The sequence below is a fragment of the Diaphorobacter sp. ED-3 genome (assembly GCF_027625375.1).
Taxonomy (GTDB): Bacteria; Pseudomonadota; Gammaproteobacteria; order Burkholderiales; family Burkholderiaceae_C; genus Diaphorobacter; species Diaphorobacter nitroreducens.
Genome location: NZ_CP115182.1, coordinates 1,731,062 through 1,953,909 on the forward strand (window position 1 = coordinate 1,731,062; position 222,848 = coordinate 1,953,909).

Sequence of the window (222,848 nt, forward strand, 5' to 3'; positions counted from 1 at the left end):
ACCTGCCGCATGCCACTTCGCTGCGCATGGGGCGCCTGGGCTACCAGAGCGACGCCCAGGCCACGCTGGCCGTCAGCTACAACGGCTTGCAGGGCTATGCCGATTCGCTGCACGAGGCGCTCACGCGGCCTTATCCGGCCTACGAGGCGATTGGCGTGCGCAACCCCGGCGGCGACTACAACCAGCTGGGCACCAGCCTGCTGCAGATCGAGAACGAGTTCTACGGCACCATCCGGCCCAAGCGCACCGTCCACAGCGGCGAGCGCCCCCTGCACGCGCTGCGCGAGCGCGGCGTGGAGTATGTCGAGGTGCGCCTGATGGACCTGGACCCGTTCGTGCCCGTGGGCATCACCGCCGACACCATGCGCCTGCTGGACGTGTTTTTGCTGCACTGCCTGCTGTCGGACAGCCCGCCCGACACGCCGGCCGAGATCGCCGAACTCAAGAACAACCAGCACCTGGCGGCCGAGCGCGGGCGCGAGGCCGGCCTGCAGCTCATGCGCCGCGGCCAGCGTGTGCTGCTGACCGATTGGGCCGCCGAGGTGCTGGCCGAATGCGCGCCCATTGCCGCCACGCTGGATGCCGCCCACGGCGGCGAGGCTTATGCGCACGCGCTGACGGCGGCCCAGGCGACACTGGCGGCCCCGCACTCCACACCGTCCGCGCGCGTGCTGGCCGAGCTGCAACAGCAGCATGACAACGACTTCATCGCCTTCGCACTTGCGCATTCCCAGTCGGCGCGGGACATCCTGATGGGACAGCCCTGGAGCGAGTCGCAGCAGGCGCGCTACCAGGCGCTGGCCGAGCGGTCGCTGGAGGAGCAGCGGGCCATTGAAGTGGCAGATGACCTGCCGTTCGAGGCGTGGCGCGAGCGGTTCATGGCGGTCGAGCAGTTGGGGTAGTTTTTGAGGGTGGCGCTTATGGCGTAAGCGCCGCCAGCTATTCTTTTTGATGTTGCTGCGCGGGGGCGCATAACCCGGTCGGCACCCAAGCATTCGGCAGCAAAAACTCAAAAACGATAGCTGTCCGCGCTTGCCCCACAAGCGCAGAGCCCCATTTAGGGCCTGTTCACACTATTTTTGCCAGTGCGAATGGCGTGAAAACCGCGCCAATCTAGGCGCGTGACGACGCCAAGGCCGGGGCCTTGGCTAGGAGGGCAACGACGAATGGCGCGGTTTTCACTCCGTTCCCTCCGGGTTGCGATCAAAAAGGGCCATTCGCGGCGTTGCCAAGCCTCGCTGGGGTAGCACCCCAGCTTCGTTTGGCGCCTTGCGCCTGGCCCTTTTTGATCGCAACGCATCTGGCAAAAATAGTGTGAACAGGCCCTAGCCCTTCAGATCACCCCTTGCGCGCCATCGCCGCCGACCGGATGCCATCCAGCGTTCCCGTGGGTGTGATCGCCTGCGGATCGATCAGGCAGTGCAGCACGCTGGGCAGCCCGCTCGCCCGTGCGCGTGCCAGTGCCGGGGCGAAGTCTTCGGTGCGCTCCACGCGCTCGCCGTGCCCGCCGAAGGCCTGGGCATAGGCCTTGAAATCGGGGTTCTTGAGCTGTGTGGCGCTAATGCGCCCAGGGTACTCGCGCTCCTGGTGCATGCGGATGGTGCCGTACATGGCGTTGTCCAACAGCACCACTATCAGCGGCAGGCCGTACTGCACGGCGGTGGCGAACTCCTGGCCATGCATCAGAAAGTCGCCGTCGCCCGCAAACACCACCACCTCGCGCTCGCGCCACAGGCGCTTGGCGCCCACGCCGGCCGGCAGGCCGTAGCCCATCGAGCCGCTGGTGGGGGCCAGTTGGCTGGCATAGGTGGTGAACGGCCAGAAGCGGTGCACCCAGGTGGCGAAGTTGCCCGCGCCGTTGCAGAAGATGGTGTCGGCGGGCAGCACTTCGCGCAGGTGCTGCATCACCTCGCCCATCTGCAGCTTGCCGGGGATGCGGATGGGCGCCGGGTCGCTCCAGGCCAGGTACTCGGCGCGCGCAGCCTCGGTGTGCGCGGTCCAGCGCGGCTCGGCCGCGGGGCGCAGGCCGGCCAGGGCGGCGGCCATGGCCTGCGGCGTGGCGTGGATGGCCTGCACCGGGCGGTAGAGCCGGCCGAGCTCGTCGGCGTCGGCATGCACATGCACCAGCGGCTGCGCCGGCACGGGAATGTCGAACAGCTCGTAGCCCTGCGAGGGGATCTCCGACAGCCGCCCGCCCAGCACCAGCACCAGGTCGCTCGCGCGGATGCGCGCCAGCAGTTGGGGGTTGACGCCCAGGCCCAGGTCGCCCGCGTAGCTGGCGTGGCTGGCCGGGAATAGCATCTGCCGGCGGAACGAGCAATACACCGGCAGCCGCCAGGCGCTGGCAAAGGCCTGCATGTCGCGCACCGCCTGGTCGGACCAGCGGCTGCCGCCCACGATGACCACCGGCCGCTCGGCCGCCTGCAGCCGCGCCGCCAGTGCCTGCAGTGCGGGCGCGCCGGGGTAGGTCTCGGGCACGGAGTAGGGCAGGGCATCGGCCACCTGCACGGCATCGGTCAGCATGTCCTCGGGCAGGGCCACCACCACGGGGCCGGGGCGGCCCGAGGTGGCGACGTGGAATGCGCGCGAGACCAGCTCCGGCACGCGTCGCGCATCGTCGATCTGCACCACCCACTTGGCCATGGTGCCGAACACGGCGCCGTAGTCCAGCTCCTGGAACGCCTCGCGCCCCAGCGCACCGCGCGCCACCTGGCCTACGAAGACGATCAACGGCGTCGAATCCTGGTGCGCGATGTGGATGCCCGCCGATGCGTTGGTAACCCCCGGCCCGCGCGTCACGAAGCAGATGCCCGGGCGGCCGGTCAGCTTGCCCTGCGCCTCGGCCATCATGGCCGCGCCGCCCTCCTGGCGGCACACGGTGACGGCGATGTTGGCGTCGTGCAGGGCGTCCAGCACGGCCAGGTAGCTCTCGCCCGGCACGCAAAAGAGCTGCTGCACGCCGTGCACGATGAGCTGCTGGACGAGGATCTGCCCGCCCGTGCGGGATGCGGCGGTGGAGGTAGCGGTGTGCGGCATGGAGGTCCAAGAGAAGGCGAAGCTGCAAATATCGCCCAGCCATGCGCGCTTGCATAGCAAAAAAGCGGAACGACTTGTTGCTTAAATCGCATCAAGTGGCAATATCCCGTCTCAGCCCTGCCTGGCGCCAGCGCTTATGGATCAAGCGCTGGCGCCTTATGCGTTACCACAAGCCTTGGTAGGGTTCATTCTTTGACTGCATGAATTAACGCCATGTTTCGCAAACTTTTCCTGCCGCCCGTGGCCGACCTGCTCGCCTTCGAGGCCGCCGCGCGCCACGCCAGCATCTCACGTGCGGCGGAGGAGCTGCACCTCACGCAAAGCGCCGTCTCGCGCCAGGTGCGCCAACTGGAGGCACAGCTCGGTCAGGCCCTGTTCACCCGGGTGCGCCAGCGCGTGGTGTTGACGGATGCGGGGCGCCTGTACGCCGCCGACGTACGCGCCGTGCTGCAGCAGCTCGGTGCCGCCACGCAGAAGGCCATGGCCCTGGCCGATGGCGGCGGACTCCTGCACCTGGCGGTGCTGCCCACGTTGGGCGCGCGCTGGCTGGTGCCGCGCCTGCCTGCGTTTGCCGCGCTGCACCCGGAGCTGACGGTGAATCTTTCTGCCCGTGGCGAGCCTTTTGACTTCGCCCAGGAGCCGTTCGATGCCGCTATCCACTACGGTGCGCCCCACTGGGCCGGCGCCGTGTGCGACTACCTGATGCACGAAGAAGTGGTGCCGGTGTGCAGCCCCGCGCTGCGCACCCGCCACCGCATCGAGACCCCTGCCGACGTGGCCGGCCTGACCCTGCTGCACCAGACCACGCGCCCCATGCTGTGGGCCGATTGGTTCGAGCAGGAGGGCGTGCCCGCGCCCCAGGCCCTGCGCGGCCCGCGCTTCGAGCAGTTCGCCATGATCGCCCAGGCCGCCATCTCCGCCCTGGGCGTGGCCCTGCTGCCGCGGTTTCTGATGGAGGAGGAATTGGCGAGCGGCGCGCTGGTGGAGCTGCCCGGTGGCGTGCTGACCAGCAGCGATGCGTACTACCTCGTGGTGCCGCTGGCGCGTGCAGAGTCGGCGGGGGTGAAGGCCTTCAGGGCGTGGCTGCGGGAGGTGGCGGGCCAGCGGGAGCTGGGCCGCGTTGGTGGATGAGCGCATGGTGCGCATTGCGGGCGGACACCCTCCCTGGCAATAGTGGTCAAGCGTCGCCGGACCGTTTCATGCCTGCGGCCAGGGCGGCCAGTGCCAAAAAAGCCAGGACCGCCAGTGTGGCGGAGAGCCAGAGCGCCGCGCCGCCCCAGCGCTCCACGGCCAGCCCGAACAGGAATGGCGCCCCGGCCTGCACGATGCGCGCGGGCACCATCAGGAACCCCTGCCGCTGCCCATAGCCTTGTGCGCCGAAGATCAGCAGCGGCAGGGTGCCGATGGCAATGGTCAGGATGCCGTTGCCGAGCCCGTGCAGCACGGCGAACGCGGGCGCCGCGTGGCTGCCCAGCAGCATCAGCAGTACGACGCCCAGCGGATGCGCCAGCGTGGCCAGCCGCGCCGACAACAGCGGATGCGACCGCTTGAGCACGGTGAATTCGACCAATCGCCCCGCGACCTGGGCCGGCCCCACCAGCGCCGCAATGCCGATCGCGCCAGCCAAGGCCACGCCCGAAGCCTGCAGGACCTGCGGCAGATGCGCCGCCATCGCGGTGCTGTTGAACCACGCAATGGCAAACACGCAGGCCATGAGCACGGCCGCACGCCGCCGGGCCGGTGCCAGGCTTGCCGCTGCCTGTGCATGAGGGCTCCCTGCCGCAGCGGCCTGCGCACCGGCCGAAGCGGCCGGCGCGGCCGTGGGCAGCATCGCGTTCAGCGGCAGGCCGATGAGCAGATGCAGCGCCGCCCATGTCAGGCAGGCCTGCCGCCAGCCGAACGCCGACTCCAGGGAGGCCGTCAATGGCCAGCCGATCGTGCTTGCAAAGCCTGCCAGCAAGGTGATGCCGGTGATCGCCCGCCGGGCGTCCTGGCCATGCAGGCGGACCACGGTGGCGAACGCGGCCTCGTAGAGGCCGCTGCCCATGGCCAGGCCCATCAAGGTCCAGGCAGCAAAGACATGGGCGGGCTGTGAGGCCAGGCTGAGCGCCGCGAGCCCTGCGGCAAACACCAGGTTGCTGACGACCAGTACCCGCCGCCCACCAGCCCGGTCAATGGCGCGCCCCGCCCAGGGGCCGGTTGCTGCGGCAAACAGCAGCGCCATCGAGAACGCCCCAAACACCGCCGACGAGGACATGCCGACGTCTCGCCCCATCGGCGCGGCCACCACGGCCGGCAGGTAGTACGACGACGCCCACGCCAGTGTCTGGGCTACGCCCAGCATCAGCGTGGTGGTGGTTCTACGCTGCACGCTTTGCACCCGCGTCGTACCAGCCCTTGGATGAATTCACGACTTTGACGACCAGCAGCATCACCGGCACTTCGATGAGCACGCCCACCACCGTGGCCAGTGCCGCGCCCGACTCGAAGCCAAACAGACTGATGGCGGTGGCCACGGCCAGTTCAAAAAAGTTGGATGCGCCAATCAGGGCGGACGGGCAGGCGACCGCGTGCTTTTCACCCGCCGCGCGGTTGAGCCAGTAGGCCAGCGCCGAGTTGAAGAACACCTGGATCAGGATGGGCACGGCCAGCAGTGCGATGACCAGGGGCTGGCGCAGGATGGCCTCGCCCTGGAAGGCGAACAGCAGCACCAGCGTGAGCAGCAGCGCCGCAATGGACCACGGCCCGATGCGCTGGAGTGCCGCATCGAACGCGGCCTGTCCCCGTGCCAGCAAGGCGCGCCGCCACCACTGGGCCAGCACCACCGGAATGACGATGTACAGCACCACCGAGGTGAGCAGGGTGTCCCATGGCACCGTGATGGCCGACAGGCCGAGCAGGAAGGCCACCAGCGGCGCGAACGCCACGATCATGATGCTGTCGTTCAACGCGACCTGGGACAGCGTGAACAGGGGGTCGCCGCCGGTCAGGCGGCTCCATACGAACACCATGGCCGTGCAGGGGGCGGCGGCCAGCAGGATCAGGCCAGCGATGTAGCTGTCGAGTTGGTCCGCAGGCAGGTAGGGGGCAAACCACTGGCGGATGAACAGCCAGCCGAGAAAGGCCATGGAGAATGGCTTGACCAACCAGTTCACAAACAGGGTGACCCCGATGCCGCGCACGTGGTGCCGCACCTCGCCCAGGGCGGAGAAGTCCACCTTGAGCAGCATCGGGATGATCATCACCCAGATGAGCAGCCCCACCGGCAGGTTCACGCGGGCCACTTCCCACGACCCAATGGTCCGCGCTGCACCGGGAAACGCCTGGCCCAGTCCGATGCCCACCACGATGCACAGCAGCACCCACACGGTGAGATAGCGCTCGAACACGCTCATGGGAGCGCCTGCCGCGCGTTGGGCAGTGGTTTCGCACTGGGCACTCATGTCATTTCCCTGCGAGTTCGCGGGCGCTGGTCTGCAATACCGCTTTCTCCAGCTTGTCGGCGGGCAGGTTGATCAGCAGGTCCAGGCGGCGCTTGATCAGGTGCAGCGTCTGGCGGAAGGCTTCCAGCTTTTCTGAATCAGGCGCGTCGCCTTCGGAAGGATCGGCGAAGCCCCAGTGCGCCGTTGCGGGGTGCCCCGGCCAGATCGGGCAGACCTCTCCCGCGGCGTTGTCGCACACGGTGATGATCAGATCCATCGTGGGAGCGCCTGGGGCGGCAAACTCATCCCAGCTCTTGCTGCGCAAGCCCTCGGTGGAGACGCCTGCCTTTTGCAGGACCTGCAGGCCCAGGGGATGCGGCTGCTGGTTGTCGCGCGGGCTGCTGCCGGCAGACCATGCCTTGAAGCGCCCGCCCGCCATGGCATTGAGCAAGGCCTCGGCCAGGATGCTGCGCGCGGAGTTGTGCGTGCAGAGAAAAAGAACGTTCAAGTGCGTCGTCATGAAGGACCTTCAGCGCATCAGCAGCAGGTGGATGAGGAAGTGGCGGGCCCGCAGCAGGGGGGCTTGGATGCCGGGGCCGCAGGCGCCTTTGGCGCGCAGCACGCGCCGGCGGCAGCCGTTGGGCTGGACTCGTTGAACACGGGAATGTCGCCGAGCGTGTGAAAGTGCTCCCACGCGATGCCCTGCGGGTCGGTAACCCAGTGCTTCTCGCTGCGCGCATAGCAGCAGGTGGTGGCGCCTTCGTCGAGCAGGGCCATGTCGGCCGATGCGGCCCTGGCCTTCAGTTCTGACAGTTCGGCCGCGTCGTCCACCTGAAAGCCCAGGTGATCCAGGCCTGGGGAGGTGCCCCGCGTGGAGATCGCGAAGTTGACCCGCGGATCGTCGAGCATCCACTTCGCGTAATCGGCCTCCACGCGAGCGGGCTCGGCCGCGAAGAGTTGGGAGTAGAAACGGATGCTCTGGGCCAGGTCTTCCACATGCAGGTGGACATGGAATCGCTTCATGGGTTCTCCTTCAAAAGTGGGTCAACAGTCGCAGCTCTTTGCTGTCTCCGCCAGGCAGGACGCGCCCTGGCAGCAGTTCTCCGTGAGGTAGCCGAGCAGATCGTCCATCGTGTCGAAGGAGGCCCGGTAGATCAGGTTGCGCCCCTGACGCTCCTGGCTGACGAGGCCGGAGTGCACGAGCTCCTTGAGGTGAAAGGACAAGGTGTTGGGTGCCACCGCCAGTTGCTCGCACAACGAGCCTGGTGTGAGCCCCTCTGCGCCGGCCACGACCAGTGCGCGAAACACCCGCAGGCGTACTTCTTGAGCCAACGCAGCGAGGGAGCGGATGACATCGATTTCTTGCATAAAACAACTATACAACGATATTGGAAGTGTTGTAAATTTCTTTGGCGCAACATTGCGCATGCCTGAGGCACGCCCTTATCCCCGCCCATTCGGTGCATTGACCACGAACGCCTATGCCATCTCACTTCACCCTTCTGGACGCGCCCACCAAGTATTTGTTCTTCACCGGCAAGGGTGGTGTCGGCAAGACCTCGGTGTCCACGGCCGTCTCCATCGCCTTGGCAGACGCGGGCAAGAAGGTTCTATTGGTCAGTACCGATGCGGCGTCGAACCTCGATGAAATGCTCGGCATTGCGCTGTGCAACCATCCTGTTCCTGTGCCGGGGGTTCCGGGTCTGATGGTCCTGAACATCGATCCGGAAGCCGCGTCGCAGAACTACCGTGCCCGCGTCATTGAACAGATGGGCACACAGGCTACGGCTGAGGAGGTGGACCTCGTGCGCGAGCAGCTCTCGGGTGCCTGCACCACCGAGATCGCCACCTTCGATGAGTTCTCTCAACTTCTGTCGGAAGGAGGGCGGGATTTCGACCATGTCGTGTTCGATACCGCCCCCACGGGCCATACCTTGAGGCTTCTCAGCCTGCCCAAGGCATGGAGCGGGTTCCTCAAGGGCAATGACCGCGGAGCATCCTGCCTGGGGCCGCATTCGGGGTTGAAGATGCAGGAGCAGCTTTTCAACCGGGCGCTGGCATCCCTGAACGAAGCTTCGCTCACGACCATTGTTCTGGTGGCGCGGCCTGAGGCGGGAGCGCTCAACGAAGCCGCCAGGTCTTCAGACGAACTGCGTGAGTTGGGCCTTTCCCACCAGCGCCTGGTGATCAACGCGGTTTTCAAGGCGCAAGACCCTTGCGATGCCGTCGCCCTGGCCATCGAGGCTCTGGGACAGGAGGCCATGCAGGAGATGCCGCAGGCGCTGAAACGTCTGGCGGCCGACGTGATTCCCATGCGGCCCGTCGATTCCGTGGGGCTGCAGGCGCTGCGGGCGCTGCTGTCGCCATCACCGACCGAGGTGCCTGCGGCTGCCCTGGAAGCACCCGACTTCGCGCACCAGACACTGTCCGCGCTGGTGGCGGAGCTGGCGCGGGGTGAGCGTGGATTGATCATGGTGATGGGCAAGGGTGGCGTGGGCAAGACCACGATTGCCGCGGCGATCGCCCTGGGACTGGTCAAGCTCGGCAAGTCCGTGCACCTGAGCACCACGGACCCCGCCGCCCACCTGGCGGTGACGCTGGACGGCGAGATCCCGGGCCTGACCGTCGGGCGCATTGACCCCAAAGCAGAGACCCAGAAATACGTGGACAAGGTCGTTGCCGCCAAATCGGCCGGCATGACCCCGGCGGAGAAGGACCTGTTGATGGAAGATCTGCGTTCTCCATGCACGGAGGAAGTGGCGGTCTTCCATGCGTTCTCGCATGTGGTGTCTCAGGCCCGAAGCGCGTTCGTGGTGCTCGACACCGCGCCCACGGGCCACTCGCTGCTGCTCATGGATGCCACGGGCGCCTACCACCGCCAGATGGTGCGGGAGTTCGAAGGCAAGGCGTCGGGGCGCATCACCACGCCCCTGATGCGGCTGCAGGACCCTGACTACACCAAGATCATTCTGGTGACGTTGCCCGAGGCCACCCCGGTGTCGCAGGCCGCTGCGCTGAAGGAGGACCTGCAGCGGGCCCGGATCGGCACCTTCGCCTGGGTGGTCAACAAGTCACTGTTGGCCAGCAACACCCGCGATCCCCTTCTTCAGGCCCGGTTGAACAGCGAGAGGCGGCAGATGGAGCGGGTTCAAGCATTGGCGCAAGGCCGGTTCTATCTGATTCCCTGGGCGGCGACCCCGCCCGTGGGCGCAAAGGCGCTGGGGGATCTGCTGGAGCCTTGAGCTGCAGAGGCTGCCCTTCCTGGCATGCAAGAGCCTCGCGGGCCGCTGCACACATTCAGCCCCGGTGCAGCGTCAGCAGGAGCCCCCGCCGGGCTGCGCCAGCGCGCCCTGCGCATCTTCGCACCACCACTGCGCCGCCGCATAAAAGCCCTCCCACACGCATCCGTTGCACCCGCGTCCGCAGCAGGTGGTGGGCTCAGGCGGCGGTGGGCGCAGCGCTACGCCGGCGCGGGCGGCCTGCGCCTGCAGGGCGGCGAAGCGCTGGCGGGTGGCTTGCAGCATGAAGGTGACGGGGCCTTACCGGCGCCCGCGCCAACGGATCAGGCCGTAGCGTGCCAGGAAGGCGCAGCCCAGCACCAGCGCGAACCACCCCACCACGTGGCCCTGGGCCATCATCTCGCGCACGTCGGGCGAGCGGGCAATGTAGGGAGCCAGCAGGATGATCACGCCAATGAGCGCGCACACCGCGCCCTTGAGCAGCAGCTCGGAATCTTGTTTGCGCTGGGAGAAAGAGGGCATGGCGGCGATTATCCTTGGCGGCTTCGCAAGCCCCATTCGTGAAAGTACACAGTCCATGGCCATCCAGTGGTTTCCCGGTCACATGCACCTGACGCGCAAGGCGATCGGCGAGCGCATCAAGGACATCGATGTGGTGATCGAGCTGCTGGACGCGCGCTTGCCGGGCTCCAGCAGCAATCCGCTACTGGCCGAGCTGACCGGCCATAAGCCCGCGCTGAAGGTGCTCAACAAGCAGGACGTGGCCGACCCGGCGCGCACGCCGGCGTGGCTGGCCTGGTACAACGCGCGGCCCGGCACGAGCGCGATTGCGCTGGATGCGTCCGACGCCGCGCCCGCGCGCCGGCTCATCGACGCGTGCCGGCAGCTTGCGCCCAACCGGCGCGGCCTCTCCAAGCCCATGCGGGTACTGATCTGCGGCATTCCCAATGTGGGCAAGTCCACGCTGATCAACACCCTGTCCGCCAAGCGCGAAGCCAAGACGGGCGACGAGGCCGGCGTGACCAAGCAGGAGCAACGCATCGTGCTGGACGATGACTTTTACCTGTGGGACACGCCTGGCATGCTGTGGCCGCGCATCACCGTGCCCGAAAGCGGCTACAAGCTCGCCGCCAGCGGCGCCGTGGGCCGCAATGCGTACGACGAGGAAGAAGTGGCGCTGGAACTGTTGGCCTACCTCAAGCAGCACTACGCACCGCTGCTGGATGCGCGCTACAAGCTGGGGCTGGACGCGGCGGCCATCGCCGCCAAGCACGACGACGAACTGCTGGAGCTGATTGCCAGGAAGCGCGGCGCGGTGATGAGCGGCGGGCGCCTCAACCTGCAAAAGGCCGCCGAGATCGTGCTCACCGACCTGCGCAGCGCAGCGCTGGGCCGTGTGACGCTGGAGACGCCGGCCGAGTTCGAGGCCTGGCTGGCCGCCGCCGAGGTGCAGGAAAAGGAACGCGCCGCGCGCAAGGCCGAGCAGCTGCGCCGCAACGAGCGCCGCGCGCGCAACGCCCCGCGGGACGAGGACTGATCAGGGCCAGGTCCGCTCGCAGGATCTGCGCAGTTCACAGGCCCTAGGCCAGCACCGGATCGCAGCGCACCTCGGTGGTGACCGAGTTGGCGATGAAGCACTGTTCATGCGCCTCATGGTGCAGGGCGTGCAACTGTTCGTGCGTGGGCTGCGGGTTGCCGCCAAAGCGCACCGCCGGGCGCAGCGTGACCACGGTCATGGCCATGCGGCCCTGGGCGTTGCGGGCCATCACACCCTCGGCCGCGTCGCGGTAGTCGTCCACGCAAAAACCCTGCCGCGCGGCGATGGAGAGGAACCACAGCATGTGGCAGCTCGACAGTGCGGCGACGAAGGCTTCCTCCGGGTCCACGGCGGCCGCGTCGGACCAGGGCAGCGGCACGACGTGGGGCGACGAGGAGCCGGCCAACTGCGCGCCACCGTCAAAGCGCAGCAGGTGGCGGCGGCTGTAGCGGTTCTTGAGGAAGTCCTGCGGCGTGGCGTCGCGCGTCCAGGTGATTTCGGCGTGGTAAGTGGCCATGGTGGTGTTTGAATGAAAAATGCCTCTAGCGCCCACCTGTCAAGCGCGAGCAGCTATGGATATTGAAGCAATGCACGCGCTGCCCCTACCAGGCCAGCGGGCTGGATGCATCCGCCCAGAAGATGAAGCGCCGCAGCTCCGCATAGCGCGACGTGCTGAGCAGGGCCGGGTCGGTGCCGCTGCCCTTGCGCAGCAGCACCAGGTAGCCGCTGTCGCTGCCCACGGCCAGGGTGTGGCCGTCGGGCGCTGCGGCGATCGCCAGGATGGCGCCGCCGATGTGGTGGCGCCAGAGGGCCGTGCCGTCCTCGGCCAGGCCGTGCAGATCGCCCTGTGCGTCGCCCTCCACACGCAGGCCATGGGCGGTGGCGGCGGGGCACGATGCAGGCAGGTTTGGCGGTGCGGCCGTGGGGCTCAGCGCCCACGCATCGACACTGACCCGCCACCACGCGGGTGCTTGCGTGGGGTGCACGGGCTCCGTGCGGGCCAGCAGACGGCCATCTTCCAGCCACTGCAGGGCGTCCACGGCGTGGCCGGTGCGCGCGGCGTGGTGGGCATAGACATGGGGCGCGAAGGCAAAGCGCCGGTGAAAGCGTGCGGACAGGTCGCCGTCGGCCAGCGCGTGTACAGCGCGTGCCAGTTGCAGCACGGCGCCAGCCTGGGGGCCGCGCGGGTCGGTGGGCTGCGCAGGCATGAAATGCACAGGGGCGGGCAGCGGTACGGTCGCCGGGGGCGTGCCGGCTGCCGCGGCACCGGGCGCCACACCACGGGCGGGTACAGCATCGCCTACCGCTGCGGCCGCCACGGCAGCGGCCGCCGCAGCGGATGACGCCGCGGGTTCCGTGCCGTGCTCCAGGGCCGCCGCGGCATCAGCGGCGTCGGCCTGCCGCAGCCAGTGCTCCCGCACGCGGGCGGCGTGGGCCCGGCCGTGGGCCTGCCAGTCGTGCGACAGCGCCATGAGGACGGGCCCGAACACCTCGGTGTCGGCCTCGTGCGGCGCGAAGGGCGGCAGGCGGGGCAGGGGCGGGGCATCGCCGGACAAGCCGCTGGTGTGCAGCGCCTGTTGCTCTTGTGCATGGGCGGCGTGCAGGCGCTGCTCCAGCGTGGTGAACAGCTCCAGCAGGTGCTGCATGTGCTGCACGGCGTGGTTGGGCAGCGGCGTGCGCGGATCGCTCTGGCGCTGGCTGTAGCTGATGCGCAGGCCGTTCGGGTGGGCCGTGCCCTCCGGCAGGGCATCGCCGGGCGTCAAGTCGATCTGGTAGCAGGCATGTGCGTCGTCCTCGGGGTCGCCGGCGCGCTCGCTGCCGTTGCGCCAGCTGAACTTGAGCGCCCGCCCCCATGAATGGCCCCCCTGCTGGCCGGGCTGGCGCGCGCCGATCCACACGTCGCCCTCCCACCAGCCGTTGCGCTCTGGGTCGCTCCATGTGTTGTAACGGGTGGTGAATACGGGCAGCAGCGTCAGCGCCTCGATGCGCGCGGGGGTGAGCGTGGCATGCAGCCGCTCGCGCACGGGCCGGCCGGCGCGGCGCTGGCCCTCGGCCAGGCGCCAGTAGGCCAGCACCTCGCGCCAACCCTCTCCGCAGGCGGCCAGCGCGCCGGCTGCCGCGTCGTCCGGACCAGCCTGTGCGGCGAGCGGTTGCCATGCGCCGGGCTGGCCGGCGCTGTCGTAGGCGCGGTATTGGCGCACCAGGCCGTCCGCGCCGGGGGGCGGAGGCGGGATGCCAGAGCGCAACCGCGCCCAGGCCTGCGCCAGCGCGTGGGTAGGTGCGCTCTCGGCCGGGGGCAGGGCGAGCCAGAAGTCCCAGCGCTTCCAGAGAGTGATGAACAGGGCGTCGTGGTAGGCGTCCTGGTCTTCATCCACGTGGCTGCGCGTGAGCAGAAAGTCCGTCTGCCCGAACCAGCCGGCTGCCTTGTGCTGGCTCTTGTCGGGCAGGGCCGCCTGGAGCAGCCGCCGTAGTTGCGCCGCGTCCATCGCATCGCCTGCGCACAGTCCGTGGTCCACCGGCAGCCCGGGCTCTTTGGACAGAGCCGGCTCGACCGCGCTGGTAGGCGGAGGCACGAATGAAGAGGGGCTGGGCATGGCAAAGGCGCACGGTTGTGTGGCGCATGGTAGCGCCGACACCGCTGCGCCATCAATGTGCGGCCCGTGGGCCCCTACGGGCCATGGGTAGCGGGGCGTCGGCCATGGCTTGGCTTGGGTTTTGCCGCTGCGGCGGGTAGCGCGGGCCTTGCCGACCGGGGCCCGCACGCGGGAGGGACTACAGCACGATCTTGCCGTCGGCGACATACAGCTCGTACTGGTCGCGCGGCAGGGCGGTGAGGCCTGCGGTGTTGTTGTCGTCGCGCCAGCTCAGCGTGACGCTGTCGGTGGCGAAGGTGAGTTCCACAGGTCCTTCCGGAATGGCAATGTGCATGCCGTCTCCTTCCCGGTAGGTGACGTGGCCTTGGATGGTGGCTTGCTGGGGCATGTGCGTGCTCCTGGGTCGTTGCGGTCAAAAGGGGGACGGGTGCCCCCTACCGCATTACAGGCCATCCTGCGGAGTGTCGGCTGTCAGACCAGCGCGCGTTTTGCGCCGCAGGCGTTTGCGTCGAGCCGCGGGCTGGCCCGGGTCCGTCGGTGCGGCGCGCTGTGCCAGAGGAATCACCCACAGCACCACCACTGCCAGCAGCGTGCCCAGGATGGCCGTGCTCTCACGCCCCAGGCCCGCGGCCACGCCGATGGCGGCCGTGAGCCAGATGCCGGCCGCGGTGGTCAGGCCCTTGACCTGGCCTTCCGCGTCGCCCTTCAGGATGGTGCCTGCGCCCAGGAAGCCGATGCCGGCGATCACCCCTTGCAGCACACGGCTGTTGTCCGCCGGGGCAATGCCCGCCTGCTGCGCGACGAGCACGAACAACGCGGCGCCCATGGCCACCAGCATGTGGGTGCGCATGCCTGCGGCCTTGCCGGCCTGCTCGCGCTCCCACCCCAGCAGGCCGCCCAGCAGCGCGGCCACGCCCATGCGCAAGACCACCCGCGTGGTTTGCTGGGGGTCGCCAATGTCCGAGAACTCGTGGGCGGCCACGGCCAGGGCGTCAGCCCACCAGCCGGTCATGGCGTGCCAGGCCTGAAGACCAGGCGAGAAAGGGGCAAAGCGGGGAGGAAAGCGTGGGGCGCTGCACGGTGCATGGCCGCCAGTGTGAAGCGCGTAGACCGGGGTGGGCAGCGGCGGCCGCCGCTCCTGCGGGTAGGACACGGCCGGGTGGCGGGATGCTCCGAAAAGCTGCAGGGCGTTAGATAAAAATTGGCCGTTAGGGAAGGTCTGAACAACTCCGCCCGATTGCGCGACAATGCCTCACCGTGATCGGGGTGAGTGCGATGCAGCTGTCGTTCGGTGATGCCGAGGGTCTGGGGAGCCGCAAGCGCACGCGGCGCGAGGTGTTTTTGGCGGAGATGGAGCAGGTGGTGCCGTGGCAGGCGCTGCTGGGTCTGATCGAGCCGCACTACCCGAAGATGGGCCGTCCCGGTCGCCAGCCCTATCCGTTGGCGACGATGCTGCGCATCCACTTCCTGCAGCAGTGGTATGCGCTCAGCGACCCGGCGATGGAAGAAGCCTTGTACGACACGCCGGTGATGCGCCGCTTCGCGCAGTTGGGCGGGCTTGCCGACATCCCGGACGAGACGACGATCCTCAACTTCCGCCGGCTGTTGGAGACGCACGGGCTGGCCGAGAAGCTCTTCGAGCAGGTCAACGCCCATCTTCAGCGCAAGGGCCTGAGCCTGCGCAGTGGCACGATCGTGGATGCCACGATCATCAGTGCGCCGAGCTCGACCAAGAACAAGGCGGGCGAGCGCGATCCGGCGATGCACCAGACCAAGAAGGGCAACCAGTGGTTCTTCGGGATGAAGGCGCACATCGGCGTGGATGACGCGTCCGGTCTGGTGCACCACGTGGAATGCACGGCGGCGAACGTGGCCGACGTGACGCAGGTGTACAAGCTGCTGCACGGCCGGGAAGACACGGTGTGCGGCGACAGCGGCTACACGGGTGCCGAGAAGCGCGAGGAGCTGCAGGACGTGGACGCCGGATTCCTGATCGCGGAGAAGCCGTCGAAGCTGCGTGCGATGAAGAACGAGCGCGAGCGGCGCTACGCCGAGCGGTGGGAGCGCTACAAGGCCAGTCTGCGGGCGAAGGTGGAGCACCCGTTCCGGGTGATCAAGCGCCAGTTCGGCTACACGAAGGTGCGCTACCGCGGCCTGGCGAAGAACGCGGCGCAGGTGCTGACGCTGTTCGCGCTGTCGAACCTGTGGATGGCGCGCCGGCGTTTGTTGCCGACGACGGGAGCAGTGCGTCCGTAAGGCGGGGAAACCCGCCAAAAACCGCCCTGCACGGGCGAAATCCGGCTCGAAAGCGACGCCAGGCCGGCGCCACGATGCCGCAATCCGGGCGGCAGAGCGGGTTGTTCAGACCTTCCCTAAAGCGGAGGTCGCCAAGGCGGAAGCCGAGCTGATCGTGCTCAACAATCGGCGCAGCGACATCGAGCAGGCCAATGCCCGCAAAGCCGCGCAGGCCGAACGGGAACTGGCCGATGCCCTGGCGCAGGCGCGTGAGGAACTGGCGCAGATCACCGGCACGGCGACCGATGCCGACCGGCAGGCGGCCATTGCCCGCAGCTACCGCGATCTGCGCTCGCGCCTCGCAGCGGAAATGGCGTGCTGTCGGTGCACCTGAACGGCGTGCTCGCCATTCAGATGAACGCGCAGGACACCATCCGGGGTGGCGGCCCGCTGCTCACCGCCTTCATCGGCGCGATACCATCCACCCCGGACTCACTGCCTGATTGGCTACAAGTTCCATACTCAGGTCAGAACTGCCGCCAGCGTTCGATCAGGACCTTCGCCTCGGCGCGGCTGCGGAACCACTCTCGGTTGAGCAGCTCGTCCCGCAGCTTGCCGTTAAAGCTCTCGACGAATCCGTTCTGCCAAGGGCTGCCAGGCGCGACGAGGCCCGGGCTGATGTGTTCGGTTACCTCGAGCGGTTCCACAACCCGAGAATGCGTCGTAGAGTTGCCCGGCGTGACCGGGAGTTTCAGGCCTTAATCAAACCGTCCTGGAAACGGGGTAGAACCCTTGGGGCGAACCAGCCCAAGTGCCTTTGGTCTGTGCGCTTTCGCAGAGGCAACGGCCCCGATCGCTGTTGAACCGACCGGGCTGACGGCTCCCGATCACGGATCAGCGTGAACGCTACGAAGAGTTTGAGAGAACTCGGGGGCGTGATCATGCGCCGGGGCCCGGCGCCATGGAGCGGCTTTGCCGTTATGTACCGAGGTGGCCTTGCTCTTGGCGATCCACGTCCTGACCGAGATCATGACTCGGACATGCGCTTTGCAACCACCTGCGCGCGAAAACCTCGGCCGGCTCCGGACGGGCGAAGTAATACCCCTGTGCTTCGTCGCAACCCAATGCCAGCGTAAGGGAAGGTCTGAACAACTCCGCTGCTGCAGGCGACAATAGCGCACCAGATTGGGGTGACGATCGATGCAGCTGACGTTCGGTGATGCCGAGACCCTGGGCCAGCGCAAGCGCACGCGGCGGGAGATCTTCCTGGCCGAGATGGAGCAGGTGGTGCCGTGGCAGGCGCTGCTGGCGCTGATCGAGCCGCACTACCCGAAGCTGGGCCGTCCCGGCCGCCAGCCGTACCCGCTGGCGACGATGCTGCGCATCCATTTCCTGCAGCAGTGGTACGCGCTCAGCGACCCGGCGATGGAAGAGTCCTTGTACGACACGCCGGTGATGCGCCGGTTCGCGCGGTTGGGCGGCGTGGACGCGATTCCCGACGAGACCACGATTCTCCACTTCCGCCGGTTGCTGGAAACCCACGGCCTGGCCGGGCGGATCTTCGAGCGGGTGAATGCGCATCTGGCGCGCAAGGGCCTGAGCCTGCACGCGGGCACGATCGTGGACGCGACGATCATCGCCGCGCCGAGCTCGACGAAGAACGCCGAAGGCAAGCGCGATCCGGAAATGTGCCAGACGAAGAAGGGCAACCAGTGGCACTTCGGCATGAAGGCGCACATCGGCGTCGATGATGAATCCGGCCTGGTGCACCACGTCGAGTGCACGGCGGCGAACGTGGCCGACGTGACCCGGGTACACAGGCTGCTGCACGGCCGGGAAGACACGATCTGTGGCGACAGCGGCTATACCGGTGCCGACAAGCGTGAAGAGTTGAAGGATGTGGAGGCCGGCTTCCTGATCGCGGAGAAGCCGTCGAAGTTGCGGGCGATGAAGAACCCGCGCGAGCGGCGTTACACCGAGCGCTGGGAGCGGTACAAGGCGAGCCTGCGCGCGAAGGTCGAGCATCCGTTCCGGGTGATCAAGCGCCAGTTCGGCTACACGAAGGTGCGCTACCGCGGCCTGGCGAAGAACGCGGCGCAGGTGCTGACGCTGTTCGCGCTGTCGAACCTGTGGATGGCGCGCCGGCGCCTGTTGCCGGCGATGGGGGTGGTGCGCCTGTAAGGCGGGAAAACCCGCCAGAAACCGCCTGAAAGGGCGGGAAATTGATCAAATCGACCCTGGTCCGGCGCTCTGACGCTGAAATCCAAGTGTCAGAGTGCGTTGTTCAGACCTTCCTAAGCTCCCCCGTCAAGCAGACACTTCAAAAGTAGAACTTTCGGCGTGGTGGGTTCGGTACTCGGCAGGTGTCATTCCGCCGAGCGAGTCGTGGGGTCGTTCTTCGTTGTAATCGATCATCCACCAGTGCGCGGCTTCGCGCACGTCCTCGAGCCGGGCGAACAGGTGCTGGTCCAGCACTTCCTCACGGAACGTGCGGTTGAAACGTTCGATGTAGGCGTTCTGGTTGGGCTTGCCGGGCTGGATGTACTGGATCGCCACCCCGTTGCTCTTGGCCCACGCAGTGAATGCCTCGCCCAGGAACTCCGGGCCGTTGTCCGAGCGCAGCACCTGTGGCAGGCCGTGGTCGCGCTTGAGTTGCTCGAACACGCGCACCAGGCGGTTGGAGTTGATCGAGGTGTCGACCTCTATGTGCAGGGCCTCACGATTGAAGTCATCGACTACGTTGAAGGTGCGAAAGCGCCGTCCGCAGGCCAGCGCGTCGCTCATGAAGTCGACCGACCAGACCGTGTCGGGCAGCTTCGGCACGTACAGCGCGACCCGCTCGCGCTTGGGCAGGCGGCGTTTCGCGGCACGCCTCAGGTTCAGTCGCATCGCCTTGTACACCCGATAGATCCGCTTGGGGTTCCAGTCGGGCCGGATCCTGCGCAGCTGGTCGTTGCACTTCCAGAAGCCCCGGCTGGGACGCTCCTCCACGAGCTTGGCCAGTGCCGCGATCAGTTCGGCATCGCGCACCGTCCAGTCCAGTGGCGGGGCGTACCACGCCGCCCGCGACAGCTTCAGGTAGCCACAGGACCGACTCAGCGGCCGCGCATGCACTTCGGTGAGAAAGCGCACCGCCTCGCGCTTCTGCGACGGCCCTACAGTTTTTTTGCGATCAGGTCCTTCAGCGCGATGTTGTCCAGCGCGAGCTCCGCATACATGCGCTTGAGCTTGGCGTTCTCCGCTTCGAGCTCCTTGACCCTTCGCAGTTCGGACGCCTCCAGGCCCCCGTACTTGCTCTTCCACTGGTAGTACGTCGCCGTGCTGATGCCGGCCTGGCGGCAGATGTCCTTGACCGGAACACCGGCGTCGGCCTGCTTGAGCGTCGCGACGATCTGCGTCTCGGTGAACTTCGATGTGCGCATGGAACCTCCTGGCTCGGAAACGATGCCAGAAAGTTCTAGTTATGAGATGTCTGGATGGCGGGGGAGCTTACGCCAGCAAGTGTTCCGCCTGCGCTGCCTCTTCCACACCTTCGGCCAGGGTCTTGAGGCCGAGGCTCTTCGCCATGGCAACGATGGCGGACACAATGGCGAGATCGTTGCGATCGGTCAGCATGTCCCGCACGAACGAGATGTCGATCTTCAGTTTATGAACGGGAAATCGCTTGAGGTAAGCCAGTGAGGAATACCCGGTGCCGAAATCATCGATGGACAGCGCAAACCCGGCCGAGGTCAGGGCGCGCGTGACCTCCACGGCACGTTCCGGGTCGCGCATCATGCCCGACTCGGTCAGCTCGAGCTCGATTGCAGAAGACGCTGCACCGGATTCGCGAGCGATCCTAAGACACCGGTCAACGAAATCGTCGTCCTCAAATTGTTTCGCGGCCACATTCACCGCGACCCTTCCGGGCAGCGGACACCCTCGTTCCTGCCAATGCCGCACCTGGCGGCATGCCCCGGCGAGCGCCCATTCGCCCAATGTACCGATCAATCCCCGTTCTTCCGCGATCGGGATGAATTCGGCTGGGGAAACCATGCCCCAATCCGCATCATGCCATCTCGACAGTGCCTCGGCGCCTACGATTTTGCCGCTGGGCAAATGCACCTGGAGATGATAGTGGAGTTGCAACCGTCCGGCGGCAAGCGCGGTTTCCAGGCGATGGACGATTTCCAGCTTCCTCGCCAAATCCGTACCCATCTCCGAACGGTAGAAGCGATAGCCCCCGCCGCTGGCCTTGGCCCGGTACATGGCGATGTCGGCGTGTTTGAGCAGCTCCTCGGCCGAGCGTCCATCTTCTGGATAGAAAGCAATGCCGATACTTGCCTTGAGCGCAAAAAACCGTCCATTGATTGCGAGAGGTTCGGCGAGCGCTTTTTGGATACGTTCGGCGATGAGGGCCGCGGCCGACTGGTTGGCCCCCATTGCAATCACGACGAACTCGTCGCCTGCCAGGCGCGCCAGGGTTTCCTCCTCTCGCAATGCGGCCTGAAACCGCCGGGCGATCTCGATGAGCGCCCGGTCGCCGATGGCGTGCCCCTGGGTGTCGTTGATCTCCTTGAAGCGGTCGAGATCCAAAAACAGAAGCGCCACCCGCTGTCCGTGGCGCTGGGCGCTCGCCAGCGCTTGCTTGAGCCGATCCAGGAACAACGCCCGGTTGGGCAGGCCCTGCAACGTGGTGGTGCGGGAGGACACGCCGGGGCTGAGCACCGTCGCGTTCATCGATCCGCAAACCATGGTCGCGTTGAGCGGCAACCCACAGGTGCGCGAGGTGGCCGATGACGCCGCGGCGCGGCTGGCTCGCGTGCGCGAACGCCTGGCGGCGGGATGAGGAACGCGGACCGGCGTCAGCGGCTCAGCACCCACTTCGCCAGCGTATCCAGCTCGGCCGGCGTCAGTCCCGGGTACGGCGGCATCGGCACCGTGCCCCACTTGCCGGCGCCGCCCGCGCGGATGTTGGCGGCCACCTGCTGCAGCGCATCGGCCTTGCCGGCGTATTTCGCCGCGACCTCCTTGAACGCAGGGCCCACGACCTTCTGCTCGACGGCGTGACAAGCGGTGCAATTGTTGGCCTTCAGCAGCGCTTCGGGCTGCAGCGACGCAGCGGTAGTGGGGGTTGCCGGTGCAGCGGTCTTCGGGGGCGGCGCGGCGGCCACCATGGCGGGTGCCGGTGTGGCAGCGGTGGTCTGCTCGGCGCCGTAGGTCTTGACGAGGTAGTCGACCATTGCCGGAATGTCCTCGTCGGAGAAGGGCGCACCGAACGGGTGTTTCATCTTCTTCACCGTGGCTTCCCAGTAGCTGCGCGGGGAGGTGGACGGCTGGTACTGCACATATTGCGCCGAATGACAGGTCATGCAGTTCTGCTGCACCAGCCGGTAGCCCGGCAGCTCGCTGGGCTTGTATGCGGCCGTCTCAGCGGGCAGCGTGATGTCCAGCGCGAAAGCGGCAGGCAGCGCGGCCGTCGCCGATATGATCCCCACGAGAACGCGCAGGCAGTAACGTTGTTTTGTGCTCATGCCTGTTCTCCTCATGCCGCGACGACGCGCGTGGTCTCGACGACGTTGCGCATGTAGCCGGCCGGGTTCCACAACGCGGACAGCGGCTGGCTTTGACCGATGCGGTTGACCGCGCGCACCTTCAGTTCATGAGCGCCTCGCTTGCTCGGCTTGAAGGCCACACTCCACTCGCGGAAGGAATACTTGCCCAAATCCTTGCCGAGCCGGGCTTCCGTCCAGGTGTGTCCACCATCGGCGGAGAAGGCGACTTCGGTGATGCCGAAGCCGCCGTCGAAGGCAATGCCGCGCACCACCGTCTCGCGCCCAACGCGCACCTTGTCGCCGTCGCGCAGGCTGGTGATGAACGAGCGCACGTTGAACCGGTTGATAGGCACGGTCTTGGCTGGCGCCTTGCCCGGCTCCACGCAGGCGCAGGCGTTGTCGGGAATGCGGTAGGCCGTACTCATCCAGAACCCGTCGAACGCCTTGTCCAGCACTTGAATGTCGGACAGGTGCTTGACCCAGTAGGTGCCGTAATGGCCGGGAACGATCAGCCGGACCGGATAGCCGTTGAGCATCGGCAGGTCCTCGCCATTCATCGCCCAGGCCAGCATCACCTCGCCGTCGAGCGCGTGGTCGACCGCGAGCGCCTTGACGAAGTCCGGGCTCTCGCCTTGCAGCGGCGGATGGTCCAGGCCATTGAAGCTCACCTGCACGGCACCGGCCTGCACGCCGGCCTTCTCCAACACTTTCTTCAGCGGCACCCCTGTCCAGCGTGCGTTGCCCATCGCGCCATTGGACAGCTGGCCGCCGTTGGCGCGCGGCGTGAAATGCCCGCGGCTGTTGCCGGAGCACTGGTTGACCGCCACCAGCTCCACCGGGTCGGCCAGACGCTTCAGGTCGTCCAGCGACAGCTCCAGCGGCGTGTTGACCTTGCCGCCCACGCGCAGCCGATAGCTTTGCGGATCGATCGAGGTGGGAATGCCGCTCCAGTGGTAGCGCACGAAGAACGCGTCGTTGGGCGTGATGACGCCTTCGTTGAAGACCGAAAACGGCGTCTCCAGCTGCGGCGGCCGGCTGGTCAGCAGGATCAGCGGGCGCTTCTGCGGAAAGGCCACCAACTCGCGCTCGCCATTGTCGAACGGCAACACGACGCGACCCGCAGTCGCCGCAAGCGCCTCGGCGGTCGGACCCATCAGGCCGGCACCGGCGCCGATGGCGCCCAAGGTCTTCAGCACACGGCGGCGCGCAGGCCAGGGGGGGGGTGTCGTCACGCTCCATGTTTGTCTCCTTCTTCGAGTAGATGGGAAACCGCGCCCTATCGGGCGCTCACCAGAACTGCATTCGACGCCTGCGCCGCCGCATCACCTTCGACCACGAGAATCTGCGCGACGGAAGGCGTTTTCGACGACATGGTGGTCACCGCGTCTCGCAGCGGGCCGATCACCGTGCCGTTGGCCGCCCCGGCGGGGTTGGTCTTGAAACTCGCGATCGGCGAACGCTGGCTGCTCACATACACGTTGTACACCGTTTGCGGCTTGAGCTTGAAGAGGAAGACTTCCAGAGCGTCCACCAGCCCCAGGTTGCGCGCCACGACGAAGCCGCGGGCCTCTCCCTGCGTGGCTTTGAGCGTAATGTTGACTGGCTCGTCGTTGACGCGGGGCACGAGGTGGGCTGTGCCCGTGCCGCTGGGCACGGCGTTCGACACATAGACCAGCGCCTGCGGGGCCTGCCCCACGGGTGCGCGAGCGATCACCCGGTCGGTGGCGGTGTCGATCACGTCCACCGCGTCACCGTTTTCCAGCCCCACGTACATGCGCGTGCCATCGTCGGATGGCCAGATGCCGTGCGGTAGCGCGCCCACCGGGATGGTGGCCAGCAGCTTGGGCGTGGCGTCGGTGGTGTAGACCTTCACCACGTTCTCGCCGCCGATGGTCACGTAGGCCAGCGTGCCGCGTGCGGTCTTGGCGAACCCGAGGTGGTTGGTGATGAATCCGGTCTCGATCACGCCCTTGACCTGAAGCGTATCGGTGTCGATGCGGGTCACCTTGCCCACGTCCTTGTGCGTCATCCACACTTCCTTGAAGTCCGGGGTTAACTGCAGGAAGGGCGAGAACGGGCTGACCACCGGGATGCGCTTGATCACCTTGCGCGTGGGCACGTCGATCACGTCCACCTCCGGCGTGAAGCTGTGCACCACGAAGGCGATGTTCTTCTGCGGATGGAACAGCACCATGCCCGGCCCGGGCGCGGTTTCGATGCGGCCGACTTCCTTGAAGGTGGCGGCGTCGATCACGGACACATAGTTCTCGCCGCGCACGACCGCCCACACTTGCTTGCCGTCCGGCGTGAAGAAGGCTTCGTGCGGCGAGCGGCCGATGTAGGCGATGCCTTTGACCTGGTTGGTGGCGGTGTCGATGAAGGCCACCGAGTTGGAGCCGTTGGAGATCGCGATCAGCGTCTTGTGGTCGGGCGAGAACCCCAGGCCGTGGACGTTGAGCTCACCCTTGTACAGCGGCGACAGCACGTCCGGCCGCACGTTGCCGAGGCGAATCTGACCCAGCAGCGTGTTGGACGAAGGATCGATCACCGACACCGTGTTGGTGTTCTGATCGGCGGTGTAGACGCGATCAGCGGGGGCCGGCGCGGCCAGCGCGATGCCGCTGCACATCACCAGTTGCAGGGCGAGGAAGAGTCGTTTCATCATCGGGTTCCTTGTGTCGTTTCGGTTGAGTGGGATGGGTGCGCCGCTGCGGCCTTGGCGGCGGCATCGTCGGCATGCCGTGCAATCCAGGCCTGCATCAGTCGAATCTCGTTGCGCTGCTCGACAATGATGGACAGTGCAAGGTTGCGCAGTTCCGGGTCCTTGGTGGACAGCAGCACAGCCTTGGCCATGTCGATGGCGCCTTGATGGTGCGGGATCATCATCACGACGAAGTCGTGGTCGGGGTTGCCGTTCATCGGGGCGGTACGCATGCCGTGGTCCATGACCGCCATCGCGTCGTCCATCAACTGGGCGAAGGACTTGGCGGTGCTGGCCACGAAGCTCGGCGGGGGCGGTGTCTGCGCTTCGGCCGCTGGGGAATGAGCATGCTGCGCCAGGGCCGGCAGGCTCGCCAGCATGGCCAGCGCCGCCATCGCCCACTGGCGGGCGGGTCTCGGTGATGTCATCTTGAAAGCGAGAGGCTGCATGGATCAGCTCGGTTGAAGTTGGGCGTAGACGGCCGTGGCGATGCGCGCCAGCTCGCCTTTGTCGATGCCGGCCGATAAGGCGTAACCGAACTTGCCGTCGATCCAATAGAACACATTGACCGGCCCCTCCTGCGCGAAGCGGAAGCCGGTATCCTGATTGGATGCTTGCTCGTTCGTGACGTACAGCGTCAGGCGCTGCCCCGTGGTGTCGTGGTACATGAACTGCGCCACCGGGCCGCTCGATCCGGGCAACAGGCGCCCGCCGATCAGTTCGTAGCCCAGTGCACCCAGCTTCGGGGGGCGGATCTTCGCGCCCAAGCGCTTGGACAGCCAGGCGACCAACTGGTCTTCCTGGTCGGCGCCGATCTCCACCGGTCGCCGCACGTCGGGGCTGTAGACCACGTGCGCGATGGCCGCTTGCCGCGGCAGGCTGCCGGCCGCCGCGTTGACGATGACCGCCGGCCCACGGGACGACTGCGCGAGCATCTCCGCGGTTTGCCATGCGCCGCGCCCCACCCAGCCGGCGCCTGCGCCGAAGAACACCAACGCAAAGCCTGCCGCCACGCGTTCGAGCGACCAGCGCGGCAGGCGTGCACCCGCGTGGCGTGCAGCGGCGCGCGTACGCGGCGCCCGGGCCGCGTGCAGCAAGGTGTCGGGGACGGCTTCGTCCAGCACCGCGCCGTACAGCGCCTTGATCGCCTGTTTGTCTTGCCGGTAGGCCTGCAAGCGCTGCGCCTCCTGCGGGCGCTCGGCCAGGTAGGTTTCGATCTCGGCGCGCCGGGATTCGGGCAACAGGCCGTCGACAAAGGCATGCAGATCCGCTTCAGTGATGGGCAACGGGTTCATTTCACCACCTTCAATGCCGTGGGTTGGATGTGTCCCTCCATCACGCCGCGCAGGCGCGCGCGGCCACGCGACAGCCGCGACATCACGGTGCCCAGCGGCACACCGAGCGTGCGCGCGATCTCGTCGTAGCTCATGTCCTCCAGCGCCACCAGCAGCAGCACCTCGCGCTGCTCGGGCGGGAGCTGCCGCAGTGCAATTTCGAGATCTCTCATTTCGAGGCCGTCGGTCTGTGAAGCCCTGACCGGCGACGCCAGCGCTTCTTCGTCCAGCGGCACGGCTACCACGGCGGGCCGGCGGCGCTGGTCCACATGCAGGTTGTGCAGAATGCTGAACAGCCAAGCGCGCATGTCGCCGTCCGGCCGCCAGTTGTCGATGCGGGCCCAGGCCCGCTCCAGAGCGTCCTGCACCAGATCGTCGGCAGCGGCGTGGTCGCCGACCAGCGCGCGAGCGTAGCGCCGCAGGCGCGGCAGGGCCGCCACCATCAGCGCGCCCGCCTCGGTCAACGCCACGTCCTGGGCCTTCATCGCGCACCGACGCCGTTCGCTGCCGTCGCCCGTGGCTGCTCAGTAACTGGCCACTGACAGTTTCGGATCGATCTGCCAGGTTTCGTTGACGATCTTGGCGTCGCGATAGGTCAGAACGTAGCGCACCTTGATCGGCTGCTTGCCCTCGAACTGCACGTTGGCCGTCACGGTCGCGCCCCTGGGGTTGGCGGCTTCCTCGACCTTGTCGACCGACACCTTCAAGGCCCCTTGGGACTTGGTGAACTTTTCCCACACGCCGCGGATCGCATCGGCGCCCGCGTAGCTGCCGTCCAGCGGCCCCCCAACCCAGGTGAGGTGGGCGTTGTCGGCATAGCCGCGCATCAGCGCGGCCAGATCGCCCGAGCCGATGGCCTGGAAGTGCGTGCGGGCGTCGTCGGCGGGTCCGGCGAACGCCGTGCCGCTGAACAGGGTCGCGAGAGCGAAAGCGGTGGCGGTGGCGGTGGCGGTGAGTCGTTTCATGATCGGTAGTCCTTAGTACGTGGGTGGAAGAAATGAGGTTGACATTGAGGTATACGGGAGCGTCGGCCGGTTTATTCCCGCCTGGGCGCAAAACTCATCGCCTCATCGCGGCATGCTTCACCCCAGCCAGTGGCTGACGGCCCGGTTCACACCATAGCCGCCGACCATCAGAAAACCGAACAGCGTGGCCGCCAGCAGCAAGGGCTTAAGGCCCGCTTGGCGGATGGCTCCCACGTGGGTACGCAGCCCGAGCGCGGCCATCGCCATGGCCAGCAGCACGGTGTCGAGCTGCACCAGGGCCGCGACCCATTGCGGCGGCAGCCACCCCAGCGAATTCACGCCGGCGGCGGCGATGAACACCAGCGCGAACCAGGGAATGGTGATGCGGGCCGCGCCACCCTGTCCGTCGGCCCGGACGGCCCTTGACAGCGCCAGCAGGAACGGCGCAAGCATCATCACGCGCAGCATCTTGACGATGACGGCCGTGGCGGCGGCCGGCTCGCTGACGCTGCGCCCGGCGGCCACCACCTGCGCCACCTCGTGGATCGTCGAGCCCGCGTACACGCCATAGGCCTGCTCGGACAGGTGCAGGTACGGGTACAGCAGCGGGTAGGCGAACATCGCCAGCGTGCCGAACACGACCACCGTGGCCACGGCCACCGACACCTTGTGCGCCTGCGCGCGCACCACCGGCTCGGCGGCCATCACGGCGGCGGCGCCGCAGATCGCGCTGCCCGCGCCGATCAGCATTGAGGTCTGCCGGTCCAGCTTGAACACGCGCGTGCCCAGCTGCAGCGCGAGAACAAAGGTCAGCGCCACCATCAGCGCATCGATCACCACGCCGGCCCAGCCGATGGCGCCGATCTGCTGGAAGGTGATGCGAAAACCGTACAGCACGATGCCCGCGCGCAGCAGCCGGTTCTTGGAGAAATCGACCCCGGCAGCCGTGTGCGCGGCGATGGCCGGAAAGAACGTGTTGCCGGCCACGATGCCCAGCACGATGGCCAGCGTCAGCGCCGACAGGCCCCAGCGCCCCGCCCAAGGCGTCTGCGCCGCCACCATGGCGGCGGCGGCAAGTAGCCCCGCCAGCGCCAGGCCTTGCCACCAGGCACGCGTCCTCCAGGTCGGAGGCGCAGAGGTCGTGGCGGACAACGAGGTGGACATGGTCGGACTCCTTCACGGAAAACGTTGGCTGGCGCTTAGAGACCGCTATGAGCGCCGCGATGCACGTCAGCTTCCTGCATCTGGTACCATGAGTCCAATACATTCTTTTCAAGAAAACGTAACTTTAAGTTATGCGACTGAATCTTCACCTGCTGCGCGTGTTCTTCACTGTGGCTGAGCTGCGAAGCTTCTCGCGCGCGGCCGAGGCCCTGTTCATCAGCCAGCCCGCTGTCTCCAAAGCCGTGCGCGAGCTGGAATGCCAGATCGGCCTACCCTTGCTCGAACGTGGCGCGGGCGGCCCCAAGAGCGCCCGGGGCGTGCAACTGACGCCGGACGGTGCGGCGGTGTTCGAGCATGCACGGGGCATCTTTGCGCTGGAGCGGGCCGCGATCGAAGACGTGCAGGCGCGCGTGGGGCTGCAGCGCGGTCGCCTGCGGGTGGGGGCCAGCACCACCGTGGGTGCCTACTGGCTGCCCCAACTGCTGGCGGACTTTGTGCATCGCCATCCAGCCGTCGATGTGCAAGTGGTTCAGGGCAACACGCAGATGGTCTGCGAGGCCCTGCTCGACTGCCGCATCGACATCGGTCTGGTCGAGGGCGATGTGCACGACCCGCGTCTTGCAGCGCACACGTGGCGCGAGGAGCCGCTGTGCGTCGTCGCTGGCGTGCACTCGCCGCTGGCGCGCAGCCGACGCCTCACCGCCGCCACACTGAGCAGCGAGATCTGGCTGCTGCGCGAGCCGGGCTCCGGCACCCGCGACGTGGCCGACCGGCTGCTGCACGAACTCGCGATCCGGCCACAGCGATGCATAGAGATCGGCAGCAACGAAGGCATCGCCCGCGCCGTCGCGGCCGGCCTGGGGGTGGCACTGCTGCCGATGCGCGTGGTGCGCGAGCTGCTGGCGCTGCGTGAAGTGGCTGCCCTCAAGCTATCAGGCGCACCCAAGCTGGTCCGGCTCCTGTGGCGCGTGGAACTGAAGGGCCGTCCGCCGTCGCCGCTGGTGCTGGCCTGGCGTGAGGCGCTGGCGCGCCCGCTCGCGCACTGACCGGGCGCGAGCGGGCCGCTCTGCTGTCGTTGCCTTCAGGAGTAGTCGTCTGAGCTGCGCGAGTTACTGGCACCAGATCGCATTCACAAGCTGACCGAGCAGGAGTTCGTAGATGCCGTTTCCCGGGTGCACGCGATCCGAGACCAGGCCGTCAGGCAGGGATACGAGCACTTGGTCTTGCCTGACCGACCGCAGGCCGGCGACGACAAGGTGGAAAAGTTCGGCGAGTGGCTCTGACGGCAGCGATTCGCGGAACGCGATCCGCAGCGACGACTGCCGAAGTGGCTTATTGCTTCAATCGCCGATTCGATCTTAAAACCACCCTCCCGCGCCTGATCATCGCAGCGGCGCGTACGTGCGCTTGCCCGTTGCAGATGATCAGGTGGGCTGAGGGACATTGCTAATCAAGAGTACTTGTGGCGTCCCCTTGAAATCTACACACCAGGGCACCACATCGCAATTGTTTCCAAGCACCTGCAACGATTGAGCAGCGAACTAACGGTAGTGTGCGGTGGGCTGTGAAAACCGCCCAGCGAGACGTCTTCGCGCTCGACGAGTTGGCGGCCTATTTAAGGAAGGTCTGAACAACTCCGCCCGATTGCGCGACAATGCCTCACCGTGATCGGGGTGAGTGCGATGCAGCTGTCGTTCGGTGATGCCGAGGGTCTGGGGAGCCGCAAGCGCACGCGGCGCGAGGTGTTTTTGGCGGAGATGGAGCAGGTGGTGCCGTGGCAGGCGCTGCTGGGTCTGATCGAGCCGCACTACCCGAAGATGGGCCGTCCCGGTCGCCAGCCCTATCCGTTGGCGACGATGCTGCGCATCCACTTCCTGCAGCAGTGGTATGCGCTCAGCGACCCGGCGATGGAAGAAGCCTTGTACGACACGCCGGTGATGCGCCGCTTCGCGCAGTTGGGCGGGCTTGCCGACATCCCGGACGAGACGACGATCCTCAACTTCCGCCGGCTGTTGGAGACGCACGGGCTGGCCGAGAAGCTCTTCGAGCAGGTCAACGCCCATCTTCAGCGCAAGGGCCTGAGCCTGCGCAGTGGCACGATCGTGGATGCCACGATCATCAGTGCGCCGAGCTCGACCAAGAACAAGGCGGGCGAGCGCGATCCGGCGATGCACCAGACCAAGAAGGGCAACCAGTGGTTCTTCGGGATGAAGGCGCACATCGGCGTGGATGACGCGTCCGGTCTGGTGCACCACGTGGAATGCACGGCGGCGAACGTGGCCGACGTGACGCAGGTGTACAAGCTGCTGCACGGCCGGGAAGACACGGTGTGCGGCGACAGCGGCTACACGGGTGCCGAGAAGCGCGAGGAGCTGCAGGACGTGGACGCCGGATTCCTGATCGCGGAGAAGCCGTCGAAGCTGCGTGCGATGAAGAACGAGCGCGAGCGGCGCTACGCCGAGCGGTGGGAGCGCTACAAGGCCAGTCTGCGGGCGAAGGTGGAGCACCCGTTCCGGGTGATCAAGCGCCAGTTCGGCTACACGAAGGTGCGCTACCGCGGCCTGGCGAAGAACGCGGCGCAGGTGCTGACGCTGTTCGCGCTGTCGAACCTGTGGATGGCGCGCCGGCGTTTGTTGCCGACGACGGGAGCAGTGCGTCCGTAAGGCGGGGAAACCCGCCAAAAACCGCCCTGCACGGGCGAAATCCGGCTCGAAAGCGACGCCAGGCCGGCGCCACGATGCCGCAATCCGGGCGGCAGAGCGGGTTGTTCAGACCTTCCTTAGCGCTTGCTAGGTAAGCGCTACAAGCTACTCTTTTGGTAGCGCGTCTTCGATGTCCTGCTGCCAGGGCAGGGTCCAGATGTGTTGCTGCCAATCGGGCGCTGCGTCCGCGTTTGGCTGCGGGGGTGCGCTGTCGGTGGTGGATGTTCTGGCAGCGGGCCACTGCAATCCACTGTGCAGCGTGACCAGGCGGCCGTCTGCGGGGTGGGGCAGGCTGAGCTGCCACGCATGCAGCCACAGGCGGTGCAGGCCGAGGCGCTGTGCCCACCAACGGTTGAGCGGCCCCTTGCCGTGGGTGGCGTCGCCCAGGATGGGGTGGGCCAGATGCTTGAGGTGGCGGCGGATCTGGTGGCGGCGCCCCGTGGTCGGCTCGGCCAGCACCAGCGATGCGCGCGTGGTGGCGAAGCGGGGGTCGCTGCATTCGGGCAGCTCCAGCCGCGCCAGGCGTGTGAGGCGCGTGTGGGCGGGCTGGGTGGGGGCGTCGGGCGGCGCGTCGTCGGGGCGCAGCGGGTGGTTCACTTCGGCCTGCGCCGGCGCCCAGCCGCGTACCAGCGCCAGGTATTGCTTGCGCACGGCATGCCGGGCGAAGGCGTCGGCCAGGGCCCGCGCGGCGGCGGGGTGCAGGGCCATGACGAGCACGCCGCAGGTGCCCTTGTCCAGCCGGTGCACGGGGTAGACGTGCTGGCCGATCTGGTCGCGCAGCGCCTGCATCACGAAGCGCGTTTCGCCCGCATCCAGTCCTGTGCGGTGCACCAGCCAGCCCGCCGGCTTGAAAACGGCCACCATGTGCGCGTCCTGCCACAGCAGGCGCAGCGGAGGGTGCGCGGGCGTCAGGGGTTGCGCCCCGGGGTGAGCTGGATGGTACTCAGGCCCGAATGGGGCGGGTCCTGCTGCGAGGTGAGCCAGTACACCCACAGGCCGCGCAGCCACGCGCCCATGTAGATGATGGACACGGCAAAGATGCCCCACTGCTCGGCCTTCCACGAGGCGTAGAACCAGAACGGCTGCCCCAGCAGCCCGAAGATGCAGGCCCAGCGGCGCAGCGCCGTTCTGCGCGCCTGCGACAGCCAGGCGGCGGTGGCACCCAGCAGGGCGATGGCGATCTGGTCAAGTCCCATGGTGATGTGGCCGTTGCGTGGCGATAGGGTGTTAACTGGATGTTTGTAAGGGGTATCTATTTAGCTCCAGTGACGTGAGAATAGCTGGATGGAAACCCAGATGCTAACGCCAACTCCTGGAGGGGACTACCCCCGCACCTGGAACGAATTTCTTGACTGGTTTGCCACCGAAGAGGCTTGCCAGGCGTTCCTGGAGAAGCTTCGGTGGCCCCAAGGCTTCGTCTGCCCGCGTTGCGGCAACGCTGGCGATGTGTACCGCGCCAGCCGCACCCGCCTGATGTGCCGCTCATGCCAGTACCAAGGCACAGTGACATCTGGAACCATCTTTGACAAGACGCGCACACCGCTGCGTGTCTGGCTGGCTGCAGCTTGGTACCTGACCAATCAGAAACAAGGCGTGAGCGCCCTGGGGCTGCAGCGCGTATTGGGTTTGGGGAGCTACCAGACCGCCTGGACCATGCTGCACCGGTTTCGACGTGCCATGGTCCGCCCGGGCCGGGACAAGCTCAAGGGGCTTGTGGAGGTGGATGAAACGTACCTGTCCATCACGGATCGCAAGAATCCCGCCACCCCTGCAGGGCGCAAGAGCAGCACCACCAAAGTGTTGATGGTCATGGCGGTGGAGATCGTGGAGCCCAAGGGGTTTGGGCGCATCCGGTTACGCCGCATTGACCGAGACGCCGCCACCCACGTAATCCCCTTTGTGCAGGAGGTGGTCGAGCCTGGAGCCCAGGTACGCACGGATGGTTCGGCGGCATACCGCGCTCTGGGAGAACTGGGTTACACCCACCAGCGCACCGTCATGCTCGGCTCAGGCGTACCTGCCCATGTCTCCATGGCGGGAGTGCACCGGGTCGCCTCACTGGTACAGCGCTGGGTGCTGGGAACACATCATGGCTCTGTACAGCCAGACCACCTGGACGCCTATCTCGATGAATTCGTGTTCCGTTTCAACCGGCGCACATCCAGCTCACGCGGGATGCTGTTTTACCGCTTGCTGCAGCAAGCGGTGGTTACGCCGCCAGTGACGTATGGGGATGTCGTGAGCAAGAACACCGGGGAGAGCCAATCGGATACCATTGCTGGATGAAATCACAGTATCAATGGGGCTGCTGGAGCTAAATAGATACCCCTTATGTTTGTACAGCCATGATAACAGTGGCGGGGGCTGCAGCGGCCAGGAGCTCCCGCAGGCGACGCGGGCGCGCTACGCCTTGGCGGTGGAGAGGGGCGTGCCGGGGAGCCGGTCGCGCCGGGCGATGAATTCGCGGGCCGCCTGGGCGCGTAGGGTGGCCCGGCCCAGCCCGGTGATGGTGATGACGCGTGCCGAGCGTACGGATTCGCCTTCGCCGGGCAGTTCAGCCTGCACCATGCCCGCGGCGCGCAGGACACGCAACTTGTCCACCTCTGCCTCACCGACGACGGGGGCGGGAAACTGGTCCCGCTGCGCAAGTTGACGGAGAAGTTCCATGGGCATGTGACTGGCTCCCGGTGCTGCGCCGCGCAAACGGTGCGGCGGAGGGGGTTATTGTGGCCCCTGGGGCGAGGCCGGTACAACAAAGGCCCCGTTCTCAAGTGGGCAGTTCGGCGCCGTGCGCTGACCGACAATCCCGCCATGACTGTGTCTTCGCGCTCCACCTTCCTGCCCCTGTCGCTGCTGGCCGCGCCGCAGCGGGACGACCCGCACCCGCTGGTGCTGTACCACGGCCGCTGCGCCGACGGTTTTGCCGCCGCGTTGGCCGCCTGGCGCTTTTATGGCGGCCAGGTCGAATGCCTGGGGCTGACCCACGGGCAGGTGGCCACCGTGGACGACCTGCCGCCGCTGCAGGGGCGGGCCGTGTACGTGCTGGACTTTGCGTTTGCGCCCGACCTGCTCGCCGCCATCGACGCGCGTGCCGCCCGGCTGGTGCTGCTGGACCACCACAAGAGCGCGGCCGAGCAGTTGGAGGGCTTTGCCTGCCGCTGCGGTGGCCTGCACTTCGACATGGGCAAGTCTGGTGCGCGCCTGGCGTGGGAGTTTTTCCACCGTGACGCACCACTGCCCGCCTTGGTGCGCCACGTGGAAGACCGCGACCTGTGGGCCTGGCAGTACCCCGACACCGCGGGCTATGTGGCGGCGCTGGACATGGAGCCGTTCGACTTCGCCCGTTGGCAGCAGATCGCCGACTTCACGCCCGCCGAGACGGCGGCCTTCGTCGCGCGCGGTCAGGCCATGGACGAGAAGTTCCGCCACCTGGCGCAGGACGTGGCGGGCGGTGCGCAGCCGCTGGTGTTCAACGGCGAGGCCGGGCTGATGGTGAATGCGCCCGGCGCCTTCCACAGCCTGGTGGGCGAGTTGCTGTCGCGCCAGAGCGGCACCTTCGCGCTGATGTGGGTGGTGGGCAAGGACGGGCAGGTCAAGGTGGGCCTGCGCTCGCAGCGCGGCTACGACTGCTCGCCCCTGGCCGTGAGCATGGGCGGCGGCGGCCATGCCCAGGCCTGCGGCTTTCGCCTGCCTGGCGAGCGGCTGGCGCAGTTGCTGTCCGGCGTGTTCCAGGCCGATGGAACGGGTGTGGATTCCTAGCCGAAATGGCCTGTAGCGCTGGATATATAAGCGCGCACAGCTATTGAAAAGATAGTGCTTGCCGATGCCGGCGCCGGTAGTCCCAGGGCGCCTGCGGGCGCGGCTGCGACCACAGCCCGGTCTGGCTGGCGCGTGCCTGGCGCTGCAGCGCCACCAGGTGCGGATAGCGCTGGGCCTGCGGTGCATAAACCCAGGCCAGGCCGGCGCGCACCTGGGCCGTGCCCACGTCCTGTCCCTGGCAGCGCACGTGCGCCAGCGTGCGGCCGTAGTCGTCGTGGCCCAGCGTGCGCAGGGCAGCCTGCTGGCGAAAGCACAGGCGCGCCAGGTTCTGGCGCGCGCGTTGGCCGAAGGCCTGGCGGCTCTCGGGCGCGTCGATTCCCACCACGCGCACGCGCTGCGGGCGCCAGGCCCCTGGCGTGCCGCATCGCACGGTGAGCGTGTCGCCATCGCTGATGGCAATTACAAGGCAGAGGAGGGCGGCAGCGGACACGGGTGGGGCAGAGGTGAAGAGCGGATAAAAGCGCGGCGAGGCGTGGGCGTGGGCCGGCATGCGGCCGCGCAGGTGTCGCACGGTGACGCCGCAAGGGCGCGCACTATAACCGTGTCAGATGCGCGCTTGCAGGTCCGCGCGGCATCGCGGCCTTGCCCATGCCGATTGCCTAAAAAATGGGCGATGCGCTGCAGCCCAATGCCGGCGCGGCCTGCGCGGGGTTGTCCCGGCGGTTGTCCACAGGGCCGCCCACAGGCGGTGGGCATAAGTGGTGCGGCGGCGGGGCGCGCGCCAATGGCCGACAATCGCGGGTCGCACGCGGGCAAAGGCCTGCCCTTTCCTCGTTCGGGTACATGCCTGCTGTTCTCATCCGGATGCGTGCCTGTTGTTGTCTTGCCCGAGGCGGCGACGTTGCGTTGTCGCCGGGTTTCCCGCATCGTTTCTTGTCCACCTGCTGCCGTTGTGATCCAAGGTCTTGTTGCGTCCATCGTCGCGTCCGTTCTGTTCGGCGCCATGTATTACCTGGCACCGGCGCTGGCGCCGCTGGATGGCGAGCAGATCTTCGGCTGGCGCGTGCTGTGCACGCTGCCGTTCACCACGGCGCTGCTGCTGGCGCGCGGGCAGTGGCCGGGTGTGCGCCTGCTGGCTGCGCGCGCGTGGCGGCAGCCGCTGCTGGCGCTGGGGCTGCTGGCCAGCGCCGCCATGCTGGGCGTGCAGCTGTGGCTGTTTTTATGGGCGCCGCTGCACGGGCGGGCGCTGCCGGTGTCGCTGGGCTACTTCCTGCTGCCGTTGGTGATGGTGCTGGCCGGGCGGGTGCTGTACCGCGAGCGGCTGTCGCACCTGCAGTGGCTGGCCACGGCACTGGCGGGCGCGGGTGTGCTGCACGAGGTGCTGCGCGCCGGCGGCATGTCGTGGGAGACCTGGCTGGTCGCACTGGGCTACACCGCGTATTTCGTGATGCGCCGGCGCCTGGGCACCGACCACCTGGGCGGCCATTGGCTGGACATGCTGCTGCTGGTGCCCGCGGCGCTGTGGTTCGTGGTGCGCGCGCCGTCGTCCCTTCCGCTGGTGCTGGAGCATGCGCACCTATGGGCGATGGTGCCCGTCCTGGGCGTGCTCAGCGCCGTGGCGCTGGCGTTGTACATGGCCGCCAGCCGCCTGCTGCCGCTGGGGTTGTTTGGTCTCTTGAGCTATGTGGAGCCGGTGCTGCTGGCGCTGGTGGCGCTGGCGCTGGGCGAGAGCATCGGCGCGGCGCAGTGGCCTTCCTATGGCCCCATCTTCGCCGCCGTGGCGCTGCTGGTGCTGGACGGCGCACTGCGCCTGCGCCGCCCGGCCGTGCAGGTTCAAGACAAAAAACCGCTCTAGCGCGCGTCCCTAAAGCGCTGGCAGCTATTAAAATCGATGCAAACGGTGCCATTCGCAGCGCCGCACAGCCACCCGAGGGAGCCCCCACATGCACGCCACCGTGTCCCATCCGCGCCAGCGTTTGCGCGCCTTTTCTGCGGCGGGCGTGTGCTTCGCCCTGGCCACCGCTGGCCTGCTGGCGCTGCCCGCCACGCCCGCGGGCGCGCGCGATGCGTCCACCGCCTGGGGCAAGCGCCTGGTGGAGTCGTTCGAATTGACGCCCGAAGACCTGGCGCGGCTGGCGCGACACCAGGACAAGACGGCCGGCAGCAAGCCCGCGGGCTTTTTCTCCGAAACGGTGGCCTGGAAGGCGCCGCGCGCGCTGGACCTGCCCGCCAGCGGCAACCCCTACACGCTGGTGGTGCACGTGGCCGGCGTGGCCCAGGCCGACGGCGAGGGTCTCACGCGCTGGATGGCCGGCTGGGACACGGACAACGGCACGCGCCTGTCGATGGTGCAGGGCGCTTCGTTCGGGACGGGCACGCGCGCGGGCCAGGTGCTGCAGCTGGCGGGCACGGCCGGGCCGGTGAGCTTCAAGGAGGACCGCAAGGTGGCGCCGGCGCTGGAGTTCGCAGGCGCGAGCAACCTGCGGCTGGACGGCGTGCGCGTGGAGGTGTGGTCCGGCATGCGGCGCAGCTCGTTCGTCGAGCTGCTCATGTCCGCCGTGCCGCTGCTCACGGGTGTGGTGTTCCTTGCGCTGGTCGTCTGGTGGCGCAAGCGCTAGCGCCGCGCGGCGCACTGCACACCGTGCAGGCCGCCCGTGGCGCTGGCGGGCGCGTGCCGCGCTAGAAGCCCAGCGGCTGGCCGGGCTTCCAGGCGTCGGCGAGGCGCTCGGCCTCGGCAATGTCGCTGGGATGCAGCTTGTCCTTGAGGCGGACCAGGCCTGCACGGGCGCTGGACGGGTAGTGCTGCTCGGTCAGCAGCGCGTCGCGCTCCGGCGTGGCGCGCGAGGCGCGTTCGGCCAGCGTGAGCAGCATCCACGCGGGGACGGGGCGTTGGCTTACGGGATCGGCGCCCCGCGCGTAGAGCATGCCCAGGCTGTACAGGCCCGCGCCGTCGCCCTGGCGCGCGGCACGCAGGTACCAGTTCTCGGCCAGTGAGGGCTGGCGCGGCACATGTTCACCGCGCTCATACAGACCCCCCAGGCGCACGGCGGCGGTGGCATCGCCCGCGCGGGCGGCGCGCTCCAGCCATTGCAGCGCCTCGGCCGGGTCCAGCGGCTGGCCGATGGCGTTGCGGTAGCTGCTGCCACCCAGCAGCATGGAGCCCAGCAGCACCATGGCCCGCGGCTCGCCCTCGTCGGCCAGCGCGCGCACGGCAGGCAGCGCCTGGGCGCCTTCGCCCATGCGCCACTGGTGTTCCAGTGCATCGATGCGCGCCCGCCCGTCCTGCACGGCGCGGGCCTGGCTGACATCGGCGGCGCGGCTGTCGCTGGCGGCGCGTTGCTCCTGCTGGGCGCTGCGCTGGCGCTCGCCGTTCCACTTCCAGCCCAGCAGCGCGGCCCCGGCCAGCACGGCGCTGCCCAGGGCGATCCAGGCCCAGGGCAGACCCGCGCTGGCCCGGGCGCGGCGCGGGTCCAGCGGGACGGGCTGGGTATCGTCCTCTTCATCGTGGCCCGCGCGTGCGCGTGGGCGCGGCGTGGCCTTGTCGTAGACCACCGCGCAGCGCGGGCATTGCCAGGCGGGGGCGGTGTCGCTGGCCTGGCGCGTGTAATGGCAGCGTGGGCAGGTGCGTGCGACGTGCGATGAGGCCGCAGCAGGCGCGGGTTGCGTGGGCGCGGGGTCGAGCGGGGCGAGGGACAGGCCGTCGCCAGGGTTCGTGGTCATGGTGTTCAGTTCCTCCCGTCGCGATTGTCGCTGCTGGGTGGAGGGTGCTGAGCGTAAGTGAAGAATCCGGCGCAAAGCCAATGCAGGAAAGCGCCAGCAGCTCTACTTTTTGCGGTGGTGCGGCACCGGCGAGGGCGGGCTGGCGGGCTGCCAGCAGCCCGGCTCCAGCCCGTCCAGGGCGTAGGGGCCGATGGCCGCGCGCACCAACCGCAGCGTGGGGTGGCCCACGGCGGCGGTCATGCGGCGCACCTGGCGGTTGCGGCCTTCGCGGATGATGAGTTCGATCCAGCAGTCGGGAATGTTCTGGCGCACGCGGATGGGCGGATCGCGCTCCCAGAGGGCGGGGGGCGGCTCCAGCCGGCGCACGCGTGCGGGCAGGGTGGGGCCGTCGCCGAGCTGCACGCCCTGGCGCAGGGCCTGCAGCGCGGCCTCGTCAGGAATGCCCTCCACCTGCACCCAGTAGGTCTTCTCCATCTTGTGGCGCGGATCGCTGATGCGTGCCTGCAGCGCCCCGTCGTCGGTGAGCAGAAGCAGTCCCTCGCTGTCGGCATCGAGCCGCCCCGCCACATAGACGCCGGGCACGTCGATGAAGTCCTGGAGCCCGCGCCAGCGCCCCTCGGGCGTGAACTGGCTCAGCACGCCATAGGGCTTGTTGAAGCGCAGCAGCCGCGCCGCGCGCTGGGGGGCGGGTGCTGCCGCGGCCGCGGGGCGGCGCAGCGCCAGGCGCGGGCGTGGGGCAGGGGGCGTGCTCATGCGGGCAGGAACAGGGCCGGGTCTACCATGGTGCGGTTGAGCATCACGCCCCAGTGCAGGTGCGGGCCGGTCACGCGGCCGGTGGCCCCTACCCTGCAGAACGCATCGCCCGTGCGCAGTACGTCACCCACCTGGCAGTCCATGCGGCTGAGGTGGCAGTACATGCTGAGCAGGCCGCCGCCATGGTCCAGCCAAACGGTGCCGCCGTTGAAGAAATAGTCGCCCACATCGATCACCCGGCCCGCCAGCGGCGCGGCGACAGGGGTGCCCGTGGCGGCGGCAATGTCCATGCCGCTGTGCGGATTGCGCGCCTGGCCGTTGAACACGCGCCGCAGACCGAAGCTGCTGGAGCGCCGTCCCGGCACGGGCTGGCGCATCTGCAGCCCCTCTGGCAGGGGCGTTGAAAAGGTAGCCATGACGTGCTGCTGGTGGGCGCGCTCACGCTCGTGGCGGGCCAGGTCTTCGGGTGCCAGGTCCACCGTGCGCGGTGCCACGGTCAGGCGCTGCTCGCGGTACTGCTTGGCTGCCACGCGGTAAGCCACGCGCCGCGCCGGTGCGGTCGGCGTGGCCTGTACCGTCACCTCGGCCTCGCCCGTAGGCGCGGCCAGCGGGATGCCGACGATGGCCGTCCACTCGATCGCATCGCCCAGCACCAGCACCGGGACGTCGCCCGCGTGTACCACCGGCCGATCGGCCGCGGGGCCCAGCGACAGCCGGGCCACGCCCCCGGGCACGGCCAGGGCCTGCGGCCATTGCTGGGCGGTGCCCGCCAGGACCAGCGCGGGCATGCCGGGCGCCAGGGCGAGGCCCAGCGCCTGCAGCAGCGTGCGGCGCCGTGCGCCTGAGGGGGAAAGGGGCGGAAAAGTGGGGTCGCAAGGAAATGGCACGGCCGCAGTGTAGAGCGCTCGTGGCCGGCGCCTGCCCGCCGCGTGGGCATGGTTATGCGCAAAGCTAAGGTTCTCATGCGCGTGCGAGGCAGTGGTCCATAATCCGCACCCAATGCCCTGGGCGCCATGGTGCCCGGGGCATTGCCACGTCTGGCACGGCACTTGCGCCCACAAGGTGCGCGCCCGGCTCCAGGGCGCTCCACGGCTGCACCCACCAAGCACCGCCTGCACCTCAGGCGGTGTTTTCACTTGGGGCCTGGCTTTGTTCCCCTTTTGTTTATTCCATTTCGCTAGAAAGCAGATCGACCATGCGTCAAGAACAGAACATGACTTCATCGGTATCAAGACCATTCCCCCGGACGCGTATTGGGGCGTCCACACCGCTCGTGCCGTAGAAAACTTTCCCATCACCGGCCACACCGTGGCCCACATGCCCGAGTTGATCCGGGCCTTTGCCTTCGTCAAGAAGGCCGCCGCCCACGCCAATCTGCAGCTGGGCGCGATCAACGCAACCCAAGCCCGCGCCATTGCCCAAGCCTGCGACGACCTGATCGCCGGACAGTTGCACGACCAGTTCGTCGTGGACGTGATCCAGGGCGGTGCCGGCACCTCCACGAACATGAACGCCAATGAGGTGATCGCCAACCGTGCCCTGGAGCACCTGGGATTGCCCAAAGGCCGCTATGACACGATCCACCCGAACGATCACGTCAACGCATCGCAAAGCACCAACGATGCCTATCCCACGGCGCTGAAGATCGCCACCTATTTCGGTATCGAGACGCTGCTCAAGGCCCTGTCGGCCCTGCGCGGCGCGTTCGAGGCCAAGGCCGAGGAATTCAAGGGCATCCTGAAGATCGGCCGCACCCAGTTGCAGGATGCCGTGCCCATGACGCTGGGCCAGGAGTTTGCCGCCTTCGCCGCCATGATTGCCGACGATGAGCGCCGCCTGCGCGAGTCTGCCTACCTGATGACCGAGGTGAACATGGGCGGCACCGCCATCGGCACCGGCATCAACGCGCCCGTCGGCTACGTGGACGTGGTCATCCCTGAGCTGGCGCGGCTGTCGGGCGTGCCGGTCAAGGCCGCGGCCAACCTGATCGCCGCCACGTCGGACACGGGGGCCTTCGTTGACATCTCGGGCGTGCTCAAGCGCATCGCCGCCAAGCTTTCCAAGATCAGCAACGACCTGCGCCTGCTGTCCTCGGGCCCGCAGGCCGGCGTGGGCGATATCCAGCTGCCCGCGCGCCAGGCGGGCTCGTCCATCATGCCCGGCAAGGTCAACCCCGTGATCCCCGAGGTGATGAACCAGGTGTGCTTCGAGGTGATCGGCAACGACGCCGCCATCACCATGGCTGCCCAAGCGGGCCAACTGCAGCTCAACGCCTTCGAGCCGCTGATGGGCTGGGCGCTGCACAAGAGCCTGCACCACCTGGCCAGGGCCTGCCACACCCTGCAGGTGAACTGCGTGGAGGGCATCGCGGCCAACCAGGGGCTGCTGACGGAACGCATCGCCGCGTCGGTGACGCTGGTGACCGCGCTCAACCCGCTGATCGGTTACGAGAAGGCGGCCGCCATCGCCAAGTCGGCCATTGCCACGGGCAAGCCGATTGCCGTGGTGGCCGAGGACCTGGGCATCATGACCCAGGCCGAGATGCACAAGCTGCTGGTAGCCGAGCGCCTCACGCAGGCGGGCGCCATCCAGGCCGCTGATTGACGGGCGCTGCCGGGGCCTCGGCTGCTGCCGAAGGCGCCGGTAGGCCGCGGCGGTCATCCGCCCAAAAAAAAGCCCAGTCAGGGACTGGGCTTGAAGGGATCCAGGAAACCAGAGTTTCGAGAGGATCCAAGGAGACAACTGGAGGGCCCTGCGACATTCATTCCCATCGACGGGCCAGTGAGTGAATTATAGGGGTAAACCCTGTAATCTGCCAGCGACGTGGCAGCGATTCACTCAACGCTTGCGGGGAGCAGCGGTTGCGGCGGTCGCCGTCTTGGCAGCGGTGGCGGCAGAGCTGGCCACGGCGTTGAAGTTGGCTTCGGCCACATCGCTGGCCTGCTTCACGGCCTTTTGCACCGACTCGAAGGCGTTGTTGGCGGCAGACACAGCGCTCTTGAAGACGGCGACGGTGGTCTCGGAACCAGCGGGGGCGTTCTTGGCGGCGCTGTCCACCAGGTTGGTGAAGTTGCGCTGCACTTCTGCGGCCTGTGCTTCGAAGGTCTTGCCGAATTCGGCGCCCGTGCCGGAAGCGATGTCGTACAGGTGGCGGCTGTAAGCCAAGGCCTTTTCGGCCAGGGGCTGGAACAGGCTGGCTTGCAGTGCGAGCAGCTCTTGTGCGTCCTTGGTGGACAGCACGGCCTGGGTGTGGCTGGCGGCTTCGGCCAGGGCAGCGCGCGAGGCGGTCACGTTCAGCTCGACGAGCTTCTCCACGCCCTCGAAGGCCTTGTTCGTCAGGCCGAACAGGGTCTCCAGGTTGGCCTTGTGGGAAGCGAGGATTTGCTCAGGGGTCAGCGACATGTCATATCTCCATTGGATGCCCGGGATGGGCGGGTTGAGACATCTGCCCTGACTGACCAGTGCGTCATGTTGCAGTGCAGCATGAGCCGAATTTTAGGGATCCTGTCGATAGGCGCAAGCTTTTTTGTTGCAATGCAGCATTTTTAGGGGCAACTCCCAAAGTTCTGTTGGTTACATCTGGACCGGCGGTGGACTGCGCGCTGCCTATTACGAACGAAGACAGGGGACAAGGGGAGGCCGCCGCTGGCCGCTGGCAGAATCAGCGCCTCATGAACACGTCCCTCTCTCCCTCAGGTGCGGCAGGCGCTGCAGGCACGGCCCAGCGGCCCCGGCCGCAGCCGCGCGAGGCCTACGCGGTGTTTCGCTCCATCGGTACGCGCTGGATGGACAACGACGTCTATGGCCATGTGAACAACGTCGTGTACTACAGCTGGTTCGACACCGCGGTGAATGCCTACCTGATCGAGCAGGGCGTGCTGGACATCCATCACGGCGACACCATCGGGCTGGTCATCGAGACGCAGTGCAACTATTTCGCGTCGCTGGCGTTCCCGCAAACCATCGACGCCGGCATCCGTGTGGCGCGGCTGGGTGACACGAGCGTGCGCTACGAGGTCGGCCTATTCGCCCAGGGCGAGGCCATGAGTGCGGCTTGCGGCCACTTCGTGCATGTGTACGTGGGACGGGACGACCGCCGTCCGCGTGCGCTGCCCGATCGGCTGCGCCAGGCACTGCAGCCCTTGTGCGTGGCGCGTTGATCGCGGGCGCGGCGCGCCGGCTTTCCCTGAGGGCTGCCGGGGCTGCGCGCCGGTTCGCGGCGGCCCGGGTGGGTTGATGCCAGAATCAGGGGCTCGCCGGCCCGGCCACGCGTGTGTGGCGGCGCGGCGGATCCCCATCGCCATGTCCAGTAGCGGGACAGTCTGCCCCGCGCGCATCCATGATCATCACCAGCCTGCTCGACACCGACCTGTACAAGTTCACCATGATGCAGGTGGTGCTGCACCAGTTTCCGGGCGCGCAGGTGGAGTACCGCTTCAAGTGCCGCAACCCGGGTGTGGAGCTGGCACCCTTCGTCAGCGAGATCCGCGACGAGATCCGCGCGTTGTGCAGCCTGCAGTTCCAGGACGCGGAGCTGGCCTACCTGCGCTCGCTGCGCTTCATCAAGAGCGACTTCGTCGACTTCCTGGGGCTGTTTCGCCTCAACGAGAAGTACATCCGCGTGAGCGCGCTGCCCTCGGGCGAGATCGACATCACCATCACCGGGCCCTGGCTGCACACCATCCTGTTCGAGATCCCGGTGCTGGCGATCGTGAACGAGGTGTACTTCCGCAACACGCAGAAGGTGCCCGACTTTCCCGAGGGGCGCCGCCGGCTCGAAGCCAAGATCGGCCAGCTGCAGCAGCCGGGGTTGGACAGTCTCAAGATTGCCGACTACGGCACGCGTCGGCGCTTTTCGCGCGCCTGGCACGAGGAGGTGCTGCGCGTTCTGTGCGTGCGCCTGGGCTCTGACGACCGGCGCGGCGCGCCGGGGCAGTTTGCGGGCACGAGCAACGTGTTGTACGCAATGAAGCTGGGCGTGACGCCGCTGGGCACCATGGCGCACGAATACCTGCAGGCCTGCCAGTCCCTCGGCCCGCGGCTGCGCGACAGCCAGGTGTTCGGCTTCGAGATGTGGGCCAAGGAATACCGCGGCGACCTGGGGATCGCGCTGTCCGACGTGTACGGCATGAGCGCCTTCCTGCGCGACTTCGACCTGTACTTCTGCAAGCTGTTCGATGGCGCGCGCCACGACAGCGGCGATCCCTTCGCATGGGGCGAGCGGCTGCTGCAGCACTACCGCGACAACCGCGTGGACCCATTGACCAAGACGCTGATCTTCAGCGACGCGCTGACCGTGCCTCGCATCATCGAGCTGTACCAGCGCTTCAACGGCCGCTGTCAGCTGGCGTTCGGCATCGGCACCAACCTGACCAACGATCTGGGCTACGAGCCATTGCAGATCGTGATCAAGATGACGCGCTGCAACGGCCAGCCCGTGGCCAAGCTGTCGGACGCACCCGGCAAGAACATGTGCAACGACGAGAAATACCTGGCTTACCTGCGCCAGGTGTTCGAGATTCCCTCGCCGCAGTGAGCGCGCGCCTGGCGCCGCCGGCGGCATTTCAACTTTCCCAAGAATGACCCGAGGAGACCTGTCCATGAACCCCATCCGCACCCTGGCCCTTGGGCTGCTGTGCCTGGCACCCGCGCTGGCGGGGGCGGCGGAGATCGACGGCAGCCAGCTGTCGGTGCTGTGGGGTGTCCCGTTTGCCGGCGTGCTGTTGAGCATTGCGCTGCTGCCGTTGCTGGCGCCGCTGTTTTGGCACCACCACTTCGGCAAGGTCACCGCCGCGTGGGCGCTGGCGTTTCTGGTGCCGTTTGCCGTGGTCTTTGGCCCCGGCGTGGCGGCGGCGGGCTTCGCGCATGCGCTGGTCGCGGAATACCTGCCCTTCGTGATCCTGCTCACGGCGCTGTTCACCGTGGCCGGTGGTATCTATATCCGTGGCAATCTGCACGGCAGCCCGGCCCTGAATGCCGGCTTTCTCGCCGTGGGCGCGGTGCTGGCCAGCTTCATGGGCACCACGGGCGCGTCCATGCTGCTCATCCGTCCGTTGATCCGCGCCAACGACAACCGCAAGCATGTGGCGCACGTGGTGGTGTTCTTCATCTTCATCGTCTCCAACGCCGGCGGCTCGCTCACGCCGCTGGGCGATCCGCCGCTGTTCCTGGGCTTCCTCAAGGGCGTGGATTTCTCCTGGACGGCGCGGCACGTGTTTCCGGAAACGCTGTTCCTCATCGGCGTGCTGCTGGTGCTGTTCTATGCGCTGGACAGCTGGTACTACCGCCAGGCGGGTGAAGTCAGCCGTACCGATCCCACCCCCGATTCGGCACCGGCCGCGCTGGGTTTTGACGGCAAGATCAATTTCGTGCTGCTGCTGGCCGTGGTGGGGCTGGTGCTGCTCAGCGGCATTTGGAAGTCGCCCGTGGAATGGGTGATCGCCGGCACGCCGCTGGGCCTGCCCGGCCTGGTGCGCGATGCGGGGCTGATCGCGGTGACCGTGGCATCGCTGGCGCTGACGCCGCGGCAAGTGCATGCAGACAACCAGTTCGGCTGGGGCCCGATGCAGGAGGTGGCCAAGCTGTTCGCGGGCATCTTCCTGACCATCATTCCCGTCATTGCCATGCTCAAGGCCGGCGTGAATGGGCCTTTCGGCGCCATCGTCTCCGCCGTCACGCGGCCCGACGGTTCGCCCGATCCTGCGATGTACTTCTGGGCCACCGGCCTGCTCAGCTCGTTCCTGGACAACGCGCCCACCTACCTGGTGTTCTTCAACACGGCCGGCGGCGAAGCGGCCACGCTGATGACCACGCATGCCGCCACGCTGGCCGCCATCTCGGCGGGCGCCGTGTTCATGGGCGCCAACACCTACATCGGCAACGCGCCCAACCTCATGGTCAAGGCGATTGCGGAGGACCGCGGCGTGAAGATGCCCAGCTTCTTCGGCTACATGCTGTGGTCGTGCGGCATCCTGTTGCCGCTGTTCGTCGTGATGACCTTCATCTGGTTGCAATGAGCCCGGGCCTGAACCGCGGGGTGCCTCGGCACGGCCCTGCGTTCAGGCTGCCGACACCTGACCGAAAGGAGCACTTCCCATGTCCAAGCCCCACATCCTCGTCGCGCGCAAGATCTTCCCCGAGGTCATTGAGCGCCTGACGCAGCATTTCGAGGTGTATGCCAACCAGGACGACAACCTGTGGACGCAGGCCGAGCTCATTGAGCGGCTGCAGGGCAAGGACGGCGCGTTGCTCACCGGCACCCAGCCGGTGAACGCCGAGCTGCTGGCCGCCTGCCCGCAGCTGCGCATCGCGGCCAACATGACGGTGGGCTACAACAACTTCGACATCGCCGCGATGACCGCCGCCGGCGTGCAGGGCACCAACACGCCCGACGTGCTGACCGAGACCACGGCCGATTTCGGCTTTGCGCTGCTCATGGCCACGGCGCGGCGCATCACGGAGAGCGAGCATTACCTGCGCGCCGGCCAGTGGACGCGCTGGAGCTACGACATGTTCGCCGGCTGCGAGGTGCATGGCAGCACGCTGGGCATCCTTGGGATGGGCCGCATCGGACAGGGCATTGCCAAGCGCGGGGCGCACGGCTTCGGCATGAACGTGATCTACCACAACCGCTCGCGCCTGTCGCCCGCGCTGGAGGCAGAATGCAAGGCGCGCTACGTGGGCAAGGACGAGCTGCTGGCCCAGGCCGACCACCTGGTGCTGGTGCTGCCCTACACGCCCGAGTCGCACCATGCCATCGGCGCGGCCGAGATCGCGCGCATGAAGCCCACGGCCACGCTGATCAACATCGCGCGCGGCGGCATCGTGGATGACGCGGCGCTGGCCCAGGCGCTCAAGGAGCGCCGCATCGCTGCCGCGGGGCTGGACGTATTCGAAGGCGAGCCCGCGGTGCACCCCGCGTTGCTGGAGGTGCCCAACGTGGTGCTCACCCCGCACATCGCCAGCGCCACCGTGCCCACGCGGCTCGCCATGGCGCAACTGGCGGCGGACAACCTGGTGGCGTTCTTCGACGGGCGCGGCGCCCTCACTCCCGTGAACACGCCCACCAAGGTGTGAATGAAATTGGCTTCTGGCGCTTGATGGACAAGCGCTAACAGCTATTGTTTTGATAGTTAAAGAATGACATTCGAAATGACCGCCGCACTGGCGTTGCTGGTGCTTACCGTGGTGTTGCTGGCGGTGCTGCTACTGCGCCGCCCGCGCATGGACCTGCCGCCCGAGTGGCTGGCGCGCCTGCAGTCGCTGGAATCTGCGGTGCAGGCCACGCAGCTGGCCGTGGCCAAGAATGACGGAGCGCTGGATGCCATGGCCCAGCAACTGCGCGGGTTCACCCAGACCACGCAGGCCCTGCTGGACGAGCGACTGGCGCTGGCCGCGCAGGAGTCGCGCACCAGCCGCGGCGAGCTGCAGGCGTCCTTTGCCGCGCTGCAGTCGCGTCTGGAGCAGCACCTGGCGCAGGCGCGCGCCGATGCCGCCGTGGCCCGCAAGGAGCAGGCGGATGCGCTGTCCGCCTTTCGTGCCGAGCTGAGCCAGACAGCGCAGGCGCTGGCGGCCGACAGCTTGAAGTCGCGCGACGCCATGGCCGAGAGCACGCAGCTCTTCGGCCAGCGCATCCAGGAGCGCTTCGAGGCGCTGAGCGGCACCACGCGCGGCACGCTGGACTCGCTCAAGGGCGACATCCAGGGCCAGCTGGGCACCATGTCGGGCGCGCTGCGCGACCAGCTGGAAGGCACCACGCACCAGTTGCGCAGCCAGTTCTCCGCCCTGCAGGAGTCCATGGGGCAGCAGCTGTCCGGCCTGGTCGCCAGCAGCCAGAACAATGCCGAGGCGCTGCGGGGCGCGCTCAACGAGCGCCTGGCCGCCATCCAGGGCGACAACGCCGCCAAGCTGGAGGAGATGCGCCGCACCGTGGACGAAAAGCTGCACGCCACGCTGGAGCAGCGCCTGGGCGAGTCCTTCAAGCTGGTGAGCGACCGGCTGGAGCAGGTGCACAAGGGCCTGGGCGAGATGCAGACGCTGGCCGGCAGCGTCGGCGACCTGAAGCGCGTGATGACCAACGTGAAGACGCGCGGCACCTGGGGCGAAATGCAGCTGGGCGCGATCATCGACAACGTGCTCACGCCCGAGCAGTTCGCCCGCAACGTCAAGACCATGCCGGGCAGCGACGATCTGGTGGAGTTTGCCATCCGCCTGCCGGGCAAGAGCGACGAGCAGCCCGTGTGGCTGCCCATCGACTCCAAGTACCCCGTGGAGCACTACCAGCGCCTGCTGGACGCGCAGGACACGGCGGACAAGCTCGCGATCACGGCGGCGGGCAACGCCTTCGAATCCTCCATCCGCCTGGAAGCCAAGAAGATCTTCAGCAAATATGTGGCGCCTCCGTACACCACCGACTTCGCGGTGCTCTACCTGCCCACCGAAGGGCTGTTTGCCGAAGTCATGCGCCGCCCCGGGCTGGTCGAGGCGGTGCAGAACGACTGCCGCGTGATGATCACCGGGCCTGCCAATCTGGCGGCCATGCTCAGCAGCTTGCAGATGGGCTTCAAGACGCTGGCCATCGAGAAGCGCTCGTCCGAGGTGTGGAGCGTGCTGGGCCAGGTGAAGACCGAGTTCGCCAAGTTCGGCGACGTGGTGGAGGCCACGCGCAAGTCCATCGACGCGGCGGCCAAGAAATTCGAGCAGGTGGATGTGCGCACACGTGCCATCCAGCGCAAGCTGCGCGGCGTGCAGGAGCTGCCCGCGCCGGAGCCGGCGGCGGGGCAGGGCGATGCAGAGGGTGCACCCTTGCCGGACCTGCTGATCGAAGACGAAGGCGAGTGACTTGAACCTGGCGCTCGCGCGGCTGATCGCCGGCCAGATCTGCATCCACGCCAGCATGGCGGGCATGCGCATGGCCGCGCCGCTGCTGGCGCTGCGCGAGGGCTACAGCGCGGCGGCCGTGGGCGTGTTGCTGGCGCTGTTCGCGCTCACGCAGGTGTTCCTGGCGCTGCCCGCGGGGCGCTATGCCGACCGCCATGGGCTCAAGCGCCCGGTGCGCCACGCGGTCGTCGCGGCCGTCCTGGGTGCCGGCGCGGCGCTGGTGTGGCCGACGTTTGCGGTGCTGTGCGTTGCGGCACTGCTCACCGGTGGCGCCACGGGGGCTGCCACGATCGCCTTGCAACGCCACGTGGGCCGCGCCGCGCACGGCGGCACGCAGCTGCGCCAGGTCTTCAGCTGGCTGGCCATCGGGCCGGCGGTGTCCAACTTCCTGGGCCCGTTCTGCGCGGGGCTGCTGATCGATCACGCGGGTGCGCAGGCGGGCGCGACCATGGGCTTTCGCGCGGCCTTCGCGCTCATGGCGGTATTGCCGTTGGCCACCTGGTTCTGGGTGCGCGGCACGCAGGAGATGCCGCCAGTGGTGGCCGCGGAGGACGGCACGCGCGCGCGGGCCTGGGACCTGCTGGCCGAGCCCGGCTTTCGGCGGCTGCTCATCGTGAACTGGCTGCTGTCGTCGTGCTGGGACGTGCACACCTTCGTGGTGCCGCTGCTGGGGCATGAGCGGGGGCTGTCGGCCTCGGTGATCGGCTCCATCCTCGGCGCGTTCGCGATTGCCGCCGCGGTGATCCGCGTGCTCATGCCGCTGGTGGCCGACCGGCTGCGCGAATCCACCGTGGTCACCGGCGCCATGGTGGCGACGGCACTGCTGTTCGCGGTCTATCCGCTGCTGCCGACGGCCGTGACGCTGGGAGCGTGCTCGGTGCTGCTGGGGTTCGCGCTGGGCTCGGTGCAGCCCATGATCATGAGCATGCTGCACCAACTCACGCCCGCGCACCGCCATGGCGAGGCACTGGGTCTGCGGCTGATGGCGATCAACGGCTCCAGCGTGGTGATGCCGCTGCTGTTTGGCACCGCGAGCGCGCTGGTGGGGCTGAGTGGCCTGTTCTGGGCCGTGGGCGCCACCGTGGGGCTGGGTGCGCGCGTGGCCTGGCGGTTGCGCGGCGAGGCGCCGGCCCCTCCGCCGCATCCCTGACAGGCCTGGATTGGCAAGGCGGTCCGCAGGGTGTGCCGCGCCGCTGGTGCGCGGTCAGAGTTCGTAGAACGTGCGGATGATGCTCCAGGCCTCGGCTGGGTCGTCGGTGTAGTGGAACAGCTGGAGGTCCTCGGGCGAGATCGTGCCTTGCTCCACGAGCGCCTCGAAGTTGATCAGCTTCTTCCAGAAGGCCACGCCGAACAACACGATGGGCACGGGCTTGGCCTTGCCGGTCTGCACCAGCGTGAGCACCTCGAACAGTTCGTCCAGCGTGCCGAAGCCGCCAGGGAACAGCACCAGGGCCTTGGCGCGCATCATGAAGTGCATTTTGCGCAGAGCGAAATAGTGGAACTTGAACGACAGCGAGGGCGAGATGAAACGGTTGCCGCTTTGCTCGTGCGGCAACGAGATGTTGAGGCCCACGTTGAGCGCCCCTGCGTCGTGCGCGCCGCGGTTGGCCGCCTCCATGATGCCCGGGCCGCCGCCGGTGCAGATGTACAGGCGCTCGGCGGGCGGGCGGCTCTCGCTGTACTCGGCCACCAGGCGCGCGAACTGGCGGGCCTGGTCGTAGTAATAGGCGTTCTTCACCGCACGCTCGGCGCGCGCAATGCGCTCGGTATCGCCGCTGGCACGTGCATCGGCCAGTTGCTGCTCGGCCGCTTCGGGCGAGATGAAGCGTGCGCTGCCGTACACCACGACGGTGTGCTCGATGCCCTGCGCCGTCAGGCCCAGGTCGGGCTTCATCAGCTCCAGTTGAAAACGGATGCCGCGCGTCTCGCGGCGCAGCATGAACTCGGGGTCGGCGAAGGCGAGGCGGTAGGAATCGGCGTGCAGCGGATTGCCGGCAACGGCGTAGTTGTGCAGCTCGGCCCAGGCATGGGCCAGGCGGCTGTCTTGAAGGTCGGTATTGGCTTGCATGGAAGATTTTTCAGTGGAGGCGGCTGTCTGTGGGGCAGTCGCCGGGGTGCGCAGTGTAGCGAGGGGATTTTAATGAAAATGGCCTGTAGCGCTTATGTATCAAGCCCTAGCAGCTATTAAATCGATAGTGGTCAAACGCCTTGCCGCGCGCCCGCCCACAGCCAGGGCAGGCTGTGCAGCCCGGCCCAGGTCATGCACAGCGAGCCGGCCACATGCAGCGCACACAGGCCCAGGGCCTGCGCCAGGCGCTGCTGCTGCAGCAGCCCGACCACTTCGGCCGAGAAGGTGGAGAAGGTGGTCAGCGCCCCCAAAAAGCCCGTGATGAGCAGCGCGCGCCAGACCGGGTCCAACTGCGGCAGTGCCTGGAACAGCGCCAGGCACAGGCCGATGAGGTAGCCGCCGATGAGGTTGGCCGCTAGCGTGCCCCATGGCAGCAGCGCGCCGTGCGTGTTGAGCCACAGGCCCAGCCGCCAGCGCGCGAGCGCGCCGGCGCAGGCACCGGCGCAGATGGCAAGAACGTGGAACATCGGCGCATTGTAGGGAGGCGCTGCCGAGCGGCGGCGGCCTCGTCAACGCGCCGTCATTTGCTGCGGGAGCCAGGTCACGATGCCCGGAAACACATAGATCAGCGTGACGGCCGCGCACATCAGCAGGAACATGGGAGCGGCCACGCGGGCGATCCACGGCAGCTGCTTGCCCGTCATGCCCTGCAGCACGAACAGGTTGAAGCCCACGGGCGGGGTGATCTGCGCCATCTCCACCACCAGCACGACGAAGACGCCGAACCAGATCGGGTCGATGCCCGCTGCGTTCACCGTGGGCATCAGCACGCCCATGGTGAGCACCACCATGGAGATGCCGTCCAGGAAGCAGCCCAGCACGATGTAGAACACGGCCAGCGCCACCACCAGTTGCGCCTGGCTCAGCCCCAGCGAAGAGATCCATTCCGCCAGGTGCCGTGGCAGGCCGATGTAGCCCATGGCCAGCGTGAGGAAGGCCGCGCCCGCGAGGATCAGCGCGATCATGCAGTACAGCCGCGTGGCGCCCATGAGCGCGTCGCGAAAGCTCGCCCAGTTCAGCGACCCCTGCGCCGCGGACAGCACCAGCGAGCCCACCACGCCCACGGCCGCGGCTTCGGTGGCGGTGGCGATGCCCGTGTAGATGGAGCCCAGCACCGCGGCGATGAGCAGCACCACGGGAATCAGCGCGCGCGATTCGCGCAGCTTGTCCAGCAGGCCCATCTGCCGGTCTGCCGCTGGGACCTGGTCGGGGTGGCGCAATGCCCAGAACATGATGTAGCCCGAGAACAGCGCGGCCAGCAGCACCCCGGGCAGCACGCCGGCAATGAACAGCTTGGAGATCGATACCTCGGCCGTCACGCCGTAGACGATCATGATGATCGAGGGCGGGATCAGCAGGCCCAGCGTGCTGGCGCCGGCCAGCGTGCCGATGACCATCTTCTCGGGGTAGCCGCGGCGCGTGAGCTCGGGCAGCGTCATCTTGCCGATGGTGGCGCAGGTGGCGGCGCTGGACCCCGACACGGCGGCAAAGATGGTGCAGCCCACCACGTTGGTGTGCAGCAGCCGCCCGGGCAGGCCCTGCACCCACGGGGCCAGGCCCTTGAACATGTCTTGCGACAGCCGCGTGCGAAACAGGATCTCGCCCATCCAGATGAAGAGGGGCAGGGCGGTGAGCGTCCAGCTCGACGAGGAGCCCCAGATGGTCACCGCCATGGCGTCGCCCGCGGGGCGCGAGGAAAACAATTGCATGCCGATCCAGGCCACGCCCGAGAGCGTGAGCCCGATCCACACGCCGCTGCCCAGGATCAGGAACAGCGACAGGATCAACAGGCCGGTGATGGCAAGGTCACTCATGAAGGCGTCTTCCGGTCATTCGTTGCGCAGGGCTTCGCCCGGCCTGGCGCCCGCGCGCCGGCCCAGGAGCTGCAGCACCAGTTCGTCCACGAAGGCTATCGCCATCACCATCGCGCCTACGCCCATGGACAGCTGCGGCAGCCACAGCGGCGTGGCGTCGCTGCTGGTGGAGATGTCGTTGAACGCATGCGACTGCCAGGCCAGCCGCACGCTGTAGTACGCGAACAGCACGGCCAGCAGCGTGCCCAGGGCCAGCGCGAACAGCTCCAGCGCCTGGTGCGCGCGCCCCTTGAGGGCGCTCAGCACCAGCGTCACGCGGATGTGCTCGCCGCGCTTGAGGGTATGCGCCAGCGCCAGAAAGCCCGCAGCCGCCATGAGGTAGCCCGCATAGGCGTCGATGCCCGGTACATGGAAGCTGAGCTGCCGGCTCACGATGGACAGCAGCACGGCGCACAGAAGCGCCACCATGCACAGCGCCGCCAGCGCGGCGGCGCCGTCATAGAGGAAGTTCAACAGGCGTCGCATCGTGGTCTGGCGCGTGGAGGCTCTGGGCGGGGAGGTGTTACTTGCGGTAGGCGTCGATCAGCGCCTTGCCGTCGGGCCCGGCCTTGTCCAGCCATTCCTTGAGCATGGTGTCGCCCACCTTGGCCATGTCGGCCTTCAGCTGGCTGCTGGGCGGCACTACCTGCATGCCCTCGGCCTTGAGCTTGGCCAACGTGTCCTCGTTCACGCGGCGGCTGGCGGCCCAGCCGCGGGTCTCCGCGTCGGCGGCGGCCTTGAGCACGGCTTCCTGCACGGGCTTGTCCAGCGCATCGAACGCCTTCTTGTTCATGATGAGCGCGTTCTTGGGCAGCCAGGCCTGGGTGTCGTAGTAATACTTGAGGTGCTCGTAGAGCTTGCTGTCCACGCCCGTCGCGCCCGAGGTCATGGTGGACTCCACCACGCCGGTGGCGAGCGCTTGCGAGAACTCGGCGGCCTGCACCGTCACCGGCTGCGCGCCCACCAGCTCGGCGATGCGCGCGGTGGCGGGGCTGTAGGCGCGCCACTTGATGCCCTTCAGGTCGGCGGCGTTGTTCACGGGCTTCTTGGTGTAGATGCCCTGTGGCGGCCAGGCCACGGCGTACAGCAGCACCATGCCTTGCTCGGCCAGCTTCTTCTCCAGGAACGGCTTTTGCGCCTTGTACAGCTTCATCGACGCGTCGTAGCTGTCAGCCAGGAAGGGCAGGCCGTCCACGCCGAAGATCTGCCATTCGTTCTGGAAGTTGGCGAGCAGGATCTCGCCGAGCTGCGCCTGCGCGCCCTGCACGGCGCGCTTGATCTCGGGCGCCTTGAACAGTGCGGCGTTGGCATGCAGCGTGATCTTGAGCTTGCCTCCCGACGCCTTGTCCACGTCGCTGATGAACTGCGCCAGGTTCTCCGTGTGGAAATTGGTGGCCGGGTAGGCGGCGGCCAGGTCCCACTTGGTCTGGGCATGCAGGGCGGGGGCGCACAGGCCGGTGAGGGCAGCCAGTGCAACGGCGACAAGGTTTCGACGCTTCATCTCGGGGGTCTCCGCAAGGGTTGAGAAGAGAGGGGGCTCAGCGCGTTCACTGTAGCGGGGGCCACAGGGAAACGGCCTAGGTGATTCACCTGAATGTCGATAAATTGCCGGCAAATCATCGGGCTGCTCCCTACAATCAATCGACATGCACATCCCATGCCAATGCCATCTGTCGCTTTTGGCGCAGTCCTCGGAGTGAAACCATGACCGCAGCCGCCAGACCCAAGTCCCCGGCCCCCGCTGCCACTGCCAAGGTGGGCAAGGCCGCCAAGGCGCGCGGGCCCATCGTGTCGTCCGCGCATCTGGTGTCGGACCGCAGTGCGGAGATGAGCGAGTTCGAGTTCGGCCTCATCGTCGCGGGCAATGCGTTCCACCGCTGGGTGGTGCACTGCATGGCCGCGGCCGGTCTGCGCGACCTCACGCCGCTGGACGTGGTGGTGCTGCACCATGTGACGCACCGCGCACGCGACAAGCGGCTGGCCGACATCTGCTTCATCATGAACGTGGAAGACACGCACGTGGTGAACTACTCGCTCAAGAAGCTGCTGGCGCTGGGCGTGGTGGCCTCCAGCAAGAACGGCAAGGACGTGACCTACGCCGCCACCGAGGCGGGGCGCGCCCATGTGCAGCGCTACCGTGAGATCCGCGAGAGCTGCCTGATCGATGCGCTGAATGCCGACGACGGCCTGAACCGCGACATTGGCGAGCTGGCGCGCCTGCTGCGCGTGCTGTCCGGCATGTACGACCAGGCGGCCCGTGCCGCGGCGTCCATGTGAGACGTGCTATATATTTAATAGCTGTTAGCGCTTGTCGGTAAAGCGCTAGAGGCCTATTTGGCTTGAAGTGCCGACGGGCGATGGCAGATGCGTGGCAATGTCCTGCCAGGCCTGCACGGCGGCCAGGGCGGTGTGCATCTGCACCGTGTGCGCAAAGCGGAAGGCGTCGCCGTGCACCGTCTCGTCGGGGAACTCGGTGATCAGCGTCACCGGCGCATCGTGCGACGTCTGCGACTGCATGCAGGCGATGCCATCCAGCACCTCGAAGGGCAGCGGGCCTGCGTGGTGCTCGTAGAGGGCCCGCTGGCGTGCGTTGAAATCTGCCAGCCCCGGCACTTGCCGCAGGCGCGCGCACACGGCCTCCAGCAGCGCACGCGCGGGCTGCTGCCAGCCGGCGTGGTAGCGCAGGATGAGGAAGAACCCCTTGGGCAGCATCCACTGCTCGAATCCACGCGGCACATAGCCCGACAGCGGTCGCGTCCACTCATGCGCGGGGTAGCCATGCAGGTTCACATGCAGTTGCGCGCCCGACAGCGCCAGCGCGGACTGGCGGGCCTCGCGCTCGTAGAGCGGCGCGTGGTCGCGGTATTCCACATCGTCGCCCAGCGCGGTGTAGCGCGCGGCATGGTGCATGTGGCCCGGGTGGCGGGCGCACAGCGCGCGGTGCAGAGCGTAGCCGTCGGGGTTCTCCAGCGCGATCAGCGCGTAGTGCGCGCCGGGTTGCGCCTGCAGCACTTCGGCGGCGCGCAACGCGCCCACGATGCCCGATGTCTCGTTGGCATGCTGGCCCGCACTGATGAACACCGGTGCCTGCGTGCCCGCGTGGTACTGCCCCCATACGGTGCGTCCCTGGCGTGAGCGTGCACTGAAACGTTGCGCGGGCCAGGCGTGCAGGGTCTGGGTGATGCGATCAGGGGCAGGGGACTCGTCCAGCGTCGCCAAACTGTCCGGGGCGTGGGCCGTTGGGTGGGCTGGCAGGTCGTCGGCGCACGCCGCGAAGGGCAGCAGGTCCACCTGTACGTGCGGAGCGCCGTCGCCCACGCGCACGTCGGGCACGATCTGCCCGGGCTGCAACCGGCGGTCGCCCACGGGGCGGCCGCTGTGCTGTTGGAAGAACTCCAGCAGCGTGAAGTACAGGTCCTCGTGCAGCGCCTCCAGGGTGCTTATGGTCTCGCCGGTGGCGCCCACGGGCTGCTCGTAGCCCGGCAGGTCCACGCGCAGCAGCAGGCGGTCGAAGTACGGCTCATGGTCCGGCCACGCGTGACCGCGCACCGCCTGCACCGCCGCGGCGAAGGCCTGCTCGTAGTCGGTGCATACGGCGGTGTCGATCAGGTCGGCAGCGCCTTCCTGTGTGCCCACGCGCAGCCAGCCGGTGGGCGAGAGCACCGTGGCGCCCGTCATGTCGGTGTGTACGCGGTTGGGTGCGTGCACGTGCTGCACGGTGCGGGTGCCGTCGCGCAGTTCCAGTTCCACGTGGTAGCCGCCACTGGCGTCGTCGTGGGGCTCCATGTGCAAGATGCCGCCCCCCAGCAGGGCGGCGAGCGGATAGGCCTCCAACCGAAAGCGCTGTGCAGGCCCGTGCGCCGCCAGCGGGTAGCGCACGCGGGCCTGCACCACTTGGGTGCAATCCACGTGGTCCATGAAATGCTGTACCAGCGGCTTGTAGGCACTGTGAAAGCGGGCATGCACGCCTGCGGCCGCCAGCTGCTGCGCCGCAGCAAGGCGCGCGGCCTGGCTTTCGAACACCCAGCCTTCCACGTGGCAGCCGCGCCAGCGCGGCTCGCCAAAGCGCTGTACCCAGGCGTGCAGCGTGCGCTCCAGTGGCAGGTCAAGCAGCCGGGAACCTGTGGCGGCGGGCGGTTGGGTCATATGCGTGGGCGGGGTGGTGAATATCCGGTATGGATCATGCAGGCTTGCAGATAAATTATCGGTAAATTGTGGGTTCTTTCTCCGCAATGTTTCACACGCGGCACACAAAGGAAACGGGTATGGCAAAGAAACTCTGGCAGTTCTGGGTGGATCGGGGGGGTACGTTCACCGATATCGTGGGTCGGCGCCCCGACGGCAGCCTGGTGACGCACAAGCTGCTCTCCGAGAACCCCGAGCAGTACCGCGATGCGGCGGTGGCGGGCATCCGCCACCTGCTGGGGCTGGCGCCGGGCGAGGCCGTGACGCCTGAATTGGTGGAGTGCGTGAAGATGGGCACCACCGTGGCCACCAACGCGCTGTTGGAGCGCAAGGGGGAGCCCACGCTGCTGGTTACCACGCGTGGCTTCAAGGACGCGCTGCGCATCGCCTACCAGAACCGCCCGCGCATCTTCGACCGGCACATCGTGCTGCCGCAACTGCTGTACAGCCGCGTCATCGAGGCGCAGGAGCGCGTGGGCGCGCACGGCGAGGTGGTACAGCCGCTGGAGGAAGACCACCTGAAGGAACGCCTGTGGGCCGCTTATGACGCGGGCCTGCGCAGCGTGGCCATCGTGTTCATGCACGGCTACCGCTATCCCGCGCATGAGGAGGCGGCCGCCCGCCTGGCGCTGGCTGCCGGGTTCACGCAGGTCAGCACTTCGCACGGCACCAGCCCGCTGATGAAGTTCGTGAGCCGGGGCGACACCACCGTGGTGGACGCGTATCTGTCGCCCATCCTGCGGCGCTACGTGCAGCAGGTGGAGGCCGAGATGCCGGGCGTGCCGCTGTATTTCATGCAGTCGTCGGGGGGGCTCACGGATGCGCACCGCTTCCAGGGCAAGGACGCGATCCTCTCCGGGCCGGCCGGCGGCATCGTGGGCATGGCGCGCACGGCGCAGATTGCGGCGCAGGCAGAGGCAGCGCCAGGGGCCGGTGCGGCCGCCACGCAGCCGCCGGTGCGCGTGATCGGTTTCGACATGGGCGGCACGTCCACCGACGTGAGCCATTTTGCGGGTGAGTTCGAGCGCGAGTTCGAGACCCAGGTGGCGGGCGTGCGCATGCGTGCGCCCATGATGAGCATTCACACGGTGGCCGCGGGCGGCGGTTCCATCCTGGAGTTCGACGGCGCCCGTTTCCGCGTAGGTCCCCAAAGCGCCGGCGCCAACCCCGGCCCCGCCAGTTACCGCCGCGGCGGCCCGCTGGCCGTGACCGATGCCAACGTGATGGTGGGCAAGATCCAGCCCGCGTACTTCCCGCGCGTGTTCGGCCATGGTGCCGACGAGCCGCTGGATGCGGCCGTGGTGCGCGAGCGTTTTGCGGCGCTGGCGGGCCAGACCGCAGGCGCGGCGGATGGCGCAGCCGCGCTGACGCCCGAGGCCTGCGCGCATGGCTTCATCCAGATCGCGGTGCAGCAGATGGCCAACGCCATCAAGAAGATCTCCGTGGCGCGCGGCTACGACGTCACGCGCTACACGCTGCAGTGCTTTGGCGGCGCGGGCGGCCAGCACGCCTGCCTGGTGGCCGATGCGCTGGGCATGCAGCAGGTGCTGGTGCATCCGCTGGCGGGCGTGCTGTCGGCCTACGGCATGGGGCTGGCCGACCAGAACGTGATGCGTGAGAAGGCGGTGGAGGCACGCCTCACACCCGAGGCGCTGCCCGGCATCACGGCCACGCTGGATGCACTGGCCCAGGCCGCCGAGGCCGAGATGGCGCAAGAGCGCCTCTCGGGCGGCGACATCGTGGTGCGTCGGCGCGTGCATGTGCGCTACGAGGGTACCGATTCGGCGCTGGCCGTGCCCTTTGGCGACCTGCAGGCGATCACGCGGGGCTTCGAGGCCGCGTACCGCCAGCGGTTTGCCTTCCTCATGCAGGGCAAGGCACTGATGGTGGAGGCGGTGTCGGTGGAAGCCGTGGTGGCGGGCGATGCGCCGGTCGAGCATGCGCAGGATCTGCAGCCCGAGCGCGAAGTGCCGCGGCGCGACACCGTGCGCATGTTCACCGTGGGCACGGACGGCACACCGGCCTGGCACGACGCCGCGCTGGTGGTGCGCGAAGACATGCGCCCCGGCGACCTGCTGCAGGGCCCGGCCATCATTGCCGAGAAGAACGCTACCACGGTGGTAGAGCCGGGCTGGCAGGCACGGCTCACGTCCCTGGACCATCTGGTGCTGCACCGCCACCTGCCGCGCGCCCAGCGCCATGCCGCGGGCACGCAGGTGGACCCGGTGCTGCTGGAGGTGTTCAACAACCTGTTCATGAACATTGCCGAGCAGATGGGGCTGCAGCTGCAGAACACCGCGTACTCCGTGAATATCAAGGAGCGGCTGGACTTCAGCTGCGCGCTGTTCGACGCCGAGGGCCAGCTGATTGCCAACGCGCCGCACATGCCGGTGCACCTGGGGTCCATGGGCGAGAGCATCCGCACCGTGATCGCGCGCAACCGCGGCCACATGCGGCGCGGCGACGTGTTTGTGCTGAACGACCCATACCACGGCGGCACGCACCTGCCGGACATCACCGTGATCACGCCGGTCTACATCGGCGACGACCACGGTGAAGCGGCCGAGCCCACTTTCTACGTGGGCAGCCGCGGCCACCATGCGGACGTGGGGGGCACCACGCCGGGGTCGATGCCGCCGTTTTCCACGCGCATCGAGGAAGAGGGCGTGCAGATCGACAACGTGAAGCTGGTGGATGCCGGCGTGCTGCGCGAGGCCGAGATGATTGCGCTGCTGGAGAGTGGCGAGTACCCCAGCCGCAACCCGCAGCAGAACCTGGCCGACCTGAAGGCGCAGATCGCCGCCAACGAGAAGGGCGTGCAGGAGCTGCGCCGCATGGTGGAGCACTTCGGCCTGAGCGTGGTGCAGGCCTATATGCAGCATGTGCAGGACAACGCCGAGGAGTCCGTGCGCCGCGCCATCACGCGGTTGGCCGCGCGCGTGCAGGACGGGCATTTCACCCTGCCGCTGGACAACGGCGCGCAGATCACCGTGGCCGTGCGCATTGACGCGGCCACGCGCAGTGCGGTGATCGACTTCACCGGCACCAGCGCGCAGCAGTCCAACAACTTCAATGCGCCCACGGCGGTGTGCATGGCCGCGGTGCTCTACGTCTTCCGCTCGCTGGTGGAGGACGACATTCCGCTCAACGCCGGGTGTCTCAAGCCCCTGCAGGTCATCATTCCGCCGGGCTCCATGCTCAACCCCAACCCGCCGGCATCGGTGGTGGCGGGCAACGTGGAGACCTCCAGCTGCATCACCAATGCGCTGCTGGGCGCCTTGGGCGTGTCTGCGGCCAGCCAGTGCACGATGAACAACTTCACCTTCGGCAACGCGCGCTACCAGTATTACGAGACCATCTCGGGCGGCAGCGGGGCGGGCGGCCAGTTCGACGACGCGGGCGCGCTGGTGGGGGGCTTTGATGGCACGAGCGTGGTGCAAACGCACATGACCAATTCACGCCTGACCGATCCGGAGGTGCTGGAGTTCCGCTTCCCCGTGCGGCTGGAGAGTTACGCCATCCGCGCCGGTTCGGGCGGCGGCGGCCGCTGGAAGGGCGGCGACGGCGGCGTGCGCCGCATCCGCTTCCTGGAGCCCATGACCGCGAGCATTCTGTCCAACGGCCGGGTGCACGGCGCCTTCGGCATGGCGGGTGGGCAGCCGGGCATGCCCGGCGTCAACCGCGTCGTGCGTGCGGACGGCCGGGCGGAGCCGCTGCAGCACATCGGGCAGGCGCAAATGGAAGCGGGGGATGTGTTCGAGATCCAAACGCCGGGCGGTGGTGGCTTTGGTGGCCGCTGAGTGCGTTTGAATGAAATAAGGCTCTAGCGCTTGTTGGTCAAGCGCTAGTAGCTATATTTTCAATAGCAAATCACGAGTCGAGCGTGCTGCTGTCCGCCACGCGGCTGAGGCTGGGCGGCACCTTCTCGCCCGCGCGGCGCGCGCGAAACAGCGCGGCGCGCATCAGGAAGATGTTGGTCACGGGCACGGTGATGGCGATGAACAGGGCAATCAGCAACGCATGCAGCGCCAGGCCGTTGCCCGTCACGGAGAAGTACACCAGCGTGGCATGCATGATGCACCAGCAGCCCATGGTGGCGATGATGGACGGTGCGTGCACGCGCTCGAAGTAGGTGGCCAGGCGCAGCAGCCCCAGTGACCCCATGAACGCGATGGCCGCGCCGCACAGCACCAGCGCGGACAGCACGATGTCCAGCCACAGCGGCAGTGCGTCGCTCATTCGATCACCTCGCCGCGCAAGAGGAACTTGGCCATGGCCGTGGAGCTGACGAAGCCCAGCAGTGCGATCAACATGGCGGCCTCGAAGTAGTTGGTGCTGCCGTAGTAGATGCCCAGTACCAGTATGAGCAGCATGCCGTTGAGGTACATGCAGTCCAGCGCCAGCACGCGGTCCTGCGCGGCGGGGCCCTTGAGCAGGCGCACCAGGCACAGCACCATGGCCGCGGCCAGCAGGAACATGGCGATGGGCAGCGCCCAGGACAGTACGGAACCGGTCATTCGAAAATCTCCATCAGCGGGCGCTCGTAGCTCGCCTTGACGTGGTCGATGATGGCCTGCGCATCGCCCACCTCCAGCACATGCAGCATCAGCAGGCTGCGGTCCAGCGACAGCTCGGCCCAGGAGGTGCCAGGGGTTATGCACACGATCATGGCCAGTACGGCGAGGGCGTTGGGGTCGCGCAGTTCCAGCGGAATCTTGACGAAGTCCGGCGGGTGGCGGCGCTGTGACGGCAGCAGCAGAAAGCGCAGCACGGCAAGGTTGGACCGCGTGGTGTCCACCATCACCGTGAAGCACAGCCGGATGATCGTGCCGAGGTGGCGCACGCGCACCTTCTGCGGGCGCAATTCGCTGAACAGCACCGGCAGGCCCCATGCGAGTACCAGTGCCAGCAGGACGTGGCCGATGCTGGTGGTGTGGTTGAGCAGCAGCCACATCACGAACAAACCCAGGGAGACCAGCGGGGCGGGCAGCAGCTTCTTCATCATGGCGCGGCCTTCGTGGTGGCAGAGCTTTCCGCGCGCTCAGGCGTCGGCGTCGTGGTGGGGCTGGGAATGGGCGCGGCCGTCATCACGGCGCGTACATACGTGCCCGGCGCATGCAGCCCGTTGGCCGTTGCCTCGGTGAAACGCATCACGCCGTTGGCCTGCAGGGTGAGCGCCACGCAGGCCCCCAGCAGTATGGCGATGGGTAGCCCCTCCATCACGCGCAACTGGGGCGTGGGGCGGTCGTGCGCGGCCCAGAAGTGGCGTATGCCCGAGCGCGTGAGCGCCAGCAGCGCCAGCAGACCCGTGGCGATCATCAGCGCGATCAACGTCCAGCCCGGCAGGCCGGGCTGTGTGCCGGCCGAAGAGCCGAGCCCCAGCGGGTTTACCAGCGCCGTCAGCATCGCGAACTTGCCGATGAAGCCGGACAGCGGCGGTAGGCCCGCAATCACCAGCGTGCAGGCCATGTAGGACAGACCCAGAAACGCGGCCGCGGCGGGGATGACGCGGCCGACCAGCACTTCCTCGTCCTCGTCCAGGTTCAGGCCGGTGGTGGGCATCAGCTCGGGGGTGAGGAAGGGGGCCACGTCGTCCAGTTCGTAAGGCGCCAGCGACGCGCCATCGTTGCGCCAGCGGTCGATGAGGTCGGCCAGCAGGAACAGCGCGCTCACGGCCAGCGTGGAGCTGGGCAGGTAGTACAGCAGCCCGGCAGTGAGCGCGTTCTGTCCGAAGCCTGCTGCCGCCAGCAGCGTGCCCGACGACAGCACGGCCGCATGGCCGGCCAGGTGGGTGAGGCGCTGCGAGGCCATCATGCCGATGGCGCCGAAGGCCATGGTGACCATGCCGCCGCCGATCAGCCACAGGCTGCCGAACAGGGAGGATGGGCCGGCCTCGCTGCTGAACATCAGCGTCCACAGGCGCAGCAGCGTGTAGATGCCCACCTTGGTCATCAGGGCGAACAGCGCACCCACGGGCGCCGTGGCCGCGCTGTAGGCCGGCACCAGCCAGAAGTTCAGGGGCCACACAGCCGCCTTGATGAGAAACGCCGTGGCCAGGATGGCGGCCGCCGAGTGCAACAATCCCCGGTCGGCGGCCGACACCTGCGGGATGGCCTGCGCCAGGTCGGCCATGTTGAGCGTGCCCGTGATGCCGTACAGCATGGACGCGCCGATCAGGAACAGCGAGGACGCCGCCAGGTTGATGGCGATGTAGTGTAGGCCGGCCTGCACGCGCGTGCGGCCGGCGCCGTGCAGCAGCAGGCCGTACGAGGCTGCCAGCAGGATCTCGAAGAAGACGAACAGGTTGAACAGGTCGCCCGTGAGGAAGGCGCCCCCCAGCCCCATGAGCTGCAACTGGAACAGCGTGTGGTAGTGCACGCCGGCGCGGTGCCAGCGCGCACCGGCGAACACAATGGAGCACAGCGCCACGAAGCCCGTCAGCAGCAGCATCATGGCCGAGAGCCGGTCCAGCACCAGCACGATGCCGAACGGCGCCGGCCAGTTGCCCGGCAGGTACACACCCATGGTCGCGGGCGCTCTGGATTCGTGCGACCACAGCAGCAGCGCCACGGCCACCAGCAGCCCGAGCAGGGTGGACAGGATGTTCAGGCCCAGCTTCAGGCGCTGCTGCTCTTCCTTCATGGTGAGCAGCAAAGCGGCCGTGAGCATCGGCAGCCCGATGGGCGCCAGCATCAGGTGCGGCATGAGCAGGGAGGTCAGCTCCGCGATGCGGCTCATGGCATCTCCTGCGTTTCACGCGAGTGCGAGCCGTCCACGTGGTCGGTGCCCGACATGCCCCGCGAAGCCAGCAGCACGACGAGGAACAGTGCGGTCATGGCAAAGCCGATCACGATGGCGGTGAGCACCAGCGCCTGGGGCATGGGGTCCGCGTAATGCTGCAGATCCTGCGGCACGCCGGGCACGAGCACGGGCTCCTTGCCCACGGCCAGGCCCAGGCGACCCATGCTGAAGATGAACAGGTTCACGGCATACGACAGCAGCGACAGGCCCATGATGACCTGGAAGGTGCGGGGGCGCAGCAGCAGCCAGACGCCCGAGCCCGTGAGCACGCCGATGGACAGAGCCAGCACGATTTCCATCAGACGACTCCTTGTGTGGCCGGGACGGCTGCTTGCTCGCTGGCCGCTTGTTGTTCTTCTTCCATGAGACGGGCGTGGTAACGGTGGCTGCGCACCGACTGGTGGGCGATGGCCGTAAGGATGAGCAGCGTGGAGCCGACGACGAGCGCGAAGACGCCCATGTCGAAGAACATGGCGCTGGCCACGTGGAGGTCCCCGATCAGCGGCAGGTGCAGGTGCGCGGTGTGGCTGGTAAGGAACGGATAGCCCAGCGCCACGGCGCCCAGTCCGGTGCCCAGCGCCAGCAGCAGGCCGGAGGCAATCCAGCGCCGCGGATACAGGGGCAGGTGCGCCTCGACCCACGATGTGCCCGAAATGATGTACTGCAGCACCAGCCCCACCGAGAACACCAGGCCCGCCACGAAGCCGCCGCCCGGCTGGTTGTGCCCGCGCATGAAGAGGTAGAAGGCCACCAGGGCCGAGAACGGCAGCAGCAGCCGCACCAGCACCGCGGGCACCATCAGGTAACCGACGGCCGTGTCGGTTGCGTTGCGCGGGTTCAGCAGGTCGGTCTGTAGATCGGCCGGCAGGTAGCGCTGCTGCTCGGGCAGGTCCATGGTCTCCACTGCGGGGCGAAAGCGCCGCAACAGCGCATACACCGCAAGCGCCACGATGCCCAGCACCACGATCTCGCCGAACGTGTCGAACCCGCGGAAGTCCACCAGCACGACGTTGACCACGTTGGTGCCGCCGCCCTCGGTGAGGGCGCGCTCCAGGAAGAACGTGGAGGTGCTCTGCGCGAAGGGCCGGCTCATCATGGCAAATGCCAGCCACGCCATGCCGCCGCCCGCGGCGACGGCCAGCAGCAGGTCGCGCACGCGCCGCGTGCGCGCCAGCGCGGCGCTGGCGGGCGAGGCGGGCAGGCTTTCGTCGCGCTTGGGCAGCCAGCGCAGGCCCAGCAGGATCAGGATGGTGGTGACCAGTTCCACGGCCAGTTGGGTGAGTGCGAGGTCTGGCGCAGAGAACCACAGGAAGGTGATGCAGACGCACAGCCCTGCACCGCCCATGAGGGTCAGCGCCGCCAGGCGGTGGTACTTGGCCTGCCAGGCCGAGGCCACGGCGCAGACCATGCCCAACGCCCAGATCAGCACGAAAGCGGGCGACAGCGGCAGCGTGCCCCGATCTCCCAACTGCAAGCCGCGTGTGTACAGCGGCATGGCGGCGCCCACGAGCGTGACGAGCACCAGCCACAGCATCTGCCACTGCAGGCGGCGCGTGGACAGCAGGCGCCGCCCGCTGTGCCCCCAGCGCGTGATCTGCACCAGCACTGCCTCGAACACGCCGCGTCCGCTGACGCGGTGCATCAGTGGGGCGGCGTTGATGCGGCCTTGCTTGCGCTCCCAGCGCAACACCATGTACAAGGCGGTGCCGCCGACCAGTGCCACCAGGCTCATCATGAAGGGCGTGTTGAAGCCGTGCCAGACCGCCAGGCTGAAGGCCGGCAGTTCGCCCCCCACCACCGGCAGCGCCGCGGCATTCAGGTACTGGCCGATCGACCACGCGGGCAGCACGCCCACCACCAGGCAGGCGCAGACCAGCAGCTCCACCGGCACGCGCATCCAGTGCGGCGGCTCATGGGGCTCATGCGGCAGATCGGTGGCGGGGGGGCCCCAGAACACATCGACGATGAAGCGCAGCGAATAGGCCACGCTGAACATGCCCGCGACGGTGGCCGCGATCGGCAGTATCTGGGCCACGGCCGGCGCAGCGTCGAAGAACACCGTCTCCGCGAAGAACATCTCCTTGGACAGGAAGCCGTTGAGCAGCGGCACGCCCGCCATGGCGGCGCTGGCGACCGTGGCCAGCGTGGCGGTGACGGGCATCATGCGCCGCAGGCCCGAGAGGCGCCGTATGTCCCGCGTGCCGCTTTCGTGGTCGATGATGCCCGCGGCCATGAACAGCGACGCCTTGAACGTGGCGTGGTTCATGATGTGGAACACGGCGGCCACGGCGGCCATAGGGCTGTTGAGGCCCAGCAGCAGCGTGATCAGACCCAGATGCGAGATCGTGGAATACGCCAGCAGGCCCTTGAGGTCGTTCTGAAACATGGCCGCGTAGCCGCCGATGAGCAGCGTGGCCAGGCCCGCGCCGCCCACCAGCCAGAACCACGGCTCGGTGCCGCCCATGACGGGCCACAGCCGTGCCAGCAGGAAGACGCCCGCCTTCACCATGGTGGCCGAGTGCAGGTACGACGACACGGGCGTGGGCGCAGCCATGGCGTTGGGCAGCCAGAAGTGGAACGGAAACTGCGCACTCTTGGTGAACGCCCCCAGCAGCACCAGTACCAGCGCCGTGAGGTACATGGGGTGGTCGCGCACCAGCTCGGCTGCGCCCAGCACGCGGTCCAGGTCATAGCTGCCCACGATGTGGCCCAGCACCAGCATGCCGGCCAGCAGGCACAGTCCGCCCGCGCCCGTCACGGTGAGGGCCATGCGCGCGCCCCGGCGGGCGTCTTCACGGTGGTGCCAGTAGCCGATGAGCAGGAACGAGAACAGGCTGGTGAGTTCCCAGAAGAACACCAGCTGGATGATGTTGCCCGACAGCACCACGCCGGCCATGGCGCCCATGAAAGCCAGAAAGAACGAGAAAAAGCGCGGCACCGGGTCCGCCGGCGACATGTAGTAGCGCGCATATAGCACCACCAGCGTACCGATGCCGAACACCAGCATGCTGAACATCCAGGCGAACCCGTCCATGCGGATGACCAGGTTCAGGCCCAGGGCAGGCAACCAGGTGATCTCCTCGCGCAACACGCCCGCTTCGGCGATCTGGGGGAAGTACAGCGCCGTTTGCACCGTGCAAAACAGCGCGACCAGGCCCGCGAGCGTGGACTCGGTATTGCGCGCATTTGCGGGCAGCACGGCCGCCAGCAAGCTGCCCACAAAGGGAAGAAGAATGAGGAGGGTCAGAGGCATCAGCGTCTGATTCTAGGGCGTCGCCCTTTCCCGCGTGCTATGAAAACCCGAGCAAGTGGCGGCGAATACGCTGCCGTCCAGCGCGTTATGGCGCGCGGCTACCGGTGTGTGTCAGCGTGAGGAGGGGCTGTCGCCGACCCCCGCGCCGGAGGCTGCAGTCGCGCCCGCGGGCGTTGCTACGGTTGGATAGGCGGCGCCATTGACGGTGAGCCCCTGCGCCGACAGCCGAGCGGCGGCCGCGGGGCCGATGCCCTTCACGCGTGCGATCAGGTCGCTCCAGTCCTGGAAGGGCCCGCGTGCCCGCTCTGCCAGGATGCGCGACGACATTGCCGGCCCAATGCCCCTGACTCCATCCAGTTCCGCTTCGCGTGCGTGGTTCACGTCCACGCCGGCCAGCGCGACGGCAGCATGCAGCAGCACGAGCGCTACGCTCGCATGCCTCAGGGCCGGGGGCATGCGCACGGCTACAGCTCCTCGACGCGCCGTGCCGGATAACTGTCCCAGGTCTGGCAGCCCGGGCATTGCCAGAAGTGCTGGCGTGCCTCGAACCCGCAGGCTGCGCAGCGGTAGCGCGTGAGCGGCTTTGCCGCCTGCTCCAGCGCGCGCTGGATTTGCGGGTGGAACTGCTCATGGGTCAGCGTCTCGCCTGCCAGCCACTTCGTCGCGGCGACCAGGGAGGGCTCGCGCTCCAGGTGGCGCACGTACCACTCGCGCCCAACGGCCGCAGTGTTCGCGTTGGCAGCCTCCAGCGCCACCACGGCTTCCAGCAGATCCAGGGATGGCATGACCTCGTAGTGGTGCTGCAGCAGCGCCTGGGCCTGCGGCGCTTGTCCCGTGGCGGTGGCGGTCTCCACCAGCAGCGGTGCGGCCAGCGGCAGCGCGGCGGGTGCGGCCTGGGCGAGCGCTTGCAGGGTGTCGAAGGCCGCTTCGGGCTGGCCCTGGCGCTGCTGCAGCCGCGCCAGCTCGATGCGCGCGCGCGGCGCCTGGGGCGCCGTGGCCAGGGCCTGCTCCAGCAGCGCCTGGGCGGCGGGCAGTTCGCCATGGGCTGCCAGCGCCAGCGCCTGCTCGCACAGGTAGTGCGCCAGCCGGGTGCTGAAGTCGCCCTGCTGCGCATCGTGCATGCGCCGTGCAATGTCCGACGCCTGTGGCCAGTCGCGCGAACGCTCGTAAATGGCCAGCAGGGCCATGCGTGCCTGGCCCTCGAAGGCGCTGCCCTCCAGGCGGCGCAGTGCGTCTTCCGCGCGGTCGAGCAGGCCTGCCTTGAGGAAGTCCAGCGCCAGCGCATGCTGTGCGCGCTCGCGGTCGGCGCGGCTCAGGTCGCCGCGCGACAGCAGGTGCTCGTGCACCCGCACGGCGCGGTTGTACTCGCCGCGGCGGCGAAACAGGTTGCCCAGGGCGAAGTGCAGTTCGGTGGTGTCAGGGTCGTTCTGCACCGCCTCGATGAAGGCATCGATGGCCTGGTCTTGCTGCTCGTTGAGAAGGTAGTTCAGGCCCTTGAAGTAAGCCTTGGGTGCGCGGCGGTTCTCCTCGCGCATCTGCCGCAGGTCGAAACGCGAGGCGAACCACCCCAGCCCGAAGGCCAGCGGCAGCCCCAGGAAGATCCAGCTCAGGTCAAATTCCATGGACGGGTGGCTGCGGCAGGGCGGGGTCGACCGCCGCCGGAGATGCGGCAGAGGACGCGGGGGCGGGCGCGGCGGGGTGCGGCAAGGCCTGGTGCGCGCGGCGCGCGGCGCTGCGGTGGCGCCACCAGCGCGGCACCATGCCCAGCACGCCTACGGCCACGCCAAGCGCGAAGGCCGTCAGCACGATCAGCACGGCCGGTGCCGTCCACTGCGTGCCGAAGAAAAAGTACACCGTGGCGTCCTGCTGGTTGTTCAGCGCGAACGCGAACAGGGTAAAAAAAATGGCTGCCTTGAGCAGCCACAGGAGGTATTTCATGCATCTCCCCAGTGGTGGCGAGATTCTACGGGCAGCGTAGCGGCCTGAGCGGCAGGCCATCCGTTGGCCTCAAGCCAAAAATGGCTCTAGCGCCTGCCCAGCAAGCGTGAACAGCTATGGTTTATTGCGCCTGCACGCCCTGCAGTTCAGCGGTGCGCTGGTCCACGGTTTCGCGCAGGGCCTTGCCGGGCTTGAAGTGGGGAACGCGCTTTTCGGGGATATGCACCGCCTCGCCGCTGCGCGGATTGCGGCCCATGCGCGGGGGGCGGCGGTTGACCGAGAAGCTGCCAAAGCCGCGGATCTCGATGCGGTGCCCGCGCACCAGTGCATCGCTCACGGCGTCCAGAATGGTCTTGACGGCGTATTCGGCGTCGCGCTGGGTGAGCTGCCCAAAGCGGGCAGCCAGTTCTTCGACGAGGTCAGATCGGGTCATGGGACGGCATTCGGGCAGAGGTTGATGTGACAGCGGGCGCTACCAGAGCGCCCGCTGTGTGTGGTGTGCCGCCACCCGCAGGTGGAGGCACACCGGCGCCTGCAGGGCAGGCCGCGACGGATTACTTGTCGGAGTTGTCCAGCTTGGCGCGCAGCAGGGCGCCCAGGCTGGTGGTACCGGCGTTTTCCTTCGCGGACTGGGCCGACAGGTGCGCCATGGCTTCCTGCTGGTCAACCATGTCCTTTTGCTTGATGGACAGCTGGATGTTGCGGGTCTTGCGATCCACGTTCACCACCACGGCCGTGACCTCGTCGCCTTCCTTCAGCACGTTGCGGGCATCTTCCACGCGGTCGCGGGAGATTTCCGAAGCGCGCAGGTAGCCCACGATGTCTTCGCCCAGATCGATCTCGGCGCCACGGGCGTCCACGGTCTTGACCTTGCCGGTCACCGTCTGGCCCTTGTCGTTCACCGTCACGAAGGTGGTGAACGGGTCGCCGTCGAGCTGCTTGATGCCCAGGGAGATACGCTCGCGGTCCACGTCCACGGCCAGCACGATCGCCTCGACTTCCTGGCCCTTCTTGTAGTTGCGCACGGCGGATTCGCCGGGCTCGTTCCAGGACAGGTCGGACAGGTGCACCAGGCCGTCGATGCCGGCAGCTAGGCCCACGAACACGCCGAAGTCGGTGATCGACTTGATCGGGCCCTTGACGCGGTCGCCGCGCTTGGTGTCCTGCGCGAATTCTTGCCAGGGGTTGGCCTTGCACTGCTTCATGCCCAGGCTGATGCGGCGCTTGTCTTCGTCGATCTCCAGGACCATGACTTCGACTTCGTCACCCAGCGACACGAGCTTGGAAGGAGCCACGTTCTTGTTGGTCCAGTCCATTTCGGAGACGTGCACCAGGCCTTCGATGCCGGGCTCCAGCTCGACGAACGCACCGTAGTCGGCGATGTTCGTGACCTTGCCGAACAGGCGGGTGCCCGAGGGGTAGCGGCGCGATACGCCCAGCCACGGGTCGTCGCCCATTTGCTTGAGGCCCAGCGAGACGCGGTTCTTCTCGGTGTCGAACTTGAGGATCTTGGCCGTGATTTCCTGGCCGGCGGTGACCACCTCGGAGGGATGGCGCACGCGGCGCCATGCCATGTCGGTGATGTGCAGCAGGCCGTCGATGCCGCCCAGGTCCACGAACGCACCGTATTCGGTGATGTTCTTGACCACGCCGTTGACGATGGCGCCTTCCTTCAGGGTTTCCATCAGCTTGGCGCGCTCTTCGCCCATGGAGGCTTCCACCACAGCGCGACGCGACAGCACAACGTTGTTGCGCTTGCGGTCCAGCTTGATGACCTTGAATTCCATGGTCTTGTTCTCGTAAGGAGTCAGATCCTTGACGGGACGGGTGTCGATCAGCGAACCGGGCAGGAAGGCGCGGATGCCGTTGACCAGCACCGTCAGGCCGCCCTTGACCTTGCCGGAGGTCGTGCCGGTCACGAATTCGCCGGATTCCAGCGCCTTCTCCAGCGACAGCCAGGAGGCCAGACGCTTGGCGGTGTCGCGCGACAGGATGGTGTCGCCGTAGCCGTTTTCGATCGAGCCGATGGCCACGGACACGAAGTCGCCCACTTGGACTTCGATCTCGCCCTGGTCGTTCTTGAATTCGTCGATCGGCACATAGGCTTCCGACTTCAGGCCAGCGTTCACCACGACGAAGTTGTGCTCCACGCGCACGACTTCAGCGGTGATGACTTCGCCGGGACGCATTTCGGTGCGTGTCAACGACTCTTCAAAAAGGGCGGCAAAAGATTCAGACATGTAGTTCCTTGCCCGCATGCAGGTTTCCGACGGCACCATTGCCTTCGTTTCTAAGACTGCTTGCGGAGGTTGTGCGGCATCACACCGCGGGGTTGAGGTTGTAAGAACCACACGGCCAGTGCGCAGTCAGGGCGCGGCGGGAGCCGTGTGGGCCATGTACCGGCCGTCAGCACTTACGCGCCGAACGGCTGGCGAGCCTGCCACCAGTCAATCACCTGCATCACGGCCTCGTCGATCGTGTGCTCGGAGTTGTCCAGTACCAGGGCGTCCTGCGCGGGCTTCAGGGGCGAGGCGCTGCGGTTTGCGTCCCGCGCGTCCCGCGCTTCCAAGTCTGCGCGAAGGTCGGCGATATTAGCCGAAATTCCCTTGGAAATCAACTGCTTATGGCGGCGCTCGGCCCGGCAGGCGGCGCTGGCCGTGAGGAAGACCTTGAGCGGTGCCTGCGGGAAGATCACCGTGCCCATGTCGCGCCCGTCGGCCACCAGGCCCGGCAGGCGGCGAAAGCCATGCTGCAGCGCGACCAGGGCGCCGCGCACCGCCGGCAGCGCCGACACGCGCGAGGCGTTCATGCCGGCCTGCTCGGTGCGGATGGCGTCGGTAACGTCTTCCTCGCCCAGCCAGATGCGGTTGCCCGCGAAGCGCACGGGCAGTTGCCGCGCCAGTTCGGCGATGCGCGGCTCGTTGTCGGGGCTGATCTCCAGGCCCGCACGGGTCGCCGCGAGGGCGGTGATGCGGTACAGCGCCCCCGAATCCAGGAAGTGGTAGCCCAGCGCACGCGCCACGGCAGCGGCCACCGTGCCCTTGCCCGAGGCCGTGGGGCCGTCGATGCAGATCACGGGGATGCGGTCCGTGTCCGTCTGCGCCACCTGGAACAGGGCCTCGAAGTAATCCGGGAAGGTCTTGGCGACGCACTTGGGGTCTTCGATGCGCACGGGCAGCCCGGCCGGGTTGAAGGCCGCCAGCGAAAAGCACATGGCCACGCGGTGGTCGTCGTAGGTGTGGATGCTGGCGGCGCGCCAGTCGCCGGACTGGGCGGGTGGCGTGACGCGCAGGTAGTCCGCGCCTTCCTCCACCGTGGCGCCCAGCTTGCGCAGCTCGCAGGTCATGGCGGCAATGCGATCGGTTTCCTTGACGCGCCAGCTTGCGATGTTGCGCAATACGGTCGTGCCCCGCGCATACAGCGCCATGACGGCGAGGGTCATCGCTGCATCGGGGATGTGGTTGCAGTCCAGGTCGATCGCCTTGAGCGGCCAGGTGTCGCGGGCCACCTCCAGCCAATTGGGGCCGCCGGTGACGCGTGCGCCCATGGCTTGTGCGGCCTCGACGAAGCGGATGTCGCCCTGGATCGAGTCCAGTCCGACGCCCAGGATCTTGATGCCTTTTTGGCCGTTAGCGCCCGCAGCGATTGCGCCAGCAGCTATGAAATAGCTAGCAGATGATGCATCCGCCTCCACATGGATCAGCCCCGGCGATTGGTAGCGGCTGCCCGCGGGAATGGTGAAGCGCTGCCACTGCTCATGCCGCACGGCGATGCCAAAGCGCGCCAGCAGCTCCAGCGTGATGTGGATGTAGGGCTTGGAGATCAGCTCGCCCACGACTTCGATCACCACGTCCTGCTGCCGGGCCACCAGCGGCAGCGCCATCAGCAGCGCGGTGAGGAACTGGCTGGACACGTCGCCGCGCACGCGGATCGGCGCCTGCAGCTGCAGCGGCGGCAGGCCGCCCGCGTGGGCGATGCGCAGCGGCGGAAAGCCTTGGTTGCCCAGGTAGTCGATGCGGCAGCCGAGCTGGCGCAGGGCGTCCACCAGGTCGCCAATGGGACGCTCGTGCATGCGCGGCACGCCCGACAGTTCGTACTCGCCGCCCAGCAGCGCCAGTGCCGCGGTGAGCGGGCGCATGGCCGTGCCGGCGTTGCCCATGAAGAGCTGCGTGGGCGAGGGCGGCGTGGACGATCCCAAACCCGTGATGCGCACGGTGCCGCCTCCGGCTTCGTCGACCGTGCAGCCGAGCTGGCGCAGCGCGTCCAGCATCACGCGCGTGTCGTCGGAGGCCAGCAGGTCGCGCACCTCGGTCGTGCCCTGGCTCAACGCGGCCAGCAGCAGCACGCGGTTGGAGATGCTCTTGGAGCCCGGCAGCTGCACGCTGCCCTGCACGCTGGCCAGGGGCGGCAGGTCGAGGAACGCGGTGGAGAACATCAGTGGTCCTTGTGCTTGCGGGGCGCGCCCATGCGCCAGTGCGCGCGGGTGTGACTGGCGAGCGTGATGAGGTCTTCCAGCGCCTGGTCGTTGTCGGCCTGTATGGCCTCCTCTAGCGTCTGCAGTGCCTGCTTGAACACGCGCGACTGGGCCAGCACCTCGTCGCGGTTGGCGCGCAGGATGTCACGCCACATCTTGGGATCGCTGGCCGCGATGCGGGTGAAGTCGCGAAAGCCGGGTCCGGCCAGTGCGAGCAGTTCGTCCGCGTTGGGCTGCGCGGTGATGCCCGAGATCATGGCGAACGCGAGCATGTGCGGCAGATGGCTCACTGCCGCGAAGCTGGCGTCGTGCGCCTCGGGCGACATGCTGCTCACGTGGCAGCCCAGGGCGCGCCACACTTCCTCCGCGCGGTGCAGCTGGGCGGTGAGGGTGCGCTCGGTGGGGGTCAGGATCACCTGGCGGCCGGTGTACAGGTCGACGTCGGCATGTTCCACGCCCGACACCTCGCGCCCCGTGATCGGGTGCGCCGGCACGAACGAGCCGATCTGGTCACGCAACGCGCGGCGCGCGGCCTGCACCACGTCGGCCTTGGTGGAGCCCACGTCCATGAGCAGCATCTGCGGCGTGACCAGGTGCTTGATAGCCTTCAGGGTGGATTCGGTCGCGGCCACGGGAACGGCCAGCAGCACGATGTCTGCACCCGCGGCAGCCAGCAGCGCGGAGGGCGCCTCAATGTCGATCACGCCGAGCTGGCGCGCCCGATCGGTGGTGGAGGGCGACTTGCTGTAGCCCACGACGCGCTTGACCAGCCCCGCCTTCTTCAATGCCAGGGCGAAGGAGCCGCCCATGAGGCCGCAGCCGATCAGTCCCAGTTGTTCAAACATGCTGCCCCCTCACGCCGGAACGGGGTAGGTGCCCAGCACCTTATAGAAGGCGCACAGCTGCTGCAGCTCGGCCAGCGCGGCGGCCACGTTGGGCTGGGCGGGGTGGCCTTCGATGTCGATGTAGAAGTAGTACTCCCACTGGCCGGTGCGCGCGGGGCGGGATTCAAAGCGCGTCATGGACACGCCGTGTTTCTTCAAGGGCACCAGCAGGTCGTGCACCGCACCGGGACGGTTGGGCACCGAGATGATGAGGCTGGTGCAGTCCCGCCCCGTGGGCGCGGGCGTGGCCAGCGTGTGCGGCAGGCAGATCACGGCAAAGCGCGTGCGGTTGTAGGCGTCGTCCTGGATGGCGTGGGCCACCACATGCAGGCCGAACTGCTGCGCGGCGCGCTCGCTGGAGATGCCGGCCCACGCCGGGTTGGTGGCGGCCAGGCGTGCGCCTTCGGCATTGCTGGACACGGGCCGGCGCTCGGCGTGGGGCAGGTGCTTGGACAGCCAGCCCTGGCACTGTGCCAGCGCCTGGGGATGGGCCAACACGGCCTCGATGTGCTCGGCGCTGTTGGTGGAGCGCAGCAGGTTGTGGCGCACCAGTAGGCTGACCTCGCCGACCACATGGCAGGGGGTGTGCAGGAACATGTCCAGCGAGCGCGTGACCACGCCCTCGTTGGAGTTCTCCACGCCCACCACGCCGTACTGCGCGCTGCCCGCGGCCGTGGCGTGAAACACCTCGTCGAAGCTGTTGCAGTACATCAGGTCGGCCGCGCCGCCGAAGTACTCGATGGCTGCCTGCTCGCAGAACGTGCCCTCGGGGCCCAGCACGGCCACGCGCTGGGGCGATTCCAGCGCCAGGCAGGCCGACATGATCTCGCGCCAGATGGCGGACACGTGTGCGCCCTTGAGCGGGCCGGGGTTGGCGTTGGTGATCTTCTCGATCACCTGGGCGACGCGGTCGGGGCGGAAGTAGGGCGTGCCCTCGCGCTTCTTCAGCTCGCCCACCTGCTCGGCCACGCGGGCGCGCTGGTTGAGAAGCTGCAGCAGCTGGTGGTCCAGCGAATCGATCTGCACGCGCAGATCGGCCAGCGCGGGGCTGGCCTGGGGTGTGGGGCTTGAAGCGTTGTCTGCCATGGATTTGATAGCTGCCCGCGCTTGTCTGTTCTGTGTTTGAGTGGAGAAACTATCTCAAACCCAGATACGTCAAGCGCGAACAGCTCACATTTTTATGAAAGGGCCGTGCCGTGGCTTCAGGCAGCGGTGCGTTCGAAGTCCTGCAGATAGTCCACCAGCGCCTGCACGCCCGCCAGAGGCATGGCGTTGTAGATGCTGGCGCGCATGCCGCCCACGGACTTGTGGCCCTTGAGCTGCAGCAGGCCGCGCTCCTTGGCGCCGGCCAGGAAGGCGTCGTTGCGCGACTCATCGCGCAGGAAGAAGGGGATGTTCATGCGCGAGCGGCAGTTGGCCGCCACCTTGTTCACGTAGAACTGCGACTGGTCGATGAAGTCGTACAGCAGCCGCGCCTTGGCGATGTTGCGCTGCTCCATCGCGGCCACGCCGCTGGCCGCGCCCTCGCGCTGACGCTTGAGCCACTGGAAGGTGAGGCCGGCCATGTAGATGCCCCAGGTGGGGGGCGTGTTGAACATGGAGTGGTTCTCGGCCACGATCTTGTAATCGAAGGCGCTAGGGCAGGCGGGCAGGGCGTGGCCCAGCAGGTCCTCGCGCACCACCACCAGCGTCAGGCCTGCCGGGCCCAGATTCTTCTGCGCGCCGCCGAAGGCCAGGCCCACGCGGCTCCAGTCGACGGGGCGCGACGCCACGTGAGAGGAGAAATCGATCACCAGTGGCGCATCGCTGCCCAGGGCGCGCAGGTCGGGCAGCTCCTGGAATTCCACGCCGTGGATGGTCTCGTTGCTGCAGATGTGCACGTAGCTGGCGCCGCGGCTCAGCTGCCAGCCGGCCGGGTCGGGCAGGGTGGTGAACTGGCCATCCTCGCCGGAGGCCGCGGTGCGCACCTCGGCGGCGTATTTGGCCGCTTCCTTGCGCGACTTCTGGCTCCAGCTGCCGGTGACCACGAAGTCCACGGTGGCTGCGCGCGAGAGGTTCAGCGGCACGATGGCGTTCTCCGCCAGGCCGCCGCCCTGCATGAACAGGATCTTGAACTCCGGCGGCACCGCCAGCAGCTCGCGCAGGTCGGCTTCGGCCTGCTCGTAGATCGCGATGAACTCCTTGCCGCGGTGACTCATCTCCATCACGCCCATGCCGCTGCCGTGCCAGTCCAGCATCTCGGCGGCGGCCTGCTGCAGCACTTCCTCAGGGATGGCGGCCGGACCGGCCGAGAAGTTGTAAGGGCGATTCATGGTCATGGGTCAAATGTGCTGCCAGCGCTTGTCGGTCAAGCGCTGGCAGCTATCGTTTTGGAAGCGGTTTCAGGCGTCAGCGGGCGGCGGGGCGTCGGCTGCATCGAGATCGGCGGCGTTCGCGTCGTTTTCCACGATGCGCTGCAGTCCGCTGAGCTTGGCGCCTTCGTCCAGCGAGATCAGCGTCACGCCCTGCGTGGCGCGGCCCAGTTCGCGGATCTCGGACACGCGGGTGCGCACCAGCACGCCGGTATCGGTGATCAGCATGATCTCGTCGTCGGCATGCACCAGCGTGGCGGCCACGACCTTGCCGTTGCGCTCGCTTTGCTGGATGGCGATCATGCCCTTGGTGCCGCGCCCATGGCGGGTGTACTCGACGATGCTCGTGCGCTTGCCGTAGCCGTTCTCGGTGGCGGTGAGCACGCTCTGGTTCTCATCCTCAGCCACCAGCATGGCGATCACGCTCTGGCCGTCCTCCAGCATCATGCCGCGCACGCCGCGCGCCTGGCGGCCCAGCGGCCGCACGTCGTTCTCGTCGAAGCGCACGGCCTTGCCGCCGTCGGAGAACAGCATCACGTCGTGCTGGCCGTCGGTCAGCGCCGCGCCGATGAGGTAGTCGCCATCATCCAGGTTCACCGCGATGATGCCGCCCTTGCGGGGGTTGCTGAACTCGTCCAGTGCGGTCTTCTTCACCGTGCCCATGCTGGTCGCCATGAACACATAGTGGTCGGCGGGGAAGGTACGCATGCCGCCCGTCAGGGGCAGAACGACGTTGATTTTTTCGCCCTCGGCCAGCGGGAACATGTTGACGATGGGGCGCCCGCGCGAGTTGCGCGAGCCGGAGGGCACTTCCCACACCTTGAGCCAATACAGCCGGCCGCGGTTGGAAAAGCACAAGATGTAGTCGTGCGTATTGGCAATGAAGAGCTGGTCGATCCAGTCGTCTTCCTTGGTCGCCGCCGCCTGCTTGCCGCGCCCGCCGCGCTTTTGCGCGCGGTACTCGGACAGCGGCTGGCTCTTGATATAGCCGGTGTGCGACAGCGTGACCACCATGTCGGTGGGCGTGATCAGGTCCTCGGTGGACAGGTCCTGGGCGCTGTGCTCGATGGTGCTGCGGCGCGCACCCACCTTGGACTGGCCGAACTCCTGGCGCAGCGTGGAAAGCTCTTCGCCGATGATCGTGGACACGCGCGCGGGCTTGGCCAGGATGTCCAGCAGGTCCTCGATGACCGACATGACGTCCTTGTACTCGGCCACGATCTTGTCCTGCTCCAGGCCCGTCAGGCGCTGCAGGCGCATCTGCAGGATTTCCTGGGCCTGCGTGTCCGACAGGCGGTACAGGCCGCCTTCCTGCATGCCGAACTCGCGTTCCAGCCCTTCGGGGCGGTAGTCGTCCGCGTTGACCACGCCGCCATCGGCGCGCGTGCGCGTGAGCATCTCGCGCACCAACTGGCTGTCCCAGGAACGCGCCATCAGTTCGGCCTTGGCCACGGGCGGCGTGGGCGACTCACGGATGATGCGGATGAACTCGTCGATGTTGGCCAGCGCCACGGCCAGGCCTTCCAGCACGTGGCCGCGCTCGCGGGCCTTGCGCAGCTCGAACACCGTGCGGCGCGTGACCACTTCACGGCGGTGCTGCAGGAAAACCTCGATCAGGTCCTTCAGGTTGCACAGCTTGGGCTGGCCGTCCACCAGCGCCACCATGTTCATGCCAAAGGTGTCTTGCAGCTGGGTCTGCTTGTACAGGTTGTTGAGCACCACCTCGGGTACTTCGCCGCGCTTGAGCTCGATCACCAGGCGCATGCCGGACTTGTCCGACTCGTCCTGGATGTGGCTGATGCCTTCGAGCTTCTTCTCGTGCACCAGCTCGGCCATGCGCTCCTGTAGCGTCTTCTTGTTGACCTGGTAGGGCAGCTCGTCAACGATGATGGCCTGGCGCTGGCCCTTGTCGATGTCCTCGAAGTGGCACTTGGCGCGCATCACCACCTTGCCGCGGCCCGTGCGGTAGCCTTCCTTGACCCCGTTGATGCCGTAGATGATGCCGGCCGTGGGGAAGTCGGGCGCGGGGATGATCTCCATGAGTTCGTCCACCGTCGCGTCAGGCTGGCGCAGCAGGTGCAAGCAGGCATCCACCACCTCATTGAGGTTGTGCGGCGGGATGTTGGTTGCCATGCCCACCGCGATGCCGGCCGATCCGTTGACCAGCAGGTTGGGCAGCTTGCTCGGCAGCACCAGCGGTTCCTTCTCGCTGCCGTCGTAGTTCGGGCCGAAATCGACCGTTTCCTTGTCGATGTCCGCCAGCATCTCGTGCGCTATTTTTGACAGGCGGATTTCGGTATAGCGCATTGCCGCGGCGCTGTCGCCGTCCACTGAGCCGAAGTTGCCTTGGCCGTCCACCAGCATGTGGCGCAGAGAGAAGTCTTGCGCCATGCGCACGATCGTGTCGTATACCGCGCTGTCGCCGTGGGGGTGGTACTTACCGATCACGTCACCGACGATACGGGCGGACTTCTTATAAGGCCGGTTCCAATCGTTGTTGAGCTCGTGCATGGCAAACAGCACGCGCCGGTGCACAGGCTTCAGGCCATCCCGCGCGTCGGGCAGGGCGCGCCCGACGATCACGCTCATCGCGTAATCCAGGTAACTGCGCCGCATCTCCTCTTCGAGACTGATGGGCAGGGTTTCTTTGGCAAACTGGGTCATGTCGACGGAGGGGTGGCGGCAGGAAGCGGCCATTTTAGGTGCAACGCCCTGTAGTAGCTGAGCAACACATCCCTGGGATTGCGCTTTTGTCCTACGGTTTGCACCTCGTCAAAGCAGCTCCGGCCTTGTTACGTATGGCACAATCATTTCAACGTTTTTGGTGATGGTCACTGACGACGTCCCTGATTCGCAGCGCGGCTGCGGCTTTTTCCCCAAGAGGAGAACCATGAAGAAACTGAACAAAGTGGCGATGTTGTTGGCCTCTGCTGTGCTTGCTACCTCGGCTGTTGCTCAAGTGAAGGCGGCAGACGGCGGTAAGGTCATCGATAACTGGCAAAACGGCTCGGGCGAGCTGGTCTGGAAGAACGGCACGAATGAACTGTGCTGGCGCGACGCCAACTGGACCCCTGCAACCGCTGCCGAAGGTTGCGACGGCGCTCTGGTGAAGGCTGCTGCTCCTGCTCCCGCAGCTGCACCCGCTCCCGCAGCCGCAGCTCCTGCCGCTCCTGCCCCCGCACCTGCTATCGCTAGCAAGGTGACCTATGCAGCCGACGCTTTCTTCGACTTCGACAAGTCCGTCCTCAAGCCCGAAGGCAAGGCCAAGTTGGACGACCTGGTTTCCAAGGTCAAGGGCATCAACCTGGAAGTGATCATTGCCGTGGGTCACACCGACTCCATCGGTACCGACGCCTACAACCAGAAGCTGTCCGTGCGTCGCGCTGAAGCCGTGAAGGCTTACTTGGTGTCCAAGGGCATCGAAAAGAACCGCGTCTACACCGAAGGCAAGGGCGAAAAGCAGCCCGTGGCGGACAACAAGACCAAGGAAGGTCGCGCCAAGAACCGCCGCGTGGAAATCGAAGTGGTTGGTACCCGCGCCAACTGATCGATCCATCGGTCACAAAAAAGCCCCGGCAACGGGGCTTTTTTTATGCCTTACTCGTTGCAGATGGGACAATGAAAACATGACTGTTTCTGTAAACGCCGATCCCGCTGAGTTGGCCAAGTTTTCGGAACTGGCCCATCGCTGGTGGGACCCCGACAGCGAATTCCGTCCGCTGCACCAAATCAATCCGTTGCGGCTGGACTGGATCAATCAACTATCGCCTCTGGAAGGGCGCAAGGTTCTCGACGTGGGGTGCGGCGGGGGAATTCTGTCGGACTCCATGGCCCGCAAGGGGGCAGAGGTCACGGGGATCGACCTGGCGTCCAAGGCATTGCGCGTGGCGCGGCTCCATGCCCTGGAGGCGGAAACGCCGCGCGTACAGTATCGGGAGATCAGCGTCGAGGAGTTGGCAAACGAGTGTCCCGGGTCGTTCGACACGGTCACCTGCATGGAGATGCTGGAGCATGTGCCCGATCCCCAGTCGGTCGTGGCCGCATGCGCGCGCCTTGTCAAGCCAGGCGGGTGGGTGTTCTTCTCTACGATCAACCGGAATGCGAAGGCCTTTGCGTTGGCGATCGTGGGGGCGGAATACCTGCTCAAGATGCTGCCCCAGGGAACGCATGATTACGCCAAATTCATCCGCCCTAGTGAGCTGGCATCCGCATGCCGCCAGGCGGGCCTTGATGTGTTGCATACGCGCGGCATGCAGTACAACCCCGTAACCGGCCGCTATTGGCTGAGCGGGGATACCGATGTGAATTACCTGTTCGCTACCAGGCGGCCAACTGCATGAGCGAGGTGTCTTTCACGGCGGTGCGCGGGGTGTTGTTCGACCTGGATGGTACCTTGATTGACAGTGCGCCTGACCTGGGCTTTGCTGCGGACCAGTTGCGGTCCGTCCGCGGGCTCCCTTCGCTGCCGCTGCAGGCCTATCGTCCCCTGGCCGGCGCGGGCGCGAGGGGTATGCTGTCGGTGGCATTCGGTATCACGCCGGACCATCCGGACTTTCCCCGCTTGAGGGAAGAGTTTTTCACCAACTACGAGCAATGCATCCACGACCAAACGGCATTGTTTCCTGGCATCCAGGAATTGGTGGCTACTCTTGAGCATCGTCCGTTGAAATGGGGTGTGGTGACCAATAAAGTGGAGCGTTTTACCTCGCTCATCGCCCAGCGCGTGGCGCTTTTCGCCAATGCGGGGGCCATCGTCAGTGGAGACACCACTGCGTATTCCAAGCCCCACCCAGAGCCTTTGTGGGAGGCTGCACGGCGCCTGGGGCTGGAGCCGCACGAGTGCATTTACGTCGGTGACGACGAAAGAGATATTCAGGCAGGGCAAGCTGCAGGCATGAAAACCGTGGTGGCCATGTACGGCTATCTTGGCTCGGGCGCCTCCCCGAAGAGTTGGGGCGCGGATGCAGAGATTTATTCCCCCCTTGACCTCTTGAAATTGGTGGGCCTGGACTAAAATAGTCATCCAAGGGGCTGTCCCGGTTTCGACGTGGGTTCGGAATCGGAGCGGTGCATGTCGAGCTTGAGTGACGCTCGTAAATCTCCATTCACTAAACTAACTGCAAACGACGAACGTTTCGCACTCGCCGCTTAAATACCGGTGAGCCTTGCAACAGCACGCTGATGGGCTGGGCAAGGGGGCCGCAAGGCCTCCCGGCTGCAAGGGAATTTACATCAGCTGGTGGCATGCCGGGCACCTTGGCGTGGCACGAGATTCAAGGGTGCTGGCATCTTGCGTAGCGTGTGCCTGCGCGACGTGAGATGCAAGAATGAAAACAGAGCACTAAACATGTAGATCTGCCCGAAGAAGGCTTGCGGACGCGGGTTCAATTCCCGCCAGCTCCACCATATACAAGGGCCCGGATAGTCTCCGGGCCCTTTTTCTTGCCTGAAATCCCCGCGCCACGCGGGGTTCGGGCCATCCGTGCTGCGGGTGGCCATCAGCCGAAACGCTGGAAATCGGCCACTTTCTCCACCAGAGCCGTCTCTATTCTCCGTTTGGCCTGCGGGTAGGCGCAGTTCTGTCTCTTGCAAAATCAACAACTTACGCGCGGTGGTTCATCGTCAACCAAGGCGACCGGTCACCAGTGTAACTAGACAGCGTTAGTCATTTGTACTAACATTGCGGCAATTGATCTAACAAAAGAGGTGCTGCCATGACTGCCGTCGCATCGTCGCCTTCCGCCCGCTCGGCCCGACTTGGGCTGCGCGCCACCCCCGAACAGGAGGTGGTGCTGCGCCGTGCCGCCGAGGTGGCCCACAAGTCGCTGACCGACTTCATCCTCGACAGCGCGTGCCTGGCCGCCGAGCAAACCCTGCTGGACCAACGATTGTTCATGGTCTCGGGTAGCCAGTACCAGGCCCTGATGGATCTGCTGGATCGCCCCGAACAGGCCAACGAGGATTTGCGCGACCTGTTTGCCCGTAAGGCGCCCTGGGACACGAAGTGACGTTGCGCGCACCGGAGCCGCTGGCCGCGCAGCATCGGCTGGAAGGTTTTGATTGCGGCAAGCCCGCGTTGAATGACTGGCTGTTGCGCCACGCCCGCCAGGCGCAGGGCAGCGGCTCGGCCAAGACCTTTGTCGTTGCCGAGGACGATGGCCGCGTGGCGGGCTACTTCAGTCTGACCGTGGGACAAGTCGACACGCTGGAGGCGCCGGAGCGCATCCGCAAGGGGATGGGGCAGTACCCATTGCCAGTTGTGATTCTGGCAAGGCTCGCTGTCTCGGTAGCGGATCAGGGACGAGGCATCGGCTTCGGTTTGCTGCAGGACGCGATTCGCCGCACGATGCTGATTGCCGAGCAGGCCGGCATCCGTGCCATGCTGACCCACCCCATCGATGAGGAAGCGGCGAGGTTCTACACCCGGTTCGGATTCATCGCGTCACCGCTGCGCGATCAGCAATTGCTACTGCTCTTGAAGGACGCCCGTCGCTGGGTCCGCTGAACTATGACCATCGAATCACTGCCCACTTTCACCAAGCCAGCCCGCCAGCGCTGGGAGTCCATGCTCCTATTGCATCACATCCATTCACGCCTCTCAGATTGATTCTCAACAGACCCTAATCCAACACGGACTTTAGCGTGCACTGACCTTCGAGTCACTACGCTATGTCCCAATCGACCCACAATACTGACTACCAGCTCTTGCTGTCCGTCCTCAAGGCGGCTCGCAAGCGCATGGGCGTGTCACAGGTCGAACTGGCTGAGCGCCTTGAGAACACCCAGATCTTCGTGTCCAAGTGTGAGCGTGGGGAGCGTCGGATCGATGCCGTCGAGTTGGTGGAATTCGCCGAAGCGCTTGGTGTCCCGCCGCTGGAGCTTTTTGGCGAGTATCTGGAGAAGCGGAGCAGAGGACTGCTCCCGAGGGACAAGAAGACGAGAAGTCGCCGCTGACGCGAGACCTTCTCAGACGCCGCCGTGGCCGATGCGCTCCCAAGCCTCGCGGAACGGGTCCTGCTCGTAGTCGGCCGGTTGCAGCCAGAAGGATACCCGGCCGTCCTTCTCGCCCCGGTGGGCGCGCTCGCGCACCTCGGATGGCAGAAGGATGAAAGCGGATGGCGTGGGCGTGGCGACCTTGTTCACGATGACCCAGAAGTCGCCCATGATCTTGTCGAGACTCGTGCCGAGCGGAACGGGGTTGCGCTTGCTCAGCGCCTTGACCTGGACGCCGACGAAGCGGGAGGCGTCGCGGCTGTAGGCGATGATGTCCACGCCGCGGGCGTTGCGCGCGGTGGGCATGACGTTCCACCCGAGCAGGGACAGGCGGTAGCAGCAGTAGTACAGCCCCACGTTGCCCGTGAGCTGGGGGTCTAAGGTCAGGTTACCGTTCCCGTTATCTGCCATCGCTGCCGAGCCTCCATAGCAAAAGGGCCGCCCGAGTGGGCGGCCCTTCTACTTCAAGTGGTGCCGGAGATAGGAGTCGAACCTACGACCTTCGCATTACGAATCGGCACGCGCACATGATGCCATGATTTGGAATCAGATGGTTCAGGGGCGCTTACAACAAGGGAAATACACGACTTAATGGCTCTACAGGGGCAGAAACGACGTGACTGAACACAGCACGTTGTGGCGCAAAACCGTGTTCGCGCCGTGGCCCCGTCACCTGGAGCCAACACATGAAGTCGAAAATCACCCAAGCGCTCGTCGAGCGTGGCCCTACACCTGAGCGCGGCAAGTCGGTACTTCACGCCGACACCGAGATGCGCGGGTTCTACCTGATCGTCACCCCCACGAAGCGCAGCTTCTACGTTCAGTCCCTCGTTAACGGCAAGCAGGTCCGCACGAAGCTGGGCGACCACCCATCAATGGACGCTAAGCAGGCGCGCGACCTCGCCCGCAAGACGCTGGTCGAGATGCGCGGCGGCGCTAACCCGAACGAGGAGCGCCGCAAGGCCAAGGCGCGCGGCATCACCCTTCGCGAAGCGCTCGACCTGCACCTTGCCGCCAAGCCGCTATCCCCTCGGACCAAGGAAGACTACCGCTACTGCTGCGATCAGTACCTGCCCGATTGGCTAGACAAGGCACTGGCCGAACTCGGCACTGACCGCGCGGGCGTGCGCGAGCGCCACCGCAGGATCACCGAGAAGCACGGAGCTTCGACCGCAGACACCGTCTTCCGCATCTTCCGCGCCGTCTACAACCGTGGTCTGCGGGAGCATCCTGAACTGCCCGCGAACCCGACCGCCAACGTTGATTACCACGGGCTGCTGCGTGAGGAAGAAGTCCCTGAAGAGGTGGCTGCATGAGGGGGCTCGCTGATCCTCGCGACAGGGTGCGCAGGCGCGTTGAGGACCGCCTGAGCCAAGCGGTCGGCAAGCGCGTTCGCGTTGGAAGCGAGGCCGATCGCCTGATCTTGAGCATCCGCGACGAGATGGTCTACCGGCAGGACGAAGTTGCCATCTTGGAGCTTCGGCTCCTGCTGGACGAAAGCCTACCAACTCTTGCTGTCCGTCCTCAAGGCGGTCCGTAAGCGCGTGGGCGTGTCGCAGGTCGAGCTGGCCGAGCGCCTTGAAAACACCCAGACCTTCGTTTCCAAGTGCGAGCGCGGGGAGCGTCGGATCGATGCCGTCGAGTTGGTGGAGTTCGCCGAAGCGCTTGGCGTCCAGCCGCTGGAACTCATGGGCGAGTACCTGGAGCAGCGGAACCGGGGACTGTTCCCGAGGGACAAGAAGACGAAGAGCCGTCGCTGAGGCGCAGCACGTCTGACCCGAGCCCAAAGCAAAAAGGCCACCCGGTGAGGGGTGGCCTTTCTACTTCAAGTGGTGCCGGCAAGAGGAGTCGAACCCCCGACCTTCGCATTACGAATGCGCTGCTCTACCAACTGAGCTATGCCGGCTAAAACCGAAACTTGTTCAAACCGTGTTCGTTCGTCACTGCGGCTGCGCCGCTGGGACTCCCGAAGCCTTGTACTGCTTGCCTTTTAGTACAGACTGCCTAGAGCAACGTTCCGATTACGAATGAGCTGCTCTACCGACTGAGCTACTCCGGCGAAGACTCAAATTATATACCGGAGTGGTAACTTGTCACGCGATCGACCTCATTCTTTGAGCCCAGGATCACGCTCACGCGTTCGTGCAACTGGGCGGGCTGGATGTCCAGGATGCGTTGGCGGCCGTTGGTGGCGGCGCCGCCGGCCTGCTCGACCAGCCAGCCCATGGGGTTGGCCTCATACATCAGGCGCAGCTTGCCGGGCTTGTTTGGCTCGCGCTTGTCCCAGGGGTACATGAAGATGCCGCCGCGCATCAGGATGCGGTGCACGTCGGCGACCATGCTGGCGATCCAGCGCATGTTGAAGTCCTTGCCGCGCGGGCCTTCCTTGCCCTGCAGGCATTCGTCGATGTAGCGGCGCACGGGTGCATCCCAGTGGCGCATATTGCTCATGTTGATCGCGAATTCCTTGGTGTCCTCAGGAATGCGGATGTTCTCGCGCGTGAGCACGAAGGAGCCCTGTTCGCGGTCCAGCGTGAACATGGCCACGCCGTCGCCCACGGTGAGTACCAGCGTGGTCTGCGGACCATAGATGCAGTAGCCCGCGGCGACCTGCTGGTGGCCGGGTTGCAAGAAGTCGGCTTCGGTGACGGGTTCGTCGGTGGTGGGATCGTCATGGTGCTTGTGCAGCACCGAGAAAATGGTGCCAATGCTCACGTTGACGTCGATGTTGGACGAACCGTCCAGGGGGTCGAACATCAGCAGGTACTCGCCCTGGGGAAAGCGGTTGGGCACCACATAGATCCCATCCATTTCCTCAGACGCCATCGCAGCCAGATGCCCGCCCCATTCGTTGGCTTCGATCAACACCTCGTTCGCAATGATGTCCAGCTTCTTCTGCACCTCACCCTGAACGTTCTCGGTTCCGGCGGTGCCCATCACGTCGCCGAGATCGCCCTTGTTCACGGCGAAGCTGATGCGCTTGCAGGCGCGCGCAACCACCTCCACCAGCAGGCGCAGCTGCGGGGGGATGCGGCCATGGACGCGCTGCTGCTCGACAAGGTAGCGGGTGAGGCTGATACGTTCGGTCATGGAGGCCTTTCTTAATCGGCAAGGGCGCGGGTGACGACTTCGCGCACGTCGTTGGAGAGGTCGGACTTGGCGGCCACGCGGGAGATGGCTTCGTGGGCGGCCGTGCGGTAAGGCTCGGCGAGCTTCTTCCAGCGGTCCAGCGCACGCGCCAGGCGGGCGGCCACCTGGGGGTTGAGACTGTCCAGCTCCAGCACGCGGTCGGCCCAGAAGACGTAGCCGGCGGCGTCGGTGCGGTGAAAGCCCCCGGGGTTGCCATTGCAGTAACTGAAGATCACGCTGCGCGCGCGGTTGGGGTTCTTGAGCTGGAAGTCCGGGTGCTTCATGAGCTGGCGCACGGCGGGCAGCACGTCGCCGCCACGGTCCGGGGCGCTGGCCTGCAGGGCGAACCACTTGTCGATGACCAGCGCGTCGTCCCTGAAGAGCTGATGGAAGCGTGCCAGCGCGGGCTTGGCAAGCTCGTGGCCGCTGCTGACCAGGGCGGACAGCGCGTTGAAGCGGTCCGTCATGTTGCCTGCGTCCTTGAAGCGCTGGTAGGTCTTGCCGGGCCAGACCGTGTCGCCAATTTGTCGCGCGGCCAGGCACAGCATGGACAGCGCCGTGCCGGCCAGGGCACGCCGGGCGCTGCTGGCGACGTCGGGACGGTAGGCTCCAGTGGCGTGGTGCGTTTCCCAGGCCCAGATCCAGTCCTCGCGTAGCGCGGTAGCCAGCTCCATGCGCAGCGCTTCGCGTACGGCGTGCACGCGCTGCGGATCGACCACGTCGAGCTGCTCGGCGATGTAGCTCTCCGATGGCAGCGTGAGCACCAGGTCCTTGAAGGCAGCGTCCAACTGCGGATGGCGCAGCACGTCGCGCATGGCCTGCACGACCCGGGGATTCAAGAGATTTTGGCCTCCAGCGCTTGCCAGGTCAGCGCTGGCAGCTATTGCATTGATAGCAATGCGCAGCAGCAGGCGCTGGCCGGCCTCCCAGCGGTTGAACGCGTCGGTGTCGTGGGCCAGCAGCGTGAGCAGCTGCGCGTCCGTGTAGTCACATTCCAGAATCACCGGCGCGCTGAAGCCGCGCAGCAGCGAGGGCACGGGTTCGCTCGCCACGTTGACGAAGGTGAGCGTCATGGTGGACTCGGTCAGCACCACGGTGCGGTCGGGCTCGCCGGGTGCGGCCTCGCCCTGCAGTTGCAGCGGCAGCGGTGTGCCGTCCGCACCGACGAGGCCCAGCGCGACGGGGATCACGAAGGGCAGCTTTTCCGGCTGGCCCGGGGTGGGGGGGCAGCTTTGGGACAGCGTGAGCGTGTAGCGGCGTGCGTCGGCGTCGTACTGGCCAACGGCCTTCACGCGCGGCGTGCCTGCCTGGGAGTACCAGCGCTTGAATTGCTCCAGGTGCTGGGCCAGCGGGCTGCCGGGGTTGGCGTCGGCCATGGCCTGGGCGAAGTCGTCGCAGGTCACGGCCTGGCCGTCGTGGCGCTCGAAGTACAGCTTCAGCCCCTTGGCAAAGCCGTCGCGCCCGACCAGGTTGTGCTGCATGCGCACGACCTCGGAGCCCTTCTCATAGATTGTGACGGTGTAGAAGTTGTTGATCTCGACATAGCTGTCGGGCCGCACGGGGTGGGCCATGGGGCCCGCATCCTCGGGGAACTGCACGGTGCGCAGCACGCGCACGTCCTCGATGCGCTTGACGGCGCGCGCGGACGGGCTGCCCGCCATGTCCATGCTGAATTCCTGGTCGCGAAAGACGGTGAGGCCTTCCTTGAGCGACAGCTGGAACCAGTCGCGGCAGGTGACGCGGTTGCCTGTCCAGTTGTGGAAGTACTCGTGGCCCACTACGGACTCGATGTTGGCGAAGTCCACGTCCGTCGCCGTGGCCTGGCTGGCCAGAACGTACTTCGTGTTGAAGATGTTCAGGCCCTTGTTTTCCATGGCGCCCATGTTGAAGTCGCTGGTGGCGACGATCATGAAGCGGTCCAAGTCCAGGCTCAGGCCGAAGCGCGCCTCGTCCCACGCGATGCTGGCCATGAGGGAGTTCATGGCGTGCTCGGTCTTCTCCAGGTCGCCCGGGCGCACGTACACCTGCAGCAGATGCTCGCGCCCCGCGCGGCTCTTGATCTTCTGCTCGCGCGCGACCAGCTTGCCGGCCACCAGGGCGAACAGGTAGCTGGGCTTCTTGTGCGGGTCCACCCACTTGGCGAAGTGGCGGCCGTCTTCCAGCTCGCCGCTGTCCACCAGGTTGCCGTTGGACAGCAGCACGGGGTAGTCGGCCTTGCTGGCGCGCAGCAGCACGCTGTAGCTGGCCATGACGTCTGGGCGGTCCAGGAAGTAGGTGATGCGCCGAAAGCCCTCGGCCTCGCACTGCGTGAAGAAGGTGCCCTGGCTCACGTACAGGCCCGACAGCTGGGTGTTCTTGGCGGGCGCGCAGGTGGTGAAAATCTCCAGCTCGAAGGGCTCGGTGCCCTCCGGCAGGTTTTCCAGCACCAGCTGGCCGCCGTCCAGCTTGAACGAGGTGCCGGCGCCGTTGACCATCACGCGCGCCAGGTTCAGCTCGTCGCCATCCAGGCGCAGCGGCTGCGCGGGTACGTCGGCATTGCGGCGCACGCGCAGGCGGCTCAGCACGCGGGTCTTGGCCGGGTCCAGGTCAAAGGTGAGATCCACCGTGTCGATCCAGTACGCGGGGGCCGCGTAGTCGGCACGGTGGATGGCGATGGCTTGTCCTTCTCTCATCATGGCGATGGGCTTTCCAATCTGTGCGGGCGCGTTTGCACGCCCTGTTTAGACACCCTGCTTGAGCGAGGCTTCGATGAACACGTCCAGGTCGCCGTCCAGCACCTTCTGCGTGGCGGAGACTTCGACGTTGGTGCGCAGGTCCTTGATGCGGCTGTTGTCCAGCACGTAGCTGCGGATCTGGTGGCCCCAGCCCACGTCGGTCTTGGTGTCTTCCAGCTTCTGCTGCTCTTCCATGCGCTTGCGCATCTCATGGTCGTACAGGCGCGAACGCAGGCGCTGCCAGGCCACGTCGCGGTTGCTGTGCTGGCTGCGGCCATCCTGGCACTGCACCACGATCCCCGTGGGGATGTGTGTCAGACGGACGGCCGAATCGGTCTTGTTGATGTGCTGGCCGCCCGCGCCCGAGGCACGGTAGGTGTCGGTGCGCACGTCGGACGGGTTGATGTTGATCTCGATGGAGTCATCGATCTCGGGGTAGACGAACAGCGAGGCGAACGATGTGTGGCGCCCGCCCGACGAGTCGAACGGCGACTTGCGCACCAGGCGGTGCACGCCGGTCTCGGTGCGCAGCAGGCCGTAGGCGTACTCGCCCTCGATCTTGATCGTGGCGCTCTTGATGCCGGCCACGTCGCCCGGGGTTTCTTCTTCCACCGTGGCCTTGAAGCCCTTGCGCTCGGCGTACTTCAGGTACTGGCGCAGCAGCATGCTGGCCCAGTCGCAGGCCTCGGTGCCGCCGGCGCCGGCCTGGATGTCCACGAAGCAGTTCAGCGGGTCGGCCTCATTGCTGAACATGCGGCGGAATTCCAGCTCCTCGATGAGCGGGCGCAGCTTCTCGGCCTCGGCCTCGATGGTCGTCAGGCCGGCCTCGTCGCCTTCTTCCTTGCTCATTTCGTAGAGCTCGGCGTTGTCGGCCAGCTCGGTGGTGAGCTTTTGCAGCGTCAGCACCACGGCGTCGAGCGACTTCTTTTCCTTGCCGAGCTCCTGGGCCTTCTTGGGGTCGTTCCAGACAGCCGGGTCTTCTAGCGATGCGTTGACCGTGCGCAGGCGTTCGAACTTGGCATCGTAGTCAAAGATACCTCCGTAGCTCTTGGGTCCGCTCGGTCAGGTCTTCGAGGGTGGTGCCGATGAGGTTGATGCGTTCTGCTTCCATGGTGCGGGTGTCCTGGTGGTGTCTTGTGAATAACGCGCGATTTTCTCATGGCGGGCTGATGCCCCCGCTAACGCACCCTGCAGCGCCGGGAACCGGCTGGGGTTATATGCGGTTGCTATATTTATGATAGCTACCTGCGCTTGATGGGTGGGCGCTAGAGGCTGTTTTGCCTGATGCCCGCGGGGCTTACAGGAACTGCTCGCGCAGTTCCGCCGCGCTCCTGGCCGACAGCAGGGCGGGCGCCACGTCCAGCACGGTCTTGCAACCGAACTGACCCGCCGCGTGCATGCGGTGCACCGCGCGTGCATAGGCCACCAGCACGCTGGCGGTGAACTCGGGGTTGCTGTCCAGCTGCAGTCGGTATTCGATGACCTGCTTGCTGGGCGCCGAGGTGTTGCCGCTGCGGATCACGAACCCGCCGTGCGGCATGGCGCCATGGTCGCGCGCCAGTTCCTCGGCGCTGATGAACTGCACCGTGGTGTCGTACTGGTCAAAGTAGTGCGGCATGCCGACGATGGCCTGGCGCACCGCTTCAGCGTCGGCACCGTCCTGCAGCACCACGAAGCACTCGCGCCGGTGCTTCTCGCGCGTGGACAGCTCGGGCCGCACGCCGCTGCGCACCTTGTCCACTGCCTCGGGCACGGGGATGGTGTACTGCACGCCACCCGCCACGCCGGGCACGCGGCGCACCGCGTCGGAGTGGCCCTGGCTCAGGCCCTTGCCCCAAAAAGTGTAGGTGGCCCCGTCGGGCAGCAGGGCCTCGCCCACCACGCGGTTGATGGAGAACAGGCCCGGGTCCCAGCCGGCCGAGATCAGTGCGGTGGTCTGGCCACCCTGGGCCGCTGCGTCCACGGCGGCGAAATGCCCGGGGATGCGCGCATGGGTGTCGAAGCTGTCCACCAGATTGAAATGCGCGGCCAGCTCGGGGCTTTGCCGGGGCAGGTCGTCCTTGGAGCCGCCGCACAGCACCAGCACGTCGATAGCGCCCTTGTGGCGCAACAGGCTGTCCATGCCGTGCACCGGAACGCTTGCGCCCAGCGGCTGGAGCTGCGCGGGGTCGCGGCGCGTGAAGATGCCGGCGATCGCCATGTCGGGGTTCTTGGCGATTGCGGCCTCGACGCCGCGCCCCAGATTGCCGTAGCCGACGATGCCGATGCGGGTGGCGGGAGGGTGGGCGTCGCGGTTCTGGTCCATGCGGTGGGGCTACCTTTCGAGGGTTGACAACAAAGCGGCAAAGCGCGGTTGCCCGATTGTCGGCCACGGGCGGCAGCGCCTGCCACGACACCGCGCTGCGCGGCGGGGATATCTGCAGTGGGGCCGCCGCGTGGGCAGCGGCCGCGCCCGTTGCACGACGCTCAGGCGAGCGTGGGCAGCGCGAGCGCCGCGTGCGCAAGGCGTCGGCTCAGGCTGCGGGCGCCGGCCCGGCCACGAACGCCTCGATCAGCGCCGCCACGGCCTGCGGCTGGTCGTGGTGCAGCATGTGGCCTGCGTCCTCGACGACGGCATGCCGCACGTCGCGCACCTGGGTCAGGCGCTGGTGGTATTCCTGCAGCGTGTAGCGGCCCTTCCACCACTGGCCCAGGCTGTCGTCGCTGGCATGCACCGAGAGCACCGGCGCGGTGATGGCCTGGTACAGCGCCAGCACCTCGTCCACCCGGTACAGCTGCGGGTTCACGATCTTGTGCGCCGCGTCGCCCTGGATGTGCCAGCGGCCCTGGGCATCTTGCGCCGCCCAATGGTGGGCTAGCCATGCGGCCTTGTCCGAGGGCAGGCGCGGGTTGGTCTTCATCAGCCGCAGGGCCACGCCATCGGCGCTGTCGTAGTGCTTCAGGGCCAGGTCGCCGCGCTCGAACTGGCGGATCTCGTCCATCCACTGCGCCAGCCGTTGGGGGGCCTGCGCCGGCTGGGTGGCGGGCAGGCCGAAGCCCTCCAGGTTCACCAGGCGGCGGATGCGCGAGGGCCGCGCGCCGGCATACAGCATGGCCACGTTGCCGCCCATGCTGTGGCCCACCAGGTCCACCGGCTGCTCGCCGGCATAGTGGTCCAGCAGCTGGTCCAGGTCGGCCAGGTAGTCCACGAAGTGGTAGCTGTCGCTCGGTGCGGGCGTGCGCGTGTGGCCGAAGCCGCGCCAGTCCGGCGCGATGATCTGGCGGCCCGCGGCAAAGGCCGCGCTGAAGGCGTCCACCACGAACTGGTAGGACGCGCCCACGTCCATCCAGCCATGCAGCAGCACGAGGGGCGGCGCATCGGCGGGGCGCTCGCCCCAGACCCGCACGTGGTAGTGCAGCGTGCGAACGGGAACGGTCTCGGTGCGGCAAGGGCGTTGGGCTTGGTACATGGGTGGATTATTTCGCGGTGAACCGTCCGCGGCGCGTCGTGGCCGCGACAACGCGGCGGAGTGGGTGCGGCCTGCGCGATGTGACGCGAATCCGTAAACTCGTGCGCAACTGTCTTTCGGAGCCTGCATGCATACCCTTCCCCTTGGCCACAGCGACCTGCACGTCACGCCGATCTGCCTGGGCACCATGACCTTTGGCGAGCAAGTGGCGGAGCCGGCGGCGCACGCCATCCTCGACCGCGCGCTGGAGCGCGGCGTGAACTTCATCGACACGGCCGAGATGTATGCCGTGCCCGCGCGCGAGGCCACCTGTGGCGCCACCGAATCCATCATCGGCCGCTGGTTCGCCAGCCGCCCGGGCATGCGCGGCAAGGTGGTGCTGGCCACCAAGGTGGCGGGCCCGTCGCGCGGCATGCCGTGGATCCGCAAGGGCCAGGGCATGACGGCGGCGGACATCGTCGCCTCGTGTGAGGGCAGCCTGCGCCGGCTGCAGACCGACGTGATCGACCTGTACCAGATCCACTGGCCCGAGCGGCACGTGCCCGCGTTCGGCACGCTGTACTACGACCCGTCCAAGGAAGTCAGCACCACGCCCATCCACGACCAGTTGGAGGCACTGGCCGGCCTGGTGCGTGCGGGCAAGGTGCGCTATGTCGGCCTGTCCAATGAGACGCCCTACGGCGTGCACGAGTTCGTGCGCCTGGCGGAGCAGCACGGGCTGCCGCGCGTGGCGTCGGTCCAGAACCCGTACTGCCTGCTCAACCGCAGCTGGGAAAACGCCATGGATGAGACGTGCCACCGCCTGGGCGTGTCGCTGCTTGCGTATTCGCCGCTGGCGTTCGGCCTGCTCACCGGCAAGTTCGACCAGTACGCGCCCACCGACGCGGGTGCGCCGCAACAGGCGCGCATCGCGCGCTATGAGTCGGTGCGCAAGCAGCGCTGGGGCCGTCCCGAGGCGCTGGCTGCGGCGCGCCGCTACAACCAGCTCGCGCGTGACCACGGCCTGTCGCCCACGCAGATGGCGCTGGCCTTCTGCTACCACCAATGGCGCGTGAGCAGCACCATCATCGGCGTGACATCCCTTGCGCAACTGGACGAAGACCTGGATGCGTGGGACACCCGCCTGTCGCCCGAACTGCTGGCTGCCATCGATGCGGTGCGCTGGGAGATGCGCGATCCGGCGCAATGAGTTTTAGATCGAATCGGCCTGTAACGCTTGACTGGTAAGCGCGGGCAGCTATTGTTTTTGAGTTTATGGCCAAGAAGGACAAGACCGCCCACGTGAGCGAAACCCCTGCCACGCAACTGCTGCGCGCGCACAAGGTCGCCTTCACGGAGCACCCGTACGACTACGTGGAGCATGGCGGCACCGAGGAGTCGGCGCGCCAGCTGGGATTGGACGAACACGTGGTGGTCAAGACGCTGGTGATGCAGGACCAGGACGCCAAGCCGTTGATCGTCCTCATGCACGGCGACTGCAAGGTGTCCACCAAGAACCTTGCGCGCCAGATCGGCGCCAAGAGCGTGGAGCCCTGCAAGCCCGAGGTGGCCAACCGCCACAGCGGCTACCTGGTGGGCGGCACTTCGCCGTTCGGCACGCGCAAGCAGATGCCGGTGTTCATCGAGGAGAGCATCCTGCAGCTGCCGCGCATCGCCATCAACGGCGGGCGCCGCGGCTTCCTGGTGCAGCTGGACCCGCAGGTCTGCGTGCAGCTGCTGGGTGCGCGGCCGGTGCAGTGCGCGCTGGCAGAATAGGGCGGTTTTGCTTTTGTCATTCACCTTCCCTGAGCGCCCCTTGTCGTGAGCACTGTCCTTCTGCCCCTTGCCGCTGCCGTGGCCGCCTACCTGCTGGGCTCCCTGTCGTTTGCCGTCATCGTCAGCCGCGTGATGGGGCTGTCCGACCCGCGCACCTACGGCAGCAAGAACCCCGGCGCCACCAACGTGCTGCGCTCGGGCTCCAAGGCGGCGGCGGCCGTCACGCTGCTGTTCGATGCGCTCAAGGGCTGGCTGCCCGTGGTGCTGGTGCGCTGGTTCGGCGCGCCCTACGGGCTGGAGGAGGGCACGATGGCGCTGGTCGGCTTGGCGGCGTTCCTCGGCCACCTGTGGCCGGTGTTCTTCCGCTTTGAAGGCGGCAAGGGCGTGGCCACGGCGCTGGGAGTGCTCCTGGGCATCAGCGGCTGGCTGGGGCTGGCCACGCTGCTCACCTGGGTGATCATTGCGTTCTTCTTCCGCTACTCGTCGCTGGCCTCGCTGGTGGCCGCGGTGTTCGCGCCGTTCTTCTACGTGCTGGGCGGTGGCGTGGCGTGGTACACCGATGCGCGCGTGGGCATGGCCATCGCCGTGATGTCGGGCCTGCTGGCCTGGCGCCACAAGGAAAACATCCAGCGCCTGCTGCAGGGCAAGGAATCGCGCCTGGGTTCCAAGAAGAAAGCCTAAAAGCCGGATACGCGCCTGGCCGTACCCGGCAGGCGGCACGCAGTGCCGTGTGTTTCCTGATGCGGCAGGCCCGGTTTTTCAGCGGGACAGGGTCTGTGTGCGCTGGGCCGCATAAAGCCCCAGGCGCACCATGGTGCGGTTGTGCAGTTCCACCGTCACCGCCGACCGCGCCAGCGCCGACTGGATGCGCGGCTGTCCGCGCACCGTGTGGTAGAGCGCGGGCGAGGCCAGCGGCTCGCCCTTGGCATCCAGCACGCTGGCCACCAGCGGGAAGTTCGCCCTCTCGCTGCGGCGCAGCACGACGGCCGTCTCGCCATTGTCCAGGCGCACGAACGTGCCCGGCGGGCACAGGCCCACGGTGCGCACCAGCATGAGGCTGGCTTCGTCGCGCGCGTCGCTGTCCTGGCCCACGATGGCGCGCACCGAATCGGTGGCGCTGCGGCCGGCGCGGGACTTGCGCGGGCTGATCAACGCCGCGTAGCGGTCGATGGTGCTCAGGATGCGCGTGAGCCGCTCCCGTACGGGCAGGCTCGCCAGGGGGACGGCCGCGTCGGACGAGGGCGCATGGTGCGTCGCCACGATCTCCAGCCACAGGTCGTTGGTGACCTGCAGATCTTCCAGCATGTCCAGTCCAAGCCGAGGGTGGCTGGCCACGACCTGCTGCTGCTCGGCCGTGAGCGGCTCGCGCTGCACGGCCAGCGCATCCTGCAGCGCCGTCATGCCGATGTTCATGGTGAACGCCGCGCGCACCAGGCTGTCGCGCTCCTGCGGCGGCAACTGCAACTCCTGCGCCAGGATGTGGCACAGCGTGCCGCACACCAGGGCATGCGATGCGCTGTAGCCCACGGTGGAGGTGGCCGCGAGCTGGAACATGAGGTACAGCGCGGCGTCGATGTCGTGCGCCACCAGGTCCTGAAGCCAGCGGTCGCACTGGCGCACCTTGGCCACGAAGTCGCGCGCCTGCCGTGGCCGCGCGAGCAGCGCCGACAGGGCGGACTCCAGGTCGGACCACTGGCCCAGCAGGTCTTCGTAGTCGCTGCCCGACGGATCGGTGCCACTGGGTTGGGGCTGTGCGGACATGGGGGCCTGAGGGCGACGCGCGTCAGCGGCGGCGTTGCAGCACCATCTCGTCGCCGCTGCGGTTCATGTGGAATTCGCGCAGGAAGCTGTTGCCCAGCAGCACATAGGGCATGGCCTCCGCGGTGACGATGGCGTCCACGCTGCGCAGTTCCACATCGCCCACCCGCACGGACTCCAGCCGCATGCGCCAGCCCTGCGCCGTGCCGTTGGCGGTGTTCATCATCACGGGCTGGCCCTGTTCGAACTTCAGGCCCATGCGCTGCGCGTCGGGCCGGCCGATGGCCACGGTGGTGGCGCCCGTGTCCACCATGTACTGCATCACGCGACCGTTGATGAAGCCGCTGTTGATGAAATGCCCACGCGCGTCGGCCTTGAGCACGATACGCTGGCCGGCCGCGCTGCCGCCAATGCTCACGGGCGACTCGCCCAGCTGAATCGCGCGCTGCGCGCCCGCGACCTCCAGCACCACGCCGTCGCGGCCCACCGAGACCACGCGCACGCCCATGTGGGAGCCGCCCGGTGCCACGCTGCGCGGCGCGCTGCCGTCCACCACCAGCAGGGCCTTGCCGCCCAGGATGCCGGCCAGCGCCACGCTTTGCGCGTAGGCGGCGGGCAGGCCGGTGACCGCCAGCAGGGCGACGGCCAGGCGCAGGGTCAGGCGGTGCATGGGCGGCGGGCAGTCATCAGTCGCGGAAGTTGTCGAACGTGAGCGGCAGGTCGGCGATGTCCTTGCGGATCAGCGCCATGGCGGCCTGCAGGTCGTCGCGCTTGGCGCCGGTGACGCGCACCTTGTCCTCCTGGATGGCCGCCTGCAGCTTGAGCTTGCTGTCCTTGATCAGGCGCTGGATCTTCTTGGCCTGCTCGCTGTCAATGCCGTTCTTGACCTTCACCACCTGCTTGAGCTTGTCGCCGCCGATCTTCTGGGGCTTTTGCACGTCCAGGAAGCGCACGTCCACGTTGCGCTTGGTGAGCTTGTTGCGCAGGATGTCCTCGACCTGCTGCAGCTGGAAGTCGGCGTCGCCGTACAGCGTGATTTCCTTGTCTTTCAGCTCGACGGCGGCAGAGGTGCCCTTGAAGTCGAAGCGCGTGCCGATCTCCTTGGCGGTGTTCTCCACGGCATTTTTCACTTCAACGAAGTTGGCTTCACAGACGGTATCAAAAGAAGGCATGGCATCACTCGCGGCTAACTCGGTACAAACCCGCGCCCGTTTGGGGGCGGGTGCGACAATCCGGTCGATGTTAGTCGAGAAAAATGTTCCCCTGCAGACATACAACACCTTCGGCATCGCCGCACGTGCGCACACCCTGGTGCGCGTGCGCTCGGCCAAGGACGTGCATGACCTGCTGGGCGACCACCGCTTGGAGCGCCAGCCGGTGTTCGTGCTGGGGGGCGGCAGCAACATCGTGCTGACCGGCGACGTCAAGCCCCTCGTGCTGAAGATGGAGATCAAGGGCCTGCGCCTGCTGGAAGAGACCGACAAGGCCTGGATCGTTGAGGCCGGCGCGGGCGAGGTCTGGCACGAGGCCGTGGCCTGGACGCTGGCCCAGGGCTACCCCGGCCTGGAGAACCTGGCGCTGATTCCCGGCACCGTGGGCGCGGCGCCCGTGCAGAACATCGGCGCCTACGGCGTGGAACTGCAGGACCGCTTTCATTCCCTGGTGGCCATCGACCTGGCCACGGGCCGCCCCTTCACGCTGGACGCAGCCCAGTGCGCCTTCGGCTACCGCGACTCGGTGTTCAAGCATGCCGCGCCCCAGGCGCCCCACGAGGGCGGGGGGCTGCACCGTGGCATGGGGCTGGCCGGGCGCGCGGTCATCACGCATGTGCGCTTTCTGCTGCGCAAGGACTGGGCGCCTGAGCTGGGCTACCTGGACCTGGAGCGCAAGCGCCAGGAGGCGGGCGTGGAGCGGCCCACGGCGCAGCAGATCTTTGACTGGGTGTGCGAGATCCGCCGTGCCAAGCTGCCCGACCCGGCCGTGATCGGCAACGCCGGCAGCTTCTTCAAGAACCCCACGGTCACGCCCGAGCAGTGCCAGGACATCATCGCGCGCGACCCGAAGATCGTGCACTACCCCATGCCCGACGGCACCATCAAGCTGGCGGCGGGCTGGCTCATCGACGCCTGCGGTTGGAAGGGCAAGACGGTGGGCAAGGCCGGCGTGTACGACAAGCAGGCGCTGGTGCTGGTCAACCGCGGCACGCCCGACGACAGCGTGACCGGCGGCGAGGTGATGACGCTGGCGCGCGCCATCCAGACCAGCGTGTACGAGCGCTTCGGCATCCGGCTGGAGCCGGAGCCGGTGGTGGTCTAGCAGCCGGTAGCTGCTAACCTTTTGATAGCTGCTACCGCTTATCAGTAAAGGGCTGCAGGCCAAAAATGCCTGTAATCGCATGGGCCACAGGCCGGCGATGGGGCCTCAGCGCGCCGGCAGGGTCATGTAGCCCATCCAGGGCCAGTAGGTCAGCGCAAACACCACCAGCAGCGCGATGGCCACGGCGGTGAGCACCAGGCCCGTGCGCACATAGTCCTTGATGTCGAAGGTGTCGGTGCCGTAGGCCAGCATGCCCTGGGGCGAGTTCACCGGCAGGATGAAGCCGATGCTGACCACGAACTGCAGCAGCATGGTCATGCCGATGGGGTTGATGCCCGGCGTCTGCACCGCCTGCAGCACGCTGATGATGATCGGGATCATGGTGGAGGCCAGGCCTGTGGCGCTGGCAAAACCCAGGTGGATCACGATCAGGAACAGGGCCAGCAGCATGAAGATGGCAAATGCCGTGGCGTTGGCCAGGCCCAGGTTGTCCACGATCAGGCGGGCCAGCCAGGGCGCGGCCTCGGTCTTGAGCAGGGCCGCACCCATGGCGATGCCCACGGCGAACAGCAGCACCGTGCCCCAGGGAAAGCCCCTTTGCGACTCCTTCCAGCCCATCACGCCCAGGCGCGGCAGCAGCATCAGTGCGATGGCTACGATGGTGGAGGTGGTGGTGTCCACGTCGTGCAGCACGCCCTCGGTCGCCCAGAAGCCCAGCAGCACCAGCATGATGCCCAGCAGCTTCCACTGGTTGGCGGTCATGGCGCCCAGTTCTGTCAACTGGCGCTGGATGGCCTCGCGCCCACCGGCGATGTGGTCCATCTCGGGCTTGAGCATGCGCGTCATGATGAAGTACAGCGCAAAGGTCAGCACGAGGGAATACGGCGCGCCAGCCACGAACCACTCGCCCCAGGTGATGGTCTGGCCGAACTGCTTTTCGATGAAGCCGATGGCCACCATGTTCTGTGCGGCGGCCGTCTTGATGCCGATGTTCCATACGCTGGCGGTTTGCGCGGCGGTGATCACCACCAGGGCTGCGAACTTACTGCGCCGGTCCGCGCCGAAGGCAGACAGAAAGCCCAGCATGATCGGCATGAGGCAGGCCACACGTGCCGTGGCGCTGGGCACGATGAACGACAGCAGAAAGCCCACCAGGATCGCGCCCATCGCCACGTGGTTGGCGCGCGCGGGCACGTACGACAGCACCTGCAGCGCGATGCGTTTGTCCAACTGCGTGGCCGTCATGGCCGCAGCGATGAAGCAGGCGGCCGCCACCAGCACCACAGCGCTGTTGCTGAAGCCGCCTAGCGCGTAGGGCAGTGCGGCGCGCGTGCCCATCATGGCCCCCGCCGCCTCCTTGCCTGGCACGGGGCTGATGGCCAGCAGGACGATCATCAGCGCGCCGATGACGACGGCGCTCACCGCATAGTCGAGAGCTTCCGTCATCCACAGGATCACCGCGAACGCGAGGATGGCCAGCATCATCTGCCCGGCCTGCGGCAGGCCCGGCAGGGCGGGCATGAACGCGATGGCCAGCAGCACCGCGATGGCGGCCCATAGACCTATGCGCTGCGTGAACGTGAAGCCCCCAGCAGCGGGTGCAGGAGCGGGGGGGGATGAGGCCGGGGACGATGGCATGGCAGCTTCCTTTCTCTTTGTTAGGCCCCGGCCGGGCCGAGGCTCGCGGTCATTGTGCGCCGCTGTTGCCAGGCTGCTGATGACAGTTCGCGGGTCTGTGGCGGAAGCATGACATGCGTCAAGATTTTCGGGTCCTTAGGCGGCGGCGCCCCCATGCTTGCCCTGGCGCGTTGTCAGGGTTTCCGCTCGCATGCTCAGGCTGGCGTGTGGATCCCGGGCGGGGTGCGAAAGGCGACGCTGAGTCGGTTCCACCCGTTGATCGTGACGATGGCCATCGACAGCTCCACGATCTCCGCTTCGCTGAACTGCGCGCGCACCTCGTCGTACACGGCGTCGGGCACCTGCGACTGCTCCAGGCGCGTGAGGGCCTCGGTCCAGGCCAGTGCGGCACATTCGCGCGCATCGAACACGCCGCTCTCGCGCCAGGCGCTGAGCAGGTGCAGCCGCCGGTCGCTTTCGCCATGCTCGCGCGCCTCGCGGGCGTGCATGTCGATGCAGAACGCGCAGCCATTGATTTGCGAGGCGCGCATCTTCACCAGCTCGTGCAACTGCACGGGTAGTTGCCCCGCATCGACGTGCTTTTGTAGGCCGTACATGGCGGCATAGCTTGCGGCGTGGCGAGGGAGGTTGATGCGGGGGGCTGAGGACATGGAAGGCTCCTTGCAGGGGGGTGAGAAAAAAGGGGTGAACGCGGCGCCGCCGCGCAGACGGTGCCGGGCGAAGCGCGCAGGCCTACAGGCCGCGCAGCTTGTCGGGGTTGAGGACGGAATACACCGCGTGGATGTGTACGCCGTCGGTCTCGAAGGCCATGACGGCGCGCACGTCGCCCGCGTCACGCAGCAGCAGCCCGGGGCCGCCGTTGACGTCCACCGCCTCCATGGTCTGGTGGCTCAGGTAGAGGCGCCACACCGACGCGGCCAGGCGTGCGATCGCACGCGGCCCGTGCAGCAGCTTGGCGGCCGCGCGCACCTTGCCGCCGCCGTCGGCGGTCCACTGCGCATCCTTGGCGAACAGCGCCAGCAGCGCCGCATGGTCCTGCGTGCGCATGGCCTGCACGAAGCGCTCCACCAGCGCACGCGACGCCTCGGGTGTGGCCGTGAAGCGCGCCCTGCGCTGGCGCACCTGGGTGCGCGCGCGGTGCACCAGCTGGCGGCAGGCGGCCTCGCTCTTGCCCAGCACGCTCGCCACCTCGGGGTAGTCGCTGTCGAACACGTCGTGCAGCAGGAAGGCGGCGCGCTCGTCGGGCGTGAGGCGCTCCAGCACCACGAGCAGCGCCACGGACAGGTCGCTGGCCAGTTCGGCGCGTGCATCGGCGGCCGGGGCGCTGTCGCCGGCGATCCACGGTTCCGGCAGCCAGGGCCCGTCATAGGCCGTGCGTTCGATGCGCGCGGCGCGCAGCCGGTCCACGCACAGCCGGGTGACGGTGGTGATCAGCCAGGCCTCGGCCGTCTGCACGCGCTCCAGGGCCGTCGCCTGCCAACGCAGCCAGGCGTCCTGCAGCACGTCCTCGGCATCGGTGCGGCTGCCCAGCATGCGATAGGCCACGCCCGCCAGGCGTGGGCGGTGCTGCTGAAAGGCGGCGAGGTGCTGGTCCATGGCGAGTGAGGTTGTCGCGTTCATGCCCCTAAGACGTGCGGCGCATGCATTGTGTGACGGGTGCCTTGAAAAAATACGCGGCGCAACCCTGTGCGCGGGTGGGATGCGCAAATGTGCCTACAATCGCGCCCCGGCTCTGTTGCCACCATGGGTTCCCTCGCCCCCATCCAGGAACCTCCGCAACACCTGTAGCGCCGCACGCATCTGTGGGCTCGGTGGTCTGCGTCGATGCAAATCCTCGGGGTGGCCCTGCCACCGCTGTGGTTTGCGCTTCGCGTCCCATCCCGATTCGCAGCGTGCTGATCCCTACAGGTATTGCAGAGGTCCCATCCAAAAAGGACTGCCATGACCTCGCTGAAGGCACCATCGCGCGTGCCGTTGTACCTCTCCCTCCTGGTGGCGTTTCACATCGCCATCGTCATCGCCAGCAACTACCTGGTGCAACTGCCCATCAATTTGCTGGGCTTTCACAGCACCTGGGGGGCGTTCAGCTTCCCGTTCATCTTTCTGGCCACCGACCTGACGGTGCGGCTCATTGGCAAGGCCGAGGCGCGCCGCGTCATCACCCGCGCCATGCTGCCGGCGCTGGTGGCGTCGTATGTGGTGGGTGTGCTGTTCCATGAAGGCCGCTTCAACGGCTGGGCGGCGCTGGGTGACTTCAACACCTTCGTGTTCCGCATCGCCTTTGCCAGCTTTGCCGCCTACGTGCTGGGGCAACTGCTGGACATCCAGGTGTTCGACCGTATCCGCCAGAGCAGCCGCTCGTGGTGGCTGGCGCCTGCGGCGGCGTCGGTGTTCGGCCAGGCGCTGGATACGGCGGCGTTCTTCTCCATCGCCTTCTGGCGCAGCCCCGACGCATTTATGGCCGCCCACTGGGGCGAAATCGCCGTGGTGGACTATGTCATCAAGCTGGCCGTGAGCCTGTTGTTCTTCGTGCCGGCCTACGGCGTGGCGCTGGCCGCCATCGTGCGCAGCATGCGCGAGGGCGCGGCCCCGCTCGCGACCGCGCCATGAGCCGCCTGCCGCAGCGGCGCGCGCTGGTGCTGCTGTCGGGCGGGCAGGACTCCGCGACCTGCCTGGCCTGGGCGCTGGCGCGCTATGGGCATGTGGAAACCCTGGGCTTTGACTACGGGCAGCGCCACCGCGTCGAGCTGGACTGCCGGCAGCGGCTGATCGACGGTGTGCGCGCCCTGCCGTGGCCGGGACAGTTGGGGCCGGACCACATGCTGACGGTGGACGTGCTCGCGCAGTTGGGCGGCAGCGCCATGACCGAAGACGTGGCCATCGCCATGCAGGCGGACGGTTTGCCCAACACCTTTGTGCCGGGGCGCAACCTGCTGTTCTTCACCCTGGCGGCGGCGCTGGCCTATCGGCGCGGGCTGGATGTGCTGGTGGGCGGCATGTCCGAGACCGACTATTCCGGCTACCCCGACTGCCGCGACAGCACGCTGAAGGCGCTGCAGGTGGCGCTGAGTCTGGGCGTGGACCGCCCGCTGACGCTGGAAACTCCGCTGATGTGGCGCAGCAAGGCCGACACCTGGGCCCTGGCGCAGCGGCTGGGCGGCGACGCCCTGGTCGAACTGATCCGGTGTGAGTCACACACCTGCTACCTGGGCCAGCGCGGCGACCTGCACGCCTGGGGCCACGGCTGCGGCGGCTGCCCCGCCTGCGAACTGCGCGCACAGGGGTGGGAGCAGTGGACCGCGCAGCGCTCTTTGAACGGCGCATAAAAAAACCACCCGGCATGCCTGCCGGGTGGTTGCTTCTGTTTTTATAGTTGCTAGCGCCCGTCCATCAAGCGCTAGAGGCCTGTTTGATACTTATTTTTTCTTCGCGCCGCCGTCTTCCAGCTGCGCCAGCGCGGCATTGCCGCCCAGCGACAGCAGGCCGGCGCGCGCATACACGCCCAGCTTGCCGCGCGTGTCGGAGATGTCCAGGTTGCGCATGGTCAACTGGCCGATGCGGTCCAGCGGGCTGAACGGCGCGTCTTCCACCTTTTCCATCGACAGGCGCTCGGGCGCGTAGGTCAGGTTGGGCGACTCGGTGTTCAGGATGGAGTAGTCGTTGCCGCGACGCAGCTCGAGCGTCACGGTGCCGGTCACGGCGCGCGCCACCCAGCGCTGGGCCGTCTCGCGCAGCATGATGGCCTGGGGGTCGAACCAGCGGCCCTGGTACAGCAGGCGGCCGAGCTTCAGGCCGTTCAGGCGGTACTGCTCGATGGTGTCTTCGTTGTGGATGCCGGTGACCAGGCGCTCGTAGGCGATGTGCAGCAGCGCCATGCCGGGGGCTTCGTAGATGCCGCGGCTCTTGGCTTCGATGATGCGGTTCTCGATCTGGTCGCTCATCCCTAAGCCGTGGCGGCCGCCGATGCGGTTCAATTCCAGGAACAGCTCCACAGGGTCGGCGATCTCCTTGCCGTTCACGGCCACGGGTTGCCCCTCGTCGAAGGTGACCGACACTTCTTCGGCCGGCACGTCGACTTCGGGCTTCCAGAACGCCACGCCCATGATGGGGTTGACGATGCGAATGCCGCTGCTGAGGAACTCCAGGTCCTTCGCCTCGTGCGTGGCGCCCAGCATGTTGCTGTCGGTGCTGTAGGCCTTCTCGGCGCTCATCTTGTAGCCGAAGCCTTCCTTGGTCATGAAGGCCGACATCTCGGCGCGCCCGCCCAGCTCGTCGATGAACTTCTGGTCCAGCCAGGGCTTGTAGATCTTCAGCGCGGGGTTGGTGAGCAGGCCGTAGCGGTAGAAGCGCTCGATGTCGTTGCCCTTGAAGGTGGAGCCGTCGCCCCAGATGTGGACGTCGTCCTCCTTCATCGCGGCCACCAGCATGGTGCCCGTCACGGCGCGGCCCAGCGGCGTGGTGTTGAAGTAGGTGATGCCACCGGTGCTGATGTGGAAGGCTCCGGCCTGGATGGCGGCAATGCCCTCGTGCGCCAGTTGCGTGCGGCAGTCGATCAGGCGGGCCTTCTCGGCGCCGTACTCCATGGCCTTGCGGGGAATCTCATCGTAGTCGGCTTCGTCAGGCTGGCCCAGGTTGGCGGTGTAGGCGTAGGGCAGGGCGCCCTTGTTCTTCATCCAGCGCAGCGCGGCGCTGGTGTCGAGGCCGCCCGAGAAGGCGATGCCGACCTTCTGGCCGACGGGGAGGTGTTGCAGGATGGTTGCCATGGGATTCTCTTGAAAATTGATAGCTGCCCGCGCTTGTGTGATAAGCGTTGGAGGCTTAAAACATGCTCAGCCGTAGTGGCAGATGTAGTGGAAAGCCTCGGTCACGCGGATGTTGAATTTGGAATTGCCCGGCACGCTGAACTTCTCGCCCGCGCCCACCTTGACCCAGGCGTCGGTGCCGTCCAGCTGGTATTCGCAGGATCCGCCCACGCATTCCATGATCTCGGGTGCGCCCGTGCCGAAGGTCAACGTGGCCGGCAGCACCACACCCACCGACTTCTTCGTGCCATCGGGGTACGTGAGGTTGTGGCTCACGCACTTGCCGTCAAAGTACACATTGGCCTGGGTGGTGACGGAAACACCGTCGATTTTTTCGGTGGTCATGGATGGGGACGCAGAGGATGGGACAAACATCGATTCTAGAGCCTGCGCGTGCCGGCGCACCCCGTGCGGGCGCGGGGCGGCGTTTGCCCCGCAGCAACGAAAAAGGGCTCCGAAGAGCCCTCTGGCATGTGCCGTCTGCGTGCTGGCCGCCAGGCCGTGGCGCTCTGCTCAGCGCCAGTAACGGTCGTGGTAGCGGGGCGGACGGTAGGGATGGCCATAGTTGTCGCGGTATTCGATCACGGTGACGGGCGGCTCCACGATGTAGGCCGGCGGGCCCGGCTGGGTGGACACCACCACGCCCGGCTGCGCATAGCCGCCGGAATAGGTAGGAGAGTAGGTGGGGCCGTAGGTGGGCGGGTATCCGGCGGGAGCGCGCGACACTCCCGGCACCGCCGGCTGCACGGTGAGTGGAATCCACGCGCCTGGGTCCGTCTGCGTGCGCGTGTTGTAGTGCCGGCCGGCGTATTCGTAGACCACGTCGTAGCCGACGATCTGGTTGTCGTAGTAGGTTTCGGTCGTGCAGCGCTGCACGTTCTGGTAGCCGGGGCGACCGCCCTCGATCTGGTTGCCCAGCACCGCGCCACCAATCACACCCAGGGCCGTGGCCGCGGCGCGGCCGCTGCCGCCACCGATGGCGTTGCCCGCGGCGCCGCCGGCAATCGCGCCCAGCACCGCGCCCGCGCCGGAGGTGGGGCGGGCGCCGCTGTAGATGGTTTCGTTGCCGCAGACCTGCTGCGGAATCGCGATCTGCTCGGTGATGGGCGTGGCCGACAGCACGCGGCCTTGTTCCTGCGCCTGGGCGGCCAGCGCGGCCGTGGCCAGGGCCGCGAGGACAAAAATCTTGTTCATGGGCAAAAAGCTCCTTTCGGTCGGCCTACAACGCGCCGAACCTGCGGGAAGTTTCAGCCCGGCGCGTCAACACACCCGCGCCGACCCGTAAATCTGCGTAAAGATGTGTTGCCTCATGCCTTGGAGTGGCTGGCCGCGCGTGCGTTCCATGCCTCGGGGCTGAAGCCCACCGTCACTTCACCCGCGGGGCCGCCCTGCCACTCGACCACGGGCCGCTTGATGACCGAGGGCTGCTCGCACATCAGCGCGGCCGCGCTGCGGGCGTCCGTCACGCCGGCCTGCGCGGCCGCGTCCAGCTTGCGCCAGGTCGTGCCCTGGCGGTTGAGCAGCTTCTCCCAGCCCACGGCGGCCATCCACGCGGGCAGGCGCTCGGCGGGCACGCCTTGCTTCTTGAAGTCGTGGAACTGGTAGGCCAAGCCTTGCTCCTGCAGCCAGGCGCGGGCCTTCTTGACGGTGTCGCAGTTGGGAATGCCGTAGACGATGATCGTGGGGGTACTCATGGCCCGGGATCATCGCGCAAGCCCGGCTCGGCGACAATTCACGGGCTATGCACATTCCTCCGCAGACACTGGAAGGCTGGCTTCGCCACTGCGAGCAGCTGCACCCCAAGAACATCGACATGGGCCTGGAGCGCGTGGGCGAGGTGGCGCGCCGCCTGGGGCTGCGCTTCAACTGCCCCGTGATCACCGTGGCGGGCACCAACGGCAAGGGCTCGACCTGCGCCATGCTGGAGGCCGTGGCCCTGCAGGCCGGCTACCGTACGGGGGTCTATACATCGCCCCATCTGGTGCATTTTGAGGAGCGTTGCCGCATCCGTGGCGAGATCGTCGATGCCGCATCGTTGGTGGCCAGCTTTGAGGCGGTGGAGCGGGCGCGCACGCAGAACGGCAACGAGGTCACGCTGACCTACTTCGAATTCACCACGCTCGCCATCCTGCGGCACATGAGCCTGTCGCTGCTGGACGTGGCCATCCTGGAGGTGGGGCTGGGCGGGCGGTTGGATGCCACCAACATCATCGACGCCGACTGCGCGGTGATCACCAGCGTGGACATCGACCATGTGGAGTTCCTCGGGCCTGACCGCGAGACCATCGGCCGCGAGAAGGCCGGCATCATGCGCACCGGCCGCCCCGTGGTGGTGAGCGACCCCATGCCGCCGCAGAGCGTGATCGACCATGCGCGCGAGATCGGCGCCGACCTGTGGCGCTTCGGGCAGGACTTCAACTTCTCGGGCGACAAGCAGCAGTGGGCGTGGGCCGGGCGCGGGCGCCGCTACGCGGGCCTGGCGTATCCGGCGCTGCGGGGCGCCAACCAACTGGTCAATGCCTCGGGCGCACTCGCTGCGCTGGAGGCAGTGCGTGAACGCCTGCCCATCACCGCGCAGGCGGTGCGCGCCGGCCTGGCGCTGGTGGAACTGCCTGGGCGCTTCCAGATCGTGCCGGGCCAGCCCACGCTGGTGCTGGACGTGGCGCACAACCCGCACTCGGTGGCGGCGCTCACGGCCAATCTGGACGCCATGGGCTACTTCCCGACCACGCACGCGGTGTTTGGCGCCATGGCCGACAAGGATCTGGCGCCCATGCTGGCCAAGGTGGGGCCGGTGATCGACCGCTGGTATTTCACCGACCTGCCCACGCCGCGCGCCGAGACGGCCGCCAGCCTGCAGCAGAAATGGAATGCGCTGCAGATGGTGGCCGGAGGGCGCCGTGAGGTCGCCACCAGCCTGCACGCCAACCCCGAGGAGGCGCTGCGCGCGGCCGTGGAGGCCGCGGACCCCGCTGATAGAATTGTGGTCTTTGGCTCGTTCTACACGGTGGGTGGCGTGCTCCAGCATGGGGTGCCGCGCCTGCAGGCCAAGCATCTGGGCGCATAACGAGTCCGCACTCCATGGCTTTTTTCAAGTTTCGTTGGCCTGGCCGGCAGGAGCCGTCGGGCGACACCAACAAACCCGCCAAGCGCTCACGCACTCCGCAGGCCGAGAGCATCGAGGAAATGCGCCGACGCGCGCGCCACCGCCTGCTGGGCGCTGCAGTACTGGTGCTGGTGGGCGTGGTGGGCTTCCCCCTGCTGTTCGACACCCAGCCGCGGCCGGTCCCGGTGAATGTGGCGATGGACATTCCCGATCGCCACAAGGTGGCTCCGCTGGTGGTGCCGCAGCAAGAGGCCAATACACCCCGCGCCGCGGAGCCGGCGACTTCCGGCCTGGATGCGGGCGAGGAAGTGGTGGCGTCCCGCCCACGCAGTGCGCCAGCGGCCTCGCAGCCCGCTGCGCGTGCGGAACCCAAAGTGCCGGCTAAGGCGGAAACCCCGGCGGAATCCAAGCCCGAGCCCAAACCGGAACCCAAGCCCGCGCCCAAGGCAGAGGCCAAAACGGAATCCAAACCAGAACCCCGGCCCGATCCCAAGCCTGCGCGCCAGGACGATGCCGCGCGCGCCCGCGCACTGCTCGAAGGCCGCAACCCGCAGCCCAGCGCCGCGCCCGCCGCTGCGCGCGAGGAGCAGGGCCGCTTCATCGTGCAGGTAGGCGCCTTCGCGGACGCCGACAAGGCGCGCGAGGTGCGCGATCGGTTGGAGCGCTCCGGCCTCAAGACCTATACCCAGGTGGTGGACACCAAGGATGGCAAGCGCACGCGCGTGCGAGTGGGTCCGTTCACCAGCCGTGCGGACGCCGACAAGGCGGCCGGCCGCGTCAAGGGCGCGGGGCTGTCCGCGTCGGTGTTGGCGCTGTAGGCCGGCTGGCGGCCCGGGACGGCGTTTCAGAGGTTGCGCATGGCGGCGCTGGACTGGATCTTCCTGGTGGTGCTGTGCGCGTCGCTGCTGATCGGTGCATGGCGCGGGCTGGTGTTCGAGTTGCTGTCGCTGGCCGGCTGGGTGGTGGCGTTCTTTGCCGCGCAATGGTTCGCGGACGATATGGGCGCGCTGCTGCCCATGGGGCAGGCGGATGCCACCTGGCGCCATGTGGCGGGCTTCGCGGTGGTGTTCGTCGGTGCGGTGTTTGCGTGTGGGCTGGTGGCGTGGCTGCTCAAGAAACTGGTCGAGGCGGTGGGCCTGCGGCCCGCGGACCGGGCGCTAGGGGCACTGTTTGGCGTGCTGCGCGGCCTGGTGCTGCTGCTGGCCGTGGTGCTGGTGGCCGGCTGGACGCCGATGCAGGATGCGCCGTGGTGGAAGGAATCGCAAGCCGCCCCCCTGTTGCAGGGGGCGCTCAAGGGGTTGAGGCCCGCGCTGCCGGATGAACTGGGCCGCCATCTGCCTTCCTAGCGGGCCTGGCGGCGCGGCCGCGGTGAGTGATGTGTGTGATCGGCGGGAAACCCCGCCGCCAAAACTGGAACGAAACTATGTGTGGAATTGTCGGCGTGGTCAGCACGGCCCCCGTGAATCAGCTGATCTATGACGCCTTGCTGCTGCTGCAGCACCGGGGACAGGACGCCGCGGGCATCGTCACGCAGGAAGGGCGCAAGTTCTTCATGCACAAGGCCAAGGGCATGGTGCGCGACGTGTTTCGCACGCGCAACATGCGCGCACTGCCCGGCACCATCGGCCTGGGGCAGGTGCGCTATCCCACGGCGGGCAATGCCTCCAGCGAGGAGGAGGCCCAGCCGTTCTACGTGAACGCGCCGTTCGGCATCGTGATGGTGCACAACGGCAACCTCACCAACGCCAAGCAGCTGCGCGGCGAACTGGCCGACACCGACCACCGCCACACCAACACCGAGAGCGACTCCGAAGTGCTGCTCAACGTGCTGGCGCATGAGCTGGCGCGCGCCACCAGCGGCGCGCCGCTGCAGTCCGAGGACGTATTCAAGGCCGTGCGCGCGGTGCACAAGCGCGTCAAGGGCTCCTATGCCGTGATCGCGCTGATCGCGGGCTATGGCCTGCTGGCGTTCCGCGACCCGTTCGGCATCCGCCCGCTGTGCATGGGCCGCGGCGCGGACGGCACCGTGATGCTGGCGAGCGAATCCGTGGCGCTGGAGGGCACGACCCAGGTGCTGGACCGTGACGTCGCGCCCGGCGAGGCCGTGTTCGTGCACGCCGACGGCCGCGTGGAAACCCAGCAGTGCGCCGAGAACCCGCACCTCAACCCCTGCGTGTTCGAGTACGTGTATTTGGCGCGTCCCGACTCGGTGATGGACGGCATCTCGGTCTACCAGGCGCGGCTGAACATGGGCGAGACGCTGGCCAAGCGCGTGATCTCCACCGTGCCTCCCAGCGAGATCGACGCCATCATCCCCATCCCCGAATCCAGCCGCCCCAGCGCTATGCAGCTCGCGCAGCTGCTGGGCATTCCGTACCGCGAGGGCTTCGTCAAGAACCGCTACGTGGGCCGCACCTTCATCATGCCGGGGCAGGGCGTGCGCAAGAAGTCGGTGCGCCAGAAGCTCAACGCTATCGGCAGCGAGTTCAAGGGCCGCAAGGTGCTGCTGGTAGACGACTCCATCGTGCGCGGCACCACCTCCAAGGAGATCGTGCAGATGGCGCGCGACGCCGGCGCGGTAAAGGTCTACCTGGCTTCTGCCGCGCCGCCGGTGCGCCACCCCAATGTCTATGGCATCGACATGCCCACGCGCTCCGAGCTGGTCGCGCACGGCCGCACGGTGGAGGAGATCCGCCAGCTGATCGGCGCCGATGCACTGATTTACCAAGACGTCGAGGCCATGAAGCAGGCCGTGGGCAAGATCAACCGCAAGGTGGAGGGGTTCGAGGCCTCGTGCTTCGACGGCGTGTACATCACCGGCGACATCTCCGACGAGGAAGTGACCGCGCTCAACGAGGGCCGCAACCGGGGTGGTGAAGAGGAGCAGGAAGACACCTCCCGGCTGTCCCTGCCCAACGCCCAGGAGGCGTGAGTACACTCGCGCTCATCAAAAAGATGAGCGCCCTGCGCTTTTTGGTACTGGGTTTCAGTGTAAAAAATGCCTGAAGTCCAGGTGCAGCAAGCGCTATCAGCTCCTATTTTTTAGAACAAGGACCGCCACCGTGACCGATCAACCCCTGCCCGAGGGGCTGCGCCCTGAGACCCTCGCCGTTCGCGAGGCCCTCGCGCGCAGCCAGTGGGGCGAGCACAGCGAGGCGCTGTACATGACCAGCAGCTTCGTGCAGAGCGACTGCGAAAGCGCCGCACGCCGCTTCGCCAACGAAGAGCCGGGCTACACCTACACCCGCACCGCCAACCCCACGGTCAGCAGCTTCGAGCGCCGCCTGGCGGCCATGGAGGGCACGGAATGCGCGGTGGCCACCAGCACCGGCATGTCGGCCATCCTGCTGATGGCGCTTACCGTGCTCAAGAGCGGCGACCACGTGGTGGCGTCGCAGTCCATGTTCGGCTCCACGCTCAAGCTGCTCGGGTCGGAGATGGCGCGCTTCGGCGTAGAGACGACCTTTGTCTCGCAGACCGACCTGCAGTCGTGGGAGGCGGCCATCCGCCCGAATACCCGCTTGCTGTTTGCCGAGACACCGACCAACCCGCTGGGCGATCTGTGCGACATCGCCGCACTGGCGCAGATCGCGCATGCGCGCGGCCTGCTGTTGGCGGTGGACAACAGCTTCTGCTCGCCCGCGCTGCAGCGCCCGGCGCAATTGGGCGCTGACCTGGTGGTCTACTCGGGCACCAAACTGCTGGACGGCCAGGGCCGCGTGATGGCGGGCGCCGTGTGCGGCACCACCGCGCTGGTGGACAAGGTCATGGGCACCTTCATGCGCAGCGCGGGGCTGAACCTGTCGCCGTTCAATGCATGGGTCGTGCTCAAGGGGCTGGAGACGCTGTCGCTGCGCGTGCGCGCGCAAAGCGCCGCGGCTTTGGAACTGGCGACCTGGCTGGCCACACATCCCAAGGTGGCGCGCGTGCACTATTCGGGCCTGGCCAGCCATCCGCAGCATGCATTGGCCATGCGCCAGCAGGGCGGCATGGGCGGCCCGGTGCTGGCGTTCGACGTGGTGGGGCAAGGCGCGGCGCAGCTGCGCGCGAATGCCTTCCACGTCATCGACAGCACGCGCGTGTGCTCCATCACCGCCAACCTGGGCGACGTGAAGACCACCATCACCCATCCGGCCAGCACCTCGCACGGGCGCCTCACGGAAGAGCAGCGCCAGGCGGCCGGCATCGGCCAGGGGCTGATCCGCGTCTCCGTAGGCCTGGAACATATCGACGATCTGAAGACCGACCTCTGCCGAGGCCTGGACACCCTGCCATGACACAACAACAAGTACGCACCCGTTTCGCCCCGTCGCCCACGGGCTTCATCCACCTGGGCAACATCCGCTCCGCTCTCTATCCCTGGGCCTTCGCGCGTGCCAACGACGGCGTGTTCATCCTGCGCATTGAGGACACTGATCTGGAGCGTTCCACCCAGGCCTCGGTCGACGTCATTCTGGAGGGCATGTCCTGGCTGCAGCTCGACCATGACGAGGGCCCGTACTACCAGATGCAGCGCATGGAGCGCTACAAGGAAGTCCTGGCCCAACTGCAGGCTGCAGGCCATGTCTATCCCTGCTACATGAGCGTGGAAGAGCTCGATGCCTTGCGTGAACGCCAGATGGCCGCGAAGGAAAAGCCCCGCTATGACGGCACTTGGCGCCCCGAGCCCGGCAAGGTGCTGCCGCCCGTGCCGGAAGGCGTGAAGCCTGTGCTGCGCTTCAAGACGCCCCAGGGCGGTGTGGTTGGCTGGGACGACAAGTGCAAGGGTCGCATCGAGTTCCAGAACAGCGAGCTGGACGACCTGGTCATCGCGCGCCCGGACGGCACGCCCACCTACAACTTCTGCGTTTGCGTGGACGACATGGACATGCGCATCACCCACGTGATTCGCGGAGACGACCATGTGAACAACACACCGCGCCAGATCCACATCTTCGAGGCCCTGGGCGCCACGGTGCCCGTGTTCGCTCATCTGCCCACCGTGCTCAACGAGCAGGGTGAGAAGATGAGCAAGCGCAACGGTGCCAAGGCCGTGACGCAGTACCGCGACGAGGGCTATCTGCCCGACGCCATGGTCAACTACCTGGCCCGATTGGGCTGGAGCCATGGCGATGACGAGATCTTCAGCCGCGCGCAATTCCTGGAATGGTTCAACCTGGATCACCTGGGCCGCAGCGCCGGCCAGTTCGACGAGGCCAAGCTGCGCTGGGTGAACGCACAGCATCTCAAGGCCATGGAAGATGCGCAGTTGGCAGCACTCGTGCGGCCCTTCGTCGTGCAGGCGGGTGTTCCAGAGGCGCAGTTGGATGCTGATGACCGCTTGCCGCGCATCTGCGCGCTGTTCAAAGACCGCTGCGAAACGCTGGTGGACCTGGCACGCTGGGCGCGCGTGTTCTATGTGGACGCCATCGAGCCCGATGCAGACGACTTCGCGAAGCACGTGACTGAAACCGCCACACCGGCGCTCGACGCGTTTGCCGCCGCCATGGAGACCGTGGCGTGGAACAAGGACGCAATCAACGCTGCGATCAAGGATGTCCTCAAGCAGCTGGGTTTGAAGATGCCGCAACTCGCAATGCCCGTGCGGGTGCTGACCATGGGTACCGCGCATACGCCGTCGGTGGATGCCGTGCTCGAACTGCTGGGTCGCGAAAAAATCCTCGCGCGATTGAAAAGTCGTTAAAAACCTGTCTATAATTCAAGGCTCAGGTGATGACGACAGATAAGAAATTAAATGTCGAAGTCAAAGGGGGTATAGCTCAGCTGGGAGAGCGCTTGCATGGCATGCAAGAGGTCAGCGGTTCGATCCCGCTTACCTCCACCACCTGATGATTTGAACGGAAGTTCTTAGGTTTTGACCCTATCGTCTAGAGGCCTAGGACATCACCCTTTCACGGTGAGTACCGGGGTTCGAATCCCCGTAGGGTCGCCAAGTTTGGCTGCACTTGATTCGCAAGAATGCAAGCAGCTACCGACGCGGAGTGGTAGTTCAGTCGGTTAGAATACCGGCCTGTCACGCCGGGGGTCGCGGGTTCGAGTCCCGTCCACTCCGCCATCTTGGGGGTATAGCTCAGCTGGGAGAGCGCTTGCATGGCATGCAAGAGGTCAGCGGTTCGATCCCGCTTACCTCCACCAAGATTTGTTGGTTTACAAGTTTCTAGGTTTTGACCCTATCGTCTAGAGGCCTAGGACATCACCCTTTCACGGTGAGTACCGGGGTTCGAATCCCCGTAGGGTCGCCAAGTTTTGTGGCACTTGGCTCGGTTGCATTAGCAGCAGGGCAAAAGTCACACCGACGCGGAGTGGTAGTTCAGTCGGTTAGAATACCGGCCTGTCACGCCGGGGGTCGCGGGTTCGAGTCCCGTCCACTCCGCCAATATCAAAAAAGCCACTGCAAAATTATTTGCAGCGGCTTTTTTTGTGTTTTCAGAATTTATTGCGACAGCCAAGCGGCTATGCGGATATAGGGCGTCGCTCCGCGACGTGGCTGAATGTTTATGGATCCCTTCCCGGCATGCCCCATTGGGCTACTGAGAATCTGTCCATTCGCATCAATAAAAGCGCTAAACCCTACGTTGTTTGCACGTACTAGCGGTTTTTGTGCTTCGGCCGCGCGTACGCCGCTTCGCCAGGACACACGCCCGTGATCGTGCAGCCCGATGGTGATGGGCGCCGCGCGATCCAGAACCATGAACTGGACAAGGAGCGCGACGCCTTGCGGCGCCTGCAGGCGCAGGAGGGGGCGGGCGGTGCGGATGCGCAGCTGGCGGTGAACCGCCACCAGAGCAACATCCGCGCCTTGGAGGCTGAACTGCAGCGCTTGCCTGCGTCCGTGCGCCGCCAGCCCTAACCGCAGTTACTCATCGACTGCGTCCGCGTTGGTTTCGTTAGGAAAATATACGGAATCGGGCTCGAACCCAATACAGACAAGCGCAAGGCGCTATCAAAAAATCACTTCGGTGGAAGGCGGATCGCGCCATCCAGACGAATCACTTCGCCATTGAGCATGTCGTTCTCGAAGATGTGGCGCACCAGCTTGGCGTAATCCTGCGGGGTGCCGAGGCGGCTGGGGAAGGGGACGCCGGCGGCCAGCGCGTCCTGTACCTCCTGGGGCATGCCGAACAGCATGGGGGTGCCGAAGATGCCGGGGGCAATGGTCATGTTGCGGATGCCGTTGCGTGCCAGGTCGCGGGCGATGGGCAGTGTCATGCCCACGATTCCGCCCTTGGAAGCAGAGTACGCCGCCTGCCCGATCTGCCCGTCATAGGCCGCCACACTGGCGGTGGAGATCATCACCCCGCGCTCGCCGGTGGCTTCGGGTTCGTTCTTGCACATGGCCTCGGCGGCCAGGCGGATCATGTTGAAGCTGCCGATCAGGTTCACCGTGATGGTCTTGGTGAACGAAGCCAGCGCATGCGCGCCGTTCTTGCCAACGGTCTTTTCCGCAGGGGCGATGCCGGCGCAGTTCACCAGGCCCATGAGCTTGCCCATCGATACCGCTGCGGCCACCACGGCTTGGCCATCGGCCTCGCTGCTCACGTCGCAGCGCACGAAGCGCCCGCCGATCTCGCGCGCGACGGCTTCGCCCTTGTCGGCCTGCATGTCGGCAATCACCACCAAGCCGCCCGCTGAAGCCAGCATGCGTGCCGTGCCTTCACCCAGGCCTGACGCGCCGCCGGTGACGATGAACACCTTGCCCTTGATTTCCATGGTCTGTCTCCAAAGTTACGTTAACGTAAACGTTAATTATCACCGAGCGATCCGGCACTCCTAGAAAAGCAACAGCCCGGCAGGGCCGGGCTGTGCGCAAGGGGCAGAGGGCTTACCGGAAACCGACGCGGTCCAGCATCTGCTGTACCTTGACGGTGTTGGCGCCGACCGCGCTAATGGGGATGGTTTCACTCTTGAACGGTTGGCCGCCCGTCATGGCCTTGAGGGCCGGGTTGCCCGGATCCACGCCTTTGGCGGCGGGCCATTCGTTGTTGCCGTTGGCAAAGTAGTTCTGAGCCTCAGGGCTGGCCAGGTATTCCAGGAACTTGATGGCGTTGGCTTGGTTCTTGGTGTGGCGGGCCACTGCGCCGCCTGCGATGTTCATGTGCGTGCCCCACGATTGCTGGTTGGGGAACACCACCGCCACCTTGTCCACCACGGCCTTGTCCTCGGGCTTGTCCGAGCGCATCAGGCGGGCGAGGTAATAGCTGTTGGTCACGGCGATATCGCATTCGCCTGCTGCGACGGCCTTGATTTGATCGGTGTCGCCCCCCTTGGGCGCGCGGGCGAGGTTGTTCACCACGCCCTTGAGCCATGCTTCGGCTTTCTGTTCACCCACGTGTTCCATCACGGCGCCGAACAGGCTCAGGTTGTAGGGGTGGGAGCCGGAGCGGATGCAGACCTTGCCTTTGTTTTTGGGGTCGCCCAACTCTTCGTAGGTGTCCACATCGTCCTTGTTGACCTTGGTCTTGTTGTAGACAACCACACGCGCCCGCGTGGACAGGCCAAACCAGGGAATACCACCGTCGGCGACCGGTGTTGCGCGCAGGTTCGCGGGAATGGCGTCCTCCAGCACCTTCGAGCGCACGGGCAGGAACAGGCCGTCGGCCTCGCCACGGTAGAGGCGGGCGGCGTCCACCAGGAGGATCACGTCGGCAGGGGATGCGGCTCCTTCTGCCTTGAGACGGGCCATGATCCCGGCATCATCAGAATCCACGCGATTGATCTTGATGCCCGTGGCCTTGGTAAAGCCGCTGTACAGCGCTTCATCGGTGGCGTAGTGGCGGGCGGAATACAGGTTGACCACCTGGTCCTGCGCACTTGCGGCGCCTGCAGCGGCCAGAACACATGCAACAACCAAGGATTTCATAGGCATGGACATGAGGCTCAAGTCTTTCTCGGCAATAAGGTGGTGGGATGATAAAGCAAACGAGAATCGTTATTAAAAATCCATCTTTGCGCCGGGAGAATTTCCGTCGTGCACCCTCAGTAATGCGCAGGCGTTCGGTTTGAGACGAAAAAAATGCCCGCGGACGCGGGCATTTGCTTGTCGAGCAGCGGCTGGCTATTTCGCCCAACTGTCCTTCAGTCCGGTGATCTTGTTGAACACCGGGCGGCTAGCGCTGTGGTCCACCCGGTCGGCCACGAAGTAACCGAAGCGCTCGAACTGGAACTTATCGTCGGGCTGGGCGGCCGCCAGTGATGGCTCCACATAGGCAGTCACCACCTTCAGGCTGTCGGGATTGAGCAGGGCCAGAAAGTCTTTACCACCCGCGTCGGGTTGGGCGTCGGTGAACAGGCGGTCGTAGAGGCGCACCTCGGCCTGCACGCCGTCCTGCACCCCCACCCAGGTGATGGCGGCTTTTACCTTCACGCTATCGGCGCCGGGCGTGCCGCTCTTGGTGTCGGGCACCACGGTGGCGAGCACGCGGGTGACGTGGCCGCCCGCATCTTTCTCGCAGCCGGTGCATTCGATGACGTAGCCGCCCTTCAGGCGCACGGTGTTGCCTGGAAGCATTTGCCCGTCCGCCCCGAGCCGGGGAGGATAAAGACGCTTGTAGCCCTTGGGTGGCACTTCGGCGAAGTCTTCGCGTTCGATCCAGACCTCGCGGCCCAGGGTGAAGTGGCGCTCGGGAACAGCCTGGCCTTCGTGCGCGTGCGGCAGGGCGGGTAGGCTGCAGGCCTCGACGTGGCCGTCGCTGCCGAAGACTTCGGCCCAGTTGGTCAGCGTGAGCGGGAGCGGGTCGAGCACGGCCATGGCGCGGTGTGCCTTGGATTCCAGGTCCTCGCGTAGGCAACCCTCCAGCGTGCCGTAGTCGATCCAGCTGTAGTCCTTGGTCACGCCAATGCGCTCGCAGAACATCTGGATGGAGGCCGGCGTATAGCCGCGCCGGCGCAGGCCCACGATGGTGGGCATGCGCGGATCGTCCCAGCCGCTCACGATGCCGCTGTCCACCAGGTGCTTGAGCTTGCGCTTGCTGGTGATGACGTAGGTGAGGTTCAGACGCGCGAACTCATACTGGCGCGGCTGGGGGCGGGCGATCAGGCCGCCTTCCCCCAGACGGTCCAGCAGCCAGTCGTAGAAGGGGCGCTGGTCCTCGAACTCCAGCGTACAGATGCTGTGGGTGATGCACTCCAGCGCATCCTCGATCGGGTGCGCGAAGGTGTACATGGGGTAGATGCACCATTGGTTGCCGGTGTTGTGGTGCTCGGCGTGCTTGATGCGGTAGATGGCCGGGTCGCGCAGGTTGATGTTGGGGTGCCCCATGTCGATCCTGGCGCGCAGCACGGCGGCGCCATCGGGGAGCTTGCCGTCACGCATCTCGCGAAAGCGCGCCAGGTTCTCCGCAGGGGTACGGTTGCGATAGGGGCTGTCTACCCCGGGCTTGCCGAAGTCGCCGCGGTTGGCGCGCATCTCTTCGGGCGTTTGCTCGTCCACGTAGGCGTTGCCGGTCTCGATCAGGTACTCGGCCGCGCGGTACATGAAGCCAAAGTAATTGCTGGCGTAGTACAGGTTCTCGTGGCCGTCGGGGTCTTTCCAGTCGAAGCCCAGCCAGCGCACGGCATCGATGATGCTGTCTACGTACTCCTGATCTTCCTTCTCGGGGTTGGTGTCGTCAAAGCGCAGGTGGCAGACGCCGCCGTAGTCGCGCGCCAGGCCGAAATTCAGGCAGATGCTCTTGGCATGGCCCACGTGCAGGTAGCCGTTGGGTTCAGGCGGAAAGCGCGTGCGGATCTTGGCAGGGTCAACCGCTGCGGCGGCGTGGTGGGCTGCGTCGCCTGGGCTGCCCGCCCAGTGTTTTTGGGCATGCACACCGTGCGACAGGTCGGATTCGATGATCTGGCGCAGGAAGTTGCTGGGTTTTGCGGCTTCCGCAGAAGTGTCGTGATGGACGGGGGTGCTCATGCGGGGGATTTTAGGCGGCATAGATGCGTACTACCGGCGCGAGCGCTTGTTGAGCGGCCGCTGCGGTTACGCATGGAAACGGCGCGGGGTACGTTCGGAAACAACCTGAACATCTGTTTATGCCATCCTTTCACGGTGCTGGCGCGTTAGACGTCCAAACGCCTTGTGTTCAGGCATCCGGGTGCCGCGGCACCCCTACATAGGAGATTTTCATGATCCAACATCGCTCTTGGTTTGCCGCCGCCGCTTCGGCCGGTGTGGCGCTGGCCCTGTTGGTGGGCACAGGCACCGCCCAGGCACGCAGCGACGTGTACTGGTCTGTCGGCGTGGGCGTGCCCGGCGCCGTCGTGGGGGTGGGCAACGCCGCTCCTGTGTATTACTCGCCTCCACCCGTGTATTACGCCCCGCCGCCCGTGGTGTACGCACCGCCCGTATACAGGGCTCCGCGCCCGGTCTATTACGCGCCACCCGTGGTCGTGGCACCGCCCGTGGGGTATTACCGCGGATACGGGCACGGGTACCGCCACGGCCATCGGCACCATCGCGGCCATCGCGATTGGCGCTGACACGGACACGCCAGTCGGAGTGCTGGCCGCGATAATGCGCATTCGCGGGTCCGTTGCGGCGGGTAGAACCGCGCTAGCACTCCATGACGAAAACCGTTTACGTTCTCAACGGCCCCAATCTCAACCTGCTGGGCACGCGCGAGCCGCAGGTGTATGGCTCCCAGACTCTGGCGGATGTCGAGCAGCTCTGCACGGCCGCATGTGCACGCCACGGGTTGGCGCTGGTATTTCGCCAGAGCAACCATGAAGGCGCTCTGGTGGACTGGATCCACGAGGCCGGCCGGCTGCATGCGGCGGGCCAACTGGCCGGCGTCGTGCTCAATGCTGCCGCCTACACCCATACCAGCGTGGCACTCCTGGATGCCGTCAAGGGCACGGGAGTGCCCGTGGTAGAGCTGCACATCAGCAACGTGCATGCGCGCGAGAGCTTTCGCCACCACTCCTATCTGGCCGGCGCGGCCCGCGCGGTGATGTGCGGGTTTGGGGTGCAGGGCTACGCCCTTGCCATTGATGGGCTGGCCCAATGGTGAAGGAGCCATCGCTCGCCACGCTGCCCCTGCCTCCTGAAGTCACTGCGTTGCAGCAACGCGCACGGCGCGAGTCCACCCCCTGCGGTACCGGCGACATCGTCTGGCATGTCTGGGGGGCATCCCAGGAGGGTGCGCTGCCTCTGGTACTGCTGCATGGCGGCAGCGGCAGCTGGACGCATTGGGTGCGCAACATCCACGATCTGGAGGACAGTGGTCGCGAGGTCTGGGTCCCCGATCTGCCAGGATTCGGAGATTCGGCCGCACCACCCGTGGGGGGCGATGCGGACGCGCTGGTGGAGCCGCTGGCCGAAGGCCTGCGTACGCTGTTCGGGCCACGGCCGTGTGACCTGGTGGGATTTTCCTTTGGTGGATTGACGGCGGGCCTGCTGCTCGCAGCCCACCCCGAACTGGCCCGCCAGCTCGTATTGGTAGGAGCCCCGGCGATGGGGGTGGTGCCCCAACGGCAATTCGAGCTCAAGGCCTGGCGCCACCTGCCGCAGGAGGGGCAGATTGCGGCGCACCGCTACAACCTGGCGGCGCTGATGCTCCAGGACACTTCGCTCATCGACGGTTTGGGCGGCCTGGCGTTGAAAACGCACGTGGCCAATGTAGTGCGCGACCGCATGCCCCGCCGCCGCCTGGCGCACACCGATGCGTTGGCGCGCGCTCTGCCGCTGGTGCCGTGCCCCGTGCATGCGATCTATGGCCGCAGCGACGCTCTGTATAAAGAGTGGATTGGTGCATTGGAGGGCGCTTACGCGGCGGCGGCTCCGGACTTTCGCGGCATGGCGCTGATCGAGGAAGCCGGCCACTGGGTGCAGTTTGAGCGCCCGCAGCGCTTCCTGCAGGCGCTGGACGACGCCCTGCGCGCCGGGGCCGCCTGACGGACGGGCATGGCCTCCGGCAATCCTTCTTCCGGCGTGCGCGTGGACCCGGCCGAGGTCGAACTTACCGCCATGCGCGCCCAGGGGGCGGGCGGGCAGAACGTGAACAAGGTGTCCAGCGCCGTGCACCTGCGCTTCGACATCGCGGCCTCTTCATTGCCTGAAGATGTGAAACAGCGCCTGCTGGCCCTGCGCGACAGCCGCATCACCCAGCAGGGGGTATTGGTCATCAAGGCCCAGCAATACCGCACCCAGGAGGCCAACCGCCTGGATGCGTTGGCGCGCCTGCAGGCGCTGGTGGACAGCGTGGCGCGGCCGCCGCGCGTGCGACGTGCCACGCGGCCCACGCTGGGATCGCAGCAGCGGCGGCTGGAGTCCAAAAGCCGGCGCGGAGGTGTCAAGGCATTGCGCGGGCGGCCCCATCTGGGGGAGTGACGCTGCTTTCACATCGCATTGGTGCGATGGATGGGACGCTGTGATGGGGTCTATGGCGCTTGGCATCAAGCATGTCGCTCCCACATGATTGCAATCTGGACTGAGGTTTTGCCATGAACACCCCCCATACCCCTTCTGTCACCTCTTCGACGACCGCTGCCGCGCTGCCCGTGCTGTTCGTCTCGCACGGCGCGCCGCTGTTTGCGCTGGAGCCCGGCAGTACCGGCCCGGCGCTCACCCGCTGGGGCGCCGAACTGAAGGCGCAGTACCCCCGCTTGCGCGGCGTGGTCATCATGTCGCCGCACTGGGTGGCGCGCGGCGCCACCGTCATGACCGGGGCGCAGCCCGAGACCTGGCACGACTTCGGCGGTTTTCCTCGTCCGCTCTATGCGCTCCAGTACCCGGCTGCCGGAGCACCCGCCCTGGCACAGGAGGTGTTGGCCCTGCTGGAGCAGGCTGGCATCGACGCGCGGGGCGACGCGGCGCGCCCCTTCGACCATGGCGCCTGGGTGCCGCTGATGCATCTGTTCCCGCAGGCCGACGTGCCCGTGGTGCAGGTCGCGCTGCCCGTGGGTGCCGGTCCGGCAGAGGTGTATGCGATGGGTGCGGCGCTGCGCGGCCTGCGCGAGCAGGGCGTGCTGGTCGTGGGCTCCGGCAGCATGACGCACAACCTGGCCGAGTTCTTTGGCGGCGCCGACCAGCCCGCGCCCTATGTGGTGGAATTCAGCCGCTGGATCGAGGCGCAGCTGGAGCAGGGCGACACCGCGGCCCTGCTGGACTACCGCACCCGTGCGCCGCATGCCCGGCGTGCGCATCCCACGGAAGACCACTTCCTGCCCATCTTCTTTGCGCTGGGCGCTGCCGGCGAAGGCGCCGAGGCGCACTATCTGAGCCGCGAAGTCATGTATGGCATGCTGGCCATGGACGCCTTCGCGCTGCAGGCTGCCTGACACTTCCCCCATCACGACGTTGCCCATGCTCGACCTACCCCTTTCCTTCCTTCACCGCCCCGCGACGCCCGGCTCCGAGCCGTGGCTGCTGGTGCTCATGCACGGCGTGGGCAGTAACGAACAGGACCTGTTCGGCCTGGCCCCGTATGTACCCCCGCAATACCACGTGCTGAGCCTGCGCGCACCGTACCGCATGGGGCCGACGGCCAATGCCTGGTTCGAATTCACCGTGGCAGCGGATGGCGCGCGCAGCATCAACGAGCCGCAGGAGGCCGCCAGCCGCGCGCTGGTGGCGCAGACCGTGGACGCCGCGGCGCGCCAGCTGGGCATTCCCGCCGCGCGCGTGGTGGCGGGCGGCTTCAGCCAGGGCGGCATCATGGCGCTGACCCTGCTGCTCACGCGGCCTGAACTGCTGCACGGCGCGATGGTCTGGCACAGCCGGCTGCTGCCGCAGGCGCTGCCCCATGCGGCGCAGCCGGCCGCGCTGGCGGGGCGCCAGCTCTGGGTGAGCCATGGCGTGCAGGACAACGTCATTCCGCTGGCCAGTGCCCAGGCCATACGCGACCATGTCCGGACGCTGCCGCTGGCGCTGAGCTACCGCGAGTACCCGGGCATGCACGAAATCCGCCCGGAGGAACTGCGCGATTCCATGGCCTGGCTGCACGGCCTGGCCGCAGGCGCCGCCGGTTGACCCCGGTGGTAAGCCTCGTAACCTCTGGTGGTTTAACGTGGTTTTATATGAAACAGGGCTGTAGCATAGGCGGGTCAAGCGCTAATAGCTATCAATATTGAAGCGAAGGTGCCTCTTGTACGGTGCGAGGGGCCTCGTGGAGAAAGGACCGCCATGCCTGTACGAGACCCCGCCGAATTCCATCCCCGGCAGGAGTCCTCGGTCTCTGTCTGGACCGTCATTGCCCTGGTGGCGATCGCCGCCGCGGGCGCCGCCTGGTGGTTCGGGTGGCGCCACACCCAGGCCCCCGAACCCGCGCCCGCGGCCCCCGCCGTCGAGGCCGCCCCCCCCGCCGCCGCGCCGCAGGTACCCGCGTCGGGCCCCCAGAACCCGGTGGAAGTGCTGGAACCCCCGGCCGACGCGCTGCCCGCGCTGGCCGATTCCGACGCCTACGTGGCCCGCGCGCTGGCGGAACTGCTGGGGCCGCAGGCGGCGGCGCTGCTGCAGCCCGAGGGGCTGGTGCGCCGCATGGTGGCGACCATCGACAACCTGGCACGCGCCCAGGCACCCTCGCGCATGTGGCCCGTGCAGCCCACGCCCGGCCGTTTCACGGTGGAAGGGGCGCAGGATGCGCCTGCGCAGGCCATCGCACCGGCCAACGCGGCGCGTTACCAAGCCTTCGTCACGCTGGCCGAAGCCGTGCCCGTGGACGCTGCGGTGAAGCTCTATGCCCGCATGTATCCGCTGTTCCAGGCGGCCTATGAAGAACTGGGCTTTCCCGGGCGCTACTTCAACGACCGCCTGGTGGCGGTACTCGACCACCTGCGCGCCGCGCCCGAGCCCGCGGGGCCCTTGCAGGTGCGGCTGGTGCCCGTGGTGGGCGAGGTGCCGTCCACCCGGCCTTGGGTGCGCTACGAATTCGTGGACCCCCAACTGCAGGCACTCTCCAGCGGTCAGAAGATGCTGGTGCGCATGGGCCCTGAGAATGCGCGCCGCCTGAAGGCCGTGCTGGCCGAGCTGCGCCGCCGCGTGGCCACTGGAGACATGGCGGCGGGCAACGTCGCGCGCATACCGGCGCAGGCGACGCCGCCTGCCAGCCGCTGACCGCTACGGCGTTGGCAGAGGCAACGCCGTCTTGTAGCGCACCTGCTTGAGCGTGAAGCTGGTGCGGATCTTCTCGATGCCCGGGATGGGCGTGAGCTGCTCGAGAATGAAACGTTCCAGCGCCGCGATGTCGGGCAGCGCCACGCGGATCAGGTAGTCGCTGTCGCCCGTCATCAGGTAGCACTCCATCACCTGGTCATGCTCGGCGATGCGCTGTTCGAAGGCCGAGAGCGCCTCCTTGCTCTGGCTTTTCAGGCTGATGTTGATGAACACATTGAGCCCCAGCCCCAGCGCCGTGGCGTTGGCCAGCGCCACGTAACGGCTGATGACGCCAGCGGCCTCCAGTGCCTTGACCCGGGCCAGGCAGGGTGAGGGCGACAGGTGCACGCGCCGCGCCAGCTCCACATTGGACAGCGCGCCATCGGCCTGCAGTTCGGCCAGGATGCGCAAATCGGTAGCGTCAAGCTTCATATGCTGAAAATCATTCCATGAGCGGCATATTGTGCCGATGAAGGGTGAAACATCGTGTGAATCGGCATCCTATTTCGGTATGCGGGGCCTACAGTGGCGCGATGAACGCCCCCACACCCCTCGCAACACTGGCTACCCTCGCTGCCGCGGCCAGCCCCGATACCGACCCCCAGGAAACCGCCGAATGGCGCGACGCCCTGCAGGCCCTGGTGGCCTCGGGAGGGCCTGAGTAACCGTCTTCGAAGTCAAGCGCAATGAAGCGACTTGTCCCAAGGTTTTCCAGTGCGCACCATGGCGTTGAGCGTGGTGAGCAACTTGCGCATGCAAGCGACCAGGGCGACCTTGGGCAACTTGCCAGCGGCCTTCAGACGCTCGTAGAAGGCCTTGATGGCCGGGTTGTAGCGGGTGGCCGTGAGCGTTGCCATGTACAGCACGCGGCGGATCTCGAAGCGCCCGCCTTGTACGCGCCGCCTGCCCTTGCTGCCGCCGGAGTCATTGGCCATGGGCGCCACGCCCACCAATGCAGCGATCTCGCGCCGGTTCAGCCGGCCCAGCTCTGGCAGCTCGGCAATCATCGTGGCACTGGCCACCGGGCCGACTCCCGCAGCCGACTGCAGCAGCGTGTCGAGCTCCCCAAAGTGCTCGCGCACATGCGTGACCATCTGCTCTTCGATCTCATCGAGCTGCGCCTTGATCGCCGCCTCGATGGCCTCGATGCTGGCGTGCAGCTTCTTGGGCGTGATCTGCAGCCGTTGGCGCTCCGAATGGAGCATGGTCAGCAACTGGCGCCTGCGCGTGACCAGGGCCGCGAGCCACTGCTGGCGCTCATCGGCCAGGGGGCGCAAGAAGCGCTGCAGATCGTCGCGGCGCAGCAGCACCGCTGCCAGCTCGGCCAGCGTGCGCGCATCCACCGCGTCGGTCTTGGCCAGGCGTCCCATGGATTTGGCGAAGTCGCGCGCCTGGCGCGGGTTGATGACCGCCACGGGCAGGCCTGTGGCCTGCAGGGCACACGCTAACGCGGCCTCGTAGCCGCCGGTGGCCTCCATCACCACCAGACCCACGTCCAGGGGCTGCAGGGCAGCCGCCAGCGCCGAGTGGCCTTCGGCATCGTTGTCAAACCGCTGGGCGCTGCTCTTGGCACCCAGCACACAGACATCCACGTGCGCCTTGGCCACGTCGATGCCCACCGTCACAGAGGTAACAGACATGATCTTCAGATCCCTTGCTTGTGCATGCGCGCTCAATCAAGGCGCGCGTAACCGTTCGGGCTTCACGAAGACCAGCGCGGCGGCCATGCGTTCTGTACTCAGTCACGGGCTCTATCACCCCAGCGCCTACCAAACTGCACGGGCCGGTCTGGCCGCCTCAACGGCGTTCAGACTCTACCGCGCTGGTCTGGTTTAAAGATACAAGCGCGCGCGCTTTCTGCTGGACGAGCTGAACCGGCTGGCCGGCCAACTGCGCGTGGACTGGCGCCCCGGCCTGAACACGCCCTACGTGAACACCGTGTCCGTGCAGGAGCAGGGGGTGTTCCCCGGCGACCTGGCGATCGAGGAGCGTCTGGCGTCCATCATGCGCTGGAACGCGCTGGCCATGGTGGTGCGCGCCAACCAGGCGTACGGCGAACTCGGCGGCCACATTGCCAGCTACGCCAGTGCGGCCGACCTGTTCGAGAGCGGCTTCAACCACTTCTTCCGCGCCCGCGAGGGTCTGGGCGAAGGCCAGCACCGGGGCGACCTGGTGTTTTTCCAGCCGCACAGCGCGCCCGGCGTGTACGCGCGCGCCTTCCTCGAAGGGCGTTTGAGCGAGCAGGACCTGATGCACTACCGCCAGGAGATCACCGCCCCAGCGCAGGGCGCGCGCGGCCTCAGCAGCTACCCGCACCCCTGGCTCATGCCGGACTTTTGGCAGTTCCCCACCGGCTCCATGGGCATCGGCCCCATCAGCAGCATCTACCACGCGCGCTTCATGCGCTACCTCACGCACCGCAACCTGCTGGATTGCTCCGCACGCAAGGTGTGGGGCGTGTTCGGCGACGGCGAGATGGACGAGCCCGAGAGCATGAGCGCGCTCACCCTGGCCGCGCGCGAGGGTCTGGACAACCTCGTCTGGGTGGTCAACTGCAACCTGCAGCGCCTGGACGGCCCGGTGCGCGGCAACGGCCGCATCATCGACGAGCTGGAGCGCCTGTTTGCCGGCGCGGGCTGGAACGTGGTCAAGCTCGTCTGGGGCAGCGACTGGGACGGCCTGCTCGCCCGCGACCTGACCGGCGCGCTGGTGCGCACGCTCGAAGGCACGGTGGACGGCCAGATGCAGACCTTTGCCGCCAAGGATGGGCGCTACAACCGCGACCACTTCTTCGGCCAGAACCCTGAACTGGCCGCGCTGGCGCAAGGCATGACCGACGAGCAGATCGACCGCTTGAAGCGCGGCGGGCATGACCTGGTGAAGATCCACGCGGCCTATGCTGCCGCCGCGCGCCACCGCGGCCAACCCACGGTGATCCTCGCGCACACCAAGAAGGGCTACGGCATGGGCCAGGCCGGCCAGGGCAAGATGACCACGCACAGCCAGAAGAAGCTCGACGACGCCGACCTCATCGAATTCCGCAACCGCTTCAACCTGCCTTTGAGCGACGCGCAGGCCACCGGACTGGCGTTCTACAAGCCGGGGGACGACAGCCCCGAGATGCAGTACCTGCGCCGCCAACGCCAGGCCCTGGGCGGCTACCTGCCCCGGCGCGAAACGGTGTGCGACGTGCTGCCCGTGCCGCCCCTCGCCAGCTATGCGCAGTTCGCGCTGGCGGCCGATGGCAAGGAAATGAGCACCACCATGGCCTTCGTGCGCATGCTCGGCACGCTGCTCAAGGACGCCACATTGGGCCCGCGCATCGTCCCCATCGTGGCCGACGAGGCACGCACCTTCGGCATGGCCAACCTGTTCAAGCAGGTGGGCATCTACAGCAGCGTGGGCCAGCGCTACGCGCCCGAGGACATCGGCTCGGTGCTTTCGTACCGCGAGGCGCTGGATGGGCAGATCCTGGAGGAAGGCATCAGCGAGGCCGGTGCCATCGCCAGCTGGACGGCCGCCGCCACCAGCTACAGCGTGCACGGCCTGGCCATGCTGCCGTTCTATATCTACTACTCGATGTTCGGCTTTCAGCGCGTGGGCGACGCCATCTGGGCCGCCGCCGACCAGCGCGCGCGCGGCTTCCTGCTGGGCGCTACCTCGGGTCGTACCACGCTGGGCGGCGAGGGCCTGCAGCACCAGGACGGCTCCAGCCACCTCGTGGCCGCCACCATCCCCAACTGCAAGGCCTACGACCCGGCCTTCGCGGGCGAGTTGGCCGTGATCGTGGACGCCGGCATGCGCGAGATGGTCACCGAGCAGCGCGACGTTTTCTATTACGTCACGCTCATGAACGAGAACTACGCCCAGCCGGACCTGCCGGCCGAGGCGCATGCAGGGGTGCTGCGTGGATGCTATGTATTTAATAGCTATTTGCGCCCGTCGGAAGGACGTGAGGAGCCGATTCCATCTCAAAAATCGGTGACCCTGCTGGGCTCCGGCGCGATCCTCACCGAGGTCGTGAAGGCGGCGCAACGGCTGGCCGATGAGGGCATCGCGGCCACCGTGGTCAGCGTGACGAGCTGGAGCGAGCTGGCGCGCGACGGCATGGCCTGTGAGGCCGGGCGTGACAGGGGGGATGCAGGCGATGCCAAGCCCTGGCTTACGCAGGTACTGGAGGTAACGAGCGGCCCGGTCATTGCCGCCACGGACTATGTGCGGGCCGTGCCCGAATCGGTGCGCGCCTATGTGCCCGCGGGGCGCCGCTACCGCGCGCTGGGCACGGATGGCTTTGGCCGCAGCGACACGCGGGCGGCGCTGCGTGCGTACTTTGGGGTCGATGCCGCCAGCATTGCGCAGGCGGCGCGGGCCGCGCTGACGGGCGGTTGAGGGGCGGGAACGAAGCCGCCTCAGCCGGGCAGGGGCCGGCCGAAGAACGCATCCAGCGCGGGCAGCAGGGTGGGGAATTCCTGCCCGAAACGTTCACGGTGCACAAAGTACGCCTCGCAGGCCACGGCGAAGAACTCCGCGGGCGCGGTGGCGCCGTACGCATCCAGCCACGGCCATGCACCGCCGAAACGCTCGGCGATGATGACCTGCTCGCGGAACTGCTCGTACGCGGGCTCCCAGGCGTCGCGCCAGGCCGCGTGCGCGGCGCGCGCGTCCCGCGTGCCCATGAATCCCGGAGGCAAGGGTGGGCAGCCGTCGGCCGGGCCGTTGCGCATGTCGATCTTGTGCACGAACTCGTGGATCACCACGCTGGTGGCGACCGGCTGCCGATCCGGTCCGCCCTGGCCGGCCCCGTCCACGGCGGGCCAGCTCAGCATGACGGGGCCGCGCTCCATGGCTTCGCCCAACAGCACCTCGTCGTAGTGGTGCACCACGCCGGCGGCATCCACGGCCTGGCGGCGCGCCACGGCCTCGGCCGGATGCACCACGATACCCACGAAGTCGTCGTACCAGGCCAGCGCACGCTCGGGAGCGCCCCAGTGCAGCAGCGGCAGGCAGGCCTGGGCCGCAATCGAGACCGCCATGGCATCGGTCACCACCAGCCCATGGGCGCCGGTGAACTCCTTGCGGTCCAGGAACAGCGCACTCAGGGCGCGCAGCTTGCCTTGGTCATGCAGTGGCAGCGCCTGCAGGAATGGGTAGCGCCGCAGGGTCTGCAACCACAGTTGCGCGGAGATGTCGGGGAGGGGGGCCACGGTGGCGCGTACGCGCAGGGCCAGTTGGCGAAGGAAGTGCAGGGGTCCGCGGGTACGTGCCATGCCGCTACGTGGGGACGAGCGGCAGGCGCTGCAAGCCCTCGGCCGTCAGGCGCAGCACGCCGGCGCGCGGCGGGTGGGCGTCCAGGTCCCAGTCCGTGAGCACGTGGCGCGCCAGGCCGGGGGCCAGTACATGGTCCGCAGGCAGATGGGTGTGGCCGTGGATGAGCGCCTGGGCCCCCGCGGCGCGCAGCCACTCGATGGCGGCCGGGCTGTCCACATCGGCATAGACCGCGGCGCCGGCCTGCTTGCGCGCCTCGCTCTCGCTGCGGGCGCTGCGGCCCTGTGCGCGGCGCTCGTGCAGCGGGCGCGCCAGCAACTGGGCCTGCCATTGCGGGTTGCGTGCCAGGATGCGAAAGCGCTGGTATTCCACATCGTTCAGGCACAGCGCATCGCCATGCGACAGCAGCCAGCGTCGGCCAGCGAACGTGAGCACCGTGGGATCGGCCAGCACGGGTATACCCGTGTGGCGCGTGAAGCCCTTACCCACGAGGAAGTCGCGGTTGCCGTGCATGAAATACAACGGCCTCGCGTGCGTGGCCTGGGCGAGCAGGGCGCAGCAGGCGCCTTCGAAGCTGCCCGGCTCGTCGATGCCGTCGTCGCCCACCCAGACCTCGAACAGGTCGCCCAGCAGGAACACCGCGTCGGCGGGCGTGCTGTGCAGGTACTGCCGCAAGGTCTGCACCGTGGAGGGCTGGGCTGGTTCCAGGTGCAGGTCGGAGATGAAGTCCACCGTGCGCCACGCGGCTGGCGCGGCCAGCTCGTCCATCGGCGGCACGGATGGTGTCATCGCAGGGCTTACAGCGCCACAGCCTTGTCGATCACCACGGCGTCGAAGGGCACGTCGTCGTGGAAGCCCTTGCGCGTGGTGCGCACCTTCTTGATGGCGTCGACCACGTCCTCGCCCTTGACCACCTTGCCGAACACGGCGTAGCCCCAGCCCTGTGGTGTGGGGGAGGTGTGGTTCAGGAAGGCGTTGTCCACCACGTTGATGAAGAACTGTGCCGTGGCGCTGTGCGGGTCGCCGGTGCGGGCCATGGCGATGGTGTACTTGTCGTTCTTCAGGCCGTTGGCGGCCTCGTTCTCGATGGGCGCATCGGTCGGCTTTTGCTTCATATCGGCCGTGAAGCCGCCGCCCTGGGCCATGAAGTTCTTGATCACGCGGTGAAAGATCGTGCCGTCGTAGAAGCCCTTGTTCACGTAGTTTAGGAAGTTGGCGGTGGACTTGGGGGCGTTCACGGCGTCCAGTTCCAGCGTGATGACGCCTTGGGTGGCCGTTTCGGCACCGTTGATGGTGACGTGCAGTTCGACTTGTGGGTTGCTCATGGCGGGTGTCCTTTCAGGTTACTTGACCAGGGTTGCGGATTGGATGACCACGGGGGTCGTGGGCACGTTCTGGTGCATGCCGCGGTTGCCGGTGGCCACGGCCTTGATCTTGTCCACCACCTCGGTACCGCTCACCACCTTGCCGAACACGGCGTAGCCGTGGCCGTCGGGTTGGGGCGCGTTGAGCATGGCGTTGTTCGCCACGTTGATGAAGAACTGGCTGGTCGCCGAATTGGGGTTGGCCGTGCGGGCCATGGCGATCGTGTACTTGTCGTTCTTCAGCCCGGTGGTGGCTTCCAGCGGGATCGGGGCCTTGGTGGGCTTTTGCTGCATGTCGGCCGTGAAGCCGCCACCCTGGATCATGAAGCCATCGATCACGCGGTGAAAGACCGTGCCGTCATAGTGTTTGTCGGCCACGTAGGCCAGGAAGTTCTCCACCGTCTTGGGCGCCTTGGCCGGATCCAGTTGCACCACGATGTCACCCAGGCTGGTGGCGAGCTTGACCTGGGGTGCTGCGGCACCGGCGGTCTGGGCATTTGCTACTGTAACAATAGCTGCTAGCGCACATCCAGCAAGCGTTTGCGTGATATTTCTTCTGAAAATCATGGTTGCTCCTTGATCGAAAGGGTTAGGGGGCCCGCGGCGCCCGGCTATGCGGGGTCGGGGCCGGCGCCCAAGACGGCGCACCTCAGCGGCTGGCCGGGGTGGCGGCCTGGGGTGCGGCGGGCTTCGATTCGGTGGCGAACAGCTCGCGCAGCAGCTTGAGCTTGGGCGCCACCGAGGCGGCCGTGGCACGGTCCAGCTGTTGCGCCCGCAGATACGACTGGCTGGCCAGCTTGGCGTGGATGTCGCCCAGGTTCTCGTGGGCGGTGGCGTAGTCGGGCTTGGTGCGGATCGCCGTCTCCAGCGCTGCGCGGGCTTTTTCCAACTGGTTCTGGCTGGCGTAGAGCACGGCCAGGTTGTTGTAGGGCTCGGGCAGCTCGGGGTAGTCCTCGGTCAGCTGCACGAAGGCATCGATGGCTTCGGCCGGCTTGCCGGAATCGGCCAGCGCCACGGCGCGCAGGAAGCGCAACTGCGGATCGCGCGGGGTGGCGGCCAGGCGCTGGTCCAGCTTCACGATGGCTTCGGCGGGCTTGCCCAGCTGGAGCAGGCGGGAAATGTCGGCGTACTCGTCCGCCTGGGCCCATGAAGCTGCGAGCAGGGCCACAGTGGCGGCAAGCAGATGCAGGCAGCGGAGGGCGGGTCGGCGTGCAGGAGTCATGGAGGAGGGGCTGGAGAGACGGAGCAGCGCGGTCGGGCCGCGGTGCGGGCTTATACTGCGGCCGATTGTAGCGGAGGGGTTTTGTCATGCCGGTACGCTGTTGCCGCTCCTGATGGCGGGCCCGCCGCCCTTGCGGCAGACCGCCTGCACGCCCCGCGGCACCGCCCATCGCGCGCACCCGCCCTGAGTCGCGCGCCGCACCGGGCGCGCACCGTACCCATCCGCCCCCACCGATTCCCTGGACCCGTCATCCATGAGCTTGCGTATCTACAACACGCTGTCGCGTGCATTGGAGGAGTTTTCCCCGCTCGAACCCGGCCATGTGCGCATGTACGTGTGCGGCATGACCGTGTACGACCTGTGCCACCTGGGCCATGCGCGCTCCATGATCGCCTTTGACGTAGTGCAGCGCTGGCTGCGCGCATCCGGCCTGGCGGTGACCTACGTGCGCAACATCACCGACATCGACGACAAGATCATCAAGCGCGCGGTGGAGAACGGCGAGACCATTCGCAGCCTGACCGACCGCATGATCGACGCGCTGCACCAGGACGCCGACGCGCTGGGCATCGAGCGTCCCACGCACGAGCCCCGCGCCACCGCCTATGTGCCGCAGATGCTGGACATGATCGGCACGCTGCAGGGCAAGGGCCTGGCCTACCAGGCGGGCAACGGCGACGTGAACTATGCGGTGCGCAAGTTCCCCGGCTACGGCAAGCTGTCGGGCAAGTCGCTGGACGAGCTGAATGCCGGCGAGCGTGTGGCCGTGCAGGACGGCAAGCACGACCCGCTGGACTTCGTGCTGTGGAAGTCCGCCAAGCCCGAGGAGCCGGCCGATGTGAAGTGGCGCAGCCCCTTCGGCGAGGGGCGCCCGGGCTGGCATATCGAATGCTCCGCCATGGGCTGCGCGCTGCTGGGCGAGAGCTTCGACATCCACGGTGGCGGCGCCGATCTGCAGTTTCCGCACCATGAGAACGAGATCGCCCAGAGCGAGGGCGCCACGGGCAAACCGTTCGCGCGGCTGTGGATGCACAACGGCTTCATCAACGTGGACAACGAGAAGATGTCCAAGAGCCTGGGCAACTTCTTCACCATCCGTGACGTGCTCAAGGAATACGACGCGGAGACTGTGCGCTTCTTCGTGGTCCGCAGCCACTACCGCAGCCCGCTGAACTACAGCAACGTGCACCTGGACGATGCGCGTGCCGCGCTCAAGCGCCTGTACACCGCGCTGAGCCTGGTGGCACCGGCCCCGGTCGAGGTGGACTGGGCCGAAGGCTACGCCGCCCGCTTCAAGGCGGCCATGGACGAGGACTTCGGCACCCCCGAAGCGGTGGCCGTGCTGTTCGACCTGGCCGGTGAGGTGAACCGCAGCAAGTCGCCCGCCGCGGCGGGCTTGCTGAAGGCGCTGGGCGGCCACCTAGGGCTGCTGCAGGCGGACCCGCAGGACTTTCTGAAAGCAGGCGCCGGGCTGGACGAGGCGGCCATCCAGGCGCAGATCGCCGCGCGCGCCGCCGCCAAGGCAGCCAAGAACTTCGCCGAGGCCGACCGCATCCGCAATGATCTGCTGGCGCAGGGTATCGTGCTCAAGGACTCCGCCGCGGGTACGACCTGGGAGGCGGCTCAGTAAATGGGTTTCGATTCAAATTGGCATGTAGGGCTTGTGGGGTAAGCGGTGGCAGCTACTAAAAAAATAGCGGATACACATCCGTCCCTCACGCGCCCCAGCTATTGGGAAGAGGCCTGCCGGCATCTGACCAAGAAGGACCGCGTGATGCGTCGCCTGATTCCCCAGGTGGGCAACGTGGCCCTGAGCCAGCGCGGCGACGCCTTCACCACGCTGGCGCGCTCCATCGTGGGCCAGCAGGTGTCGGTGGCGTCGGCGCAGCGCGTGTGGGACCAGTTCGCCGCGCTGTCGCGCAGCATGACGCCGCGCAGCGTGCTCAAGCTCAAGGTGGACGACATGCGTGCGGCCGGCCTGTCGGCCCGCAAGGTGGAGTACCTGGTGGACCTGGCGCTGCACTTCGACAGCGGCCGGCTGCACGTGAAGCAGTGGGACCAGATGGACGACCAGGCCATCGTTGCAGAGCTGGTGGCGATCCGCGGCATCAGCCGCTGGACGGCGGATATGTTCCTCATCTTCCATCTGGCGCGGCCGAACGTGCTGCCGCTGGACGATGCCACGCTGATCCAGGGCATCAGCCAGCATTATTTTTCGGGCGACCCGGTCAGCCGCAGCGATGCGCGCGAAGTGGCTGATGCGTGGAAACCCTGGTGCAGCGTGGCGAGTTGGTATATTTGGCGGTCGCTCGCCCCCCTGCCGGTGGACTACTGAACAACGCAGGGCGGCCGGTACCGGGCACCGCCCCGAGGAGAAAACAAGTTGGCGAAAAAGACCTTTCTGGACTTCGAGCAGCCCATTGGCGAGCTGGAATCCAAAATCGAAGAACTGCGCTATGTGCAGAACGAGAGCGCGGTGGACATCTCCGAGGAGATTGACCAGCTCAGCAAGAAGAGCCTGCAGCTCACCAAGGACATCTACAGTGACCTGACCCCCTGGCAGATCACGAAGATCGCGCGCCATCCGGAGCGCCCGTACACCATGGACTACGTGCGCGAGATCTTCACGGATTTCGTGGAAATGCACGGCGACCGGCACTTCGCGGACGACCAGTCCATCGTGGGGGGCCTCGCGCGCTTCAACGGCCACGCTTGCATGGTGCTGGGCCACCAGAAGGGCCGCGACACCAAGGAGCGCACCGCGCGCAACTTCGGCATGAGCCGGCCCGAGGGCTACCGCAAGGCCCTGCGCCTGATGAAGACGGCCGAGAAGTTCAAGCTGCCCGTGTTCACTTTCGTCGATACGCCCGGTGCTTACCCCGGCATCGACGCCGAGGAGCGCGGCCAGTCCGAAGCCATCGGCCGCAACATCTACGAGATGGCCCAGCTGGAAGTGCCGATCATCACCACGGTGATCGGCGAAGGCGGATCCGGCGGCGCGCTGGCCATCAGCGTGGCCGACCAGGTCATCATGCTGCAGTACTCGATTTACTCGGTCATCAGCCCCGAGGGCTGCGCGTCCATCCTCTGGAAGACCAGCGACCGCGCGCAGGACGCCGCCGAGGCCATGGGCATCACGGCGCACCGCCTGAAGGCCCTGGGTCTGGTGGACAAGATCGTGAACGAGCCCGTGGGGGGCGCGCACCGCGACCACAAGCAGATGGCCGCCTTCCTCAAGCGTGCCCTGGGCGATGCCTACCGCCAGCTGTCGGACCTCAAGCCCAAGGAACTGCAGGACCGCCGCTACGAGCGCCTGCAGAGCTACGGCCGTTTCACGGACACCAAGGCGGACAGCCGCTAAAGAGGGAGGCGCACGCGCTCAGCGTCGCGCCGATCCTTGAAAAAAGGTGAGGGGAATCCCCGCCTTTTTTTGTCACTTACTTGTATCAAAACGTATTATCTTTCCTCGTGCGGACGCGCATCGCTGCAGGAAGAAGGGTTACGTATGTCTCTGTGGAAGTCTCTCAAGGGCCAGATTCTGCTGGTATCGCTGGCCTGACTCGTGGTGGCGCTGGTCGCGCTCTCGGCGGCGAATCTGTGGACCGCCCGCTCGCACGCCCATGCGTCGCTGGCGTCCGAAACGCAACTGCTCGCGCACAGCCATGTGGAAACGCTGCGCACCTGGGCCAACGCCAAGGCGGCCATCGTGGAAGCTGCAGGCGCGGCGCTGGATGACGAGCAGCCTCCCAAGGCGCTGCTGATGCTGTCCAAGGCGGGGGACTTCCTGGTCAGCTACTTTGGCTACGCCGACAAGCGGACGGCGTTTTCGTCGCCCCAGAACCTGCCGCCCGATTACGACCCCACCACGCGGCCCTGGTACCAGCAAGCCGCTCAGGCCAGCGGGAGCGTTCTCACCGCCCCGTATGCGGACGCGGGCGGCAACGGCCTGGTGGTGACTTTCGCGCGCGCCGCCCGCGAAGGGGGCAGCGTCAAGGCCGTGATGGCCGGCGACGTTTCGCTGGCTGCGGTGATTGCCAACGTCACCTCCATCAAGCCCACGCCGTCCAGCTACGCCTTTCTCGTCGGAGGCGACGGCGCCATCATCGCCCACCCCGACGCCAAGCTGGCGCTGAAGCCGGCGACCGACATCGCCCCCGCGCTGTCGGCGCAGGGCCTGGCCGGCATTGCGCAAAGCGGCGCGCTGCAGGCCATGGAACTGCAGGGCCGGCCCATGCTGCTGCCTGTCTCCAAGGTTCCGGACACCCCTTGGATGCTGGTGATTGCCCAGGACCGTGACGAGGCGCTGGCCGCCATCTCCAGCATGCTGCGCGTTTCGCTGGTGGCCGGCATTGCGGTACTGGTGATCGCCACCCTGCTGCTGGCCGGCGTACTGGCACGGCGCCTGCGCCAACTCACCCAGGTGCGCGACGCCATGCACCAGATTGGCGAGGGCGACGGCGACCTGTCGCGCCGCATCGACGCGCAGGGCGAGAACGAACTCGCGCAGATCGCGGGCAGTTTCAACAACTTTGCCACCAAGCTCTCGGGTGTGCTGGCGCAGATCCGGGATGCGAGCCAGTCGGTGCGCCTGGCGTCGGAAGAGATCGCCACGGGCAACCAGGACCTGTCCAGCCGCACCGAGCTGACGGCCTCCAGCCTGCAGCAGACAGCCGCCTCGATGCAGCAGCTCACCGAGACGGTGCGCCACAACGCCGACGCGGCCCGCCAGGCCAACCAACTGGTGGCGCAGGCGGCGGGGGTGGCCCAGCACGGCGGCACCGTGGTGGGCAACGTGGTCAGCACCATGGAGCAGATCAATGCGGCGTCGCGCAAGATCAACGACATCATTGGCGTGATCGATGGCATTGCCTTCCAGACCAACATCCTCGCGCTGAATGCGGCCGTCGAGGCCGCGCGCGCGGGCGAGCAGGGCCGGGGCTTCGCCGTGGTGGCGGGCGAGGTGCGCAACCTGGCGCAGCGCAGCGCCGTGGCCGCGCGCGAGATCAAGGCGCTGATCGGCTCGTCGGTGGCACAGGTGGAACAGGGCTCGCGGCTGGTCAACGATGCGGGCACCACCATGGCAGACATCGTGCAGTCGGTGCAGCGCGTCACGGACATCATGGCCGAGATCACCGCCTCCACGAACGAGCAAAGCACCAGCATTGGCGAGGTGGGCCAGGCCGTGGCGCACTTGGATCAGATGACCCAGCAGAACGCCGCACTGGTGGAAGAAAGCGCCGCAGCGGCGGCCAGCCTCAAAGACCAGTCTGTGCGCCTGTCCGACGTGGTGGGCACCTTCCGGCTGCACGACGAGGCCGCAAGCGCCGGTCGGGCGGCGCCGCTGGCACTGCAGCGCTAGCGTGGCGGGGCGCTGGCGCGCGCCGATAATCGGGCCGCCATGCCTGCCCATACGCCACCGCGCCCGCACTGCCGCAGCAGGAGGGACGCTTGACCCAGTCGTTCGACGCCGCAGTCGCGGCCTTCCGGCCCCGTCCGCCCCTGGCCGTGGCCCTCAGCGGCGGCGCAGATTCGACGGCACTGCTGTTGGCCTGCGCAGCGCGCTGGCCGGGGCAGGTGGTGGCTTTCCACGTGCACCATGGACTGCAGGCGGCGGCCGACGGGTTTGAGCAGCATTGCGTGGCCTTGTGTGAGCGGCTGGGCATACCGCTGTGGGTGCGCCGCGTGGATGCGCGCCATGCTGCCGGACAAAGCCCCGAGGAGGCGGCACGCCAGGTGCGCTACAAGGCTTTTGAGGCGTTGGCGCTTGACTGTCAAGCGCAGATGGCTATAAAAACAATAGCGTTGGCGCAGCATGCGGACGACCAGGTCGAGACATTGCTGCTCGCCCTATCGCGGGGCGCGGGCGTAGCCGGGCTTGCCGCCATGCCGGCGCGGTGGCAGCGCGCGGGCCTGGACTGGTGCAGGCCGCTGCTGCGCGTGGCAGGCGCCGACGTGCGCGCCTGGCTGGTCGCGCGTGGCGAACGCTGGGTGGAAGACCCGACCAACGCCGACGAGCGCTTCACGCGCAACCGCATCCGCCGCCAGTTGCTGCCGGCGCTGCAGCAGGCGTTCCCGCAGTTTCGTGACACCTTTGCGCGCAGTTGTGAACACGCGGCGCAGGCCAGCGAGCTGCTGCAGGAACTGGCCGCCGCCGATGCAGCGGCCATCGGCCAGCCGCCCCGCATTGCGGCGCTGCGTGCATTGGGAAGGGCGCGCCAGGCGAACGTGCTGCGCCACTGGCTGCGCGTGCACCACGCCACCACGCCTACGGCCGCACAGCTGAACGAATTGCTGGACCAGTTGGCCGCATGTGCCACGCGCGGGCACCGCATTCACCTGAAGGTGGGCGGGGGCTATGTGGTCCGCGAGGCGGAGGTGCTCGGTTGGTACAATCAACAGGTTTTGGTCCCCATTTCCGCACGGGACGGCGGCGCGCCAGAACAGCTTTTGCAATAGCGCCGCGCATCTGCGTCCCTGCCATTCCAGAAATTCCATGGCACTGATCGTTCATAAATACGGCGGCACCTCGATGGGCTCCACCGAGCGCATCCGCAATGTCGCCAAGCGCGTGGCCAAGTGGGCGCGGGCCGGCCACCAGATGGTGGTGGTACCCAGCGCCATGAGTGGCGAGACCAACCGCCTGCTGGGCTTGGCCAAGGAGCTCACGCCCTCGCGCATTACCTCCGCCTACCATCGCGAGCTCGACATGCTGGCCGCCACGGGTGAGCAGGCCTCGTCGGCCCTGCTGGCCATCGCGCTGCAGGCCGAAGGCATGGAGTCGGTGAGCTACGCCGGCTGGCAGGTGCCCGTGCGCACCGACAGCAGCTACACCAAGGCGCGCATCGAGTCCATCGACGACAAGCGCGTGCGCGCCGACCTGGACGCGGGCAAGGTCGTCATCGTCACGGGCTTCCAGGGCATCGACGAGGGCGGCAACATCACCACGCTGGGCCGCGGCGGCTCCGACACCTCGGCCGTCGCCATCGCCGCCGCGATGAAGGCGCACGAATGCCTGATCTACACCGACGTGGATGGCGTGTACACCACCGACCCGCGCGTGGTGCCCGAGGCGCGGCGCCTGACGACGCTGAGCTTCGAGGAAATGCTGGAGATGGCCAGCCTGGGCAGCAAGGTGCTGCAGATCCGTTCGGTGGAATTTGCCGGCAAGTACAAGGTGCCGCTGCGCGTGCTCTCCAGCTTCACGTCCTGGGACATCGACATCAACGAGGAAGCCAAGTCCGGCACCCTGATCACCTTTGAGGAAGACGAACAAATGGAAAAAGCCGTCGTATCCGGCATCGCTTTCACCCGCGACGAAGCCAAGATCTCCGTGATCGGCGTGCCCGACACCCCCGGTATCGCCTACCAGATCCTGGGCGCGGTGGCCGATGCCAATATCGATGTGGATGTCATCATCCAGAACATGGGCAAGGAAGGTAAGACCGACTTCAGCTTCACGGTGAATCGGAATGACTACCAACGCACCATCGATCTGTTGAAAGACAAGGTGCTGCCCCAACTGGGCGCCGAGGAAATCGTGGGCGATGCCAAGATCGCGAAGGTCAGCATCGTTGGCATCGGCATGCGCAGCCATGTGGGCGTGGCCAGCAAGATGTTCCGCGCGCTGAGCGAAGAGGGCATCAACATCAAGATGATCTCCACGTCGGAAATCAAGACCTCCGTGGTGATCGACGAGAAGTACGTGGAACTGGCCGTGCGTACGCTGCACAAGGCGTTCGAGCTGGACCAGGCTGCCGCCTGAAGTTTCGCCGAAATGGCCTTGAAATGAGGCTACAATAGCGGGATTGGAAACGTGACCGAGTGGCCGAAGGTGCTCCCCTGCTAAGGGAGTATGGGGTGTAGAGCCTCATCGAGGGTTCGAATCCCTCCGTTTCCGCCAAATAAAAAACGCGCCTTCACGGCGCGTTTTTTTTATGCCGGCGGCGATGTGGTGCCGCCGCGCGTCTCACATCAGCAGCGTCAGCACCACAATCACTACGCCGATGAGCAGGTTTACGCCAACCCAGGTGCGGATGCTTGCCAGCGCCAGGCCGCCTGCCGGCCAGTCGGAGGCGGCGACGGCCTGCTCCAGGCGGCTGAGCAGCGCGAAGTAGATGTAGGCGAAGATGCCCATCATCACGATGCCGAGGGTCGCCATGATGGTCCAGTCCAGCGGCATCGAGAAGGCGCCGCCCGCGCCGATGCTCACCGCGCCGATCATGCCCAGTCCGCTCGTCAGCACGGCCACGATGGCGATGGCGACCGCGCCCAGGAAGCGCTGCAGGACGCCGTGCATCAGCGCCACGCGCTGCGGCGGCTCCAGCATCTGTACGGCGGGGCGCAGGAAGAAATGGGCGAAGACCATGCCGCCGATCCAGACGATGATCGACAGCACGTGGGTGAGCTTGAGGGCGTTATAGAGCATGGCGGCGCATTGTGCCGCCATGCCAGCCGATGCGGGCCATGCACTGACGCGGCGCAGGGTTGATGGTTGCCCGCCGTCAAGCGGAGGCCATGGCGGAGCGCAGTGCCCGCGCGGCCTGCACCATGTGGCGCAGCGCGGCCTCGGTCTCGGGCCAGTTGCGGGTCTTGAGGCCGCAGTCAGGATTGACCCAGAGGTTGTGTGCGGGCACCACCTCGGCCGCCTTGCGCAGCAGGCGCGCCATCTCCTGCGAGCCGGGTATGCGTGGCGAATGGATGTCGTAGACGCCGGGGCCGATCTCGTTGGGGTATTTGAAACTGCCGAAGCCCCGCAGCAGTTCCATGTCGGAGCGGCTGGTCTCGATGGTGATGACGTCGGCGTCCATGGCGGCGATCTCGGGCAGGATGTCGTTGAACTCGCTGTAGCACATGTGGGTGTGGATCTGCGTCGTGTCCTGCACGCCGCAGGCGCTGATGCGGAAGGCCCGCGTGGCCCAGTCCAGGTACGGTTTCCAGCCTGTGCGGCGCAACGGCAGGCCTTCGCGGATGGCGGGCTCGTCAATCTGCACGATGGCGATCCCGGCGGCTTCCAGATCCACCACCTCGTCCCGAATGGCCCAGGCAATCTGCTCGCAGGTGCGGCTGCGCGGCTGGTCGTCGCGCACGAAGGACCACTGCAGGATGGTCACCGGCCCCGTGAGCATGCCTTTCAGGGGTTTGTCCGTGAGGCTTTGGGCGTAGACGGTCCAGTCGACCGTCATGGCATGCGGGCGGGCCACGTCGCCGTAAAGCACAGGGGGCTTGACGCAGCGCGAGCCGTAGCTCTGCACCCAGCCATTGGCCGTGAAGGCGAAGCCGTCCAGCTGCTCGCCGAAGTACTCCACCATGTCGTTGCGCTCCGCCTCGCCGTGCACCAGCACGTCCAGGCCCAGTTCCTCCTGCTTGCGCACGGCGTGTTCGATCTCGGCGCGCATCTGTGCCTGGTATGCGGCCTCACCCAGTACGCCACGGCGGTGGGCTGCACGTGCGGCGCGGATGGCCGGGGTCTGCGGGAAGGATCCGATGGTGGTGGTGGGCAGCGGCGGCAGACGCAGGCGCGCGCGCTGCGCCTGCTGGCGTGTGGGGAAGGGCGAGCGGCGCTGGTCGCAGCCCTCGGGTGCCGCCTCCAGGCGGGCGGCCACGGCGGGGCGGTGCACGCGCGGGCTGGCACGGCGACTGGCGATGGCGGCGCGCGCGGCGGCCAGGCGCGGGTCGCTGTCGGCTACGCGGCTGTCCAGCAGGCCGGCGATCAGGGCCACCTCGTCCAGCTTCTCTGTGGCGAAGGCGAGCCAGCCGCGCAGCTCGGGGTCCAGCGCATCCTCGCCCGCCAGGCTGACGGGCACATGCAGCAGCGAGCACGAGGGCGCCACCCACAGCGGTCCGGTGTGTTTGGCGGCCACGGGGCGCAGCAGGGCCAGGGCCGCGTCGGGGTCGGTACGCCAGATGTTGCGACCGTCCACCACGCCCACTGACAGCACCTTGTAGGCCGGCAACCAGTCGGCCACGCCCGTCAGCTCCTGTGGGGCGCGCACGGCGTCCACGTGCAGGCCGGCCACGGGCAACTGGCAGGCCAGGCGCAGATGGTTCTCCAGTGGCGAGAAGTAGGTGGCCAGCAGCACCTGTGGGCCGGCCTTGCCGAGCTGCCAGTACGCAGGCTCGAAGGCCTGCGTCCAGGTGGCGGGCAGGTCCAGGCCCAGGATGGGCTCGTCGATCTGCACCCACTCCACGCCCTCGGCCTTCAGGCGCGCGAGTATCTGCGCGTACACGGGCAGCAGGCGGTCCAGCAGGTCCAACCGGTCGAATGGGGCTTCGCCTTTCTCCTTGGACAGCCAGAGGAAAGTGAGCGGCCCCACAAGCTGCGCCTTTACGCGGTGGCCCAGCGCCTGGGCTTCGGCCACTTCGGCGAACAGGCGCTCGCTGCCCAGGCGGAACGCAGTGTCGGCGTGCAGTTCGGGCACGAGGTAGTGGTAGTTGGTGTCGAACCACTTCGTCATCTCCAGCGCGGGCTGGCCTTCGCCGGGATGCGGCGCGTGCGCACAGCCTGCGCCGCAGGTGCTACCGGGGGCGTGGTCGCCATGGCCCGACAGCGTCTGCACGCCCCGCGCCATGGCGAAGTAGCGTGCCAGCTCCGGCGTGCCGGGGGTGAAGCCAAACCGCGGGCTTTCGCAACCCAGCAGTTGGATGTGGTGGGCCATGTGGTCGTAGTAGGCGAAGTCGCCCACGGTCGCGAACGCCAGGCCCGCGTCGCGCTGGGCCTGCCAGTGGCGTGCGCGCAGTTGGGCGCCCACGGCTTCGAGCGCGGCGGCGTCGATCTCGCCGCGCCAATGGCGCTCCAGCGCCAGTTTCAGTTCGCGCTGCGCGCCCATGCGGGGAAAGCCCAGCGTATGGGTGAGGATGGGGGAAGCGGCCATGGTGCGGAAGTCCTTGTGCAAGAGAAAACCGCGATGGTCGGCCAAGTGTGTTTATGATTCAAACGAAAGTTTTGTCTTTTCAACTTGAATAGTTTTAATGATGCAATCCATCCTGGAGATCCGCCATCTGCGCACGCTGCAGGCCCTGCGTGATAGCGGCAGCCTGGTGCGGGCGGCGCAGCTGCTCAACCTCACGCAATCGGCGCTGTCGCACCAAATCAAGCTGCTGGAGGACCGCTACGGCACGCCGCTGTTCGAGCGCAAGTCCGTGCCGCCGCAGTTCAGCGCCACCGGCGCGCGGCTGCTGCAACTGGCCGACGCCGTGCTGCCGCAGGTGGAAACGGCTGAGCGTGACGTGGCACGCCTGTCCCAAGGGCAGGGTGGGCAGATGCGCATCGCCGTGGAATGCCATACCTGTTTTGACTGGCTGATGCCCGCCATGGACGCCTTCCGCGCACGCTGGCCCGAGGTGGAACTGGACATCGTGAGCGGCTTCCACGCCGACCCCGTGGGCCTGCTGCACCAGAGCCGGGCGGACCTGGCCATCGTCTCCGAGCTGGACGCCGGGGAGGCGGGCGCCGTGGACTACCACCCCCTGTTCGGCTTCGAGATCCGCGCGTTGCTGGCCCACGGCCACCCGTTGCTGGACAAGCCCTTTCTGCAGGCCCAGGACTTCGCGGACCAGACCCTCATCACCTATCCGGTACCCGACGAGATGCTGGACCTCGTGCGCCAGGTGCTGGAGCCCGCCGGCGTGCGCCCGCCCCGGCGCACCACCGAGCTGACGGTGGCCATGCTGCAGCTCGTGGCCAGCGGCCGGGGCGTGGCCGCCCTGCCACTGTGGGCGGTGCAAGGCTACCTAGACCGGGGCTACGTGGCCGCGCGCCCCATCGGCGCGCGGGGCCTGCGCGGCGAACTGCACGCGGCCTGCCTGCCGCAGCTCTCGCCCAGGCCCTTCCTGCAGGACTTCGTGCGCGTGACGCGCGAGACGAGTTTCGTCACGCTCAAGGGGGTGGAGTTGCTGTAGTTTTGATAGCTGATTGCGCTTGTCAGGTAAGCGCTAGCGCCTGATTTCATGCGTATTTCTTTTCGAGCGCATCCCAGAATGGTTTGCCCACCAGCCGCTGGCGCTCGGCGAACGGGGCGACCAGCGTGGGGTCTTCGCGCACCTCGCGCGCGTCGCGCAACTGGGCCAGCACTTTTTGCATGCCGGCCACGGCGCCTTGCAGCGCGGCGTTGGCGTACAGCACGAAGCCGTAGCCCAGGCGACCCAGTTCGTCGGCGCCCACGATGGGCGTCTTGCCGCCGATGACCATGTTCATGAGCTGGGGCACTTGCAGGCGCTGGGGCAGGGTGCGCACATGCTCGGCCGTGGTGACGGCCTCGACGAAGAGGATGTCGGCGCCCGCCTCGGCGTACGCCTGCGCGCGCTCCACGGCGGCGTCGAAGCCCTGCACGGCGGCGGCGTCGGTGCGCGCCATGACCAGCAGGCCGTCGCGCCGCGCATCCACAGCGGCGCGGATCTTGCCCACCATCTCGCTGGTCTCGATCACGGCCTTGCCGCTGAAGTGGCCGCAGCGCTTGGGGCTCACCTGGTCTTCGAGCTGGATGCAGTCGGCGCCGGCGCGCTCCAGCGTGCGCACGGCGTGGTAGGTGTTGAGGGCGTTGCCGAAGCCCGTGTCCGCGTCCACGATCAGCGGCAGCTCCACCGCGTCGCGGATGCGGGCCGTGTGGTCGGCGATGTCGGTCAGTCCCACGAAGCCCTGGTCGGGCAGGCCGAACCCCATGTTGGTGACGCCCGCGCCGGTGACGTAGAGGGCCTCGTAGCCCAGATCTTCGATGACCTTGGCCGACAGTGCGTTGAACGCGCCCGGCACGATGACGCCGCGCCGGGCTTCGGCCAGGGCCTTGAGTTGTTGCTTGGTGGACTGCATGGCTGTTTCCTTCAGGGAGGGTGCTCTGCGCGCGCATGGAACGCATTGCTGAAATCGGGTGCGCCCCCGGCCGGGGCTAGCGGCCGCGGTGCGGGGGCCTGTGCCGGCCGCGCCGCGCTGCCGCGCTGGCGGCGTCCCCCATGCCGCGCGAAGCGTGGGAGAAGGGGGACATGACGAAGTTGCTCACGGGGTTGGCGGCACTCTCACCCAGCCTTCCATCAGGGTGCGGGCGCTGCGGCTCATGAGGGCCTTGGTGACGCGCCACTGGCCGTTCACCAGCGCGGCCTCGGCCCCCACGCGCAGCGTGCCCGAGGGGTGGCCGAACCGCACCGATCCCGGCACGGCGGTGCGCGGGCCCCCGCGGGCCGCCTGGTGGACCAGCGTGCCGGGGACGGCGGCAGCGGCGCCGATGGCCACGGCCGCCGTGCCCATCATGGCGTGGTGCAGCTTGCCCATGGACAGTGCGCGCACCAGCAGGTCGATGTCGGCCGCGCGCACTGCCGTGCCGCTGGAGGCGACGTAGTCCGCCGGCGGCGCGACGAAGGCGAGTTTGGGCGTGTGCTGGCGCGTGGCGGCCTCTGCCACGTCGTGGACCAGGCCCATCTTGACTGCGCCCCAGGCGCGGATGGCCTCGAAGCGGGCCAGGGCCGCGGCATCGCCATTGATCGCGTCCTGCAGCTCGGTGCCGGTGCAGCCGATGTCCCTGGCGTTCAGGAAGATGGTCGGGATGCCCGCGTTGATGAGCGTGGCCTGCAAGCGGCCCACGCCTGGCACGTCCAGCGTATCGACCAGCTGGCCGGTGGGGAACAGGGCACTGCCGCCGCCTTCGCCTCCTTCACCGCCATCGGCCGGGTCGAGGAATTCGAGCAACACCTCGGCGGCGGGGAAGGCCACGCCGTCCAGCGCAAAGTCGCCCGCCTCCTGCACCTGGCCACCTGCGACGGGTACGTGGGCGACGATGGTCTTGCCGATGTTGGCCTGCCAGATGCGTACGGTGCACACGCCGTCGTGCGGAATGCGCCCGGGCGCGACCAGGCCGCTGGCGATGGCGAACGGCCCCACGGCGGCCGACAGGTTCCCGCAGTTGCCGCTCCAGTCCACGAAGGGGCTGTCGATGGCGACCTGGCCGAACAGATAGTCCACGTCATGCCCGGGCCGGGTGGAGGGCGAGACGATCACCGCCTTGGACGTGGACGAGGTGGCGCCGCCCATGCCGTCGATCTGTTTGCCGTAGGGGTCGGGGCTGCCGGTCACGCGCAGTAGCAGCGCGTCGCGCGCTGCGCCGGGCTGCTGCGCCGCCGCGGGCAAATCCTGCAGGCGAAAGAACACGCCCTTGCTGGTGCCGCCGCGCAGGTAGGTGGCGGGGATCCTGATCTGTGGTGCCATGTTTGCTCTTGTTTCAATAGCTGGTTGCGCTTTCCAGACGGGCGCTGGAAGCTGATTGGGCCAGAAAGTCCTGGGCGAAGCGCTGCAGCACGCCCCCCGCTTCGTAGACGGAGACTTCCTCGGCCGTGTCGAGCCGGCAGGTGACGGGCACCTGCTGCGTCTCGCCCTGCGCGCGGCGGATGGCAAGGATGACGGTGGCGCGCGGCGTGAGGGCACCGGCCACGTCGTAGGTTTCGGTGCCGTCCAACTGCAGCGTGTGGCGGTTGGTGCCGGGCAGGAACTCCAGCGGCAGCACCCCCATGCCGATGAGGTTGGTGCGGTGGATGCGCTCGAAGCCCTCGGCCACCACCGCCTCCACCCCCGCCAGCCGCACGCCCTTGGCGGCCCAGTCGCGGCTCGACCCCTGGCCGTAGTCGGCGCCGGCGATGATGATGAGCGGCTGGCGGCGGTGCAGGTAGGTCTCGATGGCCTCCCACATGCGCGTCACGCGGCCCTCGGGCTCGATGCGGGCGAGCGAGCCCTTTTGCACCTGGCCGTTCACCACCGCCATCTCGTTGACGAGTTGCGGGTTGGCGAACGTGGCGCGCATCGCCGTGAGGTGGTCGCCCCGGTGCGTGGCGTAGGAGTTGAAGTCCTCCTCGGGCACGCCCATGCGGGCCAGGTATTCGCCCGCCGCGCTGGCGGGCAGGATGGCGTTGGACGGCGAGAGGTGATCGGTGGTGATGTTGTCGCCCAGCAGCGCCAGCGTGCGCATGCCCTGGAGGGTGCGCGGGTAGGCGGCCAGCGCGCCCACGCCTTCGGCGTCCCAGTAGGGCGGGCGGCGGATGTAGGTGGACTGCGGGCGCCAGTCGTACTGCGGCGCGGCGCGCTCGCCATGGCCCTTGCGCAGGGCGAACATGGGTTGGTACACGGCGCGGAACTGTGCGGGCTTCACGGCGCTGGCGACGATGGCGTCGATCTCCTCGTCGCTGGGCCACAGGTCGTTCAGGCGGATTTCGCGGCCCTCCACCACGGCCAGCACGTCGCGCTCGATGTCGAAGCGCACCGTGCCCGCGATCGCGTAGGCCACCACCAGCGGCGGCGATGCCAGGAAGGCTTGGCTCGCATAGGGGTGGATGCGCCCGTCGAAGTTGCGGTTGCCCGAGAGCACGGCGGTGGCGTAGAGCTTGCGGTCAAGGATCTCCTGCTGGATGCGCGGGTCCAGCGCGCCGCTCATGCCGTTGCAGGTGGTGCAGGCAAAGCCCACGATGCCAAAGCCCAGCGCCTGCAGATCAGGGAGCAGGCCGGCCTCCTGCAGGTACAGCTCCACCGCCTTGGAGCCGGGCGCGAGCGAGGTCTTGACCCAGGGCTTGCGCCGCAGGCCCAGGCGGCGGGCGTTGCGCGCCAGCAGGCCGGCGGCGATCACGTTGCGCGGGTTGCTGGTGTTGGTGCAACTGGTGATGGCGGCGATGACGACGGCGCCGTCGGGCAGCAGGCCCCTGGCTTCCTCGGCGCGGGCCCTCTCCAGCATGCTGGCATCGGCAATGCCGCGCTCCACCAGCGCGGTGGTGGGCAGGCGCCGGTGCGGGTTGCTGGGGCCGGCCATGTTGCGCACCACGCTGGACAGGTCGAAGTGCAGCGTGCGCTCGTACCGCACCTCGCGCAGGATATCGGCCCACAGGCCGGCGGCGCGGGCGTAGGTCTCCACCAGCCGCACCTGGTCTTCCGCGCGGTCCGTCAGGCGCAGGTAATCGGTGGTCTGCGCGTCGATGTAGAACAGCGCGGCGGTGGCGCCGTATTCGGGGCACATGTTGCTGATGGTGGCGCGGTCGCCGATCGAGAGGCTGTCCGCGCCCTCGCCGAAGAATTCCACATAGGCGCCCACCACCTTTTGCTGGCGCAGGAACTCGGTCAGCGCCAGCGCGATGTCGGTCGCGGTAATCCCCGGCTGGTGTTTGCCGCGCAGTTGCACGCCTACGATGTCGGGCAGGCGCATCCAGCTGGCGCGGCCCAGCATCACGGCCTCGGCCTCCAGCCCGCCCACGCCCACGGCGATCACGCCCAGCGCATCCACATGGGGCGTGTGGCTGTCGGTGCCCACGCAGGTGTCGGGAAAGGCGACCTTGCCCTGTCCATCGTCCTGCACGTGCACGACGGGCGACATTTTTTCCAGATTGATCTGGTGCATGATCCCGTTGCCCGCCGGGATGACCTGCACGTTGGCGAAGGCCTTCTTCGTCCACTCGATGAAGTGAAAGCGGTCCTCGTTGCGGCGGTCCTCGATGGCGCGGTTCTTGTTGAACGCCTCGGGGTCATGGCCGCCGCACTCCACGGCCAGCGAGTGGTCCACGATGAGCTGTACCGGCACCACCGGGTTCACGGCGGCGGGGTCGCCGCCCTGCTGGGCGATGGCGTCGCGCAGGCCCGCCAGATCGACCAGCGCGGTCTGGCCCAGGATGTCGTGGCACACCACGCGCACGGGGTACCAGGGAAAGTCCAGGTCGCGCCGGCGTTCGATCAGCTGGCGCAGGTAGTCCGGCAACTGCGCCGGGTCGGCGCGGCGCACCAGGTTCTCGGCGTGCACGCGGGCGGTGTAGGGCAGCGTGGCCCAGGCGCCGGGGCGGAGCTGCTCGACGGCCTCGCGCGCGTCGTAGAACTGCAGCGCCGTGCCGGGCAGGGGTTTGCGGTGGGCGGTGTTCGTGGTCATCGTGGTGCTCTTGTTGTGATAGCTGCTAGCGCTTACCTGTCAACAAATCTCATGCAAAAAGTGCTAGAAATCCACTAACGGCAAGCGCTGCCAGCTATGGTTTTTGTCAAACGCGTTCCTCGATGGGCACGAACTTCTGGTCGTCGGGGCCGGTGTAGTGGGCGCTGGGGCGGATGATCTTGTTGTCCGCGCGCTGCTCGATCACGTGCGCCGCCCAGCCGCTGGTGCGGGCGATGACGAACAGCGGCGTGAACATGGCGGTGGGCACCTGCATCATGTGGTAGCTCACGGCGCTGAACCAGTCCAGGTTGGGGAACATCTGCTTTTCCTGCCACATCACGCGCTCCAGCCGCTCGGCGATGTCGTACATCTTGGTCGAGCCGGCGGCATCCGACAGGCGCTTGGCCACGGCCTTGATGACCCCGTTGCGCGGGTCGCTCACGGTGTAGACCGGGTGGCCGAAGCCGATCACCACCTCCTTGGCCTGCACGCGGCGGCGGATGTCGGCCTCGGCCGCGTCGGGCGTGTCGTAGCGCTTCTGGATCTCGAAGGCCACTTCGTTCGCGCCGCCGTGCTTGGGCCCGCGCAGCGCACCGATGGCGCCGGCGATGCAGGAATACAGGTCGCTGCCCGTGCCGGCGATCACGCGCGCGGCGAAGGTGCTGGCGTTGAACTCGTGCTCGGCATACAGGTTCAGCGACGTGTGCATGGCGCGCACCCAGCCGTCCGAGGGCTTGTCGCCGTGCAGCAGGTGCAGGAAATGCCCGCCGATGGAGTCGTCCTGTGTCTCCACCGCGATGCGCCGGCCCGAGTTGCTGAAGTGGTACCAGTACAGCAGCATGCTGCCCAGCGATGCCAGCAGCCGGTCCGCGATGTCGCGGCTGCCGGCCAGGTTGTGGTCGTCTTTCTCGGGCAGGGCGCAGCCCAGGGCGGATACGCCGGTGCGCATCACGTCCATGGGGTGGCTGGCCGCGGGCAGTTGCTCCAGAGCGGCCTTCACGCTGCCGGGCAGGCCGCGCAGCGCGCGCAGCCGGGCCTTGTAGGCGCGCAGTTCGGCGCGCGTGGGCAGCTTGCCGTGCACCAGCAGGTGGGCGATCTCCTCGAACTCGCAGACCTCGGCGATGTCCAGGATGTCGTAGCCGCGGTAGTGCAGATCGTTGCCGCTCCTGCCCACGGTGCACAGCGCGGTGTTGCCGGCGGCCACGCCCGAGAGGGCGACGGATTTCTTGGCCCGCGGGAGGGCGGTTGCGGTGTCGGTGGTGCTCATGGAGTCTCCTGTCGGAAGGGGTGTGGCGGGGTGTTCAGGTAGGTATGCGCGATGGCCGTGGGCCGCCCGTGGGCGTTCACGGCCACCATCTCGAAGACGCCCTGCAGGGCCAGCTCGTCCGGGCAGCCCGGGGCCTGGGCCAGGCCGTGCACGCACACGGTGAGCGAGCTGCGCCCCACGCGGCTGACCCAGGCGCGCAGCGCCAGCGCCCGCCCCACGGGCACGGGGGCGCAGAACTGCACGCCGGTGACGGCGGCCATCACCACGTCGCTGCCGGCGGCGTCGCGCGCGGCCAGGAAGGCGGCGCGCGCCATGCGCTCCAGCCCCTGGCCGGCGAACAGCGTGCCGTGGTGGTTGGCATGGGCGGGGAAGACCATGTCGCGGGTTTCGAGGGTGCCTGCGGGGCTTGTCATGCTTCGCAATCTACGCACAATGGATGCCCCCCGTAAGCCCTGAATTGGCGAACGATTGCGAAGGCTTGCGGGGTGTTTTGCAAAGTTTGCGAAAGGTTGGAATGAAAAAAACCTTCATGGGTGTGCGCTTGCGCCGCCTGCGCGAGGAGAGGGGCCTGACCCAGGTGGCGCTGGCGCGGGCGCTGGAGATTTCCGCCAGCTACCTGAACCAGATCGAGCAGAACCAGCGCCCGCTGACGGTGCCGGTGCTGCTCAAGATCAACGCCGTGTTCGGCGTGGACGTGCAGCACTTTTCAGAGGGCGACGAGGCGCGCCTGATCGCCGGCCTGCGCGACGTGCTGGCCGATCTGCCGCCCGGCGCGCCGGCCGATGCCGTCTCGCTGGCCGAGGTGCGCGAGCTGGCCGCCAACATGCCCGCCGTGGCGCGTGTGCTGCTGGCGCTGCACCGCGGCCGCGCCGAGGCGCGCGAGCGCCTGGAGGCGCTGGCCGCGCACTACGGCGACGAGCGCGGCGGCGCGGCCAGCACGGCGCAGACCCCGCCCATGGCGTATGAGGAGGTGCGCGACTTCTTCTTCGCGCGCCACAACCACATCGCCGAGCTGGATGACGCGGCCGAGCACCTGGCCGCCCAGTGGCGGCTGGTGCCTGGCGCGGCCGGCGCCGCGCTGCAGGCGCGGCTGGAGCAGGCCCACGGTGTGCGTGTGGCGCTGCTGCAGGGCGGCGACGGCGACGAGGCAGGCGAGGGCGCCGCCGTGCAGCGGCGCTTCGATGCCGCCGCACGCGTGCTGTACCTGTCGCCCACGCTGCAGGGCGCGCAGCGCGCTTTCCAGATGGCGACGCAACTGGCCTTTCTGGAAGTGCCGCACCTGCTGCAGCACAGCGTGCAGGGCGCGGCGCTGTCGGGCGAGGCGGCGCGCACGCTGGCGCGCATCGGCCTGGCCAACTACTTCGCGGGCGCGCTGCTGCTGCCCTACGGCGCCTTCTTGCGGACGGCCGAGGCGCTGCACTACGACATCGAGCGCCTGGGCCAGCACTGGGGCGTGGGCTTCGAGACGGTGTGCCACCGCCTGTCCACCCTGCAGCGTCCCGGCGCGCGCGGCGTGCCGTTCTTCTTCATCCGCGTGGACCGGGCGGGCAACATCAGCAAGCGCCAGTCGGCCACGCACTTTCACTTCAGCAAGATCGGCGGCACCTGCCCGCTGTGGAACGTGTACGAGGCCTTTGCCCAGCCCGGGCGCATCGTGCGGCAGCTGGCGCGCATGCCCGATGGGCGTGTGTACCTGTGGATCGCGCGCACCGTCACGCGCAGCACCGGCGGTTGGGGCGCGCCGGGCAAGACCTTCTCGGTGGCGCTGGGCTGCGACGTGCAGCACGCGGGCCAACTGGTCTATGCGCGCGGGCTGGACCTGGCCGACCCCGAGGCGCCGGTGCCCATCGGCATGGGCTGCAAGGTGTGCGAGCGCACCGCATGCCCGCAGCGCGCGTTTCCGCCGGTGGGCCGGCCGCTGGAGGTGAACGAGGACATGGCGGGCTTTACGCCGTACCGGGTCAGCGGGGCGGCCAAAGGCGCCTGACAGCGCGGGACCAGGCGCCGGCGCAACGCCGTCAGGCCGGCTGTGTCCTACACCGTGATGCGCCCCTGGCGAAACGCCCCGCCGCAGCGGGCGTGTCTACCATGCGTGCATCTTTTTTCGGCAAACGAGGTGGGATGTGAGCCATTGGTACACGCTGCAACTGGGCAACGAGCAACAGGCCTTCGAGCCCCTGCGGCAGATTCAGCAGGTTTTCATGGCAAGGTTCCTCATGGCGCAGCCCGGCACGGGGCGGGCGCTGTTCTCGCACTTCGATGCGGCCGAGGACCGCGTGGTGCTGTTCTTCTCGCCCGCGGCCGCGGACATTGCCGTGCGCTTTCGCGCATCGCCGTGTGACCGGCCCGCGCAGGACCTGGTGCTGCTGGCGGGAGAGGGTGACGCATGGCATGACGCGGCGCAGGATGAGCGCCTGGCGGCCTGATCTTTGGGCATAGCGCTTCGGGCATAGCGCGCACGGCCCGTGTGGGCGCGCTGTGCTTTCGCGTCGTGGGGCTTTGGCGGTTGGCTGCCACAGGCTGCGGCGCTGTGCCCAAGCCATGCCCATCTCAATCGTCGATGGAGGCGCTCCAGCGGTGGTCCCAGTCATGGCGCAGGTGGTCCATGGAGCGGCGGTCGCGCTTGGTGGGGCGGCCCTCGCGCAGCGCGGCGGCTGGCTCGGGCGCCAGGCGGCGCGCTTCGGCGGCCTGCGCGCGCGCGGCGAGGCTCTCGGGCGTTTCCTCATAGAGCTGCTGCGCCACGGGCGCCGGGCCGCGGAAGTTGCTCAAGGCACGCACCACGACCGTGCGGGCGACCGCGCCCTGGCGCAGCGCGACGGTGTCGCCCGCGCGCAGTTCACGCGCGGCTTTGGCCGCCTGGCCGTTGACGGTTACGCGGCCTTTGCCGATCTCTTCCACGGCGAGGCTGCGGGTCTTGTAGAAGCGCGCGCACCACAGCCATTTGTCCAGGCGCATTGCATCGGGTGGTGTCGTCATCTGCGTGATTTTGCCTGGGGCGGCGTGCGTGAAAAACGGTTCAGGCGCCGGCCAGTGGCAGCCGCACCACGGCGTCCAGGCCCAGCACGCGGCCGTCCGCCTGGCGATTGGCGAGGGCGATGCTGCCACCCAGCGCGTGCACGATCTCCTGGCAAATTGCCAGGCCCAGGCCCGAACCCGTGCGCACGTCGCCGGCCGAAAACGGTTGGAACAGCCGCGCCGCCAGTTCGTCGTCGATGCCGGGGCCGGCGTCGGCCAGGGTGAGGACCGCCTCACCGTCCTCGCGGTGCAGCGTGACGGCGAGTTCGGTGCCGGGTGGCGCATGGCGTATGGCGTTGTGCAGCAGGTTGCGGCACAGCTCGCGCAGCATCCATTCATGCGCGCGAATGGGCGCGGCGTCGGTGGTGATGCCGAAGTCCAGGTCGCCCTGTGCGATCAGCGGCGACAGTTCCAGCGCCATCTCGCGTAGCACTGTGTCCAGCCGCGTCACGGGCACCTCGCCCTGCTGGCGCAGCTGCTCCACTTTGGCCAGCGCCAGCATCTGGTTGGCCAGCTGCGTGGCGCGGTCCACGGTGTGGCCGATTTCCTGCAGCGCCTGCGTGGGCGGCAGGTCGCCGCGCAGGGCGGACTGCACCTGCGTCTTGAGCACGGCCAGCGGCGTGCGCAACTGGTGCGACGCGTCGCGCACGAAGCGCTGCTGGTGGGCGAGCAGGCGCGACAGGCGCTGCATGACCGCGTTGGTGGCGTCGATCAGCGGCTGCAACTCGCGCGGCGCGGTGGGGGCGGCAAGGGGGGCCAGGTCGCCTTCGGTACGGGCCTGCAGGTCGCTGCTCAGTTGGCGCACCGGTTGCGTGGCGCGCTGCACCACCAGCACCACGATGCCCGCGATGAGCGCCAGCAGCAGCGCCTGGCGCGCCAGCGTGGTGTGCAGGATCTGCAGGGCCGCCGCTTCGCGCAGCTCCAGTGTTTCCGCCACCTGGATCACGGCCATGCCGCGGCCTTCGCTGCTGGCCACGGGCTGCAGCAGCACGGCCACGCGCACGGGCTGATCGCGAAAACGGTCGTCATAGAAGTCCACGAGCGCCGCATAGGGCGGGCGCTGCGGGATGGTGCCGTGCCAGGCGGGTAGTTCGGCAAAGCCGGAAATCAAGTCGCCGCGCAGGTTGGACACGCGGTAGAACATGCGGCTCTGGTTGTCGGCCTCGAAGGCCTCCAGCGCCGCGTAGGGCACGATGGCGCGCAGCTCGGCCATGTCGTCCCAGCCGCGCACGTCCAGCTGCTCGCTGATGGTCTTGGCCGAAGCCAGCAGCGTGCGGTCATAGGCAGTGTGCAGCGCGGCCAGTGCCTGGCGGTGCAGGCTGTAGGTGTTCACGCCCACGAAGAGCAGCGTGGGCAGCAGGATGCCCACGAGCAATTGGCGGCGCAGCGACTGCGGGCGCGTCATGCCGCCACCCGGCTGCGTTGCGCGTGGTGGGGAGCCTGGCGCACAGGCGCGCCCGCTCCTGTACGGTGGCGGTGGCGCAAACCATGCCAGCGCGCGCCGCGCAGCGGGCCCGGCCGGGCCTGCGGCATCGCCCGCCTGGGGGGGGAAGGCGCGCAGCGACTCACGGGCTGTTTCATGTCTCTGGCTTGAGCAGGTAGCCCAGGCCGCGCAGCGTCATCAGGGCCACGCCGGTGCCTGCGAGTTTTTTGCGCACGCGGTACACCACCACTTCGATAGCCTCGTACTGCACCTCGCTCTGGCCGGGGAAGACCAGCTCATACAGCCGCTCCTTGGCGACTGCGCGCCCCGGCTGGGCCAGCAGGGTGCGCAGCAGCGCCAACTCGCGCGGGGTGAGGTCCATGGGCGCATCGTGCAGATAGATGGCGCCGCTTTCTTTTTCATAGCGCAAGGCGCCCATCACCAGGGCGTTGGAGGCCTGTTTGTCATCTGCCGCATCGCCGCTGCGGCGCAGCAGGGCGCGCAGCCGGGCCTCCAGCTCGTCCAGGTCAAAAGGTTTGGGCAGGTAGTCGTCGGCCCCCGCGTTCAGGCCCAGCACGCGGTCGCCCACGGTGCCGCGCGCGGTCAGCAGCAGCACGGGGGTGCGCAGGCCGCCGGCGCGTGCCTGTTGCAGCACCTGCAGGCCGTCCAGGCCGGGCAGGGTGAGGTCCAGCACCACGGCGTCGGGCGGGCGCGCGCGCCATTCGGCCAGCGCGGCGCGCCCGTCCGCAAGGGCGGTGACAGCCATGCCGCGGCGCGCCAGCGAGCGCTGCAGCGTGGCCTGCATGGTGGCGTCGTCTTCGACGAGAAGCAGTTGCATCCGCGGATTAGAACGCGTTTGCGGCGGGTGGCGGTTGGCGCGCAAATCTCGGTGTTAACCCTGGTGCCGTGGACAGCCGTTTGACAGCTTGCGCGCGCATCATCGCGCCGGTCAGCGTTCCCTTTTTCTAACAAGCAAGGAGACAACATGCGTCGCGATACCTTTCTGAAGTCGCTGGCGGCACTGGCCGCCGCGGGCAGCCTGCCGCTGTCGGCCCAGGCCGCCGTGGCCGTCAAGATGATGCTGCCCGCCAACCCCGGCGGCGGTTGGGACACCACGGGCCGCGCCCTGGGCAAGGCCCTGCAGGATGCGGGCGTGGCCTCCAGCGTGACCTATGACAACAAGGGCGGCGCGGCCGGCGCCATCGGCCTGGCGCAGTTCGTGAACGGCTCCAAGGGCGACCCGAACGCGCTGATGGTGATGGGCGCCGTGATGCTGGGCGGCATCATCACCGGCAAGCCGCCGGTCAACCTGAGCCAGGCCACGCCGATCGCGCGGCTGACCAGCGAATACAACGTCTTCGTGCTGCCCGCCAACTCGCCCTTCAAGAGCATGGCCGAGGTGGTGGCGCAGCTCAAGAAGGACCCCGGCAGCGTGAAGTGGGGCGGTGGCTCGCGCGGCTCCACCGAGCACATCGCGGCGGCCATGATCGCCCGTGAAGTGGGGGTGGACCCGGCGCGCATCAACTACGTGGCTTTCCGTGGGGGCGGGGAGGCGACGGCGGCCATCCTGGGCGGCAACGTCACCGTGGGCGGCAGCGGCTACAGCGAGTTCTCCGAGTACATCGCCGCGGGCAAGATGAAGCCCATCGGCGTGACCTCGGGCCAGCGCCTGAAGGGCGTGAACGTGCCCACGCTCAAGGAGCAGGGCATCAACGTCGAGATCGGCAACTGGCGCGGTGTGTACGGCGCGCCCGGCATCACGGCCGAGCAGCGCAAGGCGCTGGTGGCAATGGTGGAGAAGGCCGTCAAGAGCAAGGCGTGGGCCGAGGCGCTGGAGAAGAACGGCTGGACGCCCGCGTGGCTGGCCGGCGACGACTTCGCCAACTTCGTGGACAGCGAGTTCGCCAGCCTGCGCGCCACCATGGTGAAGTCGGGCATGGTCTAAGCCCGGCGGCGCCGCAGTGTGCTGCGGCGCTCCTTTTTTGAGAGCTGTCAGCGCTTGATGGATAAGCGCTAGGGCCGTTTTTTGTTTGAAACCTGCGCCGCCGCGGTGCGGCGCCTTCCCGGAGGCCGCAGCCATGTCTGAGCTTTCCTCTTCCCCTCCCTCCACTCCACCCACAAGCGCCGTGCCTTCACCCGGCTGGCAGGCGGCCGTGGGTGCGGGCGTGATCCTGGTGGCCGCGGCCATGGCCTGGGGCGCGCTGGAGATCCCGGGCAACGCCGGCTATGGCGGCGTGGGCCCCAACTTTCTACCGTGGGCCTGCGCCCTGGTGTTGGCTGTGTGCGGCGGCTGGCTGATCTGGGAGGCTGCCACGGGCGGCTACCGCCAGGCGGCCGACCCGGGCGGCGCGCCGCGCGCGGCGTGGGGGCCCTTTGCATGGGTGTCGGCGGGGCTTCTGCTGAATGCGGCGCTGATCGTGGAGCTGGGCTTCATCGTGGGCTGCACGCTGTGCTATGCGCTGGCCGTGCAGGGGCTGCGCCGCGCGGGCGGGCAGACGGGCCTGCTGTCGCCGCGCGTGCTGGCCGTGGATGTAGCGACCGGGCTGGCCATCGCCGCGCCGGTGTTCTGGCTGTTCACGCAGTTCCTGGCGATCAACCTGCCGGGCCTGACCGCCAGCGGGTGGCTGTAGGCCAGGGCGCGGGAGAGTGCACATGCATGCTGACTTTGGCTGCTTCGATGGCGCCGGCGCAGGCCGCGTTCCAAACAGGGATTGAGTGCTATGGAAATCTTTGACGCATTGCTCGCAGGCTTTGCCACGGCGATCACGCCGGCAAACCTGCTGTGGGCCCTGGTGGGCTGCGCGCTGGGAACGGCCGTGGGTGTGCTGCCGGGCATCGGGCCGGCGGTGGCGGTGGCCATGCTGCTGCCCATCACGGCCAAGGTGGATATGACCGCCTCGATGATCTTCTTCGCGGGCATCTATTACGGCGCCATGTATGGCGGCTCCACGGCGTCCATCCTGCTGAACACGCCGGGCGAGACCGCCAGCATGGTCACGGCCATGGAGGGCAACAAGATGGCCAAGAGCGGGCGCGCGGGCGCGGCGCTGGCCACGTCGGCCATCGGCTCGTTCGTCGCCGGCACCATCGCCACGGTGGTGGTGACGCTGTTCGCGCCGGGCGTGGCCGAGTTCGCGGTCAAGCTCGGCCCGCCCGAATACTTCATGCTGATGGTGCTGGCCTTCACCACGGTGAGCGCGGTGCTGGGCCAGAGCAGTCTGCGCGGCATGACGGCGCTGTTCCTGGGCCTGGCGCTGGGCTGTGTGGGCATGGACCAGATCTCGGGGGCCGCCCGCTACACCGTGGGCAAGATGGAACTGCTGGACGGCATCGACATCGTGCTGGTGGCCGTGGGCCTGTTCGCCGTGGCCGAGGTGCTGTATGCGGCGCTGTACGAGGGCCGGGTGGAAGAGTCGCAGAACCAAATGGGCCGTGTGCACATGACGCGGCGCGACTGGCGCCGGTCCATTCCCGCATGGCTGCGCGGTACCGTGATCGGCACGCCCTTCGGCTGCATCCCGGCGGGGGGGACGGAGATTCCCACCTTCTTGAGCTACGCGACCGAAAAGCGTCTGGCCAAGGGCGAGGACAAGGCCGAGTTCGGCACCCGTGGCGCGATCGAAGGGGTTGCGGGCCCCGAGGCGGCCAACAACGCCACGGTGACCGCGGCGCTCATCCCGCTGCTGACACTGGGCATCCCGACCAGCAACACCACGGCCGTGCTGCTGGGGGCCTTCCAGAACTATGGGCTGAACCCCGGCCCGCAGCTGTTCACCACATCGGCCACGCTGGTGTGGGCGCTGATCGCGTCGCTGTACATCGGCAACATCATGCTGCTGGTGCTGAACCTGCCCATGGTGGGGCTGTGGGTGAAGCTGCTGAAGATTCCGCGTCCACAGCTCTACGCCGGCATCCTGATCTTTGCCACGGTGGGCGCCTACGGCATGCGCCAGAGCACGTTCGACCTGTTCCTGCTGTACGGCATCGGCTTGCTGGGCGTGCTGATGCGGCGCTTCGACTTCCCTACGGCGCCCGTGGTGGTGGGCATGATCCTCGGGCCGCTGGCCGAGGCGCAGCTGCGCAACGCGATTTCCATCGGCGAGGGCAGCTGGATGATCTTCCTGCAGCGCCCCATGGCCGTGACGCTGCTGGTGATCGTGCTGGCCGTGCTCATCGTGCCGCGCGTGCTGCGCCGCTGGGCCGAGCGCAACCTGGCCCATGCGCGCCAGAGCGTGGACGATGTGAGTTGATGGAGCGCTGCGCGTCGGCGCTACCTGCGCCGGCGCGCGCGCGGCCCTAGCGCAGCACCCGGGCCGCCACCGGGCCTGACTGGGGTGCAGGCCCGCTGCCGGGGCCTTCCTGCCGGGCCGCAGCGGCCGCGCCCTGCGGCTGCGTGCGGCGCCGCGCCACCCACAGGTACAGGCCGCTGCCCAGCACGATGATGGTGGCGATGTCGAGCACGGCCCAGAGGATCTGCATGGGCATGCCCGCGTAGTCGCCAAAGTGCAGCGGCTGCGACACCAGCAGGGCCGTCAGGTACCACGGTAGCTCCGGCGCGGCGGTGACCTTGGCGGTGCGCGCGTCGACCAGCACGGGCTCGAGCAGGCGCGAGGTGAGCGGCGCATCACCGCGCAGGAAGAAGGTGTTGTGGTGCGGGCTGGAGAAGGCCGTGCCCGGGAACGCAATGAACGACAGCCGCGTGCCCGGCGCCTGGGCCAGCGCTGCGTCCAGTGACTGCTGCAGGGAGCCGCGCTCGGCGACGGGCGTCAGCGGCTGGCCTTGGTAGGGCGCCAGCAGCGCGGTCAGCTCGTCATGCTGCCAGTATTTGACGATCAGGTCGGCCCAGGTGTTGACCACACCCGTGGCGCCGACCACGCAGGCCCACACCAGTGTCACGATGCCCAGCAGGTTGTGCAGGTCCAGCCATTTCACGCGCGTGGAGCGGTCGCGGCGCACCTCGCCGAACTGCAGCTTGCGCATGAAGGGCGCGTAGAGCACCACGCCGCTGATGATGGCGACCACCAGCAGCAGGCCCATGAACCCAAGGAACAGCTTGCCTGGCAGGCCCGCGAACAGGTCCACGTGGAGCTTGAGCATGACCCACATAAAGCCCTCGTCGAAGCGCGGCTGGGCCAGCACTTCGGCCGTGCGCGCGTCCACGGCCACGGAGCGGAAGTCGTCCGTGGGAGCCGGCGTGGGCGTGAGCGTCACAAACCACAGGTCGGTGCTGTCATCGGGCTGCGAGGCGTACTGCACCACGCGGTCCGGGTGCTGCGCCTGGGCCACCGCCAGGATGCGGTCCAGGCTGGCGCGGGGCGTGTCCGCCGGCATGGCGGGGGCCTCCACCTCGGTGCCGAGCAGGTGCCCGATCTCGTGGTGAAAGATCAGCGGCAGGCCGGTCAGGCACAGCAGCAGCATGAAGACCGTGCAGACGAGGCTGCTCCACTTGTGCAGCCAGGTCCAGGTCTTGAGGGTGTTGGGTGTCAGCATGGCGTTGGTGCGTCCGTAGGGGGTCAGAAATCCACGCTGGCGCTTAGCGTGAAGGTGCGCGGTGCGCCTACCACCAGGTAGCCTGATCCGGGGTAGCCGCCCGCCGAGGCCCAGTAGTTGCGGTTGGTGGCGTTGTCCACGCGGGCGCGCAGTGTCAGCAGCCGGCCGCCGACCTCGGTCAGATAGCGCACGCCCAGGTCCAGGCGCGTCCAGGCGGGCAGGCGCAGGGTGTTGGCATCGTCGGCGTAGCTCGCGCCGGTGTGGACCACGCGCGTGTCCAGGACGAGGCCCCGCACGCCCGGCACATCCCATTCCACTCCGGCATTGGCCTGCAGGCGCGGTACGCCGATCACGCGGTTGCCATCCAGCGATGCGGTGCCCGTGGCGCGCTGCTTGGCCTGCAGCCAGGTGGCGCCACCCAGCAGGCGCAGGCCGCGCGCGGCTTCGCCATAGACGTTGAACTCCACACCCTGGTGGCGGTCTTTGCCGGCGGCGGTGAAGACGTTGTCGGCATTCACCAGCGCACGCGGGCGCGTGGTGCTGAAGAGCGCCACCGAGCCGCCGATGCGGCCCGCGTCGTACTTGACGCCGATTTCCTTCTGTTTGGAAACGTAGGGCGCGAGCTGCTGCCCGTGGTTGACGACCGGAACGCCGTTGGCCGTGGCCGGGGCCGTTTCGCCCTGGCTCAGGCTCTCGATGTAGTTGGCGTACAGCGACAGGCGGGAGCTGGCCTTGAACACCACCCCGGCCGCGGGGCTGATGCGGCTCTTGTCGTAGCTGCCCAGCGGTGCCGAGGTGCCGTAGGCGTAGTCCTGGACCTTGATGCTCTGGTGGCGCGCACCCACGGTGAGCAGCAGCGTGTCGTCCATGAAGGCCAGCGTATCGCCCAGCGCAAAGCTGGCCAGGCGCGTGCGCCCCGTGAGGTTGGGGTTTGCCAGGTCGCCGCCATACAGCGCGCCGGCGCTGAATGCGGGAGCGGCATAGGGGGTGTAGTCATACAGGTTGGCGGGCAGCGTGTTGCCGTAATCCATCACATAGGCGTTGTCCTTCTCGAAGTCGAAATACGAGGCGGAAGCCACCCATTCGTGTCCCACGCTGCCGGTGCGCAGCTTGCCGCGCACGCCCAGCTCGCCCGTGTCCACGCGGTCTTTGCGGGTGTTGTCGAAGCGGTAGACGCTGCCCGCGCCGGTGTCGGAGTTGGTTACCCTCAGGTTCGCCAGCGAATTGGCCTCCTTGCTGCGGCGCATGCCCCAGGCACCCCAGGCGGTGATGTCGGGAGTGAGGTCGACTTCGCCGCGCAGCGTACCGAAGAGGTCGCGCTCGTTGGAATACGACCAGGGCTGGGAGAAGTTGGCCTTGGCATCGGGCGCGGCGGGGATGCTGGTGGCCAGGGGGCCTAGTGTCACGTTGCTGCGCGTACCCTTGAGCTTGTTGTCCTGCCAGCCGATGTCCCCCGACAGGCGTACGTTACGGCTGCGCCAGTCCAGCCCCACCGAAAGCAGGCCCAGGCGGCTTTCCTCGTGATCAATGGCGGTATCGCCATCGCGCAGCGCGGCATTCACGCGGATGCCGGTGCTGCCCTCGGGGCCGAAGCGGCGCGCCAGGTCGAGCGCAGCGTGCCCGTAACCTCCCGACCCGGTGCCCAGCGTCACGCGGGACAAGGGCTCGTTCGGCGCGCGCTTGGGCAGCAGGTTGATGGAGCCCCCCGCGCCGCCCCCGAAGGGCGCCGCCCCCGTGAGGAAGGTGGCGGCGCCCCGCAGGACCTCGACACGCTCGAACAGTTCGGTGGCGATGTACTGGCGCGGCAGCAGGCTGTACAGGCCGTTGTAGGCCACGTCGTCGGAGCCGACCACGAAGCCGCGAATGAAATACGCCTCCTGGAAGTTGCCGAAGCCCCGCGCCATGCGCACGCCAGAGTCGTTTTGCAGCACTTCGCCCACGCTGCGGGCCTGCTTGTCCTGGATGAGTTCGTTGGTGTACGCGGTGATGCTGAAGGGCGTCTCCTGCGGGTCGCGCGTCCCCAGGATGCCGACACGCCCGCCGCGCGCCACCTGGCCGCCCGCATAGGTTGGCGACAGGCCCTGGGCCGACGCGTCGGCGCTGGCGTTGACCTCAACGGTGGGGAGTTCGGGCGCGGATGGCGTGCCCTGCGCATGCGCCATGGACTGCACCGCGACAAAGATGGCCAGGGCTAAAGGGGTGGGGCGGTTCATGGTTGTGATGGGCGGGAGGAAACAGAGTCAGGGGCGGCGCAGGGCTTGGCGCGCGGGACCAGCGCGCACCAGGTCATCACGGCAACGGGCAGGCCAAGCGCGAACCATGACCAGCGGTCGCCCCAGTGGTCGGACACCAGTGCGCTCAGCAAGCCGCTGGCGGTGAGCACGCCCAGCACGCACGGCCAGAGCCAGAGGGAGGGCCGCGATGGCGCGGGAGGCCGCGGGGTGGACGGGGAAAGGCGGGTGTCGTTCATGGTTGGGCCGGTCAACAGCGGTGGGCGTTAAGGGCGTGCAGAAGCTGTGCGCTGACGTTAAAGGTCATAAGAACGAGAGTGATTGGTGTTTATGTTTCTAGGCGCATCGCTGCCTCGTTCATCGCCCTAGAAAGAGTGCGCCGGGTACCGCCGCGCAAGCGCAGCGCGGCCAGCGCCCGGGGGACGGCCGCCCCCGGGACCTCCCCACCAGAGAGCACGCTTGCACAGGCGCGGAGTATAGCTCTATGTTGAGAATGGTTCTTATTAATTTGCAATGCGCGTCGAACGCCGGCGTTACCATCCGACCATGCCCCTGCATACCGACGCCTCGCCCTTGCCGCTGGATGCGCAGGGCATCCTGAAACTGGCTGCGCGCTCCATGTTCCAGCTCTTTTCCACCATGAGCCAGGGCATGTTCCTCGTGGACCTGAGCGGGCGCATCGTGTGGGTCAACGAGGGCTATCGCCGCTTCCTGCCCGACCTGGGCGTGCATTCGGTCCATGACTTCGTGGGCCGCATGGTGGAGGAGGTGATTCCCAACACCCAGATGCGCCAGGGTCTCGCCGCCCGCGGCGATCACACTCTCCCTGCACAAAGGCTGCACCATGTCCTTCGTCTCGCGCTACGTGCGCTGCGCCGGCTATGAAATCCACCTGACCGACTGGGGCGCGCCCGGCGCGCCGGTGGTGGTAGCCTGGCATGGCTTGGCACGCACCGGACGCGACATGGACGAGCTGGCCGCACACCTGGCGGCCCATGGCTGGCGCGTGTTGTGCCCCGACACCCTGGGTCGCGGCCTGAGCCAGTGGAGCCGTGATCCGCAGCGCGAATACACGCTGGCTTTCTATGCACGCGTTGTGGAGGAGCTGCTGGACCAGCTGGGTGTGCAGCGGGTGCAGTGGGTGGGTACGTCGATGGGCGGCGCCATCGGCACCGTGTGCGCCGCCGGCCTGCTGGCGCCGCGCCTGCACGGGCGCATCACGCACCTGGTGCTCAACGACAATGCCCCGCAGCTGGCCGGCCCCGCGCTGGAGCGCATCAAAGCCTATGCGGGCCAGCCGCCCCAGTTCGATACCGTGATGGAGCTGGAGGCCTTCTTTCGCCGCACCTACGCGCCGTTCGGCTGGCTCAGCGATGCGCAGTGGCTGCGCCTTACCGAGACCTCGCTGCGCCGCCTGCCCGATGGGCGCGTGACCCCGCACTACGACCCGGCCATGGTGCAGCAGTTCACGCGGCATGAGAACGACTATCTCGTTTGGCCGCACTACGACCGGCTCGACATTCCCGTGCTGTGCCTGCGCGGGGCCGAGTCCGACCTGGTGCTGCCCGCGGTGGTGCAGGAGATGCAGCGCCGGGGCCCGGGCGCACGCGGCCTGCTGGAGGTGGTCGAGGTGCCGGGCTGCGGCCACGCGCCCGCGCTCAACGTGCCGCAGCAACTGGCCTGGGTGCAGCGCTTTTTGCAGGGCCAGCCCGCGCAGGGATGAAGCGGCGCACGGCTTGCGCGGTGTGCCTGCATTGTTGCCATCCACGCAACGCAGTTTCCTTATTTCAGGTCTCACTCGGCGCAGCCGTTGCGGCTAGCATGTGAGACTTGCATTGCATGGGCGTCAGCGGCGACGCCGGCACGGCATGAAGGGAACCGCGACATGGGTTTTCTGGTGGATCTGATTCGCGAATACGGCCTGGGTGTCGTGTTCCTGAACGTGCTGATCGAGCAGCTGGGTGCGCCCATTCCCGCCTACCCGGTGCTGGTGGTCACGGGGGCGGTGGCGGGCGACGACTGGCAGCATGGCGCACGCATCGTGCTGTTGGCTGTGGCGGCCGCGCTCATTGCCGACCTGCTGTGGTACCAGGCCGGCAAGTCCTACGGCCATCGTGTGCTGGGGCGCATCTGCCGCATTTCGCTGTCGCCCGATGCCTGCATCCGCCAGACGGAGTCGCTCTACGGCCGCTGGGGCCCCAAGTCGCTGCTGATTGCCAAGTTCGTTCCGGGCTTTGCGTCTATCGCCAGGGCGCTTGCGGGTGTGGTGGGCACGCCGCGGTCGGTCTTCGTGCTGTACGACACGCTGGGTGCGTTGATCTGGGTGGGCTCGGCAGTGTTGCTGGGATCGCTGTTCAGCACCACGGTCGAGGATCTGCTGGCCGTGCTCACAGCGCTGGGCCAGGGGGGATTGGTATTGCTGGCGGTGAGCCTGGGCGTGTTCATTCTGCGCAAGTGGTGGCAGCGCCAGCGCACGGTGCGCTCGCTGAAGATGCCTCGCGTGTCGGTGCAAGAGTTGCGCGGCATGCAGGCCCAGGGGGCCATGCCCACGGTGATCGATGTGCGCACGGGTCAGGCCTACAGCGCGGGCCATATTCCCGGCGCCCAGGCGTGGGAGCTGCGCCCCCGGGACGCGGCAGCACCCCACGCCCATCTATTGCCGCACGACGCGCATCCGCACGGCGTGGTCATTTATTGCGACTGCCCGGCAGAGATATCGGCCGCCCGGTTGGCGCGCCAGCTACAGCGCGCAGGCTTTTCCAACGTGCGCCCGCTGCTGGGCGGGCTGCAGGCCTGGCAGGACGCAGGGTTCGAGAGTGGCCAAGCCGTCTGCCGATACGCCCTGACACCGCTCGCCGCGCCAAGCAACAAGGCCTCCGTGTGGAGGCCTTGTTGCGTTGTGCGCGGAGAAGGACGTCAGTCCGGCATGGAGCAGTGCCCGCCCGAGGCGGCCTTGCCCGAGCCGGCCGCGATCAGCGGCGCCTCGAAGCGCAGGTCCACCGGGGCGGAGTTGCTGTAGTCCCAGGCCAGGAAGGCGGCGAGCACGGCCCAGAAGGTCAGGCGCAGTGTGGTGTGTCGTGTCATGGCGTTGTGCTCCTCCGGTTCAGAAGCCGAAATGGCGGCGGATGCGCAGGCCGAAGATCGTTCCTGCGAAGGCCAGCGGCACCCAGATCCAGCCGTGGATGCTGCCCGTGGAGATGCCCGACAGCATGGCGCCGACGTTGCAGCCGAAGGCCAGGCGCGAGCTGTACCCCAGCAGCAGGCCCGCGACCAGGGCCACTGCCCATTGCGTGCCCGTCAGCGCCTTGGCCGTGACCGGCTTGCCGGCCGACACCCACAGAGCGCCCCCGAGGATGCCGATGTTGGTGATGCTGGTCACGTCCAGCAGCACGGTCTCCTGCAGACGGGCGGCATTGCCGGGCTGGCTCCAGAACCAGTTGCCCGCCAGGTCCGCGGCACCGCTGGCCTGGGCGAGTTTTGCCGCCCACAGGCCAAAGCCGTACACCACACCCCAGGGCTGGCCGGCGATCACCAGGTTCAGCGTGGCCAGCAGCGCCAACAGCACGGCGCCCACGATCCACCTGCGCACCAGCAGCGGCTGGGGCTGCGTGCCTTGCGGCCCCTGGGCGCGGCGCGCATACCAGCGCACCCCCACCGCGACCACGGCCAGCACCGCCAGCGTGATCAACAGTGCCTGTTGCCAACCGAAGCGATTGACCAAACCGACGGGCTGCGCGCGGCCGAGGTCCAGCCAGAAGCCCAGGTGCATTGAGCCCAGGAAACTGCCGAGCGCGAACAGCGGCAGGATCGCCGCGTTCATTGGAATGCCCAGGCCCGCCTTGTACAGCGTGCCGCTGCCGCAGCCGTCGGCAATCTGCATGCACAGCCCGAACACGAAGGCGCCGACCAGCAGGCTCACGCTGGGTGGGCCCAGGGCGGCCGTCAGTTCAGGGAAGTGGCCCAGCAGCGGCATGGCCAGTGCGGCGGCCAGTGCCAGCATCAGCAGCTGGCCCATGACGCCGCTGGCGTCCTTGTCCTCGATGAGCATGCGCCAGCCCGTGGTGAAGCCAAAGCGCTGGCCGGCCAGCACCGCGCCCAGGCCCAGACCTACGGCGAACAGGGCCGCTTGCCGCACGGACACGGTCCACAGCAGCCAGCCCAAGAAAATGGCCAGCAGGGCCGCAAGAGGGAGTCGTTTCATGGAAGAGGGCCAGAGATTCAAAAAAGTGAGCTGCTAGCGCTTTCCTGGCAAGCGCTAGAGGCCGATTTGACTATGAAGCTGTCAGGTGCCCAGCGCAGTGGGCTGGCTTACTTGAGCTTGCGTTCCCACCACTGCTTGGCGTCGTAGGCCAGTGCCTCGGCGCGGGTGGGCTGGTTCGCCATCAGCGGCGGCTCCTGGGACTGGGTCCAGTCCACCATGGAGCCGGCATACAGCTTCACACCGGGCAGGCCCGCCACTTCGGACAGGCCGAACCAGTCGGTGGCCGCCCAGTGGCCGGTATTGCAGAACGCGACCATGTCCTGGCCCTGTTCGCGCTTGACCTTGGCGGCGATCTGCCGGGCCGTCGCCGCATCCACGAAGGTGGAGGTGCCGGGAACGAACCACTGGTTGAAGTCCAGCTGCTGTGCGCCCGGCAGGGTGCCAGACACCTTGGCCGCGGGCGCACGCACCTTGCCCTGGTAGAAGGCATCGGGGCGCGAATCCACCAGTGCGGCGTTGCTCAGGCGAATGTGCTGGCCCACGTCCTCGCGCGTGGCCAGCAGACGGGTGTCCAGCGTGGGCGTGTACTGGCTGGCCGCGACCTGTGGCACCTCGGCCGTCAACGGAAGCTGGGCTTGGCCCCAGGCCTTCATGCCGCCATTGAGGATGGAGAGTTCCTTGAGGCCCAGCAGCTTCAGCGTCCAGTACACGCGCGCCGCCGCGCCGAAGTCCGTCGGGTCCGCGCCCGTGGAGACCACCACGGCATGCGTGGTGGGCGTGAGCCCCAGCGACTGCACCAGCGCGGTGAGCCGGGGCAGGTCGGGCAGTTCACCCGGGTTGCTGGCGGGGCCGCGCCACTTGCCGTAGGGGGCATTCACCGCACCCGGAATGTGCTGGGCGCCGTAGCTGGCGGGGTCGCGGATGTCGATCACGCGCGGCGGCGTGGCCTGCGTTGTCTGGGCCTTCAGTTCGGCGGGCGTCAGCAGTGGCTGGGCTGCCCACGCCGCAGGGGCCACATGGGCGGCCGTGGCGAATACCGCGAGGGCGAGCAGTTTTTTCATGGCGATCTCGAAAACAGTCGTTCAGGGAAGGGCGTAATTGTCCCGCGCCCTTGAGCCTCATCAACGACAGAATCGGATTGTTCTTATAGCCAATATGGATAAGCCAGGCCCGGCCCACCGCGGCGCCGGGCGGCTTTCAGAGGCCGCCGCCGAGCCTGCGCGGCACGCGCCGCCGCCCCAGCGCCATGGCCTGCCACGCGCGGCGGTAGGCCAGCAGCGTGCTTTCGGCGCGCGCCCGCACGCTGCCTTCCCACGGCTCGCCGGGGGTGAGGCCCGCGTGCGTGCCAGTGAGCAGCGCAATGCCCTCGCTGACGTGCTGCGCCGTATAGACGTGAAAGCGCCCCGCCGCTACCGCATCCACCACGGCCGGCGAGAGCATCAGGTGGCGCTGGTTGCGTGCCGGAATCAGCACGCCCTGCGTGCCGGTCAGGCCCGCGTGCGCGCACACGCGGAACCAGCCCTCGATCTTCTCGTTCAGCCCGCCCACGGGCAGCACCTCACCGTGCTGGTTGAGCGCGCCGGTGACCGCGATGTCCTGGCGCAGCGGCAGGCCCGACAGCGACGACAGCAGGGTATACAGCTCGGCGCAGGAGGCCGAGTCGCCCTCAATGCCGCTGTACTCCTGCTCCAGCACGATGGACGCGTTGAGCGCCAGCGGCGCCAGGTGTCCGAACAGCGCGCTGAAATAACTGTGCAGGATGAGCACGCCCTTGTCGTGGATCGGGCCGGACAGCTCGACCTCGCGCTCGATGTTGACCAGACCTTCCTGGCCTGCATGCGTGCGCGCGGTGATGCGCACGGGAAAGCCGAAGCGGTAGTCGCCCAGGTCGATCTGCGTGAGCGCATTCAACTGGCCGACGCGCGTGCCATCCAGCGTGATGAGCAACTCGCCCTCGGCAATCGATTCGTGCAATGCCTCCTCGGGGGCGTTGTGGCGCTGGCGCTTGGCGATCAGCGCGGCTTCCACGTCGGCCGCATCGGTCAGCGCCGCGCCGCGTGCCCGCGCCTGGGCCGCGCTTTCGAGCAGCAGGGCTTCCAGCAGGGAAAAGCGCGCGCTCTGGCGCGACTGGTCGTCGGCCTCGCGGTGGGTGAATTCCAGCAGGCGGGCCACGGCCGCGGCGCTGCAGTGCGGCAGGCCGCGGCGGGCGCACGCGCGTGCGATGAACACGGCGCTGGCGTAATGCGTCTGGGCGCTGGCGGTGAAGCGCTCGGCAAAGTCCACCTTCACGCGAAAGCGCTGCGCCAGGTCTTCGTCGCCCTCCTGCAGCACGTAATACTCGACGGCGGTGCCGATCAGCACGAGCTTGACGTCCACATCCACGCCCTCGGGCTGCAGCGCCACTGTCGGCCCACCACCGCCATGGCTGGCGGCGGTGTCCTCGACCGCCAGGCGGCTGCAGCGCAGGAAGCGGCGCAGCCGCTCCCACAGCGGCGTATCGCCCAGCAGGTCGCGCAGGAACAGCATCAGGTAGCCGCCGTGCGCACGCAGCAGGCCGCCGGCGTGGATGCTGGAGAAATCGGCATACGGCGCGTCTTCGCCGGATTCGTACTGGATGTGGCCGAACAGGTTGCGCAGCTGCGGGTTGTCTTCGACCACCACTGGCGCGCCCTTCAGGGAAGCGTTGTCCACCGCCAAGTTCACTTGGCACAGCGCCAGCAGGTTGGCCAGTTGGTCGCGGCGCTCCTCTTCCTGCGGATCGTCGGGCTGCTCGCCTTCGTGAGGCACGAAGAGCTCAAGGTCGTCGAGCACCTCGCGCTGCACCTGGTCGAGCCAGCGTCCCAGCTTGACCGCGTCCTTGATCTGCTTGCGCAGGCCCTGGCGGATGTCGTCCAGACCGTGCGTCACCAGCGGGCCGGCGCTCTGGCGCAGAAGCTGCGCCAGCGCATCGTCGCGCGCGCGCTCCAGCGGGCGGGTCTGTTCCAGGAAGCGCACGATCTCGGCGCGCAGTTCCTGCTCGGCCAGCTCGATGGCGGCGCGCTCGGGTGCGCCGAGCGCTGCGCCATCGGCCTCCGTCAGCGGCTCGCCGCCCGGGCCCAGCAGGGTGAACACCATCTGCCCTTGTTCACGCGACAGGCGAAACCGCCGTGCACGCGCGAAGTCGGCCAACTGGCTGAAGGCGCGCGCCTCGTCGCTCTGGTAGCGCTTGTGGATACGCTCGCGCTCGTTCTTCACGTCCGGCGCAGCCAGGCGCTTGGGGATCTCCGCCTCCAGCTGGCGGCTCCAGCTCGCCATCTGGTCGCGCAGCTGGCGCCCCTGGCCCGCGGGCAGGCGCAGGGCGCGTGGACGTTCGGGTGCGTCGAAATCGTGCAGAAAGCACAGGTCCGGCGGCACGGGCCGGCTGGCGGCCGCTTCGTCCATGGCCTGGCGCATCAGGGAGGCACGGCCGCTGCCGACCTCGCCCAGCACGAACAGGTGGTAGTCGGGCTGCTGCATGGTCAGCCCGAACCGGGCCGCATCGAACGCGCGCTGCTGGCCGATCCACGGCAGGGGCTCGGCCACCAGCGCGCGCGTGTCGTCAAAGCCCAGGCTCTCGGGGCGGATGCTCAGGCGCAACTGGCCGGGTGCGAGTGCCGTGCAGGGCGCGCTCATGGCTGGCTCCAGCCCGCCAGGTGCTGTTGTGCAATGCGGCTCAAGGCGGTGATCCAGGCGGGGTTGTCGTTCAGGCAGGGGATGTAGCGGAAGTCCTGGCCGCCTGCGTGCAAGAAGGCCTCGCGTGCCTCCTGGTTGATCTCCTCCAGCGTTTCCAGGCAGTCACTGGTGAAGCCCGGGCACATCACGTCCACGCGGCGCGTGCCGCCCTGTGCCAGCGCCACCAGCGAGGGTTCGGTGTAGGGCTCCAGCCAGCGGGCCTTGCCAAAGCGCGACTGGAAGGTCAGCAGGTACCGGTCTTCGCCCAGCCCCAGCGCCTGCGCGAGCAGCCGGGCCGTGGTGCGGCATTGCTCCGCGTAGGGGTCGCCCAACCGCACATTGCGTTCGGGAATGCCGTGAAAACTCATCACCAGCTTGTCCGCCGGGCCGCCCTCGCGCTGCCAGTGCGCGCGCACCGACTGGGCCAGCGCGGCAATGTAGTCCGGGTGGTCGTGGTAGTCGTTCACGAAGCGCAGCTCGGGAAAGCAACGCGAGCGGCGCACCCACGCGGCCACGTCGTCGAACACGCTGGCGGTGGTCGTGGCCGAGTACTGCGGGTACAGCGGCAGCACCAGCGCGCGGCGCACGCCGGCGTCCTGCAGCACCTGCAGTTGCGCACCAATGGCCGGCTGACCGTAGCGCATGGCGGGCAGTACCCGCACCGGCTGGCCGGCCTCGCCCAGCCAGCCGCGCAGCATCACCGCCTGCTTGGCCGTCCATACGGCGAGCGGGGAGCCTTCTTCCGTCCAGATGCTGGCGTACTTGGCGGCCGACTTGGCCGGCCGCGTGCGCAGGATGATCCCGTACAGCAGAGGCAGCCACAGCGCCCGCGGAATTTCCACCACCCGCGGGTCGCCCAGGAACTGCGCCAGATAGCGGCGCAGCGCTGGTGCGGTGGGGGCGTCTGGCGTGCCCAGGTTGCACAGCAGAATGGCGGTGCTTTCGCGTGCTGCGGCGGTCTGGATCGAAGAGGCTGAGGCCGTCTGGGCGGCATGGTGAGAAGGCGAGGCGGGCATGCGGTGATTGTGGCAAATGCCGGGCGGTATGCTCGGTCCATGCTCGATATTTCCCGCATCCGCGCCATCACTCTTGACCTGGATGACACCCTATGGCCTATCTGGCCCACCATTGCGCGGGCTGAGAAGGTGCTGATCGAGTGGCTGCTCACGGTAGCGCCCGGCGCCTCGGCGCTGCTGGCGTCGCCCGATACGTCCCGCATGCTCCGTGCGCAGGTGGCGTCCGCCCATGCGCACCTATCGCACGACCTGACGGTGCTGCGCCGCGAGACCATCCGCGCAGCGCTGCGCCAGGCGGGCGAGGACGAGTCGCTCACGGACCAGGGGTTCGACGTGTTCTTCGCCGAGCGCCAGCGGGTGGAGCTGTTCGACGATGCGATAGCGGCGCTGGAATTCCTCTCGGCGCGCCACCCGGTGGTGGCGCTGTCCAATGGCAATGCGGACCTGCAGGCCATCGGCATCGGACAGTACTTTCGCGCCAGCATCAGCGCCCGCGAGTTCGGTATTGCCAAGCCCGACCCCCGCATCTTCCATGAGGCGGCGCGGGTGCTGGACCTGCCGCCCGCGGCCGTGCTGCACATAGGCGACGATGCCACGCTGGATGCGCATGGCGCGCTGGGCGCCGGCATGCAGGCGGCCTGGCTCAATCGGGGCGATGCGGCGTGGCCGCACGCGGTGGCGCCCCCTGCCACCGTGCGCGACCTGGCCGCGCTGTGCCGTCTGCTGGGGTAGGCGTGGTCCGTGTCAGCGATGGGCGCGGCGTGCGCGCCAGCGCCGCAGAGCCGCCTTTTCCAGTTCGGCCAGCGTGAAGACGGCCAGCCCGGCCAACAGGACGCGCGACCATTCCTGCACAGACAGGTCCGTGGAGCCGAACACGGCCTGCATCCAGGGCAGGTGCACGAAGCCCAGTTGCAGCAGCGCACAGAGGGCGATGGTCAGCGGCACCTTGGGATTGCCCAGCAGGCCCTCGCGCGACAGCACGCTGCGCTCGATGTGCCGGCTGTTGAGCAGGTAGAACATCTCCATCACCACCACCGCGCTGACAGCCATGGTGCGCGCGGTTTCGATCGCAGCGCCGTTGGACAGCTCCCACAGGAACAGCCCGAGCGAAGCCGCCGCCATGCAAACCGCCACCATGAGCACACGCCACGCGAACAGGCCGGACAGCAGCTTTTCTTGCGGAAGCCGTGGAGGGCGGCGCATGACGTCGTCCTCCGCAGGCTCGAATGCCAGCGCCACGCCCAGCGTGCTGGACGTGACCAGATTGATCCACAGCACCTGCGCCGCGGTGAGCGGCAGCAGCAGGCCAAATGCGATGGCGGAAAACACGATCAGCGCCTCGCCCCCATTGGTGGGCAGCATGAACAAGATGAATTTGCGCACGTTGTCGTAAATGCCCCGGCCCTCGCGCACCGCATGGCCCAGCGTGGCGAAGTTGTCGTCGGTCAGCACCATGGCGGCCGCGTCCTTGGCGGCCTCGGTACCGTTCCTGCCCATGGCGACTCCCACGTCGGCGCGCTTGAGTGCGGGCGCGTCGTTCACGCCGTCGCCCGTCATGGCCACGACTTCACCGCGGGACTGCAGGGCTTGCACCAGGCGCAGCTTGTGTTCGGGACTGGCACGGGCGAACACGTCCACGCTGGCCACCACGTCACGCAAGGCGGCGTCGTCCAGCAGCTCGATCTCGGCGCCCGTGAGGGCGGGGCGGCCCAGGCCGATGCCCAGCTGCGCGCCAATCGCACGTGCGGTTTCGCCGTGGTCGCCGGTGATCATCTTCACGCGTACGCCCGCGGCCTGGCATTCGGCCACGGCGGCCACGGCCTCGGGGCGCGGCGGGTCCATGCTGCCCAGCAGTCCGAGCAGCGTGAAGCCGCCCTCCATGTCGGCGAACTGCAGCGCGTGCCGCTGCGCCGGCACGCGCTTGATGGCGATCGCCAGCACGCGCAGCGCCCGCGCCGCGCAGTCGTTGGCCGCGCGGCGCCAGTAGTCGTGCTGCAGCGGGGCATCGGTGCCCGCGCCATCGGCGGGCCACTGGCGCTGTGCGTTGCACATGTCCAGCACACGCTCGGGCGCTCCTTTCACCAGGATCACCGCATGCCCCGCGTGGTCGTGGTGCAGTGTGGCCATGAAGCGGTGCTCGGACTCGAACGGTATGGCGTCGATGCGCGGCTGGCGCGCATGCAGCGCCGTGGCGTCCAGCCCCGCCTTGAGCGCCAGGGTGACGAGCGCGCCCTCCGTCGGGTCGCCCGTCAGGCTCCAGCCCTGGGGTCCGTCGTGCAGCGTGGCGTCGTTGCACAGCAGCGCCACCTGGGCCACGGACTGCAGGGCAGGGTGTTCTTGCGCAGTGATGGGCACGCCCCCGATGAGGAAGCCCCCCTGCGGCGCATAGCCGCTGCCGGTCACCTCTATGACATGGTCGGCGGTCACCACGCGCTGCACGGTCATCTCGTTGCAAGTGAGGGTGCCGGTCTTGTCGGAGCAAATCACCGTGACGGCTCCCAGCGTTTCCACTGCCGGCAGGTGGCGGATGATGGCGTTGTGCTGCGCCATGCGCCGCACGCCCATGGCCAGGGTGATGGTCATGATGGCGGGCAGCCCCTCGGGGATGGCCGAGGCCGCCAGCGCCACGGCCATCATGAACATGTCCGCGGGTGCCTGAGCGCGCCAGAGCACCCCGATGGCGAACGTGGCGAGCACGAACAGCCCGATGGCCAGCGCCAGCCAGCGGCTGAACTGCGCGATCTGCCGCAGCAGCGGCGTGGTGCTCGCCTGCACCTGGGCCAATAGCGTGCTGATGCGCCCCAGTTCACTGTTCGTGCCCGTGGCCACCACGGTGCCCAAAGCGGTGCCCGCGGCCACCAGCGTGCCGGAGTAGAGCATGCTGCGGCGGTCGCCCAAAGCGGCGTCGGCTGCCACGGCGGCTTCGTCCTTGTCGCAGGGCACGGACTCGCCCGTCAGCACGGCCTCGTCGGCGCGCAGGCTGCGGGCCGTGAGGATGCGCAGGTCCGCGGGCACCTTGTCGCCGGACGCGAGGATGACGATGTCGCCCGGCACGAGCTGGTCGGCGTCCACCAGTTGGCGCTCCCCCCCGCGCAGCACCGTGGCCTGGTGCGAGAGCATGTGGCGTATCGCGTCCAGCGCCGACTCGGCCTTGCCCTCCTGCAAGAAACCGATGATCGCGTTGACGATCACGGCCCCCAATAGCACCCCGGTGTCGATCCAGTGCGCCAGTGCCGCGGTGACCGTCGCGGCAGCGAGCATCACGTAGATCAGCACGTTGTGAAATTGCTGCAGCAGGCGCAGCCAGGCCGGTCGGCGCGGCGGCGCGGGCAGGCGGTTGGGGCCGAAGCGTGCCAGGCGCCGCGCCACCTCGGCATGCGCCAGGCCGTGGCGGTCGTCGGTTTGCAGCCGTTGCAGCGCTTCGCCAGCGGAAAGCGCATGCCACGGGGTGTCGCGGGCATCGGTGGATGGAGGCAGGTGCATGCAGGGCGGACGCCGGACGACGCGACTGGTCGAGTGAACCCAGTCTAGGTCCGCAGGCGTGGACCGTGCCAATGCCCCAGTGCCAGGCCGGGGAAAGTGGCCGCTATTGGCCTTCTTTTGCTATATAAACAATAGCTGACTGCGCTTGCTGGTTGGGCATTTGATGCTGTTTTTGATATGCATCACGTGGCCGTAAATGGTCGCCGCGGGCAAGCAGGGGCCAGTGTTTCGCATGTGGCAGGGGAAGTCATATCCCTCTGCCGAGGCGGCGGCGCCCGTCATCCATTGGGCAGGGGAGCGCTGCAGGGGATGCCCTGCACCGCCGGCCCTGCAGTGCAACGATTTCAGGCGGGGATGCGTCTTGCCAAGAAGTCGCGGATGGCGAACAGCGTTGCGTCCGGTGCTTCGGTCATCTGGTGGTGGCCCACCGGCAGATGGACGATCTGCACGTCCTTGCCCGCGGATCGCGCGGCCTGGATCAACCCCTGCGCGGCCTTGGGCGTGGTCATTTGGTCTTGCGTGCCCAAGGCGAACAGCACGGGGCACTGCACCGCTGCGATGGCCTGCTCGCCATGGGAGTAGCTGTCGCAGGCGACGAAGCCGCGGTGGAACACATTGACCTGCGGGTTGCTGCGCAGCACCTTGCGGCCCAGCGCCATGCCCGCGCCGTACACCCAGAAGCCCGCGCCTGAGGGGGGCGCGAGGGTGCTGCGCGAGAACACGTTGACCATGCGCAGCGCCTGCTCGGGGTCGGTCTGCGATGCCTCGATGAGCGCGGGCGACACCTTCATCGGATAGGCCGTACCCACCAGCACCAGATGGCTCACGCGCCCGCCCAGGCGTGCGGCGGCCTCCAGCGCGATCAACGAGCCCCAGCTATGGCCCACCAGCGCGGCGTGCTGGATGGACAGTGCGTCGAGCAGGGCGCCCACGAAGTCGGCCGCCTGCTCCACGCTCGCAGGGGCATCGCCCGCGCTTTTGCTGTGGCCGGGCAGGTCGACGGCCAGCACGTTCCAGCCATGGTTGGCCATGTAGCGGCTTTGCAGCGCCCAGACGCTGTGGTCATTGAGTACGCCGTGGATGAACACCACGGTGGGCTTGGCGGCATCGAAGGGCTTGCCGCCGGTGTAGCAGTAGGTCTGTGCGCCGTTGACTTGCACGTACATCACGCACCTGCCTTTCGCGCTTGCTTCTCCGCAGCCTTGAGCGCCCGCTTGAGGTCGTCGATCAGGTCGTCGGCATCTTCCAGCCCGATCGACAGGCGGATCGTGCCCTGGCTGATGCCGCCCGCGGCGAGCGCTTCGTCGCTCATGCGGAAGTGCGTGGTGGAGGCGGGGTGGATCACCAGGCTGCGGCAGTCACCCACATTGGCCAGGTGGCTGAAGAGCTTGAGCGTCTCGATGAACGTCTTGCCCTGCTCGCGGTTGCCCTTGAGGTCGAAGCTGAACACCGAGCCCGCGCCGCGCGGCAGCAGGCGCTGCGCGAGCTGGTGGCTGGGGTGGGACTCGAGCAGCGGGTGGCCCACGCGCTCGACGAACGGGTGGCTGGCCAGGAACTGCACCACCTTCTCGGTATTGCGCATGTGGCGTTCCATGCGCAGCGGCAGGGTCTCGATGCCCTGCAGGATCAGCCAGGCGGTGTGCGGGCTCATGCAGGCGCCGAAGTCGCGCAGGCCCTCGCGGCGAGCGCGCAGCAGGAAGGCGCCCACGGTGCTCTCCTCGGTGAACACCATGTTGTGAAAGCCGTCGTAGGGCTGGGTCAGCTCGGGGAAGCGGCCGGAGCCTTCCCAGTCGAAGCTGCCGCCATCGACCACGACGCCGCCGATCACCGTGCCATGGCCTGAGAGGAACTTGGTGGCCGAGTGGTACACCAGGTCCGCGCCATGCTCGAAGGGCTTGATGAGCCACGGCGAGGTGAGGGTGGAGTCCACCAGCAGGGGCACGCCAGCTTCATGCGCAATGTCCGCGACCGTGGGGATGTCCAACACCTCCAGCCCGGGGTTGCCTACGGTTTCGCCAAAGAACAGCTTGGTGTTGGGGCGGATGGCGGCGCGCCAGCCGTCGATGTCGCCGGGCTTCACGAAGGTGGTGTCAATGCCGAAGCGGCGCAGCGTGTAGTGCAGCAGGTTCTGGCTGCCGCCATACAGCGCCGTGCTGGCCACGATGTGGCTGCCTGCGCCCATCAATGTGGCAATCGCCAGGTGCAGCGCGGCCTGCCCGCTGGCCACGGCAATCGCCCCCACGCCGCCCTCCAGCGCTGCCACGCGCTGCTCCAGCACCGCGTTGGTGGGGTTGCTCAGGCGGCTGTACACATGGCCCGGGCGCTCTAGGTTGAACAGGGCCGCCGCATGGTCGCTCGACTCGAAGACGAACGAGGTGCTCAGGTGGATCGGCACGGCGCGCGCACCTGTGGCGGGGTCCGGCTGCGCGCCGGCGTGCAGGGCCAGCGTGTCGAAGCCGGGGTCGGAATATCCGGGCATTCATGTCTCCAAAGTGGTGAATTTGTGCGCCATTGTGGGCTATATTTATTCGCTATCGGGCTGCATGCAGCGCCTGCAGAACCCTTCGGAGACTCCCCATGAAAGTCAGCGACATCCTGCGCCTCAAAGGCAACACCCTCTACACCGTGCATCCCGACGAGCCGCTGGCCCGCGCCGTGGATGCCATGGCCGATAAGGACATCGGCTCGCTGGTCGTGATGGAACATGGCGACCTGGTGGGCATGCTCACCTTCCGCGAGGTGATCCAGGCGCTGACGAAAAATGGTGGCGGCGTGGGCACCATGCTGGTGCGTACCGCCATGGACGACGCGCCGCTGACCTGCACGCTGGAGACCGACATGGACGAGGTGCGCCGCATGATGCTGGGCCGCCACGCGCGCTACATGCCCGTGATGGACAAGCGCATGCTGATGGGCGTGGTCAGCTTCTACGACGTGGCCAAGGCCGTGGTGGACAGCCAGAATTTCGAGAACAAGCTGCTCAAGGCCTACATCCGCGACTGGCCGCAGGAAGAATCGCGGCCGGCCAACTGATTTGGTGATCAAAATAGCTGCCAGCGCTTGTCAATCAAGCGCTGGCAGCTATTTTTTTGGTAGTAACAGTGGCTCGGGGATAATCGCACCCCTATGAGCGGCAACACACTCGGTACCCTTTTTTGCGTCACCAACTTTGGTGAATCCCATGGCCCCGCCATCGGCTGCGTGATCGACGGCTGCCCGCCCGGCATGGAACTGTCCGAGGCCGACATTCAGGCCGACCTGGACCGCCGCCGCCCCGGCACCAGCCGCCATGTGACGCAGCGCAACGAGCCGGATGCGGTGGAAATCCTCTCGGGCGTATATGAGGGCAAGACCACCGGCACGCCCATCGCGCTGCTGATCCGCAACACCGACCAGCGCAGCAAGGACTACGGCAACATCGCGCAGAGCTTCCGCCCGGGGCATGCCGACTATGCCTACTGGCACAAGTACGGCCTGCGCGACCCGCGCGGTGGCGGCCGCTCGTCTGCGCGCCTCACGGCACCCACCGTAGCCGCCGGCGCGGTGGCCAAGAAATGGCTGGCCGAGAAATACGGCACCCGCTTTCGTGCCTGCATGACCCAACTGGGCGAACTGCCCATCCCGTTCGAGAGCTGGGAGCATGTGCCGCACAACCCCTTCTTCGCACCGGTGGCCGACGTGCAGGCCTACGAGGACTACATGGACGCGCTGCGCAAGTCCGGCGACTCCTGCGGCGCGCGCATTCGTGTGCAAGCTACCGGTGTGCCCGTGGGACTGGGCGAGCCGCTGTACGACAAGCTGGACGCCGACATCGCCCATGTGATGATGGGCCTGAACGCCGTGAAGGGTGTGGAGATTGGAGCTGGCTTTGCCAGCGTGGCGCAGCGCGGTACCACGCACGGCGATTCGCTCACGCCCACGGGCTTCGCCAGCAACAACGCGGGTGGCGTGCTGGGCGGCATCAGCACCGGGCAGGACATCGAGGTGTCGCTGGCCATCAAGCCCACCAGTTCCATCATCAGCCCACGCGAGTCCATCGACATCCACGGCCAGAGTACCGAGGTGATCACGAAGGGGCGCCACGACCCCTGCGTGGGCATCCGCGCCGCGCCGATCGCCGAGGCGTTGCTCGCATTGGTCATCATGGACCATGCGCTGCGCCACCGTGCGCAATGCGGCGACGTGGTGCAGGCCGTGGCTCCGATTCCGGCAGTCCGCCAGGGGTGATGGTCAAAAACGGCTGTAGCGCCCGCCCAGTGGGCGCTGTCAGCTATCAATAGAAGAGCAATGGGAGAGCAGCGGCTTACTTGCGGACTTCGTCCACCAGCGCACGGAACTCGTCGATGTCCTCGAAGCTGCGGTACACGCTGGCGTAGCGCACATAGGCCACCTTGTCGAGCTTCTTCAACTCGCGCATGACCAGCTCGCCGATGCGGCTGGACAGAATCTCGCGCTGCCCCAGGTTGAGCAGCTTTTCCTCGATGCGCTCGATGGCCGAGTCGATCTGCACTGTGCTCACCGGGCGCTTGCGCAGCGCCAGCTTGAACGATCCCAGCAGTTTCTCGCGGTCGTATTCGACGCGGCGGCCGTCCTTCTTGACAACCGTGGGGAAGTTGACTTCCGGTCGTTCGTAGGTCGTGAAGCGCTTGTCGCAGGCGCCGCACTGGCGCCTGCGGCGGATGAAGTCCCCGTCCTCGGAGACGCGGGTCTCGACGACCTGGGTCTCCTGATGGCTGCAAAAGGGGCACTTCATCGCGGCGGTCGATCAGCGATAGACCGGGAAGCGGCTGGTCAGCGCGTGCACCTTGGCGCGCACGGCTTCCAGGTTCGCCTCGTCATGCGGATTGTCCAGCACGTCGGCCACCAGGTTGGCTGTGAGGCGCGTTTCCTCTTCCTTGAAACCCCGTGTCGTGATGGCGGGCGTGCCCACGCGAATGCCGCTGGTGACCATCGGCTTTTCGGGATCGTTGGGGATCGCGTTCTTGTTGATCGTGATATGGGCCTTGCCCAGGGCTGCCTCGGCCTCCTTGCCGGTGATGCCCTTGGCGCGAAGGTCCACCAGCATCACGTGGCTTTCGGTGCGACCGCTCACGATGCGCAGTCCGCGCTGGATCAGCGTTTCCGCGAACACCTTGGCGTTCTTGGTCACCTGCTGCTGATACTGCTTGAACTCGGGCGACAGGGCTTCCTTGAAGGCCACGGCCTTGGCGGCGATGACGTGCTCCAGCGGGCCGCCCTGCAGGCCGGGGAAGATGGCGCTGTTGATGGCCTTCTCGTGCTCGGCCTTCATCAGAATGATGCCGCCGCGCGGGCCGCGCAGGCTCTTGTGCGTGGTGGAGGTCACCACGTCCGCAAACGGCACCGGGTTGGGGTACTCGCCCGCGACGACCAGGCCGGCATAGTGGGCAATGTCCACCCAGAAGATGGCGCCGACTTCCTTGGCGATCTTCGCGAAGCGCTCGAAGTCGATGCGCAGGGCGTAGGCGGAGGCGCCGGCGATGATCAGCTTGGGCTTGTGCTCGCGGGCCTTGGCTTCCAGCGCGTCGTAGTCGATCTCTTCCTTGTCGTTCAGTCCGTAGGAGACTACGTTGAACCACTTGCCGCTCATGTTCAGCGGCATGCCGTGCGTGAGGTGGCCGCCCTCGGCCAGGCTCATGCCCAGAATGGTGTCGCCGGGCTTCAGGAAGGCCATCAGCACAGCCTGGTTGGCCTGCGAACCCGAGTTGGGCTGCACATTGGCCGCTTCGGCGCCGAAGAGTTGCTTGATGCGGTCGATGGCCAACTGCTCGATCACGTCCACGTTCTCGCAGCCGCCGTAGTAGCGCTTGCCAGGGTAGCCTTCGGCGTACTTGTTGGTGAGCTGCGAGCCCTGAGCGGCCATCACGGCGGGCGAGGCGTAGTTCTCGCTGGCGATCAGCTCAATGTGTTCTTCCTGGCGGCGGTCTTCGGCCTGGATGGCGGCCCACACCTCGGGATCGGTTTGTTCGACAAGAATATTGCGTTGGTACATGGCAGTCCGATGAACTAAGTGTCCCTTGGCAATCAAGGGCTGCCCAGGCGAACGACGGATCGCTGCGGGGCTGGTGCCTGCCGCGCGGCACGCTCCCCAGTGGTTTGCAGAAAAACGCTGTTTCCTGCCGGTGTCCACGTCAGCGGCGGTGCCCCGGGGGACGTCCGCGCCTATCGCCAGTTGCGTGCCCTGCTAGTGTAGCTGAGCACGCCCTTCATCAATGCCAGATTAGGCTCTTCAGAGGCCGCTCAGCAGGGCCACCTTCTCGCCAGTGGCAGGGGTTGCAGGTGCGGCTTCCGGTGTGGCAGGAGCCTTGGTGGACAGGAGAGGTGGATTCACGGGGCCGGCGGGAGAAACGCCCGTGCGACCATTGGCGACCTGGCGCAGCCGGAAATGCTCCGCCAGTACCTTGGCGGCATAGCCCCCGTCGTCGGGCAGGTTGGCTGCGCCGACGTAGTAACGCAGTCCGCCTTCCAGCGAGCCGGCGCGCGCGATGCACTCCTGCAGCACCTTCACGCCCACGCGCAGGTTGGCCACGGGATCGAATGCCGCCAGGTGCCCACCAAAGCCTTCGTACTTGTCGGTATGCACGCGCGTCATCACCTGCATCAAGCCTTGCGCACCTACCGGGCTTTGTGCAAACGGGTTGAAGCTCGATTCCACGGCCATGACGGCCAGGATCAAGGTGGGATCCAGCTTGGTCCGCGCGCCGATTTCATACGCCTCGGTGACCAGTGCCGCCAGCGGTTCGGGCGCCACGCGGTACTTCTTGCTGAGCCAGTAGGCCACGGCAGCCTGTTCCCGCGGCAACTCCTTGGGGTTGAGCGCTACTGCCCGCTCGCTTGCGGCAGGCTCCATAGGGAAGCCCACTACGGCTTCCTGGCGGGCCTGCAGCCAGCCCATGAGTTCTTCTTCTCCTGCCTGGCGCAGGTCCGGGCGTGCCGTAAGTGTGATCACGCCAAAGACGACGCCCAGCCCGAGCAGGGCGAAGCCGCTGTGTGTCACTTCCAGAAAACCGTTGATCACATCGCCCGCAAACGTGCGGACGCCGGCAATCACATTTCCTGACGCTGTCATAGCTTTCCTTTCTAAGTCGGCTCCTGAGCGAAGAGCACTGTCGTGGTTGCTCAGGAGTCCGGTCCTGCCAGACGGAGGGGTCTGGGTGGGTATGCCGTTCAGTCCGTTTAGGCGCGTTAAGCCCAGGGGAATCTGTTGACTGTCGTAGCCGAAATCTGTACAGGCTAGGGTTTTTACTAGGCCTTGGTTGAGGGCTGGCGGATTCTAGGAGGTCTCCAAATTCAAGGTCAACACTAACATTTGAATTTTTTAGAACAAAAAGTTCTGTTCAATCTGTGGGAAAGCACAGATTTTTCGCGCATGTCCTTTTAAGAAGGGTCTGTGCGCTAGCAATTCGACTGCTTAATGAAACAGTCAATTGCATGAATTTTTTCATTGCTAAAAGCTGTTGGAAGGCGCGCTCGGATTTGCTATCTTTGAGGCGCCTGAACGACTCAGGCATCCGCCAAACGGGGCGATCAGCGCGATGAATGGCAGACAGTGCCGCATCACATGAGATCTCCTCCAAGGCAACCTCTGGAGGCAATCCCTTGCCTCCTGCGCTTGAGACGATCCTCTCCCAAGCGCAAAAAGATGGCGAAAGACCGTTGTGTCAGCCGTCAAGCCCGGTGTGCGAAGAAGTTCGACACCGGGCTTTCTTTTTTTTTGCGTTTTTTTACCTGCCTGCGTCAGCGCGGGAACGGTCCCATTGCGTTGGTAGCTCAACAGAATAGGTGCCGCGTGCTGCAAGCCATCAAGAACAACCCCTGGATTCGTCGATTTGCATGGTTGGTGCTGTGCTGGGGCGGCGCGTGGCTGCTCGGTTGGCTGGTGGTCCCTCCGTTGGCGCAGTCGCAGATTGAAAGGCATGCGAGTGAAGCGCTGGGGCGCAAGCTGACGGTCGAACGGGTGGAGTTTTTGCCCTGGACTTTGGAGGGCACTTTGCACGGCGTAGCCCTGGCGTCAAAGGATGGCAGTTCAGAGCAGGTACGGGTGGGCCGCATCTATATAGACGCTGAATTGCAATCCCTTTGGCGGGGCGCTCCAGTGATCGATGCGCTGCAGGTAGACGACCCGGTAGTTCGTGTCACGCAATTGGCCCCAGGGGTTTATGACGTGGACGACCTGCTCGCGCTCATGGCGGCAAAGCCGCAGGGCGAGAAATCAGCCGCGGAGCCGGCACATTTCGCGCTCTTCAATATCGCATTGAAGGGTGGTGTCGTCGAATTCGATGACCGTACGGTGGAGGTGGTGCACACGTTGCGCCGCGTGGAACTGGACGTTCCTTTCCTGAGCAGTTTTTCTGCGGACCGCGAGGTCAAGGTGACGCCGCGCCTGGCTTTTGAGCTCAACGGCAGCACCTTTGATACCTCAGCGATGGCTACTCCCTTTACGGACACCAGGGAAGCCGAGGTTCGCCTGCATATTGAGAATTTCGACCTGGCCCCCTTCGGTCGCTACCTGCCGCCCAGCGTGCCGGTGCGGCTCAAGGCGGGGCGATTGGACGCGGATGTTCAACTAGGGTTCGAGCAACGGGAGACCCCTCGACTGCTGATTTCCGGGGATGTGCAACTGAGCGGGGTACATGCCACCGATGCGCAGGAGCAGCCTTTGCTGCAATTCGAGGAAATGCGTGCCGTATTCAAGGAGGCGGAGCCCCTGCGGCGCAGGATCAACATTGATCTGCTGGAATGGCGTGGCGCGCGTGCACATGTACGCCGAAACGAGGCGGGTGAAGTAAAGCTTGCGGGATTGCCACGGGCCGAGAGGGACGAGCACCCAGCGCCACAGACAAAGGAGTCTGCGGAGCCCTGGCGTGTTTATATCGCCAGGGTGGGTTTGCGGGATGGCTTCATCCAATGGACCGATGCCAGCCTGCCGCGGGGGACCGCCGCGTGGGAGGTGGAAGACCTGCAGGTAGAAGCGTCGTCCATTGCCTTGCCGCTGGAACAGCCCATGCAACTGCGTGCGAGTGCTTCCCTCAGGCAGTCTGCGGTCGCCGGCAGCAGCGAATCCGCGCGATTGGCTGTACTGGGCCAGGTGAGCGCCTCGCAGGCGCAGGCCGCCCTTTCCATCAAGGGCCTGCCGCTGTCCATCGCTGCGCCCTATCTGGCGGGCGTGCTGCAACCCCGCGTGGAAGGTTCCGTGGATGCGGACCTGGGAATAGCACGGCATGGCGATGTCGTGCTGGCGAAGGTGGCTGCGTTGTCCGTGGATAAGTTGGCGCTGCGTTGCGCCTCCAAGGAACAATGCGTTCCACTGCAGAGCGCAGGAATCAAGGACGCGCCTGCGGATTCACTGGCCGCGTGGAGCCGGCTGGAAGCGGGCAATGCCTGGATACGCTGGCCCCAGCGCGCCGTATCGGTAGAGCGGATTTCGTTGCAGAGGCCGCGCCTGCTGCTGTCGCGCACTCGCACGGGGGAATGGATGTTTGAACAGTGGGGCGTGTCGCACCCGGGGGTGACGGGGCCCAACGCGGACGCTCCAAAGGCTGCGGGTCTTCCCTGGTCCATGGGGCTGGCTTCCCTGGAGATCGATGGCGCAGCAGTGGCTTTGCGCGACGCGGTAGCGCAGAGCGCCGTAGCGCTGAATGTGTTCGACCTGCAACTGCACGCGCGGGATTTCGCTTATGCGGACGGGCGGGTCACTCCCACGTCATTGCGCCTGGAAGGCCGGGTGGGTGCAGGGAGGACTGAACCCGGGCGATTGCGCTACGAGGGCTCGGTGGCGATGGCGCCCGTTCTGACGGCGCAGGGCAAGGTACGCGCCCAACACCTGCCGTTGCACGCGCTGGAGCCCTATGTAGGGCAGCAGCTTAATGTCGACATCCTCCGCGCCGATGGTGGCTTCGACGGAGACGTGCGCTATGTCCAGGGGAATGCCGGCGCCACTGTTTCGGTCAAGGGGGATGTGTCGCTGGACGAGGTGCGCGTGCGCGCCAAGGCTGGCTTGGACATGCCTGAGGAGACGAAGGCCGGCGAGCGGAGCGTAGGCGCGCGGGGCGAGGATCTGCTGCGCTGGAAATCCCTGGCGTTGCGCGGAGTGGCGATGAATTTGCAGCCAGACCAGCCTGTGTCTCTGGATGTGAAGGAAACGGCGCTCAGCGATTTCTTCGCACGGATCATCGTGCAGGAAGACGGCCGCATCAATTTGCAGGATATTCGCAAGGCTTCGGCAGCGGAAGACGCGGTTGCGGCATCGAACGCTGCGGCCGCCGCTCCGGCAGCGGCCCCTTCGGCTCCGCAGATCCGCTTTGGTCCCGTGGCGCTGACCAATGGGTCAGTGCGCTTCACGGATTACTTCATCAAACCCAACTACTCTGCCGACCTGAGTGCGCTCACGGGCCGGTTGAGCGCATTTTCCTCGGTGTCGCCGGAGGCGGGGGCAGCGCCGCAGATGGCCGACCTGGAATTGCGCGGTCGCGCCCAGGGGACGGCGTCACTGGAAGTCACCGGCCGCATCAACCCGCTGGTCAAGCCCCTGGCGCTGGATATTCAGGGGCGCATGCGTGACCTTGAGTTGCCCCCGTTGTCGCCTTACAGCATCAAGTACGCGGGTCATGGGATCGAGAAGGGCAAGCTCAGCATGGACGTGGCGTACAAGATCTTGCCCGATGGGCAGCTCATCGCCACCAACAAGCTGGTATTGAACCAACTGGCGTTTGGGGAACCCGTGGAGGGCGCGTCCGCCAGTCTGCCCGTGCGGCTGGCGACGGCCCTGCTGGCGGACCGCAATGGGATCATCGACGTGGATCTGCCCATCAGCGGCTCCCTCAACGACCCCGAATTCCGTCTGGGAGCGGTCATCCTGAAGGTCATCGGCAACCTCATCATGAAAGCGATCACCGCCCCCTTTTCCCTGTTGGCTGGCGCTTTCAGCGACGCGGGCGAGCAGGGTGCGGTTCTCTTCGCGCTGGGCAGTGCAGAACTGGATGAGAAGGCCCGACAGCAACTGGAGAAAATCGCCAACGAACTGAACAACCGCCCCGCACTGAAGGTCACGGTCGTGGGTTGGGCACAGCCCGACGCCGAGCAGCTGGCATGGAAACGCCAGCGCTTGCGAGACATGGCCGAGGCACAAAAGCGCAGGGCAGCCATCCGTGCGGGTGAACCTGCGGACAGCATCGCACCGCTCACTGACGAGGAATACCCCGCGCTGCTGAAGGAGTTGTATCGCCGGTCCGACATCCGCAAACCGCGCAACTTCGTCGGCTTGGCGAAGGACGTACCCGTTGCAGAGATGGAGGCCCTGCTGATGCACAACCTGACAATTCCGGACAACGCCATGGCGGATCTAGCCCTGGCGCGAGGGGTGGCCGTGCGGGACTACCTGGCGCAACAGCAAGTCCCGCTTGAACGTTTGTTCGTAGGCGCAAGCAAGCTGCAGCCGGGCGGGGAGGGCGATGCGCGATGGCAGCCGAAGGCAGAGCTTTCTTTGAATGCCCAGTGAGGGGCGCGCGGGATTTTGTAACCTCACAGGGTGTGGCTACCGGTACAGTACCGTTCGAATGCGAGCGCGGTTCCCGCGCCATCCCGTCTATCCCTCAGATTCCTGATCTGGCGCAGCGGGAAGGCGGTGTAAAACCGGGCGAAAATAGCCGCTTGTCCGTGAGCGATGCCCACCTACTGCTTGCGCTGTTGGCGCAAGGTGGCTCGCTTGCACATTGATAAATCCATGTTCCCTTTTTCTTCACGTAGCAAAATGTCCGACGCATCTGACGCGACCCCGGTCCCTGCCAAAACCAGCGAGCCGCATCCCCTTGATGCGTTGACGGGCGGCGCTTTCTCTGCGGCCACGTCGGGTGAACGCTCGGCACGCATCCGTGAATGGTTGTCCACCCAGCCTGGCGTGGAAAAGCTCCAGGAAGTATTCAAGGAATTGAGTGCGCGGGACAAAGGCGCCGCGCGCGCAGTGCGTGAGCGACTGGACGAGATTCGGCGCGCGGAGGGCCAGGAGGCGATCGCCGCCGAATGGGCAGCCAAGGCCGAAGCGCTGCTCGCAGCCGCCAAGCTCAACATTGCCGACGCGCTCGCCTGGCAGCGCGATGCGGCCAAGGCCGGCGCGCCGCTGTCCCGCGAACCTCTGTCGGTGCTCAAACAGCATCTGAACGAGCGCGTGAAAACCATCGAAGATCTGCAGCATCGTGTTCAGGTGCAGCGCGAAGCCGCCGTTCTGCTCGCGCAGCGCATCGAAGTGTTCTCCACCAAACCGTGGAAGGATGCGCAGTCCGCGCTGGAACTGCTGAACGCCGATGTCGGCCGCTGGCAGGAGCAGGCCCAGGCACTTGCCGACGACAGTGCCTGGCCCAGCGTAGAGGCGCGCTTTCCCGCGTTGCTCGATGCTTCGCGCACCCAGCTGCTGGTGGTGTGGGAAGCGTTTCAGTCGGCATTGGCGCAGGCTGTCCTTGCGGCAGAAGACCCCTCGGCTCCCCTGCCGCCCGTGCCCGTGTGGTCCGACGAACTGCGCCAGGCGCGCGGGCTACCCCCAGAAGCGGGAGCCGCCGCCAAGACGCCTGCCCCCCGCCCATCCAAGCCGCAGGCGACTCCTGAAATGCGCGAGAAGGCCTTGCAGGCCGTCCAGGAGGCCCTGGCCAAGCTGGAGCAGGAAACCGCGCAGGGCCATGGCAAGGCCAGCGCTGGCGCCGCGACTGCGCTGCGCGCCGTGCTTAAGGTGCACGGCAAGTTGATCGATGCCGAACTGGAGCAGAAAGTGCACGCCGCCCTCGTGGCCGCGGGCGAGTTGGAGGGCTGGCAGCGCTGGAGCGCCGACCAGGTGCGCGAGGATCTCGTGGCCCGGGCCGAGGCACTGCTGCGCAGGCCGGAAGGACAGTCCCTCGGCGGGCGCAAGATGCAGGAAACGCTGCGCCAGCTGCGCGAGCAGTGGAAGCAGGCCGACCAGGGGGCGCCGGCCAACCACGCCCTGTGGAAGAAATTCGACGATGCGTGCAATGCCGCGCACAAGGTGGTCGAGGGCTGGCTGGAGAAGGTGCGTGCCGAAGGTGCCGAACACCGTGCGCAGCGGTTGGCGCTGATCGAAGAGGTGAATGCCTGGGCCCAATCGCAAGCCGCTGCCGCTGCGCAGGACTGGAAGTCCTTCAGTCGTGCATTGCACCAGTTTGCCGAGCGTTGGCGCACCGGTGGCCATGTGAGCGAAAAAATGTTCGCTGAACTGCAGCCACTGTGGAAGCAGGCACTGGCGGCTGCCAGCGCTCCGCTGGAGGCTGCGCAGAAGGCCAGCCTGGAGCGCCGCCACGCCATGATCGAGGAGGCAGGCGCCCTGGGTGCGGCCCCAAGTCTGCGCATCGATGCCATCAAGGCCTTGCAGCAGCGTTGGCAGGCCGAGGCGCAGGCGGTGCCGCTGGATCGCAAGCATGAGCAGAAGCTCTGGGACGCGTTCCGCAAGCCCATCGACGAGGCGTTCAACCGCAAGTCGGCCGAACGTGAGCGCAGTGCCTCCGAGTTGAGCGCGCACGACCGGGCCGTGCTGGAGGCATCCAAGGCGCTGGAGGCCGCCAATGCGTCGGGCGATGCGCAGAAAATCCGCGGTGCCATGGCCGCGCTGGAGCGCGCGCTGAAGGAGCCTGCCGGCGGATCGGGGGATTCCGAAAATTTGGATAAAAAAGCCGATCAAACCATTGATGGTCAAGCGCAAGCAGCTACTGATTCGGTAGCAGATCAAAACGATGCGCCGACTTCCAAACCCGTGCCTGCGGCGCGCCCGGTGGTGGCCGTGCGTGGCGATGACCGGCCGGGGGCGCGCAAGGCGGTGCCCGCGCAGCCCACGGTCGCCGGCCGTGGTGGCGACCGGCGTGACGGCCGCGGCCCACGGGACAGCGGTATGCAGGGGCGGGGGCGGGAGCGCGATGGTGCTGCTGCGCGAGGTCCGCGTCTGGGTGATGCGGCTTTCCGGGCGCAACGCGACGCCATGGAGCATGCGCAGGGCGCGCTGCGCAAGCTGGCGGCACAGGCCCATGGCGAAGCGCTCACGCAGCTGTTGTCGGCCTGGAAAAGCCGCGACGCTGCGCAATTGCCCAGCGTCCAGGAACTGGGCGGCAAGGTGCCCCCCACGGCGCGCACCGCCTGGTCGCAGGCGATTGCGGCACCTGCGGCCGGGGGTGCCCCGGAAGCATTGCTGCGGCTGGAGATCGCGGCGGAGGTCCCGACGCCCGCAGACCAACTGGCCGCACGGCGTGCTCTGCAGCTGCAGTTGCTCACGCGTCGCAACGATCCCTCGCCGGCGCAAACCTGGACGCAGGATGTGGCGCGCGTGCTGGAAGGCGCCAGCGACGAGGCAGGCGCGCGCCGCCTGCAGAGCGCATTGAAGGTCCTGCTCGGCAAATAGTCGGCGGTGTCGTCGCCCAGGGCGGGCATCCGTGTCGTTCCGGAGAAGGACGCTACGGATGCCGGCGCATCAACTCGTCCGGGTGCGCGGAACGGCAAGCCCCAAGGCAAATACGGAGTTCGGCACATCCCCTGACGGTAGCTGGGTTTTCGCTGCCCGTCGGCCTGTGGTGCTGGCGGGCGGGGCCACTACCACGGCTGCAGAATGGTCGGCATGGCAGGCGCTGGCTTCCCGTTGGGTCAGCAGGTCCGCCACCGTAATGGACTGCAGGTATTCCATGACACGCGAGTGAAAGCTGGCCCACAGCTCGGCCGTCATCTCGCCTGGTGCCGATGCGGTGCCGGTGTCCGTGCCCTTGTCATCGGCGCCGCCCATGTATTTTTCGGAGGCGATGACGATATCGGCCACGGAGAGTTCCTGTGGCGGCCGTGTCAGTGTGTACCCCCCGCCGGGCCCGCGAATGCTGTGGACCAGGCCGGCGCGGCGCAGTGCGCTGAAGATGTCTTCGAGATATGACAGGGAGATGCCTTGGCGGGCGCTGATGGAGGGAAGCGCGATGGGCCGGCCGTGGGAGCGCAAGGCCAGATCGGTGACCGCAGTGACGGCGAGTTTGCCTCGGGTGGTCAAACGCATGGTGCTGTTCCTGAGGGTAGGAAAAGGGCCTGAAGCCATCGGTCCGATGGTCAGGAGGGAAAAGAGGAAGGGGGTTGCACGCCGGCGTTGCGCGGCGCGCCTGTCTTTCGCGTTCGCAGAACGCGTCCCGGCGGGCGCAACCTTTTAGACGCGCAGAGCCAGGGACCTGGGAGGTTTAGGCTGCTTTTTCAGCACAGGGGAGAGGGCGGCTCTCTCCCATTGAGCGGGGCAACTGAACAAGCCATGGAGGGGCTTGCCGCGAAAGGCGCGTATGTTCTGATCGTCCGGGAGATCCTGCTGCGCGTCCATCAGGCCGTGCTCGCCTTCGGATAACGCGTCGTTTGCCACGGAAGGGTCAGCGGCTATTGCCATTGCGGCCTCGCCCGCTGGTGCCAGTTGCACGGAGGCGACGGCTGGCCGCAGGTGTTCCACGGGTGGCACCTTGCCAAATGCGGAGACACCCACGCTCAGCAGGAAGTGGAGGGTGAAAACCGCAATCAACCATCTCGGCATGGTGGACAAATTATACGGGCGGGTCCTTAAAGCCCTTCGGCAATACATGAGGACAGTGGTCTGACTCATTGGCCTTTGGCTACACGCGCGTGTGTCGTTGCCGGTGCAGCAGGGGGGACGGGATCCCTTGAGCCTCAAGATGATGCGCCATACTGCGGCCCAGGTTGCGCACTAACGCCAACTGTTGGTTCGCCCGCTTGTCCATTGCCATGAATGTCGTGCCTTCCGATTGCCCCCCTTTCACCTTCCACAGAGGCACCGCGCCACTGCTGGTTTCCATGCCCCATGTGGGCACCCATGTGCCAGACGCCATCGCAAGGCGCCTCAATCCCGAGGCGCGGAGCGTTCCGGACACCGATTGGCATCTGGAACGGCTCTACGGTTTTGCGAAGTCGATGGGAGCTTCAGTATTGGTCGCAACGCACTCGCGCTATGTGATTGACCTCAATCGCCCTCCTGATGACTCCAGCCTCTACCCAGGCCAGAGCGTCACTGCGCTGTGCCCTGTGGACGCCTTTGACAGCACGCCGTTGTATAGCGGCAGGCCCGTGCCGGACGCAGCCGAGGTTGCCGCGCGGCGCGAGGCATTGTGGGAGCCCTACCATGCCCAGTTGCGGGAAGAGTTGAACCGTATGCGCGCCACCCATGGCGTGGCGGTGTTGTGGGATGCGCACTCGATTCGGTCGGTCCTTCCGCGCTTCTTCAACGGCACATTGCCAGACCTGAACCTGGGTACCGCCGGAGGCACGAGCTGCGATGCAGCCCTGGCGCAGGAGCTGTTTGCCATTGCCGAAACGGCGCCCGACCACACGGCCGTGCTCAACGGACGGTTCAAGGGGGGCTACATCACGCGCCGTTACGGCGAGCCTGCGCGCAACATCCACGCGGTCCAACTGGAGATGACACAGTGCAGCTATATGCAGGAGGCACCGCCGTTCAACTACCTGCCGGAGCGCGCCGGGCGCATTCAGCCCACGCTGCAACGTATGGTGGAGGCAGCACTCCGGTTCGCGCAGCAACGGTCATTGCGCTGACGCGCTAAGATGCGCGCATGCAGGTTTCCAGTCCCTCTCTCGTAGCGCAAGATCCGGCCGAGGCGCCGTGGGGATGGTCCAGACAATTCCGCATGCCGGTCTTCAAGCCGGGCACCCGGGTGAGGCGAGCCGGAAGTTGGGAAACTGTCAGCCATGTAGCACTGCGGCGCCAGGATCTGGCTGTGTACCTGGTGGGGCGCGCTGAACCCGTGGACCCCCTGGACCTGGAGCTCGAACCCACCTTGTTTACCACTGCTCGGGTGCCAGAGAGGCACTGAACAGCGGGTATCAACGCACCAATAGGTGAACTAGATGCCGCAGCGGTGCGCCATGGCTTCACCCAGCCGCACGGGCCGCGCTGCTTCCCATCCCGGCATGAACTGAACTGCGCCGCGGGGAAACAGCAGCACGACCGTGGAGCCCAGCAGAAAACGCCCCATTTCATCACCCTGACGAAGCACGACTTCTCGGTCCCCATAATCCCAGCGGCGCGGTTGGCCGGTACGTGGTGGATTGACCTGGCCGTGCCATACCGTGGCCATGCTGCCGACAATGGTGGCGCCTACCAGCACGAGCGCCATGGGGCCCAGGGGCGTTTCGAACAGGCAGATCACACGTTCGTTGCGCGCAAACAGTCCGGGCACACCGCGTGCGGTGGCCGGGTTCACTGAAAACAATGCCCCAGGCACATGGTCCATACGCACCAGTCGTCCATCGCACGGCATGTGAATGCGGTGGTAGTCGCGTGGACTGAGATAGATGGTGGCGAAGCTGCCATCCTGGAACTGCGCGGCCATTTCGGCGTCGCCGCCAAGCAGAGCCGCGGTGGAGTAGAGGTGGCCCTTGGCTTGGAAGATCTGGTCCTGCTCGATGGAGCCGATCTGGCTGACCGTTCCATCCACAGGGCATACCACCGCAGCATCGGCAAGCGGGCGCAGTCCAGGGCGCAACGCACGTGTGAAGAAGTCGTTGAAGGTTGCGTAGCTTGCAATGTCCGGATTGGCCGCCTCGCTCATGTCTACGCCGTAGTGCGCCACAAACCGGCGGATGACCGCGGTGGTCAATTGGCCCGCGCGCGCAGACGCCATCCGTCCGGCAAAGGAGGTCAGGGCTTGTTTGGGTAACAAGTACTGAGGCAGTACGGCGATACGATCAGACACGTGGCGGTAATCCTGGTGATGGAGCCGCATGATTCTAAGGGGGAGGGTGGATTGCGCCCCAGCCGTGCGTCCCGTGCGGTTGTGGATGCCCGTAATGGTACAAAAAACCACATGCCCTGCAAGTTCAGGGCTTGCCCGGATAATGCCCGGCTTCCTCGAGCCACGGCCGCCGCGCCGATTCTCTGCGCAGCTTGGCGCCTTCTCCCATTCATGTCTGCACCCCCATTCCCTCGCACAGACGCTGCGGTAGAGCCGCCGACGTCAGTCTTGCGGCGCGTCGCTGGCTGGCTGCGCCTTTTCTGGCCGGCACCCGCTGGCGTCAATCAGCGCGAACGCTTGCGCATGGTGTCGGGTATCACGCTTTGCGTGGCCGTGGTGGCGCTGTTTGCGCATTGGTTCGGGGCTGGCCTGCCGGTCCCGTGGATGGTGGCCTCCCTGGGCTCCAGCGCGGTGCTCATCATTGCGATGCCGTCCAGCCCCCTCGCCCAGCCGTGGCCAGTGCTGGCGGGCAGCGTGCTGTCGTACATGGTAGGCGTTGCCTGCGCCACGCTGGTTCCCCACGTCGCTCTGGCCTGCGGCGCAGCCGTGGGACTTGCCGTGGCGGTCATGCTGGCATTGCGCTGCCTGCACCCCCCCGGCGGGGCGATGGCCTTGTTCGCTGTGCTCAATCCGCAGGACGGCGCGGCTTTTGCGGTATTTCCGGTGCTGCTCAATATGCTGGCGCTGGTGTTGATGGGGATGGCCTTCAATCACTTGACCGGGCGCAGCTATCCGCATGCACAAAGAGCGCGGGGGGCCGCGCATAAGGGATCTGGCGCTTTCATCTCGGCGGATTTGGATGCCGCCTTATCGCACTACAACCAAGTGCTGGATGTCAGTCGCGCCGACCTGGAGGGGCTTTTGCACTTGGCTGGCAAAGCCGCCTTCCAGCGCACGCTTGGCGAGCTGCGATGCGGCGAGATCATGTCATCACCGGTGCATGCGGTGGTTGCCGAGACGCCCCTCAAGGATGCCTGGGCGCTCATGCGCAAGCACGCCGTCAAGGCGTTGCCGGTAGTGGACGGGGCGCGCAGGGTGGTCGGCATCGTCACGGTGGCAGACTTCATGCGCCTGGCCAATCTGGACATGCATGAAGGCATGGGCCAGCGTCTACGCTCGCTCATCATGGGGCGGCCCAAACGTCCCGAGCAAGTGCAAGGCCTGATGTCGTCTCCCGTGCAGCAGGTGCTGTCTGAACAGCATGTGATGGATCTGGTGCCTCTGTTCTCCGAGGCGGGGCACCACCACATTCCGGTGGTGAACGATGCGCAGGAACTGGTTGGCATCATCACGCAGACGGACCTTGTGAAGACCTTGGCTGCCGCGGTTGCCCGGCCATAGGCCCGGCTTCGACATCGCAGTACAATTCCGCCGCTTATGCACAGCGCTTCGCCTGTCCATTGAAGCCGTTTCCCCGGCCTTACGGCCTCCTGCGCCTTTGGTGCAGCAACTCACCTGCCTGCATTGCACCTTGCTTCGAGCCCCTCAAGGGCCGATGCGGCCCTTGGGTTAGTGGACGCATCGGCTTTTTCCAGGCGCCGCCATACATAATTGTTATCAAGAGACTGACCACACACATGGCCAAAGAAGAACTGATTGAAATGCAGGGTAGCGTGACCGAAGTCCTGCCGGATTCGCGCTTTCGCGTGACGCTGGACAACGGCCACCAACTCATCGCCTATACCGGCGGCAAGATGCGCAAGCACCATATCCGCATCCTGGCCGGCGACAAGGTGTCGCTGGAGATGTCGCCCTACGACCTGACCAAGGGCCGTATCACTTTCCGCCACCTTGCAGGGCGCGGCCCTGGGCCGGGCACCGGCTCGTCATCTGGCAATCGCTGAGTGTGACAAATACCGCCGATTTTTGGCGGTGAACAGAATCTGGCAGGTTAGAATGCCAGCTGTCGGAGCGTAGCGCAGCCTGGTAGCGCATCTGCTTTGGGAGCAGAGGGTCGCGAGTTCGAATCCCGCCGCTCCGACCAATTGAATCAAGGGGTTAGGTCTATTGACCTAACCCCTTTTGTTTTTGATTTTGCGGACTGTCATGTTCGCTGGCTAGGTGACAGACAATTCCCGCTGGGCTTCCCCGGCACCGTCTTACATCAGTGCCGTTCCTGTCTTCCTAGGATGATTTTTTCATTGCAGGAGCAGAAGCATGTCTGAAGAAGCAGTATTTGGTACGGCGCCTCTTTCCGAAAGGCTGGCGGCAGACCAGAAACAACGCGCACGCGACCGTGGACATTTCAACAACTACGGTATGCGGGACGACTCCACGGACGAGCCTATTGTGGATGGTGAAAATGCGGCGGATGGCGGCCAGGCGCGACGCTTTGGAGCGGGTGGCGATGAGTCCACCTATGCAAACCGGGCCGGCCGACTCCAGGAGGCAGAGCAGTCCAGCGCCGGGGAGCCTGCTATGAATTTGGTGAACGAGTCAACGTCTGCAAAGAAACCTTAATGCGGCGGCGTCGCCGTGATACGCACCCCATAATTTGACACCTCCCCCTGCTTGCTGGGTTGTCCTGATCGGGCGAGTACTGGGGAGGGTGATCATTGAAGGCTGGCTTGAAGCGCCAGCCTTTTTCCTGGACTTGTGGGATGCGTTTTGCTGACGACCGCTCAAAAAACTGCCGAGACACGCCATGACCGACTGGACGCATTGCGCGGGTTCGCCATGGTGTGGATGACGGCCTTCCATTTCTGCTTCGACCTCAGCCATTTTGGCTACTGGCCCCAGGACTTCCGGGCAGATCCCTTGTGGACTGTGCAGCGAACCCTCATCGTCAGTCTGTTCCTGGGATGTGCGGGGCTGGGACAAGCGGTGGCTTGGCAACGTCAGGTTGGGTGGGCGCGTTTCGCCCGGCGCTGGAGCCAGATCACGGCCTGTGCATTGCTGGTAACGGTTGGCTCTTTTCTGATGTTCCCGCGCAGCTTCATTTACTTTGGTGTGCTGCACGGCATGGCAGTGATGCTCGTCATCACGCGGCTGACGGCAGGGTGGGGCAGGTGGCTGTGGTTGGCCGGGCTGCTGGCACTGGTGTCGCCTTGGGTCGCAGGCTGGGCGCTGCAGGGGCCTCTTTCAGAATGGGCGCCGCTATTCAATGGACGGGGCCTTAACTGGTTGGGCTGGATTTCGCGAAAGCCCTTTACCGAGGACTATGTGCCGCTCTTTCCGTGGCTGGGCGTCATGTGGTGGGGGATGGCGGCGGGGCAGTGGCTCGTTGTGCGTTCGGACGGCTGGCTGTCCCGCCCGTTGCCGCGTGTGGTAGCGCCCCTGGCTGGTTTGGGACGCTATAGCCTCAGCTATTACATGCTGCACCAGCCCGTCTTGATCGGAGGACTGTTGCTGGCATGCTGGCTGGCGGGACGGGCATAAAAAAACGCGGCCCGAAGGCCGCGTTGTCGTGCGCGAGGCGCCTGTAGTGGTTACTCCACCTTGGCCTTGGCGCGCAGGTCTTCCTGGAACTTCGCCAGTTTCTGCTGCTGCAGTTGCTGGGCGATCTGGGGCTTGACCTCTTCCAGCTTCGGCAGCTGGGCTTCGCGCACATCGTCCAGGCGGATGACGTGCCAGCCGAACTGGCTCTTCACGGGGGTCTGGGTCATCTTGCCCTTCTCCAGCTTCACCAGCGCTTCCGTGAACTCAGCCACGTAGCTGCTCGGGCTGGCCCAGTCCAGGGCGCCACCGCGGGCGCCGGATCCGGGGTCCTTGGATTGCTTCTTCGCAATGTCCTCGAACTTGCCACCCTTCTTGATGGAAGCAATGATGGCCTTGGCCTCGTCTTCCTTTTCGACCAGGATGTGGCTGGCCTTGTATTCCTTGCCAGCGTTGGCGGCCACGAACTTGTCGTACTCGGCCTGGATCTCGGCATCGGTCACGGGGTTGTTCTTCTGGAAATCCGCGAACAGTTCACGGATCAGAATGGTCTGGCGTGCCAACTCCATCTGGGCCTTGTAATCGGCAGAGCCTTCCAGGCCGCGCTTTTGCGCTTCCTGCATGAAGATCTCGCGGGCGATCACTTCTTCCTTGATCTGGTTTTCCAGTTCGGGCGTGACCGGGCGGCCCGAACGCTCCACCTGCTGCTTCAGGACTTCGGCACGTTCCTTGGGAACCGCCTTGCCATTGACGATGGCGAGGTTTTGCGCGGCAACGGGCAATGCCATCGTGCCCAGCACGGCTGCGGCCACGAGGCCGGACAAGAGCTTTTTCTTCATTGAGAATCCACTGATTGGGAAATAGGCTGCAGACGACTGGCTGCAACGCCCTTGGATCGGGGTTGTTTCAGAGAGTTTCAATGGCAATGGCGTGGGCGCCTCGGTCAATGAAAATCTGCAGCGCATCATACACAAGGCGATGCTGTGCAACCTTGCGCTTGCCTGTAAATAACGGTGACGCGATGCGCACGCGGAAATGGGTGCCAAACCCGGTTCCATTGGCGCCGGCATGGCCTTCGTGCTGCCAGCTTTCGTCCACCACTTCCAGATGGGTGGGCGATAGTGCGGCGCGCAGGCGTTCGGCCATGGCCTCTGCCGTGATAGCGATGGAGGGCGTGGTGTTCATGGTTGCAGGTCCTTGGGCGCGGCATCGCCCTCATCCTTGACGTGGCGGCTCAGGTACAGCGCCTGGGCAATGACGAAGGCGAACATCAGGCCGATGCCTCCGAACAGTTTGAAGTTCACCCAGGTGTCGGTGTCGAAGTGGTAGGCCACCCACAGATTGAGTACACCCATGGTGGCGAAAAAGCCCGTCCAGCCCCAGTTCAGGTTGCGCCACACGGGCGCGGGCAGATCGATCTGAGCGCCCATGAGTGACTGGATGAAGTTTTTGCGGAACATCAACTGGCCGACGAGCAAGGTGCCGCCCATGAGCCAGTAGAGCACGGTGGGCTTCCATTTGATGAAGGTTTCGCTGTGTGCCAGCAGGGTGGCGCCGCCGAACAGCACGATGACGCCCAGGCTCAGCCATTGCAGGGGTTCGACCTTGCCGTGCTTGAGGCGGATGTAACCGATCTGCACGACGGTGGCGGCAATCGCCACGGCCGTGGCCACGTAGATGCCCCAGACCTTGAATGCGGCGAAGAACAGGATGATTGGAAAGAAGTCGATGAGCAGTTTCATGGCGCCGGGGGTTCGAAATCGAGCGAGGCGGAGTTCATGCAATAGCGCAGACCCGAAGGAGCCGGGCCGTCGGGAAAGACATGGCCCAGGTGGGCCCCGCATTGTGCACACACGGTCTCGGTGCGCACCATGCCGTGGCTGCGGTCCTCGATCTCCCGAATGGCACCGGGCACGGCAAGCGAGAAGCTGGGCCAGCCACAGCCCGCGTCGAACTTGGTGTCGGAGTCGAACAGCTTGGCGCCGCAGCAGACGCAGTGGTAGCTGCCGTCGGCCCAGTGGCCTTCGTACTTGCCGCTGAAGGGCCGCTCGGTGGCCGCGTGACGCGTGACCTGGTAAGCCGCGGGCTCGGCGCCCTTGGCCTGCAGCAGCGCCTGCCATTCGGCTTCGGTTTTCTGGATGGGGTAAGTCATGAGGAACAGCTGATGGAGATGGAGGACGCCCAGTCGGGCGGAAAGCCGGCGTAGGCCTCGTGCCCCGGGTGGTCGTCGAAGGGGCGCGCCAGCAACCTTTGCAATATTTGGAGTTCGGAGAAGTCCCCGAGTTTCGCGGCGCGAATCGCCTGTTCGCCCAGGTGGTTGCGCAGCACGAAGCGTGGATTGGTTTTATGCATCAAATCGGCTGCTAGCGCCCATCCATCAAGCGCTAATAGCTCCTTATATTGTAGTAACCAGGCGTCCAGAGCTGCACGGTCCAGGAACAGATCGCGCACGGGTTCGAAATCCTCCGTGGCTACTGCACCGGACAGCCGACGCCAGAAGATGGGGTAGTCCACGCGGTCGGCGGCCAGCAGCCGCAACAGGCCATCGACCCATGCGGCATCGCCTTCGCGCGCCTGCTGCAGGCCGAGCTTGGCGCGTATGCGCGCCAGGAACTGCCGGCCAAAGCTGCCTTCGTACGACTGCAGCGCGGCGCGCGCCGTGTCCACCTCGCCGATCAGCGGCAGCAGCGCCTGGGCCAGACACAACAGGTTCCAGTACGCCACGCTGGGCTGGCGGTCGAAGGTGTAGCGGCCGCGTACGTCGCTGTGATTGCAGATGTGTCCGGGGTCGAAAGCATCCAGGAACTGGAAAGGCCCGTAGTCCATCGTGAGGCCCAGGATGCTCATGTTGTCGGTGTTCATGACGCCATGGCAAAAACCCACGGCCTGCCATTGCGCCAGCAGTGCAGCGGTGCGCTCGCTCACGGCATGCAGCAGTGCGGCGTAGGCGTTGCCTTCCCATTCCTGCGAGCGGCGGCAGTTGGGGTAGTAGCGGTCGATCACGTAGTCGGCCAGGGCGCGCAGCTCGGCTTCCTGGCCGCGCGCCGCGAAGTGCTCGAAGTGGCCGAAACGGATGAAGCTGGGAGCCACGCGCGTGACCACGGCGGCGGTTTCCACCTCCTCGCGCTGCACGGGCGCGGGCGAACCGGTCACGCACAGCGCGCGCGTGGTCGGTATGCCCAGCGCATGCATGGCTTCGCTGCACAGGAATTCGCGGATCGACGATCGCAGCACGGCGCGGCCGTCGCCCATGCGCGAATAGGGCGTGCGCCCGCTACCCTTGAGCTGCACCTCTTGGCCCGTGGCGGTTTCGCCCAGCAGGATGGCACGGCCATCGCCCAACTGGCCGGCCCACACGCCGAACTGGTGGCCGCTGTACACGCTGGCCAGCGGCTGGCTGCCGGGCAGCAGGGTGTTGCCTGTGAAGGCCTGCAGTGCGTCGTCGCGCTGCTGCCAGGCTTCGGGCAGGCCCAGCAAGGCGCCTACCTCGGCGCTGGTGCCCACCCAGTGAGGCTGGGGCAGGGGAGTGGGGCGCAGCGGCGTGAAGAAGGCCGAGCCCAGCGCGGCGAAGCCCGGCTGCCAGGCGGGCACCAGTGGCGCGACCGGGGTAGCGTCAGGGGTGGGGGCAAACGTCATGCGGGGATTGTCCCCCGGGCCCCTATGCCCCGATCTGGGCCAAGGCCTTGTGCGCGGGAGGCGGCGCGAACGTGGGATTTCTCCGGATGGCTCCGTGGCTGGAAAGCCCCATGTTCCCCGCTACGATGGCGCAGTCTTCGTACACCCACAATTCATTACCAAAGGAGCATCCATGCTGGGCCTGATGCAGAGCCAACCTCTCTTGATTTCCTCGTTGATCTCGTTCGCCGAGCGTCACCATGGCGACGGGGAAATCGTCTCGCGCCGCGTGGAGGGGGACATCCATCGCTACACCTATCGCGACCTGGCCCGGCGTTCGCGCCAACTGGCCAATGCCCTGGATGCGCTGGGCCTGCAGTTCAGCGACCGCGTGGCCTCGCTCGCCTGGAATGGCTACCGCCACATGGAGATGTACTTCGGCGTGAGCGGCTCGGGCCGCGTGCTACACACCATCAACCCGCGCCTGCACCCTGACCAGATCGCCTGGATCGTGAACCATGCTGAGGACCAGGTGCTGTGCTTCGACATGACCTTCCTGCCGCTGGTGCAGGCCGTGCATGCCAAGTGCCTCACGGTCAAGAAATGGGTGGTGCTGTGCGACAGCGACAAGCTGCCTGCGGACTCGGGCATCCCCGGCCTTACTAGCTATGAAGACTGGATCGGCGGCGCGTCGGCCGAATACCAGTGGCCCACGTTCGACGAGAACTCTGCGTCCAGCATGTGCTACACCAGCGGCACCACGGGCAACCCCAAGGCGGCGCTGTACAGCCACCGCTCCACCACGCTGCATGCCTATGCCGCTGCGCTGCCCGATGTGATGAACCTCTCGGCGCGCGACGCGGTGCTGCCCGTGGTGCCGATGTTCCACGTCAACGCCTGGGGTATCCCGTACTCGGCGGCCCTCACGGGCTGCAAGGTGGTCTTCCCCGGCCCGGCGCTGGACGGCAAGTCGGTCCATGACCTCATCGAGGCCGAGGGCGTGACCTTTGCCGCGGGCGTGCCCACCGTGTGGCAGATGCTGCTCAACCATGTGAAGTCCGCGGGCCTGAAGTTCAGCACCCTGCGCCGCACGGTCATCGGCGGGTCGGCCTGCCCGCCCGCCATGATCACGGCCTTCCAGGACGAGTACGGCGTGTCCGTGCTGCACGCCTGGGGCATGACCGAGATGAGCCCGCTGGGCACGCTGTGCACGCTCAAGAACAAGCACCTGCAGATGGGCAAGGACGAGCAGATGCACATCCTGCAAAAGCAGGGCCGTGCTATCTATGGCGTGGACATGAAGATCGTCGGCGCCGATGGCCAGGAGCAGCCCTGGGACGGCAAGAGCTATGGCGACCTGCTGGTACGCGGCCCCTGGATCCTGGACAGCTACTACAAGGGCGAGAGCCCGCTCGTTAAGGACGAGCAGGGCCGGGGCTGGTTCCCCACGGGCGACGTGGCCACCATCGACCCGGATGGCTTCATGCAGATCACCGACCGCAGCAAGGATGTGATCAAGTCCGGTGGCGAATGGATCAGCTCCATCGATATCGAGAACATCGCCATGGCGCACCCCGCCGTGGCGATGGCGGCCTGTGTCGGCATGCCGCACCCCAAGTGGGATGAACGCCCGATCGTCGTGGTGGCCCTGCGTCCGGGCGCCCAGGTCACGCGCGAGGAACTGCTCAAGTTCTACGAGGGCAAGACCGCCAAGTGGCAGATCCCCGATGACGTGGTGTTCGTCGATGCGATCCCGCTGGGCGCCACCGGCAAGATGCTCAAGACCCGCCTGCGCGAGCAACTGGCGGGCTACCAGTTGCCCGGCCTGTGAGCGCGCCGGCCGGTGCGCAAGGGACTGTTCCTGCGCGCCGGTCACATGGGTGATAGCTGCTAGGGGCAATCCCTGAACGGCGCCTCGTTGCATCCCTTGTACGCTGCGGCGTATTCATTCTCACAAGGAGACGAGGCATGAAGTTCGGTATCAAAATGGTAGCTGCTAGCGCAGTATTTGCATGTGCTGGCGGTGCATTCGCCCAAAAAGGGGAAACCGTCAAGATCGCCTGGCTCGATCCGCTGTCGGGCCTCATGGCCGCGGTGGGCACCAACCAGCTCAAGAGCTTCCAGTTCATCTCCGAGGAGTTCAACAAGAAGAATGCGTCGGGCGTGAAGTTCGAGATCATCGGCATCGACAACAAGCTCAGCCCGCAGGAGACCACCAGCGCACTGCGCTCCGCGATGGACCAGGGCGCGCGCTACGTGGTGCAGGGCAATGGTTCGGGCCCGGCGCTGGCCATCATCGACGCACTGGAAAAGCACAACGCGCGCAACCCGGGCAAGGAAGTCGTCTACCTGAACTACGCGGCGGTGGACCCTGACCTCACCAACAGCAAGTGCAGCTACTGGCACTTCCGCCTGGATGCCGACACCTCCATGAAGATGGAGGCCATGACCACCTTCATCAAGGACCATCCTGAGGTCCAGAAGGTGTACCTGATCAACCAGAACTATTCGCACGGACATCAGGTCTCCAAGTACGCCAAGGAGAACCTCAAGCGCAAGCGCCCCGACGTGCAGATCGTGGGCGACGACCTGCACCCGCTGGCGCAGGTGCGCGACTTCGCGCCCTACATCGCCAAGATCAAGCAGTCGGGTGCGGACACGGTGATCACGGGCAACTGGGGCTCCGACCTCGCGCTGCTCATCAAGGCCGCCAATGATGCGGGCCTGAACAACGTGAACTTCTACACCTATTACGGCGGGGTGACGGGCAGCCCCACGGCCATGGGCGCAGGCGCCGCGGGCCGGGTGTACATGGTGTCGTACAACCACTTGAACCTGCCGGGCGAGATCGGTCGCATCGTGGGCGACTACAAGAAGAAGTTCAACGACGACATGTACACCGGCGCCGTGTACCACGCCTTCTCCATGCTGGATTCCGCCTTCGTGAAGGCCAAGTCCACCGACCCCGTGAAGGTGGCTGCTGCGATGGAAGGCATGAAGTTCAACAGCTTCAACGGCGAAGTGGAGATGCGCAAGTCCGACCACCAGTTGCAGCAGGGCCTGTTCGTGACCCGCTGGGAAAAGGCGGGCGACAAGTATCCCCGCGATGCCGAGAACACCGGCTACACCTTCGTGCCGGTGAAGTACTACGAGCCCTATGTGGCCAGCACGCCCACGTCGTGCCAGATGAAGCGGCCTTCCTGATGTAGTTCCTGGTGGGACGACCTTTGGGGCCCGAGTCTCCTCGGGCCTTTTTTTCACCTGCTGCGCGGTCTTGCGATGAATCTTGAGTTTTTCGTGATCTCCCTGCTCAACGGCGTCAGCTACGGTCTGCTGCTGTTCATGCTGAGTTCGGGGCTGACGCTGATCTTCAGCATGATGGGCGTGCTCAACTTCGCGCACACCAGTTTCTACATGCTGGGCGCGTACTTTGCGTACACCTTGTCGGGTGCCATCGGCTTCTGGCCCGCGCTGGTGGTGGCACCGCTGCTGGTGGGAGCGCTGGGCGCGGTCTTCGAGCGCTATGCGCTGCGCCGCGTGCACAAGTTCGGCCATGTGCCCGAGCTGCTGGTCACCTTTGGCCTGTCGTACCTGATCCTGGAGGTGGTGCAGCTGGTGTGGGGGCGCTCCACCGTGCCCTATGGCCTGCCTGCGCAACTGCAGGGGCCGCTCTTCACCCTGTACGGCACGCAGTTTCCCAAGTCGCGCTCCTTCGTCATGCTGGTGGCGGTGCTGATGCTGCTGTCGGTCTGGCTGCTGCTCACGCGCACCCGCATCGGGTTGGTGATCCAGGCGGCGCTCAAGCATCCGCACATGGTGGAGGCCCTGGGCCACAACGTGCCGCGCGTGTTCATGCTGGTGTTTGGCGGCGGCTGCGCGCTGGCGGGGCTGGCCGGCGTGATCGGCGGCAATACCTACGTGACCGAGCCGGCCATGGCGGCCTCGGTGGGCTCCATCATCTTCGTGGTGGTGGTGGTCGGGGGCATGGGGTCGCTGGCGGGGGCGTTCCTGGCGTCACTCATCATCGGACTGGTGCAGACCTTTGCGGTGGCGCTGGACTATTCGCTGGTGCATGCCTTCGCCCGCCTGGGCGTCCAGGTCACCGAACAGACCTTTGGCTACCCGCTATTCAAGCTCACCATCTCGCAGGTGGCGCCGATCCTGCCGTACCTGTTCCTCGTTCTGATCCTGATCTTCCGGCCCAAGGGCCTGCTGGGCACGCGGGAGGATTGAAAGGCCATGCACACCACTTCCTCTGCACCTTCGACCGCGGCCGCCGGGGGCGCCGTGCGGTACTACCGCTTCAAGCCCTTGAATGTGGGGCGCATCGTCATCTGGAGCCTGTTTGCCCTGGCGCTCGTCGTGGCGCCCCAGCTGTTCACCAGCAGCCTGGCGCTGACGATGCTGTCGCAGATCGGCTACGCGATCATCATCTGCCTGTCGTACAACATCCTCCTGGGGCAGGGCGGCATGCTGAGCTTCGGCCACGCCGTGTACACCGGCCTGGGCTCGTTCCTGGCGGTGCACGCCATCAACATGGCCAGCGACGGGCGACTGCCCATCCCGCTGGTGCTGATGCCGCTGGTGGGAGGGCTGGCGGGCATGTTCTTCGCCGTGCTGCTGGGCTATGTCACCACCAAGAAGTCCGGCACCACCTTCGCGATGATCACACTGGGCATCGGCGAACTCGTGGCCTCCATGGCGCTGATGTTCCCCGAGTTCTTCGGGGGCGAAGGCGGCATCACCACGGACCGCGTGTACGGCCAGCCGGTACTGGGCATCACGTTCGGTCCGGCAATTCAGGTGTACTACTTGATCGCCGCGTACTGTTTCGTGTGCACGGCCGCCATGTTTGCCTTCACGGGCACGCCGCTGGGGCGCATCCTCAACGCCGTGCGCGACAACCCCGAGCGTGTGGAGTTCATCGGCTACAACACGCAGCGCGTACGCTACTTCGCCTTCATCATCGCCGGGTTCTTCGCGGGCATCGGCGGGGCGCTGGCGGCCATCAACTTCGAGATCGTCACGGCCGCCGACAGCGTGAGCGTGGTGCGCTCGGGCAGCTACCTGCTGTTCACCTTCCTGGGCGGGGCCACGTTCTTCTTCGGCCCCATCATCGGCGCCGTGCTGCTGGTGCTGGCGTCGGTGCTGCTGTCCGAGCTGTCCAAGGCCTGGCTGCTGTACCTGGGTCTGGTGTTCCTTTTCATGGTCATGTATGCGCCCGGCGGCATTGCCAGCCTGATCATGATGAATCTGCGCCTGGCCAAGTACGGCAAGCTGCGCGGCATCATCAGCGCCTACCTGGCGCTGGGCGGCACGGCGCTGGTTGCGGTGCTGGGGGCTGCAGCGATGATCGAAATGACTTATCACCTGCAGCTGAACGAGGCGCTGGGGCCGCAGCTGGAGTTTCTGGGTGCGACGCTGAACGCCAAGAGCGTGGCGAGCTGGTTCGGCGCCGGCTTCGTGTTGGTGACCGGCGTGGGGCTGTTCGAACTCTGTCGCAGGCAGTTCATGCGGCAGTGGGGCGCGATCCAGGAAGAGATCGAGCACGAGATCAAGCGTGGGGAGGCAGGCTGATGGCGGACCAGGCAACCTATGCGCTGGAGCTGCGCGACCTGCGCAAGAGCTTCGGCAAGACCGAGATCATCCGCGGCGCCAACCTGGCGGTACGGCCCGGCGAACGCGTGGCCGTCATCGGACCCAACGGCGCGGGCAAGTCCACGCTGTTCAACCTCGTCAGTGGGCGGTTCGCGCCCACCAGCGGAGAAGTGCTGCTGCACGGCGCTCGCATCGACGGCAAGCAGCCGTTCGAGATCAACCGCATGGGGCTGTCGCGCAGCTTCCAGATCACCAACATCTTTCCCAAGCTCAGCGTGTTCGAGAACCTGCGCTGCGGCGTGCTGTGGAGCCTGGGGTACCGCTATGCGTTCTGGCGCTTCCTGTCCAGGTTGCAGGATGCCAACGACCGGGCCACGCAGCTCATGGAGATGATCAAGCTGGACAAGAAGCGCGACACCCTGGCCATGAACCTGACCTATGCCGAGCAGCGCGCTCTGGAGATCGGCATCACCATTGCCGGCGGCGCCAGCGTGATCCTGCTGGATGAGCCCACTGCGGGCATGAGCAAGAGCGAGACCACGCGCTTCATCCACCTCATCAAGGAGGTCACGCAGGGCCGCACCCTGCTGACCGTGGAGCACGACATGGGCGTGGTCTTCGGCCTGGCCGACAAGATCGCCGTGGTGGTGTATGGCGAGGTGATCGCCTTCGACACGCCCGAGAACGTGCGCGCCAACCCGCGCGTGCAGGAAGCCTACCTGGGCTCCGTCATTGCCGCGCAGCAGGCCGGGGGACATTGAGACATGCTGAAAGTCGAGAACCTGCACGCCTACTACGGCAAGAGCCATGTGCTGCACGGCGTGGGATTTGACGTGCAGCCGGGCGAGATCGTCGCGCTGCTGGGCCGCAACGGCTCCGGCCGCTCCACCGCGGCCAAGGCCGTGATGGGCCTGGTGGACTGGCAGGGCACGCTGCAGTGGAAGGGCCAGGACCTCAATGGCAGGAAGGCCTACGAGATCGCCCATCTGGGCATCGGCTACGTGCCCGAAAGCCGCGACGTGTTTCCCAACCTCACCGTGCACCAGAACCTGCTGCTGGGCCAGAAGGGCAGTGGCAGGGATAGCCGCTGGAGCTTTGACGACATGTACGAGATGTTCCCGCGCCTGAAGGAGCGCCGCAACATCGAGGCGGGCGTCATGTCCGGCGGCGAGCAGCAGATGCTGACCCTGTGCCGCACGCTCATGGGCGACCCGGACCTCATCATCATCGACGAGCCCACCGAGGGGCTGGCGCCCAAAATCGTCGAACTGGTGGGCGAGTACCTCACGCGGCTCAAGCAGCGGGGCATCTCCGTGCTGCTCATCGAGCAAAAACTCACCATCGCCATGACCATCTCCGACCGCGCGCTGGTCATGGGGCACGGCAGCATCGTCTTTCAGGGCACGCCCGACGAGCTGCGTGCCAACAGCTATGTACGCAAGGAGTGGCTGGAGGTTTGAGGGCTTGGTTGGCCTTTAGCCCATTGTGGATGAGCGCTGTCAGCTATCAAAAAGATAGTTAGATGTCGGTGTGCGCTGCACGCTTGTCCCGGCTGAGACAAAAAACTGCGACCCCTGCCTCTAGACTTGCGTGCTAAAAACGCACGAGCGTACTTTTCTTTCATCCACCCGAGATTCAAGAGGAACGACAGCATGACGGCTGAATACCAGGTCCACGGCGACGTGGCCGTGATCACCCTCAACAACCCGCCCGTCAACGGGCTTGGCCTGGCCACGCGCCAGGGCATCGTCGATGGCCTCGATCGCGCCCAGGCCGACGGGGCCGTCAAGGCCATCGTCATCACCGGCGCGGGCGGCGCCTTCTCGGGCGGCGCCGACATCAAGGAGTTCGGCACCGACAAGTCGCTGCAGGAGCCCAATCTGCACTCCGTCATCAACGCTGTCGAGAACTGCACCAAGCCCGTGGTGGCTGCCATCCACACCGTCTGCATGGGCGGCGGGCTGGAGCTGGCCCTCGGCTGCCACTACCGTGTGGCCGCGCCCGGCTGCAACGTGGCGCTGCCCGAGGTGAAGCTGGGCATCCTGCCCGGCGCGGGCGGCACGCAGCGCCTGCCGCGCGTGGTGGGTGTGGAGGCAGCGCTGAACATGATCGTCAGCGGCGAGCCGGTCAAGAGCGAGATGATCGGCGCCGTGCCCGGCCAGAAGCTGTTCGACAAGATGGCCGCGTCGCCCGAATCGCTGGCCGAGGAAGCGCTGGCCTTCGCCCGAAGCGTGGCCGACGTGCGCCCGCTGCCGCTGGTACGCAACCTGCCGTGCAAGCACCCCGAGGGCGATGCGTACTTCCAGTTCGCACGCAACATGGTCAAGGGCATGGCCAAGAACTTCCCCGCGCCCGCCAAGTGCGTGGACGCCGTGGAAGCGGCCACCAAGCGCAAGTTTGCCGACGGCCTGGCGTACGAGCGCGAGCTGTTCATCAACCTGATGTGGACGCCCGAGTCGCGCGCGCTGCGCCACCTGTTCTTTGCGGAGCGTGCCGCGAGCAAGATTCCCGACGTCCCGTCCGAGACTCCCAAGCGGGACATCAAGAAGGTCGGCGTGATCGGTGCGGGCACCATGGGTGGCGGCATCAGCATGAACTTCCTGAACGCGGGCATTCCCGTGACCATCCTTGAGATGAAGCAGGAGGCGCTGGACCGCGGCATCGGCACGATCCAGAAGAATTATGAAGCCCAGGTCAAGAAGGGCAAGCTCAAGGAAGACAAGTACCAGCAACGCATGGCCCTGCTGTCCACTACGCTGAACTATGCCGACCTGAAGGACTGCGACCTGATCATCGAGGCCGTGTTCGAGGAACTGGGCGTGAAGGAAGCCGTGTTCAAACAGCTCGACGCCGTGGCTAAGCCCGGCGCCATTCTGGCTTCCAACACGTCCACACTCGATGTGGACAAGATCGCTGCGTTCACCAAGCGCCCGCAGGACGTGGTGGGCATGCACTTCTTCAGCCCTGCCAACGTGATGAAGCTGCTGGAAGTGGTACGCGGCAAGGAAACTGCCAAGGACGTGCTGGCCACCGTGATGGCCTTGGCCAAGAAGATCAAGAAGACGGCCGTGGTCTCCGGCGTGTGCGACGGTTTCATCGGCAACCGCATGATCGAGCGCTACAGCCAGCAGGCCGGCTTCCTGCTGGACGAAGGCTGCACGCCCCAGCAGGTGGACAAGGCCATCGAGAAGTTCGGCTTCGCCATGGGCCCGTTCCGCATGGGCGACCTGGCCGGCAACGACATCGGCTGGGCCATCCGCAAGCGCCGCGCCGTCGAGCAGCCCGACATGAAGTACAGCAAGACGGCCGACCTGCTGTGCGAGATGGGACGCTTCGGCCAGAAGACCGGGGCGGGCTGGTACGACTACCAGGCTGGCAAGCGTGACGCGATTCCCAGCGACGTGGTGAACCAGATGATCGAGGAGCACCGCAAGGCCCTGGGCATCACGCCGCGCAAGGTGAGCGACGAGGAGATCGTGCAGCGCCTGGTCTATGCGCTGGTCAACGAGGGCGCCAAGATCCTGGAAGAGGGCATCGCCAGCAAGTCGGGCGACATCGACATGGTGTACCTGACCGGCTACGGCTTCCCCATCCACCGCGGCGGTCCCATGCACTACGCCAGCGAAGTGGGCCTGTTCAACGTGGTGCAGTCCATGAAGCGCTTTGCCCGCAACCCGCTGGATGACGCACGCGCCTGGGAGCCCGCGCCGCTGCTGGCCCGGCTGGCCGCCGAAGGCAAGGCCTTTGCCTGAGCGCCCGTTCGTCCGCCTGAAGCACGCAGAACAAGGAATATTGCAATGACCTCCGCAGTGATCGTTTCCACCGCCCGCACGCCGCTCGCCAAGAGCTGGAAGGGCTCGTTCAACATGACCCACGGCGCCACGCTGGGCGGCCACGCCGTGCAGCACGCCGTGCAGCGCGCGGGCATTGACCCCGCCGCCGTCGATGATGTCATCATGGGCTGCGCCAATCCCGAAGGCGCCACCGGCATGAACATCGCGCGCCAGATCGCGCTCAAGGCTGGCCTGCCCGTCACCACATCGGGCATGACCATCAACCGTTTCTGCTCCTCGGGCCTGCAGACCATCGCCACCGCCGCGCAGCGCATCATCGCGGGCGAGGGCGAGGTGTATGTGGCTGGTGGCGTGGAAAGCATCTCGTGCGTGCAGCAGGAGATGAACCTGCACATGATCCAGGACCTGGCCCTGGCCAAGCAAAAGCCCGAAATCTACTGGAGCATGCTGCAGACCGCCGAGCAGGTGGCCAAGCGCTACCACATCGGCCGCGACGCGATGGACGAGTACGGCGCCGCCAGCCAGCAAAAGGCCTGCGCCGCCCAGGCAGCCGGCCTGTTCGACGCCGAGATCGCGCCCATCACCGTCACCGCGGGCATCGCGGACAAGACGCTGGGCCTGATCACCAAACAGGTCACCGTGAGCCGCGACGAGGGCACACGCGAGGGCACCACCAAGGAAGGCATCAGCGGTATCCGCCCGGCCATGCCTGGCGGGCTGATCTCGGCGGGCAACGCCAGCCAGTTCTCGGACGGCGCAGGCGCCTGCGTGGTGGTGGGCGAGGACTACGCTGCTCGCAACAACCTCCAGCCGCTGGGCCGCTTCCTGGGCTTTGCCGTGGCCGGTTGCGAGCCTGACGAAATGGGCATCGGCCCCGTGTTCGCCGTACCCAAGGTGCTCAAGAAACTGGGCCTGACGGTGCAGGACATCGACCTGTGGGAGCTGAACGAAGCCTTCGCCGTGCAGGTGCTGTACTGCCGCGACAAGCTGGGCATTCCCGCCGACCGCCTGAACGTGAACGGCGGCGCCATCGCTCTGGGCCACCCCTACGGCGTGTCGGGCCAGCGCCTCACGGGCCACGCCCTCATCGAAGGCAAGCGCCGCGGTGCCAAGCGCGTGTGCGTGACCATGTGCATCGGCGGCGGCATGGGCGCTGCGGGCGTGTTTGAAGTGCTGTAAGCGCTGATCCGCTTTCGGACTGAAACAACAAGCGCCCCGCGCAGACGATGTGGTCTGCGCGGGGCGCTTGCTTTTATTTTGATAGCTGTCTGCGCTTGCTGCATGGGCGGTAGCAGGAGAAACGAGCGATATTTTTGTGAAACGGGTTCCTGTACAGGGAGCGACGCAGCGGGCCAGCCGCTGGAGGGGGCTGCAAGCGTCCTGAAGTTCCGCCCAGCAGGCGGCTGCGTGTGCGGACGATTAAACTCCTCTGAATTACTGGTTGTTACAACAATCCCTGCCCGTCGTCCTGGCTTGGACGACTCGCCCTAAGGGTCGGCCAAGTCCCCTTGAATATCCCCATGGTCGCAAGCGTTCTCGTTGGCATGCTCTGCGCGCATCTGCTGTGCTTTGCGGTGATGTTCTTGCTGATCAGCAAACGGCTGTATGGGCAAAAAATGGGAATGGATCTTTTCGCGCTCGGCAACTTTCTACTGGGCTCCGCCTATGTGCTGCAGCTGCTGGAGGGCGGCCCCGCCTGGAGTGCGATGAGTGTGGTGAACCACACGCTGACGCTGGCCTCCCCGGTGGTTTACGGGCTCGGAGCCATGCGTTTTTTTGGGCACGCCGTCCCCTTGCTGTCTCCACTTCTCGTATTTGGGGCGCTCTACAGCCTTGCGCAGGTACTGGTGCAATGGAGCTTGGGGCCGGTTGCACGCTACGCCATGCTTTCAGGGGGATCGGCACTCCTGTTTTTTGTGATGGCCCTGACGGTGATCTACGGCGCTCGCACATTTGCCAAGGATCTGTATGGCGAGATGGTCTTTTTTGCCGCGCTGATCAGCGGCATATGCGTACTCAACGCGCTTAAGTTCATGAAGCTTTTGGATGGCGGCCTGGATGCATTGCAGATGGACCGCCAGTTCCAGCTGGTGTTCTACATCTACATGTCATTCCTGGCCACGGTGCTGCCGCCATCGATCGTCTGGCTGGTTCTGCGCCGCTTGACCGATCAGTTGCGCCATATCGCTGCGCGCGACCCGATGACGCAGTTGCTCAATCGGCGAGGTCTCACCGAGGCGCTGCAGCTGTCTTTCAACCAGCGCCGGGCGGAGCATGCGCACTTGCTCGTTGTCGACGTTGACCATTTCAAGCGGATCAACGACACCTACGGCCACCACGCCGGAGACACCGTCCTGTGCCGCGTTGCGGAGATACTCCAGGCCACGGCGCGCCGTGGCGATTTGGTAAGCCGTCTGGGCGGGGAAGAGTTCGCGGTGATCTGCCTGCACACCGACTTTCCCGGGGCCATGCACATGGCGGAGCGATTGCGTGCAGCCATCGAGACGCAAACCATCGACATTGCAGAGGGCGGTCATCCGCTGCAGTGCACGGTCACGGTCGGGGTTTCACAGGGCTTTGCAGATGCACACGCCTTGGAGGCAGCCCTGCAACAAGCCGACGCGGCTCTGTACCGTGGCAAAGCCGCGGGACGCAACCGCGTCGAAACGGCCGGGCCGTCTATGGCCACCGCTTCGTATGCCTGAATCACGGGCAATACCGAGACGCCGAGACGGTGATTTGGTCAAAGCCCCGGTGTTCCAGCCCGCGATCCAATGGACCCCCGCGGTGCGCGTCACCCAGCGGACAGGCTTCATCGGCCCGTCCCTTCCATAATTTCGCGCATGACCACCTCCCTGCGCTCCACGCTCGACTTCCTGCTCTACGAATGGCTCCAGGCTGGATCGCTCAATGCGCGCGAGCGCTTTGCGGACCACTCGCGCGAGACGTTTGACGCTGTGCTGGACACCTGCGAGCGCATCGCGCGCGAGAAGTACGCGCCGTTCAACCGCACGGTGGACACGCAGGAGCCCCAGTTCGACGGTGAGCGCGTCATCCTGCCCCAATGCACGCACGACGCACGCCAGGCGTTTGCCGACAGCGGCATGCTCAGCGCGGCGCAGGACTACGCGCTGGGCGGCATGCAACTGCCGTATGTCGTGGAGTCGGCGGCCAACAGTTTCTTTGGCTGCGCGTCGATCAGCATTGGCTCCAACCTGCTGACCACGGGCAACGCCAACGCCATCCTGGTGCACGGAACGCCCCTGCAGCAGCAGGTGTTCGCCGCCAATGAATTCAACGGCCGCTGGGCGGGCACCATGTGCCTTTCGGAGCCGCAGGCGGGGTCCAGCTTGAGCGACATCACCACGCGCGCCGAGGCCGACGGCGCAGACTTCGAGGTCGACCCGCTGGGCCCGCGCTACCGCCTGCGTGGCAACAAGATGTGGATCAGCTCGGGCGACCATGAGCTGACCGAGAACATCGTGCACCTGGTGCTCGCCAAGATCCCCGGGCCGGACGGCAAGCTGGTGCCGGGAGTGAAGGGCATTTCGCTCTTCATCGTGCCCAAGAAGCTGGTGGATACCGATGGCCAACTGACGGGCGAGCGCAACGACGTGGCGCTGGCCGGACTGAACCACAAGCTGGGCTGGCGCGGCACCACCAACACGCTGCTGAATTTTGGCGAGGGCAGGTACCCCGTGCGCGGCGGAGCCGGCGCCATCGGCTACCTCGTGGGGCGGCCGGGCGAGGGCCTGAAGTGCATGTTCCACATGATGAACGAGGCACGCATCGCCATCGGCATGGCGGCAACCACGCTGGGCCTGGCAGGCTACTACGCCAGCCTGGACTATGCCAGGACGCGGCTGCAGGGCCGCCCGGTACAGGGCAGCACCAGCGCCGCCGGCAGTGCCGGCAAGGACGCCAGCCAGCCGCCCGTGCCGCTGATCCGCCATGCGGACATCAAGCGCATGCTGCTTGCGCAAAAGAGCTACTGCGAGGGCGCGCTGGCGCTCAACCTGTACTGCGCGCGGCTGGTGGACGAGGGCCGCACGGGCGAGCCGCAGGCGGCGCAGGACGCGAGGCTGCTGCTGGAGGTGCTGACCCCCATCGCCAAGAGCTGGCCCAGCGAGTTCTGTCTGGAGGCCAACAGCCTGGCGATCCAGATTCACGGCGGCTATGGCTACACGCGCGACTTCCCCGTGGAGCAGTACTGGCGCGACAACCGCCTGAACATGATCCACGAGGGCACGCACGGCATCCAGGCCGCCGACCTTCTGGGCCGCAAGGTGGTGATGCAGGGCGGCGCAGGCCTGCAGCTGCTGGCGCGCACCATTGGCGCCACCATTGCCCAGGCGCGCAAGCATCCGGAACTCGCCGCCTGGGCGGACCAGCTGGCCCAGGCCCTGCAGGACGTGGGCGAAGCCACGCAGGCCGCCTGGGCCACCGGTAACCCTACCGAGGCGTTGGCCAACGCCGTGCCCTACATGCAGGCCTTCGGCCACACGGTGCTGGCCTGGGTGTGGCTGGACGTGGCGTGCAGCGTGCTCGCACTGGATGCTACTCTTTCAATAGCTGCTAGCGCTGGAAGGATGGGCGCTGCACGCTATTTTTACCACTATGAATTGCCGCGCATCGGTGCTTGGCTGCAGGTGGTGCGCCAGCGGGACCTGACCTGCGCGGCACTGGATGAAGACGCGTTCTGACGCCACGCGCTCTCCGCAGGGTGGTGGTCGCCCGCATGGGCAACGGTCTATGCTTGCCGCATGGATGCGCCCCAGACCCTGCTGATCGTCTACCACTCGCTGACCGGCGGCACGCGCCAGATGGCCGAGGCCGCGCGCGCCGGCGCCGCGGCCGAGCCCGCCGTGTCGGTGCGCCTGCTCCACGCGGCGCAGGCGGGGCCGGACGATGTGCTGGCCGCGCAGGGCTACTTGTTCGCCACGCCGGAAAACCTGGCGGCCATCAGCGGCCAGCTCAAGGACTTCTTCGATCGCTGCTACTACCCGGTGCTGGACCGCATCAATGGCCGGCCCTACGCCAGCCTGGTCTGCGCCGGCAGCGACGGCCAGAACGCCGCACGCCAGATCGCCCGCATCGCCACGGGCTGGCGGCTGAAGGCCGTGGCCGAGCCGCTGATCGTCTGCACCCACGCCCAGACGCCCGAGGCGATCCTGGCCCCGAAGCAGATCGGCGCGGCGGACCTGGAGCGCTGCCGTGCGCTGGGCGAGGCGCTGGCCACCGGGCTCGCGCTGGGGGTGTTCTAGTGCTGCAACCCGAAAGTGTCGGGACATGAAAGTGCGCCTTCGCCCGCGAGGCGGCGTTGCCCATCCTCGCAATCGCCACGGACGCTGCTGCGGTTCGCGCCTGGCCCTTGGGGCGAAGCCATCGATCGCCTTTTGTTCCTCTACTCCCCGGTTGCGGTACTAGGCCCTGCCCATCCAGCGGCGCAGCGCCGCGCTGGCCCAGTCCACCGCGACCGACAGCGCCAGCATCGCCAGGATCACCGTGCCCGCCTGCGCATGGTGGAACAGCGACAGCTCCACGTACAGCAACTGCCCCAGCCCGCCTGCGCCGACGAAGCCGAGGATGGCGGCCATGCGGATGTTCATCTCCCAGCGGTACAGCGTGTACGCCACCAGTTGCGGCGCCGCCCCGGGCAGCGTGCCATACAGGAACGCCATGGCGCCGCCGCTGCCGGCCTGGCGCAGCGCACGCGCGGCCGTGGCCGGGGTGTTCTGCAGCGCCTCGGCATACAGCCGGCCCAGCACGCCGGTGGTGTGCAGGGCCAGGGCCAGTGCGCCGGCAAACGGCCCCAGGCCCACGGCCAGGGCGGTGAGCGTGGCCCATACCAGTTCGGGCACCGAGCGCAGTAGGTTCAGCAGCAGGTTCCAGCCCGCGCGCCGGCGTGGCAGGGCCAGCAGCAGGGCCAGCAGGGCGGCCAGCAGCGTGCCCACGATGGAGATGGCCAGCGTCTCCCACACGCCGCGCGCCACCTGCCGCAGCCAGGTGCCGCCCAGCTCGGGTGGGAAGAAGCCGCCGGCAAACTCCGCCATGCTGCGCGCCGCCTCGGCGGTGAAGAGCGCGGGCAAGTCCATGTCCAGCAGCCACAGGCTGGCGGCCAGGGCGGCCAGCACCGTCGCGGTCAACGCGCCGCTGCGCCAGCCCAGCGGCGCGGCGCGTGCCGCGGGGGGCGCATCCAGCGCGCGGCGCAGCCCGCCCGACAGCGCATCGGCCGCCAGCACCAGCAGCATGAAGGTCACAAGGATGGTGCACGCCTCGCCGCCGTTGAGCATCTTCATGGCTTGGTCCATGAGCTGGCCCAGCCCGCCCGCGCCCACGAAGCCCATCACCACCGAGGCGCGCACCGCGCATTCCCAGCGGTACACGGTGTAAGACGTGAGTTCGCGCGCCGCCTGCGGCAGCAGGCCGTAGAGCAGGGCGATGGGCCGGCGCGCCCCACTGCGCGCCAGCGCCTGGGCGGGTGCGGCGGGCACGGATTCGAGGATCTCGGCATACACCTTGCCCAGCATGCCGCCGTAGGCCAGCCCCAGCGCCAGCACGCCGGCCGTCGGCCCCAGGCCGAACACGCGCACGAACACCAGCGCCCACACCAGCTCGGGGATGCCGCGCAGCACCGTGAGCACGCCGCGCGCTGCCGGGTTCAGCCGGGGGCGTTCGCGTGCAGCGTTGCTGGCCCAGTAGGCCAACGGCACCGCCAGCACGAAGGCCAATGCCAGCCCCGCAGTGGCAATCGCCAGCGTTTCCAGGGTGGCGCGCGCCAGCAGGGCCAGGAAGTCGGCCCCCATTTCAGGCGGCAGGAACTGGCGCAGGAACCCGCCCAGCACGCGCAGGTTCTCGGGCGCCAGCAGAGCGGCCAGGTCAAAGCCCGACGCCTGCAACAGCGGCCACAGCAGCACCACGGCCAGCAGCGCGCCGCCCAGCCGACCGCGTGCGGCCGGGTCGCGCAGGTGCGGGGCGGGGTGCGTCAGCGGCATGAGGCGTAGCTGCTGGTGGTCGGGGGCGGCGTGGGCGTTTCATCCGGCGCGAGCGCGCCGTCGCCGGGCGGGGCGTACAGCGCCTGCAGCAGATCGGGCGTGACCGCGCCGGCCGGCAGGTCGAAGGCGATGCGCCCCTCGCGCAGGCCCACCACGCGCGCAAAGCAGGCCAGCGCCAGGTCCACCGCGTGCAGGCTGGCGACCAGCGTGGCGCCACGTGCGGCCGCGTCCTGCACCAGCAGCTGCACGGTGGCCAGCGCCAGCGTGGGGTCAAGGGCAGAGACGGGCTCGTCGGCCAGCAGCAGCGCTGGCTGCTGGTACAGCACGCGGGCAATGCCCACGCGCTGCAGCTGCCCGCCCGAGAGCTGGTCGCAGCGCGCGAACAGCTTGTCCTGCAACTGCACGCGCTGCAGCGCGGCGTGCGCACCGGGCAGGTCGGCCGGGTACAGCAGCGAGGCCAGCGCCTTCCATGCGGGCCATTGGCCCAGGCGCCCGGCCAGCACGGCGGTCACCACGCGCTGGCGCGGTGGCAGGGGCGGGGCCTGGTGCACGGTGCCGATGCGCGCGCGCAGCGCACGCGGCGGAGGCCACGAAGCATGGGGCGTGTCGGGCGACGACGCGCCCAGGGCGGAGCCCAGCACGTGCACGCGGCCGGCGCTGGCGGGCAGGGCTGTGCCCAGCAGGTTCAGCAGGGTGGTCTTACCCGCCCCCGAGGGGCCGATCAGCGCCAGGCTCTCGCCCTGGCGCGCGGCCAGGGTAATGCCGCGCAGCGCCACATGGCCGCCGGGGTGGCATAGATCCACGCCGTCCAGCTCGAAGCTCATGATTGCTCTTTTTTCAATAGCTGCTATCGCTTATCCAGCAAGCGCTAGGGGCTGATTTGATCAATAACGCCAATGGTGCACGCGCGGGCTACCTGGGCCAGGCCCGCGCGCGCCGGCGCGCTTACTTCAGCAGGCCGGCCGTCTTGGCGGCGTCTTCGATGCCGTCGTAGTTGCGCGGCTCGGTGGCGATGAAGCGCGAGGCGCGCTGCAGTTCCAGGATGGCCTTGTGCTCGGGCTTGGCCGGGTCGAGCGCCAGGAAGGCGGCCTTGATCTTCTGCACCACGGCGGGATCGAGATCGCCGCGCACGGTCCAGTTGTAGTCGAAGTAGGGTGGGGTGGTGGCGAACACCCGTACCTTGGACGGGTCCACCTTCTTGGTCTCGACCAGCTTGTCCCAGACGGAGGCGTTGAGCACGCCGGCCTGCGCCTTGCCGGCGGCCACGAAGGCGACGGTGGCGTCATGCGCGCCGGAATAGGCCACGGTCTTGAAGTCCCGCTCGGGCTGGACGCCGGCCTGCTGCAGGAAGTAGCGCGGCATCAGGCTGCCCGAGGTGGACGAGGGAGCGCCAAAGGCAAAGGTCTTGCCCTTGAGGTCGGCCAGGCCCTGGATGGCGGGGTCGGCGGTGATGAAGCGCGAGGTAAAGCGTGCGTCCTCCTCCCGCTGCACCAGCGGAATGGCCGTACCGCCCGTGCGGATGCGCGCCTGCACGTAGGTGAAGCCGCCCAGCCAGGCCAGTTCCAGCTTGCGCGTGGCCAGGGATTCGACCACGGCGGCGTAGTCGGTTACCGGGGTGAACACCACCTTCATGCCGGTGGCCTGGGACAGGTACTCGCCCAGCGGCTTGAACTTGCGTTGCAGTTCGGTGGGTGCTTCGTCGGGGATGGCGGATACGCGCAGCACCTGCGGCTCGGCGGCCTGGGTGGACAGGAGGGGAGAGAAGCTGGCGACAGCGGCGGCGGCTGCGGCAAAGCGGCGCAGCGCCGCACGGCGTGCGGTCGTTGAAGAGGTCATGGCGGTGCGGGAAAGTTGAATCGAGCGCGCTGCAAGCCGAGGGCCTGCGGGGGGTGTGCGCGAGGGCCGCCATTGTCGCCCAAGGTGGCGCCGGCTGCCCGGGTGGCGCGCGGCCGGCGGTGAACGCTCAGCCCGCCGCCTGGGGCGTGGGCAGCGCCGGGGGGCGCCGCCCCGGCAGCAGCAGCGCCACCCCCGCGGCCACCATCAGCAGTGCGCCCGACAGGCCGAAGGCGATCCAGTGCGTGCCGAAATGCTCATAGCCCCAGCCGCCCAGCCAGGCGCTGATCATGGCCCCCACCTGATGCCCCAGGTAGGCCCAGCCGTAGAGCACGCCCACCAGCCGCACGCCGAACATGTCGGCCAGGATGGCGGACGACAGCGCGATGCTGCCCGCCCAGGCAATGCCGCCGATCACCGAGGTGCCGTACAGCTCCAGGGTATTGCCCGCCAGCAGCAGCGCGAAGAACCCCACGCCACGCACGCAATAGATGGCGGCCAGCAGCTTGCGCCGCGGCAGCCGGTCGGCCAGGCGCCCCAGCACCATGGTGCTGGGAATGGCCACCAGCCCGATCAGGCCGATGCCGAAGGCGCTGGTGGTGGCGTCAAAGCCATGGTCCATCAGCATGGGCATGCCGTGCGTGCCCAGCAGGTTCATGCTGAAGCCGCAGGCGAACAGGCCCAGCGTGATCTTGAGGAAGGTGCCGGTGCGCATGGCCTGCAGCACCGTGTAGTGCTGCCCTGCGGGAGCCATCGGGTTCGCCGCACGAATGGGGCTGCCGGGCAGCGGGGCATCGCCATCGGCAGGCGCCTCGTCGCGGATCACCCACAACGCCGTGGGCACGGTGATGGCGGTGAACAGCGCGGCAAAGCCCAGCAGCGTGGCCTGCCAGCTCAGATGCTGCAGCGCCATGCCCAGCGCGGGCGTCATGATGGCGATGCCGGCCATGGAGCCCGTGGACAAGAAGAACAGCGCCATGCCCCGGCGGCGGTTGAACCAGCGGCTGATGACCGGCGTGAGCGCCACCGGGCTGGTGAATCCCGCGCCCACGGACATGAGGATGCCGAAGCTCAGCAGCAGCCCCAGCGGCGTGCGCGTGTTCACTGCCCAGAGTGTCGACACCACCAGCAGGACCGTGCCCGCCAACAGCACGAAGCGCGTGCCCCGGCGCGCCACCAGCCAGCCCGCCAGCGGCATGGCCGCGCCGTAGCACAGCATGCCCACGGCGACGATGGACGACAGCAGGCTGCGCGAAAAGCCCAGGTCCTCGGCCATGGGCAGGAACAGCGGGCCCAGCCCCAGGCGCAGGCCCACGGTGAGGGCGGTGAGCACGGTGGCCGCGGCCACGATGTTCCAGCCGAAGTACCAGCGAGCCGGTGAGGAATCTTGAGAGGACATGGGGGCGACGGGCGTGGGGCCGGGTGAATGCGACCCTTGGTTGTAACGGCTGCCGTGGGCCGTGTGCGCCGGCTGCGGCCGGCGGCGCATCGCGATTGGCGATGGGGGCTGCCGCGGCGCGCGAGGGGCGGTGACCCGGTAGCCCGGTGGCCCGGTGGCCCGGTGGCCCCGCGGCGCGGCAGCGACGGCGTCAGCGGCGGAACAGTCCGTCCGCGTCGATGATGGACAGCTCCACGTAGCTCAGGCCCGTGCGGTCGCCGGGGCCGTAGCCCAGCTCCAGCCCGCCCAGGTCGTAGTGGCTCATGCCGCCCAGCGCGGTGACGATCTTCTCGCGCGTGGGCTTGGGGCCGGCGCGGCGCAGGCCTTCCACCAGCACCTTGGCGGAGGTGAAGCCTTCCATCACCGAGGGCGACAGCGTCAGGTTGCCCTTGGCCTTGGCCAGGGCGGCGGCCTCGCGGTTGATGGCGTAGCCCATGGAGCGCACGTTGGGGAACACCTGCGTGACGATCACGCCGCGCACCGAGTCGCCCAGCTGGGCGACGAAGCCGCGGGATGCGTTGTTCGACACCGTGACCACCTGCATGGACGAGCCGGCCTTGCGCAGCGCTTTCACGCCGTCGCTCACCGCCACGCTGGAGCCGATCCAGATGACAGCCTGGGCCTGCGCCTGGATGAGTTGCGGCACGATGGTGGCGTAGTCCGGCTTGGCACGGTCGGCCTTGATCACGGCCACGGGGTTGCTGCCCACGTTGGCAAAGCCCTTCTGGGCACCGGCCAGGCAGTCCTCGCCAAAGCTGTCGTCCACGTGCACCACGGCGATGCGCTGGACCATGATGGTGTGCAGGTGCTCCACGGCCTTCTCGGTCTCGGCCTGGTAGCTGGAGCGCACGTTGAACACCAGCGGGTTGGCAGGCTTGTGGAAAGTCATCGCACCCGTGGAGGGCGCCACCAGCGCCACGCCGTGCTTGGCCAGGTGCGGCAGGATGGCTTCGGTGTGCGGCGTGGCGCGGCTCATGAACAGCGCGGCCACGTTGTCGTCTTCGATCAGGCGGCGTGCGTTCTCGCCAGCGAGCTTGGGCTCGAACTTGTCGTCCAGCGTGATCAGCTTGATGCGCTCGCCATGCACGCCACCCTTGGCATTGATGTGGTCCAGATACAGGTGCACGCCCGCGAGGGTCTCGCCCACGCTGGCCGCCACTGGGCCGCTGACGGCCGTGGTCTGCCCGATCAGGATGTCGGCCGAGGCGGCGCCGCCGCTCAGGGCGCCCGCCAGCAGGCAGGCGGCTTGCCAGGCGCGCAGGCGCCCATGGGGTTTCTGGTTCATGGTTCCTCCCTGTGCCCGCGTTGCACCAAGTGGGTGCATGGGCTGTGGTTTTGCACTGGTAGCGGGTAGCTGCAGTCCCTCAAAAGGTGCATATTGTGACCGCGATGTGGCACGGCCGGCGTACGTGGTGCGCGTGCCGCACCAGAAAGGTCACATACCGGAACGCACATTCCCGCATCACGCACCTACCGTTGTCGAGCCAGCCCGGCCGCCGATGCTGCCAGCCGCACGGCGCGATAACCTGCGGCGGTGGCCAGGTGCAATGGGCGCGCCTGCACGGCGGCGCGCGCAGCCCGGCGACGCATGCCGGCGCGCCGGTGGCCGTGGCCGTGGCCGTGGCGCGCGCGCCCAGGCGCCGTAGCGCTGCGGGGGCCAGCCATGCCCCGCGCCCATCAGCGCCATGGGCCGCAGGGTGGGACATGCAGGCGCCGAGAATCCCCATGCCGGCCCGGCGATCCCATGGCCGTGGGGAAGGGGCCCCGCTTCAGCGTGGCCAGCGCCACCGTCGCCAGGCATTCCTATACGCAGGGGCTGGCGCCGGCCCCAGCGGCGCTGTGGTCAGGGGTGTCAGGGGCCGTCCGTGGGCCAGGGCGCGTCGCCGTAGAGCTGCTCCACGCCGATGCCCGTGGCCAGGCGTTGCAGCGGCAGGGGCGGCGGGTCCAGCGGCAGCCGCAGGCGCTGGTAGGCGCCTTCGCTGGACAGGCCGGAGGGCGCGGCGTCGCGGTTGTCGAAGGCGTAGAACACCCTGTCCGCGCCGGCCATGACCAGCGCCGCCAGGCACATGGGGCAGGGGTGGCCGCTGGCGTAGACCGTGCAGCCCGCCAGGCTGGGGTTCGCCTGCTGGCGCGTTGCGGCGCGCAGGGCCTGCATCTCGGCGTGGGTACTGGGGTCGTGGCTGTGCACGATGTCGTTCACGCCGGTGGCGATCACCTCGCCGCCGCGCGCGATCACCGCGCCGAAGGGCCGGCCGCCGCGGGCCCGGTTGTCATGGGCCAGGTGCACGGCCCGGCGCAGCAGGGCGGTATCGGTGGACATGGGAACTCCTGAAAAATGAGCGGCCCCCGCTTTCCCCGCGGGCTCCGCGGCCGGATTGTCCTTTGGACACAAAAACCCTGCCGATGAATCACGCATGTGACATGTGTGGCGCGGGCCGCTCGCCACAATAGCCGCTCAAAATCCTGCCGCCGCGCCTCCGTTGCCCACTGTGGGCGATGGCACGGCGTACCACAGACTCTTGGGGAGACACCTTCATGGCCCGTACCGCGCAACAACTCTTCGACCTCTCGGGCAAGACTGCCCTCGTCACCGGCGGCTCGCGCGGCCTGGGGCTGCAGATGGCGCACGCGCTGGGCGAGGCGGGCGCGCGCATCATGCTCAGCTCGCGCAAGGCCGAAGACCTCGAGCAGGCCGCCTCCGAGTTGCAGGCCGCCGGCATCGACGCGCGCTGGGTCGCCGCCGACTGCGCGCGCGAGGAAGACATCCACCGCCTGGCCAGCGAGACGCTGCAGCGCATGGGCGACGTGGACATCCTGATCAACAACGCCGGCGCGAGCTGGGGCGCGCCGGCCGAGGACCACCCCGTGGCCGCATGGGACAAGGTCATGAACCTGAACGTGCGCGGCTACTTCCTGCTGTCGCAGGCGATCGGCAAGCACAGCATGATCCCGCGCAAGAGCGGCCGCATCATCAACGTGGCATCCATCGCGGGGCTGGCGGGCAACCCGATCGAGATGAAGACCATTGCCTACAACACCTCCAAGGGCGCGGTGATCAACTTCACGCGCGCGCTGGCCTGCGAGTGGGGCGTGCACGGCATCGGCGTGAACGCGATCTGCCCGGGTTTCTTCAAGACCAAGATGGCCACCGTGCTCATCGAGACGCTGGGCGAGGAAAAGATGGCCGCGCACGCGCCGCTGCGCCGCCTGGGCGACGACGAAGACCTCAAGGGCATCACGCTGCTGTACGCCAGCGAGGCGGGCAAGCACATCACCGGCCAGTGGCTGGCCGTGGACGGGGGCGTGAGCGCGGTCATCGGCGGCTGACGGCAAGGGCGAACCACCGCGCCAGGGGCACTATCCTTGCGGTCTTTTTTACCTTGAGCAAGGAGCTTCCCGTGCTGGATTTTGGTGCCGACATTCCCTTCGTCAAAGAGCTGGGCTTCACCCTGCATCACATGCAGAGCGGAACGTCCGAACTGCACTTTGAGGCGCGGCCCGAGCACATGAATTCCTACGCCGTCACCCATGGCGGCGCCACCATGACGCTGCTGGACGTGACCCTGGCCACGGCCGCGCGCAGCGATACGCCGGACATGGGCGTGGTCACCATCGAGATGAAGACCAGCTTCATGCACCCGGCGCGCGGCCCGCTGGTGGCCAAGGGGCGGCTGCTGCACCGCACGCGCTCGCT

The 222,848-nt window shown here is 67.0% G+C and carries 204 protein-coding genes, 9 tRNA genes, 1 other RNA gene and 4 pseudogenes (2 of these 218 running past the window's edge); 99 read left to right on the plus strand and 119 right to left on the minus strand.

Annotation, left to right across the window (positions count from 1 at the left end; genetic code table 11):
• On the plus strand, positions 1-902 hold the 3' portion of the coding sequence (gshA, locus tag PCQ86_RS08555; RefSeq protein WP_047350583.1) for a glutamate--cysteine ligase. It extends 631 nt beyond the left edge of the window; only the last 902 of its 1,533 coding nucleotides appear in the window; the start codon falls outside the window, past its left edge; its stop codon occupies positions 900-902.
• A gap of 436 nt (positions 903-1,338) precedes the next feature.
• Here the strand turns inward: gshA and PCQ86_RS08560 are convergent, their stop codons facing one another.
• A complete protein-coding gene (locus tag PCQ86_RS08560) occupies positions 1,339-3,036 on the minus strand; it encodes a thiamine pyrophosphate-binding protein (protein WP_270175273.1) in 1,698 nt (565 codons plus the stop codon).
• 213 nt (positions 3,037-3,249) lie between these two features.
• Here PCQ86_RS08560 and PCQ86_RS08565 point away from each other — a divergent pair, with 213 nt between their 5' ends.
• Complete coding sequence (locus PCQ86_RS08565; protein WP_270175274.1) at positions 3,250-4,167, plus strand: LysR family transcriptional regulator; 918 nt, start codon at positions 3,250-3,252, stop codon at positions 4,165-4,167.
• A 46-nt stretch (positions 4,168-4,213) separates the two neighbouring features.
• Here the strand turns inward: PCQ86_RS08565 and PCQ86_RS08570 are convergent, their stop codons facing one another.
• Genes PCQ86_RS08570 through PCQ86_RS08590 form a run of 5 tightly spaced genes read right to left on the minus strand, consistent with a single transcriptional unit; the run spans position 4,214 to position 7,826 of the window.
• Positions 4,214-5,380 (minus strand): MFS transporter, encoded by a 1,167-nt coding sequence (locus tag PCQ86_RS08570; protein ID WP_270175427.1) that lies wholly within the window; start codon positions 5,378-5,380, stop codon positions 4,214-4,216.
• 16 nt (positions 5,381-5,396) lie between these two features.
• Complete coding sequence (gene arsB / locus PCQ86_RS08575; RefSeq protein WP_088887050.1) at positions 5,397-6,479, minus strand: ACR3 family arsenite efflux transporter; 1,083 nt, start codon at positions 6,477-6,479, stop codon at positions 5,397-5,399.
• Between the two features lies 1 nt (position 6,480).
• On the minus strand, positions 6,481-6,978 hold the full coding sequence (locus tag PCQ86_RS08580; RefSeq protein WP_270175275.1) for an arsenate reductase ArsC: 498 nt from the start codon (positions 6,976-6,978) through the stop codon (positions 6,481-6,483).
• 17 nt (positions 6,979-6,995) lie between these two features.
• Positions 6,996-7,481: an ArsI/CadI family heavy metal resistance metalloenzyme gene (locus tag PCQ86_RS08585; RefSeq protein WP_270175276.1), complete on the minus strand. Its 486-nt coding sequence runs from the start codon at positions 7,479-7,481 to the stop codon at positions 6,996-6,998.
• Positions 7,482-7,502: 21 nt separating this feature from the next.
• The gene (locus PCQ86_RS08590; protein WP_015912969.1) at positions 7,503-7,826 is read right to left on the minus strand and encodes an ArsR/SmtB family transcription factor; all 324 of its coding nucleotides are present in this window, start codon (positions 7,824-7,826) and stop codon (positions 7,503-7,505) included.
• Between the two features lie 113 nt (positions 7,827-7,939).
• Here PCQ86_RS08590 and arsA point away from each other — a divergent pair, with 113 nt between their 5' ends.
• Positions 7,940-9,700, plus strand: coding sequence for an arsenical pump-driving ATPase (gene arsA, locus PCQ86_RS08595; protein WP_270175277.1), 1,761 nt, complete (start codon positions 7,940-7,942; stop codon positions 9,698-9,700).
• Between the two features lie 72 nt (positions 9,701-9,772).
• Here arsA and PCQ86_RS08600 read toward each other — a convergent pair whose 3' ends face one another.
• Both PCQ86_RS08600 and PCQ86_RS08605 read right to left on the minus strand, forming a co-directional pair.
• A complete protein-coding gene (locus PCQ86_RS08600) occupies positions 9,773-9,982 on the minus strand; it encodes an oxidoreductase-like domain-containing protein (protein ID WP_270175278.1) in 210 nt (69 codons plus the stop codon).
• 15 nt (positions 9,983-9,997) lie between these two features.
• Positions 9,998-10,219 (minus strand): hypothetical protein, encoded by a 222-nt coding sequence (locus tag PCQ86_RS08605; protein WP_011805710.1) that lies wholly within the window; start codon positions 10,217-10,219, stop codon positions 9,998-10,000.
• A gap of 55 nt (positions 10,220-10,274) precedes the next feature.
• Here PCQ86_RS08605 and ylqF point away from each other — a divergent pair, with 55 nt between their 5' ends.
• Positions 10,275-11,234, plus strand: coding sequence for a ribosome biogenesis GTPase YlqF (ylqF, locus tag PCQ86_RS08610; protein WP_011805709.1), 960 nt, complete (start codon positions 10,275-10,277; stop codon positions 11,232-11,234).
• Between the two features lie 43 nt (positions 11,235-11,277).
• On the opposite strand, the gene PCQ86_RS08615 is transcribed toward ylqF, so the two are convergent.
• The 4 genes from PCQ86_RS08615 to PCQ86_RS08630 form a co-directional block, all read right to left on the minus strand.
• Complete coding sequence (locus PCQ86_RS08615; protein ID WP_270175279.1) at positions 11,278-11,751, minus strand: OsmC family protein; 474 nt, start codon at positions 11,749-11,751, stop codon at positions 11,278-11,280.
• An 85-nt stretch (positions 11,752-11,836) separates the two neighbouring features.
• Entirely contained in the window at positions 11,837-13,828 is a 1,992-nt protein-coding gene (locus tag PCQ86_RS08620; RefSeq protein ID WP_270175280.1) for a hypothetical protein, read from the minus strand.
• A gap of 178 nt (positions 13,829-14,006) precedes the next feature.
• Entirely contained in the window at positions 14,007-14,216 is a 210-nt protein-coding gene (locus tag PCQ86_RS08625) for a hypothetical protein (RefSeq protein ID WP_270175281.1), read from the minus strand.
• A 54-nt stretch (positions 14,217-14,270) separates the two neighbouring features.
• Positions 14,271-14,840: an MgtC/SapB family protein gene (locus tag PCQ86_RS08630; protein ID WP_270175282.1), complete on the minus strand. Its 570-nt coding sequence runs from the start codon at positions 14,838-14,840 to the stop codon at positions 14,271-14,273.
• A 263-nt stretch (positions 14,841-15,103) separates the two neighbouring features.
• On the opposite strand from PCQ86_RS08630, the gene PCQ86_RS08635 reads away from it, so the two are divergent.
• Both PCQ86_RS08635 and PCQ86_RS19860 read left to right on the plus strand, forming a co-directional pair.
• Positions 15,104-16,084, plus strand: coding sequence for an IS5 family transposase (locus PCQ86_RS08635; protein ID WP_028915768.1), 981 nt, complete (start codon positions 15,104-15,106; stop codon positions 16,082-16,084).
• Positions 16,085-16,238: 154 nt separating this feature from the next.
• Complete coding sequence (locus PCQ86_RS19860) at positions 16,239-16,457, plus strand: hypothetical protein (RefSeq protein ID WP_066708443.1); 219 nt, start codon at positions 16,239-16,241, stop codon at positions 16,455-16,457.
• Positions 16,458-16,596: 139 nt separating this feature from the next.
• Here PCQ86_RS19860 and PCQ86_RS08645 read toward each other — a convergent pair.
• Positions 16,597-16,728: pseudogene (locus PCQ86_RS08645) on the minus strand (integrase core domain-containing protein); the annotation flags it as partial.
• Between the two features lie 535 nt (positions 16,729-17,263).
• On the opposite strand from PCQ86_RS08645, the gene PCQ86_RS08655 reads away from it, so the two are divergent.
• The gene (locus PCQ86_RS08655; RefSeq protein ID WP_270175283.1) at positions 17,264-18,244 is read left to right on the plus strand and encodes an IS5 family transposase; all 981 of its coding nucleotides are present in this window, start codon (positions 17,264-17,266) and stop codon (positions 18,242-18,244) included.
• A 126-nt stretch (positions 18,245-18,370) separates the two neighbouring features.
• On the opposite strand, the gene PCQ86_RS08660 is transcribed toward PCQ86_RS08655, so the two are convergent.
• The 10 genes from PCQ86_RS08660 to PCQ86_RS08705 form a co-directional block, all read right to left on the minus strand.
• Positions 18,371-19,485 (minus strand): IS3 family transposase gene (locus tag PCQ86_RS08660; protein WP_270175284.1). Its coding sequence is split into 2 segments (ribosomal slippage): positions 18,371-19,233 and positions 19,233-19,485, totalling 1,116 coding nucleotides; the frame shifts between segments, so codons are not numbered across the junction.
• 67 nt (positions 19,486-19,552) lie between these two features.
• On the minus strand, positions 19,553-20,782 hold the full coding sequence (locus tag PCQ86_RS08665; protein WP_270175285.1) for a putative bifunctional diguanylate cyclase/phosphodiesterase: 1,230 nt from the start codon (positions 20,780-20,782) through the stop codon (positions 19,553-19,555).
• 125 nt (positions 20,783-20,907) lie between these two features.
• Complete coding sequence (gene sorB, locus PCQ86_RS08670; protein WP_221892517.1) at positions 20,908-21,576, minus strand: SorB family sulfite dehydrogenase c-type cytochrome subunit; 669 nt, start codon at positions 21,574-21,576, stop codon at positions 20,908-20,910.
• An 11-nt stretch (positions 21,577-21,587) separates the two neighbouring features.
• Positions 21,588-22,829: a SorA family sulfite dehydrogenase catalytic subunit gene (gene sorA / locus PCQ86_RS08675; RefSeq protein ID WP_270175286.1), complete on the minus strand. Its 1,242-nt coding sequence runs from the start codon at positions 22,827-22,829 to the stop codon at positions 21,588-21,590.
• 44 nt (positions 22,830-22,873) lie between these two features.
• Entirely contained in the window at positions 22,874-24,259 is a 1,386-nt protein-coding gene (locus PCQ86_RS08680; protein WP_442874549.1) for a beta-propeller fold lactonase family protein, read from the minus strand.
• The gene (locus tag PCQ86_RS08685; RefSeq protein ID WP_442874550.1) at positions 24,259-24,747 is read right to left on the minus strand and encodes a DUF305 domain-containing protein; all 489 of its coding nucleotides are present in this window, start codon (positions 24,745-24,747) and stop codon (positions 24,259-24,261) included. Before PCQ86_RS08685 ends, PCQ86_RS08680 begins: the two co-directional genes overlap by 1 nt.
• Before the next feature lie 3 nt (positions 24,748-24,750).
• On the minus strand, positions 24,751-25,593 hold the full coding sequence (locus tag PCQ86_RS08690; protein WP_066708469.1) for an anti-sigma factor family protein: 843 nt from the start codon (positions 25,591-25,593) through the stop codon (positions 24,751-24,753).
• Positions 25,590-26,117, minus strand: coding sequence for an RNA polymerase sigma factor (locus PCQ86_RS08695; protein ID WP_270175287.1), 528 nt, complete (start codon positions 26,115-26,117; stop codon positions 25,590-25,592). The genes PCQ86_RS08690 and PCQ86_RS08695 overlap by 4 nt, the downstream gene beginning before the upstream one ends.
• Before the next feature lie 39 nt (positions 26,118-26,156).
• On the minus strand, positions 26,157-26,597 hold the full coding sequence (locus PCQ86_RS08700; RefSeq protein ID WP_270175288.1) for a nuclear transport factor 2 family protein: 441 nt from the start codon (positions 26,595-26,597) through the stop codon (positions 26,157-26,159).
• A gap of 117 nt (positions 26,598-26,714) precedes the next feature.
• Positions 26,715-27,761 carry a YeiH family protein gene (locus tag PCQ86_RS08705; RefSeq protein WP_044305149.1) on the minus strand — a complete coding sequence of 349 codons (1,047 nt, stop codon included), beginning with the start codon at positions 27,759-27,761 and terminating at the stop codon, positions 26,715-26,717.
• 131 nt (positions 27,762-27,892) lie between these two features.
• On the opposite strand from PCQ86_RS08705, the gene PCQ86_RS08710 reads away from it, so the two are divergent.
• Both PCQ86_RS08710 and PCQ86_RS08715 read left to right on the plus strand, forming a co-directional pair.
• Positions 27,893-28,807: a LysR substrate-binding domain-containing protein gene (locus PCQ86_RS08710; protein WP_200899120.1), complete on the plus strand. Its 915-nt coding sequence runs from the start codon at positions 27,893-27,895 to the stop codon at positions 28,805-28,807.
• Positions 28,808-29,443: 636 nt separating this feature from the next.
• Positions 29,444-30,424: an IS5 family transposase gene (locus PCQ86_RS08715; protein ID WP_028915768.1), complete on the plus strand. Its 981-nt coding sequence runs from the start codon at positions 29,444-29,446 to the stop codon at positions 30,422-30,424.
• Positions 30,425-30,568: 144 nt separating this feature from the next.
• Here the strand turns inward: PCQ86_RS08715 and PCQ86_RS08720 are convergent, their stop codons facing one another.
• Positions 30,569-31,327, minus strand: a complete 759-nt coding sequence (locus tag PCQ86_RS08720) for a pseudouridine synthase (RefSeq protein WP_270175289.1) — start codon at positions 31,325-31,327, stop codon at positions 30,569-30,571.
• Between the two features lie 44 nt (positions 31,328-31,371).
• Positions 31,372-31,659, minus strand: coding sequence for a hypothetical protein (locus tag PCQ86_RS08725; RefSeq protein ID WP_011805703.1), 288 nt, complete (start codon positions 31,657-31,659; stop codon positions 31,372-31,374).
• Positions 31,660-31,747: 88 nt separating this feature from the next.
• Between PCQ86_RS08725 and PCQ86_RS08730 the strand changes: the two genes are divergently transcribed.
• Positions 31,748-32,749 (plus strand): IS1595-like element ISCsp2 family transposase, encoded by a 1,002-nt coding sequence (locus PCQ86_RS08730; RefSeq protein WP_011805635.1) that lies wholly within the window; start codon positions 31,748-31,750, stop codon positions 32,747-32,749.
• Positions 32,750-32,866: 117 nt separating this feature from the next.
• On the opposite strand, the gene PCQ86_RS08735 is transcribed toward PCQ86_RS08730, so the two are convergent.
• Positions 32,867-33,130, minus strand: a complete 264-nt coding sequence (locus PCQ86_RS08735; protein WP_231403416.1) for a hypothetical protein — start codon at positions 33,128-33,130, stop codon at positions 32,867-32,869.
• A gap of 144 nt (positions 33,131-33,274) precedes the next feature.
• Here PCQ86_RS08735 and PCQ86_RS08740 point away from each other — a divergent pair, with 144 nt between their 5' ends.
• Positions 33,275-34,222 (plus strand): DHH family phosphoesterase, encoded by a 948-nt coding sequence (locus PCQ86_RS08740; protein ID WP_011805701.1) that lies wholly within the window; start codon positions 33,275-33,277, stop codon positions 34,220-34,222.
• Between the two features lie 40 nt (positions 34,223-34,262).
• On the opposite strand, the gene PCQ86_RS08745 is transcribed toward PCQ86_RS08740, so the two are convergent.
• Positions 34,263-34,712 carry a thermonuclease family protein gene (locus tag PCQ86_RS08745; protein WP_270175290.1) on the minus strand — a complete coding sequence of 150 codons (450 nt, stop codon included), beginning with the start codon at positions 34,710-34,712 and terminating at the stop codon, positions 34,263-34,265.
• A gap of 462 nt (positions 34,713-35,174) precedes the next feature.
• Between PCQ86_RS08745 and rarD the strand changes: the two genes are divergently transcribed.
• Positions 35,175-36,077, plus strand: coding sequence for an EamA family transporter RarD (gene rarD / locus PCQ86_RS08750; RefSeq protein ID WP_270175291.1), 903 nt, complete (start codon positions 35,175-35,177; stop codon positions 36,075-36,077).
• Between the two features lie 88 nt (positions 36,078-36,165).
• Positions 36,166-36,840 carry a hypothetical protein gene (locus PCQ86_RS08755; RefSeq protein ID WP_270175292.1) on the plus strand — a complete coding sequence of 225 codons (675 nt, stop codon included), beginning with the start codon at positions 36,166-36,168 and terminating at the stop codon, positions 36,838-36,840.
• 61 nt (positions 36,841-36,901) lie between these two features.
• Here PCQ86_RS08755 and PCQ86_RS08760 read toward each other — a convergent pair whose 3' ends face one another.
• From PCQ86_RS08760 to PCQ86_RS08770, 3 genes are all read right to left on the minus strand, one after another.
• Positions 36,902-37,942, minus strand: a complete 1,041-nt coding sequence (locus PCQ86_RS08760) for a tetratricopeptide repeat protein (RefSeq protein ID WP_270175293.1) — start codon at positions 37,940-37,942, stop codon at positions 36,902-36,904.
• Between the two features lie 102 nt (positions 37,943-38,044).
• Positions 38,045-38,695 carry a pseudouridine synthase gene (locus PCQ86_RS08765; protein ID WP_270175294.1) on the minus strand — a complete coding sequence of 217 codons (651 nt, stop codon included), beginning with the start codon at positions 38,693-38,695 and terminating at the stop codon, positions 38,045-38,047.
• Positions 38,692-39,483 (minus strand): peptidoglycan DD-metalloendopeptidase family protein, encoded by a 792-nt coding sequence (locus PCQ86_RS08770; RefSeq protein ID WP_333489990.1) that lies wholly within the window; start codon positions 39,481-39,483, stop codon positions 38,692-38,694. The genes PCQ86_RS08765 and PCQ86_RS08770 overlap by 4 nt, the downstream gene beginning before the upstream one ends.
• A gap of 361 nt (positions 39,484-39,844) precedes the next feature.
• On the opposite strand from PCQ86_RS08770, the gene PCQ86_RS08775 reads away from it, so the two are divergent.
• Positions 39,845-41,299, plus strand: a complete 1,455-nt coding sequence (locus PCQ86_RS08775) for an aspartate ammonia-lyase (protein ID WP_442874551.1) — start codon at positions 39,845-39,847, stop codon at positions 41,297-41,299.
• Between the two features lie 234 nt (positions 41,300-41,533).
• On the opposite strand, the gene PCQ86_RS08780 is transcribed toward PCQ86_RS08775, so the two are convergent.
• Complete coding sequence (locus PCQ86_RS08780; RefSeq protein ID WP_270175295.1) at positions 41,534-42,097, minus strand: phasin family protein; 564 nt, start codon at positions 42,095-42,097, stop codon at positions 41,534-41,536.
• A 269-nt stretch (positions 42,098-42,366) separates the two neighbouring features.
• On the opposite strand from PCQ86_RS08780, the gene PCQ86_RS08785 reads away from it, so the two are divergent.
• The 6 genes from PCQ86_RS08785 (at position 42,367) to PCQ86_RS08810 (ending at position 49,724) form a co-directional block, all read left to right on the plus strand.
• Positions 42,367-42,855 carry an acyl-CoA thioesterase gene (locus tag PCQ86_RS08785; protein WP_011805693.1) on the plus strand — a complete coding sequence of 163 codons (489 nt, stop codon included), beginning with the start codon at positions 42,367-42,369 and terminating at the stop codon, positions 42,853-42,855.
• Between the two features lie 179 nt (positions 42,856-43,034).
• Positions 43,035-44,231: a nicotinate phosphoribosyltransferase gene (gene pncB, locus PCQ86_RS08790; protein ID WP_011805692.1), complete on the plus strand. Its 1,197-nt coding sequence runs from the start codon at positions 43,035-43,037 to the stop codon at positions 44,229-44,231.
• Positions 44,232-44,295: 64 nt separating this feature from the next.
• Positions 44,296-45,711 (plus strand): sodium:proton antiporter, encoded by a 1,416-nt coding sequence (locus PCQ86_RS08795; protein WP_135148712.1) that lies wholly within the window; start codon positions 44,296-44,298, stop codon positions 45,709-45,711.
• A gap of 79 nt (positions 45,712-45,790) precedes the next feature.
• Positions 45,791-46,771 (plus strand): 2-hydroxyacid dehydrogenase, encoded by a 981-nt coding sequence (locus PCQ86_RS08800; RefSeq protein ID WP_135148711.1) that lies wholly within the window; start codon positions 45,791-45,793, stop codon positions 46,769-46,771.
• A 63-nt stretch (positions 46,772-46,834) separates the two neighbouring features.
• Positions 46,835-48,535 carry a DNA recombination protein RmuC gene (rmuC, locus tag PCQ86_RS08805; RefSeq protein WP_270175296.1) on the plus strand — a complete coding sequence of 567 codons (1,701 nt, stop codon included), beginning with the start codon at positions 46,835-46,837 and terminating at the stop codon, positions 48,533-48,535.
• Position 48,536: 1 nt separating this feature from the next.
• Positions 48,537-49,724, plus strand: coding sequence for an MFS transporter (locus PCQ86_RS08810; RefSeq protein ID WP_172206651.1), 1,188 nt, complete (start codon positions 48,537-48,539; stop codon positions 49,722-49,724).
• A 54-nt stretch (positions 49,725-49,778) separates the two neighbouring features.
• Here the strand turns inward: PCQ86_RS08810 and PCQ86_RS08815 are convergent, their stop codons facing one another.
• From PCQ86_RS08815 to PCQ86_RS08835, 5 genes are all read right to left on the minus strand, one after another.
• Positions 49,779-50,642, minus strand: coding sequence for a TIGR00730 family Rossman fold protein (locus PCQ86_RS08815; RefSeq protein ID WP_270175297.1), 864 nt, complete (start codon positions 50,640-50,642; stop codon positions 49,779-49,781).
• Between the two features lie 131 nt (positions 50,643-50,773).
• Positions 50,774-51,169 (minus strand): fluoride efflux transporter CrcB, encoded by a 396-nt coding sequence (gene crcB / locus PCQ86_RS08820; RefSeq protein ID WP_270175298.1) that lies wholly within the window; start codon positions 51,167-51,169, stop codon positions 50,774-50,776.
• Between the two features lie 42 nt (positions 51,170-51,211).
• Positions 51,212-52,516 (minus strand): TRAP transporter large permease, encoded by a 1,305-nt coding sequence (locus PCQ86_RS08825; RefSeq protein WP_270175299.1) that lies wholly within the window; start codon positions 52,514-52,516, stop codon positions 51,212-51,214.
• Between the two features lie 15 nt (positions 52,517-52,531).
• Entirely contained in the window at positions 52,532-53,041 is a 510-nt protein-coding gene (locus PCQ86_RS08830; RefSeq protein ID WP_011805684.1) for a TRAP transporter small permease, read from the minus strand.
• Between the two features lie 37 nt (positions 53,042-53,078).
• A complete protein-coding gene (locus PCQ86_RS08835) occupies positions 53,079-54,056 on the minus strand; it encodes a TRAP transporter substrate-binding protein (RefSeq protein ID WP_103737546.1) in 978 nt (325 codons plus the stop codon).
• Positions 54,057-54,259: 203 nt separating this feature from the next.
• Here PCQ86_RS08835 and PCQ86_RS08840 point away from each other — a divergent pair, with 203 nt between their 5' ends.
• Complete coding sequence (locus PCQ86_RS08840; protein ID WP_015912995.1) at positions 54,260-54,832, plus strand: winged helix DNA-binding protein; 573 nt, start codon at positions 54,260-54,262, stop codon at positions 54,830-54,832.
• Between the two features lie 45 nt (positions 54,833-54,877).
• Here the strand turns inward: PCQ86_RS08840 and PCQ86_RS08845 are convergent, their stop codons facing one another.
• Entirely contained in the window at positions 54,878-56,701 is a 1,824-nt protein-coding gene (locus tag PCQ86_RS08845) for a peptidase M14 (RefSeq protein ID WP_270175300.1), read from the minus strand.
• 119 nt (positions 56,702-56,820) lie between these two features.
• Between PCQ86_RS08845 and PCQ86_RS08850 the strand changes: the two genes are divergently transcribed.
• Complete coding sequence (locus PCQ86_RS08850) at positions 56,821-60,540, plus strand: hydantoinase B/oxoprolinase family protein (protein ID WP_270175301.1); 3,720 nt, start codon at positions 56,821-56,823, stop codon at positions 60,538-60,540.
• Positions 60,541-60,610: 70 nt separating this feature from the next.
• Here PCQ86_RS08850 and PCQ86_RS08855 read toward each other — a convergent pair whose 3' ends face one another.
• The 16 genes from PCQ86_RS08855 to gyrA all read right to left on the minus strand — a co-directional run bounded on the left by PCQ86_RS08855 (position 60,611) and on the right by gyrA (position 79,105).
• Positions 60,611-60,979 carry a monovalent cation/H(+) antiporter subunit G gene (locus PCQ86_RS08855; protein WP_011805679.1) on the minus strand — a complete coding sequence of 123 codons (369 nt, stop codon included), beginning with the start codon at positions 60,977-60,979 and terminating at the stop codon, positions 60,611-60,613.
• On the minus strand, positions 60,976-61,257 hold the full coding sequence (locus tag PCQ86_RS08860) for a K+/H+ antiporter subunit F (protein ID WP_220638809.1): 282 nt from the start codon (positions 61,255-61,257) through the stop codon (positions 60,976-60,978). Before PCQ86_RS08860 ends, PCQ86_RS08855 begins: the two co-directional genes overlap by 4 nt.
• Positions 61,254-61,745 carry a Na+/H+ antiporter subunit E gene (locus PCQ86_RS08865; protein WP_047349163.1) on the minus strand — a complete coding sequence of 164 codons (492 nt, stop codon included), beginning with the start codon at positions 61,743-61,745 and terminating at the stop codon, positions 61,254-61,256. Before PCQ86_RS08865 ends, PCQ86_RS08860 begins: the two co-directional genes overlap by 4 nt.
• Positions 61,742-63,478, minus strand: coding sequence for a monovalent cation/H+ antiporter subunit D (locus tag PCQ86_RS08870; protein WP_270175302.1), 1,737 nt, complete (start codon positions 63,476-63,478; stop codon positions 61,742-61,744). The genes PCQ86_RS08865 and PCQ86_RS08870 overlap by 4 nt, the downstream gene beginning before the upstream one ends.
• Positions 63,475-63,840 carry a Na+/H+ antiporter subunit C gene (locus tag PCQ86_RS08875; protein WP_047349161.1) on the minus strand — a complete coding sequence of 122 codons (366 nt, stop codon included), beginning with the start codon at positions 63,838-63,840 and terminating at the stop codon, positions 63,475-63,477. Before PCQ86_RS08875 ends, PCQ86_RS08870 begins: the two co-directional genes overlap by 4 nt.
• On the minus strand, positions 63,840-66,794 hold the full coding sequence (locus tag PCQ86_RS08880; RefSeq protein WP_270175303.1) for a monovalent cation/H+ antiporter subunit A: 2,955 nt from the start codon (positions 66,792-66,794) through the stop codon (positions 63,840-63,842). The genes PCQ86_RS08875 and PCQ86_RS08880 overlap by 1 nt, the downstream gene beginning before the upstream one ends.
• Before the next feature lie 111 nt (positions 66,795-66,905).
• Positions 66,906-67,250, minus strand: coding sequence for a ComEA family DNA-binding protein (locus PCQ86_RS08885; RefSeq protein ID WP_270175432.1), 345 nt, complete (start codon positions 67,248-67,250; stop codon positions 66,906-66,908).
• Positions 67,251-67,258: 8 nt separating this feature from the next.
• A complete protein-coding gene (lapB, locus tag PCQ86_RS08890) occupies positions 67,259-68,416 on the minus strand; it encodes a lipopolysaccharide assembly protein LapB (RefSeq protein WP_270175304.1) in 1,158 nt (385 codons plus the stop codon).
• Positions 68,406-68,732: a LapA family protein gene (locus PCQ86_RS08895; protein WP_196995703.1), complete on the minus strand. Its 327-nt coding sequence runs from the start codon at positions 68,730-68,732 to the stop codon at positions 68,406-68,408. Before PCQ86_RS08895 ends, lapB begins: the two co-directional genes overlap by 11 nt.
• A gap of 121 nt (positions 68,733-68,853) precedes the next feature.
• Positions 68,854-69,165 (minus strand): integration host factor subunit beta, encoded by a 312-nt coding sequence (locus PCQ86_RS08900; protein WP_011805670.1) that lies wholly within the window; start codon positions 69,163-69,165, stop codon positions 68,854-68,856.
• 121 nt (positions 69,166-69,286) lie between these two features.
• Positions 69,287-70,990 (minus strand): 30S ribosomal protein S1, encoded by a 1,704-nt coding sequence (gene rpsA, locus PCQ86_RS08905; protein ID WP_135149742.1) that lies wholly within the window; start codon positions 70,988-70,990, stop codon positions 69,287-69,289.
• Between the two features lie 155 nt (positions 70,991-71,145).
• Entirely contained in the window at positions 71,146-73,167 is a 2,022-nt protein-coding gene (locus PCQ86_RS08910) for a bifunctional 3-phosphoshikimate 1-carboxyvinyltransferase/cytidylate kinase (protein ID WP_270175305.1), read from the minus strand.
• The gene (locus PCQ86_RS08915) at positions 73,167-74,051 is read right to left on the minus strand and encodes a prephenate dehydrogenase (protein ID WP_270175306.1); all 885 of its coding nucleotides are present in this window, start codon (positions 74,049-74,051) and stop codon (positions 73,167-73,169) included. Before PCQ86_RS08915 ends, PCQ86_RS08910 begins: the two co-directional genes overlap by 1 nt.
• A 9-nt stretch (positions 74,052-74,060) precedes the next feature.
• A complete protein-coding gene (gene pheA / locus PCQ86_RS08920) occupies positions 74,061-75,176 on the minus strand; it encodes a prephenate dehydratase (protein ID WP_011805666.1) in 1,116 nt (371 codons plus the stop codon).
• A gap of 116 nt (positions 75,177-75,292) precedes the next feature.
• On the minus strand, positions 75,293-76,402 hold the full coding sequence (serC, locus tag PCQ86_RS08925; protein WP_135149741.1) for a 3-phosphoserine/phosphohydroxythreonine transaminase: 1,110 nt from the start codon (positions 76,400-76,402) through the stop codon (positions 75,293-75,295).
• Positions 76,403-76,471: 69 nt separating this feature from the next.
• Complete coding sequence (gene gyrA, locus PCQ86_RS08930) at positions 76,472-79,105, minus strand: DNA gyrase subunit A (RefSeq protein ID WP_123676470.1); 2,634 nt, start codon at positions 79,103-79,105, stop codon at positions 76,472-76,474.
• A gap of 226 nt (positions 79,106-79,331) precedes the next feature.
• Between gyrA and ompA the strand changes: the two genes are divergently transcribed.
• From ompA to PCQ86_RS08965, 7 genes are all read left to right on the plus strand, one after another.
• Positions 79,332-79,988, plus strand: coding sequence for an outer membrane protein OmpA (gene ompA / locus PCQ86_RS08935; protein ID WP_011805663.1), 657 nt, complete (start codon positions 79,332-79,334; stop codon positions 79,986-79,988).
• A 79-nt stretch (positions 79,989-80,067) separates the two neighbouring features.
• The gene (ubiG, locus tag PCQ86_RS08940; protein ID WP_270175307.1) at positions 80,068-80,781 is read left to right on the plus strand and encodes a bifunctional 2-polyprenyl-6-hydroxyphenol methylase/3-demethylubiquinol 3-O-methyltransferase UbiG; all 714 of its coding nucleotides are present in this window, start codon (positions 80,068-80,070) and stop codon (positions 80,779-80,781) included.
• Entirely contained in the window at positions 80,778-81,455 is a 678-nt protein-coding gene (locus PCQ86_RS08945) for an HAD family hydrolase (protein ID WP_047349155.1), read from the plus strand. Before ubiG ends, PCQ86_RS08945 begins: the two co-directional genes overlap by 4 nt.
• Positions 81,456-81,468: 13 nt before the next feature.
• Positions 81,469-81,847, plus strand: a transfer-messenger RNA (tmRNA) gene (gene ssrA, locus PCQ86_RS08950).
• A 308-nt stretch (positions 81,848-82,155) separates the two neighbouring features.
• Positions 82,156-82,449 (plus strand): type II toxin-antitoxin system TacA family antitoxin, encoded by a 294-nt coding sequence (locus PCQ86_RS08955; RefSeq protein WP_270175308.1) that lies wholly within the window; start codon positions 82,156-82,158, stop codon positions 82,447-82,449.
• Positions 82,446-82,946 (plus strand): GNAT family N-acetyltransferase, encoded by a 501-nt coding sequence (locus PCQ86_RS08960; protein WP_270175309.1) that lies wholly within the window; start codon positions 82,446-82,448, stop codon positions 82,944-82,946. Before PCQ86_RS08955 ends, PCQ86_RS08960 begins: the two co-directional genes overlap by 4 nt.
• Positions 82,947-83,110: 164 nt before the next feature.
• Positions 83,111-83,395, plus strand: a complete 285-nt coding sequence (locus PCQ86_RS08965) for a helix-turn-helix domain-containing protein (RefSeq protein WP_270175310.1) — start codon at positions 83,111-83,113, stop codon at positions 83,393-83,395.
• Between the two features lie 12 nt (positions 83,396-83,407).
• On the opposite strand, the gene PCQ86_RS08970 is transcribed toward PCQ86_RS08965, so the two are convergent.
• A complete protein-coding gene (locus PCQ86_RS08970) occupies positions 83,408-83,845 on the minus strand; it encodes a hypothetical protein (RefSeq protein WP_270175311.1) in 438 nt (145 codons plus the stop codon).
• Positions 83,846-84,120: 275 nt separating this feature from the next.
• On the opposite strand from PCQ86_RS08970, the gene PCQ86_RS08975 reads away from it, so the two are divergent.
• Both PCQ86_RS08975 and PCQ86_RS08980 read left to right on the plus strand, forming a co-directional pair.
• The gene (locus PCQ86_RS08975; RefSeq protein WP_270175312.1) at positions 84,121-84,750 is read left to right on the plus strand and encodes an integrase arm-type DNA-binding domain-containing protein; all 630 of its coding nucleotides are present in this window, start codon (positions 84,121-84,123) and stop codon (positions 84,748-84,750) included.
• A 195-nt stretch (positions 84,751-84,945) separates the two neighbouring features.
• Positions 84,946-85,194: a helix-turn-helix domain-containing protein gene (locus PCQ86_RS08980; protein ID WP_270175313.1), complete on the plus strand. Its 249-nt coding sequence runs from the start codon at positions 84,946-84,948 to the stop codon at positions 85,192-85,194.
• 70 nt (positions 85,195-85,264) lie between these two features.
• Here PCQ86_RS08980 and PCQ86_RS08985 read toward each other — a convergent pair.
• The 6 genes from PCQ86_RS08985 to PCQ86_RS09010 form a co-directional block, all read right to left on the minus strand.
• Positions 85,265-85,340 (minus strand) — tRNA-Thr (locus tag PCQ86_RS08985).
• A gap of 164 nt (positions 85,341-85,504) precedes the next feature.
• The gene (locus tag PCQ86_RS08990; RefSeq protein ID WP_015913677.1) at positions 85,505-86,524 is read right to left on the minus strand and encodes a class 1 fructose-bisphosphatase; all 1,020 of its coding nucleotides are present in this window, start codon (positions 86,522-86,524) and stop codon (positions 85,505-85,507) included.
• Between the two features lie 11 nt (positions 86,525-86,535).
• Positions 86,536-89,235 carry an aminopeptidase N gene (gene pepN / locus PCQ86_RS08995; RefSeq protein ID WP_270175433.1) on the minus strand — a complete coding sequence of 900 codons (2,700 nt, stop codon included), beginning with the start codon at positions 89,233-89,235 and terminating at the stop codon, positions 86,536-86,538.
• 48 nt (positions 89,236-89,283) lie between these two features.
• Positions 89,284-90,388, minus strand: a protein-coding gene (gene prfB, locus PCQ86_RS09000; RefSeq protein ID WP_270175314.1) for a peptide chain release factor 2 whose coding sequence is annotated in 2 segments (ribosomal slippage) — positions 89,284-90,306 and positions 90,308-90,388 — 1,104 coding nt in all. Because the reading frame shifts where the segments join, the coding sequence is not laid out codon by codon here.
• Positions 90,389-90,574: 186 nt separating this feature from the next.
• Positions 90,575-91,582 carry a diaminopimelate dehydrogenase gene (locus tag PCQ86_RS09005; protein ID WP_270175315.1) on the minus strand — a complete coding sequence of 336 codons (1,008 nt, stop codon included), beginning with the start codon at positions 91,580-91,582 and terminating at the stop codon, positions 90,575-90,577.
• Positions 91,583-91,790: 208 nt separating this feature from the next.
• On the minus strand, positions 91,791-92,726 hold the full coding sequence (locus PCQ86_RS09010) for an alpha/beta fold hydrolase (protein ID WP_270175316.1): 936 nt from the start codon (positions 92,724-92,726) through the stop codon (positions 91,791-91,793).
• 127 nt (positions 92,727-92,853) lie between these two features.
• Between PCQ86_RS09010 and PCQ86_RS09015 the strand changes: the two genes are divergently transcribed.
• The 3 genes from PCQ86_RS09015 to plsY all read left to right on the plus strand — a co-directional run bounded on the left by PCQ86_RS09015 (position 92,854) and on the right by plsY (position 95,162).
• A complete protein-coding gene (locus PCQ86_RS09015; RefSeq protein WP_270175317.1) occupies positions 92,854-93,915 on the plus strand; it encodes an aldo/keto reductase in 1,062 nt (353 codons plus the stop codon).
• 65 nt (positions 93,916-93,980) lie between these two features.
• A complete protein-coding gene (gene ybaK / locus PCQ86_RS09020; RefSeq protein WP_047350456.1) occupies positions 93,981-94,481 on the plus strand; it encodes a Cys-tRNA(Pro) deacylase in 501 nt (166 codons plus the stop codon).
• Positions 94,482-94,526: 45 nt separating this feature from the next.
• The gene (gene plsY / locus PCQ86_RS09025; protein ID WP_047350457.1) at positions 94,527-95,162 is read left to right on the plus strand and encodes a glycerol-3-phosphate 1-O-acyltransferase PlsY; all 636 of its coding nucleotides are present in this window, start codon (positions 94,527-94,529) and stop codon (positions 95,160-95,162) included.
• 78 nt (positions 95,163-95,240) lie between these two features.
• Here the strand turns inward: plsY and PCQ86_RS09030 are convergent, their stop codons facing one another.
• The 3 genes from PCQ86_RS09030 to PCQ86_RS09040 are packed head-to-tail and all read right to left on the minus strand — an operon-like array spanning position 95,241 to position 97,411.
• Positions 95,241-96,242 carry an HD-GYP domain-containing protein gene (locus tag PCQ86_RS09030; RefSeq protein ID WP_011805908.1) on the minus strand — a complete coding sequence of 334 codons (1,002 nt, stop codon included), beginning with the start codon at positions 96,240-96,242 and terminating at the stop codon, positions 95,241-95,243.
• Positions 96,243-96,264: 22 nt separating this feature from the next.
• Complete coding sequence (locus PCQ86_RS09035; RefSeq protein ID WP_123675611.1) at positions 96,265-96,909, minus strand: retropepsin-like aspartic protease family protein; 645 nt, start codon at positions 96,907-96,909, stop codon at positions 96,265-96,267.
• Between the two features lie 16 nt (positions 96,910-96,925).
• Positions 96,926-97,411 carry a YajQ family cyclic di-GMP-binding protein gene (locus PCQ86_RS09040; protein ID WP_047350459.1) on the minus strand — a complete coding sequence of 162 codons (486 nt, stop codon included), beginning with the start codon at positions 97,409-97,411 and terminating at the stop codon, positions 96,926-96,928.
• A 67-nt stretch (positions 97,412-97,478) separates the two neighbouring features.
• Between PCQ86_RS09040 and murB the strand changes: the two genes are divergently transcribed.
• Complete coding sequence (murB, locus tag PCQ86_RS09045; protein WP_015913668.1) at positions 97,479-98,555, plus strand: UDP-N-acetylmuramate dehydrogenase; 1,077 nt, start codon at positions 97,479-97,481, stop codon at positions 98,553-98,555.
• Positions 98,556-98,660: 105 nt separating this feature from the next.
• Here murB and PCQ86_RS09050 read toward each other — a convergent pair whose 3' ends face one another.
• The 3 genes from PCQ86_RS09050 to PCQ86_RS09060 form a co-directional block, all read right to left on the minus strand.
• Positions 98,661-100,193: an SLC13 family permease gene (locus PCQ86_RS09050; protein WP_270175318.1), complete on the minus strand. Its 1,533-nt coding sequence runs from the start codon at positions 100,191-100,193 to the stop codon at positions 98,661-98,663.
• A 194-nt stretch (positions 100,194-100,387) separates the two neighbouring features.
• On the minus strand, positions 100,388-100,843 hold the full coding sequence (locus PCQ86_RS09055) for a carboxymuconolactone decarboxylase family protein (RefSeq protein ID WP_270175319.1): 456 nt from the start codon (positions 100,841-100,843) through the stop codon (positions 100,388-100,390).
• An 82-nt stretch (positions 100,844-100,925) separates the two neighbouring features.
• Positions 100,926-101,789, minus strand: coding sequence for an RNA polymerase sigma-70 factor (locus PCQ86_RS09060; RefSeq protein ID WP_270175320.1), 864 nt, complete (start codon positions 101,787-101,789; stop codon positions 100,926-100,928).
• 345 nt (positions 101,790-102,134) lie between these two features.
• Between PCQ86_RS09060 and PCQ86_RS09065 the strand changes: the two genes are divergently transcribed.
• Together PCQ86_RS09065 and queC are read left to right on the plus strand one after the other, a co-directional pair.
• Entirely contained in the window at positions 102,135-102,803 is a 669-nt protein-coding gene (locus PCQ86_RS09065; protein ID WP_015913664.1) for a 7-cyano-7-deazaguanine/7-aminomethyl-7-deazaguanine transporter, read from the plus strand.
• Positions 102,800-103,519: a 7-cyano-7-deazaguanine synthase QueC gene (gene queC / locus PCQ86_RS09070; RefSeq protein ID WP_088886460.1), complete on the plus strand. Its 720-nt coding sequence runs from the start codon at positions 102,800-102,802 to the stop codon at positions 103,517-103,519. The genes PCQ86_RS09065 and queC overlap by 4 nt, the downstream gene beginning before the upstream one ends.
• A gap of 90 nt (positions 103,520-103,609) precedes the next feature.
• On the opposite strand, the gene argG is transcribed toward queC, so the two are convergent.
• From argG to PCQ86_RS09090, 4 genes are all read right to left on the minus strand, one after another.
• Positions 103,610-104,956 carry an argininosuccinate synthase gene (argG, locus tag PCQ86_RS09075; RefSeq protein ID WP_011805899.1) on the minus strand — a complete coding sequence of 449 codons (1,347 nt, stop codon included), beginning with the start codon at positions 104,954-104,956 and terminating at the stop codon, positions 103,610-103,612.
• A gap of 66 nt (positions 104,957-105,022) precedes the next feature.
• Positions 105,023-105,340, minus strand: a complete 318-nt coding sequence (gene ppnP / locus PCQ86_RS09080; RefSeq protein WP_011805898.1) for a pyrimidine/purine nucleoside phosphorylase — start codon at positions 105,338-105,340, stop codon at positions 105,023-105,025.
• Positions 105,341-105,508: 168 nt separating this feature from the next.
• A complete protein-coding gene (locus tag PCQ86_RS09085; protein ID WP_047350465.1) occupies positions 105,509-106,189 on the minus strand; it encodes a glycine zipper 2TM domain-containing protein in 681 nt (226 codons plus the stop codon).
• Between the two features lie 113 nt (positions 106,190-106,302).
• Positions 106,303-106,689, minus strand: coding sequence for an ArsC family reductase (locus tag PCQ86_RS09090; protein WP_270175321.1), 387 nt, complete (start codon positions 106,687-106,689; stop codon positions 106,303-106,305).
• A 47-nt stretch (positions 106,690-106,736) separates the two neighbouring features.
• On the opposite strand from PCQ86_RS09090, the gene folC reads away from it, so the two are divergent.
• From folC to PCQ86_RS09155, 13 genes are all read left to right on the plus strand, one after another.
• Positions 106,737-108,062 carry a bifunctional tetrahydrofolate synthase/dihydrofolate synthase gene (folC, locus tag PCQ86_RS09095; protein ID WP_011805895.1) on the plus strand — a complete coding sequence of 442 codons (1,326 nt, stop codon included), beginning with the start codon at positions 106,737-106,739 and terminating at the stop codon, positions 108,060-108,062.
• Positions 108,063-108,076: 14 nt separating this feature from the next.
• Positions 108,077-108,919: an SPOR domain-containing protein gene (locus PCQ86_RS09100; RefSeq protein WP_270175322.1), complete on the plus strand. Its 843-nt coding sequence runs from the start codon at positions 108,077-108,079 to the stop codon at positions 108,917-108,919.
• Positions 108,920-108,958: 39 nt separating this feature from the next.
• Positions 108,959-109,447 (plus strand): CvpA family protein, encoded by a 489-nt coding sequence (locus tag PCQ86_RS09105; RefSeq protein WP_011805893.1) that lies wholly within the window; start codon positions 108,959-108,961, stop codon positions 109,445-109,447.
• A 77-nt stretch (positions 109,448-109,524) separates the two neighbouring features.
• Positions 109,525-111,033, plus strand: coding sequence for an amidophosphoribosyltransferase (gene purF, locus PCQ86_RS09110; RefSeq protein WP_011805892.1), 1,509 nt, complete (start codon positions 109,525-109,527; stop codon positions 111,031-111,033).
• 130 nt (positions 111,034-111,163) lie between these two features.
• A complete protein-coding gene (locus PCQ86_RS09115) occupies positions 111,164-112,378 on the plus strand; it encodes an O-succinylhomoserine sulfhydrylase (RefSeq protein WP_270175323.1) in 1,215 nt (404 codons plus the stop codon).
• The gene (gltX, locus tag PCQ86_RS09120) at positions 112,375-113,784 is read left to right on the plus strand and encodes a glutamate--tRNA ligase (protein WP_047350469.1); all 1,410 of its coding nucleotides are present in this window, start codon (positions 112,375-112,377) and stop codon (positions 113,782-113,784) included. Before PCQ86_RS09115 ends, gltX begins: the two co-directional genes overlap by 4 nt.
• A gap of 65 nt (positions 113,785-113,849) precedes the next feature.
• Positions 113,850-113,925, plus strand: a tRNA-Ala gene (locus PCQ86_RS09125).
• A gap of 32 nt (positions 113,926-113,957) precedes the next feature.
• Positions 113,958-114,033 (plus strand) — tRNA-Glu (locus PCQ86_RS09130).
• A gap of 46 nt (positions 114,034-114,079) precedes the next feature.
• Positions 114,080-114,156, plus strand: a tRNA-Asp gene (locus PCQ86_RS09135).
• A gap of 4 nt (positions 114,157-114,160) precedes the next feature.
• Positions 114,161-114,236: transfer RNA gene (locus tag PCQ86_RS09140), tRNA-Ala, on the plus strand.
• Positions 114,237-114,267: 31 nt separating this feature from the next.
• Positions 114,268-114,343: transfer RNA gene (locus PCQ86_RS09145), tRNA-Glu, on the plus strand.
• A 57-nt stretch (positions 114,344-114,400) separates the two neighbouring features.
• Positions 114,401-114,477: transfer RNA gene (locus PCQ86_RS09150), tRNA-Asp, on the plus strand.
• Between the two features lie 267 nt (positions 114,478-114,744).
• The gene (locus tag PCQ86_RS09155; protein ID WP_157497528.1) at positions 114,745-114,951 is read left to right on the plus strand and encodes a hypothetical protein; all 207 of its coding nucleotides are present in this window, start codon (positions 114,745-114,747) and stop codon (positions 114,949-114,951) included.
• A gap of 101 nt (positions 114,952-115,052) precedes the next feature.
• Here PCQ86_RS09155 and PCQ86_RS09160 read toward each other — a convergent pair whose 3' ends face one another.
• The 3 genes from PCQ86_RS09160 to PCQ86_RS09170 all read right to left on the minus strand — a co-directional run bounded on the left by PCQ86_RS09160 (position 115,053) and on the right by PCQ86_RS09170 (position 118,998).
• Positions 115,053-115,811, minus strand: a complete 759-nt coding sequence (locus PCQ86_RS09160; protein ID WP_011804879.1) for a 3-hydroxyacyl-CoA dehydrogenase — start codon at positions 115,809-115,811, stop codon at positions 115,053-115,055.
• 112 nt (positions 115,812-115,923) lie between these two features.
• The gene (locus PCQ86_RS09165; protein WP_135148719.1) at positions 115,924-116,973 is read right to left on the minus strand and encodes an extracellular solute-binding protein; all 1,050 of its coding nucleotides are present in this window, start codon (positions 116,971-116,973) and stop codon (positions 115,924-115,926) included.
• 183 nt (positions 116,974-117,156) lie between these two features.
• Positions 117,157-118,998, minus strand: coding sequence for a glutamine--tRNA ligase/YqeY domain fusion protein (locus PCQ86_RS09170; RefSeq protein WP_011804881.1), 1,842 nt, complete (start codon positions 118,996-118,998; stop codon positions 117,157-117,159).
• Positions 118,999-119,210: 212 nt separating this feature from the next.
• Here PCQ86_RS09170 and PCQ86_RS09175 point away from each other — a divergent pair, with 212 nt between their 5' ends.
• The 7 genes from PCQ86_RS09175 to PCQ86_RS09205 all read left to right on the plus strand — a co-directional run bounded on the left by PCQ86_RS09175 (position 119,211) and on the right by PCQ86_RS09205 (position 124,137).
• Positions 119,211-119,564: a hypothetical protein gene (locus PCQ86_RS09175; protein WP_011804882.1), complete on the plus strand. Its 354-nt coding sequence runs from the start codon at positions 119,211-119,213 to the stop codon at positions 119,562-119,564.
• 83 nt (positions 119,565-119,647) lie between these two features.
• Complete coding sequence (aroQ, locus tag PCQ86_RS09180; RefSeq protein WP_011804883.1) at positions 119,648-120,094, plus strand: type II 3-dehydroquinate dehydratase; 447 nt, start codon at positions 119,648-119,650, stop codon at positions 120,092-120,094.
• The gene (locus PCQ86_RS09185) at positions 120,088-120,978 is read left to right on the plus strand and encodes an alpha/beta fold hydrolase (RefSeq protein WP_270175324.1); all 891 of its coding nucleotides are present in this window, start codon (positions 120,088-120,090) and stop codon (positions 120,976-120,978) included. The genes aroQ and PCQ86_RS09185 overlap by 7 nt, the downstream gene beginning before the upstream one ends.
• A gap of 9 nt (positions 120,979-120,987) precedes the next feature.
• On the plus strand, positions 120,988-121,413 hold the full coding sequence (arfB, locus tag PCQ86_RS09190) for an alternative ribosome rescue aminoacyl-tRNA hydrolase ArfB (protein ID WP_011804885.1): 426 nt from the start codon (positions 120,988-120,990) through the stop codon (positions 121,411-121,413).
• A gap of 113 nt (positions 121,414-121,526) precedes the next feature.
• Entirely contained in the window at positions 121,527-122,363 is an 837-nt protein-coding gene (locus tag PCQ86_RS09195) for a DODA-type extradiol aromatic ring-opening family dioxygenase (RefSeq protein WP_270175325.1), read from the plus strand.
• Between the two features lie 25 nt (positions 122,364-122,388).
• Positions 122,389-123,054: an alpha/beta hydrolase gene (locus PCQ86_RS09200; protein WP_015913579.1), complete on the plus strand. Its 666-nt coding sequence runs from the start codon at positions 122,389-122,391 to the stop codon at positions 123,052-123,054.
• Positions 123,055-123,207: 153 nt separating this feature from the next.
• On the plus strand, positions 123,208-124,137 hold the full coding sequence (locus tag PCQ86_RS09205) for a DUF3014 domain-containing protein (protein WP_270175326.1): 930 nt from the start codon (positions 123,208-123,210) through the stop codon (positions 124,135-124,137).
• Between the two features lie 3 nt (positions 124,138-124,140).
• Here PCQ86_RS09205 and PCQ86_RS09210 read toward each other — a convergent pair whose 3' ends face one another.
• Entirely contained in the window at positions 124,141-124,608 is a 468-nt protein-coding gene (locus PCQ86_RS09210) for an Lrp/AsnC family transcriptional regulator (protein ID WP_011804889.1), read from the minus strand.
• 101 nt (positions 124,609-124,709) lie between these two features.
• Here PCQ86_RS09210 and PCQ86_RS09215 point away from each other — a divergent pair, with 101 nt between their 5' ends.
• On the plus strand, positions 124,710-124,841 hold the full coding sequence (locus tag PCQ86_RS09215) for a hypothetical protein (protein ID WP_270175327.1): 132 nt from the start codon (positions 124,710-124,712) through the stop codon (positions 124,839-124,841).
• A gap of 12 nt (positions 124,842-124,853) precedes the next feature.
• On the opposite strand, the gene PCQ86_RS09220 is transcribed toward PCQ86_RS09215, so the two are convergent.
• Positions 124,854-125,816 carry an IS110 family transposase gene (locus PCQ86_RS09220; RefSeq protein ID WP_011804582.1) on the minus strand — a complete coding sequence of 321 codons (963 nt, stop codon included), beginning with the start codon at positions 125,814-125,816 and terminating at the stop codon, positions 124,854-124,856.
• A gap of 202 nt (positions 125,817-126,018) precedes the next feature.
• Between PCQ86_RS09220 and mdeB the strand changes: the two are divergent.
• Positions 126,019-128,565 (plus strand): annotated as a pseudogene (mdeB, locus tag PCQ86_RS09225) (alpha-ketoglutarate dehydrogenase); the annotation flags it as partial.
• A 20-nt stretch (positions 128,566-128,585) separates the two neighbouring features.
• Here mdeB and PCQ86_RS09230 read toward each other — a convergent pair.
• The 5 genes from PCQ86_RS09230 to PCQ86_RS09250 form a co-directional block, all read right to left on the minus strand.
• Positions 128,586-129,443, minus strand: coding sequence for a zinc-dependent peptidase (locus PCQ86_RS09230; RefSeq protein WP_270175328.1), 858 nt, complete (start codon positions 129,441-129,443; stop codon positions 128,586-128,588).
• Between the two features lie 4 nt (positions 129,444-129,447).
• Complete coding sequence (locus PCQ86_RS09235; protein ID WP_270175329.1) at positions 129,448-130,230, minus strand: UDP-2,3-diacylglucosamine diphosphatase; 783 nt, start codon at positions 130,228-130,230, stop codon at positions 129,448-129,450.
• An 8-nt stretch (positions 130,231-130,238) separates the two neighbouring features.
• Positions 130,239-130,766 (minus strand): peptidylprolyl isomerase, encoded by a 528-nt coding sequence (locus tag PCQ86_RS09240; RefSeq protein WP_047351425.1) that lies wholly within the window; start codon positions 130,764-130,766, stop codon positions 130,239-130,241.
• 18 nt (positions 130,767-130,784) lie between these two features.
• On the minus strand, positions 130,785-131,372 hold the full coding sequence (locus PCQ86_RS09245; protein WP_270175330.1) for a peptidylprolyl isomerase: 588 nt from the start codon (positions 131,370-131,372) through the stop codon (positions 130,785-130,787).
• An 82-nt stretch (positions 131,373-131,454) separates the two neighbouring features.
• A complete protein-coding gene (locus tag PCQ86_RS09250) occupies positions 131,455-132,027 on the minus strand; it encodes a tetratricopeptide repeat protein (RefSeq protein WP_196995404.1) in 573 nt (190 codons plus the stop codon).
• Between the two features lie 253 nt (positions 132,028-132,280).
• Between PCQ86_RS09250 and cysS the strand changes: the two genes are divergently transcribed.
• From cysS to PCQ86_RS09285, 7 genes are all read left to right on the plus strand, one after another.
• Positions 132,281-133,657: a cysteine--tRNA ligase gene (gene cysS / locus PCQ86_RS09255; RefSeq protein WP_172207193.1), complete on the plus strand. Its 1,377-nt coding sequence runs from the start codon at positions 132,281-132,283 to the stop codon at positions 133,655-133,657.
• Between the two features lie 45 nt (positions 133,658-133,702).
• Positions 133,703-134,362 carry a DNA-3-methyladenine glycosylase family protein gene (locus PCQ86_RS09260; RefSeq protein ID WP_270175331.1) on the plus strand — a complete coding sequence of 220 codons (660 nt, stop codon included), beginning with the start codon at positions 133,703-133,705 and terminating at the stop codon, positions 134,360-134,362.
• A gap of 48 nt (positions 134,363-134,410) precedes the next feature.
• Positions 134,411-135,388: an acetyl-CoA carboxylase carboxyltransferase subunit alpha gene (locus tag PCQ86_RS09265; protein ID WP_011804898.1), complete on the plus strand. Its 978-nt coding sequence runs from the start codon at positions 134,411-134,413 to the stop codon at positions 135,386-135,388.
• Positions 135,389-135,589: 201 nt separating this feature from the next.
• On the plus strand, positions 135,590-137,386 hold the full coding sequence (locus PCQ86_RS09270) for a methyl-accepting chemotaxis protein (protein ID WP_270175332.1): 1,797 nt from the start codon (positions 135,590-135,592) through the stop codon (positions 137,384-137,386).
• A gap of 89 nt (positions 137,387-137,475) precedes the next feature.
• Positions 137,476-138,483 (plus strand): tRNA lysidine(34) synthetase TilS, encoded by a 1,008-nt coding sequence (gene tilS, locus PCQ86_RS09275; RefSeq protein ID WP_220637593.1) that lies wholly within the window; start codon positions 137,476-137,478, stop codon positions 138,481-138,483.
• Between the two features lie 37 nt (positions 138,484-138,520).
• The gene (locus PCQ86_RS09280; protein WP_011804900.1) at positions 138,521-139,789 is read left to right on the plus strand and encodes an aspartate kinase; all 1,269 of its coding nucleotides are present in this window, start codon (positions 138,521-138,523) and stop codon (positions 139,787-139,789) included.
• A gap of 45 nt (positions 139,790-139,834) precedes the next feature.
• A tRNA-Ser gene (locus PCQ86_RS09285) sits at positions 139,835-139,927 on the plus strand.
• Positions 139,928-139,993: 66 nt separating this feature from the next.
• On the opposite strand, the gene PCQ86_RS09290 is transcribed toward PCQ86_RS09285, so the two are convergent.
• Together PCQ86_RS09290 and metE are read right to left on the minus strand one after the other, a co-directional pair.
• Entirely contained in the window at positions 139,994-140,452 is a 459-nt protein-coding gene (locus PCQ86_RS09290) for a CopD family protein (protein WP_187148577.1), read from the minus strand.
• 76 nt (positions 140,453-140,528) lie between these two features.
• Positions 140,529-142,898: a 5-methyltetrahydropteroyltriglutamate--homocysteine S-methyltransferase gene (metE, locus tag PCQ86_RS09295; protein ID WP_270175333.1), complete on the minus strand. Its 2,370-nt coding sequence runs from the start codon at positions 142,896-142,898 to the stop codon at positions 140,529-140,531.
• A 97-nt stretch (positions 142,899-142,995) separates the two neighbouring features.
• Here metE and PCQ86_RS09300 point away from each other — a divergent pair, with 97 nt between their 5' ends.
• A complete protein-coding gene (locus tag PCQ86_RS09300) occupies positions 142,996-143,925 on the plus strand; it encodes a LysR family transcriptional regulator (protein WP_015913563.1) in 930 nt (309 codons plus the stop codon).
• A 46-nt stretch (positions 143,926-143,971) separates the two neighbouring features.
• Here the strand turns inward: PCQ86_RS09300 and PCQ86_RS09305 are convergent, their stop codons facing one another.
• The 5 genes from PCQ86_RS09305 to PCQ86_RS09325 all read right to left on the minus strand — a co-directional run bounded on the left by PCQ86_RS09305 (position 143,972) and on the right by PCQ86_RS09325 (position 150,584).
• Positions 143,972-144,832, minus strand: a complete 861-nt coding sequence (locus PCQ86_RS09305; RefSeq protein WP_270175334.1) for an isocitrate lyase/PEP mutase family protein — start codon at positions 144,830-144,832, stop codon at positions 143,972-143,974.
• Positions 144,833-145,015: 183 nt separating this feature from the next.
• Complete coding sequence (gene prpF / locus PCQ86_RS09310; protein WP_270175335.1) at positions 145,016-146,218, minus strand: 2-methylaconitate cis-trans isomerase PrpF; 1,203 nt, start codon at positions 146,216-146,218, stop codon at positions 145,016-145,018.
• A gap of 13 nt (positions 146,219-146,231) precedes the next feature.
• A complete protein-coding gene (gene acnD, locus PCQ86_RS09315; RefSeq protein WP_270175336.1) occupies positions 146,232-148,904 on the minus strand; it encodes a Fe/S-dependent 2-methylisocitrate dehydratase AcnD in 2,673 nt (890 codons plus the stop codon).
• Positions 148,905-149,010: 106 nt separating this feature from the next.
• On the minus strand, positions 149,011-150,171 hold the full coding sequence (prpC, locus tag PCQ86_RS09320; protein WP_135148643.1) for a bifunctional 2-methylcitrate synthase/citrate synthase: 1,161 nt from the start codon (positions 150,169-150,171) through the stop codon (positions 149,011-149,013).
• On the minus strand, positions 150,168-150,584 hold the full coding sequence (locus PCQ86_RS09325; RefSeq protein WP_088886499.1) for an acyl-CoA thioesterase: 417 nt from the start codon (positions 150,582-150,584) through the stop codon (positions 150,168-150,170). Before PCQ86_RS09325 ends, prpC begins: the two co-directional genes overlap by 4 nt.
• Before the next feature lie 101 nt (positions 150,585-150,685).
• Between PCQ86_RS09325 and PCQ86_RS09330 the strand changes: the two genes are divergently transcribed.
• Positions 150,686-152,158 carry a short-chain fatty acyl-CoA regulator family protein gene (locus tag PCQ86_RS09330; RefSeq protein ID WP_172207137.1) on the plus strand — a complete coding sequence of 491 codons (1,473 nt, stop codon included), beginning with the start codon at positions 150,686-150,688 and terminating at the stop codon, positions 152,156-152,158.
• A 136-nt stretch (positions 152,159-152,294) separates the two neighbouring features.
• A complete protein-coding gene (locus tag PCQ86_RS09335; RefSeq protein ID WP_011804910.1) occupies positions 152,295-152,597 on the plus strand; it encodes a hypothetical protein in 303 nt (100 codons plus the stop codon).
• Positions 152,598-152,721: 124 nt separating this feature from the next.
• On the opposite strand, the gene PCQ86_RS09340 is transcribed toward PCQ86_RS09335, so the two are convergent.
• The 3 genes from PCQ86_RS09340 to PCQ86_RS09350 form a co-directional block, all read right to left on the minus strand.
• Complete coding sequence (locus PCQ86_RS09340; RefSeq protein WP_252102463.1) at positions 152,722-153,147, minus strand: RNA-binding S4 domain-containing protein; 426 nt, start codon at positions 153,145-153,147, stop codon at positions 152,722-152,724.
• A 40-nt stretch (positions 153,148-153,187) separates the two neighbouring features.
• The gene (locus tag PCQ86_RS09345; protein ID WP_270175337.1) at positions 153,188-154,591 is read right to left on the minus strand and encodes a sensor histidine kinase; all 1,404 of its coding nucleotides are present in this window, start codon (positions 154,589-154,591) and stop codon (positions 153,188-153,190) included.
• 172 nt (positions 154,592-154,763) lie between these two features.
• Positions 154,764-155,447, minus strand: coding sequence for a response regulator (locus PCQ86_RS09350; protein ID WP_270175338.1), 684 nt, complete (start codon positions 155,445-155,447; stop codon positions 154,764-154,766).
• 147 nt (positions 155,448-155,594) lie between these two features.
• Here PCQ86_RS09350 and PCQ86_RS09355 point away from each other — a divergent pair, with 147 nt between their 5' ends.
• The 3 genes from PCQ86_RS09355 (at position 155,595) to PCQ86_RS09365 (ending at position 158,859) form a co-directional block, all read left to right on the plus strand.
• The gene (locus PCQ86_RS09355) at positions 155,595-156,554 is read left to right on the plus strand and encodes a Bug family tripartite tricarboxylate transporter substrate binding protein (RefSeq protein ID WP_011804914.1); all 960 of its coding nucleotides are present in this window, start codon (positions 155,595-155,597) and stop codon (positions 156,552-156,554) included.
• Positions 156,555-156,687: 133 nt separating this feature from the next.
• Positions 156,688-157,239, plus strand: coding sequence for a tripartite tricarboxylate transporter TctB family protein (locus PCQ86_RS09360; protein ID WP_270175339.1), 552 nt, complete (start codon positions 156,688-156,690; stop codon positions 157,237-157,239).
• 90 nt (positions 157,240-157,329) lie between these two features.
• The gene (locus PCQ86_RS09365) at positions 157,330-158,859 is read left to right on the plus strand and encodes a tripartite tricarboxylate transporter permease (protein WP_011804916.1); all 1,530 of its coding nucleotides are present in this window, start codon (positions 157,330-157,332) and stop codon (positions 158,857-158,859) included.
• Between the two features lie 46 nt (positions 158,860-158,905).
• Here the strand turns inward: PCQ86_RS09365 and PCQ86_RS09370 are convergent, their stop codons facing one another.
• The 3 genes from PCQ86_RS09370 to PCQ86_RS09380 are packed head-to-tail and all read right to left on the minus strand — an operon-like array spanning position 158,906 to position 162,569.
• Positions 158,906-160,099: a PepSY-associated TM helix domain-containing protein gene (locus tag PCQ86_RS09370; RefSeq protein ID WP_270175340.1), complete on the minus strand. Its 1,194-nt coding sequence runs from the start codon at positions 160,097-160,099 to the stop codon at positions 158,906-158,908.
• A gap of 23 nt (positions 160,100-160,122) precedes the next feature.
• A complete protein-coding gene (locus tag PCQ86_RS09375; RefSeq protein ID WP_270175341.1) occupies positions 160,123-162,312 on the minus strand; it encodes a TonB-dependent receptor in 2,190 nt (729 codons plus the stop codon).
• The gene (locus tag PCQ86_RS09380; RefSeq protein ID WP_270175342.1) at positions 162,309-162,569 is read right to left on the minus strand and encodes a hypothetical protein; all 261 of its coding nucleotides are present in this window, start codon (positions 162,567-162,569) and stop codon (positions 162,309-162,311) included. Before PCQ86_RS09380 ends, PCQ86_RS09375 begins: the two co-directional genes overlap by 4 nt.
• A 307-nt stretch (positions 162,570-162,876) precedes the next feature.
• Here PCQ86_RS09380 and PCQ86_RS09385 point away from each other — a divergent pair.
• The 3 genes and pseudogenes from PCQ86_RS09385 to PCQ86_RS09395 form a co-directional block, all read left to right on the plus strand.
• Positions 162,877-163,131: pseudogene (locus PCQ86_RS09385) on the plus strand (PAS domain-containing protein); the annotation flags it as partial.
• A gap of 43 nt (positions 163,132-163,174) precedes the next feature.
• Entirely contained in the window at positions 163,175-164,053 is an 879-nt protein-coding gene (locus PCQ86_RS09390) for an alpha/beta fold hydrolase (RefSeq protein WP_103737976.1), read from the plus strand.
• Positions 164,054-164,215: 162 nt separating this feature from the next.
• Positions 164,216-165,145 (plus strand): annotated as a pseudogene (locus PCQ86_RS09395) (rhodanese-like domain-containing protein); the annotation flags it as partial.
• A 101-nt stretch (positions 165,146-165,246) separates the two neighbouring features.
• Here the strand turns inward: PCQ86_RS09395 and PCQ86_RS09400 are convergent.
• The 5 genes from PCQ86_RS09400 to hemH form a co-directional block, all read right to left on the minus strand.
• A complete protein-coding gene (locus tag PCQ86_RS09400; RefSeq protein WP_172751380.1) occupies positions 165,247-165,414 on the minus strand; it encodes a hypothetical protein in 168 nt (55 codons plus the stop codon).
• A gap of 19 nt (positions 165,415-165,433) precedes the next feature.
• On the minus strand, positions 165,434-166,531 hold the full coding sequence (locus PCQ86_RS09405) for a YeeE/YedE thiosulfate transporter family protein (RefSeq protein ID WP_270175343.1): 1,098 nt from the start codon (positions 166,529-166,531) through the stop codon (positions 165,434-165,436).
• 107 nt (positions 166,532-166,638) lie between these two features.
• The gene (locus PCQ86_RS09410) at positions 166,639-167,592 is read right to left on the minus strand and encodes a sulfurtransferase (protein ID WP_011804922.1); all 954 of its coding nucleotides are present in this window, start codon (positions 167,590-167,592) and stop codon (positions 166,639-166,641) included.
• A gap of 136 nt (positions 167,593-167,728) precedes the next feature.
• The gene (locus tag PCQ86_RS09415) at positions 167,729-170,182 is read right to left on the minus strand and encodes a Lon protease family protein (protein ID WP_270175344.1); all 2,454 of its coding nucleotides are present in this window, start codon (positions 170,180-170,182) and stop codon (positions 167,729-167,731) included.
• The gene (hemH, locus tag PCQ86_RS09420; protein WP_270175345.1) at positions 170,179-171,237 is read right to left on the minus strand and encodes a ferrochelatase; all 1,059 of its coding nucleotides are present in this window, start codon (positions 171,235-171,237) and stop codon (positions 170,179-170,181) included. Before hemH ends, PCQ86_RS09415 begins: the two co-directional genes overlap by 4 nt.
• Positions 171,238-171,276: 39 nt before the next feature.
• Between hemH and PCQ86_RS09425 the strand changes: the two genes are divergently transcribed.
• Positions 171,277-171,969 carry an HAD family hydrolase gene (locus tag PCQ86_RS09425; protein WP_047351404.1) on the plus strand — a complete coding sequence of 231 codons (693 nt, stop codon included), beginning with the start codon at positions 171,277-171,279 and terminating at the stop codon, positions 171,967-171,969.
• Positions 171,970-171,981: 12 nt separating this feature from the next.
• Here PCQ86_RS09425 and PCQ86_RS09430 read toward each other — a convergent pair whose 3' ends face one another.
• From PCQ86_RS09430 to PCQ86_RS09440, 3 genes are all read right to left on the minus strand, one after another.
• Complete coding sequence (locus tag PCQ86_RS09430; RefSeq protein ID WP_270175346.1) at positions 171,982-174,720, minus strand: cation-transporting P-type ATPase; 2,739 nt, start codon at positions 174,718-174,720, stop codon at positions 171,982-171,984.
• A 344-nt stretch (positions 174,721-175,064) separates the two neighbouring features.
• The gene (locus PCQ86_RS09435; protein WP_270175347.1) at positions 175,065-175,886 is read right to left on the minus strand and encodes an alpha/beta fold hydrolase; all 822 of its coding nucleotides are present in this window, start codon (positions 175,884-175,886) and stop codon (positions 175,065-175,067) included.
• Complete coding sequence (locus tag PCQ86_RS09440; protein WP_270175348.1) at positions 175,886-177,199, minus strand: O-acetylhomoserine aminocarboxypropyltransferase; 1,314 nt, start codon at positions 177,197-177,199, stop codon at positions 175,886-175,888. The genes PCQ86_RS09435 and PCQ86_RS09440 overlap by 1 nt, the downstream gene beginning before the upstream one ends.
• A gap of 98 nt (positions 177,200-177,297) precedes the next feature.
• On the opposite strand from PCQ86_RS09440, the gene PCQ86_RS09445 reads away from it, so the two are divergent.
• Entirely contained in the window at positions 177,298-177,753 is a 456-nt protein-coding gene (locus PCQ86_RS09445) for a CBS domain-containing protein (RefSeq protein WP_011804928.1), read from the plus strand.
• A gap of 93 nt (positions 177,754-177,846) precedes the next feature.
• Positions 177,847-178,947 carry a chorismate synthase gene (gene aroC / locus PCQ86_RS09450; RefSeq protein ID WP_172207123.1) on the plus strand — a complete coding sequence of 367 codons (1,101 nt, stop codon included), beginning with the start codon at positions 177,847-177,849 and terminating at the stop codon, positions 178,945-178,947.
• A 76-nt stretch (positions 178,948-179,023) separates the two neighbouring features.
• On the opposite strand, the gene nrdR is transcribed toward aroC, so the two are convergent.
• The 3 genes from nrdR to PCQ86_RS09465 all read right to left on the minus strand — a co-directional run bounded on the left by nrdR (position 179,024) and on the right by PCQ86_RS09465 (position 181,807).
• The gene (gene nrdR / locus PCQ86_RS09455) at positions 179,024-179,473 is read right to left on the minus strand and encodes a transcriptional regulator NrdR (protein WP_011804930.1); all 450 of its coding nucleotides are present in this window, start codon (positions 179,471-179,473) and stop codon (positions 179,024-179,026) included.
• 12 nt (positions 179,474-179,485) lie between these two features.
• A complete protein-coding gene (gene glyA, locus PCQ86_RS09460) occupies positions 179,486-180,730 on the minus strand; it encodes a serine hydroxymethyltransferase (RefSeq protein WP_011804931.1) in 1,245 nt (414 codons plus the stop codon).
• A gap of 237 nt (positions 180,731-180,967) precedes the next feature.
• On the minus strand, positions 180,968-181,807 hold the full coding sequence (locus PCQ86_RS09465) for a lytic transglycosylase domain-containing protein (protein WP_011804932.1): 840 nt from the start codon (positions 181,805-181,807) through the stop codon (positions 180,968-180,970).
• 720 nt (positions 181,808-182,527) lie between these two features.
• On the opposite strand from PCQ86_RS09465, the gene PCQ86_RS09470 reads away from it, so the two are divergent.
• Both PCQ86_RS09470 and PCQ86_RS09475 read left to right on the plus strand, forming a co-directional pair.
• Positions 182,528-186,235, plus strand: coding sequence for a DUF748 domain-containing protein (locus PCQ86_RS09470; protein WP_442874558.1), 3,708 nt, complete (start codon positions 182,528-182,530; stop codon positions 186,233-186,235).
• A gap of 252 nt (positions 186,236-186,487) precedes the next feature.
• Positions 186,488-189,127 (plus strand): DUF349 domain-containing protein, encoded by a 2,640-nt coding sequence (locus PCQ86_RS09475; RefSeq protein ID WP_270175350.1) that lies wholly within the window; start codon positions 186,488-186,490, stop codon positions 189,125-189,127.
• A 69-nt stretch (positions 189,128-189,196) separates the two neighbouring features.
• Here PCQ86_RS09475 and PCQ86_RS09480 read toward each other — a convergent pair whose 3' ends face one another.
• Together PCQ86_RS09480 and PCQ86_RS09485 are read right to left on the minus strand one after the other, a co-directional pair.
• On the minus strand, positions 189,197-189,760 hold the full coding sequence (locus PCQ86_RS09480) for an Rrf2 family transcriptional regulator (protein WP_011804935.1): 564 nt from the start codon (positions 189,758-189,760) through the stop codon (positions 189,197-189,199).
• Positions 189,761-189,904: 144 nt separating this feature from the next.
• The gene (locus tag PCQ86_RS09485) at positions 189,905-190,273 is read right to left on the minus strand and encodes a hypothetical protein (RefSeq protein WP_041836248.1); all 369 of its coding nucleotides are present in this window, start codon (positions 190,271-190,273) and stop codon (positions 189,905-189,907) included.
• Positions 190,274-190,482: 209 nt separating this feature from the next.
• Here PCQ86_RS09485 and hutG point away from each other — a divergent pair, with 209 nt between their 5' ends.
• Positions 190,483-191,307, plus strand: coding sequence for an N-formylglutamate deformylase (hutG, locus tag PCQ86_RS09490; protein ID WP_270175434.1), 825 nt, complete (start codon positions 190,483-190,485; stop codon positions 191,305-191,307).
• A 308-nt stretch (positions 191,308-191,615) separates the two neighbouring features.
• Here hutG and asd read toward each other — a convergent pair whose 3' ends face one another.
• On the minus strand, positions 191,616-192,467 hold the full coding sequence (asd, locus tag PCQ86_RS09500; protein ID WP_041836249.1) for an archaetidylserine decarboxylase: 852 nt from the start codon (positions 192,465-192,467) through the stop codon (positions 191,616-191,618).
• A 210-nt stretch (positions 192,468-192,677) separates the two neighbouring features.
• Between asd and PCQ86_RS09505 the strand changes: the two genes are divergently transcribed.
• From PCQ86_RS09505 to PCQ86_RS09525, 5 genes are all read left to right on the plus strand, one after another.
• The gene (locus PCQ86_RS09505) at positions 192,678-193,847 is read left to right on the plus strand and encodes an HPP family protein (protein WP_011804940.1); all 1,170 of its coding nucleotides are present in this window, start codon (positions 192,678-192,680) and stop codon (positions 193,845-193,847) included.
• A 236-nt stretch (positions 193,848-194,083) separates the two neighbouring features.
• Complete coding sequence (gene infA, locus PCQ86_RS09510) at positions 194,084-194,350, plus strand: translation initiation factor IF-1 (protein WP_011804941.1); 267 nt, start codon at positions 194,084-194,086, stop codon at positions 194,348-194,350.
• Between the two features lie 63 nt (positions 194,351-194,413).
• A tRNA-Pro gene (locus PCQ86_RS09515) sits at positions 194,414-194,490 on the plus strand.
• A gap of 173 nt (positions 194,491-194,663) precedes the next feature.
• Positions 194,664-194,966 (plus strand): hypothetical protein, encoded by a 303-nt coding sequence (locus PCQ86_RS09520; RefSeq protein ID WP_047351392.1) that lies wholly within the window; start codon positions 194,664-194,666, stop codon positions 194,964-194,966.
• Positions 194,967-195,113: 147 nt separating this feature from the next.
• A complete protein-coding gene (locus tag PCQ86_RS09525) occupies positions 195,114-195,884 on the plus strand; it encodes a heparan-alpha-glucosaminide N-acetyltransferase (RefSeq protein WP_270175351.1) in 771 nt (256 codons plus the stop codon).
• Between the two features lie 50 nt (positions 195,885-195,934).
• On the opposite strand, the gene PCQ86_RS09530 is transcribed toward PCQ86_RS09525, so the two are convergent.
• The 5 genes from PCQ86_RS09530 to PCQ86_RS09550 all read right to left on the minus strand — a co-directional run bounded on the left by PCQ86_RS09530 (position 195,935) and on the right by PCQ86_RS09550 (position 199,517).
• Positions 195,935-196,720: a foldase protein PrsA gene (locus PCQ86_RS09530; protein WP_103737962.1), complete on the minus strand. Its 786-nt coding sequence runs from the start codon at positions 196,718-196,720 to the stop codon at positions 195,935-195,937.
• A gap of 67 nt (positions 196,721-196,787) precedes the next feature.
• Complete coding sequence (locus PCQ86_RS09535) at positions 196,788-197,066, minus strand: BolA family protein (protein ID WP_270175352.1); 279 nt, start codon at positions 197,064-197,066, stop codon at positions 196,788-196,790.
• On the minus strand, positions 197,063-197,623 hold the full coding sequence (locus PCQ86_RS09540; RefSeq protein WP_015913519.1) for a septation protein A: 561 nt from the start codon (positions 197,621-197,623) through the stop codon (positions 197,063-197,065). Before PCQ86_RS09540 ends, PCQ86_RS09535 begins: the two co-directional genes overlap by 4 nt.
• A complete protein-coding gene (msrB, locus tag PCQ86_RS09545) occupies positions 197,620-198,033 on the minus strand; it encodes a peptide-methionine (R)-S-oxide reductase MsrB (RefSeq protein WP_270175353.1) in 414 nt (137 codons plus the stop codon). The genes PCQ86_RS09540 and msrB overlap by 4 nt, the downstream gene beginning before the upstream one ends.
• Entirely contained in the window at positions 198,030-199,517 is a 1,488-nt protein-coding gene (locus PCQ86_RS09550) for a protein adenylyltransferase SelO (RefSeq protein WP_270175354.1), read from the minus strand. Before PCQ86_RS09550 ends, msrB begins: the two co-directional genes overlap by 4 nt.
• A 172-nt stretch (positions 199,518-199,689) precedes the next feature.
• On the opposite strand from PCQ86_RS09550, the gene PCQ86_RS09555 reads away from it, so the two are divergent.
• From PCQ86_RS09555 to PCQ86_RS09605, 11 genes are all read left to right on the plus strand, one after another.
• Positions 199,690-201,327, plus strand: coding sequence for a 3-(methylthio)propionyl-CoA ligase (locus tag PCQ86_RS09555; protein WP_270175355.1), 1,638 nt, complete (start codon positions 199,690-199,692; stop codon positions 201,325-201,327).
• A gap of 137 nt (positions 201,328-201,464) precedes the next feature.
• A complete protein-coding gene (locus PCQ86_RS09560) occupies positions 201,465-202,700 on the plus strand; it encodes a branched-chain amino acid ABC transporter substrate-binding protein (protein ID WP_270175356.1) in 1,236 nt (411 codons plus the stop codon).
• A gap of 75 nt (positions 202,701-202,775) precedes the next feature.
• Entirely contained in the window at positions 202,776-203,729 is a 954-nt protein-coding gene (locus PCQ86_RS09565; RefSeq protein WP_011804951.1) for a branched-chain amino acid ABC transporter permease, read from the plus strand.
• Between the two features lie 6 nt (positions 203,730-203,735).
• Positions 203,736-205,073 carry a branched-chain amino acid ABC transporter permease gene (locus PCQ86_RS09570; RefSeq protein ID WP_047351385.1) on the plus strand — a complete coding sequence of 446 codons (1,338 nt, stop codon included), beginning with the start codon at positions 203,736-203,738 and terminating at the stop codon, positions 205,071-205,073.
• Positions 205,073-205,855 (plus strand): ABC transporter ATP-binding protein, encoded by a 783-nt coding sequence (locus PCQ86_RS09575; protein ID WP_011804953.1) that lies wholly within the window; start codon positions 205,073-205,075, stop codon positions 205,853-205,855. The genes PCQ86_RS09570 and PCQ86_RS09575 overlap by 1 nt, the downstream gene beginning before the upstream one ends.
• A gap of 3 nt (positions 205,856-205,858) precedes the next feature.
• Positions 205,859-206,554, plus strand: a complete 696-nt coding sequence (locus PCQ86_RS09580) for an ABC transporter ATP-binding protein (protein WP_015913514.1) — start codon at positions 205,859-205,861, stop codon at positions 206,552-206,554.
• 192 nt (positions 206,555-206,746) lie between these two features.
• The gene (locus PCQ86_RS09585; RefSeq protein ID WP_270175357.1) at positions 206,747-208,846 is read left to right on the plus strand and encodes a 3-hydroxyacyl-CoA dehydrogenase NAD-binding domain-containing protein; all 2,100 of its coding nucleotides are present in this window, start codon (positions 206,747-206,749) and stop codon (positions 208,844-208,846) included.
• A 45-nt stretch (positions 208,847-208,891) separates the two neighbouring features.
• Positions 208,892-210,067, plus strand: coding sequence for an acetyl-CoA C-acyltransferase (locus tag PCQ86_RS09590; RefSeq protein ID WP_011804956.1), 1,176 nt, complete (start codon positions 208,892-208,894; stop codon positions 210,065-210,067).
• A gap of 341 nt (positions 210,068-210,408) precedes the next feature.
• The gene (locus tag PCQ86_RS09595; RefSeq protein WP_270175358.1) at positions 210,409-211,593 is read left to right on the plus strand and encodes a GGDEF domain-containing protein; all 1,185 of its coding nucleotides are present in this window, start codon (positions 210,409-210,411) and stop codon (positions 211,591-211,593) included.
• Positions 211,594-211,731: 138 nt separating this feature from the next.
• A complete protein-coding gene (locus PCQ86_RS09600; protein ID WP_270175359.1) occupies positions 211,732-213,591 on the plus strand; it encodes an acyl-CoA dehydrogenase in 1,860 nt (619 codons plus the stop codon).
• Between the two features lie 60 nt (positions 213,592-213,651).
• Positions 213,652-214,152, plus strand: a complete 501-nt coding sequence (locus PCQ86_RS09605) for a flavodoxin family protein (RefSeq protein WP_088886541.1) — start codon at positions 213,652-213,654, stop codon at positions 214,150-214,152.
• A 159-nt stretch (positions 214,153-214,311) separates the two neighbouring features.
• On the opposite strand, the gene PCQ86_RS09610 is transcribed toward PCQ86_RS09605, so the two are convergent.
• The 7 genes from PCQ86_RS09610 to PCQ86_RS09640 form a co-directional block, all read right to left on the minus strand.
• Positions 214,312-215,883, minus strand: a complete 1,572-nt coding sequence (locus tag PCQ86_RS09610; protein WP_270175360.1) for a PhnE/PtxC family ABC transporter permease — start codon at positions 215,881-215,883, stop codon at positions 214,312-214,314.
• Positions 215,874-216,707 (minus strand): phosphonate ABC transporter ATP-binding protein, encoded by an 834-nt coding sequence (locus PCQ86_RS09615; RefSeq protein ID WP_011804961.1) that lies wholly within the window; start codon positions 216,705-216,707, stop codon positions 215,874-215,876. The genes PCQ86_RS09610 and PCQ86_RS09615 overlap by 10 nt, the downstream gene beginning before the upstream one ends.
• A gap of 121 nt (positions 216,708-216,828) precedes the next feature.
• Entirely contained in the window at positions 216,829-217,719 is an 891-nt protein-coding gene (locus PCQ86_RS09620; protein ID WP_270175361.1) for a putative selenate ABC transporter substrate-binding protein, read from the minus strand.
• Between the two features lie 127 nt (positions 217,720-217,846).
• The gene (locus PCQ86_RS09625; protein WP_270175362.1) at positions 217,847-219,115 is read right to left on the minus strand and encodes an MFS transporter; all 1,269 of its coding nucleotides are present in this window, start codon (positions 219,113-219,115) and stop codon (positions 217,847-217,849) included.
• A 190-nt stretch (positions 219,116-219,305) separates the two neighbouring features.
• Positions 219,306-220,439 carry an ABC transporter substrate-binding protein gene (locus PCQ86_RS09630; RefSeq protein ID WP_270175363.1) on the minus strand — a complete coding sequence of 378 codons (1,134 nt, stop codon included), beginning with the start codon at positions 220,437-220,439 and terminating at the stop codon, positions 219,306-219,308.
• A 185-nt stretch (positions 220,440-220,624) separates the two neighbouring features.
• Positions 220,625-220,819: a hypothetical protein gene (locus PCQ86_RS09635; protein ID WP_196995438.1), complete on the minus strand. Its 195-nt coding sequence runs from the start codon at positions 220,817-220,819 to the stop codon at positions 220,625-220,627.
• A gap of 187 nt (positions 220,820-221,006) precedes the next feature.
• Positions 221,007-221,474 carry a nucleoside deaminase gene (locus PCQ86_RS09640; RefSeq protein WP_270175364.1) on the minus strand — a complete coding sequence of 156 codons (468 nt, stop codon included), beginning with the start codon at positions 221,472-221,474 and terminating at the stop codon, positions 221,007-221,009.
• A 215-nt stretch (positions 221,475-221,689) separates the two neighbouring features.
• Between PCQ86_RS09640 and PCQ86_RS09645 the strand changes: the two genes are divergently transcribed.
• Positions 221,690-222,481 (plus strand): SDR family oxidoreductase, encoded by a 792-nt coding sequence (locus PCQ86_RS09645; RefSeq protein WP_270175365.1) that lies wholly within the window; start codon positions 221,690-221,692, stop codon positions 222,479-222,481.
• A gap of 71 nt (positions 222,482-222,552) precedes the next feature.
• Positions 222,553-222,848: the 5' portion of a PaaI family thioesterase gene (locus PCQ86_RS09650; protein ID WP_270175366.1), read on the plus strand. It continues 112 nt past the right edge of the window; the window shows 296 of its 408 coding nt (coding positions 1-296); the start codon lies at positions 222,553-222,555; its stop codon lies off the right edge, out of view.

Excerpts from the sequence above, each read along its gene's own strand:
- PCQ86_RS09205 (WP_270175326.1), top strand. The coding sequence starts at position 123,208 with ATGCCTGTACGAGACCCCGCCGAATTCCATCCCCGGCAGGAGTCCTCG.
- PCQ86_RS08840 (WP_015912995.1), top strand. The coding sequence starts at position 54,260 with ATGACCGCAGCCGCCAGACCCAAGTCCCCGGCCCCCGCTGCCACTGCC.
- PCQ86_RS08720 (WP_270175289.1), bottom strand. The coding sequence starts at position 31,327 with ATGGTGGCCGTTTTCAAGCCGGCGGGCTGGCTGGTGCACCGCACAGGA.
- PCQ86_RS08845 (WP_270175300.1), bottom strand. The coding sequence starts at position 56,701 with ATGACCCAACCGCCCGCCGCCACAGGTTCCCGGCTGCTTGACCTGCCA.
- PCQ86_RS09635 (WP_196995438.1), bottom strand. The coding sequence starts at position 220,819 with ATGGCTGGCCCCCGCAGCGCTACGGCGCCTGGGCGCGCGCGCCACGGC.
- PCQ86_RS08830 (WP_011805684.1), bottom strand. The coding sequence starts at position 53,041 with ATGCGACGCCTGTTGAACTTCCTCTATGACGGCGCCGCCGCGCTGGCG.
- PCQ86_RS08605 (WP_011805710.1), bottom strand. The coding sequence starts at position 10,219 with ATGCCCTCTTTCTCCCAGCGCAAACAAGATTCCGAGCTGCTGCTCAAG.
- PCQ86_RS08680 (WP_442874549.1), bottom strand. The coding sequence starts at position 24,259 with ATGAAACGACTCTTCCTCGCCCTGCAACTGGTGATGTGCAGCGGCATC.
- PCQ86_RS08560 (WP_270175273.1), bottom strand. The coding sequence starts at position 3,036 with ATGCCGCACACCGCTACCTCCACCGCCGCATCCCGCACGGGCGGGCAG.
- PCQ86_RS08655 (WP_270175283.1), top strand. The coding sequence starts at position 17,264 with ATGCAGCTGACGTTCGGTGATGCCGAGACCCTGGGCCAGCGCAAGCGC.
- PCQ86_RS09330 (WP_172207137.1), top strand. The coding sequence starts at position 150,686 with ATGAAAAAAACCTTCATGGGTGTGCGCTTGCGCCGCCTGCGCGAGGAG.
- pncB (WP_011805692.1), top strand. The coding sequence starts at position 43,035 with ATGATCATCACCAGCCTGCTCGACACCGACCTGTACAAGTTCACCATG.
- PCQ86_RS08710 (WP_200899120.1), top strand. The coding sequence starts at position 27,893 with ATGCGACTGAATCTTCACCTGCTGCGCGTGTTCTTCACTGTGGCTGAG.
- lapB (WP_270175304.1), bottom strand. The coding sequence starts at position 68,416 with ATGGAATTTGACCTGAGCTGGATCTTCCTGGGGCTGCCGCTGGCCTTC.
- PCQ86_RS09585 (WP_270175357.1), top strand. The coding sequence starts at position 206,747 with ATGACGGCTGAATACCAGGTCCACGGCGACGTGGCCGTGATCACCCTC.
- folC (WP_011805895.1), top strand. The coding sequence starts at position 106,737 with ATGCACATTCCTCCGCAGACACTGGAAGGCTGGCTTCGCCACTGCGAG.
- msrB (WP_270175353.1), bottom strand. The coding sequence starts at position 198,033 with ATGACTTACCCCATCCAGAAAACCGAAGCCGAATGGCAGGCGCTGCTG.
- arsA (WP_270175277.1), top strand. The coding sequence starts at position 7,940 with ATGCCATCTCACTTCACCCTTCTGGACGCGCCCACCAAGTATTTGTTC.
- PCQ86_RS08700 (WP_270175288.1), bottom strand. The coding sequence starts at position 26,597 with ATGAAACGACTCACCGCCACCGCCACCGCCACCGCTTTCGCTCTCGCG.
- PCQ86_RS09570 (WP_047351385.1), top strand. The coding sequence starts at position 203,736 with ATGCACACCACTTCCTCTGCACCTTCGACCGCGGCCGCCGGGGGCGCC.
- gyrA (WP_123676470.1), bottom strand. The coding sequence starts at position 79,105 with ATGACCCAGTTTGCCAAAGAAACCCTGCCCATCAGTCTCGAAGAGGAG.
- PCQ86_RS09105 (WP_011805893.1), top strand. The coding sequence starts at position 108,959 with ATGGCGGCGCTGGACTGGATCTTCCTGGTGGTGCTGTGCGCGTCGCTG.
- PCQ86_RS08885 (WP_270175432.1), bottom strand. The coding sequence starts at position 67,250 with ATGCCCCCGGCCCTGAGGCATGCGAGCGTAGCGCTCGTGCTGCTGCAT.
- PCQ86_RS09575 (WP_011804953.1), top strand. The coding sequence starts at position 205,073 with ATGGCGGACCAGGCAACCTATGCGCTGGAGCTGCGCGACCTGCGCAAG.
- PCQ86_RS09200 (WP_015913579.1), top strand. The coding sequence starts at position 122,389 with ATGCTCGACCTACCCCTTTCCTTCCTTCACCGCCCCGCGACGCCCGGC.
- PCQ86_RS08795 (WP_135148712.1), top strand. The coding sequence starts at position 44,296 with ATGAACCCCATCCGCACCCTGGCCCTTGGGCTGCTGTGCCTGGCACCC.
- PCQ86_RS09005 (WP_270175315.1), bottom strand. The coding sequence starts at position 91,582 with ATGGACCAGAACCGCGACGCCCACCCTCCCGCCACCCGCATCGGCATC.
- PCQ86_RS08800 (WP_135148711.1), top strand. The coding sequence starts at position 45,791 with ATGTCCAAGCCCCACATCCTCGTCGCGCGCAAGATCTTCCCCGAGGTC.
- PCQ86_RS09060 (WP_270175320.1), bottom strand. The coding sequence starts at position 101,789 with ATGGACCAGCACCTCGCCGCCTTTCAGCAGCACCGCCCACGCCTGGCG.
- infA (WP_011804941.1), top strand. The coding sequence starts at position 194,084 with ATGGCCAAAGAAGAACTGATTGAAATGCAGGGTAGCGTGACCGAAGTC.
- hemH (WP_270175345.1), bottom strand. The coding sequence starts at position 171,237 with ATGCCCGCCTCGCCTTCTCACCATGCCGCCCAGACGGCCTCAGCCTCT.
- glyA (WP_011804931.1), bottom strand. The coding sequence starts at position 180,730 with ATGTACCAACGCAATATTCTTGTCGAACAAACCGATCCCGAGGTGTGG.
- PCQ86_RS09430 (WP_270175346.1), bottom strand. The coding sequence starts at position 174,720 with ATGCACCTGCCTCCATCCACCGATGCCCGCGACACCCCGTGGCATGCG.
- PCQ86_RS09625 (WP_270175362.1), bottom strand. The coding sequence starts at position 219,115 with ATGTCCTCTCAAGATTCCTCACCGGCTCGCTGGTACTTCGGCTGGAAC.
- PCQ86_RS09595 (WP_270175358.1), top strand. The coding sequence starts at position 210,409 with ATGGTCGCAAGCGTTCTCGTTGGCATGCTCTGCGCGCATCTGCTGTGC.
- PCQ86_RS09605 (WP_088886541.1), top strand. The coding sequence starts at position 213,652 with ATGGATGCGCCCCAGACCCTGCTGATCGTCTACCACTCGCTGACCGGC.
- PCQ86_RS08910 (WP_270175305.1), bottom strand. The coding sequence starts at position 73,167 with ATGTTCTCCACCGCGTTCCTCGACCTGCCGCCCCTGGCCAGCGTGCAG.
- PCQ86_RS08770 (WP_333489990.1), bottom strand. The coding sequence starts at position 39,483 with ATGCCCGCGCTGGTCCTGGCGGGCACCGCCCAGCAATGGCCGCAGGCC.
- PCQ86_RS09400 (WP_172751380.1), bottom strand. The coding sequence starts at position 165,414 with ATGACACGACACACCACACTGCGCCTGACCTTCTGGGCCGTGCTCGCC.
- PCQ86_RS09040 (WP_047350459.1), bottom strand. The coding sequence starts at position 97,411 with ATGCCTTCTTTTGATACCGTCTGTGAAGCCAACTTCGTTGAAGTGAAA.
- PCQ86_RS08615 (WP_270175279.1), bottom strand. The coding sequence starts at position 11,751 with ATGGCCACTTACCACGCCGAAATCACCTGGACGCGCGACGCCACGCCG.
- PCQ86_RS09280 (WP_011804900.1), top strand. The coding sequence starts at position 138,521 with ATGGCACTGATCGTTCATAAATACGGCGGCACCTCGATGGGCTCCACC.
- PCQ86_RS09290 (WP_187148577.1), bottom strand. The coding sequence starts at position 140,452 with ATGCTCTATAACGCCCTCAAGCTCACCCACGTGCTGTCGATCATCGTC.
- PCQ86_RS08740 (WP_011805701.1), top strand. The coding sequence starts at position 33,275 with ATGACTGTGTCTTCGCGCTCCACCTTCCTGCCCCTGTCGCTGCTGGCC.
- PCQ86_RS09645 (WP_270175365.1), top strand. The coding sequence starts at position 221,690 with ATGGCCCGTACCGCGCAACAACTCTTCGACCTCTCGGGCAAGACTGCC.
- PCQ86_RS09305 (WP_270175334.1), bottom strand. The coding sequence starts at position 144,832 with ATGCAGTCCACCAAGCAACAACTCAAGGCCCTGGCCGAAGCCCGGCGC.
- arsB (WP_088887050.1), bottom strand. The coding sequence starts at position 6,479 with ATGAGTGCCCAGTGCGAAACCACTGCCCAACGCGCGGCAGGCGCTCCC.
- PCQ86_RS09390 (WP_103737976.1), top strand. The coding sequence starts at position 163,175 with ATGTCCTTCGTCTCGCGCTACGTGCGCTGCGCCGGCTATGAAATCCAC.
- pheA (WP_011805666.1), bottom strand. The coding sequence starts at position 75,176 with ATGGCAGACAACGCTTCAAGCCCCACACCCCAGGCCAGCCCCGCGCTG.
- PCQ86_RS09370 (WP_270175340.1), bottom strand. The coding sequence starts at position 160,099 with ATGCTGACACCCAACACCCTCAAGACCTGGACCTGGCTGCACAAGTGG.
- PCQ86_RS09590 (WP_011804956.1), top strand. The coding sequence starts at position 208,892 with ATGACCTCCGCAGTGATCGTTTCCACCGCCCGCACGCCGCTCGCCAAG.
- PCQ86_RS09050 (WP_270175318.1), bottom strand. The coding sequence starts at position 100,193 with ATGCCATCGTCCCCGGCCTCATCCCCCCCCGCTCCTGCACCCGCTGCT.
- PCQ86_RS08630 (WP_270175282.1), bottom strand. The coding sequence starts at position 14,840 with ATGACCGGCTGGTGGGCTGACGCCCTGGCCGTGGCCGCCCACGAGTTC.
- cysS (WP_172207193.1), top strand. The coding sequence starts at position 132,281 with ATGAGCTTGCGTATCTACAACACGCTGTCGCGTGCATTGGAGGAGTTT.
- PCQ86_RS09380 (WP_270175342.1), bottom strand. The coding sequence starts at position 162,569 with ATGAACGACACCCGCCTTTCCCCGTCCACCCCGCGGCCTCCCGCGCCA.
- PCQ86_RS09065 (WP_015913664.1), top strand. The coding sequence starts at position 102,135 with ATGACCTCGCTGAAGGCACCATCGCGCGTGCCGTTGTACCTCTCCCTC.
- PCQ86_RS09055 (WP_270175319.1), bottom strand. The coding sequence starts at position 100,843 with ATGTCCTCAGCCCCCCGCATCAACCTCCCTCGCCACGCCGCAAGCTAT.
- PCQ86_RS09325 (WP_088886499.1), bottom strand. The coding sequence starts at position 150,584 with ATGACAAGCCCCGCAGGCACCCTCGAAACCCGCGACATGGTCTTCCCC.
- PCQ86_RS08765 (WP_270175294.1), bottom strand. The coding sequence starts at position 38,695 with ATGAGCACGCCCCCTGCCCCACGCCCGCGCCTGGCGCTGCGCCGCCCC.
- PCQ86_RS09405 (WP_270175343.1), bottom strand. The coding sequence starts at position 166,531 with ATGAAACGACTCCCTCTTGCGGCCCTGCTGGCCATTTTCTTGGGCTGG.
- PCQ86_RS08900 (WP_011805670.1), bottom strand. The coding sequence starts at position 69,165 with ATGACCCGATCTGACCTCGTCGAAGAACTGGCTGCCCGCTTTGGGCAG.
- PCQ86_RS09360 (WP_270175339.1), top strand. The coding sequence starts at position 156,688 with ATGTCTGAGCTTTCCTCTTCCCCTCCCTCCACTCCACCCACAAGCGCC.
- gltX (WP_047350469.1), top strand. The coding sequence starts at position 112,375 with ATGACACAACAACAAGTACGCACCCGTTTCGCCCCGTCGCCCACGGGC.
- PCQ86_RS09215 (WP_270175327.1), top strand. The coding sequence starts at position 124,710 with ATGAACGCCCCCACACCCCTCGCAACACTGGCTACCCTCGCTGCCGCG.
- PCQ86_RS09165 (WP_135148719.1), bottom strand. The coding sequence starts at position 116,973 with ATGTCCATGCCTATGAAATCCTTGGTTGTTGCATGTGTTCTGGCCGCT.
- PCQ86_RS08850 (WP_270175301.1), top strand. The coding sequence starts at position 56,821 with ATGGCAAAGAAACTCTGGCAGTTCTGGGTGGATCGGGGGGGTACGTTC.
- PCQ86_RS09640 (WP_270175364.1), bottom strand. The coding sequence starts at position 221,474 with ATGTCCACCGATACCGCCCTGCTGCGCCGGGCCGTGCACCTGGCCCAT.
- PCQ86_RS08780 (WP_270175295.1), bottom strand. The coding sequence starts at position 42,097 with ATGTCGCTGACCCCTGAGCAAATCCTCGCTTCCCACAAGGCCAACCTG.
- sorB (WP_221892517.1), bottom strand. The coding sequence starts at position 21,576 with ATGAGCACAAAACAACGTTACTGCCTGCGCGTTCTCGTGGGGATCATA.
- PCQ86_RS08825 (WP_270175299.1), bottom strand. The coding sequence starts at position 52,516 with ATGAGTGACCTTGCCATCACCGGCCTGTTGATCCTGTCGCTGTTCCTG.
- PCQ86_RS08570 (WP_270175427.1), bottom strand. The coding sequence starts at position 5,380 with ATGCTGGGCGTAGCCCAGACACTGGCGTGGGCGTCGTCGTACTACCTG.
- PCQ86_RS08955 (WP_270175308.1), top strand. The coding sequence starts at position 82,156 with ATGACTGCCGTCGCATCGTCGCCTTCCGCCCGCTCGGCCCGACTTGGG.
- PCQ86_RS09160 (WP_011804879.1), bottom strand. The coding sequence starts at position 115,811 with ATGGAAATCAAGGGCAAGGTGTTCATCGTCACCGGCGGCGCGTCAGGC.
- PCQ86_RS09350 (WP_270175338.1), bottom strand. The coding sequence starts at position 155,447 with ATGCAACTGCTTCTCGTCGAAGACGACGCCACCATGCAGGCCACGCTG.
- PCQ86_RS08880 (WP_270175303.1), bottom strand. The coding sequence starts at position 66,794 with ATGCCTCTGACCCTCCTCATTCTTCTTCCCTTTGTGGGCAGCTTGCTG.
- PCQ86_RS08785 (WP_011805693.1), top strand. The coding sequence starts at position 42,367 with ATGAACACGTCCCTCTCTCCCTCAGGTGCGGCAGGCGCTGCAGGCACG.
- PCQ86_RS09030 (WP_011805908.1), bottom strand. The coding sequence starts at position 96,242 with ATGTCCGCACAGCCCCAACCCAGTGGCACCGATCCGTCGGGCAGCGAC.
- PCQ86_RS09210 (WP_011804889.1), bottom strand. The coding sequence starts at position 124,608 with ATGAAGCTTGACGCTACCGATTTGCGCATCCTGGCCGAACTGCAGGCC.
- PCQ86_RS09565 (WP_011804951.1), top strand. The coding sequence starts at position 202,776 with ATGAATCTTGAGTTTTTCGTGATCTCCCTGCTCAACGGCGTCAGCTAC.
- prpC (WP_135148643.1), bottom strand. The coding sequence starts at position 150,171 with ATGAGCACCACCGACACCGCAACCGCCCTCCCGCGGGCCAAGAAATCC.
- PCQ86_RS09340 (WP_252102463.1), bottom strand. The coding sequence starts at position 153,147 with ATGACGACACCACCCGATGCAATGCGCCTGGACAAATGGCTGTGGTGC.
- metE (WP_270175333.1), bottom strand. The coding sequence starts at position 142,898 with ATGGCCGCTTCCCCCATCCTCACCCATACGCTGGGCTTTCCCCGCATG.
- PCQ86_RS08760 (WP_270175293.1), bottom strand. The coding sequence starts at position 37,942 with ATGACCACGAACCCTGGCGACGGCCTGTCCCTCGCCCCGCTCGACCCC.
- aroC (WP_172207123.1), top strand. The coding sequence starts at position 177,847 with ATGAGCGGCAACACACTCGGTACCCTTTTTTGCGTCACCAACTTTGGT.
- PCQ86_RS09505 (WP_011804940.1), top strand. The coding sequence starts at position 192,678 with ATGTCTGCACCCCCATTCCCTCGCACAGACGCTGCGGTAGAGCCGCCG.
- PCQ86_RS08580 (WP_270175275.1), bottom strand. The coding sequence starts at position 6,978 with ATGACGACGCACTTGAACGTTCTTTTTCTCTGCACGCACAACTCCGCG.
- PCQ86_RS08755 (WP_270175292.1), top strand. The coding sequence starts at position 36,166 with ATGCACGCCACCGTGTCCCATCCGCGCCAGCGTTTGCGCGCCTTTTCT.
- PCQ86_RS08975 (WP_270175312.1), top strand. The coding sequence starts at position 84,121 with ATGAAGTCGAAAATCACCCAAGCGCTCGTCGAGCGTGGCCCTACACCT.
- PCQ86_RS08715 (WP_028915768.1), top strand. The coding sequence starts at position 29,444 with ATGCAGCTGTCGTTCGGTGATGCCGAGGGTCTGGGGAGCCGCAAGCGC.
- queC (WP_088886460.1), top strand. The coding sequence starts at position 102,800 with ATGAGCCGCCTGCCGCAGCGGCGCGCGCTGGTGCTGCTGTCGGGCGGG.
- PCQ86_RS08895 (WP_196995703.1), bottom strand. The coding sequence starts at position 68,732 with ATGAAATACCTCCTGTGGCTGCTCAAGGCAGCCATTTTTTTTACCCTG.
- PCQ86_RS08915 (WP_270175306.1), bottom strand. The coding sequence starts at position 74,051 with ATGTTTGAACAACTGGGACTGATCGGCTGCGGCCTCATGGGCGGCTCC.
- PCQ86_RS09440 (WP_270175348.1), bottom strand. The coding sequence starts at position 177,199 with ATGCCCGGATATTCCGACCCCGGCTTCGACACGCTGGCCCTGCACGCC.
- PCQ86_RS09170 (WP_011804881.1), bottom strand. The coding sequence starts at position 118,998 with ATGAGCACCCCCGTCCATCACGACACTTCTGCGGAAGCCGCAAAACCC.
- aroQ (WP_011804883.1), top strand. The coding sequence starts at position 119,648 with ATGACGAAAACCGTTTACGTTCTCAACGGCCCCAATCTCAACCTGCTG.
- PCQ86_RS09600 (WP_270175359.1), top strand. The coding sequence starts at position 211,732 with ATGACCACCTCCCTGCGCTCCACGCTCGACTTCCTGCTCTACGAATGG.
- purF (WP_011805892.1), top strand. The coding sequence starts at position 109,525 with ATGTGTGGAATTGTCGGCGTGGTCAGCACGGCCCCCGTGAATCAGCTG.
- PCQ86_RS08590 (WP_015912969.1), bottom strand. The coding sequence starts at position 7,826 with ATGCAAGAAATCGATGTCATCCGCTCCCTCGCTGCGTTGGCTCAAGAA.
- PCQ86_RS08685 (WP_442874550.1), bottom strand. The coding sequence starts at position 24,747 with ATGCAGCCTCTCGCTTTCAAGATGACATCACCGAGACCCGCCCGCCAG.
- PCQ86_RS09540 (WP_015913519.1), bottom strand. The coding sequence starts at position 197,623 with ATGAAACTGCTCATCGACTTCTTTCCAATCATCCTGTTCTTCGCCGCA.
- PCQ86_RS09245 (WP_270175330.1), bottom strand. The coding sequence starts at position 131,372 with ATGATTTTCAGAAGAAATATCACGCAAACGCTTGCTGGATGTGCGCTA.
- PCQ86_RS08585 (WP_270175276.1), bottom strand. The coding sequence starts at position 7,481 with ATGAAGCGATTCCATGTCCACCTGCATGTGGAAGACCTGGCCCAGAGC.
- PCQ86_RS09090 (WP_270175321.1), bottom strand. The coding sequence starts at position 106,689 with ATGAGTACCCCCACGATCATCGTCTACGGCATTCCCAACTGCGACACC.
- PCQ86_RS08735 (WP_231403416.1), bottom strand. The coding sequence starts at position 33,130 with ATGGAACTTCTCCGTCAACTTGCGCAGCGGGACCAGTTTCCCGCCCCC.
- PCQ86_RS08870 (WP_270175302.1), bottom strand. The coding sequence starts at position 63,478 with ATGAGCCGCATCGCGGAGCTGACCTCCCTGCTCATGCCGCACCTGATG.
- PCQ86_RS09355 (WP_011804914.1), top strand. The coding sequence starts at position 155,595 with ATGCGTCGCGATACCTTTCTGAAGTCGCTGGCGGCACTGGCCGCCGCG.
- ppnP (WP_011805898.1), bottom strand. The coding sequence starts at position 105,340 with ATGACCACCGAAAAAATCGACGGTGTTTCCGTCACCACCCAGGCCAAT.
- PCQ86_RS08815 (WP_270175297.1), bottom strand. The coding sequence starts at position 50,642 with ATGCAAGCCAATACCGACCTTCAAGACAGCCGCCTGGCCCATGCCTGG.
- ubiG (WP_270175307.1), top strand. The coding sequence starts at position 80,068 with ATGACTGTTTCTGTAAACGCCGATCCCGCTGAGTTGGCCAAGTTTTCG.
- PCQ86_RS08690 (WP_066708469.1), bottom strand. The coding sequence starts at position 25,593 with ATGAACCCGTTGCCCATCACTGAAGCGGATCTGCATGCCTTTGTCGAC.
- PCQ86_RS09300 (WP_015913563.1), top strand. The coding sequence starts at position 142,996 with ATGATGCAATCCATCCTGGAGATCCGCCATCTGCGCACGCTGCAGGCC.
- PCQ86_RS08695 (WP_270175287.1), bottom strand. The coding sequence starts at position 26,117 with ATGAAGGCCCAGGACGTGGCGTTGACCGAGGCGGGCGCGCTGATGGTG.
- PCQ86_RS08730 (WP_011805635.1), top strand. The coding sequence starts at position 31,748 with ATGGAAACCCAGATGCTAACGCCAACTCCTGGAGGGGACTACCCCCGC.
- PCQ86_RS08705 (WP_044305149.1), bottom strand. The coding sequence starts at position 27,761 with ATGTCCACCTCGTTGTCCGCCACGACCTCTGCGCCTCCGACCTGGAGG.
- PCQ86_RS09435 (WP_270175347.1), bottom strand. The coding sequence starts at position 175,886 with ATGTACGTGCAAGTCAACGGCGCACAGACCTACTGCTACACCGGCGGC.
- PCQ86_RS08875 (WP_047349161.1), bottom strand. The coding sequence starts at position 63,840 with ATGGAAATCGTGCTGGCTCTGTCCATCGGCGTGCTCACGGGCTCGGGC.
- PCQ86_RS09580 (WP_015913514.1), top strand. The coding sequence starts at position 205,859 with ATGCTGAAAGTCGAGAACCTGCACGCCTACTACGGCAAGAGCCATGTG.
- PCQ86_RS08565 (WP_270175274.1), top strand. The coding sequence starts at position 3,250 with ATGTTTCGCAAACTTTTCCTGCCGCCCGTGGCCGACCTGCTCGCCTTC.
- rpsA (WP_135149742.1), bottom strand. The coding sequence starts at position 70,990 with ATGCGGGCAAGGAACTACATGTCTGAATCTTTTGCCGCCCTTTTTGAA.
- PCQ86_RS08665 (WP_270175285.1), bottom strand. The coding sequence starts at position 20,782 with ATGAACGCGACGGTGCTCAGCCCCGGCGTGTCCTCCCGCACCACCACG.
- PCQ86_RS09230 (WP_270175328.1), bottom strand. The coding sequence starts at position 129,443 with ATGGCACGTACCCGCGGACCCCTGCACTTCCTTCGCCAACTGGCCCTG.
- PCQ86_RS08865 (WP_047349163.1), bottom strand. The coding sequence starts at position 61,745 with ATGATGAAGAAGCTGCTGCCCGCCCCGCTGGTCTCCCTGGGTTTGTTC.
- hutG (WP_270175434.1), top strand. The coding sequence starts at position 190,483 with ATGAATGTCGTGCCTTCCGATTGCCCCCCTTTCACCTTCCACAGAGGC.
- argG (WP_011805899.1), bottom strand. The coding sequence starts at position 104,956 with ATGGCAACCATCCTGCAACACCTCCCCGTCGGCCAGAAGGTCGGCATC.
- PCQ86_RS09475 (WP_270175350.1), top strand. The coding sequence starts at position 186,488 with ATGTCCGACGCATCTGACGCGACCCCGGTCCCTGCCAAAACCAGCGAG.
- PCQ86_RS08860 (WP_220638809.1), bottom strand. The coding sequence starts at position 61,257 with ATGACCGGTTCCGTACTGTCCTGGGCGCTGCCCATCGCCATGTTCCTG.
- PCQ86_RS09220 (WP_011804582.1), bottom strand. The coding sequence starts at position 125,816 with ATGTCTGTTACCTCTGTGACGGTGGGCATCGACGTGGCCAAGGCGCAC.
- rmuC (WP_270175296.1), top strand. The coding sequence starts at position 46,835 with ATGACATTCGAAATGACCGCCGCACTGGCGTTGCTGGTGCTTACCGTG.
- PCQ86_RS09520 (WP_047351392.1), top strand. The coding sequence starts at position 194,664 with ATGTCTGAAGAAGCAGTATTTGGTACGGCGCCTCTTTCCGAAAGGCTG.
- PCQ86_RS08625 (WP_270175281.1), bottom strand. The coding sequence starts at position 14,216 with ATGCCCCAGCAAGCCACCATCCAAGGCCACGTCACCTACCGGGAAGGA.
- prpF (WP_270175335.1), bottom strand. The coding sequence starts at position 146,218 with ATGGCACCACAGATCAGGATCCCCGCCACCTACCTGCGCGGCGGCACC.
- PCQ86_RS09035 (WP_123675611.1), bottom strand. The coding sequence starts at position 96,909 with ATGCACCGCCTGACCCTGCGCCTGGCCGTCGCCCTGCTGGCGGTCACC.
- PCQ86_RS08965 (WP_270175310.1), top strand. The coding sequence starts at position 83,111 with ATGTCCCAATCGACCCACAATACTGACTACCAGCTCTTGCTGTCCGTC.
- PCQ86_RS09195 (WP_270175325.1), top strand. The coding sequence starts at position 121,527 with ATGAACACCCCCCATACCCCTTCTGTCACCTCTTCGACGACCGCTGCC.
- PCQ86_RS09465 (WP_011804932.1), bottom strand. The coding sequence starts at position 181,807 with ATGACAGCGTCAGGAAATGTGATTGCCGGCGTCCGCACGTTTGCGGGC.
- PCQ86_RS09415 (WP_270175344.1), bottom strand. The coding sequence starts at position 170,182 with ATGAGCGCGCCCTGCACGGCACTCGCACCCGGCCAGTTGCGCCTGAGC.
- PCQ86_RS09365 (WP_011804916.1), top strand. The coding sequence starts at position 157,330 with ATGGAAATCTTTGACGCATTGCTCGCAGGCTTTGCCACGGCGATCACG.
- PCQ86_RS09485 (WP_041836248.1), bottom strand. The coding sequence starts at position 190,273 with ATGCCGAGATGGTTGATTGCGGTTTTCACCCTCCACTTCCTGCTGAGC.
- PCQ86_RS09240 (WP_047351425.1), bottom strand. The coding sequence starts at position 130,766 with ATGAGCAACCCACAAGTCGAACTGCACGTCACCATCAACGGTGCCGAA.
- PCQ86_RS09010 (WP_270175316.1), bottom strand. The coding sequence starts at position 92,726 with ATGTACCAAGCCCAACGCCCTTGCCGCACCGAGACCGTTCCCGTTCGC.
- PCQ86_RS08945 (WP_047349155.1), top strand. The coding sequence starts at position 80,778 with ATGAGCGAGGTGTCTTTCACGGCGGTGCGCGGGGTGTTGTTCGACCTG.
- PCQ86_RS09610 (WP_270175360.1), bottom strand. The coding sequence starts at position 215,883 with ATGCCGCTGACGCACCCCGCCCCGCACCTGCGCGACCCGGCCGCACGC.
- PCQ86_RS09085 (WP_047350465.1), bottom strand. The coding sequence starts at position 106,189 with ATGAACAAGATTTTTGTCCTCGCGGCCCTGGCCACGGCCGCGCTGGCC.
- PCQ86_RS08725 (WP_011805703.1), bottom strand. The coding sequence starts at position 31,659 with ATGGGACTTGACCAGATCGCCATCGCCCTGCTGGGTGCCACCGCCGCC.
- serC (WP_135149741.1), bottom strand. The coding sequence starts at position 76,402 with ATGAATCGCCCTTACAACTTCTCGGCCGGTCCGGCCGCCATCCCTGAG.
- ylqF (WP_011805709.1), top strand. The coding sequence starts at position 10,275 with ATGGCCATCCAGTGGTTTCCCGGTCACATGCACCTGACGCGCAAGGCG.
- PCQ86_RS09615 (WP_011804961.1), bottom strand. The coding sequence starts at position 216,707 with ATGAGCTTCGAGCTGGACGGCGTGGATCTATGCCACCCCGGCGGCCAT.
- PCQ86_RS09100 (WP_270175322.1), top strand. The coding sequence starts at position 108,077 with ATGGCTTTTTTCAAGTTTCGTTGGCCTGGCCGGCAGGAGCCGTCGGGC.
- PCQ86_RS09235 (WP_270175329.1), bottom strand. The coding sequence starts at position 130,230 with ATGACACCATCCGTGCCGCCGATGGACGAGCTGGCCGCGCCAGCCGCG.
- PCQ86_RS09550 (WP_270175354.1), bottom strand. The coding sequence starts at position 199,517 with ATGACGTTTGCCCCCACCCCTGACGCTACCCCGGTCGCGCCACTGGTG.
- acnD (WP_270175336.1), bottom strand. The coding sequence starts at position 148,904 with ATGACCACGAACACCGCCCACCGCAAACCCCTGCCCGGCACGGCGCTG.
- PCQ86_RS09250 (WP_196995404.1), bottom strand. The coding sequence starts at position 132,027 with ATGACTCCTGCACGCCGACCCGCCCTCCGCTGCCTGCATCTGCTTGCC.
- PCQ86_RS09480 (WP_011804935.1), bottom strand. The coding sequence starts at position 189,760 with ATGCGTTTGACCACCCGAGGCAAACTCGCCGTCACTGCGGTCACCGAT.
- PCQ86_RS09555 (WP_270175355.1), top strand. The coding sequence starts at position 199,690 with ATGCTGGGCCTGATGCAGAGCCAACCTCTCTTGATTTCCTCGTTGATC.
- PCQ86_RS08970 (WP_270175311.1), bottom strand. The coding sequence starts at position 83,845 with ATGGCAGATAACGGGAACGGTAACCTGACCTTAGACCCCCAGCTCACG.
- ompA (WP_011805663.1), top strand. The coding sequence starts at position 79,332 with ATGAAGAAACTGAACAAAGTGGCGATGTTGTTGGCCTCTGCTGTGCTT.
- PCQ86_RS09345 (WP_270175337.1), bottom strand. The coding sequence starts at position 154,591 with ATGACGCGCCCGCAGTCGCTGCGCCGCCAATTGCTCGTGGGCATCCTG.
- PCQ86_RS09425 (WP_047351404.1), top strand. The coding sequence starts at position 171,277 with ATGCTCGATATTTCCCGCATCCGCGCCATCACTCTTGACCTGGATGAC.
- PCQ86_RS09175 (WP_011804882.1), top strand. The coding sequence starts at position 119,211 with ATGATCCAACATCGCTCTTGGTTTGCCGCCGCCGCTTCGGCCGGTGTG.
- PCQ86_RS09535 (WP_270175352.1), bottom strand. The coding sequence starts at position 197,066 with ATGAACACCACGCCCTCCATCGCTATCACGGCAGAGGCCATGGCCGAA.
- PCQ86_RS08835 (WP_103737546.1), bottom strand. The coding sequence starts at position 54,056 with ATGAAGCGTCGAAACCTTGTCGCCGTTGCACTGGCTGCCCTCACCGGC.
- PCQ86_RS08600 (WP_270175278.1), bottom strand. The coding sequence starts at position 9,982 with ATGCTGCAAGCCACCCGCCAGCGCTTCGCCGCCCTGCAGGCGCAGGCC.
- nrdR (WP_011804930.1), bottom strand. The coding sequence starts at position 179,473 with ATGAAGTGCCCCTTTTGCAGCCATCAGGAGACCCAGGTCGTCGAGACC.
- pepN (WP_270175433.1), bottom strand. The coding sequence starts at position 89,235 with ATGAGAGAAGGACAAGCCATCGCCATCCACCGTGCCGACTACGCGGCC.
- PCQ86_RS09620 (WP_270175361.1), bottom strand. The coding sequence starts at position 217,719 with ATGACCTCTTCAACGACCGCACGCCGTGCGGCGCTGCGCCGCTTTGCC.
- crcB (WP_270175298.1), bottom strand. The coding sequence starts at position 51,169 with ATGTTCCACGTTCTTGCCATCTGCGCCGGTGCCTGCGCCGGCGCGCTC.
- PCQ86_RS09630 (WP_270175363.1), bottom strand. The coding sequence starts at position 220,439 with ATGAACCAGAAACCCCATGGGCGCCTGCGCGCCTGGCAAGCCGCCTGC.
- PCQ86_RS09445 (WP_011804928.1), top strand. The coding sequence starts at position 177,298 with ATGAAAGTCAGCGACATCCTGCGCCTCAAAGGCAACACCCTCTACACC.
- PCQ86_RS09530 (WP_103737962.1), bottom strand. The coding sequence starts at position 196,720 with ATGAAGAAAAAGCTCTTGTCCGGCCTCGTGGCCGCAGCCGTGCTGGGC.
- PCQ86_RS08990 (WP_015913677.1), bottom strand. The coding sequence starts at position 86,524 with ATGACCGAACGTATCAGCCTCACCCGCTACCTTGTCGAGCAGCAGCGC.
- PCQ86_RS09015 (WP_270175317.1), top strand. The coding sequence starts at position 92,854 with ATGCATACCCTTCCCCTTGGCCACAGCGACCTGCACGTCACGCCGATC.
- PCQ86_RS08635 (WP_028915768.1), top strand. The coding sequence starts at position 15,104 with ATGCAGCTGTCGTTCGGTGATGCCGAGGGTCTGGGGAGCCGCAAGCGC.
- PCQ86_RS09560 (WP_270175356.1), top strand. The coding sequence starts at position 201,465 with ATGAAGTTCGGTATCAAAATGGTAGCTGCTAGCGCAGTATTTGCATGT.
- PCQ86_RS08855 (WP_011805679.1), bottom strand. The coding sequence starts at position 60,979 with ATGAGCGACGCACTGCCGCTGTGGCTGGACATCGTGCTGTCCGCGCTG.
- arfB (WP_011804885.1), top strand. The coding sequence starts at position 120,988 with ATGGCCTCCGGCAATCCTTCTTCCGGCGTGCGCGTGGACCCGGCCGAG.
- murB (WP_015913668.1), top strand. The coding sequence starts at position 97,479 with ATGTTAGTCGAGAAAAATGTTCCCCTGCAGACATACAACACCTTCGGC.
- ybaK (WP_047350456.1), top strand. The coding sequence starts at position 93,981 with ATGGCCAAGAAGGACAAGACCGCCCACGTGAGCGAAACCCCTGCCACG.
- PCQ86_RS08620 (WP_270175280.1), bottom strand. The coding sequence starts at position 13,828 with ATGCCCAGCCCCTCTTCATTCGTGCCTCCGCCTACCAGCGCGGTCGAG.
- PCQ86_RS09410 (WP_011804922.1), bottom strand. The coding sequence starts at position 167,592 with ATGAAAAAACTGCTCGCCCTCGCGGTATTCGCCACGGCCGCCCATGTG.
- PCQ86_RS09375 (WP_270175341.1), bottom strand. The coding sequence starts at position 162,312 with ATGAACCGCCCCACCCCTTTAGCCCTGGCCATCTTTGTCGCGGTGCAG.
- PCQ86_RS09185 (WP_270175324.1), top strand. The coding sequence starts at position 120,088 with ATGGTGAAGGAGCCATCGCTCGCCACGCTGCCCCTGCCTCCTGAAGTC.